Source organism: Umezawaea endophytica (genome assembly GCF_025061645.1).
GTDB lineage: Bacteria > Actinomycetota > Actinomycetes > Mycobacteriales > Pseudonocardiaceae > Umezawaea > Umezawaea endophytica.
This window is the reverse complement of the sequence record NZ_JANYMP010000010.1, coordinates 160,141-362,553: the sequence shown is the minus strand read 5'-3', so window position 1 is coordinate 362,553 and position 202,413 is coordinate 160,141. Positions and strand designations below refer to the sequence as shown.

191 protein-coding genes are annotated in these 202,413 nt (G+C 72.0%); 101 read left to right on the top strand and 90 right to left on the bottom strand.

Features of this window, described 5'->3' with window-relative positions; all coding sequences use genetic code 11:
• Positions 1-748, bottom strand: a 748-nt coding sequence (locus NZH93_RS22670; RefSeq protein ID WP_259625165.1) for an anti-sigma factor antagonist, incomplete at its 3' end; no start/stop codon positions are given.
• A 179-nt stretch (positions 749-927) separates the two neighbouring features.
• Here NZH93_RS22670 and NZH93_RS22665 point away from each other — a divergent pair.
• Entirely contained in the window at positions 928-1,161 is a 234-nt protein-coding gene (locus NZH93_RS22665; RefSeq protein WP_259625164.1) for a hypothetical protein, read from the top strand.
• 5 nt (positions 1,162-1,166) lie between these two features.
• Here NZH93_RS22665 and NZH93_RS22660 read toward each other — a convergent pair whose 3' ends face one another.
• Entirely contained in the window at positions 1,167-1,862 is a 696-nt protein-coding gene (locus NZH93_RS22660; protein WP_259625163.1) for a GAF and ANTAR domain-containing protein, read from the bottom strand.
• A 199-nt stretch (positions 1,863-2,061) separates the two neighbouring features.
• Positions 2,062-4,659 carry a rifamycin-inactivating phosphotransferase gene (gene rph / locus NZH93_RS22655; protein ID WP_259625162.1) on the bottom strand — a complete coding sequence of 866 codons (2,598 nt, stop codon included), beginning with the start codon at positions 4,657-4,659 and terminating at the stop codon, positions 2,062-2,064.
• A gap of 380 nt (positions 4,660-5,039) precedes the next feature.
• Between rph and NZH93_RS22650 the strand changes: the two genes are divergently transcribed.
• Entirely contained in the window at positions 5,040-5,486 is a 447-nt protein-coding gene (locus NZH93_RS22650; protein ID WP_259625161.1) for a peptidase inhibitor family I36 protein, read from the top strand.
• Positions 5,487-5,526: 40 nt separating this feature from the next.
• On the opposite strand, the gene NZH93_RS22645 is transcribed toward NZH93_RS22650, so the two are convergent.
• The 3 genes from NZH93_RS22645 to NZH93_RS22635 all read right to left on the bottom strand — a co-directional run bounded on the left by NZH93_RS22645 (position 5,527) and on the right by NZH93_RS22635 (position 9,810).
• On the bottom strand, positions 5,527-6,756 hold the full coding sequence (locus NZH93_RS22645; RefSeq protein WP_259625160.1) for a lanthionine synthetase C family protein: 1,230 nt from the start codon (positions 6,754-6,756) through the stop codon (positions 5,527-5,529).
• Positions 6,753-9,611: a lantibiotic dehydratase gene (locus NZH93_RS22640; protein ID WP_259625159.1), complete on the bottom strand. Its 2,859-nt coding sequence runs from the start codon at positions 9,609-9,611 to the stop codon at positions 6,753-6,755. The genes NZH93_RS22645 and NZH93_RS22640 overlap by 4 nt, the downstream gene beginning before the upstream one ends.
• Before the next feature lie 70 nt (positions 9,612-9,681).
• Complete coding sequence (locus tag NZH93_RS22635; RefSeq protein ID WP_259625158.1) at positions 9,682-9,810, bottom strand: hypothetical protein; 129 nt, start codon at positions 9,808-9,810, stop codon at positions 9,682-9,684.
• Positions 9,811-10,226: 416 nt separating this feature from the next.
• Here NZH93_RS22635 and NZH93_RS22630 point away from each other — a divergent pair, with 416 nt between their 5' ends.
• The 8 genes from NZH93_RS22630 (at position 10,227) to NZH93_RS22595 (ending at position 16,407) form a co-directional block, all read left to right on the top strand.
• Positions 10,227-10,988: an alpha/beta fold hydrolase gene (locus NZH93_RS22630; RefSeq protein WP_259625157.1), complete on the top strand. Its 762-nt coding sequence runs from the start codon at positions 10,227-10,229 to the stop codon at positions 10,986-10,988.
• Between the two features lie 148 nt (positions 10,989-11,136).
• Entirely contained in the window at positions 11,137-11,427 is a 291-nt protein-coding gene (locus tag NZH93_RS22625) for a hypothetical protein (RefSeq protein ID WP_259625156.1), read from the top strand.
• A complete protein-coding gene (locus tag NZH93_RS22620; RefSeq protein ID WP_259625155.1) occupies positions 11,424-11,837 on the top strand; it encodes a hypothetical protein in 414 nt (137 codons plus the stop codon). The genes NZH93_RS22625 and NZH93_RS22620 overlap by 4 nt, the downstream gene beginning before the upstream one ends.
• 419 nt (positions 11,838-12,256) lie before the next feature.
• Positions 12,257-12,688 carry a hypothetical protein gene (locus NZH93_RS22615; RefSeq protein WP_259625154.1) on the top strand — a complete coding sequence of 144 codons (432 nt, stop codon included), beginning with the start codon at positions 12,257-12,259 and terminating at the stop codon, positions 12,686-12,688.
• A gap of 129 nt (positions 12,689-12,817) precedes the next feature.
• A complete protein-coding gene (locus NZH93_RS22610; RefSeq protein WP_259625153.1) occupies positions 12,818-13,135 on the top strand; it encodes a hypothetical protein in 318 nt (105 codons plus the stop codon).
• On the top strand, positions 13,132-13,593 hold the full coding sequence (locus NZH93_RS22605) for a right-handed parallel beta-helix repeat-containing protein (RefSeq protein ID WP_259625152.1): 462 nt from the start codon (positions 13,132-13,134) through the stop codon (positions 13,591-13,593). The genes NZH93_RS22610 and NZH93_RS22605 overlap by 4 nt, the downstream gene beginning before the upstream one ends.
• A 266-nt stretch (positions 13,594-13,859) precedes the next feature.
• On the top strand, positions 13,860-15,089 hold the full coding sequence (locus NZH93_RS22600; protein WP_259625151.1) for an MFS transporter: 1,230 nt from the start codon (positions 13,860-13,862) through the stop codon (positions 15,087-15,089).
• Between the two features lie 172 nt (positions 15,090-15,261).
• A complete protein-coding gene (locus NZH93_RS22595; RefSeq protein WP_259625150.1) occupies positions 15,262-16,407 on the top strand; it encodes a hypothetical protein in 1,146 nt (381 codons plus the stop codon).
• A gap of 148 nt (positions 16,408-16,555) precedes the next feature.
• Here the strand turns inward: NZH93_RS22595 and NZH93_RS22590 are convergent, their stop codons facing one another.
• The gene (locus NZH93_RS22590) at positions 16,556-16,771 is read right to left on the bottom strand and encodes a hypothetical protein (protein ID WP_259625149.1); all 216 of its coding nucleotides are present in this window, start codon (positions 16,769-16,771) and stop codon (positions 16,556-16,558) included.
• Positions 16,772-16,884: 113 nt separating this feature from the next.
• On the opposite strand from NZH93_RS22590, the gene NZH93_RS22585 reads away from it, so the two are divergent.
• Both NZH93_RS22585 and NZH93_RS22580 read left to right on the top strand, forming a co-directional pair.
• Entirely contained in the window at positions 16,885-17,484 is a 600-nt protein-coding gene (locus NZH93_RS22585; protein WP_259625148.1) for a dihydrofolate reductase family protein, read from the top strand.
• Between the two features lie 192 nt (positions 17,485-17,676).
• Positions 17,677-19,104, top strand: coding sequence for an aminotransferase class V-fold PLP-dependent enzyme (locus tag NZH93_RS22580; protein WP_259625147.1), 1,428 nt, complete (start codon positions 17,677-17,679; stop codon positions 19,102-19,104).
• A gap of 46 nt (positions 19,105-19,150) precedes the next feature.
• Here NZH93_RS22580 and NZH93_RS22575 read toward each other — a convergent pair whose 3' ends face one another.
• Both NZH93_RS22575 and NZH93_RS22570 read right to left on the bottom strand, forming a co-directional pair.
• The gene (locus tag NZH93_RS22575; protein ID WP_259625146.1) at positions 19,151-20,101 is read right to left on the bottom strand and encodes an SDR family NAD(P)-dependent oxidoreductase; all 951 of its coding nucleotides are present in this window, start codon (positions 20,099-20,101) and stop codon (positions 19,151-19,153) included.
• Positions 20,102-20,198: 97 nt separating this feature from the next.
• Complete coding sequence (locus NZH93_RS22570; RefSeq protein WP_259625145.1) at positions 20,199-21,086, bottom strand: AraC family transcriptional regulator; 888 nt, start codon at positions 21,084-21,086, stop codon at positions 20,199-20,201.
• 149 nt (positions 21,087-21,235) lie between these two features.
• Here NZH93_RS22570 and NZH93_RS22565 point away from each other — a divergent pair, with 149 nt between their 5' ends.
• Positions 21,236-22,282, top strand: coding sequence for an aldo/keto reductase (locus NZH93_RS22565; protein WP_259625144.1), 1,047 nt, complete (start codon positions 21,236-21,238; stop codon positions 22,280-22,282).
• Here NZH93_RS22565 and NZH93_RS22560 read toward each other — a convergent pair.
• Positions 22,268-22,798 carry a hypothetical protein gene (locus tag NZH93_RS22560; protein WP_259625143.1) on the bottom strand — a complete coding sequence of 177 codons (531 nt, stop codon included), beginning with the start codon at positions 22,796-22,798 and terminating at the stop codon, positions 22,268-22,270. The two genes, NZH93_RS22565 and NZH93_RS22560, sit on opposite strands and share 15 nt — an antisense overlap.
• Before the next feature lie 146 nt (positions 22,799-22,944).
• On the opposite strand from NZH93_RS22560, the gene NZH93_RS22555 reads away from it, so the two are divergent.
• The gene (locus NZH93_RS22555) at positions 22,945-23,934 is read left to right on the top strand and encodes a carboxylesterase family protein (RefSeq protein WP_259625180.1); all 990 of its coding nucleotides are present in this window, start codon (positions 22,945-22,947) and stop codon (positions 23,932-23,934) included.
• On the opposite strand, the gene NZH93_RS22550 is transcribed toward NZH93_RS22555, so the two are convergent.
• Positions 23,832-24,890, bottom strand: coding sequence for an SDR family oxidoreductase (locus NZH93_RS22550; protein WP_308214226.1), 1,059 nt, complete (start codon positions 24,888-24,890; stop codon positions 23,832-23,834). The two genes, NZH93_RS22555 and NZH93_RS22550, sit on opposite strands and share 103 nt — an antisense overlap.
• A 122-nt stretch (positions 24,891-25,012) precedes the next feature.
• Here NZH93_RS22550 and NZH93_RS22545 point away from each other — a divergent pair, with 122 nt between their 5' ends.
• On the top strand, positions 25,013-25,597 hold the full coding sequence (locus tag NZH93_RS22545; RefSeq protein WP_259625142.1) for a TetR/AcrR family transcriptional regulator: 585 nt from the start codon (positions 25,013-25,015) through the stop codon (positions 25,595-25,597).
• On the opposite strand, the gene NZH93_RS22540 is transcribed toward NZH93_RS22545, so the two are convergent.
• Both NZH93_RS22540 and NZH93_RS22535 read right to left on the bottom strand, forming a co-directional pair.
• Positions 25,594-26,880 (bottom strand): M20/M25/M40 family metallo-hydrolase, encoded by a 1,287-nt coding sequence (locus tag NZH93_RS22540; protein ID WP_259625141.1) that lies wholly within the window; start codon positions 26,878-26,880, stop codon positions 25,594-25,596. The two genes, NZH93_RS22545 and NZH93_RS22540, sit on opposite strands and share 4 nt — an antisense overlap.
• The gene (locus NZH93_RS22535; protein ID WP_259625140.1) at positions 26,873-27,688 is read right to left on the bottom strand and encodes a M55 family metallopeptidase; all 816 of its coding nucleotides are present in this window, start codon (positions 27,686-27,688) and stop codon (positions 26,873-26,875) included. The genes NZH93_RS22540 and NZH93_RS22535 overlap by 8 nt, the downstream gene beginning before the upstream one ends.
• Positions 27,689-27,805: 117 nt before the next feature.
• Here NZH93_RS22535 and NZH93_RS22530 point away from each other — a divergent pair, with 117 nt between their 5' ends.
• The 6 genes from NZH93_RS22530 to NZH93_RS22505 all read left to right on the top strand — a co-directional run bounded on the left by NZH93_RS22530 (position 27,806) and on the right by NZH93_RS22505 (position 35,431).
• A complete protein-coding gene (locus NZH93_RS22530; protein WP_259625179.1) occupies positions 27,806-29,557 on the top strand; it encodes an ABC transporter substrate-binding protein in 1,752 nt (583 codons plus the stop codon).
• A complete protein-coding gene (locus NZH93_RS22525) occupies positions 29,554-30,558 on the top strand; it encodes an ABC transporter permease (RefSeq protein WP_259625139.1) in 1,005 nt (334 codons plus the stop codon). The genes NZH93_RS22530 and NZH93_RS22525 overlap by 4 nt, the downstream gene beginning before the upstream one ends.
• A complete protein-coding gene (locus NZH93_RS22520) occupies positions 30,555-31,439 on the top strand; it encodes an ABC transporter permease (protein ID WP_259625138.1) in 885 nt (294 codons plus the stop codon). Before NZH93_RS22525 ends, NZH93_RS22520 begins: the two co-directional genes overlap by 4 nt.
• Entirely contained in the window at positions 31,436-33,004 is a 1,569-nt protein-coding gene (gene nikE, locus NZH93_RS22515; protein ID WP_259625137.1) for a nickel ABC transporter ATP-binding protein NikE, read from the top strand. The genes NZH93_RS22520 and nikE overlap by 4 nt, the downstream gene beginning before the upstream one ends.
• Before the next feature lie 63 nt (positions 33,005-33,067).
• A complete protein-coding gene (locus NZH93_RS22510; RefSeq protein ID WP_259625136.1) occupies positions 33,068-34,834 on the top strand; it encodes an IucA/IucC family protein in 1,767 nt (588 codons plus the stop codon).
• Between the two features lie 63 nt (positions 34,835-34,897).
• Positions 34,898-35,431 carry a hypothetical protein gene (locus tag NZH93_RS22505; RefSeq protein WP_259625135.1) on the top strand — a complete coding sequence of 178 codons (534 nt, stop codon included), beginning with the start codon at positions 34,898-34,900 and terminating at the stop codon, positions 35,429-35,431.
• A 208-nt stretch (positions 35,432-35,639) separates the two neighbouring features.
• On the opposite strand, the gene NZH93_RS22500 is transcribed toward NZH93_RS22505, so the two are convergent.
• Entirely contained in the window at positions 35,640-37,505 is a 1,866-nt protein-coding gene (locus NZH93_RS22500) for an ATP-binding protein (RefSeq protein ID WP_259625134.1), read from the bottom strand.
• 115 nt (positions 37,506-37,620) lie between these two features.
• Here NZH93_RS22500 and NZH93_RS22495 point away from each other — a divergent pair, with 115 nt between their 5' ends.
• The 3 genes from NZH93_RS22495 to NZH93_RS22485 are packed head-to-tail and all read left to right on the top strand — an operon-like array spanning position 37,621 to position 40,481.
• Positions 37,621-38,268, top strand: a complete 648-nt coding sequence (locus tag NZH93_RS22495) for an HAD family hydrolase (protein ID WP_259625133.1) — start codon at positions 37,621-37,623, stop codon at positions 38,266-38,268.
• Complete coding sequence (locus NZH93_RS22490) at positions 38,265-39,266, top strand: phosphotransferase family protein (protein WP_259625132.1); 1,002 nt, start codon at positions 38,265-38,267, stop codon at positions 39,264-39,266. The genes NZH93_RS22495 and NZH93_RS22490 overlap by 4 nt, the downstream gene beginning before the upstream one ends.
• Positions 39,267-39,269: 3 nt before the next feature.
• Positions 39,270-40,481: an acyl-CoA dehydrogenase family protein gene (locus tag NZH93_RS22485; protein ID WP_259625131.1), complete on the top strand. Its 1,212-nt coding sequence runs from the start codon at positions 39,270-39,272 to the stop codon at positions 40,479-40,481.
• A 48-nt stretch (positions 40,482-40,529) separates the two neighbouring features.
• On the opposite strand, the gene NZH93_RS22480 is transcribed toward NZH93_RS22485, so the two are convergent.
• Together NZH93_RS22480 and NZH93_RS22475 are read right to left on the bottom strand one after the other, a co-directional pair.
• Positions 40,530-41,219, bottom strand: coding sequence for a peptidylprolyl isomerase (locus NZH93_RS22480; RefSeq protein WP_259625178.1), 690 nt, complete (start codon positions 41,217-41,219; stop codon positions 40,530-40,532).
• Positions 41,220-41,287: 68 nt separating this feature from the next.
• The gene (locus NZH93_RS22475; protein WP_259625130.1) at positions 41,288-41,986 is read right to left on the bottom strand and encodes an SDR family NAD(P)-dependent oxidoreductase; all 699 of its coding nucleotides are present in this window, start codon (positions 41,984-41,986) and stop codon (positions 41,288-41,290) included.
• Between NZH93_RS22475 and NZH93_RS22470 the strand changes: the two genes are divergently transcribed.
• Positions 41,985-42,950, top strand: coding sequence for a helix-turn-helix transcriptional regulator (locus NZH93_RS22470; RefSeq protein WP_259625129.1), 966 nt, complete (start codon positions 41,985-41,987; stop codon positions 42,948-42,950). The genes NZH93_RS22475 and NZH93_RS22470 overlap by 2 nt on opposite strands.
• Before the next feature lie 19 nt (positions 42,951-42,969).
• Here the strand turns inward: NZH93_RS22470 and aspS are convergent, their stop codons facing one another.
• Positions 42,970-44,253 (bottom strand): aspartate--tRNA(Asn) ligase, encoded by a 1,284-nt coding sequence (gene aspS / locus NZH93_RS22465; RefSeq protein ID WP_259625128.1) that lies wholly within the window; start codon positions 44,251-44,253, stop codon positions 42,970-42,972.
• Between the two features lie 313 nt (positions 44,254-44,566).
• Positions 44,567-45,055, bottom strand: coding sequence for an SRPBCC family protein (locus NZH93_RS22460; RefSeq protein ID WP_259625127.1), 489 nt, complete (start codon positions 45,053-45,055; stop codon positions 44,567-44,569).
• A gap of 134 nt (positions 45,056-45,189) precedes the next feature.
• On the opposite strand from NZH93_RS22460, the gene NZH93_RS22455 reads away from it, so the two are divergent.
• Positions 45,190-46,086, top strand: coding sequence for a helix-turn-helix domain-containing protein (locus NZH93_RS22455; RefSeq protein ID WP_259625126.1), 897 nt, complete (start codon positions 45,190-45,192; stop codon positions 46,084-46,086).
• Here the strand turns inward: NZH93_RS22455 and NZH93_RS22450 are convergent.
• The gene (locus NZH93_RS22450) at positions 46,067-46,510 is read right to left on the bottom strand and encodes a protein-tyrosine phosphatase family protein (protein ID WP_259625125.1); all 444 of its coding nucleotides are present in this window, start codon (positions 46,508-46,510) and stop codon (positions 46,067-46,069) included. The two genes, NZH93_RS22455 and NZH93_RS22450, sit on opposite strands and share 20 nt — an antisense overlap.
• 169 nt (positions 46,511-46,679) lie before the next feature.
• On the opposite strand from NZH93_RS22450, the gene NZH93_RS22445 reads away from it, so the two are divergent.
• From NZH93_RS22445 to NZH93_RS22435, 3 genes are all read left to right on the top strand, one after another.
• On the top strand, positions 46,680-48,275 hold the full coding sequence (locus NZH93_RS22445) for an outer membrane protein assembly factor BamB family protein (protein ID WP_259625124.1): 1,596 nt from the start codon (positions 46,680-46,682) through the stop codon (positions 48,273-48,275).
• Positions 48,276-48,345: 70 nt separating this feature from the next.
• On the top strand, positions 48,346-48,675 hold the full coding sequence (locus NZH93_RS22440; RefSeq protein ID WP_259625123.1) for a PadR family transcriptional regulator: 330 nt from the start codon (positions 48,346-48,348) through the stop codon (positions 48,673-48,675).
• Complete coding sequence (locus NZH93_RS22435) at positions 48,672-49,613, top strand: hypothetical protein (RefSeq protein ID WP_259625122.1); 942 nt, start codon at positions 48,672-48,674, stop codon at positions 49,611-49,613. Before NZH93_RS22440 ends, NZH93_RS22435 begins: the two co-directional genes overlap by 4 nt.
• Here NZH93_RS22435 and NZH93_RS22430 read toward each other — a convergent pair.
• Entirely contained in the window at positions 49,603-51,012 is a 1,410-nt protein-coding gene (locus NZH93_RS22430; protein ID WP_259625121.1) for an MFS transporter, read from the bottom strand. The two genes, NZH93_RS22435 and NZH93_RS22430, sit on opposite strands and share 11 nt — an antisense overlap.
• A 76-nt stretch (positions 51,013-51,088) precedes the next feature.
• The gene (locus NZH93_RS22425; RefSeq protein ID WP_259625120.1) at positions 51,089-51,865 is read right to left on the bottom strand and encodes a glycerophosphodiester phosphodiesterase family protein; all 777 of its coding nucleotides are present in this window, start codon (positions 51,863-51,865) and stop codon (positions 51,089-51,091) included.
• Positions 51,866-51,933: 68 nt separating this feature from the next.
• Here NZH93_RS22425 and NZH93_RS22420 point away from each other — a divergent pair, with 68 nt between their 5' ends.
• From NZH93_RS22420 to NZH93_RS22410, 3 genes are all read left to right on the top strand, one after another.
• The gene (locus NZH93_RS22420; RefSeq protein WP_259625119.1) at positions 51,934-52,308 is read left to right on the top strand and encodes a hypothetical protein; all 375 of its coding nucleotides are present in this window, start codon (positions 51,934-51,936) and stop codon (positions 52,306-52,308) included.
• 67 nt (positions 52,309-52,375) lie between these two features.
• Complete coding sequence (locus NZH93_RS22415; protein ID WP_259625118.1) at positions 52,376-54,394, top strand: putative bifunctional diguanylate cyclase/phosphodiesterase; 2,019 nt, start codon at positions 52,376-52,378, stop codon at positions 54,392-54,394.
• 54 nt (positions 54,395-54,448) lie between these two features.
• Positions 54,449-55,132, top strand: coding sequence for a VOC family protein (locus NZH93_RS22410; RefSeq protein WP_259625117.1), 684 nt, complete (start codon positions 54,449-54,451; stop codon positions 55,130-55,132).
• A gap of 15 nt (positions 55,133-55,147) precedes the next feature.
• Here the strand turns inward: NZH93_RS22410 and NZH93_RS22405 are convergent, their stop codons facing one another.
• On the bottom strand, positions 55,148-55,609 hold the full coding sequence (locus NZH93_RS22405) for a PPOX class F420-dependent oxidoreductase (protein WP_259625116.1): 462 nt from the start codon (positions 55,607-55,609) through the stop codon (positions 55,148-55,150).
• A 40-nt stretch (positions 55,610-55,649) separates the two neighbouring features.
• On the opposite strand from NZH93_RS22405, the gene NZH93_RS22400 reads away from it, so the two are divergent.
• The 3 genes from NZH93_RS22400 to NZH93_RS22390 are packed head-to-tail and all read left to right on the top strand — an operon-like array spanning position 55,650 to position 58,722.
• Positions 55,650-56,066 carry an alpha/beta fold hydrolase gene (locus NZH93_RS22400; RefSeq protein ID WP_259625115.1) on the top strand — a complete coding sequence of 139 codons (417 nt, stop codon included), beginning with the start codon at positions 55,650-55,652 and terminating at the stop codon, positions 56,064-56,066.
• Complete coding sequence (locus tag NZH93_RS22395) at positions 56,021-57,853, top strand: S9 family peptidase (protein ID WP_259625114.1); 1,833 nt, start codon at positions 56,021-56,023, stop codon at positions 57,851-57,853. The genes NZH93_RS22400 and NZH93_RS22395 overlap by 46 nt, the downstream gene beginning before the upstream one ends.
• 29 nt (positions 57,854-57,882) lie before the next feature.
• Positions 57,883-58,722, top strand: coding sequence for an alpha/beta fold hydrolase (locus NZH93_RS22390; protein WP_259625113.1), 840 nt, complete (start codon positions 57,883-57,885; stop codon positions 58,720-58,722).
• Positions 58,723-58,731: 9 nt separating this feature from the next.
• Here the strand turns inward: NZH93_RS22390 and NZH93_RS22385 are convergent, their stop codons facing one another.
• The 6 genes from NZH93_RS22385 to NZH93_RS22360 form a co-directional block, all read right to left on the bottom strand.
• Positions 58,732-59,289 (bottom strand): GrpB family protein, encoded by a 558-nt coding sequence (locus NZH93_RS22385; RefSeq protein ID WP_308214224.1) that lies wholly within the window; start codon positions 59,287-59,289, stop codon positions 58,732-58,734.
• 42 nt (positions 59,290-59,331) lie between these two features.
• Positions 59,332-60,243, bottom strand: coding sequence for a non-homologous end-joining DNA ligase (ligD, locus tag NZH93_RS22380; protein WP_259625112.1), 912 nt, complete (start codon positions 60,241-60,243; stop codon positions 59,332-59,334).
• Positions 60,236-61,321, bottom strand: coding sequence for a DNA polymerase ligase N-terminal domain-containing protein (locus NZH93_RS22375; protein ID WP_259625111.1), 1,086 nt, complete (start codon positions 61,319-61,321; stop codon positions 60,236-60,238). Before NZH93_RS22375 ends, ligD begins: the two co-directional genes overlap by 8 nt.
• A gap of 10 nt (positions 61,322-61,331) precedes the next feature.
• The gene (ku, locus tag NZH93_RS22370; protein ID WP_259625110.1) at positions 61,332-62,165 is read right to left on the bottom strand and encodes a non-homologous end joining protein Ku; all 834 of its coding nucleotides are present in this window, start codon (positions 62,163-62,165) and stop codon (positions 61,332-61,334) included.
• A gap of 55 nt (positions 62,166-62,220) precedes the next feature.
• Positions 62,221-63,003 (bottom strand): non-homologous end joining protein Ku, encoded by a 783-nt coding sequence (gene ku / locus NZH93_RS22365; RefSeq protein WP_259625109.1) that lies wholly within the window; start codon positions 63,001-63,003, stop codon positions 62,221-62,223.
• Positions 63,004-63,064: 61 nt separating this feature from the next.
• Positions 63,065-64,054 (bottom strand): tyrosine-type recombinase/integrase, encoded by a 990-nt coding sequence (locus tag NZH93_RS22360; RefSeq protein WP_259625108.1) that lies wholly within the window; start codon positions 64,052-64,054, stop codon positions 63,065-63,067.
• Between the two features lie 1,123 nt (positions 64,055-65,177).
• Here NZH93_RS22360 and NZH93_RS22355 point away from each other — a divergent pair.
• Positions 65,178-66,011, top strand: a complete 834-nt coding sequence (locus tag NZH93_RS22355; protein WP_259625107.1) for an SCO6745 family protein — start codon at positions 65,178-65,180, stop codon at positions 66,009-66,011.
• Between the two features lie 48 nt (positions 66,012-66,059).
• Here the strand turns inward: NZH93_RS22355 and NZH93_RS22350 are convergent, their stop codons facing one another.
• The 3 genes from NZH93_RS22350 to NZH93_RS22340 form a co-directional block, all read right to left on the bottom strand.
• The gene (locus tag NZH93_RS22350) at positions 66,060-66,803 is read right to left on the bottom strand and encodes a hypothetical protein (protein ID WP_259625106.1); all 744 of its coding nucleotides are present in this window, start codon (positions 66,801-66,803) and stop codon (positions 66,060-66,062) included.
• On the bottom strand, positions 66,800-67,234 hold the full coding sequence (locus NZH93_RS22345) for a hypothetical protein (protein ID WP_259625105.1): 435 nt from the start codon (positions 67,232-67,234) through the stop codon (positions 66,800-66,802). Before NZH93_RS22345 ends, NZH93_RS22350 begins: the two co-directional genes overlap by 4 nt.
• 113 nt (positions 67,235-67,347) lie before the next feature.
• Positions 67,348-68,163: a nitroreductase/quinone reductase family protein gene (locus NZH93_RS22340; RefSeq protein ID WP_259625104.1), complete on the bottom strand. Its 816-nt coding sequence runs from the start codon at positions 68,161-68,163 to the stop codon at positions 67,348-67,350.
• On the opposite strand from NZH93_RS22340, the gene NZH93_RS22335 reads away from it, so the two are divergent.
• On the top strand, positions 68,162-68,284 hold the full coding sequence (locus NZH93_RS22335) for a hypothetical protein (protein WP_259625103.1): 123 nt from the start codon (positions 68,162-68,164) through the stop codon (positions 68,282-68,284). The genes NZH93_RS22340 and NZH93_RS22335 overlap by 2 nt on opposite strands.
• Before the next feature lie 153 nt (positions 68,285-68,437).
• Positions 68,438-69,190: a GNAT family N-acetyltransferase gene (locus tag NZH93_RS22330; RefSeq protein ID WP_259625102.1), complete on the top strand. Its 753-nt coding sequence runs from the start codon at positions 68,438-68,440 to the stop codon at positions 69,188-69,190.
• A gap of 3 nt (positions 69,191-69,193) precedes the next feature.
• On the opposite strand, the gene NZH93_RS22325 is transcribed toward NZH93_RS22330, so the two are convergent.
• Together NZH93_RS22325 and NZH93_RS22320 are read right to left on the bottom strand one after the other, a co-directional pair.
• Positions 69,194-69,856 (bottom strand): RraA family protein, encoded by a 663-nt coding sequence (locus NZH93_RS22325; protein WP_259625101.1) that lies wholly within the window; start codon positions 69,854-69,856, stop codon positions 69,194-69,196.
• 9 nt (positions 69,857-69,865) lie between these two features.
• The gene (locus NZH93_RS22320) at positions 69,866-70,921 is read right to left on the bottom strand and encodes a TetR/AcrR family transcriptional regulator (protein WP_259625100.1); all 1,056 of its coding nucleotides are present in this window, start codon (positions 70,919-70,921) and stop codon (positions 69,866-69,868) included.
• Between the two features lie 161 nt (positions 70,922-71,082).
• Between NZH93_RS22320 and NZH93_RS22315 the strand changes: the two genes are divergently transcribed.
• Positions 71,083-72,279 carry an erythromycin esterase family protein gene (locus NZH93_RS22315; protein ID WP_259625099.1) on the top strand — a complete coding sequence of 399 codons (1,197 nt, stop codon included), beginning with the start codon at positions 71,083-71,085 and terminating at the stop codon, positions 72,277-72,279.
• On the opposite strand, the gene NZH93_RS22310 is transcribed toward NZH93_RS22315, so the two are convergent.
• Positions 72,273-72,758, bottom strand: a complete 486-nt coding sequence (locus NZH93_RS22310) for a GNAT family N-acetyltransferase (RefSeq protein ID WP_259625098.1) — start codon at positions 72,756-72,758, stop codon at positions 72,273-72,275. The two genes, NZH93_RS22315 and NZH93_RS22310, sit on opposite strands and share 7 nt — an antisense overlap.
• Positions 72,759-72,843: 85 nt before the next feature.
• Between NZH93_RS22310 and NZH93_RS22305 the strand changes: the two genes are divergently transcribed.
• Genes NZH93_RS22305 through NZH93_RS22285 form a run of 5 tightly spaced genes read left to right on the top strand, consistent with a single transcriptional unit; the run spans position 72,844 to position 76,133 of the window.
• Positions 72,844-73,266: a helix-turn-helix domain-containing protein gene (locus NZH93_RS22305; RefSeq protein ID WP_259625097.1), complete on the top strand. Its 423-nt coding sequence runs from the start codon at positions 72,844-72,846 to the stop codon at positions 73,264-73,266.
• Positions 73,263-74,084 (top strand): alpha/beta fold hydrolase, encoded by an 822-nt coding sequence (locus tag NZH93_RS22300; protein WP_259625096.1) that lies wholly within the window; start codon positions 73,263-73,265, stop codon positions 74,082-74,084. Before NZH93_RS22305 ends, NZH93_RS22300 begins: the two co-directional genes overlap by 4 nt.
• Positions 74,081-74,398, top strand: a complete 318-nt coding sequence (locus tag NZH93_RS22295) for a DUF4180 domain-containing protein (protein WP_259625095.1) — start codon at positions 74,081-74,083, stop codon at positions 74,396-74,398. Before NZH93_RS22300 ends, NZH93_RS22295 begins: the two co-directional genes overlap by 4 nt.
• Before the next feature lie 19 nt (positions 74,399-74,417).
• Complete coding sequence (locus NZH93_RS22290) at positions 74,418-74,954, top strand: pyridoxamine 5'-phosphate oxidase family protein (RefSeq protein WP_259625094.1); 537 nt, start codon at positions 74,418-74,420, stop codon at positions 74,952-74,954.
• A gap of 15 nt (positions 74,955-74,969) precedes the next feature.
• On the top strand, positions 74,970-76,133 hold the full coding sequence (locus NZH93_RS22285) for a glycosyltransferase (protein WP_259625093.1): 1,164 nt from the start codon (positions 74,970-74,972) through the stop codon (positions 76,131-76,133).
• Here the strand turns inward: NZH93_RS22285 and NZH93_RS22280 are convergent.
• Positions 76,106-76,744, bottom strand: coding sequence for a class I SAM-dependent DNA methyltransferase (locus NZH93_RS22280; protein WP_259625092.1), 639 nt, complete (start codon positions 76,742-76,744; stop codon positions 76,106-76,108). The genes NZH93_RS22285 and NZH93_RS22280 overlap by 28 nt on opposite strands.
• 55 nt (positions 76,745-76,799) lie before the next feature.
• Here NZH93_RS22280 and NZH93_RS22275 point away from each other — a divergent pair, with 55 nt between their 5' ends.
• The 12 genes from NZH93_RS22275 (at position 76,800) to NZH93_RS50760 (ending at position 88,959) form a co-directional block, all read left to right on the top strand.
• Entirely contained in the window at positions 76,800-77,351 is a 552-nt protein-coding gene (locus NZH93_RS22275; RefSeq protein ID WP_259625091.1) for a GNAT family N-acetyltransferase, read from the top strand.
• An 80-nt stretch (positions 77,352-77,431) separates the two neighbouring features.
• Positions 77,432-78,013, top strand: coding sequence for a pyridoxamine 5'-phosphate oxidase family protein (locus tag NZH93_RS22270; protein ID WP_259625090.1), 582 nt, complete (start codon positions 77,432-77,434; stop codon positions 78,011-78,013).
• The gene (gene ybiA / locus NZH93_RS22265) at positions 78,013-78,570 is read left to right on the top strand and encodes a riboflavin biosynthesis intermediates N-glycosidase (RefSeq protein WP_259625089.1); all 558 of its coding nucleotides are present in this window, start codon (positions 78,013-78,015) and stop codon (positions 78,568-78,570) included. The genes NZH93_RS22270 and ybiA overlap by 1 nt, the downstream gene beginning before the upstream one ends.
• 212 nt (positions 78,571-78,782) lie before the next feature.
• Entirely contained in the window at positions 78,783-80,075 is a 1,293-nt protein-coding gene (locus NZH93_RS22260; RefSeq protein ID WP_259625088.1) for a GlnX family signal transduction membrane protein, read from the top strand.
• On the top strand, positions 80,072-81,037 hold the full coding sequence (locus tag NZH93_RS22255; RefSeq protein ID WP_259625087.1) for a glutamate ABC transporter substrate-binding protein: 966 nt from the start codon (positions 80,072-80,074) through the stop codon (positions 81,035-81,037). Before NZH93_RS22260 ends, NZH93_RS22255 begins: the two co-directional genes overlap by 4 nt.
• A 6-nt stretch (positions 81,038-81,043) precedes the next feature.
• Complete coding sequence (locus NZH93_RS22250) at positions 81,044-81,826, top strand: hypothetical protein (protein WP_259625086.1); 783 nt, start codon at positions 81,044-81,046, stop codon at positions 81,824-81,826.
• The gene (locus NZH93_RS22245; RefSeq protein ID WP_259625085.1) at positions 81,823-84,216 is read left to right on the top strand and encodes a serine/threonine-protein kinase; all 2,394 of its coding nucleotides are present in this window, start codon (positions 81,823-81,825) and stop codon (positions 84,214-84,216) included. Before NZH93_RS22250 ends, NZH93_RS22245 begins: the two co-directional genes overlap by 4 nt.
• Before the next feature lie 2 nt (positions 84,217-84,218).
• A complete protein-coding gene (locus NZH93_RS22240) occupies positions 84,219-85,199 on the top strand; it encodes a PP2C family protein-serine/threonine phosphatase (protein ID WP_259625084.1) in 981 nt (326 codons plus the stop codon).
• Positions 85,189-86,469: a vWA domain-containing protein gene (locus tag NZH93_RS22235; RefSeq protein ID WP_259625083.1), complete on the top strand. Its 1,281-nt coding sequence runs from the start codon at positions 85,189-85,191 to the stop codon at positions 86,467-86,469. Before NZH93_RS22240 ends, NZH93_RS22235 begins: the two co-directional genes overlap by 11 nt.
• Positions 86,469-87,098 (top strand): FHA domain-containing protein, encoded by a 630-nt coding sequence (locus NZH93_RS22230; protein WP_259625082.1) that lies wholly within the window; start codon positions 86,469-86,471, stop codon positions 87,096-87,098. The genes NZH93_RS22235 and NZH93_RS22230 overlap by 1 nt, the downstream gene beginning before the upstream one ends.
• Positions 87,099-87,130: 32 nt before the next feature.
• A complete protein-coding gene (locus NZH93_RS22225; protein WP_443742658.1) occupies positions 87,131-88,120 on the top strand; it encodes a methyltransferase in 990 nt (329 codons plus the stop codon).
• Positions 88,117-88,959 carry an AAA family ATPase gene (locus NZH93_RS50760; RefSeq protein ID WP_259625081.1) on the top strand — a complete coding sequence of 281 codons (843 nt, stop codon included), beginning with the start codon at positions 88,117-88,119 and terminating at the stop codon, positions 88,957-88,959. Before NZH93_RS22225 ends, NZH93_RS50760 begins: the two co-directional genes overlap by 4 nt.
• 25 nt (positions 88,960-88,984) lie before the next feature.
• On the opposite strand, the gene hrpA is transcribed toward NZH93_RS50760, so the two are convergent.
• Positions 88,985-92,914 (bottom strand): ATP-dependent RNA helicase HrpA, encoded by a 3,930-nt coding sequence (gene hrpA / locus NZH93_RS22215; RefSeq protein WP_259625080.1) that lies wholly within the window; start codon positions 92,912-92,914, stop codon positions 88,985-88,987.
• 203 nt (positions 92,915-93,117) lie between these two features.
• Between hrpA and NZH93_RS22210 the strand changes: the two genes are divergently transcribed.
• From NZH93_RS22210 to NZH93_RS22200, 3 genes are all read left to right on the top strand, one after another.
• Positions 93,118-93,699: a DUF4240 domain-containing protein gene (locus tag NZH93_RS22210; RefSeq protein ID WP_259625079.1), complete on the top strand. Its 582-nt coding sequence runs from the start codon at positions 93,118-93,120 to the stop codon at positions 93,697-93,699.
• Between the two features lie 114 nt (positions 93,700-93,813).
• Positions 93,814-95,001: a site-specific integrase gene (locus NZH93_RS22205; RefSeq protein ID WP_259625078.1), complete on the top strand. Its 1,188-nt coding sequence runs from the start codon at positions 93,814-93,816 to the stop codon at positions 94,999-95,001.
• A 375-nt stretch (positions 95,002-95,376) separates the two neighbouring features.
• A complete protein-coding gene (locus tag NZH93_RS22200) occupies positions 95,377-96,957 on the top strand; it encodes a M4 family metallopeptidase (protein ID WP_259625077.1) in 1,581 nt (526 codons plus the stop codon).
• Positions 96,958-97,017: 60 nt separating this feature from the next.
• Here the strand turns inward: NZH93_RS22200 and NZH93_RS22195 are convergent, their stop codons facing one another.
• The 4 genes from NZH93_RS22195 to NZH93_RS22180 form a co-directional block, all read right to left on the bottom strand.
• Positions 97,018-97,527, bottom strand: coding sequence for a GNAT family N-acetyltransferase (locus NZH93_RS22195; RefSeq protein ID WP_259625076.1), 510 nt, complete (start codon positions 97,525-97,527; stop codon positions 97,018-97,020).
• Between the two features lie 65 nt (positions 97,528-97,592).
• A complete protein-coding gene (locus NZH93_RS22190; RefSeq protein ID WP_259625075.1) occupies positions 97,593-98,282 on the bottom strand; it encodes a histidine phosphatase family protein in 690 nt (229 codons plus the stop codon).
• 96 nt (positions 98,283-98,378) lie between these two features.
• Positions 98,379-99,200: an undecaprenyl-diphosphate phosphatase gene (locus NZH93_RS22185; protein ID WP_259625074.1), complete on the bottom strand. Its 822-nt coding sequence runs from the start codon at positions 99,198-99,200 to the stop codon at positions 98,379-98,381.
• Complete coding sequence (locus NZH93_RS22180) at positions 99,197-100,246, bottom strand: LLM class F420-dependent oxidoreductase (protein ID WP_259625073.1); 1,050 nt, start codon at positions 100,244-100,246, stop codon at positions 99,197-99,199. The genes NZH93_RS22185 and NZH93_RS22180 overlap by 4 nt, the downstream gene beginning before the upstream one ends.
• A gap of 130 nt (positions 100,247-100,376) precedes the next feature.
• Here NZH93_RS22180 and NZH93_RS22175 point away from each other — a divergent pair, with 130 nt between their 5' ends.
• Entirely contained in the window at positions 100,377-101,354 is a 978-nt protein-coding gene (locus tag NZH93_RS22175) for an aldo/keto reductase (protein WP_259625072.1), read from the top strand.
• A gap of 70 nt (positions 101,355-101,424) precedes the next feature.
• Here the strand turns inward: NZH93_RS22175 and NZH93_RS22170 are convergent, their stop codons facing one another.
• Complete coding sequence (locus tag NZH93_RS22170) at positions 101,425-102,489, bottom strand: M48 family metalloprotease (protein ID WP_259625071.1); 1,065 nt, start codon at positions 102,487-102,489, stop codon at positions 101,425-101,427.
• Between the two features lie 193 nt (positions 102,490-102,682).
• Here NZH93_RS22170 and NZH93_RS22165 point away from each other — a divergent pair, with 193 nt between their 5' ends.
• Both NZH93_RS22165 and NZH93_RS22160 read left to right on the top strand, forming a co-directional pair.
• Positions 102,683-103,654 carry a YncE family protein gene (locus NZH93_RS22165; RefSeq protein WP_259625070.1) on the top strand — a complete coding sequence of 324 codons (972 nt, stop codon included), beginning with the start codon at positions 102,683-102,685 and terminating at the stop codon, positions 103,652-103,654.
• Positions 103,651-103,863, top strand: a complete 213-nt coding sequence (locus NZH93_RS22160; RefSeq protein WP_259625069.1) for a DUF5703 family protein — start codon at positions 103,651-103,653, stop codon at positions 103,861-103,863. The genes NZH93_RS22165 and NZH93_RS22160 overlap by 4 nt, the downstream gene beginning before the upstream one ends.
• Positions 103,864-104,266: 403 nt before the next feature.
• Here NZH93_RS22160 and NZH93_RS22155 read toward each other — a convergent pair whose 3' ends face one another.
• From NZH93_RS22155 to NZH93_RS22145, 3 genes are all read right to left on the bottom strand, one after another.
• A complete protein-coding gene (locus tag NZH93_RS22155) occupies positions 104,267-105,412 on the bottom strand; it encodes an SWIM zinc finger family protein (protein ID WP_259625068.1) in 1,146 nt (381 codons plus the stop codon).
• Complete coding sequence (locus tag NZH93_RS22150) at positions 105,409-108,114, bottom strand: SCO1167/SCO6262 family helicase (protein ID WP_372506742.1); 2,706 nt, start codon at positions 108,112-108,114, stop codon at positions 105,409-105,411. Before NZH93_RS22150 ends, NZH93_RS22155 begins: the two co-directional genes overlap by 4 nt.
• Before the next feature lie 321 nt (positions 108,115-108,435).
• Complete coding sequence (locus NZH93_RS22145) at positions 108,436-109,026, bottom strand: PadR family transcriptional regulator (protein ID WP_259625067.1); 591 nt, start codon at positions 109,024-109,026, stop codon at positions 108,436-108,438.
• A gap of 67 nt (positions 109,027-109,093) precedes the next feature.
• Between NZH93_RS22145 and NZH93_RS22140 the strand changes: the two genes are divergently transcribed.
• Together NZH93_RS22140 and NZH93_RS22135 are read left to right on the top strand one after the other, a co-directional pair.
• The gene (locus NZH93_RS22140) at positions 109,094-109,582 is read left to right on the top strand and encodes a GNAT family N-acetyltransferase (RefSeq protein WP_259625066.1); all 489 of its coding nucleotides are present in this window, start codon (positions 109,094-109,096) and stop codon (positions 109,580-109,582) included.
• A gap of 33 nt (positions 109,583-109,615) precedes the next feature.
• Entirely contained in the window at positions 109,616-110,773 is a 1,158-nt protein-coding gene (locus tag NZH93_RS22135) for a winged helix DNA-binding domain-containing protein (protein ID WP_259625065.1), read from the top strand.
• Here the strand turns inward: NZH93_RS22135 and NZH93_RS22130 are convergent.
• The gene (locus NZH93_RS22130) at positions 110,770-111,489 is read right to left on the bottom strand and encodes a hypothetical protein (protein WP_259625064.1); all 720 of its coding nucleotides are present in this window, start codon (positions 111,487-111,489) and stop codon (positions 110,770-110,772) included. The genes NZH93_RS22135 and NZH93_RS22130 overlap by 4 nt on opposite strands.
• 4 nt (positions 111,490-111,493) lie before the next feature.
• Positions 111,494-111,838 carry a hypothetical protein gene (locus NZH93_RS22125; protein ID WP_259625063.1) on the bottom strand — a complete coding sequence of 115 codons (345 nt, stop codon included), beginning with the start codon at positions 111,836-111,838 and terminating at the stop codon, positions 111,494-111,496.
• 139 nt (positions 111,839-111,977) lie between these two features.
• Between NZH93_RS22125 and NZH93_RS22120 the strand changes: the two genes are divergently transcribed.
• The 4 genes from NZH93_RS22120 to NZH93_RS22105 all read left to right on the top strand — a co-directional run bounded on the left by NZH93_RS22120 (position 111,978) and on the right by NZH93_RS22105 (position 116,175).
• Positions 111,978-112,421 carry a helix-turn-helix transcriptional regulator gene (locus NZH93_RS22120; protein ID WP_259625062.1) on the top strand — a complete coding sequence of 148 codons (444 nt, stop codon included), beginning with the start codon at positions 111,978-111,980 and terminating at the stop codon, positions 112,419-112,421.
• Between the two features lie 10 nt (positions 112,422-112,431).
• Positions 112,432-112,842, top strand: coding sequence for a VOC family protein (locus NZH93_RS22115; RefSeq protein ID WP_259625061.1), 411 nt, complete (start codon positions 112,432-112,434; stop codon positions 112,840-112,842).
• Positions 112,843-112,937: 95 nt separating this feature from the next.
• Positions 112,938-115,331 carry an ATP-binding cassette domain-containing protein gene (locus tag NZH93_RS22110; protein WP_259625060.1) on the top strand — a complete coding sequence of 798 codons (2,394 nt, stop codon included), beginning with the start codon at positions 112,938-112,940 and terminating at the stop codon, positions 115,329-115,331.
• A gap of 61 nt (positions 115,332-115,392) precedes the next feature.
• On the top strand, positions 115,393-116,175 hold the full coding sequence (locus NZH93_RS22105) for a helix-turn-helix domain-containing protein (protein ID WP_259625059.1): 783 nt from the start codon (positions 115,393-115,395) through the stop codon (positions 116,173-116,175).
• Positions 116,176-116,195: 20 nt separating this feature from the next.
• On the opposite strand, the gene NZH93_RS22100 is transcribed toward NZH93_RS22105, so the two are convergent.
• Positions 116,196-116,816: an SRPBCC family protein gene (locus NZH93_RS22100; RefSeq protein WP_259625058.1), complete on the bottom strand. Its 621-nt coding sequence runs from the start codon at positions 116,814-116,816 to the stop codon at positions 116,196-116,198.
• 94 nt (positions 116,817-116,910) lie between these two features.
• Positions 116,911-117,426: a MarR family winged helix-turn-helix transcriptional regulator gene (locus tag NZH93_RS22095; protein ID WP_259625057.1), complete on the bottom strand. Its 516-nt coding sequence runs from the start codon at positions 117,424-117,426 to the stop codon at positions 116,911-116,913.
• Between the two features lie 106 nt (positions 117,427-117,532).
• On the opposite strand from NZH93_RS22095, the gene NZH93_RS22090 reads away from it, so the two are divergent.
• Both NZH93_RS22090 and NZH93_RS22085 read left to right on the top strand, forming a co-directional pair.
• Positions 117,533-117,658, top strand: coding sequence for a hypothetical protein (locus NZH93_RS22090; RefSeq protein WP_259625056.1), 126 nt, complete (start codon positions 117,533-117,535; stop codon positions 117,656-117,658).
• Between the two features lie 32 nt (positions 117,659-117,690).
• Positions 117,691-118,761 carry an alkene reductase gene (locus NZH93_RS22085; protein ID WP_259625055.1) on the top strand — a complete coding sequence of 357 codons (1,071 nt, stop codon included), beginning with the start codon at positions 117,691-117,693 and terminating at the stop codon, positions 118,759-118,761.
• Between the two features lie 145 nt (positions 118,762-118,906).
• On the opposite strand, the gene NZH93_RS22080 is transcribed toward NZH93_RS22085, so the two are convergent.
• Together NZH93_RS22080 and NZH93_RS22075 are read right to left on the bottom strand one after the other, a co-directional pair.
• Complete coding sequence (locus NZH93_RS22080; RefSeq protein ID WP_259625054.1) at positions 118,907-119,320, bottom strand: Imm1 family immunity protein; 414 nt, start codon at positions 119,318-119,320, stop codon at positions 118,907-118,909.
• Positions 119,321-119,340: 20 nt separating this feature from the next.
• Positions 119,341-120,195 carry an alpha/beta fold hydrolase gene (locus tag NZH93_RS22075; protein ID WP_259625053.1) on the bottom strand — a complete coding sequence of 285 codons (855 nt, stop codon included), beginning with the start codon at positions 120,193-120,195 and terminating at the stop codon, positions 119,341-119,343.
• 141 nt (positions 120,196-120,336) lie between these two features.
• Here NZH93_RS22075 and NZH93_RS22070 point away from each other — a divergent pair, with 141 nt between their 5' ends.
• On the top strand, positions 120,337-120,957 hold the full coding sequence (locus tag NZH93_RS22070) for a DUF998 domain-containing protein (protein WP_259625052.1): 621 nt from the start codon (positions 120,337-120,339) through the stop codon (positions 120,955-120,957).
• Here the strand turns inward: NZH93_RS22070 and NZH93_RS22065 are convergent.
• Positions 120,954-121,439 (bottom strand): XdhC family protein, encoded by a 486-nt coding sequence (locus tag NZH93_RS22065; RefSeq protein WP_259625051.1) that lies wholly within the window; start codon positions 121,437-121,439, stop codon positions 120,954-120,956. The genes NZH93_RS22070 and NZH93_RS22065 overlap by 4 nt on opposite strands.
• A gap of 214 nt (positions 121,440-121,653) precedes the next feature.
• Between NZH93_RS22065 and NZH93_RS22060 the strand changes: the two genes are divergently transcribed.
• On the top strand, positions 121,654-122,850 hold the full coding sequence (locus tag NZH93_RS22060; RefSeq protein ID WP_259625050.1) for a beta-1,3-glucanase family protein: 1,197 nt from the start codon (positions 121,654-121,656) through the stop codon (positions 122,848-122,850).
• A 410-nt stretch (positions 122,851-123,260) separates the two neighbouring features.
• The gene (locus NZH93_RS22055; RefSeq protein ID WP_259625049.1) at positions 123,261-125,834 is read left to right on the top strand and encodes a chitobiase/beta-hexosaminidase C-terminal domain-containing protein; all 2,574 of its coding nucleotides are present in this window, start codon (positions 123,261-123,263) and stop codon (positions 125,832-125,834) included.
• A gap of 77 nt (positions 125,835-125,911) precedes the next feature.
• Here NZH93_RS22055 and NZH93_RS22050 read toward each other — a convergent pair whose 3' ends face one another.
• On the bottom strand, positions 125,912-126,748 hold the full coding sequence (locus NZH93_RS22050) for an endo alpha-1,4 polygalactosaminidase (protein WP_259625048.1): 837 nt from the start codon (positions 126,746-126,748) through the stop codon (positions 125,912-125,914).
• A gap of 133 nt (positions 126,749-126,881) precedes the next feature.
• On the opposite strand from NZH93_RS22050, the gene NZH93_RS22045 reads away from it, so the two are divergent.
• A complete protein-coding gene (locus NZH93_RS22045) occupies positions 126,882-127,265 on the top strand; it encodes a VOC family protein (RefSeq protein ID WP_259625047.1) in 384 nt (127 codons plus the stop codon).
• Between the two features lie 72 nt (positions 127,266-127,337).
• Here NZH93_RS22045 and NZH93_RS22040 read toward each other — a convergent pair whose 3' ends face one another.
• Together NZH93_RS22040 and NZH93_RS22035 are read right to left on the bottom strand one after the other, a co-directional pair.
• Positions 127,338-129,155, bottom strand: a complete 1,818-nt coding sequence (locus tag NZH93_RS22040) for a glycoside hydrolase family 76 protein (protein WP_259625046.1) — start codon at positions 129,153-129,155, stop codon at positions 127,338-127,340.
• Positions 129,152-131,941, bottom strand: coding sequence for an RICIN domain-containing protein (locus NZH93_RS22035; RefSeq protein WP_259625045.1), 2,790 nt, complete (start codon positions 131,939-131,941; stop codon positions 129,152-129,154). Before NZH93_RS22035 ends, NZH93_RS22040 begins: the two co-directional genes overlap by 4 nt.
• A gap of 316 nt (positions 131,942-132,257) precedes the next feature.
• Here NZH93_RS22035 and NZH93_RS22030 point away from each other — a divergent pair, with 316 nt between their 5' ends.
• Entirely contained in the window at positions 132,258-132,575 is a 318-nt protein-coding gene (locus NZH93_RS22030; protein WP_443742657.1) for a serine hydrolase, read from the top strand.
• 208 nt (positions 132,576-132,783) lie between these two features.
• On the opposite strand, the gene NZH93_RS22025 is transcribed toward NZH93_RS22030, so the two are convergent.
• From NZH93_RS22025 to NZH93_RS22010, 4 genes are all read right to left on the bottom strand, one after another.
• Positions 132,784-133,293: a hypothetical protein gene (locus NZH93_RS22025; protein WP_259625044.1), complete on the bottom strand. Its 510-nt coding sequence runs from the start codon at positions 133,291-133,293 to the stop codon at positions 132,784-132,786.
• A gap of 105 nt (positions 133,294-133,398) precedes the next feature.
• Positions 133,399-134,247, bottom strand: a complete 849-nt coding sequence (locus NZH93_RS22020) for a GrpB family protein (protein WP_259625043.1) — start codon at positions 134,245-134,247, stop codon at positions 133,399-133,401.
• 119 nt (positions 134,248-134,366) lie between these two features.
• A complete protein-coding gene (locus NZH93_RS22015; protein ID WP_259625042.1) occupies positions 134,367-134,564 on the bottom strand; it encodes an antitoxin in 198 nt (65 codons plus the stop codon).
• Between the two features lie 155 nt (positions 134,565-134,719).
• Positions 134,720-137,650: an AfsR/SARP family transcriptional regulator gene (locus tag NZH93_RS22010; protein WP_259625041.1), complete on the bottom strand. Its 2,931-nt coding sequence runs from the start codon at positions 137,648-137,650 to the stop codon at positions 134,720-134,722.
• Positions 137,651-137,945: 295 nt separating this feature from the next.
• Here NZH93_RS22010 and NZH93_RS22005 point away from each other — a divergent pair, with 295 nt between their 5' ends.
• Positions 137,946-139,064: a sensor histidine kinase gene (locus NZH93_RS22005; protein ID WP_259625040.1), complete on the top strand. Its 1,119-nt coding sequence runs from the start codon at positions 137,946-137,948 to the stop codon at positions 139,062-139,064.
• 15 nt (positions 139,065-139,079) lie between these two features.
• On the top strand, positions 139,080-139,724 hold the full coding sequence (locus NZH93_RS22000; RefSeq protein ID WP_259625039.1) for a response regulator transcription factor: 645 nt from the start codon (positions 139,080-139,082) through the stop codon (positions 139,722-139,724).
• 1 nt (position 139,725) lies between these two features.
• Here NZH93_RS22000 and NZH93_RS21995 read toward each other — a convergent pair whose 3' ends face one another.
• From NZH93_RS21995 to NZH93_RS21955, 9 genes are all read right to left on the bottom strand, one after another.
• Positions 139,726-139,980, bottom strand: a complete 255-nt coding sequence (locus NZH93_RS21995; protein ID WP_259625038.1) for a PLD nuclease N-terminal domain-containing protein — start codon at positions 139,978-139,980, stop codon at positions 139,726-139,728.
• A gap of 135 nt (positions 139,981-140,115) precedes the next feature.
• The gene (locus tag NZH93_RS21990; RefSeq protein ID WP_259625037.1) at positions 140,116-141,285 is read right to left on the bottom strand and encodes a serine hydrolase domain-containing protein; all 1,170 of its coding nucleotides are present in this window, start codon (positions 141,283-141,285) and stop codon (positions 140,116-140,118) included.
• A gap of 138 nt (positions 141,286-141,423) precedes the next feature.
• Entirely contained in the window at positions 141,424-141,636 is a 213-nt protein-coding gene (locus tag NZH93_RS21985; RefSeq protein ID WP_259625036.1) for a hypothetical protein, read from the bottom strand.
• The gene (locus NZH93_RS21980) at positions 141,633-142,106 is read right to left on the bottom strand and encodes a hydrogenase maturation protease (RefSeq protein WP_259625175.1); all 474 of its coding nucleotides are present in this window, start codon (positions 142,104-142,106) and stop codon (positions 141,633-141,635) included. Before NZH93_RS21980 ends, NZH93_RS21985 begins: the two co-directional genes overlap by 4 nt.
• A 276-nt stretch (positions 142,107-142,382) precedes the next feature.
• A complete protein-coding gene (locus NZH93_RS21975; RefSeq protein WP_259625035.1) occupies positions 142,383-142,844 on the bottom strand; it encodes a hypothetical protein in 462 nt (153 codons plus the stop codon).
• A 253-nt stretch (positions 142,845-143,097) separates the two neighbouring features.
• Positions 143,098-143,871: a M23 family metallopeptidase gene (locus tag NZH93_RS21970; protein WP_259625034.1), complete on the bottom strand. Its 774-nt coding sequence runs from the start codon at positions 143,869-143,871 to the stop codon at positions 143,098-143,100.
• Between the two features lie 442 nt (positions 143,872-144,313).
• Positions 144,314-144,691 (bottom strand): VOC family protein, encoded by a 378-nt coding sequence (locus tag NZH93_RS21965; RefSeq protein ID WP_259625033.1) that lies wholly within the window; start codon positions 144,689-144,691, stop codon positions 144,314-144,316.
• Positions 144,688-145,074 carry an SgcJ/EcaC family oxidoreductase gene (locus tag NZH93_RS21960; RefSeq protein WP_259625032.1) on the bottom strand — a complete coding sequence of 129 codons (387 nt, stop codon included), beginning with the start codon at positions 145,072-145,074 and terminating at the stop codon, positions 144,688-144,690. The genes NZH93_RS21965 and NZH93_RS21960 overlap by 4 nt, the downstream gene beginning before the upstream one ends.
• Positions 145,067-145,690, bottom strand: a complete 624-nt coding sequence (locus tag NZH93_RS21955) for a M67 family metallopeptidase (RefSeq protein ID WP_259625031.1) — start codon at positions 145,688-145,690, stop codon at positions 145,067-145,069. The genes NZH93_RS21960 and NZH93_RS21955 overlap by 8 nt, the downstream gene beginning before the upstream one ends.
• A 212-nt stretch (positions 145,691-145,902) precedes the next feature.
• On the opposite strand from NZH93_RS21955, the gene NZH93_RS21950 reads away from it, so the two are divergent.
• Both NZH93_RS21950 and NZH93_RS21945 read left to right on the top strand, forming a co-directional pair.
• On the top strand, positions 145,903-146,874 hold the full coding sequence (locus NZH93_RS21950) for a LysR family transcriptional regulator (protein ID WP_259625030.1): 972 nt from the start codon (positions 145,903-145,905) through the stop codon (positions 146,872-146,874).
• Positions 146,875-146,885: 11 nt separating this feature from the next.
• Positions 146,886-147,389, top strand: a complete 504-nt coding sequence (locus NZH93_RS21945; protein WP_259625029.1) for a VOC family protein — start codon at positions 146,886-146,888, stop codon at positions 147,387-147,389.
• Here the strand turns inward: NZH93_RS21945 and NZH93_RS21940 are convergent.
• Both NZH93_RS21940 and NZH93_RS21935 read right to left on the bottom strand, forming a co-directional pair.
• Positions 147,382-148,260 (bottom strand): FkbO/Hyg5 family chorismatase, encoded by an 879-nt coding sequence (locus tag NZH93_RS21940; RefSeq protein ID WP_259625028.1) that lies wholly within the window; start codon positions 148,258-148,260, stop codon positions 147,382-147,384. The genes NZH93_RS21945 and NZH93_RS21940 overlap by 8 nt on opposite strands.
• A 64-nt stretch (positions 148,261-148,324) precedes the next feature.
• A complete protein-coding gene (locus NZH93_RS21935; protein WP_259625174.1) occupies positions 148,325-149,329 on the bottom strand; it encodes a LacI family DNA-binding transcriptional regulator in 1,005 nt (334 codons plus the stop codon).
• A gap of 78 nt (positions 149,330-149,407) precedes the next feature.
• Here NZH93_RS21935 and rhaI point away from each other — a divergent pair, with 78 nt between their 5' ends.
• The 3 genes from rhaI to NZH93_RS21920 are packed head-to-tail and all read left to right on the top strand — an operon-like array spanning position 149,408 to position 153,962.
• Positions 149,408-150,592, top strand: coding sequence for an L-rhamnose isomerase (gene rhaI, locus NZH93_RS21930; protein ID WP_259625027.1), 1,185 nt, complete (start codon positions 149,408-149,410; stop codon positions 150,590-150,592).
• Positions 150,589-152,601: a bifunctional aldolase/short-chain dehydrogenase gene (locus NZH93_RS21925; protein ID WP_259625026.1), complete on the top strand. Its 2,013-nt coding sequence runs from the start codon at positions 150,589-150,591 to the stop codon at positions 152,599-152,601. The genes rhaI and NZH93_RS21925 overlap by 4 nt, the downstream gene beginning before the upstream one ends.
• Entirely contained in the window at positions 152,598-153,962 is a 1,365-nt protein-coding gene (locus NZH93_RS21920) for a rhamnulokinase (protein ID WP_259625025.1), read from the top strand. The genes NZH93_RS21925 and NZH93_RS21920 overlap by 4 nt, the downstream gene beginning before the upstream one ends.
• Before the next feature lie 53 nt (positions 153,963-154,015).
• Here the strand turns inward: NZH93_RS21920 and NZH93_RS21915 are convergent, their stop codons facing one another.
• A complete protein-coding gene (locus NZH93_RS21915; RefSeq protein WP_259625024.1) occupies positions 154,016-155,080 on the bottom strand; it encodes an aldo/keto reductase in 1,065 nt (354 codons plus the stop codon).
• A gap of 117 nt (positions 155,081-155,197) precedes the next feature.
• Between NZH93_RS21915 and NZH93_RS21910 the strand changes: the two genes are divergently transcribed.
• Complete coding sequence (locus tag NZH93_RS21910; protein ID WP_259625023.1) at positions 155,198-156,037, top strand: helix-turn-helix domain-containing protein; 840 nt, start codon at positions 155,198-155,200, stop codon at positions 156,035-156,037.
• Here NZH93_RS21910 and NZH93_RS21905 read toward each other — a convergent pair.
• Complete coding sequence (locus NZH93_RS21905) at positions 156,034-156,423, bottom strand: cupin domain-containing protein (RefSeq protein WP_259625022.1); 390 nt, start codon at positions 156,421-156,423, stop codon at positions 156,034-156,036. The genes NZH93_RS21910 and NZH93_RS21905 overlap by 4 nt on opposite strands.
• Positions 156,424-156,475: 52 nt before the next feature.
• On the opposite strand from NZH93_RS21905, the gene NZH93_RS21900 reads away from it, so the two are divergent.
• A complete protein-coding gene (locus NZH93_RS21900) occupies positions 156,476-157,441 on the top strand; it encodes a helix-turn-helix domain-containing protein (RefSeq protein WP_259625021.1) in 966 nt (321 codons plus the stop codon).
• Between the two features lie 41 nt (positions 157,442-157,482).
• Positions 157,483-158,148 (top strand): hypothetical protein, encoded by a 666-nt coding sequence (locus NZH93_RS21895; RefSeq protein WP_259625020.1) that lies wholly within the window; start codon positions 157,483-157,485, stop codon positions 158,146-158,148.
• Positions 158,149-158,152: 4 nt separating this feature from the next.
• On the opposite strand, the gene NZH93_RS21890 is transcribed toward NZH93_RS21895, so the two are convergent.
• Entirely contained in the window at positions 158,153-159,868 is a 1,716-nt protein-coding gene (locus tag NZH93_RS21890) for an IlvD/Edd family dehydratase (RefSeq protein ID WP_259625019.1), read from the bottom strand.
• A gap of 79 nt (positions 159,869-159,947) precedes the next feature.
• Here NZH93_RS21890 and NZH93_RS21885 point away from each other — a divergent pair, with 79 nt between their 5' ends.
• Positions 159,948-161,480, top strand: a complete 1,533-nt coding sequence (locus NZH93_RS21885) for a serine/threonine-protein kinase (RefSeq protein ID WP_259625018.1) — start codon at positions 159,948-159,950, stop codon at positions 161,478-161,480.
• A 6-nt stretch (positions 161,481-161,486) separates the two neighbouring features.
• Here NZH93_RS21885 and NZH93_RS21880 read toward each other — a convergent pair whose 3' ends face one another.
• Genes NZH93_RS21880 through NZH93_RS21870 form a run of 3 tightly spaced genes read right to left on the bottom strand, consistent with a single transcriptional unit; the run spans position 161,487 to position 164,213 of the window.
• Positions 161,487-162,512, bottom strand: a complete 1,026-nt coding sequence (locus NZH93_RS21880; RefSeq protein ID WP_259625017.1) for an NAD(P)-dependent alcohol dehydrogenase — start codon at positions 162,510-162,512, stop codon at positions 161,487-161,489.
• Positions 162,509-163,225 (bottom strand): iron-sulfur cluster assembly protein, encoded by a 717-nt coding sequence (locus tag NZH93_RS21875; RefSeq protein ID WP_259625016.1) that lies wholly within the window; start codon positions 163,223-163,225, stop codon positions 162,509-162,511. Before NZH93_RS21875 ends, NZH93_RS21880 begins: the two co-directional genes overlap by 4 nt.
• 1 nt (position 163,226) lies before the next feature.
• Positions 163,227-164,213 (bottom strand): amidohydrolase family protein, encoded by a 987-nt coding sequence (locus tag NZH93_RS21870; protein WP_259625015.1) that lies wholly within the window; start codon positions 164,211-164,213, stop codon positions 163,227-163,229.
• Between the two features lie 178 nt (positions 164,214-164,391).
• Between NZH93_RS21870 and NZH93_RS21865 the strand changes: the two genes are divergently transcribed.
• Positions 164,392-165,882 (top strand): AAA-type ATPase lid domain-containing protein, encoded by a 1,491-nt coding sequence (locus NZH93_RS21865; protein ID WP_259625014.1) that lies wholly within the window; start codon positions 164,392-164,394, stop codon positions 165,880-165,882.
• On the opposite strand, the gene NZH93_RS21860 is transcribed toward NZH93_RS21865, so the two are convergent.
• The 3 genes from NZH93_RS21860 to NZH93_RS50755 form a co-directional block, all read right to left on the bottom strand.
• Positions 165,883-166,497 (bottom strand): DJ-1/PfpI family protein, encoded by a 615-nt coding sequence (locus NZH93_RS21860; RefSeq protein ID WP_259625013.1) that lies wholly within the window; start codon positions 166,495-166,497, stop codon positions 165,883-165,885. It lies immediately after the preceding gene.
• Between the two features lie 70 nt (positions 166,498-166,567).
• Positions 166,568-166,993 carry a MarR family winged helix-turn-helix transcriptional regulator gene (locus tag NZH93_RS21855; RefSeq protein ID WP_259625012.1) on the bottom strand — a complete coding sequence of 142 codons (426 nt, stop codon included), beginning with the start codon at positions 166,991-166,993 and terminating at the stop codon, positions 166,568-166,570.
• Between the two features lie 32 nt (positions 166,994-167,025).
• Complete coding sequence (locus tag NZH93_RS50755; RefSeq protein WP_259625011.1) at positions 167,026-170,043, bottom strand: MGH1-like glycoside hydrolase domain-containing protein; 3,018 nt, start codon at positions 170,041-170,043, stop codon at positions 167,026-167,028.
• Between the two features lie 450 nt (positions 170,044-170,493).
• Between NZH93_RS50755 and NZH93_RS21845 the strand changes: the two genes are divergently transcribed.
• Positions 170,494-171,624 (top strand): S1 family peptidase, encoded by a 1,131-nt coding sequence (locus NZH93_RS21845; RefSeq protein ID WP_372506740.1) that lies wholly within the window; start codon positions 170,494-170,496, stop codon positions 171,622-171,624.
• A gap of 57 nt (positions 171,625-171,681) precedes the next feature.
• Here the strand turns inward: NZH93_RS21845 and NZH93_RS21840 are convergent, their stop codons facing one another.
• The 3 genes from NZH93_RS21840 to NZH93_RS21830 all read right to left on the bottom strand — a co-directional run bounded on the left by NZH93_RS21840 (position 171,682) and on the right by NZH93_RS21830 (position 175,339).
• Positions 171,682-172,791 carry an RICIN domain-containing protein gene (locus tag NZH93_RS21840; protein WP_259625010.1) on the bottom strand — a complete coding sequence of 370 codons (1,110 nt, stop codon included), beginning with the start codon at positions 172,789-172,791 and terminating at the stop codon, positions 171,682-171,684.
• A gap of 235 nt (positions 172,792-173,026) precedes the next feature.
• A complete protein-coding gene (locus NZH93_RS21835; RefSeq protein ID WP_259625009.1) occupies positions 173,027-175,012 on the bottom strand; it encodes a HelD family protein in 1,986 nt (661 codons plus the stop codon).
• 114 nt (positions 175,013-175,126) lie between these two features.
• Positions 175,127-175,339 carry a tautomerase family protein gene (locus tag NZH93_RS21830; RefSeq protein ID WP_259625008.1) on the bottom strand — a complete coding sequence of 71 codons (213 nt, stop codon included), beginning with the start codon at positions 175,337-175,339 and terminating at the stop codon, positions 175,127-175,129.
• Between the two features lie 123 nt (positions 175,340-175,462).
• On the opposite strand from NZH93_RS21830, the gene NZH93_RS21825 reads away from it, so the two are divergent.
• Positions 175,463-176,326 carry a helix-turn-helix transcriptional regulator gene (locus NZH93_RS21825; RefSeq protein ID WP_259625007.1) on the top strand — a complete coding sequence of 288 codons (864 nt, stop codon included), beginning with the start codon at positions 175,463-175,465 and terminating at the stop codon, positions 176,324-176,326.
• Here NZH93_RS21825 and NZH93_RS21820 read toward each other — a convergent pair.
• Both NZH93_RS21820 and NZH93_RS21815 read right to left on the bottom strand, forming a co-directional pair.
• On the bottom strand, positions 176,307-176,861 hold the full coding sequence (locus NZH93_RS21820) for a TIGR03086 family metal-binding protein (RefSeq protein WP_259625006.1): 555 nt from the start codon (positions 176,859-176,861) through the stop codon (positions 176,307-176,309). The genes NZH93_RS21825 and NZH93_RS21820 overlap by 20 nt on opposite strands.
• 49 nt (positions 176,862-176,910) lie before the next feature.
• The gene (locus NZH93_RS21815; RefSeq protein WP_372506738.1) at positions 176,911-177,738 is read right to left on the bottom strand and encodes an alpha/beta fold hydrolase; all 828 of its coding nucleotides are present in this window, start codon (positions 177,736-177,738) and stop codon (positions 176,911-176,913) included.
• Positions 177,739-177,847: 109 nt separating this feature from the next.
• Between NZH93_RS21815 and NZH93_RS21810 the strand changes: the two genes are divergently transcribed.
• The 4 genes from NZH93_RS21810 (at position 177,848) to NZH93_RS21795 (ending at position 182,078) form a co-directional block, all read left to right on the top strand.
• Positions 177,848-179,233 (top strand): GAF domain-containing protein, encoded by a 1,386-nt coding sequence (locus NZH93_RS21810; protein ID WP_259625004.1) that lies wholly within the window; start codon positions 177,848-177,850, stop codon positions 179,231-179,233.
• On the top strand, positions 179,233-181,050 hold the full coding sequence (locus tag NZH93_RS21805; protein ID WP_259625003.1) for an NAD(P)/FAD-dependent oxidoreductase: 1,818 nt from the start codon (positions 179,233-179,235) through the stop codon (positions 181,048-181,050). Before NZH93_RS21810 ends, NZH93_RS21805 begins: the two co-directional genes overlap by 1 nt.
• Positions 181,051-181,155: 105 nt before the next feature.
• The gene (locus NZH93_RS21800) at positions 181,156-181,443 is read left to right on the top strand and encodes a hypothetical protein (protein WP_259625002.1); all 288 of its coding nucleotides are present in this window, start codon (positions 181,156-181,158) and stop codon (positions 181,441-181,443) included.
• A complete protein-coding gene (locus NZH93_RS21795) occupies positions 181,440-182,078 on the top strand; it encodes a hypothetical protein (RefSeq protein ID WP_259625001.1) in 639 nt (212 codons plus the stop codon). Before NZH93_RS21800 ends, NZH93_RS21795 begins: the two co-directional genes overlap by 4 nt.
• Positions 182,079-182,115: 37 nt before the next feature.
• On the opposite strand, the gene NZH93_RS21790 is transcribed toward NZH93_RS21795, so the two are convergent.
• The 3 genes from NZH93_RS21790 to NZH93_RS21780 form a co-directional block, all read right to left on the bottom strand.
• Positions 182,116-182,853, bottom strand: a complete 738-nt coding sequence (locus NZH93_RS21790; protein ID WP_259625000.1) for a polyamine aminopropyltransferase — start codon at positions 182,851-182,853, stop codon at positions 182,116-182,118.
• A 53-nt stretch (positions 182,854-182,906) separates the two neighbouring features.
• Positions 182,907-183,770: a CE1 family esterase gene (locus tag NZH93_RS21785; RefSeq protein ID WP_259624999.1), complete on the bottom strand. Its 864-nt coding sequence runs from the start codon at positions 183,768-183,770 to the stop codon at positions 182,907-182,909.
• 66 nt (positions 183,771-183,836) lie between these two features.
• Entirely contained in the window at positions 183,837-184,781 is a 945-nt protein-coding gene (locus tag NZH93_RS21780; protein WP_259625172.1) for an NAD(P)-dependent alcohol dehydrogenase, read from the bottom strand.
• Between the two features lie 107 nt (positions 184,782-184,888).
• Between NZH93_RS21780 and NZH93_RS21775 the strand changes: the two genes are divergently transcribed.
• Together NZH93_RS21775 and NZH93_RS21770 are read left to right on the top strand one after the other, a co-directional pair.
• Positions 184,889-185,545 carry a TetR/AcrR family transcriptional regulator gene (locus NZH93_RS21775; protein ID WP_259624998.1) on the top strand — a complete coding sequence of 219 codons (657 nt, stop codon included), beginning with the start codon at positions 184,889-184,891 and terminating at the stop codon, positions 185,543-185,545.
• 230 nt (positions 185,546-185,775) lie between these two features.
• Entirely contained in the window at positions 185,776-186,390 is a 615-nt protein-coding gene (locus NZH93_RS21770) for a DinB family protein (protein WP_259624997.1), read from the top strand.
• Here NZH93_RS21770 and NZH93_RS21765 read toward each other — a convergent pair.
• Positions 186,344-186,931: a TetR/AcrR family transcriptional regulator gene (locus NZH93_RS21765; protein ID WP_259624996.1), complete on the bottom strand. Its 588-nt coding sequence runs from the start codon at positions 186,929-186,931 to the stop codon at positions 186,344-186,346. The two genes, NZH93_RS21770 and NZH93_RS21765, sit on opposite strands and share 47 nt — an antisense overlap.
• Before the next feature lie 2 nt (positions 186,932-186,933).
• Complete coding sequence (locus tag NZH93_RS21760; protein ID WP_259624995.1) at positions 186,934-188,448, bottom strand: MFS transporter; 1,515 nt, start codon at positions 188,446-188,448, stop codon at positions 186,934-186,936.
• A 116-nt stretch (positions 188,449-188,564) separates the two neighbouring features.
• On the opposite strand from NZH93_RS21760, the gene NZH93_RS21755 reads away from it, so the two are divergent.
• Positions 188,565-189,701, top strand: coding sequence for an L-talarate/galactarate dehydratase (locus tag NZH93_RS21755; protein ID WP_259624994.1), 1,137 nt, complete (start codon positions 188,565-188,567; stop codon positions 189,699-189,701).
• Positions 189,702-189,749: 48 nt separating this feature from the next.
• On the opposite strand, the gene NZH93_RS21750 is transcribed toward NZH93_RS21755, so the two are convergent.
• Both NZH93_RS21750 and NZH93_RS21745 read right to left on the bottom strand, forming a co-directional pair.
• The gene (locus tag NZH93_RS21750; protein WP_259624993.1) at positions 189,750-190,832 is read right to left on the bottom strand and encodes a serine hydrolase domain-containing protein; all 1,083 of its coding nucleotides are present in this window, start codon (positions 190,830-190,832) and stop codon (positions 189,750-189,752) included.
• A 54-nt stretch (positions 190,833-190,886) separates the two neighbouring features.
• Positions 190,887-191,960 carry an alkene reductase gene (locus tag NZH93_RS21745; protein WP_259624992.1) on the bottom strand — a complete coding sequence of 358 codons (1,074 nt, stop codon included), beginning with the start codon at positions 191,958-191,960 and terminating at the stop codon, positions 190,887-190,889.
• A 114-nt stretch (positions 191,961-192,074) separates the two neighbouring features.
• Between NZH93_RS21745 and NZH93_RS21740 the strand changes: the two genes are divergently transcribed.
• The 5 genes from NZH93_RS21740 (at position 192,075) to NZH93_RS21720 (ending at position 202,364) form a co-directional block, all read left to right on the top strand.
• Positions 192,075-192,452, top strand: a complete 378-nt coding sequence (locus tag NZH93_RS21740) for a MerR family transcriptional regulator (protein ID WP_259624991.1) — start codon at positions 192,075-192,077, stop codon at positions 192,450-192,452.
• 52 nt (positions 192,453-192,504) lie between these two features.
• A complete protein-coding gene (locus NZH93_RS21735; RefSeq protein ID WP_259624990.1) occupies positions 192,505-193,059 on the top strand; it encodes a TetR/AcrR family transcriptional regulator in 555 nt (184 codons plus the stop codon).
• A 25-nt stretch (positions 193,060-193,084) separates the two neighbouring features.
• Positions 193,085-194,278 carry an MFS transporter gene (locus tag NZH93_RS21730; RefSeq protein WP_259624989.1) on the top strand — a complete coding sequence of 398 codons (1,194 nt, stop codon included), beginning with the start codon at positions 193,085-193,087 and terminating at the stop codon, positions 194,276-194,278.
• A 318-nt stretch (positions 194,279-194,596) separates the two neighbouring features.
• On the top strand, positions 194,597-198,967 hold the full coding sequence (locus NZH93_RS21725; RefSeq protein WP_259624988.1) for a discoidin domain-containing protein: 4,371 nt from the start codon (positions 194,597-194,599) through the stop codon (positions 198,965-198,967).
• A gap of 109 nt (positions 198,968-199,076) precedes the next feature.
• The gene (locus NZH93_RS21720) at positions 199,077-202,364 is read left to right on the top strand and encodes a hypothetical protein (RefSeq protein ID WP_259624987.1); all 3,288 of its coding nucleotides are present in this window, start codon (positions 199,077-199,079) and stop codon (positions 202,362-202,364) included.
• The last annotated feature ends 49 nt before the right edge of the window (positions 202,365-202,413 follow it).

Sequence of the window (202,413 nt, the reverse complement as noted above, 5' to 3'; positions counted from 1 at the left end):
GGACGGTCGGTGGTCCGGCGGGTACGCGCACGACGTCGAAGCCCGAGGCGGTGCGTTCGGACGCGGGGGGTTCGTGCGAGGTCCGGCGGACGTGGAGCGCGACCTGGTGGCCCTGGCGCTTCAAGGCCGCCGCGAGGTCGGTGATGTGGTCCTGGTGCTCGCGGGGTTCGGTCTCCCACGCCGCCGCGACCAGGTCGATCGTCAGGTTCGACCGCACGGCCGGGGATCCCGTTCGCGCGGCGCTCCGCGTCACGACATCGAGCGCGCGGTTGCGCACCGCGACGTCGGCGTCGCGCGCCTGGTCGACCAACATCGCGCGGGCGCCGTGCTCGTCGACGTGGTCCGCAGCCATGAGCACCCCGACCGCGCTGTCCACCACCGCTCGGTCCTCCAGCGCACGGGCCAGGCCCGCCGCGGACTCCAACGGTGATACCGCCACGACGTGCAGCGCGGACGTCAGACCGCAGATCTCCAACACGCACCGGGCGGCCCGGTGCGGCGCCACCACCCACAGCGGCACCCCGCGCCGCTCGCACGCCTGGTCGGAGGCCAGCAGCGCCGTCGCGCCCGCGGCGGCGAGGAAACTCACCCCGCTCAGGTCGGCGATCACGGCACGCGGTTCGGGCCTCAGCAGGAGGGCTCGGTGGACGCCTTCGGCGAGGAGGTGGGCGGTGGCCGTGTCCACCTCGCCCGTCACCATGACCACGGCCGCGTTCCCCGCTACCGCCACGTTCACCGGTTTTCCCATCCGGGCGTCCTCGTCTGTCGACTTGTGGTCGCACCACTCCTGCCGGACAACGGCTGTCTGATCAACCGCACGTGCTCTCCGTAGTACCACTGGGACCGCGTTCATACACGTGGACCACTGTTTTTCACCCTTTCAGGCCACGGTCGCGCCGCCCTTCCAACCAGAGGAGGGTGGGTAGGGTGGATCCCCTCGAAGACCGAGCGCGGAAGGTGGCCGACGGCGTAGCCCGACGAGCCGCGCTGCACGAGGCCGCGGGTGTGCTGCGGGCCTGGTCGGGCGGGGACCACCGCGGGGCTCGCGCGCTGATCGACGAGTACGACGCCACGGGCGGGTCCGATGGGGAGGTGGCCCGGCTGGCGGCCATCGTGGACGCCGAGGCGCGGCCGGGCGAGGACCCCGACTGGGGCGGCTGAGCGGGTCAGTCGACCAGGCGGTCCAAGGGGAGCTCGCGGGCCAGGACGTCCCGCGACACGGCCAGCACGGACCGCTCGGTGGCGAAGGCGTGGGCGCGCAGCCGGGCGAACGCCTCGTCCAGGCTGATGCGGAGTTGCGCGGCGAGCATCCCGGTCGCGATGTTGACGTCCTGGTAGGTGACCGCCGACCGCAGCCCCTGGCCGGGCTGTTGCGCGCGCTCCACCAGCGCGAGCGCCGCCAGGTCGGCCAGCAACTCCGCGTCGACCCGGTCGGCCGCAGTCAGGCCGCCCAGGCGGCGGGAGTAGAGGTCCAGGGTGCCCAGCCGGATGTCGCCGACCCGCAGCGGGAACGCGAACACGGCCGCGAGCCCGGCGGCCAGCGCCGCCTCGCCGAACGCGGGCCACCGGCCGAGGTCCGCGGCCACGTCGGCGACCAGGACCGGCCCACCGGTGCGGAACGCGTCCACGCCGGGCCCTTCGCCCAGCGTGTACTGGGCGTCCTCCAGACCGAAGCTCCGCGGGTCGCTGGTGCCGATGACCTCCTGGCCGCGGGAGTCGGTGCGCAACGTCAGCGCCGCGGCGTCCACCCCGCCCACGGCCCGCAGGCAGACCAGGGCCATCGCCCGACCCCACCCGTCCTGGTCCTGCCCGGCGCACTCCGCGACCAGCCGCCGCACCCGATCTCGCCGTTGCCCGTCCAAACGCCCGTCCTCCGGCCGCGGTGGTCGCCGCGCGATCAGCGCGGTGAACGAACGCGTCGTCGCGCACCTCGGCGGCAGCGGCGCACGCGGAACTCTACGGCGCTCAGCTCAGGATTTCCGATTGGACGGGAACCCTCCGCCCGCACCCCGCCGTCGTTGGGTGCCGCGACCGGATCTCCCGGTCGCGGCACCCGGCGTCTCAGATGATGTCCTCCGACAGGATCTCCACGAACCCGTCGGTCCCGCTCACCCGGATCCGCTGCCCGTCCCGGATCGAGCGCGTGGCGTGCTCCACGCCGACGACCGCGGGCAGGCCGTACTCGCGTGCGATCACCGCGCCGTGGGTCATCATGCCGCCGACCTCCGTCACCAGCGCCGTGATCGCGACGAACAGCGGTGACCAGCTCGGGTCCGTGTGCGTCGTGACCAGGATGTCGCCCGGTTCGAGGTCGGCCTGCGCGATGTCCAGGAGCACACGGGCCCGGCCTTCGACGGTGCCCGCCGACACCGCCAGTCCGACCAGCGCGCCCTCGGGCAGGTCGTCCCGCCCGTACGTCCCGGCGACGGCCTCGCCGTCCGACGTGAGCACCCGCGGCGGCGTGAGCGCCTCGTAGGACCTGAACGCCTCCTTGCGCTCGCGGAGGACTTCGCCGTCGACCCTGCCGGTGCGCACGACGTCCTGGAGTTCTTGCAGCGTCAGGAAGAAGACGTCCTCCCGCTCACCGAGCACGCCAGCGCGTACCAGGCCGTCCGCCTCGCGCAGCAGGGCCCGCTTGTACACGGAGTACCGGCTGACCATGCCGTACTTCGGGTACTCCCGGTACCCGGCGAACGTCCGGACGCGGTCGATCATCCGCTTGGTCTCCTCGGCCTTCCGCTCTCCGTCCGGCAGGGCCCGCAGGCGGTCCAGCAGCTCCCGCTCCTTCTCCGACGCCAGTCGACGCCCCTCCTCGAACCGGCGCTCCCCGGCACCCGGCTCGAAGTTCTTGACGTTGGTGAGGATCATCGGCAGGAGCGTGGAAGGACGCTCGTTCCAGCGCGGCCGGGTGATGTCGATCTCGCCGACGCAGCGCGCGCCGTACCGGTCGAGGTACGCCCGGATGGCGTCGCGCGCCTCCGGCCCGCCCGCGAGGTCCGCCATCCGGTCCAGGAAGCCCTCGTCCTCGACGCCGCGCAGGAACGCGACGACCTCCGGGTGCGGGCGGACCACGTCCGCGACGTCGAGGAGCGCCAGCCCCATCTCCGACGTGACGTTGTGGGGGACGGACAGCGTGAGCGTGTCGGCCGCGTTCTTCTCGCCGAGCCACTCCAGCAGGTGCTCGTTGAGCCACCACGCCGCCTGCATCCCCGCGATGATCGCCTGGTGGCTGCGCGGGTCGAACAGGATCCGCTTCAGCTCCCGGATGTCGGCCAGGATGAAGTCGAACAGCTCCACCCCGGACTTCTCCCGGATGTCCCGTTCCACGGCGGCGACGGAGGCCTCGCCCTGCTCGATCAGCTCCGCGACGACAGCCGGGTCGGTCTCGATCGTGGCGGGCTCGACGCCGATCGTCGGCTCGCCGGGACCGTCGTCCGGCAGCGTCGGGACGAAGCCGTCACGGGCGAGGACGGTGCGCAGCGCGTCCGTCATCAGCGGATCGGACTTGCCCATGACCTCCAGCAGGCCGTCCCGGCTGGTGGGCGTGGACAGGCGCGGCGTGGCGTCGACGAACAGCCGCCCGCCCGCCACGGCCATGGGACGGGGCGTCGTGAGCTGCCACAGGGAGATCCCCAGCGGCTTCATCGGGTCGGTCATCATCTGCTGGTGGCCGACGGAGAGGTAGACGTGGTTGTCCTCGTCGTCGGTCTCGGGGATGGGGAACAGGGTGGTGATCGGCCTGCTCTGGACGAGCTGGAAGTCGCCGTCGACCAGGCACCACTCGATGTCCTGCGGGCCGCCGAAGTGCGCTTCGACCCGTCGGCCGAGTTCCACCAGTCGCACCACCTGCGCGTCCGTCACCGCGGCCCGCCCCTGCCGTGCCTGCTCGACCGCCTGCTCCCGCGTCCCGCCCGCGGGCAGGGCGACGGTGGCGAGTTCCTTGGTGGCGATCGTCCTGGCGACGACCTCGCCGTCGCGCACCCGGTAGGAGTCCGCGTTCACCAGCCCGGAGACCAGGGCCTCGCCGAGCCCGAACGCGGCCTCCACGGAGGCGACCTTCCGGTTGGACGTGACGGGGTCGGCCGTGAACAGGACACCGGCCGCCTGCGGGAACACCATCCGCTGCACCACCACGGCCATGAGGACCTTCCGGTGGTCGAACCCGTTCCGCAGCCGGTAGGCGACGGCCCGCTCGGTGAACAGCGAGGCCCAGCACCGGCTGACGTGCCGGAGGACCTCGGCGGGCCCGATGACGTTCAGGTACGTGTCCTGCTGGCCCGCGAACGACGCCCCCGGCAGGTCCTCCGCCGTCGCGCTCGACCGCACGGCGTAGGCGTGCCCCTCGTCGAGCGCGTCGGTGATCGCCGCCGCCAGGTCGTCGGGGATCACGACCCCTTCGAGGATCCGCCGGACCTCCGCGCTGCGGTCGCGGATCGCCTCCCGGTCGTCCGGGCCCAGCCGCGACAGCCCCTCCAGCTCAGCACCGATCGACGGGGCGTCCTCCACGATCCGCCGGTACGCGTCCGTCGTCACGCAGAACCCCTCGGGCACGCGAACACCGTCGACCCGCGAAAGCTCCCCCAGGTGCGCCCCCTTGCCACCCACGACCGCGAGCCGCGTCCGGTCGACCTCCTGAAGACCGAGCACGTAGCTACCCATCCGCACACCTTCCCCCTCGCCCTGCCGGGCGTCTTCCGTCCACTCGCACTCCGGGCCCCGCTCCCCATTCCCGCAGGTTCCGGCTTCGGCCGCAGAGTGTGCGTCACGACCGGGGTCTTGCCGCAAGCCCCCCGGTGCGCTATAAGTTGGAGGTGGCAGGGAGTGGTTTACCTCCCTGCCTTCGTCATTTCTCGGGCCCATCGCACGCGTCGACGGACCGTCATCGGCACACTGTGGGTACGACTTTCCCTTCGCCACGGGTGGTAGCCGGCCGGCAACCGGGTGAGGTCGGCCCGTTCGGCACGTACGCCTCGCGCGACCACAAGACGCTTCGTCTCGTCCGAGCCTGCTTCGGGTCGGTCGAGCAAGGGGGAAGTGTCATGGGTGCTCGAGGGAAGCGGTTCGTGCGGGTGGCGCTGGCCGTTGGCGCGAGTGTCGCGCTGGCGTTGCCACTGGCGAGTACCGCCACCGCGGCGACCCCGCGCAACGGGGTCTGCGAGGCGGGGGAGTTCTGCCTCTACTGGGGTTTCAACGGCCCTGACGGGGGATCGTCGGTGTCGGACTTCACCACCTCGATCTCGGAGTACGGCAACAGCCAGCCCGGCTGTTACGACTTCAAGGGGCCGGGGGACGGCAAGGGGGAGTGCGTCAAGAACAACGCGGCATCGGCTTACAACCGCACGGGGGGCGTCGTCCGCCTCTACATCCTGCCGAACTGCGCGAGCAGCGGTAGGTGGGTCCTCCAACCGGGCCAGCGGGTCAACGACCTGACGCCTCACGTCGACAAGAACGAGTCGCACAGCGTGGCGTCCTCGGGAACCTGCTGATCCACCAGGGCTCTCCCCGCCTCCACTCGGCGGGGAGAGCTCACCCCAGCACCAGTGCGGCGTTCCACGGCAACGACGCCGTCGACGGTGCCGGGGTCAGGTAGTCGTGCAGCGCCAACAAGGTCCCGGCCGACCCGTCGAGGAAACCGGGTCGGTTCGGGGGCACGGTGATCACGGTGTGCCGGTCGCGTTGGGCCAGCAGGTGGTCGCACAGGGCCGGCAGCACGTCCGCGTCCCTGCCGAGGACGAGCGCCGTGGCGTGCAGGACGCCCGCGGACCCGTGGCACAGGGAAGCGTCCTTGATCCCCCACTGGTCCTGCGGTCGCCGGAACGCCGCGCGCAACGTCGTCTTCGCCTTCTCCGCCCAGGCGGGCTCGTCCAACGCCGCCGAGGCCAACTGCACGGCGCGCGCCACGCCCGGTGGCCCGTAGCACCAGGCGATCCGGCTCGGCGGCATCCGGTCGACAGCGCCCGCCACCTCGTGCTCCAGCGGGACCAGCGCGGGCCAGTACGGGCCGTGCTCGTCGGTGCCCCGGCGGGACAGCAGCCAGGTGGCGATCCGGCGGATCGCCTCCCCGTGGCCCTCGACCACCACCCCCTGCCCGTGGCACAAAGCCAGCAGCGCCAACGGGCCCGCGACGCCGTGCGCCATCCCCAGGTTGAGGTGGCCGTCCGGGTGCGCCACTGGATCGGCCAGCAGTGACGGGTCCGACGTCCACCACCCCGGCACCCGGTGGCCGCGCACGCGCACCGGATCGGTCAGCCGCACCAGGTACCCCAACACCCGCTCCAGCACGGGCCGCGCTTCGGCGCCGCAGGCGAGCAGGTACCTGCCCACTCCGCTCAGGCCTGAAGTGACGTCGTAGCAGGCCATTGCGGCGCCGGGCTCGCGAGCGAGCAAGCGCGCTTCCTCACCGTCGAGCGCGCTCTCGGCCAGCCGCAGCACGTGGGGGTCGATCCGGGCGAGCGTGTCCCGGTAGTCGCCATCGGCCCTGGCGATGCTGCGCGCGGCGAACCCCAGCGACGGCAACCCGTCGAACAGGCTCTCGGTGGTGGGCCTCCGCGTTCGCGCGGCGGCGGTCAGGTGCGCGTGGGCGGTCTCCCGCAGTTCCGGCGACTCGTCGCTGAGCCGGGCGAACAGCACGGCCAGCCCGCAGTACCCGTCGGCGAGGGACATCGGGTGGTACGGCCAGTCGCCGTTGTCCAGGTTCACCCCGGCGGGCCTGCTGAGCGTGCGGACGGAGTCGTCCAGCCACGTCCGCACGCTCACCGAGCGAGTCTGACGCGGTCGACGTGCGCCTTCACCGCGCCCCGCGCCATCGCGTACACCTCGGCCTCCGCCCGGAAGTCCGCGCCGAGCCGACGGTTGCAGTGCATATGGAGAAGGGCGCGGAGGATCTCGCCGGGTGACGCCCAGTTCCCGGCTTCGGCGAGCGCGCGGGCCTCGTTCCCGTACTGGGCCAGCAACTCGGCCCACTCCCGGTCCGCAGGGACGGGGTTCAGGGTGATCGCCGCCAGCGCGTCACCGCGCCGCTTGCCGAACGCCCGGTGCGTGGACTCCTTCTTCGGGATCTCCGACAGCAACCACGACGGCCACCGAGCACCGTGGAAGCTGCTGATCAGGGCCACCACGTCGGCGGCGACCGCGACGGTGTCCTGAGCTGTGCCCATCCCGCGCAGCGCCAACCGGCTGTCGGCGGCGAAGAACCGCTCCGCCAGGTCGATCAGCCGCTCACCGCCGTAGCGCTCCACCTCGGGCCGGTAGGGGTGCACCGAGAAACCGCTCGCCAGCCTGGCGTCCACCAGGGCCGCGACCTGGTCGCGCACCCGCGGGAGCACGTCGCCGCGCAGCCGCAGCCGGATGTGCGGTGGCTGGTCAGCGGTCTGGTAGCGCAGGAAGAACCACCGGTCCACGTCCAGCGTGGCCAGCCACGGGTTCAACCGGGTGAACAGCACCTCGCGCTGCCGGTGCGGCGAGCACTGGATGTGCGCGGACACCCATTCGCCGCCGGGGAGGTGCGGCGCCGGGGTCCGGCGAACCGACGCGGGCGGCCTCACCGACCGCGTTTCGGGGTCGACCGCGATCAACGGGACGACCAGCTCGACCTCGTGCGCGCCATCCGGCCCGTGCAGCCAGCCCTGGTCGAGCGCGGGCGCCCGGTCCTCGAACAGCACCGCGGTACCCGACTTCCGCAGGTCCTCGCGCAGCAGCGCACGGTGTTCCCGCGTGCCCAGGTCCAGGCAGAGCTGCTGGTCCAGGTGCGTCAGCCGTACCCGGTCGGGTACCCGCCACCTCTCCCGCCAGGCGGCCAACGCCTCGTCCGTGCCCACGTCGACCTCGGTGACCTGCCAGCGCGCGGGCGCGAGCACCGTGCGTCCACAACGGACCGCGGGCAGGAAGGGGGAGTCCCGCAGCGCTGCCCAGTCCCACGGCTTCAGGGTGCGCACGCCCATCAGGGACACGTCCCACAGGAACCGCACCACCTCCGGCGCCGCCGCGCTGATGTCCAGCACGTGCAGCACGCGCGGAGCGATCTCGCGGCCCAACGACACCGAGTACAGCCGCAGCCGGTGCTCGTCGGCGACCACCGCGATGTCGGCCGGGTCCAGTCCGTCGCCGGGCACACCGATCGCCAGCGAATGCCCCAGCACCCGAGGGGCCCGCACCACGTTGGCGTCACGGGGGTGCGTGGTGAGGTGCACGAGCTGCACCGGTACCCGGTCGTCGGACCGCACCGACGCCAACTCGGCGAGCAGGTCGCGCACCTCCGGCAGGTACCCGAACCTGGCGAGCGACGCCCCGGCCTGCTGCGTGCCGGTCAGCGGGCTGACGACCAGCTCGAAGTCGCCGCGCTCCAGCGCGTCGACCGAGACGGCGTTCAGCGTGGCGAACAGCTCCACCGTGGTCGGCGGGGTGCCCCCTGGTGGGCTGAGCTGCGCGATCAGGTCGTCGTCGAGGTCCACCTCGGTGACCCCGTCGGCCATGGCCCGCGCCAGCAGGCGGTTGAGCACCGGCTGGCGGACGTCGTCCTGGCTCGTCGCCGCCCACGGCCGCTCGTACCCCGCCGGCGGTCCGATGCCCACGTCCGGGTCGAGCAGGTCCAGCACGGGTACCAGCTCACCGAGCCCGTACCGCTCCAGGAACCTGCCGTGGAAGTCCGCGAGGTTCCGGGACCGCGCGTTGTCGGGCGCGGACAACCGCCACACCACGCTGGCGGCACGTTCGACCTCACGCGCCACCTCGTGCGGCAGCCGAACGCGCGCGTCCAGTTCCAGATCGACCTGCACGGGGTTGTCGTCGGCGGTCGCCCGCCGGACCTCGGCCAACTCCGGTGCGCCCTCACCGATGGGGCTGCGCCGGTAGGCGTCGGTCGCGTCGGCGATCACCGCGGCTCGCGCTCCGTGCGGCGAGTCCGCGGGCAGCAGGCCGGTCACGTACTCGAGGGGCTTTTCCGACTGGCGCAGGGTGGTCTGCAAGAAGCGCAGGCGCACCAACTGCGCCACGAGCGTGACGACCTCGGGCCTGGTCACCCTCGGGAACTCCTCGGCGACCACGTCGACGAGGTCGTGGACCGCGATCCGGTGCCGGGCGGCGTCGAGCACGCGCGTGACGGCGGCCGTGCCGCGCACGCTGGCCAGTCGCGTCCCGCGGGGAACGGTGAGGCGGTCGCCGTGCCGTGAGCACAGGTTGTTCGCGGTGACCTCCAGGCGGACCAGCACCTCCGCGTCCGCCTCCAGTCCGTTGGCCCAGCGCTCCAACCAGGCGTGGTCCGGGCGTACGTGCCTGCGGTGGGAACTGCCCAGCTTGGCCTCCGTCCGGTCGGCGAACCCACCGACGGCCACCCCGGCGAGCAGCCCGAAGGGCGTGGGCCGCCCCGCCATGCGCAGCTCGTAGCGGGCCAGCGCACCGCGAAGCCGTTCAGTCGCGGGCTCCTGCCCGGCGAGCACCTTGTCCACGGCCTCGATCAACACGGCACTGGCGACCGCGACGGCCTCCCGAACCATCGGGTACTCGACGCGCTCGCGCACACCGTTCGTCGACGAGGGGTCGGGACGCAGGCGCAGCCTGGGCAACACCGGGGCCCGGAGCAGGAACCTGTCCGAAGAAGTGAAGTGGATGTCCATGATCAGCTTCCCGAGGAGGACGGACGCGGGTGGGCGGGCCCGCCGTGGCGCGACAGGGCCCGCCCACTGATCAACAGATCGCGCAGGTGGTGATCGTGCGCACCGGGCCCGACTGGGTGGGAGCGTCAGCGGGCGAGTCCGTCAGCTCGAACTCCTGGACGTCGAGTTCGAGCAGGTCTTGCGTGTCCGTGGAAAGCATGGACATCCCTCCTTGCGATCGACAAACGAATCCGGAACAAAGTTATTCCGGGGTCGACGCGAATTACCGCGTCACTCAGGAACCCTAGTGGCACGTTTTAGCCAATTGAAACGCGAAGGTCTTTCACTTGCTTAGTGCGATTAGCCCACAGCTCTGTCATTAACGCCGGTAGGCGGACTCGCCCCGCATTTCCGGGCTTTCACCCACTGAAACCCCGCTGTCCCATGTGATCCAAATCACAGCACAAAGTAGGAGTGTTACCATTGGAATCCGTCTTATTAGGGGCCCGCTCACCTGCGGTTCGACCCGTCATGCCGCTGCCGCATGACGCGGTGCGAAACAGGTCTTGGACGCCCTCCCCGCGGCACTGTTGACTCAATCTCGTCGTCAAACTCCCACTGAAAGATGCGTGCCGCATGACCATTGTTTTCGTCCACGGCGTCCCCGTCACCTCCGCGGTGTGGACGCCACTGCTCAAGGAGTTGGACAAATCGGACCACGATGACGTAGTCCTGCTCTCGCCTCCGGGATTCGGCGCCCCACTACCCCCGACTTTCGGCGCCACGATCGACGATTACCGAATCTGGCTCATCGAGGAGCTTTCCCGGTTCGACACACCCGTGGACCTGGTCGGCCAGTCCATGGGCGGGGGACACGTCCTGGAGGTGGCGATGACCCGCCCGGACCTCTTGCGGAGCTGGGTCAGCGACGTCATCGGCGGCTTCGAACCGGACTACTCCTGGCACCCGCTGGCACAGACGTGGCAGACATCGGGCGAAGGGGAACGTTCCCTTGCCGAACTCTTCGCAGGCAACGCCACCGACCGAGCCGCACGCATGGTCGCCTGGGGCATCCCCGAACCCACGGCCAGCGAGGTGGCACTAGCCCAGAACGCCGACATGGCCAGAGCCATCCTCGCCCTGTACCGCTCCGCAACCCCACCAACCCTCACCACCCGCGGCCACCACCTCCCCAAAGCAGCCGCCCGCCCGGGCTTGGTCCCCATCCCAACCGACGACACCACCGTCGGCACGGTAGCCAGCCGCCACCGCGCAGCCACTCGCGCAGGCGCCCACGCCGTCGAACTCACCGGAATCGGCCACTGGTGGATGCTCGAAGACCCTCCTCAAGCCGCACGCATGCTGTCAGACTTCTGGACATCCGTGACGACCTCCTAGTTTCCCGGTTCTGGCCGTCGGCCCGGCGATGCCCCTGCACGTCGGGCCATTTACAGCGGGCGGTGCCGGACCGCGAGATCCTTTGTTGATGGCCGTTCGACCGTCGAACTGTTCCGGACCGAGACCGATCCCGGTTACCATCGAGACCATGGCCATTCCGGCGTTCACCGACCGCTCCGCCGCTGACCAGTACCTGGTCCGGCGGATCGCGGCACGTGACCGGGTCGACCCCGAGTCGTTGGCCGCGCTGCCAGCCCGCGAACTCGACCGGCTGCTGCCCGGCATCCGTGCGACCTACCCGCACCGCGGGTCGTTCGCCGATGCCCTGCTGGCGCGTGGAGGCATCGACCCCACCTCGCCCGAATACCAGGCCGTCGCCGCACAGGCCAGCGACCTCCTGGCGCGAGTAGACCAGCTCGATTCGGGCCACGCCGCGTGAGCTTGCCCCGCGCACTGCTGCTCGACTCGTCATTCCTGGTCGCCTACGAACGCGAACGAAACCCCCGCCTGGCCCAGGCCGTGGTCGTTCAAGCAATCACCACCGACCGTCCGCTGATCGTGCCAGCCCTGTCCCTGCTGGCAGCCGGACTCCACTTGAACGGCCACCACCCGGACCTGTCCTGGGTGCTGGACGATCCCGCCGGTCCGATCGACGTGCTGACGCTGTCGGCGACCAACGCCCTGGAAACCGGGCAACAGGCCGCCCAAGCCGACCCCCCGGACCTGGTCGCGCTCGAAGTAGCGCAGATCGTGGTGGAAGCGGCTGGCAGTCCCATCGTCGTCATGACCTACGAACCGAAGCTCTACGCGGGCACCGCGCTGCACGTCATCGACATGCAGCCCCGATAGAAACGGACACCCGGTGCGGCCAGTGCCTGGTCGAGGTGCGGCCCCGCAGTCAAGCGTTCGCTCAACCATTCCGCCAGGTATTGCTCATCGCCGCACGCGCGCACGAACACCGCTTGACGCAGAGTGCGACTCAAATTCCTTTTGAACAACCGCAGAAGCACGGACAACTCCGCGCCTGTCCGGACGACCGGACAGGCTCCACCTGGCCAGGTCGGACACGACATCGCAGTCCGGGACACCGCGAAACGCTTGGCGAGGCGCTAATCGCACTGCCACGCTGACACGGCGCCACCGAAATCGCGGTGAAGAGCAGCAGAAATCACCCGGTGTGGCGCAGCCCGTGAATTTCTCAACTTATCGGCGAGGCAGTACCGAACGCCTCAACACGACAACCGCGACCTATCTACGGAGGACAAGTGGTGCGAAAACTCATCCCGGCTCTCGCCATCACGGCCGCTGTCGCCGGACTCGGCCTGACGGCGCAGCCCATCGCGGCGAACGCAGCCCCCGCCAGTTCGGCGGACACGCTCGCGAGCGTGACGAACGAACCGCCGAACTGGACGCCGACGAACATCAGTGCCATGGCTTGCTGGGACGAAGACGTCGTGAACGGTCCTGGGGGCACGAGCGTGAAGAACTCCATCTGGCTCCGGAACGGCCCCAATGCGGGCTGTGGCGATTCGAGCGGCTACTCACTCCCCGTGGGTACGCGACTCGGCGGTTGGTGCTACCGGTACAACGAGTCCGGGAACAAGTGGTACTACGTCAGCGTCGGAGGCGCGGCTCCGTACGGCTGGATCTACTCGGGAAACGTCACATCGGATGCCAGTTCGATCACCACGCCCTGCTGAGGTGAAATGAGCGATTCCCCGAGTCGACGCTGACCCGCCAGGGGTTTGCCCGGTCGAGTGGGCAAACCCCTGGCGCTGGAAGAACTCGCATGAAAAATCGAAACGTGTATCGGGATTCGGAGAGGGACAATGCGCAGAACGGCACTGTTGGTAGCGCTGACCCTGCTGGCGCCAGCGGTTGCGGCCGCCGCGCCGGTCGATTCGGGCGTGGTTCTGGTGGAGTGCACGAACACGGTGTCGGACGACGAACGACTCAACGCGGCGATCGACGGTAGTCCGGTCGGTGCCGAAATCACCATTTCTGGATTGTGCTCGATCAATAACACGATTCGTTTGCTCGGTGACCGCTCCTACCGGGGAACCTCCCGCACCGGAACGGTGATCCGACAGGCGGACGGGACGAACCTGGCCGCGTTGGTGGCAACGCGGTCACCGACTGGCAGTTGACCGACAACTGGATCGCCGGGGCGGGCGACGCCGGGATCAGCCTGGACAACACCGCGGGCTGGTACGTCGAACGCAACCACGTCTACGACGTCGCAGGCGGGGCCATCGCCGCGGAGCGGCTGTTCGGCAGCAGCGTCTCCGACAACTACATCGAGGACTTCGCCGGCTTCGGCATCCGGGCCTCCGCGCAGGGCGAGGCGGCGTCGACCGTCGCACACAACCGGGTCGTGGGCCCTTCGGGCGGGATATCGGCCTTCGTGTCGGTGCGCGTCAACTACGGCGCGGCGGCGGTGGCCGTGGTGGCCAACACCATCCGCGGCAGCGGCACCGGAATCGGGCTGGACTACCAGGCCGGCACCGGCACCACGGCGACGATCGCCTCCACCGGCAACCTGGTGACCGGCGTGACCACACCACGCCGCGCGTCCTCGGGCGTCACCGTCACCACAGGCATCTGACAGCAAGGTCCAGGTCGCTGCGCGGCGGGCCAGGATCGCACAGCGCTTGTCGGCGTCGACCACGCGGGGTCGACCGCCGGTGCGTCCCTGTCGGGCGGCGTCCTCCTCGCGTACCTCACGTTGGAATCAGTGGGATCGGTGCGGGGCCGGGTCGGCCAGGCGGGTCGGATCGTCCGAACGTGCTTGCAGGAGTTCGAGTAAGTAGGTCGTTGTGGTCGCCTCTGGGCTTCACGGATTGTCGGTGGGTGCCGACAACGTACGTTTCCATGCCCCGGCTTGTGCCCGCGCTGTTGCGCGACCCGACGTTCCGTTGGTATTTCATCGCCCGGACCTGCTCCCACTTCGGTGACGGCCTGATCGGCATAGCGCTGATCTTCGGCTCGTTGCGGCTCGGTGCGTCGCTGACCGAGGTCGGACTGGTGCTGCTTGTCGGCCGCTTACCGATGGTGGTGTTCACGCTCGTCGGCGGGGTGCTGGGCGACCTGGTGTCGCGTCGGGCCGTCATGCTCGCCGCTGACGTGCTCCGCTGCGCCTCCCAAGCCCTGACGGCCACACTGCTGATCACCGGCATCGGAACGCTGTGGCATCTGGCCGCGTTGCAAGCGGTGGCGGGCGCGGCGAACGCCTTCTTCGCCCCCGCAGCAGCGGGCCTGGTCGTCGACGTGGTGCCCCCGCAGCAGCGCCGCCAGGCCAACGCCTTGGTCAACGCCGCCCAGAACACCGCGACGCTCCTCGCACCGGTGGCGTCCGCGCTGCTGGTCGAGACGGTCGGAGCGGGCGTGTCCTTCGCCGTGGACGCGGCCACCTTCGCGGTCAGCGCCGCCGCCCTCGTCGCGCTGAAAGTCCCGGACAAGCCGGTGGCACCACGGCCCGCGTTGCTCGACGCCGCGCGGCACGGATGGCGCGACTTCCGCGCCCGCCCGTGGTTGCAGGCCACCACGATCCAGGTCGCCGTCCTCAACGGCGCCTGCCTCTCCCCGTTCCTGGTCCTCGCCCCGGTCATCGCCGATCAACGGCTGGGTGGCGCTCTGGCCTGGGGGTTCATCGCCAACGGCTACGCCGTCGGCGCGCTGCTGGGCAGCGCCCTAGCCCTACGCTGGCGACCGCGGCGCCCACTGCTGGTGGCCGTCACCATCCCGATCGCGCTGGCCCCACTGCTGGCCCTGCTCGCCGCGGGCGCACCGGTCCCGATCCTCGTCACAGCAGCCGTCCCTGCGGGGGTGCAGGCCGGGCTCTACGCCGTGCTCACCGAGACCGCGCGGCAGGTTCACGTGCCCGCCGACCTCATGGCCAGGGCCACCAGCTTGTCCACCGTCGTCGGCTTGGCCGCCGTGCCGCTGGGCATGGCCCTGGCCGGACCGGCGGCCGAACTCATCGGCACCGACGTCGTGCTCCTCGCTGGCGCGGTGATCGCCGTGCTGAGCGCACCACTGGCGCTATCCGTGCGCTCCGTTCGGCACCTCCCGGCCGAACCCGAACCCGCCCACCGCCGCTGAACGTTGCCGCCTTCCCGCGAGTTCCATGCAAACGGAACGGGGGAGCGGTGAGCCAGCCGGAAAGTTGACTTCCGATAATGTTCACTTATCAGAAGTCAGAAACGAACCGGTCTGTATCGTTGTGTTGCAGCTACTAACGTTTTCACCAACGTTATTCTGCTACGATATCCGGGTGACGGCATCAGAGACCTCCTCGACGACCTGCAACTACCCCGGCTGTACGCGGCCGGTGTTTCGAGGGGGTGGGCCTGGGCGGCCTTCGGAGTACTGCGACCTGGCGGAGCACACGCGGTGGCGGGCTTGGCGGGAGCGGCAGCGGGTGATTCACGCTGAGGAGCTTGAGGGGGTTGCTGTCACCGTGACGAAAGAGGGTGGGGGGATTACGTCGGCTCGGGTTCGGGCTGAGGATTTGTTGGAGCGGTTTCGGGTGTTGGCTGAGCAGATGTCGTCGACGTTGGGGAACGCGGTGACTGAGCTGTCGACGCTTGCTGATCCGAGTGTTGCGGAGAGTCAGGTGCAGGCGGCTGAGGCGCAGGCTGCTCGGCAGGTGGCCGAGGCGGAAGCGGCCGTGGCTGTGGCTGAGCGGCGGCGGCGGGATGCTGAGCGGGCGCGGAAGGCTGCGGAGGAGACGACTGAGGCTGCTGTTGCGGCTGCTGAGGTTGCTGAGCGGGATGCGGCTGGGGCGTTCGGGCAGCGGGACGAGGCTCGGCGGGAGGCTGACGCGGCTGTGGAGCGGGCCGAGTCGGAGATCGTGGCGATTCGGGTGGAGGCCGCTGCTGCTGTCGAGAAGATTCGGGCTGGTGCGGCGCGGGAGGTCGAGGCTGCCAAAGCGGACGCGGTGGCGCGGGCTGAGCAGGCTCGGCGGCAGGCTGCGAAGGACGTTGAGGTGGCGCGGGCGGACGCTGCTGCGCAGGTGGAGCGGGTTCGGGGGGAAGCCGCTGGTGAGGTGGAGAAAGCCCTGGTGGCTGTGGGGGTGGCTCAGGGTGAGCGGGATGAGGCTCGGGCGTTGGTGGAGCGGGCTGAGCGGGACGCGTCGGTGGCTCGGCAGTCGGCGGTGGATGTGCGGGGTGAGTTGGAGCGGGTGTTGGGCGATCTGGCGGCGGTGCGGAAGGCCGGTGAGGACGAGGTCGCTCGGGTGAGGGTTGAGGCTGCGGCGCAGGTCGAGGTGGCGCGGGGTGGGGCTGCGGAGCGGGTGGCCGCGGTGGAGGACGCTCGGGCGCAGGTGTTGGTGCGGGCTGAGCGGGCTGAGACGCAGTTGGACTGGGCGATGGGTGAGCTGGCTCGGCTGCGGGAGTCCGTGGAGGGCAAGAAGGCGTGACCTGGGGCTGTGGTGGGCACGTTGGTGAGTAGGCAGCAGCGGTGGCGCGTGACTAGGGCTGCTGATGGCCGGACGGGTGGAAGCGGTGGGTGGTCGGGTGGCTGGACGGCAGCGGGCGGTGTGGGTCTGGGGCTGCCGTCCAGCGGGGTTAGGCGTGGGCGGGTAGTAGGGGGACTTGGCGGGTTCGGGCGTAGGAGATCAGTTCGCGGGTTTTGTCTGTGGTGTGGATGCGTACCTGGTCTGCGTCGAACTCGCGGGTCGCGACCTTCAAGGGCCAGCCGCGCATGCCTGGGGCCGGGATGTGCAGGAACCACTGGCCTTCGTGCAGTTCTTCGGCGGCCACGACGGGCTCGTTCTTGATCACCCGCGCACGCTAGCAACGGGCACCGACAAAAACCGTGGGGGTCGATGTCGAAGTCGTGGGGGTGGCTTCGTCCCAGGGGTGAGAACAGTCGATCGCAGGGAGAGGCCTCACCGATGAACGACCGGAAGCTGATCGCGAACGTGACCCTGTCCATTGACGGGTTCGCCTCTGGGCCTGGTGGTGACATGTCGTGGCTCGTGGAGCACGCGGTCCACGAGCAGATGACGACCTACTTCGCCGGGGTGTGGAGTGGGGCGGACACGGTGTTGTTGGGGCGGAACAACTACGAGGGGTTCCACGGGTTCTGGCCGTCGGTGGCCGCCGATCCGAACGGGTCGGGGCGGGCGCACGACATGGCGGTGTGGCTGGACCGGGTGGAGAAGGTGGTCTTCTCGACGACGTTGACCGAGGCGCCGTGGCAGAACTCGCGGATCGCGGAGCGGGACCTGGAGACCGAGGTTCGGGAGCTGAAGGCGGCTTCGGGGCGGGACATCATCGTGCTGTCCAGTGCCAGCGTGATCCGGACGCTACTCAAGGCGGACCTGGTCGACGAGCTGCGGATCCACCTCGCGCCGTCGATCCTTGGTGCCGGGCTGAGGTTCTTCGACGACGGGATTCCGGCGTCGGACTGGGTGTTGGACGGGGCCAACACGATGGTCACCGGATCGATTTCGCTGACCTACCGGCGCAAGACGGCGAATTCCACGCCGTGAATAAATCACCTATACCATTGTGTCGATAGGAATACATGCGCCAATCGCGACCTGATACGGCGTTTTGTCGCCATTGTCAGCGCTAATTGCGGACGCGCGGGCGACTCGTGCTCACCATGGAAGCTTTAGAGCTTCTACCAGTGAGAAGGTGCGAGTGGGCGGGGCGACGGGAATAGGCACGGTGGTGCCGCGATGAGGGATACCGCTGTCGAGCCCGCCGAGTTCCTGCGGCGCTACCCCGACTACGCGCGCACCCGCTCGCTCGACCGGCTGCGCGACACCGAGTACTCCTACCTCGACGAGCACGGTCACGCCTACCTCGACTACACCGGTGCAGGCCTGGCCGCGCGTGCCCAGTACCGGGCGCATCAGGAGCGGCTGGACGGCGGGGTGTTCGGCAATCCCCACTCGGTCAACCCCACGTCCACCGCCTCCACCGAGGTCGTCGAGAGCGCGCGGCGGGCCGTGCTGCGGCACCTCAACGCCGACCCCGACGAGTACGTGGCGATCTTCACGGCCAACGCCACGGCGGCGGCCCGGCTGGTCGGCGAGGCGTACCCGTTCCGGCGTGGCACGCGGTTCGCGTTGACCTTCGACAACCACAACTCGATCAACGGGATCCGGCGGTTCGCCCGCGCGGGTCGGGCGCGCACGACGTACGTGCCGGTGGAGCCGCCGGACCTGCGGGCGTCGACCGAGGTGGTCGACAAGGCCCTGAACAGGGGGAAGGGACTGTTCGCGTATCCGGCGCAGAGCAACTTCAGCGGCGTTCAGCACCCGCTGGAGTGGGTCGATCGGGCTCAGGCGCGCGGTTACGACGTGCTGCTGGACTGCGCCGCGTTCCTGCCGACCAACCGGCTGGACCTGGGTGTCGTGCGCCCGGAGTTCGTGGTCGCGAGCTGGTACAAGGTCTTCGGCTACCCCACCGGCGTGGGCTGCCTGGTCGCGCGGCGCGACGCGTTGGCGCGGCTGCGCAGGCCGTGGTTCTCCGGCGGGACGATCAAGGCGGTCAGCGTCCAGGCGCAGTGGCACGCGATGGCGTCGGGTGAGGCGGCGTTCGAGGACGGGACGGTCAACTTCCTGTCCATCCCCGACGTGCAGGTGGGCCTGGAGTGGGTGGCGGGCGTCGGGGTCGAGACCATCGGACGGCGGGTGCGCGCGTTGACGGGCTGGACGCTGGACCGGCTCACCGCGTTGCGCCACGGCAACGGGATGCCGCTGGTCCGGGTGTACGGGCCGTTGACCACGATGGCGCGCGGCGGCACCGTCACGGTCAACGTCCTCACGCCCGCCGGTGACGTGGTCGACGAACGGGTCGTCGCCGCGGAGTCCTCGGCGGTCGGGATCTCGCTGCGCACGGGGTGCTTCTGCAACCCCGGAGCCGGGGAGAACGCGTTCGGCGTGGACGCGCGGGCGGTGCGGAGGCTGAGCAGGGCGCGGGTGCGGTCGCTGGACGAGTACCTGCGGCTGATCGGGCTGCCGACAGCGGGCGCGGTGCGGGTGTCGTTCGGCGTGGCCTCGACGGTGGGGGACGTCGAGCGGTTCGTCGAGTTCGTCGAGACGACCTACCGCGACCGCGTGCCGGACACCAGCGGGTTGCCGTGTCGCGACCAGTGCTGACCATCGGAGGTGGACCGCCCCTGGTCCGGGACGGTCCACGGAGTCCTCAGCGGGCGACCAGGTCGGCCGAGACCTCCCACAGGGTCGCGGCGGCGTCGGGGTCCAGCGCGTAGGCGGCCACGCCGGTGCGGGTGGGCGGGGTGTGGGGGAGCGCCTCGGCGTTGTCCTCGAAGTAGCGGCCGCCGATGCCCTTGAGCAGCGGGGACGTCGCGAGCAGCACCGACGTGGACGCGCCCTGCTCGGTGGTCTTCCAGGTGATGGCCGTGCCGTTCGCGCTCGCGGCGGCCAGCAGGGCGTCCATCTGCTCCTTGGACTGGTGGCGTTGCAGGCCGGTGCGGATGCCGCCCGGCATGACGGCGTTGACGGTGATGCCGTCCTTGGCCCAGCGGCGGGTGCCCTCCACCGCGAACAGGACGTTCGCCGTCTTGGACTGCCCGTAGGCCTCCCACGGCTCGTAGGGGCGCTCCCGGAAGTGCAGGTCGTCGAAGACGACCGGTGACCGCAGGTGGGCGCTGGAGCTGACCGAGACGACACGGGCGTCGTCGGCCTGCGCGAGGGCGTCGTGCAGGCCCAGCGCCAGGGCGAAGTGGCCGAGGTGGTTGGTGGCGAACTGGAGTTCCCAGCCCCGTGGCGTGCGGGTTTCCGGGGTGGCCATGACGCCCGCGTTGTTGATCAGCACGTGCAGCGGGCCGGTCCAGGCATCGGTGAACGCGGCGACGGAGTCCAGGTCGGACAGGTCGAGCCGCGCGACGGCGAGCGCGGCGCCGCCGGTGGTCGCGGTGATGTCGGCGGCCGTGCGGTGGCCCGCGTCGACGTCGCGGACGGCCAGGGTCACCTCGGCGCCCGCCGCGGCCAGGGCGCGGGCGGTCTCGACCCCGATGCCGGAGGCGCCGCCGGTGACGACGACCCGGCGGCCGGTCAGGTCGATGCCCTCGACGACGTCGGCCGCGGTGTTGTCGCGGGTGAAGGGCGTGGTGATGCGCGTTGGAGTGGTCACTGTGGTCCTGTTCTGACGAAGCCAACCGGAACTCGTTCCGCTTGGCTCCAGCCTAACCGGAACATACTCCGGTTAGCCATGTGGGGACGAACGCGCGTCAGTCGGGAATAGCCGCCTCCATCCGGGCGGCGTCCCGGCCGGGGGACGTGCCGAAGGTCCTCTGGTACTCGCGGCTGAACTGCGACGGGCTCTCGTAGCCCACCCGGTACCCCACCTCGGCGACGGTGCTCGCGCGAGTCCGGAGCAGGACGCGCGCCTCCTGGAGGCGGATCTGCTGGCGGAACTCGATCGGCGTCATCGACGTGGCCGCGCGGAAGTGCCGCTGGAAGGTGGACACGCTCATGCCCGCCATCTCGGCCAGGTCCGGGACGTGCACGGGCTCGTCGTAGTGGCGGCGGATCCACCGGATCGCGCGCGAGACGTGGGCGAGGTTGCCGTCGGCGACGCCGATCTGGCGGACGAGCGCCCCCTGCTCGCCGGTGACCAGGCGCCAGAGGATCTCCCGCCGGACACCGGGTCCGAGCACGCGGAGGTCGGCCGGGTGGTCGAGCAGGCGCAGGAGCCGGACGACCGGGTCGAGCAGTTCCGGCGGCGCGGTGCTCGTGGCGAGACCGGCGAGCCTGGGACGGCGCGGGGGCGCGTCCGTCTCCAGCAGCAGCGGCGCGATCGTCCGCGGCGTCAACGTCATGCTGAACACCACCAGGGGCGCGTCCGCGCTGGCCTCGACCGCCTGGCCGGTCACCGGCAGGTCGACCGTGACGACCAGGTACTGGCCCGCGCGGTAGTCGTGCGGCGTGCCGTTGAGCGTCGTGCGCTTGACGCCCTGGGCCACGACGGCGAACGAGGGTTCCGACATCGCGCCGATCGGCGGGGTCGGCTCGTCGACCGCGGTCAGCGACCCGCCGTCGAGCACGCGCACCTTCCGCCGCCCCTCGGCGCGGGTGCGCGCCAGCACCAGCGAGCGCAGTTCGTCCAACAGGTCCACGGCCCGAGCCAAGCACGTGGGCCGGGGCCGTGCCGCCCGATCTGCTCGAGGTTGACCGGATCGGGCAAGACCGCGCCGGTATCGGCCTCACGGTCCGCGCCGCGCCGGTGGTCTGGTGGAGCCTCACCGACGGAACACGGGGGAACAGGATGAACACGCTCGGGAAGACCGGGATCAAGGTCAGCCCGCTGTGCCTCGGCGCCATGATGTTCGGGGCGTGGGGCAACGCCGACCACGACGACTGCGTCGGCATCGTCCACCGGGCGCTCGACGCCGGGATCAACTTCATCGACACCGCGGACGTCTACTCGGCGGGCGAGTCCGAGGTCATCGTGGGCAAGGCCCTCGCGACGGTGGACCGGTCGCGGGTCGTGCTGGCCACCAAGGTCGGCTCGCCGATGGGCGACGACCCCAATGCGAGCGGGGCGTCGCGGCGCTGGATCACGGCCGCCTGCGAGGCCAGCCTGCGCAGGCTGGGGACCGACTACCTCGACCTCTACCAGGTCCACCGGCCCGACCCGGCGACCGACGTGGACGAGACGCTCGGCGCGCTCGGTGACTTGGTCCACGCGGGCAAGATCCGGGCGTTCGGCAGTTCGACCTTCCCCGCCGAGCAGATCGTGGAGGCCCAGTGGGTGGCCGAACGGCGCGGGCGGGAGCGGTTCCGCACCGAGCAGCCGCCCTACTCGATGCTGGTGCGCGGCGCGGAGGCCACCGTGTTCCCGGTCGCCCAGGCGCACGGTCTGGGCGTGATCCCGTGGAGCCCGCTGGCGGGTGGCTGGTTGTCCGGCGGGTTCGGCGCGGGCCGGGCCAACACCAGCGAACGGGACCGGCTGCTGCCCCGGCGGCCGGGAGCCGGTGGCCGCTTCGACCTCGCGGTCCCGGTCAACCGGCGCAAGCTGGAGATCGTCACCGACCTGGCCGCGGTCGCCGCCGAGGCCGGTCTGACGATGGTGGAGATGGCGCTGGCGTTCGTGCTCGAGCACCCCGCCGTGAGCGCCGCGATCATCGGCCCGCGTACCTCGGCGCACCTGGAGACGTCGCTGTCGGCGCCGGACGTCCGGCTGGAGCCCGCCGTGCTGGACCGGATCGACGAGATCGTGCCGCCGGGGACGAACGTCAACCCCGAGGACGTGGGCTGGTGGCCGCCCGCGCTGGTCGACCCGGCGCGACGGCGGCGCTCAGGTGAACGTTAGGCCGGGTTCGCCCAGGTAGGGGAACCAGCGCGGGGGGTTCGCGGCGGTGAACGCGTCGGCCAGGGCGTCGAACCAGGCGTCGAAGGACGGGAAGTCCGGTGCCGCGTCGGCGGGGTTCTCCCAGGCGCCGGTGTCGGCTCGGCGGGCCTTGGGCTCGGCGCGGTGCACGTAGTAGACCGGGCAGGTCTCCTCGGTGATGTCGAAGCACCACGCGGCGTCGTCGCCCGCCTCGGCGAACGCCAGGAGGTGGGCCGTGGACATGCCGGGGCGCGGCGGGTGGACGAGGTCGCCGTTGAGGGCCTCGACGCCCTTCTCGTCGACCACGGCGAAGCGGACCGTCACTCCGGCGTACTCGCGGTGGCACGAGACGCAGCCGTGCTCGGCCAGCAGGGTCGTGTAGCCGGGCGGTCCCACGAGCACCGGCGCGCCGGGGGCCCGCTCGGTCACGACGAGATCGATCCGGCCGTCGGAGGCGGCCTGGCGGAGCCGGTCGAGGACTTCCGAAATGTGACCCATCGTGACAACTATAGGCACCTTTCGGCGGATGGGAAGGTGTTACAGCAGGTGACTGTCTGTGGCTCATGTGCGGATAGTGAGGAGATTCGGGCATGAATCGGGTGCGGTGACCACCGTTTTCGGGCAGGTTGACCACCGTGGACGTGATGATCGGCAGCGGTCGGGTCAGGGGGTTCGCGGCGGCGCCGGACGTGGTCGCGCACCTCGGGATCCCGTTCGGCGAACCCCCGTTCGGCCTACTGCGCTTCGCCCCTCCCCGCCCGGTCGCCGGGTGGTCGGGGGTGCGGGACTGCACGCGGTTCGGGCCGGTGGCGCCCCAGTCGGCGGTGATCGATGGGCTGCCGCGCTGGCGGCCCGGCGAGGTGGACGTGCTCACCGTCAACGTGTGGGCCCCGGTCGGCGCCCGCGGTCTGCCGGTCCTGTTCTGGGTGCACGGCGGGGCGAACGCGTTCGGGTCCGGGGCTCAGCGGGACTTCGACGGGACCGCGTTGGCCCGGCGCGGGCTGGTGGTGGTGACGGGGAACCACCGGCTCGGGTTCGAGGGGTTCGGGCACGTGGCCGGGTTCCCGGACAACCGGGGACTGCTCGACCTGGCCGCGGCGTTGCGGTGGGTGCGGGAGGAGATCGCGGCGTTCGGCGGCGACCCGGCGCTGGTCACCGCGGCGGGCCAGTCGTCGGGCGCGACGTCGGTCGCGTGCCTGACCGGGACGGGCCTGCTCGACCGGGCGATCCTGCACAGTCCCCCGGACCTGCGCTTCACCCCCGCCGAGGCGGCGGCCCGGTTCGCCGGGTTCCCGCTGGACACGCCCGCCGTCACCGTCGCGGCGTCCGACCGGGCGGGGGCGACCTACCAGCCGGTGCTGGAGGCGAGTCCACTCTCGGGCGTGCCGGACGCCGTGCCGCTGCTGCTGTGCCACACGGCGAACGAGGAACCGCTGTTCACCGAGCCCGTGCGGGCGCTGGCCGCCCGGCACCCCCGTGCCCACCTGCTGCGCTTCGCGATCCCGCCCGCGCGGCACAACGACGAGATCGCCTACGCGTTCGGCCGTCGGGAGGACACGCGGCTGCGGGACGCGTGGGTCCGGTTCGCGGCGGGCGGTGACCCCGGCTGGGGCAGCGAGACCGTGCTCGGGTGAATCGTGCCGTGCCGGGGGCCGGTCAGCCAGATCTCCTCGGCGCGGTCGCCCGCCCGCGGGGTGAAGTAGTCGCCGGTGTCGAGGTCTTCGAGCAGGGTCGGGTGCCGTGGCGCCCAGCCGAGGAGCACGCGGGTGCGTTCGCTGGAGACCGGCACGTCCAGGGCGAAGAACCGGGCCAGGAACGGGTTCCCGAGGTGCTCGGCGGCCTGGTCGGGGGTGAGCGAGGTGGTGGGGACGTCGAGCGTCCGGGCGATCTGCTCGGCGACGCTCCTGATCGTGACGGCGCTTTCGCCCGCGCCGTGCAGCACGCTGCCCGCCGGGGCCTTCTCCAGCGCCAGGCGGAAGAGGACGGCGGCGTCGGAGCGGTGGACGGCGGGCCACCGGTTGGCGCCGTCCCCGATGTAGGCCGAGACGCCCGCTCGGCGGGCGGCGGCGATGAGGGCCGGGATGAACCCGTGGTCGCCGGGGCCGTGCACGGTCGGCGCTAGTCGCACGACGCAGGCTCGGACCCCGTGGTCGGCGAAGCCCAGGCAGGCGCGCTCGCCGTGGACGCGGAAGGCGGCGACCGAGTCGGGGTCGGGCGCGTCCTGTTCGGTGCTGACCCGGCCCGCCGTCGTCACCAGCGTGCCCGAGGTGCTGACGAGCGGTTTGCCGGTTCCGACCAGCGCCCGTCCGAGCGCCTCGATCGCGGCGCGGTCGCGGCGGGCGAGGTCGTCGGGATCGGCGAAGTCGCCGCCGTAGGCCATGTGCAGGACGCCGTCGGCGGCCTCGGCGCCGTGGTTGAGGGCGTCGAGGCCGTCAAGACCGCCGCGGTGCGGTGCGGCGCCCAGAGCCTCCAGTCGCGCGGCGGCGGCGTCCGAGCGGGCCAGGCCGGTGACGGTGTGGCCCGCCGCGAGGAGTTCGGCGACGACGGTGGGGCCGGTCTGGCCGGTGCCGCCGGTGACGAAGACGTGCATGGGACACTCCCGGTTGTGTCAGTGACTGGCACTAAGTAGTGCCAGTCACTGACACTACGCGTAACGTCAGCGGCTGGCACAACATGACGTCAGTCACTGGCGGAACGCGCTATCCTCGGACGGTGCCACGAAGCGGAGCCGAAGCGCGCCGCCGCCTGCGCGAGGCGGCGTTGGAGCTCTACCGGGAGCGGGGGTTCGACCGGACCACGGCGGCGGAGATCGCCGCGCGGGCCGGGGTCAACGAGCGCACCTTCTTCCGGCACTTCCCCGACAAGCGCGAGGTGCTCTTCGACGGCGAGGCCGAGCTGCGCGCCGCGCTGACGCGGGCGGTGGTCGACGCGCCCGCCGGGCTGGAGCCGTTCGAGGTGCTGCTGCGTGCCTTCCGCGAGTCGGCGCGCGGGCTGGAGGCCAGCCGCCCGTTCGCCGAACCGCGGTGGCGGGTCGTCGCGGAGACGCCCGCGCTCCGCGAACGCGAGCTGGCCAAGCACGCGTGGCTCACGGAGGCCGTGGTGGACGCCCTGCGGCGGCGCGGGGTCGGCGCCGGGGTCGCGGACCTGGCCGCACGGACCGGCTGGGCCGCCTACCAGCACGCGGTCCAGGTCTGGATCGACGACCCGGCGCCGGGCCTGGACGCGCACCTGGTGCGGGCCTTCGACGATCTGCGCGCCCTGTCGTCGACGGGGTCGAGCCCGGCGGACGGCTCCTAGCGCGACAGCAGGTGGTCCAGGACGCGGGTGCCGAAGCGCAGGCCTTCCACGGGGACGCGTTCGTCCACGCCGTGCGCCATGGCGCGGTAGTCGTAGCCGTCGGGCAGCAGCAGCGGGGCGAAGCCGTAGCAGTCGATGCCCAGGGTGCTGAACGCCTTGGCGTCGGTGCCGCCGCCCATGCAGTACGGGACGACGACGGCGTCGGGGTCCTCGGAGCGCAGGGCGTCGGCCATGGCGGTGAACCACGGCGAGTCGATCGGGGCCTGCACGGGCGGCAGGTGCTCGAGGAACTCGCGGGTCACGTTCGGGCCGATGAGGCTGTCGATGGTGGTCATCAGCTCGTCCACGGTGCCGGGCAGGGTGCGGACGTCGACGTGCGCGGTGGCGGTGCCGGGGATGACGTTGACCTTGTACCCGGCCGACAGCATCGTCGGGGTGGTGCTGTTGCGGACGGTCGACTCGGCCAGCGCGCCCGCGGGCCCGAGGCGGGCGAGGGTGGCGTCGACGTCGTCGAGGTCCACCTCGACGCCCAGCGCCTCGCCGGTGCGGACGATGAACGCCTCCACGGTCGGCGTCAGCCGCACGGGGTGGCGGTAGGCGGCCAGCCGGGCCAGCGCGTTGGCCAGGGTGACCACGGCGTTGTCCTCGTTGCGGCGCGACCCGTGGCCCGCGCGGCCGCGGGCGGTGAGCCTGAGGTGCGAGGTGCCGCGCTCGGCGGTGCCGACGGGGTACACGCGCCGGTCGCCGACGCGGTAGGAGTAGCCGCCGGACTCGCTGATGGCGGCGGCGCAGTCGGCGAACAGGTGCGGCTGGTGGTCGACGAGGTACTGGGCGCCGAACTCGCCCTGGTCCTCCTCGTCGGCGACGAACGCCAGCACGAGGTCGCGGCGCGGTCCCCTGCCCTCGCGCGACCAGGTCGACAGCACGGACAGGACCATCGCGACCATGTCCTTCATGTCCACCGAGCCGCGGCCCCACAGGTAGCCGTCGCGCAGCTCGCCGGAGAACGGCGGCACGGTCCACTCGGCCGGGTCGGCGGGCACGACGTCCAGGTGCGCCTGCACGAGCAGCGCGGGCAGCGTCGGGTCGCTGCCGGGGACGCGCGCGACCACGTTGGTGCGGCGCGGCGCGGGTTCGAACAAGGTCGGCTCGACCCCCAGCGCGGCGAGGTGGGCGGCGACGAACTCCGCCGCCTCGCGTTCGCCCTCGGCGTTCCCGCCGCCCCGGTTGGTGGTGTCGATCCTGATCAGCGACGCGCACAGGTCGACGACGTCCTCAGCCATACTCCGCCTCCACCGCTCCCGCCGCGATGGCGGTGACGATCTTGAACGCCTTCATGGCGTCGGTCATGGTGGCCGCGTCGAACCCGACCGTGCGGGTGCCGATCAGCTCCACGGTGGGGATGACGGCGGCGGCGTGCGCGAGGTGCGTGGCGTCGAAGTCGACCTCGATCCAGCGCTCTCCGGTCACCGGCGCGACCGGGCCCGCGCGGCGGACGGCGCGGCGGGCGCCCGCGGTGAGGCGCTCGGAGGTGATCTCGGGAGGGTCGCAGATCGCGGCGTAGCGGCTGACGCACTCCTTGACCGGCACGAGTTCCGCCGCGGGCGCGTAGTCGGCGGCGTCCTCGCAGGTCTTGTCGTCGCCGGACACCAGGAGCACCGGCACACCGTATTCGGCCGCCAGCGCGGCGTTGAGCCTGCCCTCGCTCGCGGGCACGCCGTCGAGCCGGACCTGGGTGATCGAGTTCTCCAGGTAGGTGTGCGCGAGGACCCCGTCCTCGCCCGCGCCGGTGTGGTAACCGAGGAAGACGACCCCGTGCACACCGGTGTCGATCCCCTGCATCATCGACAGCGGCTTGTGCCGACCGGTGAGCATCCTGGCCCTCGGGTCCAGGCCCTCCAGCAGCAGGTTGCGCTGGCTGTTGTGCGCCTCGTTGACCAGGACTTCGGTGGCGAGCCCGCCGATGACGGCGTTGACGTCCCCGGTGAACAGCCGCCGGAAGCGCTGCCACTGCTCGGTTCCGGGGGCGACGTCGGCGGGGCAGGTGACGCCGGTCGCGCCCTCCATGTCCGCCGAGATCATGATCCGCATGGCCGCCACACTAGGCGGTGGGTGGTCTTTGTCGAGATCATGGGGTAGATGGTTGGTTTCGCGCGGCAACACTCTGGGGAGAGGTAGAGCCAAGTGAGGATCACGCGTCTGGGATCGATGGTGGGGGCGGCGGCCCTGGTGGTCGTGCCACTGGCACCGCCCGTCCAAGCACAGCAACCGGTCACGCTGAGGGTGGCCATCGTCCAGCAGATCGACTCGCTCAACCCGTTCCTCGCCGCGTACCAGGCGAGCACGGAGGTCGGGCGCCTGATGTACGACTACCTGACCGCCTACGACGCGAAGGACCAGCGGCCCGTCGAGGGCGTCGCCAAGTCGTGGGAGAAGTCGGCGGACAACCTGACCTGGACGTTCACCGTCCCCGACGGCAAGAAGTGGTCCGACGGCCAACCGGTCACGGCCAGGGACGTCGCCTTCACCTACAACCTGATGATGACCGACCCGGACGCCGCGACCGCCAACGGCAGCTTCGTGGCGGGCTTCGAGTCGGTGGTGGCGCCCGACGACCGCACGGTCGTGATCAAGACGACGGCGCCGCGGGCGTCCATGCTGGCCCTGGACGTGCCGATCGTCCCGGAGCACGTCTGGAAGGGCGTCGGGAAGATCGCCGACTTCAAGAACGACACGGCACCGGTGAGCAGCGGCCCGTTCGTGCTGTCGGAGTACCGGGCGAACGAGTTCATCAAGATGAAGGCGAACAAGGACTACTGGCGGGGCGCGCCGAAGTACGACGAGCTGCACTTCGTCTACTACAAGACCGTGGACGCGGCGGTGCAGGCGCTGGGCAAGGGCGAGCTGGACCTGGTCAACCGGATGGGCCCGGCGCAGTTCGACTCGCTCAAGGGCAAGTCCGACATCACCCTGAACAAGGCGCAGGGCAGGCGCTTCAACGAGCTGGTGCTCAACTCCGGGGCGGCCACGAAGACCGGTGAGCCGATCGGCGACGGGCACCCGGCGCTCAAGGACGTGAAGGTGCGCCAAGCCGTGGCCAAGGCCATCGACCTGGACGCGATCATCGCGCGGGTCAACGGCGGGTACGCCGAGCGCGGCACCGGGCTGATCCCGCCGGTGTTCCCGGACTACCACCTCACGCCCGCGAAGGCGTGGCCCTTCGACCCGGCCGCGGCCAACACCGACCTCGACCAGGCCGGGTACCCGAGGGGCTCGGACGGGACCAGGGTCGGCCCGGACGGCAGGCCGCTGAAGTTCCGGCTGCTCGGGCACGCCAGCCGCGCCTACGACGAGCAGGCAGGCGAGTACGTCAAGAGTTCGCTGGCCGAGATCGGCATCGCGGTGGACGTGCAGATCGTGGCGGACACGCTGCTCGACGAGTACAGCGTCGCGGGCAAGTTCGACCTCGTCTTCAGCGGGTGGGGCACCAACCCGGACCCCGACTTCATCCTCTCGCTGCACACCTGCGGCGCGCGGCCCGCGTCGCCGAGCGCGAGCGGCACCACGGACACGTTCTTCTGCGACCCGACCTACGACGAGCTGTACGCGAAGCAGGGCGCGGAGCTGGACCAGGCCAAGCGGTCGGAGCTGGTCAAGCAGATGCAGCAGCGGTTCTACGACCAGGTCCCGGCGGTCGTGCTGGGCTACGACAGCGCGCTGGAGGCCCACCGCAACGACACGTTCGCGAGCTTCACGATCCAGCCCGACCCCGGTGGCGTGATCATGGCGCAGAACGGGGCGTGGGGGTACTACGGCGCGGTGCCCGCGGCGGCGGCGTCCGGGTCCTCGGGGCCCAGCGGGCTGCTCATCGGCGGGATCGTGGTCGTCGTCCTGCTCGTGGGCGGCGGCGTGTGGCTGCTGGCCAAGCGGCGCGGCGCGACCGCCGGGGACCGGGAGTGAGCGCTCCGCCCCTGCTCGGGGCTTCCCCGCGGCGCGGTGGCGGGGTGCTGCGCCACGTCGCGGGGAAGCTCGGCGGCGCGGTGGCCGGGGTGGCGGCCGTGGTGGTGCTGGGGTTCTTCCTGTTCCGGATGATCCCCGGCGACCCGACGGTCACGATGACCAGGGGCCGCCAGGTCGACGAGGCGCAGATCGCGGAGCTGCGGGCGCTGCACGGCTACGACCGGCCAATCGTCGAGCAGTTCGGCAAGTACGTCGGCGGGCTGCTGCGGGGTGACATGGGCACGTCGCTGTTCTACCGGCGCACGGTGGCGGAGCTGATCGGGGAACGGGTCGGGCCGACGCTGCTGCTGGTGGGCACCTCGACGCTGATCGCGGTGACGCTCGGGCTGTGGCTGGGCATCCGGGGCGCGTGGCGGCGCGACAGCCTGTTCGACCGGACGTCGACGGGGGTGGCGCTGCTCGGGTGGGCGATGCCCGCGTTCTGGCTGGGCATGCTGCTGTCGATGGTGACCGGCGACCTGTTCCCCAGTGGCGGGATGCGGTTCTCCAGCACCCCGCCGGGGTTCTGGCCGCAGGCGCTGGACGTGGCCCACCACATGGTGCTGCCGTCCCTGACGCTGATCGCGGTGGTCTACGCCCAGTACCAGCTCGTGATGCGGTCCTCGCTGCTGGAGGAGATGAACGCCGATTACCTGACGACCGCGCGCGCCAAGGGGCTGCGCGACGACCAGGTGCGGCGCCGCCACGCGGTGCCCAACGCGCTGCTGCCGACGGTGACGCTGGTGTTCCTGCACATCGGCCTGGTCGTGACCGGGGCGATCACCGTGGAGACGGTGTACTCCTGGCCGGGTCTGGGGCTGTTGACCTACGAGGCGCTCGCCGGGCCCGACCTGCCGCTGTTGCAGGGCACGTTCGTGGTGCTGGCGGGCTCGGTGATCGTGATGAACGTGCTGGCGGACCTGCTCTACCAGGTCCTCGACCCGAGGGTGCGGGCGTCGTGACGAGCATCGTGTGGCAGCGCCGCAGGGCGGCGGTCTCCTCGACGTGGCGGGAGTTCACCCGCAACCGCGGTGGCCTGGTCGGGCTGGTCGTGCTGGGGGTGGTCGTGGTGCTGGCGCTGCTCGCGCCGCTGGTCACCGACGCGACCGGCCTGGACGTGACGAAGGCCGCCGGTGACCGGTGGCAGCCGCCCAGCGGCGAGTACTGGTTCGGCACCGACCACACCGGCCGCTCCGTGCTGCTGCTGACGTGGTGGGGCAGCCGGATCTCGCTGCTGATCGGGCTGACCGCGACCGTGCTGTCGGTGGCCATCGGCACCCTGGTCGGCGTCACGGCCGCGCACTTCGGCGGGTGGGCGTCGGCGGGGCTGATGTGGGTGACGAACTTCTTCCTGGTGCTGCCGTCGCTGGTGCTCGCCATCGCGTTGTCCACGGTGCTGCCGCGCGGGATCGGGACGATCGTGCTGGCGATCGGCGTGACGTCGTGGGCGTCGTCGGCGCGGCTGGTGCGGGCGCAGACGCTGAGCGTGGAGGCGCGGCCGTTCATCGAACGCGCGAAGGTGCTCGGTGGCGGGCACGCGCACGTGATCGGCCGTCACGTGCTGCCCGCGGTGCTGCCGCTGGTGTTCGTGAACACGACGCTGACGGTGGCCAACGCGATCGTGGCGGAGGCGACCCTGTCGTTCCTGGGGCTGGGCGACCCGTCGATGGTGTCGTGGGGGTCGATGCTGCGCGCGGCGAACCTGCACGGCGCGGTGTCGCAGCGGGCGTGGTGGTTCCTGCTGCCGCCGGGGCTGGGTGTGGTGGTGATCGTGCTGGCGTTCACGCTGGTGGGACGCGCGTTGGAGACGGTGCTGAACCCGAGGCTGAGGGGAGACCGGTGAGCCCGCTGCTGGAACTGCGCGGTCTGGGGGTGCGCTACCGCACCGACCGCGGTGAGGTCACCGCCGTGCGCGACGTGGACCTGGTGCTGGAGGCGGGCGAGACCCTCGGCCTGGCCGGTGAGTCGGGGTGTGGCAAGTCGACCCTGGCCATGTCGGTGCTGCGGCTGCTGCCGAAGTCCGCGCGCGTGGACGGGGAGGTCCTGCTCGACGGCGAGGACGTCGTCACGATGGGGTGGGGCCGGTTGCGGGCGGTGCGCTGGGCGCGCGCGTCGGTGGTGTTCCAGGGCGCCATGCACGCCCTCAACCCGGTGCGGCGGGTTGGTGAGCAGATCGCCGAGCCGATCCGGCTGCACGGCGGCACCGCCCGCGTGGCGGACCTGCTCGACCAGGTCGAGCTGCCCGCGGCGAAGGCCCGGTCCTACCCGCACGAGCTCTCGGGCGGGCAGAAGCAGCGGATCATGATCGCGATGGCGCTGGCGTGCGACCCGAAGCTGGTGATCGCCGACGAGCCGACCACGGCGCTGGACGTGATCGTGCAGGCCCAGGTCCTGGGGGTGCTGAGCAGGCTGGTCGCCGAGCAGGGCATCGGGCTGGTCATGATCAGCCACGACCTGTCGGTGCTCGCGAGCACGTGCGACCGGCTCGCGGTCATGCGGCACGGCCGGATCGTCGAGCAGGGCCCGGCGCGGTCGGTGATCGCCGCCCCCACCCACCCGCACACCCAGGCGCTCGCCGCCGCGTTCCCCGTCGTGGGCGACCCGGCGTTCCGGCAGGTCGAGCCGGACGAGGTGCGCGAGTCCACGCCGCTGCTGCGGGCCGAGGGCCTGCGGGTCGACTACCGCGGCCGCGGCGGGGTCGTGTCCGCCGTCAAGGGCGTCGACCTGGAGATCGGGTCCGGCGAGATCGTGGCGCTGGTCGGCGAGTCGGGGTCCGGCAAGACCACGACCGCCCGCGCCCTGCTGGGGCTGCGCCCGCCGACGGCCGGGCGGGTGCTGTTCGAGGGCGCGGATCTGCCGACGTCGTCGAAGGGGCTGCGGGAGTACCGGCGGCAGGTGCAGCTCGTGCTCCAGGACCCGACCAGCGCGCTCAACCCGCGGCACACGGTGTACGAGTCGGTCGCCGAGGGCCTGCGCATCCACCGGGTGCCCGGCGACGAGGCGGCGCTGGTCGCCGACGCGCTGGCCAAGGCCGAGCTGCGGCCGCCGGAGGAGTTCTTCCCGGTGCTGCCGCACGAGCTGTCGGGCGGGCAGCGGCAGCGGGTGGTGATCGCGGGAGCGCTGGCGCTGGGGCCTCGGCTGCTGGTGGCCGACGAGCCGGTGGCCTCGCTCGACGCGTCGGTGCGCGGCGAGATCCTGGCGCTACTGCTGCGGCTGCGCCGCGAGCTGGGGCTGGCCGCGCTGATCATCACCCACGACCTGGGGCTGGCGTGGAGCATCGCGGACCGGGTCGCGGTGATGCACGAGGGCGTGCTGGTCGAGCAGGGAACGGTGGAGCAGGTGCTGCTCGACCCGAGCCACGAGTACACCCGCAGGCTGCTCGCGGCAGTGCCGAGCACCACCCCGTGAGGCCGTAGCGCAAACCGCCACCGCCGGTGAACACTGATCTTGGTCTCGGCCGGGGAGGTGGACATGAGCCGTGTGCGATGGCGCACCGCGTCGACAGCGCTGCTGGGCAAGCTGATCGGTGAGCTGGCGTTCGAGGGCCTGCTACGCCCCGAGCCCGACGGCGACGGCCACCTGCTCGACCTCGGCGCGGTCCGCTACGCGTTCACGGCGGCGCGCGGCGCGTTCGGCGGGTGGCGGGTGGACCCGGCGAGCCTGCGGCGGATCCCGGTCGGCCGCTACGGGCCCGGCGCCCCCGGCCCGGCCGACGACGTGCAATTGTTCCTGGTGGAGGCGGCCGGGGTGCTGGGCGTCGCGCCGGTGACGCTGGCGAACTACCTGCTGGAGATCACCTCGACGCTGGCCGCGGACGTGGCGCTCGCGGCGAGCGCGCTGCCGGTGGCGGAGGTGGCGAAGCTCGACCATACCGAGCTGGAGGGGCACCTGACCGGCCACCCGCGGCTGGTGGCGAACAAGGGCCGGATCGGGTTCTCCGCCTCCGACGTCGCCGCGTACGCGCCGGAGTCGCGGCGGGTGCTGCGGCTGCCGTGGCTGGCCGTGCACCGCGGGCTGGGCCGGTTCCGGTCGGTCCCGGCGCTGTCGGAGCACGCGCTGCGCGAGGCGGAGCTGGATCCGGGGACGGTGGCGGCGTTCACGGCGGTGCTGCGCGAGCGCGGTCTGGACCCCGACGCGTACGTGTGGATGCCGGTGCACCCGTGGCAGTTCGACAACGTGGTGGCCACGATGTGGGCGCCGGAGGTGGCGGGCGACCGGATCGTGCCGCTGGGCGAGGCGCCGGACGAGTACCTGCCGACGCAGTCGATCCGCACGCTGTCCAACGTCGACCGGGTGGACCGCCACCAGGTGAAGCTGCCGCTGCGGATCCTCAACACCACCGTGTGGCGCGGGGTGCTGCCCGAGATCGCCGAGTCCGCGCCGGTGATCACCCAGTGGCTCAAGGGCCTGTGGGGCTGCGACGACCTGCTGGCCGGGTGGCGCACCGAACTGCTGGGCGAGGTCGCCTCGGTGGCGGTCGCGCACCCCCGCGTCGACGGGATCGAGGGCTCGCCCTACCGGCTGCGCGAGACGCTGGCGTGCGTGTGGCGCGAACCGGTCGAACCCCGGTTGACCGCGGGCGAGCGGGTGTGGCCGCTGGCGGCGGTGCTGCACGTCGACCAGCACGGGCAGCCGCTGGTGGAGGAGTTCGTCGCACGGGCGGGTGTGGACCGGGGGGTGTGGGTGTCTGCGCTGCTGCGGGCCCTGCTGCGGCCGTTGCTGCACCTGCTGTTCCACTACGGCGTGACGGTGAACCCGCACGGGCAGAACATCCTGGTCATCGAGGGCCCCGACGGGCTGCCCGCGCGGATCGCGGTGAAGGACCTCGTCGACGACGTGAGCCTGTCGCTGGAGCCGGTGCCGCAGCGCGGTCCGGCACCCGACGAGCACGACCCGGTGCTGCCGCGCCGGGCGTGGCCCGCGCTGCGGTCCTACCTGGTCAACGCGTTCCTGGTCGGTGTCGGCCAGCCGCTGGACCTGCTGCTGCCCGGGACGGGCCTGTGGGAACGGGTGCGCGGCGAGGTCGAGGCCTACCGGCGGCGCTTCCCCGCGCTCGCCGAGCGGATCGACGCGGTCGACCTGCTCGGGCCCCGGCTCCCGCACTACCCGCTCAACGGCGACCGGCTGCTGGTCACCGGGTACGCCGAGCAGCCTGCCCACCGCTCGGTGCGCCCGTCGGGCGAGGTGCCCAACCCGCTGGCCGCGGTGACCGGGATCGAACCCCCCGACGGCTGGTGACACCACCGGATCACCACGGCGACCGAACAGGTCCCTGACACCACCCGACCACGCTGCACCGCTATGAAGCCCTCCTGCCTCCTCGTCCTGGCCGTCGCGCTGGCCGCGTGCTCCGCACCGGCCCAGCCGACCGGCGTCGCCTCACTCGTCACGTCGTCGGCCTCGTCCACCGCCGCGGCGGCCCCCTCGACCGAACGGGCGCGCCAGCGGCTGGACATGACCGACGCCGACCGGGAGGTCGTCTACGCCCCCTACCAGAAGTGCCTGGACAAGCACGGCATCGCGCCCAGGGGCACCGAGGGCAAGAAGGTCGACCGGGCGACCCAGCAGGAGTGCGACCCGCTGCTGCCGCTGCCGCCGTGGGAACTCGACGCGACCAACCCCGACGCCCACGCGTTCGCGGAGAAGACCGTGGCGTGCCTGCGGGCCAAGGGCGTCACCAACGTCGAGGTGTCCACGAACACCGAGTCCGGCGTCGTCGGCACGACGATCACCGACGAGGTGGACCCGAACGCGATCACCGGGCCGGTCAAGGGCATCGACGAGGTCATGACGCTCAACTCCGCCTGCCAGCAGGAGGTGGCGGGGATCAGGTGACGTCCCGGTGGCCCGACGGCGATCCGTCGGGCCACCGCGGGCCGCTCAGGTGGCACACCCGGTCCACGGCGCGCGCGCCGAGTGCCGTGGAGCCGTGCCGCTGGTGCCGAAGCTGGTGTGGAACATCCGTCCGCCTTCCGGGAGAACCGCCGGTCACCCCGCAAGGCGTGACGCCGCCGTTCCACGCCGTTCCACCGATAGGCACCCGCTATGGCTGGTAGCAGCACCTCATCCCGGTCTGCACGCTGCCGCGCAGGTGCTCGCCGAGCACGGGGTCGGCGGCGGCGACGCGGTCGAGCGCGCGGCGGATCGCCTTGCCGACGGCGATGCGCGCCCGTTCGGGGTTGTCGGCGAACTGGCGCGCGCGACCACCCAGGCCGGTCGACCCGCGCAGTTCGTCGGCCAGCCAGTCCGCGTCCGCCCGCAGCCGGGCCACCCGCGCCTCCTGGTGGGCGGCCTCGGCCTCGGCGATCTCCTCGCGCAACTGGGCCAGGCGCTGCCGGTACTGGCGCAGCGCGGCGTCGTCGAGGACCGGCTGGGCGGTGCGGACCTCCGGCACGCAGCCATCGGCGAGTTCGATGGCGGGGATCTCCACGGCCGGGTTCGCCACCAGCGTCGCCAGGTACCGGACGCCCACCGAGTCGTCCACGACGACGGCGCGCTCGCCGAGTTCGAGCCGCCACCGCCGACCCGTCCGCGTGCACACCAGCGCTCCTCGCGCCGGTTGGGGCAGCGCCATGCCCATCGACGCGGCCTCCCGCGCGGCGGCGGAGCGCTCGACCTCCGCGGCCCACGTCTCGCCGCGGGCGGCCAGCGCCTCGGCGAGCCGGTTGCGCGACAGCGCGGCGGCGGGCCAGTGGCCCAGGGCGGCGTTCTGCTCCACGGCGGCGCGGAAGTGCGTGACGGCGCGCTCGGTCTCGCCGAGCACGAGCGAGGCCACGCCCAGCGCGTGCTGGGCCGAGCCGAAGCAGGCCGCCGCCAGGCTCGCCATCACCGGCAGCCGCGCGTGGGGCAGCAGCAGCGGGTAGACCTGCGCGGCGGTGTCGGTGTCGCCCAGCAGCGCGGCGGCCTCCACGGCGCCGTTCATCGCGCACAGCCATGTGCTGGAGCGGGCGAGGTGCTCGAAGCCGTCACCGCGCAGCCGGGCGAGCGCGCCGCGGGCCATGCGGGTGTCGCCCGCGGACGCGGCGGCGACGGCCAGCCCGGCGACGAACGCGTCGTCGGTGGCGCTGAGCGTGGGGGAGTTGGCGATCTCGCCCAGCACCGCGACCAGTTCGGCGACCCGGCCCTGGTACCAGCGGATCGCGACCAGTTGCGCGCCGTACCAGCCGACGTGGTCGGCGTCGCCGGTGGTGCGGCCCTGCGCGGCGCACTCGTGGGCGAGTTTCTCGGCGTCGTCCAAGCGGCCCGCGCGGACGTCGAGCATGACCCGCAGTGCGGTGCGGACGAACGAGACGGCGGCGTTGCGGTCCGCGGCCTCCGACGCCGACAGCTCGGCCAGCGAGCGCTCGGCGTGCGCGTCGCCGAGCAGGAACAGGTCGACGGTGCGCCACAGCAGGCCCATCACCACGTCGCTGGGGCGTCCGGTGCGCGAGCCGACGCGCAGCAGTTCCTCGGCCAGCCGCAGCCGCAGCTCGGCGTCCTGGGGGCCGAGCAGGCAGTGGTGGGCCAGGCTCAGCGCCTCCGACAGCGCCACCAGGTCGCCCGCCTCGCGGGCCTCGGCCACCAGCGGCATGATCGTGGTCGAGCGCTGCGCCCGGTAGTCGGCCTCGGCGGCCAGCCGGGTCCGCATCCGCAGCGCCAGCGACGACGCTGGGTCCAGCGCTCGCAGCGCCTCGCGCTGGTGCGCCTCGACGGAGGCGGCGTCGGCGGCGGTGCGGTGCTCGTGCACCCACAGCCCGCCGAGCCCGACCGCGGCCAGCGCCATCAGCCGCTCGTCGCCGACGCGCTCGGCCACCTCGTAGGCCTTGGTGAACCAGCAGCGCGCCCCCGCCAGGTCACCGTCGACGTGCAGCGCGCGTTCTCCCGACGCCACCATCGATTCCGCTTCGTCCCGTTCCGGAACGACCGACATGTCGCTCACCCCCCACACAGATCAAGAGTGTCCCGTGCGGCGCGGGGATACCTCGCGTGGACTCGGATCGGCGCCCCCATTGCCGACATACCAACTGGTCGGTACGCTCCCGGTCGTGGGCAACGACGACGAACGGCAGATCGACGCGGTGGTGCTGGACTGGGGCGGAGTGCTCACGGTGTCGGTGCCGCGGTTCGTCGAGGACTGGATGCGGACCGAGAACATCGACCGCGACCGCTACCGGACGACCATCCGCGGCTGGATGGGGCGCGACGCGCTCCCGGACAACCCGGTGGCGCTGCTGGAGACCGGCGCGCTGCCGGTGGCGGAGTTCGAGCGGCTGCTGGCCGCCGAGCTGATGACCGCCGACGGCGGCGAGATCGTCGCCAAGGGGCTGCTGCGCCGCATGTTCGGCACCGCGAACACCGACCCGGCGATGGTGGAGCTGGTCCGCGAGGTCCGCGCGAGCGGCGTGCGCACGGTGCTGCTGTCCAATAGCTGGGGCGAGGGCTACCCCGAGGAGCTGCTGCTGGAGCTGTTCGACACGCTCGTCATCAGCGGCCGGGTCGGCCTGCGCAAACCGGACCCGGCGATCTTCACCCACACCCTGGACCTGCTGGACCTGCCAGCGGAGCGGTGCGTGTTCTTCGACGACATGCAGGTCAACGTCGACGGCGCCAAGGCCGTGGGCCTGCACGCCCACCTGCACACCGACGCGGACAGCACCCGTGCCGCGCTCGCCGACCTGGGAGTGAAGCCGTGACCGACCTGCCGGGCCTGGACCTGGACAAGCTCGCCGCCTACCTCGGCAAGGGGCCGCTGACCGGCGAGCTGATCCCCGGCGGCCGCTCCAACCTGACCTACCGGGTGACCGACGGGCAGGACCGGTGGGTGCTGCGCCGCCCGCCGCTGGGCCACGTGCTGGCCACCGCGCACGACATGACCCGCGAGCACCGGGTCATCTCCGCGCTGGCCGACACCGCGGTGCCCGTGCCGCACGCGGAGCTGCTGTGCACCGACCCCGACGTGCTGGGCGCGCCGTTCTACCTGATGGAGGAGGTCGCGGGCGCCGCGCTGCGCGACCGGGCGCAGTGCGACTGGCTCACCCCCGCCGACGCGCGGGTGCTGTCGGACCGGCTGGTGGACGTGCTCGCCGACCTGCACGACGTCGACCCCGACTCGGTGGGCCTGGCCGACTTCGGCCGCCCCGAGGGGTTCCTGGTCCGGCAGGTGAAGCGGTGGGGCAAGCAGCTCGACGCCTCGCGCAGCCGTGACCTGGAGGGCATCGACGAGCTGCGCGACAAGCTGGGCGACCGCGTCCCGGAGTCGGCGCGGTCCACGATCGTGCACGGCGACTACCGGCTGGACAACGTGCTGGTCACCCGTGACCCGCTCGGGATCAGCGCGGTGCTCGACTGGGAGATGGCGACGCTGGGCGACCCGCTGGCCGACGTCGGCCTGCTGCACGTGTACTGGCACGGCCTGGGCATCGACGAGGACCCGATCACCGGCACCGTCCCGTCGCTGCCGGGCTTCCCCACCGCCGAGGACCTGGTCGCCCGCTACGCGGCCCGCACCGGCGCGGACGTGTCCAACCTCGGCTGGTACGTCGCGTTCGGCTACTTCAAGCTCGCCGTGATCCTCGAGGGGATCCACTACCGCTACACCACCGGCAAGACGGTCGGCGCGGGGTTCTCCCAGCTCGGCTCCTTCACCCTGCCGCTCGTGCGCCAGGGCCTCCACGCGATCAAGGAGTACTGACCGATGGACTTCGCCTACGACGCCAAGACGGAAGACTTCCGCGGCAGGCTGCTGTCCTTCATGGACGAGTTCGTCTACCCCGCCGAGGCGGTGCTGGAGGAGCAGCTCGCGGCCTCCGACGACGAGTGGACGCGCAAGCCGGTCGTGGAGGAGCTCAAGGCCCGCGCCCGCGAGGCCGGGCTGTGGAACCTGTTCCTGCCCGACGCCGAGCACGGCGCGGGGCTGACGAACCTCCAGTACGCGCCGCTGGCGGAGATCACCGGCCGCAGCCCGCACCTGGCGCCGGAGGCGTTCAACTGCGCCGCGCCGGACACCGGGAACATGGAGGTGCTGGCGATGTTCGGCACCGAGGAGCAGAAGAAGCAGTGGCTGCGGCCCCTGCTCGACGGCGAGATCCGCTCGGCGTTCTGCATGACCGAGCCGGACGTGGCGTCCTCGGACGCGACGAACATCGCGACCCGCATCGAGCGCGACGGCGACTCCTACGTGATCAACGGGACCAAGTGGTGGTCCTCGGGCGCGATGAACCCGAACTGCGCGATCTTCATCGTGATGGGCAAGACCAACCCCGAGGCCGAGCGCCACCAGCAGCAGGCGATGATCCTGGTCCCGCGCGACACCCCCGGTGTCGAGGTCAAGCGCGGCATGACCGTGTTCGGCTACACCGACGGCCCGCACGGCGGTCACGCCGAGGTCGTGTTCACCGACGTGCGCGTGCCCGTGGACAACCTGGTCGCAGGCGAGGGCCAGGGCTTCGCCATCGCCCAGGCCCGCCTGGGTCCCGGCCGCATCCACCACTGCATGCGGCTGATCGGCATGGCCGAGCGGGCGCTGGAGCTGATGTGCAAGCGCGCCAACGAGCGCGTCGCGTTCGGCAAGCCGATCGCCGCGCAGGGCGTCGTGCAGGAGTGGATCGCCGAGTCGCGGGTGCGGATCGAGCAGGCCAGGCTGCTGGTGCTCAAGACGGCGTGGCTGATGGACACCGTGGGCAACAAGGGCGCGCACACCGAGATCCAGGCGATCAAGATCGGGGTGCCGCTGATGGCGGAGTGGGTGCTGGACAAGGCGATCCAGGCGCACGGCGCGGGTGGCGTGAGCCAGGACTTCCCGCTGGCGAACCTGTGGGCGGCGGCGCGCACGCTGCGGCTGGCCGACGGGCCCGACGAGGTGCACCGCATGTCGCTCGCGAAGCGCGAGCTGAAGAAGTACCGCTAGCGCGGTTCGGGCCGCTCGTCGGCGCGGTGACCGTTCGCGGTCACCGCGCTAGGCGGGTTCGACGATCAGGAACACGATCAGCTTGGCTGGCTTGCCGTCGGAGGGCTCGAGCCCGGTGTCCGGGAGCACGCCACCCGCGACCACCTGGTCGATGACGTCCATGCCCCTGACCACCCGGCCGATGACCGGGGAGTCAGGGACGATCGCGGGGCTGTCCTCGTGCACGATGAAGAACTGGCTGCTGTTGGTGCCCGGCCCGCTGTTGGCCATCGCCACGACACCTCGCGCGTAGCCCGCCGTCACGGCGGTCGGGTCGGCGAACTGGTAGCCGACCGTCCCGAAGCCGGTGTCGGTGGGGTCGCCGCACTGGAGCACGAAGATCCCCTCCAACGTGAGCCGGTGGCAGGTCCCGGACTTGTACACCTGCTGCCGCACGAGGTGGCGGAAGTTGTGCACGGAGCACGGCGCGCTCGCCGCGTCCAGTTCCACGTCCACCCGGCCGAGGCTGGTGTCGAAGCGGATGGTCGACTTCCCGCTCGTGCGGAACCCCTTGTCCGGCGGCGTCCCGATCCGGCGCAACGGCCCGTCCTGGATGAGCTCGAACCGGCACGGCATCGGTTCCTCGGCGACTGTGCTGCTCGGTGCGGTGGCGGAGCCCGCGACCGGCCTGCCCGGTGTCGCGCTCGTGCAGCCGCCGGCCACCAGCGCGAGTGACAACGCGTAGGGAAGCACCCGCATCTTGGCCACACCGGAACCTTAGGACCGGGACCTGCTCGTCGTCCGGGCTTTCGCCCACTCGGCGGCGATCAGGACCAGGCGATCTCGCCTGCCCGGTCGACGAACCGCCCCGAGCCCGCTCCGGGGCCCTCGGTCGCGAGGCCGACGACGGCGTCCGTGCCCTCGGTGACGGTCTGCGGGCCGCTGTGGCCGTTGAGGTCGGTCGCGGTGTAGCCGGGGTCGGCGGCGTTGACGCGGATGTCGGGCAGCGCCTTGGCGTACTGGGTGGTCAGCATCGTCAGCGCCGCCTTCGACGCGGTGTAGAGGGGCGCGACCACCGAGGACTCCGGGCGGGACGGGTCGTGGGTGTGGGCCAGCGAGCCCATGCCGCTGCTGACGTTGACGATGACCGGGTCCGGTGAGCGGCGCAGCAGCGGCAGGAACGCGGTCGTGGCGCGGACCACGCCTGCGAGGTTGACGTCCAGGACGCCGAGCGCGTCGGCGCCGGTCAGGGTGGTCGGGTCGCCGAACGGGCCGTGGACGCCCGCGTTGTTGACCAGGACGTCGACCCGGCCCTCGTGGGCGGCGACGTCGGCCGCGGCGGCGGCCACCGACGCGTCGTCGGTGACGTCGATGCGGACGAACCGGGCGCCGACCGCGGCGGCGGCCCGCTGCCCCAGGTCGGGGTCGCGGGCGCCGAGCAGCACGGTGTGGCCGAGGTCGACGAGTCGGCGGGCGGTCTCGCGGCCGAGGCCCTTGTTGGCGCCGGTGATGAAGGTGATCGTCATGCCCTCGATCCTCGGCGCGTCCTCGGGGCGGGACCAGGGACGGCTCGACGGTAGGAACCGCCGTACCACCCTCACCGCGCCGCCGTGCGGGAGGATGGGTGCCATGACCGGGCTGGGCGCGATGATCCGCACGTGGCGGGAGCGGTTGCCGCCCTCGGCCGCGGCGTTGCCGGTGGGCCGGGCCCGGCGCGCGGTCGGCTTGCGCCGCGAGGAACTGGCCGAGCTGGCCGGGGTGTCGGTGGACTACGTCGTGCGCCTGGAGCAGGGCCGGTCCACGACACCATCGGCGCAGGTCGTGGCGTCGCTGGCCCGTGCGTTGCAGCTCTCCGCGGCCGAACGCGACCACCTGTACCGGTTGGCGAACCTGGTGCCGCCCGCCGACGGGGCGATCTCCGACCACATCCCGCCCGGCGTGCGGCGCGTGCTGACCCGGCTCGGGGACGTCGCGGCGGCGGTGTTCGCGGCGGACTGGCAGCTCGTGTGGTGGAACCGCGGGTGGGCCGCCCTGCTGGGCGACCCCTCCACGTCGCCGCCCCGGCTGCGCAACTTCGCCCGCGACCGGTTCCCCGTCGACGAGGGCCCCGCGACCCTGGCGCGGTGGCCGGTGGCCGAGCAGGACCGCGCCGCCACCGACGCCGCCGTGGTGTCGGACCTGCGCCGCGTCACCGGCCGCTTCCCCGACGACCCGCGCCTCGCGGCGCTGATCCGCGAGCTGGCCGCGGGCAACCCGCGGTTCGCCGAACTGTGGGCGGGCGGCGCGGTGGCCACCCACCGCGAGGACCACAAGACCGTCGAGCACCCGTCGGTGGGGCCGATCGCGGTGGACTGCGACGTCCTCACCGACGGCGACACCGAACTCAAGATCGTGATCATGACCGCCGTGCCCGGCAGCCCGGACGAGACCGCGCTGCGGCTCGCCGAGATCGCCGGACCGCCGGTGACCGGCTCGCTCCCCGCACGGTAGGGGCGAGCCGGCCCTGCGGTCACGGGTGCAGGCGGTGCCGGTCGCGCGGGAACAGCGCGGCGCGGCGGACGTTGTCCAGGCCGAGCAGGCGGGCGGTCCACCGTTCCAGGCCGATGGCGAACCCGCCGTGCGGTGGCATGCCGCGGGCGAAGACGTCCAGGTGGTCCTGGTGGGCGGCCGGGTCCTCACCGCGGCGCTCCAGCGCGGCCACGTAGTCGGCGTGCCGGTGCAGGCGTTGGCCCCCGGTCACGAGTTCCAGGCCGCGGAAGAGCAGGTCGAAGCTGTTGGACGACTCCGGGCGGTCCGGGTCGGGGTGGGTGTAGAACGGCCGTTTGACCATCGGGTAGCCGGTGACGAACAGGAACTCCGACCCGTGTTCGCGCTCCGCCCACGCCGAGAGCCACCGCTCGTGGGCGGGGGCGAGGTCCGGTTCGCCGCGCGGGTCGGTGTCGGTGTGCCGGGCGAGCAGGGCCTGGGCGTCGGTGAAGTGGATCTCCGGGATCTGCGCGGGCACGTCCGGCAGCGCCGCTCCCAGCAGTGCCACGGCGGCCGGGGCGTCCTGCGCGACGGCGGCGACCATCCCCGCCACCGCGGCGCGCAGGAGGGCCATGACGTCGCGGTGGTCGGCGACGAACCCCAGTTCGGCGTCCAGGCTCGTGTACTGCGCGAGGTGGCGGGTCGTGTCGTGGGGTTCGGCCCGGAACACCGGCCCGACCTCGTGGACCCGTTCGAACACCCCCACCATGGCCTGCTTGAACAACTGCGGCGACTGCGCGAGGAACGCGGGCGTGCCGAAGTAGTCGACGCCGAACACGCTCGCGCCGGACTCGGTGGCCGACCCGACGATCTTGGGCGTGTGGATCTCGGTGGACCCCCGCTCGCGCAGCGCGGCCCGGAACCCGGCCACGCTCGCGGCGGACACCTCGAACGGCGCCCGCAGCCGCGGGTGGCGCAGGGCGACGGCGGCGTTGTCCAGGATCGTCGGGAGCGTGGCGGTGACGGTCGGGCGGTAGAGGTCGAACGGCGGGGGTGTCGACGTGGCGAGCACCGTGATCCGCGGCCCGGTGACCTCGGCGCCGCCGGGGGCCCTGTCGTTGGCGGTGACCAGGCCGTGGACCTCGACGACGGTTTCCTCCCCGACGTCGAGCGGGCCGGTCAGCACGACTTGGGCCAGGCCGGAGCGGTCCCGCACGACGAGGAAGGAGACGGACTTGAGGACGCGCAGGCGGTGGACCCACCCGGCGATCCTGACGTGTTCGCCGACGTGCCGGGGCAGGTCGGCGGCCATGGTTCGGGAGATCATCACACTCCTGGGGACGTGCGCGATCCTTTGGGGGCGCGGGCGAGAAAGGGAACTCGCGGTACCACCGCGCCTTCGCCGCCACCCGCGAACGGGCGGCGGCCTCGACGAGCCCGATGACGGGGGCGAACCGGCGGGGCATGGGGCGGGGCCGAGGGCCCCGCCGTTCCTCCCCGCGCTCGGGAGGGTCTTCACCGTGGGGCGCGGGGCCGCTTTCGCAGCTACCGGCGGCTCTCTGGACCCGCGTGGTCCCCGGCTACTCGTCTCCGTCGACGCGTTGGCGCCACTGTAGGGACCCGGTCCGGGCCCGCGCGCGTCAATTTCGCGGCGTCGAGATCCACCGGGCCAGCGCGATGAGGGTCGACTCGACGCTGGCGGTCATGTGGTCGCGCAGCTCGGCCACCTCGGCGAGGGTCGTGCCGAGCGCCGGGACGTGGCGCAGCAGCCGCCAGGACTGCGCGACGACCGTGCCGTCGCCGTCCTCGTGGAAGGTCCACCGCCACCGCACGATTCCCTCGTCGACGCCGCCGACGACGAACGCGAACTCCGCGCCCGGTGCCGCCGCCACGACCTGCGAGCGGGTGGTCCACTCCTGCTCGCCGCGGCGGTTGTGGCCGCTGAACCAGGCGCCGACGCGAGGGCCGTCACCGGCGTCGTAGGCGACCGCGCTGGCGCTGGGGCTCCACCGCTCGATCGTGGACACGTCGCTGACGAGGTCGTAGACCGCCGCGGGAGGCGCGGCGACCCAGGTCCGGCGGGTGAACGCGAACCCGGTCACGTCGAGGGTGTCCAGCTCGGTGGTCATGGTGGGTGCTCCTGGCTCGTCGAGGGGGTGACGTGCTCCACCCTCGCGGCGGCCCGCGACGCCCGCCACACCCTGCGGTGCCTGACCCCGGCGGGGTGCGGCAGCGCGCGGCGGCGCGGTCGATACTCGACGGCATGGACGGACAGGGACGGCTCGGCGACTTCCTCCAGGCGCGGCGGGCCCGGCTGCGCCCCGAGGACGTCGGGCTGCCGACCTACGGCGACCGGCGGCGGGTCCCAGGGCTGCGGCGCGAGGAGCTGGCGCTGCTGGCGGGGGTCAGCGCGCCGTACTACACGCGGCTGGAGCAGGGACAGTCGCACAACGCCTCGTCCGAGGTGCTCGACGCCATCGCCGGGGCGCTGATGCTGGACGACTCCGAGCGCGCCCACCTGCACGCGCTGGCGAGCACGGCGACACGCCGCCGCCCGGTGCGCAGGCCACCGCCGGAACGGGTGCCCGCGGCGACCCGCGCGCTGCTGGCGGCGGTGGGCGACGTGCCGACGATCGTGCTGGGGCGGCGCACCGACGTGCTGGCGTGGAACCGCACGGGGCACGCGGTGTTCGCCGGGCACCTGGACTTCTCGGCGCCGGAGGACCCCGCCCGGCGGCCGAACATGGCGCGGCTGGTGTTCCTCGACGCGCACCTGCGGGAGCTCTACACCGACTGGCAGGCCAAGGCGAAGGCCGTGGTGGGCAACCTGCGGGTGACGGTGGGCCTGCACCCCGACGACCCGCTGCTGGCCGGGTTGATCGGCGACCTGTGCGTGCGCAGCCCGGAGTTCGCCGGCATGTGGGCCGATCACCGGGTGCGGGTGTGCGACGTCGTCGAGTACCGGATGCACCACCCCCTGGTCGGGTCGATGACGCTCACCCAGCAGACGTTGCAGAGCCCGCGGGGCACCGACGTGCACGTGGTGATGGCCGTCCCCGAGCCGGGCTCGGCCTCGGAGAGCGCGCTGGCGCTGCTCGCCACGGCCATCACCCCGGACCGGACCCGCGTCCCCGACACCCTCAGGACTCGGGGAACCTGAGCACCCAGCGGCGCTGCCACGGGGTTTCGGCGGCGTGCCGGTCGTAGTGGGTGCGGGTCCAGGCGACGGCCTCCTCGCGCGGGACGCCCGCGAGCACCGCGAGACAGGCCAGGACGGTGCCCGTGCGGCCCTTGCCGCCGAAGCAGGCGACCTCGACGCGGTGGCCCGCGCGGGCGTACTCGTGCAGCTCGCGGATGCGGGCGACGGCCTCGGCGCTGTCGCGCGGCAGCAGGAAGTCGGGCCAGCGGACCCACTCGTGCGGCCAGGTGATCGTGGCGTCGTGACGTCCGCGCAACCGCGATCCGCCCAGGTAGAGGCCGTGATCGGGTTCCGGGCCTGACGGCGTCGGGTGGCGCAGGCCCCGGCCGCGCACCCAGGTGCCGTCGGGGAGTTCGGTCGCGCCGGTGAGGTGGGTGTCGGTCATGGCACCCATCTTCTCGACCGCGCGCGGCACCCGCCCCTACGGGTCCGGATCAACCGATCGACTGATCCCGGTGTCAACCTTCTCCCGTCCCGGTGACGACCTTCAGCGGATCCGGCGCGGTCCGAACGCTGTCAGGGTGAGGGGTGCCCGATAGACGAGGGGGACTCCCATGAAGGGCATTCGAACAGCGTTAGCCACCGGTCTGGTCCTCGCGCTGGTCGGCGCGGCCGTCGCGTCGGCCGCCCCGGACACCGCCACCACCGGGGGCGGTGGTCGCGGCAGCGGTGACTGGGCGACCTGGCAGAAGGACCTGTCCGGCACCCGGCACAACGCCGCGGAGTGGCGGATCAACCAGCGCAACGTCGGCAACCTCGAGCTCAAGTGGGCGTTCGCGTACCCGAAGACCGAGTTGTTCGTCCGCAGCCAGCCCGCGATCGTGGGCGGCGTCGCCTACTTCGGCGGCCCGGACGGCAAGTTCTACGCCCGCGACGCCCGCACCGGGGCCGCCCGGTGGACCTTCGACCTGACCAGCGTCGATCCGGGGCCGCGGACCACCGCGACCTGGGACGGCCCGGCGGTTGCCGGCGGCAAGGTCTACTTCGGCGACACCCGCGGCTACGTCTACGCGCTCGACCAGCGCGACGGCAGGCTGCTGTGGGCCACGCAGGTCGACTCCCACCCGGCCGCGTTCGTGACCAGCTCCCCGATCGTGTTCGAGGGCCGGGTGTACGTCGGCACCTCCAGCGGCGAGAACACGCTGGGCCGCGACTACGCGTGCTGCACGTTCCGCGGCCACATCGACGCCCTCGACGCGAACACCGGGGCGCTGGCGTGGCGGCACTACACCGTGCCGCAGCCGCAGGCGGTGGGCACCTGGCCCAGCGGCGCCACCAGGTACGAGCCGTCCGGCGGTGGCGTGTGGAGTTCGCCGGTGATCGACACCAGGACCCGCACGCTGTTCGTCGGCACCGGCCAGAACTACACCGGCAGCGCGGGCGACTTCGACACGATGCTCGCACTGGACCCGCGCAGCGGCGCGGTGAAGTGGCGCAACCAGGTCACGAAGGCCGACACGTGGCGCTCGCTGTGCAACGACCCCGACCCGGAGGGCTACTGCCCCGGCCTCAAGGACGGCTCCGCGCTGGACTACGACATCGGCGCCACGCCGAACGTGTTCACCGTCGGCGGCCGCACCCTGGTCGGCGTGGGCCAGAAGTTGGGCGTCTACCACGTGTTCGACGCCCGCACCGGCGAGGTCGTGTGGCGCAGGCAACTGGGCGTCCCGCTGCCCAGCGGCGGCGTCTCCGGCATCCAGTGGGGGTCGAGCTACGACGGCCAGCGCCTCTACATCGCCACCTACTTCGCCGATCCCGGCAAGGTGTTCGCCGTCGACCCCGCCACCGGCCGAGTCCTGTGGGAGACGCCGAACCCGGCGGACGGCTGCACCACCGGCGGCGCGGCCGGGCAACCCAACTGCACCCTGGGCCACGGTCCCGCGGTGAGCAGCAGTCCGGGCGTGGTCTACGAGGGCAGCAACGACGGCAAGCTGCGCGCGTACTCGGCGTCCACCGGCCGCGTCCTGTGGACCTACGACACCGTGCGCGACTTCACCGGCGTCAACGGCCTGCCCGGTCGGGGCGGGGCGATCTCCGGTGGCGGCGGGGGAGCCGTGGTGTCGGGCGGCATGGTGTACGTGCAGGCGGGCTACTGGCCCGCCTACCCCAACCCCGACGGCGGGCACGTGCTGCTGGCGTTCGGGCTGTGAGGTGGTGGGTCCCGACGCGTCGGGACCCACCCCTTGCCATTATATACCGCTTTCCGATATAACTCGTGCCATGAGTGCTCGGGTGATGACGGAGCAGAGCTTCCTCGTGCTGACGGCACTGGCCGAGGAGCCGCTGCACGGCTACGCGATCGTCCAGGCGGTCGACGTCCTGTCCGAGGGCCGGATGAGGCTGCGGGTCGGCACCCTCTACGGGGTGCTCGACCGGCTGGTCGCCGACGGGTTCGCCGAGCGGGACCGCGAAGAGGTGCACCAGGGGCGGCTGCGGCGGTACTACCGGCTCACCGACAGCGGGGTCAGGGCGCTCGCGGCGGAGGTCGCCCGGTTGTCGGCGAACGTGCGCGCGGCGTCGTTCGTGCTCAAGGCCAGGGGAGCGCTGTGAGCAACCTGGAGAACCGCTACCGCCGCCTGCTGCGGGTGCTGCCCCGCTGGTACCGGGCGGAGCGCGAGGAGGAGATGGTCGGGCTGCTGCTGGCCGATCGCACCGACGACCTGGACCTGGAGCACGGGTGGCCCGGCTGGGGCGAGACCGGGGCGACGGTCGCGCTCGCGGTGCGGACGCGGTTCGCGGCGTCGGGCGCCCCGGCGCGGGCGGTCGCGGTCGGCGACGTGGTGCGGCTGGTCGCGATGCTGGGCCTGGTCGGGCAGGCCGCCTACGGGGTGCGGTGGGCGAGCGCCGCGCTGACCGGCCCGTCGTGGAACGCCGTCGGGTTCGAGCCGGTGGACGTGGTGGTGAACCTGGCGATGGTGGCGGGCCCGATCGCGATGCTCGCCGGTCTGCGCGGAGTCGCGAAGGCGCAGGTCGGGCTCAGCGCCGCCTACGGCCTGGTGGTCGCGGGCCAGGCCGTGGCCGAGGCGTCCCCACCCCTGGCCGTGCTGTGGCACGTGCCCGTGTGGGTGACGGCGTTCGCGCTGTTCGCGGGCTACCACCGCGACGCCACCCGACCGGACCCGCGGCCGTGGTGGTGGGCGCTGCTCGCGGTGGCCGTCACCACGGGCGGGCTCACCGCGTGGAGCGCGGGCGACCCCGACCACGTCCTGACCGCCGCGTCGAGCGGACTCGTCCCGGTGGCCGTCGTGATCGCGGGCGTGGTCCACCTTGGCCGCCGGGGCTCGGCCGCCGGATCGCTCGCGCTGGCGTGCTGGGCACTGGCTCTGCTGCCCCTGACCCTGGGCGAACTCACCCTGCTGCGCTGGGTCGCGGACGTCCCCGGCATGACCGCGTTCCTGGTCGGCCGGGTGGTCTGCCTGGCCCTGGTGGGAATCGCGCTGCTGGTCGCCGGGGGAGCGCGGCGACCAGCGCTCCCCGTCACACCTTGACCGGCACCGGGTTCCCGGACGCCTCGATCGCCCGCCGCACCGGCACGAAGATCATCAGCACGAACCCGACCACGAAGAACACCACCAGCGAGATGATCGCCAACCGGAACGACCCGGTCGCCTGCCCGACACCGGCGAACACCAGCGGACCCAGCCACGACGTGGAGCGCTCACCGACCTCGTAGAGCGAGAAGTACTGGGCCTCGCGGCCGGGCGGCACCATCTGGCTGAACAGCGACCGCGACAGGGCGTTCGTGCCACCCAGCACCAGACCGATGCCCACCGCCAGCCCGTAGAACTGGAACTGCTGGCCCGCCTGCACGAAGTACGCGGCGCTGACCACCACGATCCACATCAGCAGGCTGATCTGGATCGTGCGCTTGGCACCCCACCGCTTGGCGCCCCACCCGTGCAGCACACCGCCGAAGAACGCGACGAACTGGACGATCAGGATCGTGGAGATCAGCACCGACTGGTCGAGCTTGAGCTCGGCGCTGCCGTACTGGGCCGACACCCCGGCGACGGTGGAGATGCCGTCGGTGTAGATCAGGTAGGTGAACAGGAACGCCAGCGTCAGCGGGAACATCCGGGCCGAGCGGATCGTCTGGAACAGCTCCTTGAAGCCCGCCGCGACGATGCCCGCCCCGTGCTCACCGCCGTGCGGCTCCTGGTGCTGCCGCAGCCGGGCCAGCGGGATGAGGGTGAACCCGGCCCACCACAGCCCCGAGAGCACGAACGCGATCCGCACCGCCGTCGACTCCTCGATGCCCACGACGTCGTGGCCCAGGAACAGCGCCAACTGGATCGCCAGCGCCACCCCGCCACCGAGGTAGCCGAACGCCCACCCCCGCGCCGACACCGCGTCGCGCTCGTCCGGTGTCGCGATCTCCGGCAGGAACGCGTAGTAGACGACCACCGACGAGCCCCAGCAGATGTTGGCCAGGATGAACAGCAGCACACCCAGCGTCCAGTTCGAGCCCGCCACCAGCCCCAGCAGCGCCGTCGCGAACGACCCGGCGAACGCGAACGTGCCCAGCATCCGCTTCTTGTTCTGCGTGCGGTCGGCGATGGCGCCCATCACCGGCAGCACCAGCACCTGCACGACGGTCGCGATCGACAGCAGGTACCCCCACAGCGACCCGGCCGGGAAGTGCAGGCCGAACGCGGAGATGTCGCACGACTGGAGTGCGCTGTCGGCGCACGCGTCCGGCCCGTTGCGGGCGACGTCGGCCTTGGCGTCGTTCTCCGCGATGGCGGTGAGGTACAGCGACAGGAACACCGTCCCCACCGATGTCGGGAACACCGAGTTGGCCCAGTCGTACCAGCACCACCCGCGCTGCTCGCGAACCCGTTCGGGAGTGGTGCCCGCGCTCTCGGGGCTGCTGTCGACCACGCTCATGACGGCGGACTGTACTGGTCACCCGATCCGCTGATCGACGGTTACCCCAAGGTGTTGTCAATCGTCCACCCGCGCGTCAGGAACCGGCCCACGCCCGCCGCGCCCGCAGCACGTCGCGCAACACGTCGGGACGGTCGGTGACCAGCCCGTCCACCCCCAGGTCGAGCAGCCGCCCCATCTCCGCCTCGTCGTCCACCGTCCACACGTGCACCTCCGCGCCACGCCGGTGCGCGGCCCGCACGAACAACCCGTCCACCACCCGCAGCCGCCCCCGCGCCGCGGGCACCTGCGCCAGCGACCCCCGCACCACCAACCCCGCCGCGGGCACCCGACCCGACACCCACAGCGCCCCCACCGACCGCGGCCCCATCGACGTGAGCAGCCTCGGCCCACCCAACCGCCGCAACCGCGCCAGCCGGGTGTCGGAGAACGACGCCAGGCACACCCGCCCCATCGCCCCGGCGCGCCGCAGCACCGCCAGCACCGGCTCCACCGCCGCGTCGGCCTTCACGTCGATGTTGACCATCGCGTCCGGCAACTCCTCCAGCAGATCCGCCAACCGGGTGATCTTCTCCCGGCCACCGATCAACGCCCCACCCACCGCCGACCACGGTTGCGCGCCCACCGGACCGGTCTTGTCGGTCGTGCGGTCCAACGTCGAGTCGTGGTGCACCACCACCACGCCGTCGGACGTGGCGTGCACGTCGGTCTCCAGGTAGCGGTACCCCTCGGCCACCGCGCGGCGGAACCCGGACAGGGAGTTCTCCATGCCCGACAGGTCGTCGAGGTGCCACCCCCGGTGGGCGTAGGCCCTGGGGTGCGGGCCGTCCAGATACGGATGCGTGTCGCTCACGGCAAGCAGTGTGCCTTGGCGGCGTGGCGCTGGAGCGAACGGCGGGTGGCGGGATACCGTCGCGCGCCATGGAACTGGTGACCGACGCCGAGGGCGCCGTCGGCGTGATCGGCCAACGCCGCGAGGTCGCCCGGCATTGCGCCTGGTGCGGTCGAAGACTGCCCGACCACGGCCGGATAGGCCGTCCCCGCCGCTACTGCGCCCAACCGTGCAGGCAACGCGCCTACGAACGGCGCGCCGCCGTGCAGCGAGGTGGGCTGCCCGAGGACGCCGTGGTGCTCTCCAGCACCGAGCTGGCCGACCTCCAGGACAGGTTGTTCCAGCTCAGGTGCGCCGCGGAGGACATCATGACCGCGGCGGAGGACGGGGCGGGCGGCGAGGAGCTGCGAGGGCTGGCCGCGGGCATGGTGGACGCGGCACGAGGACTGGAGCGGTTGCGCTGAACGGTGGCGGCTTGCCCACGGACCGTGAACTGAACCATCATGTCGCGCAGGTGGCGAGGAGGACTGCGTGACCAGCAACAGCGCCCTGTACCGCGAGGTGCTCGACCGGGCGAACGTCGGTTTCGGCGTCACCGACCCGCGTGGAACGCTGCGCTGGGCCAACCCGGCACTGGCCGGGCTGCTCGGCGTCGCCCTCGAGCACGTCGTGGGCCGCTCGCTGCCCGCGCTGCTGCCCGGCACACCGGAACGGCCCCGCTCCGGGCTCACCCTGCTCACGCCCAGCACGTGCGACCAGGGCCACCGGTGGCTGGAGGTGTCGTGCCGCCGGATCTCGCCCGACGAGCTGCTCTACCAGATGGTGGACGTCTCGGCGTGGCGCGACCGCGAGCTGGAGGCCACCCACGAGGCCGACGCGCTGCGCCGCGCCCAGGTGCTCGGCCGGATGGGCACGTGGGAGTGGCACATCCTCGAGGACCGCATCGTCTGGTCGGACACGCTCCTGGAGATGTGGAGCATGCCCAAGGGCACGCAGATGGACTTCCAGGGCTACACCGAGCTGGTGCACCCGGAGGACCTGCCGATGATCCAGGCCGTCCTCCAGGAGGCCATGCGCACCGGCTCGGGCTTCAACTTCACCCACCGCATGACCCACCCCGACCTGGACAGCGGTGAGGTCGTCGAACGGGTCTTCGAGTGCTTCGGCGAGGTCGTGCACGACGAGCACGGCGTCCCGGTGCGCGCCCTGGGCACCGCCCACGACATCACCACCGCGCGGCGGGTCCACGACGAGCTGCTGCTGATGGCCGAACAGGACCCGCTGACCGGCCTGTCGAACCGGCGCGCGATCACCCGCGAACTGGAACGCCAGCTCGCGACCGGCGGCGACGGGACGCTGCTGCTGCTGGACCTGGACAACTTCAAGGACGTCAACGACCTGCGCGGGCACGCCGTCGGCGACCGGCTGATGCGGTCGCTGGCGGTCGCGCTGCGCTCCCGGCTGGAGGAGCCGCAGCTCATCGGCCGGTTGGGCGGCGACGAGTTCGCGGTGGTGCTGCCCGGTCTGACCGGCGCGCAGGCCGAGGCGGTCGCGCACCGGCTGCGCGACGCGGTGTCGTCGTTGCCGCTGGTCGGGGTCGCCCCGAACTCGCGGATCACGGTCAGCACCGGCGTCGCGTCCTACACCGCGGGCGACGCGTGGGAGCTGGTGCTCGCCAACGCCGACCTCGCCCTGTACGCGTCCAAGGCCGCGGGCCGCAACCGCGTCACCGTCTACGAGCCCGGCCACTACGCCGACACCGTGAAGCGGGTGTCGGTGATGGACCGGCTCCGCACCGCCCTGGACACCGGCGGGTTCGCCCTGCACGCCATGCCGATGGTGCAGCTCGTGTCCGGGAAGGTACTGGGCCACGAGATCCTGCTGCGCCTGGAGGACGGCCAGGAGCCCTACCTCGGGCCCGCGGAGTTCCTGCCCGAGGCCGAACGCTCCAACCTGGTGCACGACATCGACCGCTGGGTCCTCAGCCGCGCCATCGACACCCTCGTGCAGCACCCCGACCCCGAACTCCGGTTCAACGTCAACGTCTCCGGCCGGACCCTGGAGGACGAGGACTTCGCCGGGTTCGTCCTGGACCGCCTCGCCGTCGCAGGCGTGGCACCCGGCCGCTTGGGCCTGGAGATCACCGAGACCGCCGCGGTGACCAACCTCGACGCCGCCCGCTCCCTGGCCCTGAAGCTGCGCGGCTTCGGCTGCCGCATCACCCTGGACGACTTCGGCTCCGGCTTCGGGTCGTTCGTGCACCTCAAGCACCTGCCGATCACCGGGATCAAGATCGACGGCGAGTTCGTCCGCGGCATCGACGAGCACAGCACCGATGCCGTTCTGGTATCCGGGATCGTGGAGATCGCCCGAGGCCTCGGACTGTCCGCCGTCGCCGAGTGGGTCGAGCGCCCCACCCAGGTGGAAGCCCTGATCAGACTGGGTGTGCGAGTGGGGCAGGGGTTCCACCTCGGCAAGCCCCGACCACTGGCCGAGGTCCTCGCGGAGCGCACGGTGGGGCCGAATGGAGCATTGAAGTCCTCTCGGTGAGACGAACATGATGGTGCCCGTTCGGGGATCTCACTCACGAAACGGACTCACCAAGTGCTCTTGTCCCACCCGGTGCGCGGGCTGCGCCGGATCGAGTTGACGACCCGCGCCCCAGAGGCGACCGCCGACTTCTTCTCCCAGCTCCTCGGCTGGTCGGTCCTGCCGGAGGCCGGCGAGGTGTACGGCGGCTGGGTCGGCGACCGCCTCGCCGTGCGCATCAGCCCCGGCGAGCACGTCGACTGGCGGCTGGTGTTCGCGGGCGTGCCCGTTCGGGCATCGGAGCACGGCGTCGCGGTCGACCGCGGCCGGGTGCTGCACGGACCGTGGGCACCCGAACCACGCCCCGGCGAACCGTGCTGGCTGGAGATGCTCGGCGACCGGGACGCCGACTACGCGCGCGAACTGGGCTGGTCGGTCCGCGACCCCGCCGAACCGTTCAGCCTCCTCGACGTCGACCCCGACGGCACCCCGCGAGCCGTCGCGGGCAGGCTCACCACCGACACCGGACTCCCACCCGGCTGGATGGTGTACTTCTCCGTCCCCGACCTCGACGCGGCCGTGGCGTCCGCGACCGACCTGGGCGGCAGCGTCGTCACCGACCCCCACGAGGTGCCGACCGGGCTCGTCGCGTCGATCGCCGACCCGGCGGGCGCGGTCGTGACGCTGCTGGAGAACCCCGCCGGGTGGGGCGGCGCGTGGGCGCACGTCCCGGAACCCACCGGCTCCGGGACGCCCTGACGCGGTGACGTCGGGTCAGTCGCCGAGTTCGGGCGGGAAACCCCCGGTGGCGATCGGACCCCACCGCTCGATCGTCACCCGGATCAGGCTCTTGCCCTGGCGCACCATCGCCGCCCGGTACTCGTCCCAATCCGGGTGCTCCCCGGCGATGCACCGGAAGTACTCGACCAGCGGCTCCACCGAGTCCGGCAGGTCGAGCACCTCCGCACGCCCGTCGACCTGCACGTACGGGCCGTCCCAGTCATCGGACAACACGCACAGCGTGACCCGGTCGTCACGGCGGGCGTTGCGGGACTTCGCCCGCCCCGGATAGGTCGACACGACCAGACGGCCCTGCGTGTCGACGCCGCACGCCACCGGCGACACCTGGGGGCGTCCATCGGCGCGAGCGGTGACGAGCAGGCCGCGGTGACGCGGGCGGAGGAACTCGAGCAGGCGGTCCCGCTCGACGACGTCGGCAGTGGCGATCTTCGGCATGCACCCCACCCTAGGAGACCGATGGGCGAGGATGCGGGTCATGCCGTTCCCGCGCGCCCACGACGACACGTCCCTCGCCTACCGCGTGCTCGGCGACGGCGACCCCCTGCCGTGCTTACCGGGCGGCGCCGGCCGCGCCGGGACCTACCTCGGCGACCTCGTGGTACCGGACAGCCGGGGGACCGGCGACTCCGCGATCCCCACCGCCGCCGCGAGCCTGGGCTACCGCGCCGACGGCGGCCCCGACGCGGCGGCCGTGCGGACGGCGTTGGCGGGCCTGACGGCGCCCGTGCCGGTCTACGCGGGCGGCGCCGACCCCATCCGGTGCCGCGCCCTGGCCGCGCTCATCCCCGGCGCCTCCTGCCACGTCCAACCCGACGCGGCCCACGTCCCGTGGCTGGACGACCCGGCGTGGCTGGTGGAGCACCCCACGGCCTGGTGGGCGTCGACGTGCTGACCGCCGCCGCCGTCGTCGACAGCCTCGTCCCGACCACACCCGCCCTGTCCCCGGACGGCCGATGGGTCGCCTACGTCCTCGGCCCCGTCGGACAAGCGGGGGACAGGCCCGACCGCGCCCTGTGGCTGACCCCCGTCGACCGCACCACCCCACCCCGCCCTCTCACCACCGGCACCACCCCCCGCTGGTCACCCGACGGCCAGTGGATCTACTTCCTCACCGACGACCGGCAGATCGGCCGAATCCACCCCACCGGCGGACCCGCGCAGACCCTCACCGCGTGGCCGGGCGGCATCGACGACCACCTGCCCGTCACCACCGACCAACTCGCCCTCACCGCCCCCGACGACACCACCCCAGGCCCTTCACGCCTGCGACTGCTCAACCCCACCACCGGCGACCTCCACACCCCCGACGTGTTCCCCGGCCGCCACGTCGCCGCCCTCGCCCGACGCCCCGACGGCGGCGCACTGGCCGTGCTCACCCGCTCCACCCGCGACCCCGACCCCGGCCTGCTCGAATCCGAACTCCACCTGCTCGACCCCACCACCGGCACCCCGCGCGACCTCGGCACCACCGCCGTCGCGGCGACCTCACCGGTCTGGTGGCGACACCCCGACACCACCTGGCACCTCGCCTACCTGGCCACCACACCACCCGGTCTCGTCGGCGGCACCACCGTCATCGACCTGGCCACCGACACCTCCGACCACCACACCCCGACCACCGACCTCACCGCCTGCCCGGTCGAACTCGTCCAGGTCGACACCGGCCCACCCCTCGTCCTCGTCGCCGACGGCCTCGACACCGCCATCCACCGCCTCGGACCACCACTGGCCGAGGTCACCCGCCTCAACGGCTACGCCGGATCCCTCACCACCAGCACCCGCGGCGACGTCGTCGCCGTCATCGCCAGCTCCGCCTACGAACCCAAGGACGTCCACGCTGGCCCCGTCCTCGGACCACTCACCCGCCTCACCGACACCAACCCACCACTGCGCGACATCCGCTGGGGCGTCCAGGAACGCCTCGCCTACCCCGCCCCCGACGGACTCCCACTCGACGGCCTGCTCCTCCTCCCACCCGGCACCACCCGAACCGACGGCCCCTTCCCACTCGTCACCCTCGTCCACGGCGGCCCCTACGACCGCCACGCCGACCAACTCCACCTCGGCTGGTACCCCAGCGGCCAATGGCTCGCCACCCACGGCTACGCCGTCTTCCTCCCCAACCCGCGCGGCGGACGAGGCCACGGCCACGCCTTCGCCGCCCTCGTCGCGGGCGCCGTCGGCGGCGACGAGTGGACCGACATCCTCACCGGCATCGACCTGCTCACCGCCGACGGCGTCGCCGACCCCGACCGCCTCGGCATCGGCGGCTGGAGCCACGGTGGGTTCATGGCCGCCTGGGCCGTCACCCGAACCCACCGGTTCAAAGCCGCCCTCGTCGGCGCGGGCATCAGCGACTGGCCACTGCTCGCCGCCACCGGTGAGGAAGGCGCCTTCGAAGCCGCCCTCGCGGGGGAGGACCCGCACCGCAACAGCCCCATCACCCACGCCCGCACCATCGACACCCCCGTGCTCATCGCCCACGGCGAAAACGACACCAACGTCCCCGCCACCCAGGCCGAACGCCTCCGCCACGCCCTGCACCACCACGGCGTCCACCACGACCACGTCGTCTACCCCGCCGAACCCCACACCCTGCGCGACCGCGCCCACCAACTCGACCTGCTGCACCGCACCCGCGCCTGGTTCGACCGGTGGCTGCGCGACAGGGGCCGCTAAGGGCACCCCAGGTGCGCGAGGATGACCCGATGCCCCGATTCACCTCCTACGACGGCACCCGCCTCGCCTACCACCTCGCGGGCTCCGGCGACCCGCTGCTGTGCCTACCAGGAGGCGCGGGCCGCTCCGCGGACTACCTCGGCGACCTCGGCGGACTCACCGCCCACCGCCAACTCGTCCTGCTCGACAACCGGGGGACCGGCGACTCCGACACCCCCACCGACCCCGCCACCTACCGACGCGACCGCCTCGCCCACGACGTCGACGCCCTGCGCCGCCACCTCGACCTCGACCGCGTCGACCTGCTCGGCCACTCCGCCGGAGCCGGGATCGCCATGGCCCACGCCTACGACCACCCCGACCGGCTCCACCGACTGGTCCTGCTCACCCCCGCCCTGCGCGCCGTCGACCTCACCCCCACGGCCGACGACTGGACCCACCACCTCGCCTCCCACGCCCACCAACCCTGGTACCCCGCCGCCGCGGCCGCACTGGACCGCCTCAACGCCGGACACGCCACCCACCACGACCGCCTCACCGCCGCCCCGCTGTTCTACGGCCGCTGGGACGACACCACGAAAGCCCACGCCGACGCCGAGCGGACCCAGCGCTCCCTGCCCGCGCTGGAGGGCTACTGGGCACCCGGCGCGTTCACCCCCGGCACCACCCGCCGCGCCCTGATGGCCCTGGACGTCCCCGTGCTCGTCTACGCCGCCGACCACGACCCGATCGCCCCACCCCACCGGTGCGCCGAACTCGCCGACCTCATCCCCACCGCCACCCTCACCGTCCAACCCGGCGGCGGCCACTTCCCGTGGCTCGACGACCCCCACCACCTGGTCCAGGCCATCGCCGAATTCCTGCGCTGACCGGCAGCCTCACGCCCGACCCAGGATCCCCTCCACCACCTCCGACTTCGCGTCCGCGTACTCCTGCACGTAAGTCCACGTCCGCGCCGCCAACCCCCGCTTCGTCCGCTCGTACAACTCCCGCTCCCCAGGCACCGCCCGCAACCGATCCCGGAACCCCACCATCCGCGCGATCTCCCCGCACGACACCGAGTACACGTGCAGGTTGATGTCCGTGTCCGGCCCCTTGAACAACCGGTGCTCGTCCTCCGCCTCACGAATCCGCAACACGTACCCCGCCGCCTCCAACAACGGCACGTACGCCACCTCGTCCGTCGAATCCGGCACGCCCAGCACCACGTCCACGATCGGCTTCGCCGCCAACCCCGGCACCGACGTCGACCCCACGTGCTCCAACACCACCGCCACCGGCCCCAACACCCCGCGGATCCGCGCCTCCTCCCGCGCGAACAACCCCGGCCACGCCGGGTCGTACTCCACCAGCGTCACCGTCGAGTTCAGCTTCGGCGGCTCGGCCACATAAGCCCGAGCCAACCGCTCCTCCATGCTCTCCGAGCTCTCCGACACGACCAATTCCTTCCAGAAGGCAGTCGGCCAGAATAACGCGGATCAGCCCGGCAACCGCACCGGGTCGTCCAGCAGCTCCGCGAACAGATCACCCCCGTGCGTCACCCGCCCCAACACGTCCTCCGCCGTGAACACCAGGTCCTCCGGCCGCGCACACGCCTTCACCTCGTCCCACGACACCGGCGTCGACACCGACGGCACCACCCGAGCCCGCAACGAATACGCCACCACCGTCGTCTTCGCCGGGTTGTTCTGCGACCAGTCGATCAACACCTTCCCCGGCCGCGCCGCCCTCGCCATCGTCGACACCACCAACTCCGGGTGCTCCGCCGCCAACCGCTGCGCCAACCCCTTCGCGTACACCGCCGTCCGCTCCGGCGACGACACCTCCACCGCCGCGCACAACTGCATCCCCTTCGACCCGCTCGTCTTCGCGAACACCACCAACCCGTCCCGCTCCAACTCCACCCGCAACAACTCCGCCACCCGACAGCACTCCACCACCGTCGCCGGCAACCCCGGATCCAGGTCGAACACCAGCAGATCAGGGGAGCGCCTCCCACCACGCGGACCCACCGTCCACTGCGGCACGTGCAACTCCAACGCCGCCAGGTTCGCCACCCACACCAACGTCGCCAGGTCCTCCACCACCACGAAATCCGCGAACTCGTTGCCCTTCGCGCTACCCGGCGTCTCGATCCGCACCGTCCGCACCCACTCCGGCGCGTGCCCCGGCACGTTCTTCTCGAAGAACGACGGCCCCTCCACCCCGTCCGGATACCGCCGCAACGTCACCGGACGCCCCACCAACCGCGGCAACAACACCGGCGCCACCCGCGAGTAGTAGTCGATCACCTCGGCCTTGGTGAACCCCTGCTCCGGGTACAACACCTTGTCCAGGTTCGTCAGCCGCAACAGCCGCCCCTCCACCCGAACCGTCGTCGACTCACCCACCCGACAACACCTCCACCCACAGCGGAGACCGAACACCGGGGGAGTACACCGAATCCGACCTCTTCGCCACCACCCCCGACAACCCCTGCTCCACACCCGCCGCCACCACCGCCGCACCACCACCCCGAAAAGCCGGAGGAGTCAGCCACGACGACCCCGCCAACCCCAACTCCTCCAGCAACACCCGCCGATCCCCGTGCCCCAACCCCACCGTCGACCGCCCCTCCAGGTGCAACAGGTCGAACACCAGCAAACTCACCGGCACCGACCTCACCACCCGCCGCACCCGCGCCGCCGACGACGCCCCCAACCGCTGACCCAACCCCTCCGCACTCGGCCGCCCACCCGAGAACGCCACCACCACCCCGTCCAGTACCACCTGCGTCATCCCCAACCCCGCCCCCAACCCCTGCACCTCCGGGAACAACGCCGTCACATCCCCACCCACCCCGTCCGACAGCACCACCCGCCCACCCTCGACCCGCGCCAACACCCGCAGACCGTCCCACCGGAACTCGTACGACCACTCGTCGTCCTGCTCGACCGGCGGCAACGACCCCACCGTCGCCACCATCGGCCGCAGGTCCACCGGCAACGACACCCAATCCGGCCGCGCCGCCACGTGCCGCCGCCGCACCATCCAGTCCTTGCCCGACGACCCGTCCCGCCGGAAGAACACGAACTCACCCTCGACCCGGTCCCCGTGCAACACCACGTCGACCTCGCGGTCCGACCACTTCACCGTCTCGTACCGACCGCGGTCCCACAGGAACATCTCCCCGCCGCCGTACTCACCCCTCGGGATCACCCCCGAGAACCCCGCGTACTCCAACGGGTGATCCTCGGTGCGCACCGCCAACCGGATCACCCCCGGCTCCGGCGGCAACCCCTTCGGCACCGCGAACGACACCAGCACCCCACCGCGCTCCAACCGCACGTCCCAGTGCAACGACGACGCGTGGTGCTCCTGGATCACGAACGTGTCATCAGCACCGTGGGGGAGTACCCCCTCGTCCGGCACCGGCTCAGGAGTGCGCCCCGGATCCCGCTTCCGCCGGTACTCCGAAAGATCCGCCATCACCACGCCCTCAGGCGGAACTGGCCTTCTTCTCCGCGGCCTTCTTCTTACCCGGCTTCGCGGGCGCCACCCGAGACGACCTCGCCGCCTCCACACTCCGCTCCAACGCCGTCATCAGGTCGATCACCTCACCCGACTCCTCCGACTCCTCCGCGACCGGCAGCACCGCACCCTCGGCCTTCGCCGTGATCAGCTTCTCCATCGCGTCCCGGTAGTCGTCGGTGAACTCCTCCTCCTCGAACGACCCCGCCATGCTCTCCACCAGCGACGACGCCATCCGCAACTCCTGCGGACGCACCTCGACGTCACCGCCCAGGAAGTCGAACTCCGGCCGCCGGATCTCATCCGGCCACAACATCGTGTGCAACACCAGCACGTCATCCCGCGCCCGCAACGTCGCCAACGTCTGCCGCTGACGAATCGTGATCTTCACGACCGCCAACCGCTCCGCGTCCTCCAACGCCGTCCGCAACAACACATAAGGCCGAACCGCCGTCTTGTCCGGCTCCAAGTAGTACGACTTCTGGAAGTAGATCGGATCGATCTCCTCCACCGGCACGAACTCCAACACCTGGATCGACCGGTCCGTCTCGATCGGCAACGACTCGAAGTCCTCGCCGTCCAACATCACCACACGACCGTCGTCCAACTCGTAGCCCTTCGCGATGTCCGCGAAAGCCACCTCCTCACCGCACACCGAGCAGACGCGCCGGTACTTGATGCGCCCACCGTCCTCGCGGTGCATCTGGTGGAACCGAAAGTTGTGCTCCTCCGTGGCCGAGAACAGCCGAACCCCGATCGTGACCAGGCCGAAGGAGATCGCACCACGCCAGATCGACCTCATGGCAACTTGCTACCCCCGAAATGCGGAATCCGCACCCCAGCGTCACCCACACGGACTAACGAGCCGGATCAGGCCGCTCCGCCCGCACCTTCTCCAAACTCCGCTGCAACGCCACCAGCAGATCCACCGCACCCGACTCCTCCGGAGCCCGCGCCGCCGGGATCACCGCCCCCGCACTCTTCGCCGCGATCACCGCCTCCAACGCCTCCCGGTAGTCATCCGAGAACGCCGAATGATCGAACTCCGCCGCCATCGAGTTCACCAACGACAACGCCATCCGCACCTCCTGCGGACGCGACCGCACCACCGGCAACTCGAACCCCGGATCCCGCACCTCATCCGGCCACAACAACGAGTGCAACACCAGCAGATCCCCACGCGGCCGCACCACCGCCAACGTCTCCCGCCGCCGCAACGTGATCTTCACGACCGCCACCCGCCACGACCGCCGCAACGCCTCCCGCAACAACGAGTACGACGGCACCGCCTCCTCATCCGGCCGCAGGTAGTACGACCGGTGCAGGTAGATCGGATCGATCTGCTCAGCCGACACGAACTCCACCACGTCGATCACGTGATCCGACGCCGACGGCAACCCTTCGAAGTCCTCCGCCTCCACGATCACCAACCGGCCGTCCTCCAACCGGTACCCCTTGGCCATCGCCTCAGCCGGAACCTCCTCGTCGCACACCGAACACACCCTCCGGTGCCGAACCTGCCCACCATCCACCCGGTGCACCTGGTGGAACCGAAAACCGTGCTCCTCGGTAGCGCCGAACACCCGAACCGGGATCGACACCAACCCGAACGAGAGAGCCCCACGCCACAACGCCCGCATACCACCAGGGAACACCCACCGAACGCCCGTGCGAACCCAAGTCACCCGCACGCACCAGCCACTACTCCGACTCGGCCATCCTCCCCAACGCCCGATACGTCCGATTGCTCGCCGCCGCCGACCGCCGTTCGCGCGCCGTCGCCTCGATGTAGTTCTGACTCGTCGCCAACGACGCGTGCCCCAACAACGCCATGATCTCCGACGCCGACGCCCCGTCCTCCGCCAACCGCGTCGCGAACGTGTGCCGCAAAGCGTGCAGGTTCGCCCCCGTCGGCACCCGATCGTGCAACCCCGCCCACCGGAAGCACGACTTCACCAGGTACTCCAACCCACCCCGCCCGATCGCCTCACCCCGCCGATCCCGCAACAGGGGAGACCCCCGATCAAAACCCGCCTGCGGAAAACGCGACCGGCACGAAGCCAGGTACTGCTCCACGATCCGCTCCATCGACGGCTCGATCGGCACCGACCGGTCCCGATTCCCCTTCCCGACCACGTGCAACCGCCGCTCACCCTCCCGCCCCACGATCGACGCCAACGTCAACGTCCGCATCTCCGCCGACCGCAACCCCGCCACCAACCCCAACGCGATCACCAGCACGTCCCGCTCAGGCCACGGATCCCGCCCACCGTGCGTCCCGTCCGCCGCGGCGCTCAACAACTGCTCCGGCGTGTCCTCACCCCGCAACGGCTTCGGCACCAGCGGAGGGGTCTTCGGCCGCGCCACCGCCCCCATCGGATTGCCCGGCAACAGGTCGTCCGCCACGCAGAACGTCAAGAACTGGTTCCACGTCGACCACGCCCGCAACACCGACGACTTCGCGTGCGAATCAGCGAACACCCCGAACGCCGCACGTAGGTTCCCGCTGGTCAGGTCCTCGACCACCAGCTCGTCGACGGGCACGGACAAGGACTCGGCGAGCAGCACCGTGACACCCGTGAGGTCACGGCGGTAGGCGGCGGTGGTGTGGGGGGAGTCCTTCCTCGGACGCCGGGCGAGGAAGAACGAGTCCTGGGCGGCGAGCACTCGCATACCGATCTTGTACCCCACACCACCGACACTCCCACGACCAGACCCACCCGGTAGATCAACTTCAAGCCTGATCCAGCGACAACCGATCGTGCGCACAGGGGAGGGGAGTCGGCACGACCGACCCGGATTTTGAGGAGAGAATGACGGGAAACACCTGGTCAGAGGCCTGACGTGGGTGTTCGGTTGGGCTGCGATGGCGTCGCGACGCCGGGGGAGGCCCAGGCCGGACCCTGGGGGCTCTGGTGGGGGAGACCCGGCCGGTTCACCTGCGGCGAGGTGCGGGTCCGCCAGCGGGAGCTAGTGCGGCGATTGTTGAGCCCCGGTCCGGCTGCGGGGGACCGATGGCCGGGGAGATCCGGCCGAGTTACGAGGGCCGTTGTCGAGCCAGGTCAGCCTCAGCAGGTGATCATCATGGCCGTCGTAGAACGGTGTCGAACCCACCAGGTTCAAGCGGTCAATCCGCGCACCGTGACCGTTCCACGATATTTGTCCGGTTTGCTGGATAATGGCGATTATGCATGAAATGGCGACCCGGAAGGGGTGCCACTGCTCCGGGGGACGGCGCCCTCCCGATGATCTTCGAACCGGGTTTTCGCCGACCTTCGCCGCACTCCCGGACGCACACCGTGCATCGCGCGGGCACCCAGGCGTCGCCGCCGACGAAAGCCTCAGGTCATGGCGAACCTCAGATGAGCCCTCCAGGCGGCGAATCGACCATCCCGGCGTCGTCCGGCGGACATCCAGCCACACCATCCACATACGTCACTGTGACGTTTGACGAGCACTGACTCGGACGCCGAACGCCAATCGTGAGGCCTCAAGGGGTCAGAGCCGCCCGCCGGCCATTCGCCCGCCAGTCAACCCGCGGCACCAGCGCACCGCCGCGCGGCACTCGACTCGGACGCCGTCGAGCGTTCGTGCGCACAACGGTCGATACGCAGCGCTCAACGCCCAAATCTGCCGCCTGCCAGGCCCTCTCGTGATCTTGATAATCCCAGGTCGCCGAAACGCCGATAATCTACATTATGTTAAGTAAAGCGTTCGGCACCCTCCCCGCACCCTTCGCACGCCCCGTCCCCTGGCGGTACGTTGGCCCCAGACCGTACCGACCGGTCGGTACCTCACTGTGGAGGAGAGTTTCGTGGTGTTGAGCGCACGGGAGCTGTGGCGGATTCTGGAACCCCTGCACGGGATGATCTACTTCGCCCCCGAGGCCCAGGAGCGCTACGCCGCGCTGGGCCTCGACCGTTCCGCGGGGTACTTCGCTTCCCGAGCGGCCGCCATGGGCCCGGTGTCGGCGGAGGTGGTCGTCGCGACCTTCTACAACTTCAACCCGGTGATCGTGCACGCCGCCATCCCGGCCGCGTGGGAGAAGGCGACGCCGGCCGCTCTGCTGGAGGCTCGGCTCGACGCGGTGGACCACGCTCTGCGTCGTGGTCTGGGTGAGTTGGCGGACGACGTGTCGGAGTTGGCGGATCTGGCGAGGGTGGCGGCGGATCGGGCGCGGTTGACGCCGCAGGGCAGGCCGTTGTTCGCCGCGCACGCGTCGCTCCCCTGGCCTGAGGATCCGTTGCTGGTGCTGTGGCACGCGCAGACGTTGTTGCGGGAGTACCGGGGTGACGGTCATCTGGCGGCGTTGTTGCTGGAGGGGTTGAGCGGGTTGGAGGCGTTGGTGGTGCACGCCGCGAGTGGTGAGGTGTCGGTGGAGGGGTTGCGCCGGTCTCGGGGGTGGTCCGAGGAGGAGTGGGCGGCGGCGACGGAGGGGTTGCGGGAGCGTGGTGTGGTGGATGCCGGGGGTGGGTTGAGCGAGTCGGGTGTGGAGTTGCGGGCGCGGGTGGAGGGTCGGACGGACGCGGCGGCGGAGTCGGTGTACGCGGGGTTGGGTGCGGTGGAGCGGGAGCGGTTCGTGGAGTTGGCGCGTCCGTTGAGCCGTGCGGTGGTGGCGTCGGGGATGTTGCCGTTCGCGAAGCGGTGAGGTGGTCTGGTTGGGGGGCGCGCTGTGGTGGCGTGTCCTCCAATCGGGTCAGCCGTGGGGTGTGGGGTGGTCTGCGTGGTCGTGGTGGCCGAGGAGTTCGAGCAGGCCGGGTAGTTGGCTGATGAGGGCGAGTCGTTCGGTGGGCGACAGCGTGCTCAGCAGGAGTGCGGTGGTCTGGGCGACGGGGTCGTGCGTGGTGGGGTCGGCGTCGGGGAGGACGGCTGTTCCCTGGATCTTCCGCACGATGGTGTCGATCGCGTCGATGGGCAGTGCGGTGGACTCCCCCGTGCTGCGGGTGAGCCACCAGGCGTGGGCGAGGCCGGTGTCGGCGAGGAGGGTTCTCACCACTTCGGTTCGTTGTCGGGTCCGGTAGGACCGGAGGTGTTCGTGTCGTTGTGCCGCGAGGTGGTCCTTGGCCTGGGCGAGGTCTTCGGGGGTGACGGTGACGGTGGCGTCGCGGACTCGTGCGGTGGCGGTGGGTGTGCCTGGTAGTTCGGTGGGCAGGGACAGGGTGAGCAGGATGTCGTCGCGGGCCGAGGGGCCGTTGGTGACGTAGTGCTGTCGGGTGACGGTGGCGGCCATCCTGGTGATGTGGGATCTGGCGCGGACGTCGGGTGGTGGTGCCGGGGGTGGTGGGTCTGGGGCTTCGCCGAGTGCCCAGCTCGTGGTGAGTCGGGTGTGGAAGTGCAGTCCGGGCAGGGTGCTGGGGAGCAGGGTGTCGAAGGTGGAGACGCCGGTGTGGGGGTTGGTGGTGGGTTTGCCCGGTGTGGTGGTGCGTCGGAGCCAGTTCATCGGTGTTCTCGTTTGGGGTTGAGGGTGATGTGCTGGTGTCCGGTCGTCTGGAAGATCTGGCCTTTGGTGGTGGCGTAGGCGTTCTGGACGACGTGGGGGTTGGTGGGTGGGGTGGGTTCGGTGTGTTCGGCGAGGTAGTCGCGGAACTCCTCCCCCGCTGTCGGGTGGTTGGTGGAGGCTTGGCGCAGTCGGATGGCCAGGGCTTTGGTGGCGGCTTTGTGGAGGGTCGCGAGGTCGTCGTGGTCGGCTTGGGTGAGCAGGGCTCGGCTGTGTTCGGCTTCCGCGAGCACCGGGGTGGGGTCGGTGCTGTTGGTGGTGAGGAAGCCGGTGAGCCATTCCCTGGCGTGGTGCCACTGGTCGGTGTGCATGGCTTGGACGAGGGCTTGTGCGGTGCGGTGGGTGAGGTCGTCGATGTTGGCCGGGGTGTTCACGCCGTTCAGGCAAGCACGGGGCTGTGGGGGGTGATGTGCGGTGCGGGGTTTTGTCCTTGTATTGGCCGTCGTTGCCAGGATGTGGCCATGTTCGTGGTCGGGGTGAATCGTGGTCAGCCTGCTGGTGGCCAGGGGATGTCGGCGAGGACCGGGAGGAGCCAGTGTTCTTCGCGGTCGAGGTGGGTGTTCAGCTCCCCCGCGAGTCGGTCGAGTTCGGTGCGGAAGCCGGTGGTGTTCCGGTCGGCGAGGAGTGCGAGCAGGTCGTTCTTGATGCGTGCGACGGTTTTGTGCTCTTCGCGGAGCTGGTCGAGGGTGTCGGCGAGGTGGGTGTGGTGGGTGGCGATGCCGGGGAAGACGTGGTCGTCCTCGGAGGTGTGGTGGAAGGTGAGGGCTTCGCAGAAGGTGAGGCAGTGTTGCCGTAGCTGGGGTTTGAGCCCGGCGGGTGCGCCTGCTTCGGCTTGGATCTCGCGGATCTGTTCACGCAGCCAGGTGTGGACCTCGACGAGTTTGTCGGCGAACGTGGTGACGGCGGCGGTGCGGGTGAGGACGAGGACGGGCAGCGTTCGGGTGGTGCGGCGTTGGTGGTCGGCGTAGCCGGGTGCGGTTCGGGTGACGTGGTCGAACAGGTCGTCGCGGTGCGCGCCTTGGGCGGGTGTGGCGATGGCGGTGAAGGTGTCGGTGCCGAGTTCGACGCGGACGGCGGGGTTGGCGAGGACGTTGTGGTACCAGTCGGGGTGGTGGTCTGAGCCCGCGTTCGAGGCGATGACGAGCAGGTGGTCGCCGTGGTGGACGTAGCCGAGCGGGACGGTGTGGTCGGTGCCGGTCTTGGTGCCGGTGGTGGTGAGCAGGAGTAGGTCGCCGTCGGGGAAGTGGGTGACGCGGCCGTTGTTGGCGCGGAATTCGTCGATGATGGCCGTGGTGAAGGACATGGGTGTGCTCCTGGTGCGGTGGTGGACGGAACCGGGCGCGCGCGTCGAGGTGTGGTCACTCGGTGGCGCGGAAGGCGGTTACGTCGTGCGCGGGAGGCTCATGGCGTGGTCCCGTGGGTGAAGGGGTGTCGCCCGATCTCCGACCCGGCCACTGCTCTTCGGTCGGGATCACGCGCACCGCGGCACCATTAGATCGACTGGGGGTCGTGGTGTCAAAGCCGGGGTGCGGGGAAAGTCGTTTGTGCTGGTGGTGGGGTTCTGGTCGGCTGTGGTGATGGACAAGCAGGCGGTGTTGGCCGCGTTCGACCACCAGGTTCGCAGGCATCCGGTGACCGAGGGCGTGGTGGAGCGGGAGTCCACTGTGGTGCGCACGATCGGTGCGGGGTGGACGGGTGTGGAGTGGTCGGCGTTGGACGAGTCGTGTGCTGACGCGGTGATCGCGGCGCAGGTGGCTCGGTTCGCGGGTGTGCCGTGGGAGTGGAAGCACTACTCCTACGACTCCCCCGCTGATCTGCCCGCGAGGTTGGTCGCGGCGGGGTTGGTGGCGGAGCCGTCGGAGACGTTGTTGGTGGCGGAGGTCGCGGCGTTGCGGTTGGAGGTGGTCGCGCCGGAGGGGGTGGAGTTGGTGCCGGTGGTGGACCGGGCGGGGGTGGAGGCGTTGGTGGCCGTGCACGACGAGGTGTTCGGTGGTGATCACTCGGCGGTGGGTGAGCTGGTGTTGGCGGGGTTGGGGCGGGAGCCGAGCGCGGTGGCGGCCGTGGTGGCGATGGCGGGGGGTGTGCCGGTGTCGGCGGCGCGGGTGGAGTTCCACGCGGGGTCGGAGTTCGCGGGGTTGTGGGGTGGTGGGACGGTGCCGGGGTGGCGTGGTCGGGGGGTGTTCCGGGCGTTGGTGGCGTTCCGGGCGGCGCAGGCGGCGGCGCGGGGGTTCCGCTACCTCCAGGTGGACGCGACGTCGGACAGTTTGCCGATCTTGCGGCGGTTGGGGTTCGTGGAGTTGGCGGTGACGACGCCGTTCGCGTGTCGGTGATGGTCAGGCGATGAAGCCGAGTTTGCTGGGTGTGCCGTTGAGGACGTTCTCGCGGTGGGTGCGGAAGTTCATGGAGGAGAAGAGGCTGCCGCCGTCGGTGAGTTTGGCGAGGGCGGTTTCTTCGTGCAGGTGGATGGCTTCGGCGGTGTCGATGAGGGCGGTGAGGCGTTCGGGGGTGGTGACGAGGACGCCGTCGTCGTCGGCGAGGACGAGGGTGCCGGGGTGGACGTTGACGCCGCCGCAGCGGATCGGGACCTGGGTGCGGGGTGGGGTGGTGGCGGGGCCGGAGCGGGGGCAGGTGCCGCGGGCGTAGACGGTGAAGCCGAGTGGTCGCAGGGTGTCGAGGTCGCGGACGAGGCCGTCGACGATGATGGCGGAGAGGCCTTTGCGGTGTGCTTCGGTGGCGAAGAGTCCGCCTGCGACGGCGACGGTGGGGTTGGTGGAGGCGTCGACGACGAGGACGTCGCCTGGTTGGGCGAGTTCGAGGCCTTCCAGGACGGAGAGCAGGTCGCCGTCGGAGTGTGCGGTGACGGCGCGGCCCGCGATGGTGCCGGTGCCCGCGATGCGGTGGATGCCGTGGTCCATGGTGGGGAGGCTCTTGTCGGCGTCGCTGATGACGGAGACGGGGAGGAGGCGGGCGCGGGTCAGCAGGGTGTGCAGAGGCATGGGGGAACTCTAGGTCGGGTGGTCCGCGCTGGTGGGTGCTGCGATGGCGTGGGCGGCGCCGAAGCCGTGGGCGCGGGCGGTGACGCGGCCTGAGGTGATGCGGAGTGCGGTTTCGGTGGTGTCGTGGGGGGTGACGCCCGCGGCGGCGGCGAGGAAGCCGCGGTCGTCGTTGACGAGTCGGAGTCGTGGCCAGGTGGGGTGTGGGAGTGCGTGGCGCAGGTGGTCGCGCAGGTGCGCGGTGGTGAGTCGGATGAGTGGGGAGAGTTCGTCGGGGTGGGCGGTGACGATGGCGGCGGTGACGGCCGCTCCGGCGCGCAGTGGTGCTTCGACGGCGGAGAGCCGGTGGGTGCCGAGGATGAGGACGACGTCGTCGAGGGGGGCGGGTCGGCCGGTGAGCAGGTCGGTGGCGGGTAGTGGTTCCCAGGGTTCGTCGACGGTGTGCGCGGTGGTGGACAGGTGGGGGTCGAACCACTGGTCGTGCAGGTCGAGGTCGGCGAGTTGTTCGCAGGCGCGGACGGTGTTGAAGGGCTCGCCGAAGCCGGGTGCGGCGGCGGCGAGGGTGGTGGCGCCGTGCAGGGTGGTGAGGGCGGCTTCGGCGACTCGGACGAGTCGTCCTGCGGTGGGGTCGAGTTGTTCGAGTGCGAGGCCGAGGGCGATGGCGTCGAGGGCGAGGAGTTGGGCGAACGGCTGTCGGGTGAGGTCGTCGGTCATGATCTCGGGCAGCAGGTGCACGCCGAGTCGGGCGGTGCCGTGGGTGGTGTCGGTGGCCATGGGCAGGGTGGCGGCCCAGGCGCGGGCGAGTGCGCCGAGTGCGTCGCGGACGGTGTGGCCTGGTGTGGCGCGCGGTTCGGGTGCGGCTTCGGCGGTGTGGGCGAGGACGGCGAAGTAGAGGGCGCGTTTGCCGGGGAAGTTGGAGTAGACGGCGCCGCGGGTGAGGTCGGCGCGGTCGGCGATGCGGTCGATCTTGGCGTCGCGGTAGCCGTGTTCGGTGAATTCGGCCTTGGCGGCGGTGAGGATCCTGGCGCGGGTGAGTTCCTGGGTTTGCGCCCTGGTGAGCCGGGCCATGGTCCTCCTAGCTGCGTCGGGGCGTAGCAGGATACCGCGATCATGCGGGTGGGCTGGTCATCTGGCGGGGTGCGGCGTTCGGGTGCTGGACGGTGTTCGGCGGGGCCCGGCAGGGTGGGTGGTCACCACTGGTGCCGCGGGTGTTGCCGGGAGGCGATCGGATGGGTTTCGCCGACTGGGTTCGTGATCATGCCGGTGCTCTGGACGACCTGGAGCCGTTGCGGAGGGCCGTGGGTGGGGCCCGTGTGGTGGCGTTGGGTGAGAACTCGCACTTCATCCGCGAGTTCGCCGAGGTGCGGCACGACCTGGTGCGGTTCCTGGTGCGGGAGTGCGGGTTCACCGCGTACGCCACGGAGTTCGGGTTCAGCGAGGGGTTCGAGGTCGACGCGTGGCTGGGTGGGGCGGGGCCGGATGACGCGTGGGACGGCAGGCCGGAGATCCCGTGGGGTGTCGGTGAGTCGTTGTGGTGGTTGCGTGAGCACAACCGGGTGACGGGTGGGCGGGTGCGGTTCGCGGGGATCGACGTGCCCGCGGCGGGTGGGTCGGCGTTGCCCGCGCTCGATCCGTTGGTGGAGTACGTGCGGGTGGCGGATCCGGAGGTGGTGCCGCTGGTGGAGGTGGCGCGGGAGATCGCGGGGCGGTTCGGGGCGGCGTCGATGGCGTTGGCTGCTCCGGCGTGGGCTCGGTTGGGGGTGGCGGAGCAGGACGCGTTGAGCGCGGTGTTGGGGCGGTTGCTTGTGCGGTTCCGGGCGGTGGAGCCGTTGCACGTGCAGAGGGTGGGGCGGGCGGCGTTCGACGTGGCGGTGCACCGGTTGGTGGGGGCGGTGAGCGTGGATCACACGGTGCGCGCGGTGGCGGAGTTGTACTCGGGGTGCGGGTTGCCCGCAGACATGTCGGCTCGGGAGGTGTACCTGGCGGATTCGGTGCGCTGGCACGTGGATCGGGGTGAGCGGGTCGTGGTGGCGGCGCACAACGCGCACGTGCAGCGGGTTCCGGTGAGCCATGGCGGTGTTGCGTCGGTGGTGCCGATGGGTCAGCACCTGGCGGCGGCGCTCGGTGGGGAGTACTTCGCGGTCGGGTTCACCAGTGTGGGTGGTGAGACGGCGGACACGCGGTGGGACGACGCGGCGCCGTTCGGGTTCAGGGTCTGTCCCGCCCGGTTGGCGGCGCCGGAGCCGGGCAGTCTGGAGGAGGCGTTCGTGGGGTTGGGTCCGGTGGTGGTGGACCTGCGGGGGTCGCCGGAGGGGCCGGTGAAGTTCCGGATGCACGGCGGTTATCAGCGGGTGGTGCCGCGTGGCGCGTTCGACGCGGTGGTCAGTGTCCCGGTGTCGACGGTCGCCGACGACACGGGCTACTGAGGGGCTGTCCGGGGCGTTCGCCGGGTGAGCAGGGTGAGGGTGACGCCGGGGGCGAGGTCGCGCAGGCCGGTGGGGACGAATCCGCGGCGGCGGTAGAGGGTCATGGCGGGCAGGTTCGCGGTGCCGGTGGAGACGGTGGTGGTCTCGGCGGGTTCTCGTCGGTCCAGCGCGTCGAGCAGGGCGCGGGCGACTCCGGTGCGGTGTGCGCGGGGGTGCACGACGAGGCGGCAGATGTCGAGCGTGCCGTCGTCCGGGCGGAGCCAGGAGACGGCGCCGGTGAGGTCTTCGGTGCCGAGGAACGTCTCGCCGCACGCGCGCAGGTCGTCGAGGGTCTCGTGCAGGGGTGGGATGCCGTCGAACCCGATGAGGTCGGCTTCCACGGCGTAGGCGGCACGTTGCAGTTCCCACAGGCCGCGCAGGGTGTCGTCGTCGGTGAGGTCGAGTCGGTGGATGGGTGGTTCGGCGCGGGGCGGTGTCACCGGTTCACCGTATCCAGCCGACCGATGGTGACGTATCGTTCCCCATAGTTCCCTGAAACGCTCTCGATAGGGTACTTTGCGGAACATGTCCGCTGAGTTGTACTCCGTCGAACAGGTCGCCGAGAAGCTCGGCCTGCACGTGCGCACGGTGCGCAACTACGTGCGGGACGGGCGGCTGAAGGCCGTGCGCATCGGCAAGCAGTACCGGATCGCGCGGGAGGACCTCGACGAACTGGTCGGCCAGTCCCCCGCGCGGCCGCCGCTGCCGCGCTACGTGGAGGTGTCCAGCGTCGTGCGGGTGGACGGGATCTCCGCGCGCGACGCCGACCGGGTCGTCAGCCTGCTGATGGCCATGGTCAACGGGCCGCGCGACGGGGACGGGCCGCTGCGGGTGGAGACGATGCACGACCCGGAGCGGTTCAGCTTGAAGATCATCGTGCTGGGGAGCCCGGACACGACCAGCGAGTTGTTGAAGGCCGTCGGATTGATCACCGGGGAGGACGGATGAGCGAGGTGTACCGCACGGACGCCGGGGGGCGGGCCGTGCGCGAGCGGTACCGGGCGGTGTTGGAGCGGTGGCCGGTACCGGCGGAGCGGGTGCGGTTGAACACCCGCGCCGGGGAGACGTTCGTGCTGGTCAGCGGGCCGGTCGACGGGCCGCCGGTGGTGGCGTTGCACGGGTCGGGTGGGAACGCGACGACGTGGATGGCCGACATCACGACGTGGGCGCCGCACCTGCGGGTGTACGCGGTCGACGTGATCGGCGAGCCGGGGCTCAGCGCCGCGGTGCGGCCCGAACTGGGGTCGGCGGCGAACGCGGAGTGGTTGGACGACGTGCTCGACGGGCTGGGGGTGGACTCCCCCGCCGTCCTGGGGATGTCGTTGGGCGGGTGGCTGGCGGTGGACTACGCGAGCAGGCGGCCCTCCCGCGTGTCGAGGCTGGCGCTGCTGGCGCCCGGCGGTGTCGGGCGGCGGAGGTACGGGTGGGTCCTGCGGGCCCTGCCGTTCTTCGCGCTGGGCGCGTGGGGGCGGCGGCGGGTGGTGCGGATCGTGACCGGCGTCGAACTCGGCGCGGTGGCGTCGTCCATCGGCGAGACCTTCGGCGAGTTCAAGCCCCGCACGGACATCCCGGTGTTCCCCGACGACGTGCTGGAGCGGCTGACGATGCCGGTGCTGGCCGTGGTCGGCGACCGGGACGCGATGATCGACTCCGCGATGACCGCGCGCAGGCTGGCCGCGCTCGTGCCGCACGCCGACGTCCGCGTGGTGCCCGGCGGGCACCTGCTGCTCGGGCAGGCCGACGCGGTGCTGGGGTTCCTGCGATGAGCGACGTGCTGAGGCTGCCGGTCGACGGGCCCGTGCTGCGCGGCGAGCAGGACGCCGTCGACGTGATCGGCGAAGCGTGGTCGGTGTCGGCGCGGACCGTGGTGGTGCCCGTGCAGCGGTTGGACGAGGCGTTCTGGACGTTGAGCACCCGCGTCGCCGGGGCGATCCTCGGGAAGTTCGCCGCGTACCGGATGCGCGTGGTCGTCGTCGGCGACATCTCCGGGTGGCTCGCGGGGAGCGAGTCGCTGCGGGCGTTCGTGCGGGAGGCCAACCGGGGGCGGGAGATCTCGTTCGTGGAGTCCTTCGACGGGTGAGGTCCCGCTAGGGTCGATCATGCCCGTCACGAACCCCTGGTTGGCCGGACCTTCGCCGGAGAAGCGGCTGGACCGCGAACGGCTGTCCGAGCGGATCCTGAACCTGTTGTCCTGCCAGAACATGTGCGTGCTGGCGACCACCGGTCCGGGTGGGCCGCTGGCGACCCCCGTGCGGTACTACCACCTGGACTTCACGGTCATGTTCACCGCCGCGCCCCGGTCGCCGAAGATGCGCAACATCGCCGCCGACCCTCGGGTGTCGGTGGGGATCTTCGCCCCGCTGGTCGGGCAGGCCAGCAGCCGCGGCGCGCAGGTGTTCGGCCGGGCGCGGGTGCTCTCGCCGGGCGAGGCCTCCCACGAGGAGCACTGGGAGGCGTTCCGGTGGCAGTCCGACCACGTGGAGCGGTCGCTGTCGCTGGACGAGCCGCCCGGTGGGCCGCTGGTCGTGGTGGCCGCGGAGCGGATCGTCTACACCGAGCACTGGTTGCGCCGCGACGGGTACGCGCCCCGGCAGTTCTGGCGGGCCGACCGGGTCGGGGATGATGCGGGGACGTGAACGGGGGTGGGTGGGATGAGGGTCCTGGTCAGTTTCGTGGGTGGCAACGGGCACTTCCAGCCGATGGTGCCGTTGGCGCGCGCGGCGGTGGCGGCCGGTCACGTGGTGGCGTGCACGGGGGCGCTGTCGGTGGTGCCGATGGTGCAGGCCGCCGGGTTCACCGCGTTCGCGACCGGCCCGGATTTCGGGTCGTCCACCACCGAGCGGTCGCCGCTGCTGCCGGTGGACCGCGACCGGGAGGAACAGGACGTGCGCGAGGGGTTCGCGCGCCGGGCGGCGCCGGAGCGGGCGGCGGAACTGCTGGAGCTGATCGCCCGGTGGCGGCCGGACGTGGTGGTGTGCGACGAGGTGGACTTCGGGGCCATGATCGCGGCCGAGCGGTCGGGGGTCCCGTACGTGCCGGTGCTGGTCATCGCGTCCGGGTCGTTCCTGCGGCCGGACGTCGTGGTCGAGCCGCTGGAGGAGCTGCGGGCCGCGCACGGGCTGCCCGCCGACCCGGCGATGACGATGCTGAGCCCAGGGCTGGTGCTCTCGCCGTTCCCGCCGTCGTTCCGGCATCCGGGGTTCCCGCTGCCGTCGACCGCGTTCTCCTTCCGGGCCGCCGGTGACGGGCCGCCGCCGGTGCCGATCGCGGTGCCGCCGGCCGTGCCCACGGTGTACTTCACGCTCGGCACGATCTTCAACACCGAGTCCGGCGACCTGTTCACCCGCGTGCTGGACGGGCTGGAGGACCTGCCCGTGCACCTGGTCGTGACCGTGGGCGGCCGGATCGATCCGGCGGAGTTCGGTCCGCGTCCGCCGCACGTGCGGATCGAGCGGTACCTGCCGCAGGACACGGTGCTCCCCCGCGCTGCCGTCGTCGTGTCGCACGGCGGTTCCGGCACCGTCCTGGGGGCGCTGGCGCACGGTGTGCCGTCCGTGCTGATCCCGATGGGCGCCGACCAGCCGCACAACGCCGACCGGGTGGTCGCGCTCGGCGCCGGGGTGTCGCTGGACGCCGAGCACGCGACGCCCGCGCAGATCCGCGCCGCGGTCGCCACCGTCCTGGCCGACCCCGCCTACCGGCTCGCGGCCGAGCGGGTGCGCGCTGACATCGCCGCGCTACCAGACCAGAGCGCGGCGCTGGCCCTGCTGGAGGAGCTGGTGGCCGGTCAGGAGGGGGTGCGGGCCAGCAGGTAGGCCTGCGGCACCTTCTCCCGCTCCCCCGGTTCGCGCACCATCCGCGCGGTCATGGTGAACCCGGCCTTCTCCAGCAGCTCCTCGATCGTCGCGGGCGGGAGCCGGTAGGCGGTCAGGTCGACGTCGTGGCCGTAGCCGCGGGTGACGTGCAGGGCCTCGTCGCCGACCTGGAACGCGAGCAGCACGTGCCCGCCGGGGGCCAGGACGCGGCGGAACTCGGCGAACACCTCCGGCAGCCGGTCGGTCGGCACGTGGATGATCGAGTACCACGCCACCAGCCCGCCCAGGCCGCCGTCGGGCAGGTCCAGTTCCAGCATCGACCCGACCTCGAAGCGCAGGTCCGGGTACCGGCGGCGGGCCACCTCGACCATCCCCGGCGACAGGTCGACGCCGAACGCGTCCAGCCCGAGTCCGCGCAGGTGGTGGGTGACCAGACCGGGGCCGCAGCCGATGTCGCCCACCGGGCCGCCGGTGACGTGCTCGGCGAACGCGCCGAGCATCGCCCGGTCCAGCGGTGTGCGGGCCAGCAGGTCGTCGACGACGTCCGCGTAGTCGGCGGCGATGGTGTCGTAGGAGGTCCTGGTGTCGTTCAGGAAGGCCGGTTCGGTCACGGTGCAGCACCCTAGGGCACTGCGCCGAGGCGGCCCGATGGGTCAGGATCTCCCCATGGCACCCGTGATCGAACCGGTGGAACTGGCCGTCGGCGGCCTGCTGCTGCGGCCACCCGACGCGAGCGAGGCGCGGGACGCGCTGGCGATGGTGCTGGACCCGGACACGGTCCGCTGGAACCCGGTGTCCTCGGTGGTGGACCTGCCCTCCGCGCGCGAGTGGTGCGAGCGGATGGCGGACTGGACCGACGGCGAGCACGCCACGTTCTCGGTGGTCGGCGCGGACACCGGGCGGCTGCTGGGCACCGTGTCGCTGCACAAGGTCGACCCCGAGCAGGGGTGCGCGGAGATGGGCTACCGGGTCGCCCCGTGGGCCCGCGGGCGTGGGGTCGCCACCACGGCGGTGCGGGCGGTGACCGAGTGGGCGTTCGCGCGGGTCGGCCTGCACCGGGTGCAGCTCTACCACGCGGTGGCCAACGAGGCGTCGTGCCGCGTGGCGGTGAGGGCGGGCTACCTGATCGAGGGGACGCTGCGGTCGGCGGCCGTGTACGGCGACGGTGTGCGTTACGACGAGCACCTGCACGGACGGCTGGCGCGCGACGACCGGTGAGCGCCCCCGAGCACGCCGAGTATGTCCACGGTGTGGAAAAAGCGGGTATCGGGAACGGGTGCGCGGCCCATAATCGGGGTATGGGAAAGGTCTACGACCGGATCGACGGCAGGCTCCGGGACTTCATCGACGCGCAGCCGATCTTCTTCACCGGCACGGCGCCGCTGGCCGGGGACGGGTTCGTCAACGTCTCCCCCAAGGGCCGGTCGGGGTCGCTGCGGGTGCTCGACGAGCGGACGGTGGCCTACCTGGACTTCGGCGGCAGCCACGCCGAAACCATCGCCCACCTGCGGGAGAACGGCCGCATCACGCTCATGTGGTGCGCGTTCACCGGGCCGCCGAACATCGTGCGGGTCCACGGCACCGGGGTGCCGGTGTTCCGCGACGACCCGCGCTTCGCGGAGCTGATCGGCGGGTTCGGCGACGCCGACGGGCCCGCGCTGCGGGCGATAGTCGTGGTGACGGCCGAGCAGATCAGCGACACCTGCGGGTTCGCGGTGCCGTTCATGGACTACCGCGAGGAGCGGACGCTGCACGCGGAGTACTTCGGCCGCAAGTCCGACGAGGAGTTCCGCGCCTACTGCGAGAGCAAGGACTTCAACGGCGTGAGCATGGACGGGCTGCCCGCCCTGCCGCTGCCGGTGCCGCCCAGGACGGCGTGATGGGCATCCGCGACCTCGACAGCGCCCGCCGCGCCGAGCACGGCGGCGTGCCGATGGCGTTCGTGTTCTTCTGGGGGCCGAAGTCCTCCGGCTCGTCGGGCGCGGAGTGCCTGAGCCAGTGGTACGAGTCGCCGTTCGACGTCGAGGGCACGACGTACGCGACCGCCGAGCACTTCATGATGGCGGGCAAGGCGCGGCTGTTCGGTGACGAGGAGGCCGCGCGGCGGGTGCTGGCCGCCCGCACGCCCGCGGAGGCGAAGAACATCGGCAGGCAGGTGCGCGGCTTCGACAGCGCCGTGTGGGACGCCCACCGGGTGGGGATCGTGGTGGCCGGGAACGTCGCGAAGTTCGGTTCGGACCCCGCCCTGCGGGACTACCTGCTGCGCACCGGCGAGCGGGTGCTGGTGGAGGCGAGCCCGCTGGACCGGATCTGGGGCATCGGGTTGCGCGGTGACGACGAGCGCGCGCTCACGCCGTCGACGTGGCGCGGCCTGAACCTGCTGGGGTTCGCGTTGATGACCGCCCGCGACGAACTCGCCCGCGACGACCCGCGCTGACCTCACTCGCCCGGCCGGGCGCGGGTCGCCTCCGCCGCCCGGCGGGCTGCCCGTTCGGGCGTTCCAGCGGGGTGAATCCGGAAATCTCCGGACCGGTGGGTCTGGTGGACCGCGCCCGCCCAGTGGATCATCACGTTTGGGCCCCACGGTGACCAGGCGGTATCTAGGCTTGTGGGACAGCCCTAGACCTGGTTCAGGCGGAAGGGGACCCGATGACTGCCGTGGTCACCGCGCCGACCTCGCAACGGGTCACCGGGCTGGTCAAGAGCACGCCGGGGCGGCTGAGCCTGATCGCGTTGCTGCTGGTCGCGGTCACCCTGCTGGCGGGGGTCCTCACCGGATGGGGTGTGCAGACCCGGTCGGCCGCGCTGGAGGAGCTGGCGACCCGCAGCGAGCCGTTGAGCTTCGCCGCCCAGGAGGTCTACCGGGCGATGGCCGACGCGGACGCCACGGCGTCGGCCGCGTTCCTCTCCGGCGGGGTCGAGTCGCCGGAGCTGCGGTCCCGCTACGAGGCGGACATCGCGAAGGCCGCCGCGGCGCTGTCGACCGCGACCGGGGAGATCTCCCGCTCCCCCGAGGTCGGCGCCGCCCTGTCGACGCTGTCCGGCAGGCTCCCCGTGTACACCGGGCTCGTCGAGACCGCCCGCACCCACAACCGGCAGGGCAACCCCGTCGGCGCCGCCTACCTGCGCGAGGCGTCCAGCCTGATGCGCGCCCAGCTCCTGCCCGCCGCCCAGGACCTCTACCGCGCCGAGACGGCGAACGTGGTGCGCGACCAGGACAGCGCGGGCGGCGGCCCGTGGACGGAACTGCTGCTCGGCGTGGTCGCGCTCGCCGCGCTGGGCCTCGCGCAGCGCTACGTGACCCGCCGCACCAACCGGGTGTTCAACATCGGTCTGCTCGTCGCCACCGGCCTGGTCCTGGTGTCGCTGCTGTGGGTGAGCGTGGCCAGCGTCGTGGTGGCGAGCACCGTGCACGACAGCCGCAAGAACGGCTCCACCCAGGTCGACGTGCTGGCGCGCGCCCGCATCGCGACCCTGACCGCCCGCGGCGACGAGACGTTGACGCTGGTGGCGCGCGGCAGCGGCGCGGCCTACGAGAAGCGCTACGGCGAGGTCGTGAAGGACCTGGGCGACCTGCTCACCCGCGCCGGGTCCCTGTCGACCGAACCCGAGGTGCACTCCGCCGTCGACTCCGCGACGAAGAACTTCCAGGCCTGGCAGGAAGCGCACCAGCGGATCAGGCAGGCCGACGACAGCGGCGACTACACCACCGCCCTGGCCGCCGCGATCGGCGCCGACCAGGGCGGGGCGGCCGCGGCGTTCGACAACCTCGACCGCGACCTGGTCACCGCGATCACCCACGCCCGCACGGCGTTCACCGGGTCGGTGGCGACCGCGCGCGGCGCCCTGACCGGCACGGTCGCGGTGGTGGCGCTGCTCGCGCTGGGCGCGGCAACGGCGTCGGTGATGGGCGTGTGGCAACGGCTGAAGGAGTACCGGTGAAACGCCTCCTGCTGGTCCTGCTGCTGGTCACCGCCGCGTGCGCGCCGGTGCCGAGTTCGGCGCCCGACATCACCGTCGGGTCGGTCGGCGCGCCGGTGCCGGGCGACGCCGCCGAGGTGAGCGCGCCGCCCAGCAGCGGCGCGGCGGTCCCGGCGTGCGACGCGACCGCGAGCCTGCGCCCCGACGGCGCGCTGCCCACGCCGGGGGCGATGCCCACCGGGTCCACGATGGAGAGGATCGCGGCGCGGGGCAGGCTCATCGCGGGCGTGGACCAGAACACCTACCTGATGGGGTTCCGCAACCCCGGTACCGGCGCGATCGAGGGGTTCGACGTCGACATGGCGCGCGAGATCGCGAAGGCGCTGTTCGGGGACCCGAACCGGATCCAGTTCAAGGTGCTGACCTCCGAGCAGCGGATCCCGGCGCTGGAGCAGGGCGAGGTCGACGTCGTGGTGCGGACGATGACGATCAACTGCGAGCGGGCGCAGAAGGTCGCGTTCTCCTCGGTGTACTACCAGGCCGGGCAGCGGGTGCTGGCCTCGCGCGGGTCGGGCATCACCGGCCCGGACTCGCTCGGCGGCCGCAAGGTGTGCGCCACCAAGGGCTCCAGTTCGCTGGCCAACGTCGCGAACATCGCGGCCAAGCCGGTCGTGGTGTCGGTGGCGAACTGGACGGACTGCCTGGTGATGCTCCAGCAGGGGCAGGTGGACGCGGTGTCGACCGACGACACGATCCTGGCCGGGCTGGCCGCGCAGGACCCGTACACCGAGATGGTCGGCCCGCAGTTCACCCAGGAGCCGTACGGGATGGGCATCCCCAAGGCGAACGAGGACTTCGTCCGGTTCGTCAACGGGGTCCTGGAGCGCATCCGCGACGACGGCACCTGGTCGACGATCCACCAGCGGTGGCTGGGCGTGCTCGACCGCAACGCCACCCCGCCCGCGGCGAAGTACCGGGACTGAGCGGCGATGGACCGCGACGACGTGGACGAGGTGCTGGCGGTGCGGGGCGCGGAGAGCGACCGGATCGCCCAGTCGCTGCTGGCCATGGACGACCACCCCGGCCACGACCTGCTCGACTCCGCCGAGCGCGAGGCCGTGGCGGCGCTGTGGGCGCAGTTCGAGGCCTACCGGCGGGTCCTCCAGGAGGCGCGCGACGTGCGGGACCGCGCCGAACGGCCGACCCCGGCGGACCTGGCCGTCCTGGAGGCGCTGCTGACCGGCCCGGCCGTGGAGCTGGACCGCCGCTCGGTGCCGCTGGCCCGACGCGGCCTGACCGGGCCCGCGGTGATCGCGGACCGGGTGGCGCTCGACGAACTGGTCACGCGGATGCGCACCGGCTACGCCGACGTCGTGGACACCCTCGCCGCGGCGGTGGCCCGGCACGCCGCGGCCGAGGCCGAGCTGCGGGAGCTGGTGCCGGTGCGGGCGGAGGCGCACCGGCTGCGGGCGCTGGTGCGGGAGAAGATCGCGGTCGGCGACCTGCCCGCGGTGCCGGACACCCTGGCCGGGTGCCGGGCGCTGGTGGCGAACCTGGCCGGACTGCTGGAGCGACGCACGGAGCTGCGGGGACGGCTGGAGGCCTACCGGGCGAAGGCGACCGGCCTGGGGCACGCCGAGAACGCCGCCCTGTCCGTGCTGCACCGCGCGGCCCACGACGTCCTGTTCACCGCGCCGTGCGACCTGCCGGAGGCGACCCGCGCGGTCGGCCGCTACCAGCGGGCCGTGCTCGACCTGGCGGAGGCAAGATGAGCGCGTGCGCACGACCGGGGTGCGGCGGGGGCATCGACCCCGACGGGTTCTGCGACCGGTGCGGGCTGGAGTCGCCGGTGCCCGCCGTCACGACCACGAGCGGCCCGTTCACCACGACCCGCCCCCCTGCCCCGGATCCGGGGACCGACTCCGGCACCAGCGGCTCGGTGAGCACGCACGGCGGCACGCAGGGGTCGGTGAGCACGCAGGGGCAGGGCACGGGCCCGTTCACCGGGCCGTCGACCGGTCCGGGCACCGCCCCGTGGACGAGCAGCGTGAGCCCGTCCGGTCGCAGCCGCCGCGCGTCGACCCGGTCCACCGCCCGCGGCAGGCTCGGCGCCGGGCTGGTGGAGGTGCCGCGCGTGCCCTACCGGGACCCGAAGTCCGCGGTGCTCGCCAACCCCGAGGTGCCCGAGGCGAAGCGGTTCTGCAGCGCGTGCGGCAAGGAGGTCGGCCGCAGCCGCGAGGGCAGGCCGGGCCGGGTGGAGGGGTTCTGCCCGCAGTGCGGCCACCACTACTCCTACACGCCGAAGCTGGAGCCGGGCGAGGTGCTGCACGGCCAGTACGAGGTGCTCGGCTGCCTCGCGCACGGCGGGCTGGGCTGGATCTACCTGGCGCTCGACCACGCCGTGAGCGACCGGTGGGTGGTGCTCAAGGGCCTGCTGGACTCCGGTGACGCCGACGCGATGGCCGCGGCGATGGCCGAGCGCCGGTTCCTCGCGGAGGTCGAGCACCCGAACATCGTCAAGATCCACAACTTCGTGCAGCACGCGGACCGCGCGACCGGCGACCTCGTGGACTACATCGTCATGGAGTACGTCGGCGGCCGGTCGGTCAAGGACATGATCAAGGAGCTGCGCGGTCAGGGCGGCGGCACGGAGTCGCTGCCGCTGGCGCAGGCCATCGCCTACGCGCTGGAGGTCCTGCCCGCGCTGGGCTACCTGCACGGCGTCGGCCTGCTGTACTGCGACTTCAAACCGGACAACGTGATCCAGACCGAGGAGCAGCTCAAGCTGATCGACCTGGGCGCGGTGCGGCGCATCGGCGACAACCGCAGCGCCATCTACGGCACGATCGGCTACCAGGCCCCGGAGATCGGCACGATCGGCCCGTCGGTGGCCTCCGACCTGTACACCGTGGGCCGGGCGCTCGCGGTGATGAGCTTCTCCTTCGACTTCCGCCGCAAGTTCAAGGGCAGTCTGCCGAGCCCGACCGTGGAGCCGCTGCTGGCCCGGTTCGAGTCCTACCGGCGGTTCCTGCACCGCGCGACCGACCCGAACCCGGAGCTGCGGTTCACCTCCGCGGAGGAGATGGCCGAGCAGCTCACCGGCGTGCTGCGCGAGGTCCTCGCCGCCGAGGACGGCGACCCCCGTCCGGGTCTGTCGCGGCAGTTCACGCCGGAGCGCCGCTGCTTTGGCGCGGAGCACGACCCGGACCTGCCCACGGCCGCCGCGGCGCTGCCGGTGCCGCAGGTCGACGCCACCGACCCGGCCGCCGGGTTCCTGGCCACCGCCACCACCGGCGAGGCCGTCGAGCGGATCGCCGCGCTGCGGGCCGCGCCGGTGACCACCGCCGAGGTCCGGCTGCAACTGGTGCGGGCGCTGATCGACGCCGGGCAGTCCGAGGAGGCCACCCGTGAGCTCTACGGGTTGACCGCGACGTCGATGTTCGACCCGGACGACCCGTCGCTGGTGGACTCCGACGACTGGCGGCCCGTCTGGTACCGGGGGCTCGCGGCGCTGGTCGAGGGCAGCCCGGCCGACGCGCGGGCGGCGTTCGAGGCGGTGTACGACGTGCTGCCGGGCGAGGCCGCGCCGAAGCTGGCCATCGCGCTGTGCGCGGAGGCGACCGGCAACCCCGACGAGGCCGCGCACTACTACGAGCTGGTGTGGCGCACCGACCGCTCCTACGTGTCCGCCGCGTTCGGCCTGGCCCGCGTGCTGCTGGCCGCGGGGACGCGGGACCGGGCCGTGGCGGTGCTGCACACCGTCCCGGAGACCTCCAGCCACCACGTGGCCGCGCAGGTGTCCGCGATCCGGGCGCAGACCGACAAGGCGCACCACGGCGCGGGCGGCGACCCGGCGATCACGTCGATCGAGGGCGCGGCGGAGCGGCTGGCGGCGTTGGAGCTGGACGTGGCCCGCCGCGCCCGGTTGAGCGTCGAGGTCCTCCAGGCCGCGTTCGACTGGCTCGCCGCAGGCGGAGGTGGTGGTGGCGCGACGTCGGTCAACGGGCACGGGGAGCTGCTGGGGTGCGAATTGACGGACCGGGGTCTGAGGCTTGGTTTGGAGCGCCACTACCGGACCCTCGCGCGGCTCGCCGACACGCCAGAGGAACGCTTCGCCCTGGTGGACCGGGCCAACGCCGTGCGACCCCGGACCCTGGTGTGACCATGACCAACTGCCCCGAGTGCGACGCCCCCGTCGGCGCCAAGGACCGGTTCTGCGAGGAGTGCGGCCGCAACCTGCTGGTGCGCGCCACCCCGGTCGGCGGCCCGGACGGGTCCGCGGCGGCGCAGTGCGCGTGCGGCAGCGAGGACATCGACGACGACGGCTTCTGCGAGCAGTGCGGCCGGTCCCAGCCGGTCGGGCGGGACCGGATGGAGTTCGTGCTGCCCACGATCGCCGGGATCAGCGACCGGGGCAGGCGCCGGGCCCGCAACGAGGACTCCATGGCGTTCGGCCACGTCCACGCCCGCGGGGTCGCGGCGATCGTGTGCGACGGCGTCGCGTCCTCCGAGCGGTCCGACGAGGCGTCGCAGGCCGCCGTGGACGCCGCCAACGCCGTCCTGGTCGACGCGCTGGTCGAAGGCTCCGACCCGGAGCGGGCGACCGTGCTGGCGGTCGCGTCGGCCAACCGCGCGGCCGGTGAGCTGGCCCGCCCCGAGGCCCAGGACGTGGCGCCGTCGTGCACGTACGTGTCGGCGATGCGCACCGACAGCGGCGTCGTCGTCGGCTGGGTCGGCGACAGCCGCGCGTACTGGCTGGCCGACGACGGCGCGAAGACCCCGTCGCGGCGGCTCACGAAGGACGACACGTGGGCGGCGCAGCTCGTCGCCGACGGGGTCCTCACCGAGGCCGAAGCGGTCAACGACCGCCGCTCCCACGTGCTGTCGCGGTGGCTGGGCGGCGACTCCGGGCAGGTCAGCCCGCACGTGGTGACCGTCGTCCCGGAGGAGGGCGGGATCGTGCTGCTGTGCAGCGACGGCCTGTGGAACTACCTGCCCGAGGTCGAGGACCTCGACGCCGTCCGCCCCCGCGGCGCGGCCCCGCTGGAGATCGCGCGCGACCTGGTCGCCGCCGCGCTGCACGCGGGCGGGCACGACAACATCACCGTGGTCGTCATCGAGGTGGGGGTGGGGCGTGAGCGCTGAGTTCGCCGTGGAGGTCTTCCAGAACGAGTACCTGCCGGAGGGGGCGCGCGAGGTCGACGCGATCGTCACGGTGTCCGCGAGCGGGGTGTCCTCCGCACCCGTGTCCTCCGCCGACATCGCCCAGGTGATCATCGTCGACTGCTCCGGGTCGATGCGGTACCCGCCCGCGAAGCTCAACGCCGCCAAGCACGCCACCGTCACCGCCATCGACGCGCTGCGCGACGGCGTGTCGTTCGCGGTCATCGAGGGCACCGACACCGTCCGCATGGTCTACCCGCGCGAACAGGGCCTCGCCGTCGCGAGCACCCGCACCAAGCTCGAGGCCAAGCGGCTCGTGCGCGGCCTCACCGCCGACGGCGGCACCGCCATGGGCCGGTGGCTCGCGCTCGCCGACCGGGTACTGGCCCGCCACCGCGGCGGCCTCAAGCACGCGATCCTGCTCACCGACGGCCAGAACCAGCACGAGACACCCGCCCAGCTCTCCCGCACGCTCGCCTCGATCAGCGGCCACTTCACCTGCGACTGCCGAGGCGTGGGCACGGACTGGCAGGTCGAGGAGCTGCGCAAGGTCGCCGAGGCGATGCTCGGCACGGTCGACATCGTCGCCGACCCGCAGGGGCTGGCCGACGACTTCCGCGCCATGACCGCGACCGCGATGGGCAAGGCCGTCGGCGGGGTGTCGCTGCGGCTGTGGACACCGGAGGGCGCGGTGGTGAAATTCGTGAAGCAGGTGTCCCCCACCGTCCTGGACCTCACCGACCGGCGCACCGAGTCCGGGCCCCGCACCGGCGACTACCCGACCGGCGCGTGGGGCGGGGAGAGCCGCGACTACCACGTGTGCGTGCAGGTCAAGGCCGCCGGTGTGGGCGACAGGATGCTCGCGGGCCGGGTCAGCGTGCTCACCGCGGGCGGGGACGTCCTCGGGCAGGGCAAGGTGCTGGCGGTGTGGACCGACGACAGCGCCCTGTCCACGCGCATCAACCGCGAGGTCGCCCACTACACCGGGCAGGCGGAACTGGCGGAGGTCATCCAGGACGGCCTGGAGGCCCGCAAGTCCGGCGACGTCGAGACCGCCACGGCCAAACTCGGCCGCGCGGTGGCGCTCGCGGCGTCCTCGGGCAACACCGACACCGCGAAGCTGCTGGCCAAGGTCGTCGACGTCGTCGACCCGGTCACCGGCACGGTGAAGCTGCGGCCCGGGGTGGAGGACGCCGACGAGATGACGCTGGACACCCGCTCGACGGTCACCAAGAGGGTCGGGAAACCCTGATGCCGACCTGCCCCGCGGGCCACGACACCACCACCGACGACTACTGCGACGTCTGCGGCGCGCCGCTGGCCACCGACACCTCACCGGGGGAACCGGCCGCCGTCGCCGCTCCCGTCGCCACCCGGATCTGCGCGGCGTGCGGCACCCCGCAGGTCGGCCGCTTCTGCGAGGAGTGCGGCCACGACTCCCTCGACACCGCCGCCCCGGCCCCGCCGGCGGCGACTCCACGTGCGTGGCACGCCGTCGTCACCGCCGACCGCGCCTACTTCGACCGGGTCGTCGCCGCGGGCGGCCCGGACTCCGCCGCCGTCGAGTTCCCGCTCTACTGCCCCGAACGGCGCTTCGTCCTGCACGACGACCGGATCAGCATCGGCCGCCGCAGCCGCTCGCGCGGCATCTTCCCCGACATCGACCTCATCGGCCCACCCGAGGACCTCGGCGTCTCCGCCAGCCACGCGATGCTCGTGCGGACCGGCGGCACGTGGGCCGTGGTGGACCTGGACTCCACCAACGGCACCACCGTCAACGACACCGACCGCGCCCTGCCACCCCACGACCCCCACCCGCTCACCGACGGCGACCGCGTCCACCTGGGCGCGTGGACCACCCTCACCATCCGGCTGGCGTGAACCGGTCGGCGGGGGTCGCTAGGTTCGGGGTCGTGGACCCAGCACCGTCGATCCTCGCCCTGGCCGGCCTCGCCACCCCGATGGCCATCCGCGTGGCCGCGACGCTCGACCTCGCGGACCACGCCGGACCCAAGGGGGCGACGGCCGAGCACCTCGCGTCCGAGACCGGCACGAACGCCCCCGCCCTGACCTGCCTGCTCGACCACCTCGTCGCCGTCGGCGTCTTCACCCTCGCCGACGGCCGCTACCGCCCCACCGCCCTGGGCGCGCAACTGCGCGAGGACGCCCCGCAGGGCGTCAAACCCCTGCTCGACATCCACCGCGCGGGCGGCCGAGCCGAACTCGCCTTCGTCGACCTGCTCGGGACTATCACCACCGGCGCCCCCGCCTACCCCCACCGCTACGGCCGGGACTTCTGGACCGACCTCGACGCCGACCCCCACCTGCGGCGCTCCTTCGACGCCCAGATGAGGTGGCGGTTCCGGACGCAGGCGACGCAGATCGCCGAACGCTTCGACTGGAGCCGCTTCCCCGACGTCCTGGACGTCGGCGGCGGCACCGGAACCGTCCTCACGGCCATCCTGCACGCCCACCCCGACGTCCGCGGCCGCGTCCTGGACCTACCTCCCTCGGCCACCGCCGCCCGCGAGGCCCTCACCACCGCAGGCCTGGCCGACCGGGCGGACGCCATCCCCGGCAGCTTCTTCGACCCCCTGCCCACGGGCGCCGACGCCTACGTCCTGTCCGACGTCCTGCACGACTGGGACGACGACCACGCCCGCCGAATCCTGACCGGCTGCCGCCGAGCCGCCGCGCCCCACGGCGTCGTGGTGGTGATCGAACCGGTGCGCGGCCACGGCGCGGACACCGCGATCGACCTGTTCATGCTGATGTGCTTCAACGGCCGCGAACGATCACTCGCCGAACTGACCGCGCTCGCCACCGGCAGCGGCCTCGCCCTGCGCGCCACCAGCAGGGTGGCCGAGGGCAGGACCGCCCTGGAGTTCGGCGTCTCCCCGTGACCGACGCCCTGTCGGAGACCGCGCGCGCCGCCCTCGACACCGAGCCGCTGACGGCCCGGACGCTCGCGGCGGCCGTGCCGCTCGACCTCGATCCGGACGTAGGCGACACCCCGCTCGACCGGACCGCGCTGCTGGAGGCCGCCCGCCTCGAAGCGCTCCGCCACGGCCGCGGCCTCGTGCTCCCCGAACACCTGCTCCTGGCCTGCGTGCGGCTCACCGGCGGTGACCTCGCCGCGGCCCGTGAACGGCTCCAGACGCTCACGGCACGGCGGGCGCTCGCCGACTACGAGGCCCTGCGGCCGGTGGACCCGGCCGACCGGCCCACGGCGGTGCTGGTGGCCGGGCTGCCCGGCTGCGGCAAGTCCACGCTCGCCGAGTCGCTGGCACGGCGGCTGCGGGCCCCGGTGTTCTCGATGGACTGGCAGTTGGGAGCCCTGGTGCCGTTCGGGCTGCTCCGGCCCGACAACACGACAGCCGTGGCCGAGGTGCAGATGACCGCCGCGGCCGCCGGCCAACTCCGGTTGGGCCTGTCGGTGGTCCTCGACGCCACCGGCCACCGCCGCGAGACCCGCGACCGGTGGCGGGCGCTCACCGAGAACCTGGGTGGCGTGTTCGTCGGCGTGGAGTGCGTGTGCACCGACGACGCGCTCCTGCGCCGGCGGGTCGACGACCGGGCCAGGGGCATCCCCGGTTGGCCCGCCACCGTGACGTGGGAGCACGTCGGGCGGATGCGGCGGCTCTGGGAGCCGTGGACCGAGCCGCACCTGCTGGTCGACTCCGCCACCGATTCCCCCGAGATCGCGGTGCGGCGGGTGCTGGACGCCATTCCCGCGCCCTGACGGCGTCAAGGCGCGGGAATCCGCTCTAGGGCAGCACCACCGCGTCCAACGCCTTGTGGATCCGCTTGTCCGACACCGAGTACCGGGTGCCGATGGTCTGCGCGAAGTAGCTCAACCGCAGCTCCTCGATCATCCACCGCACCTCGTCGAGCGCCTCGTTCGGCTCGTCGGACGGCACCTGGGCCCGCAGCTCCCGGTACTCCCCGTGCACCTGGTGCACGCGGTCCATCCACTCCCGGTCGCGCGCCGCGTTCTCGACCAGCTTCTCCAGCCGCCGCTCGATCCCGCGCAGGTACCGGGTCACGTCCGCGAGCCGACCCGCACCCACCCCCGTGACGAAACCGGGGTGCACCAGCCCCGCGAGCTGCGCCTTCACATCGGCCACCGCGGGCCCGAACACCGGGGCCTTCACCCCCGCGAGCCGCAGTTCCACGTCGTGCGCGGCGACCAGCACCTTGCGCACGTCGCCGACGACGTCGAACACCGCCGCGTTCAGGTTCGTCCGGACGTGCTTGAGCAGCCGCTCGTACCCGGCCTCGGTCCACGCGGGCCCACCCGCCTCCGTCATCAACCGGTCCACCGCCGCGGAGATGCAGTCCGCGAGCAGCGCCGCGACCCCGCCGTGGGGGTTGCGGGTCAGCGCGAGCTTCGCCGCGTTGTCCAGGGTCCGCTGCAACACCTTCACCGGCGACGGCACCGCCAGCAGCAACAGCCGCCGGGTACCGCGCCACATCGCCATCGCCTGCCGACCAGGGGTGTCGACCACCCGGATCGCCACCGTCGCGCCCTCGTCCACCAGCGTCGGGTACGCCGTCACGACGATCCCGGACTGGCGCTGCTCCATCGTCCTGGGCAGCTTGCCGAAGCTCCACGACGTGAGCCCGGACTTCTCCACGTCCACCGCCGCGGCGGTCAACGTCGCCCGGACCTCCTTGACGAGCTGCTTCTTGAGCACCCCCAGGTCCTTGCCCAGCGCCAGCTCGCGGTTGTTCTCGTCCACCACCCGGTAGGTCAGCTTCAGGTGGTCCGGCACCTGGTCGAGCTGCCACGCCTCCCGCGGCACCACGACCCCCGTCAACGCCCGCAGCTCCCGCTCCAACGCCGTGAGCAGCGGATCGTCGGTCGAGATCCGCGACAGCACCGCCTTCGCCACGTCCGGCACCGGCACGAAGTTGCGCCGCACCGGCTTGGGCAGCGACCGGATCAACGCCACCACCAGGTCCAGCCGCAGACCGGGGATCTGCCACGAGAACGCCTCGTCGCCCAACGTCGTCAACGCGGGCAGCGGCAACTGCACCGTCACGCCGTCCGTGCCCGCGCCCGGCTCGAAGTGGTAGGACAGCGGCAGCGACAACCCGTTCTGCTGCCACGAGTCCGGGTAGGCCTGCTCGCTGACCTCCGCGCGCTCGTTGATCAGCATCGACTTCGTGAACGTCAGCAGCTCCGGCTGGGTGTGCCGGGTCTTCTTCCACCACGTGTCGAAGTGCCGCACCGACACCACCTCGGCCCCGACGCGCTGCTCGTAGAACTCGTAGAGCGTCTCGTCGTCCACGACGATGTCCCGCCGCCGAGCCCGGTTCTCCAACTCCTCCACCTCCGCCAGCAGCGCGCGGTTGGCGTGGAAGAACCTGTGGTGCGTGGTCCACTCGCCCTGCACCAGCGCGTGCCGGATGAACAGCTCCCGCGACAGCTCCGGGTCGATCCGCCCGTAGTTGACCTTGCGCGCGGCCACGACCGGCACCCCGTACAGCGTCACCTTCTCCAACGCCACCACCGACCCGCGCCTGGCCTCCCAGTGCGGCTCGCTGTAGTTGCGCTTCACCAGGTGCGGCGCCAACTGCTCGGCCCACTCCGGCTCGATCCGCGCCACGATCCGACCCCACAACCGCGAGGTCTCCACCAGCTCCGCCACCATCACCCACTGCGGCGGCTTCTTGAACAGCGCCGAACCGGGGAACACCGCGAACCGCGCCCCACGGGCACCCAGGTACTCCGTCGCCGCCCGCTTGCCGGGATCCTTCTTCGGCACGTCCTTCACACCGATGTGCGACAGCAGCCCCGACAGCAGCGACACGTGCACCCGCTGCGGCTCGGCCACCTCCTCGCCGACCGTGAGCCCCAGCGTCTTCGACACCTGCCGCAACTGCGAGTAGATGTCCTGCCACTCCCGCACCCGCAGGTAGTTCAGGAACTCCGACCGGCACATCCGCCGGAACTGGTTGGACGACAGCTCCTTCTGCTTGTCCTTCAGGTACGTCCACAGGTTCACGAACGACAGGAAGTCCGAGTTCGGGTCGGCGAACCGCGCGTGGTGCTCCGTCGCCACCTGCTGCTTGTCCTGCGGACGCTCCCGCGGGTCCTGGATGGACAACGCCGCCGCGATGATCATCACCTCGCGCACGCACCCGTTGCGGTCCGCCTCGATCACCATCCGCGCCAACCGCGGGTCCACCGGCAACTGCGCCAACTTCCGCCCCAACGGCGTCAGCCGCTTGCGCAGGTCCGTCTCCGCCGGGTCGATTGCCCCCAACTCGTGCAGCAACTGCACACCGTCGGCGATGTTGCGCGAATCCGGCCCGTCGATGAACGGGAACGCCGCGATGTCACCCAACCCGATCGACGTCATCTGCAGGATCACCGACGCCAGGTTCGTCCGCAGGATCTCCGGATCGGTGAACTCCGGCCGCGCCTCGAAGTCGTCCTCGGTGTACAGCCGGATGCAGATGCCCTCCGACACCCGACCACAACGACCCTTGCGCTGGTTCGCCGACGCCTGCGACACCGGCTCGATCGGCAACCGCTGCACCTTCAACCGGTGGCTGTACCGCGAGATCCGCGCCGTACCCGGATCGATCACGTACTTGATGCCCGGCACCGTCAACGACGTCTCCGCCACGTTCGTCGCCAACACCACCCGACGCCCCGAATGCGCCTGGAACACCCGGTGCTGCTCCGCGAACGACAACCGCGCGTACAACGGCAGGATCTCCGTGCCCCGCAACTCCAACGCCGTCAACGCCTCGGCGGTGTCCCGGATCTCCCGCTCACCCGACAGGAACACCAGGATGTCGCCCGGTCCCTCCGCCTGGAGCTCCACCACCGCCTCGGCGATGGCCGAGGTCTGGTCCCGGTCCGGGTCCACGAACTCGTCGTCCGGGTCCACGATCGGCCGGTACCGCACCTCCACCGGGTACGTCCGCCCCGACACCTCGATCACCGGCGCGTCGGAGAAGTGCCGCGAGAACCGCTGCGGGTCGATCGTCGCCGACGTGATGACCACCTTGAGGTCCGGACGGCGCGGCAGCAACTGCTTGAGGTAGCCGAGCAGGAAGTCCACGTTCAGGCTGCGCTCGTGCGCCTCGTCGATGATCAGCGTGTCGTAGCGGCTCAGGTTGCGGTCCGTCTGGATCTCCGCCAGCAGGATCCCGTCGGTCATCAACTTGACCAGCGTGTCCTCACCCGACTGGTCGCTGAACCGCACCTTGTAGCCCACCGCCGACCCCAGCGGCGTCCGCATCTCCTCGGCGACCCGCTCGGCCACCGTCCGCGCCGCCAGCCGACGCGGCTGCGTGTGCCCGATCTGCCCCCGCACCCCGCGACCCAGCTCCAGGCAGATCTTCGGCAACTGGGTCGTCTTGCCCGACCCCGTCTCACCCGCGACGATCACCACCTGGTGGTCGCGGATCAGCGCGAGGATCTCGTCCTTGTGCTTGCTGACCGGCAGCTCTTCGGGGTAGGAGATCTTCGGCACGCCCTCGCGCCGCAGCGCCAGCCGCAGCTCGGCGTCGTCGATCTCACCCGCGATCTCCGCGGCTATCGCGCGCGCGGACAGCGGGTCCTTCACCCTGCGGGCACCATCGAGACGGCGTTGCAGCCTGCGCTGGTCGCGAAGCATCAACTCGGGCAGGCGTTTGTGCAGGTCAGCAAGTGGCGACCCGGCGAGCGGCGTGTCCATACTGCGTCCAGGATAGGGCCCCGCCCGAACTGGAGCCCGCCATTAAAACCCCGGCACCCGCGACACCGCCCCCGGCGCCCACCCGCACGCGCCGATCACGCCCCCACCGACCCGCCCACCCCCACCACGATCACCCGATCGAGCGAGCACGACCGGCGCCGGAACAAGATCGACTGTCGGACCCGGCCCCTACCGTCGACACCATGGACGAAGCCACCTTCTGGACCCTCATCGACCGCTCCCGCGCCGACACCCGTGACCAGGACGAGCGCCTGGCGTGGCTCACCACCCACCTTGCGAGCCTGCCCCCACCCGACATCGCCGACTTCCAGGTCCTCCTCGACCACATCCGCGGCCGCGCCGACACCTGGCAGCACTGGGGCGCCGCCCACCTCGTCCTCGGCGGCTGCTCCGACGACGGCTTCTTCTACTTCCTCGCCTGGCTCGTCGGCCTCGGCCACCCGCGCTTCACCGCCATCGCCGCCGACCCGGACGCGCTCGCCGACCTCGACGTCGTCCAACGGCTGGCCACCGCCGACCTGGACACCTGGCCCACGGGCGACCTGCCCGACTGGGAGGCGCTCGACTACGTCGCCCGCGAGGCCCACCGACGGCGCACCGGCGACCACGACGGCCTCGACACCGACCTGGCCGCCCGCGGCCACGCGCCCATGGTCGGCCCCGACCCCGACGGCGACCCGTGGGACTTCGACGCCCTCCCGGAACTGCTGCACCGCCTGCCCCGGCTCAGCGCGCTCTTCGCCGACCGCATCGCCCACGGCTAGCCCTGGCGTCGGTGCGGGTTTTGGTTGTCGTGGAGAGTCGTCACCACTCGAAGAAGTTGACCTTTGGTCAATACTGAAGCAATAGAATCAATCAACGCTGATAGGGTTGATCACGTGACCGCGGACCGCCTGCCCGAGCCCGTGCGCAGCGCGCTGGGCCGGGTCAACCACGGCGTCCTGGTCGACTTCGCCGAGCTGGAGGCGGTGCGCAGGCGGTTCGACGAGGACCAGGCCTCCTCCCTCGCGGCCTACCTGCACGCCGCCCAGTCCCCCAACACGCTGCGCGCCTACCGGTCGGACTGGGTCGCCTGGTCCGCGTGGTGCGCGGCGGAGGGCCGCACGTCGCTGCCCGCGGACCCCCTGGACGTCGCCGTGTACCTGGCGACCGCGGCGGACACCCTCAAACCGGACGGCGCCCCGGCGTTCAGCCCGTCCACGCTGGACCGTAAGTCCGCCGCCATCGCCGCGGTGCACGCGGCGAACGGCCTGCCCTCCCCCACGCGCTCCGACGTCGTCCGGCTGACGCTGCGCGGAATCCGGCGGGCCCGGCGGTCGCTGCCCAGGCGCAAGCGGCCGGTGCTGCTCCAGACCCTGGAGGCCCTGCTCGCCGAACGGCCCGAGCCGGGCTGGCCGACCGGGGTCGCCCGCAGGCGGGACGCGCTGCTGCTGCTCGTGGGGTTCGCGGGCGCGCTGCGCCGCGGTGAGCTGGCGGGGCTCGCGCTGGAGGACGTGACGGTCGACGTGGACGCGCGCAGCGGTGAGCCGCTGCTGCTGGTCGGGCTCGGCGTCACCAAGACCGACCAGACCGGGCAGCACCAGCAGCGGGTCGTCCTGCCGCGCGGGTCGCGCAGGCCGACGTGCCCGGTGTGCGCGTTCGCGGACTGGGTCGACCTGCTGGAGGTCCACCGGGAGGGCGGGCACGCCGCGCTGCTGGAGCTGCTGTCGGCCGAGTCGGCGGCGGAGCCGTCGGTGCACCGCTGCCACACCTACCGGCAGCCCGCGTCGGCGCGCGGTCCGCTGTTCCCGTCGGTGAGCAGGCACGGGCGGCTGGGCGCGGTGCCCATGTCGGGTCGGGCGGTGGCCGACCTGGTGCAGCGCTACGCCGAGCGCGCGGGTCTGGACCCGACGCTGTTCGGCGGCCACTCGCTGCGGGCGGGTTTCGCGACGCAGGCCGCGCTGGGCGGGGCGAGCGACCGCGAGATCATGCGGCAGGGCCGGTGGGTGAACCCGCGCACCGTGCACCGCTACATCCGCACCGCGAACCCGCTGGAAGACAACGCCGTGACCCGACTGGGGCTCTGAAAACCGCGATCGTGCGTGATCGGGTGACCACTGGCAGTCATTAACTATAAACACGTGCAAGACCAACGGACTGCACCGGACGGTTCAGCGTGATTGGTTCTCCCGCCCGATTGTGCCATTTGTTTCCCCGATGTTCCCGGCTGTCCTGAACTGGCGTTTTATTCGAAACTCGGACGTCTCGGACAGGCTTGACCAGCAGGATTGCTCAGAATCTGAAGAGTTCCCACATCGTGGGAGAAGATTTACCCATGCAGGAGCGGCAATAACATCGATTTGCTGGTCAACACGGTGTTGGCCGAGATGTTCCTCGGTGTTCGTCCATTCGCGACTGTCGCGGGCGGTGCGGACATCCCCTGCACTGGAACAGGAGCGTCCATGAATCGCACGACCCTGGGCTACGCGGCCCTGGTGTCCGCCGCCCTGGTGACCGTCGGTGGCCTCACGGCCACGGCGGCACCTCAGGCGGCCGCGGACTCCCCCGCCTCGCTCGACCGCACGGGCACCCTGAGCCTCGCGGCCGCGCAAGCCGGAACGGTGAGCACCGCACTGGGCCTGAGCAGCCAAGAGCAGCTCGTGGTCAAGGATGTCGTCACCGACCCCGACGGCAGCAGGCACGTCCGGTACGACCGCACCTTCGACGGCCTGCGGGTCGTCGGCGGGGACCTGGTCGTGCACCAGTCCAAGACCGGGGCGATCAGCTCCGTGGACCGCGCGACCGACGCGGCCCTGACCGTCTCGACCACGCCCGCCATCGCCGCCACCACCGCGGCGTCCACGGCACGCGTGGCCAAGACCGACGCGAGCTGGACGAAGGCCGAACCCCGGCTCGTGGTGTTCGCCATCGACCGGGCGCCGACCCTGGCGTGGGAGGTCGTCCTCACCGGGACCAAGGCCGACCAGTCGCCGAGCGAGCTGCACGTCTACACCGACGCCGCCACCGGCGAGGTGCTGATGAGCGAGGACCGGGTGATGCACGTCGAGGGCACCGGTGTCAGCCAGTACAGCGGGACCGTGACGTTGCAGACGACCCAGTCCGGGTCGACCTACCAGCTCAAGGACCCGCAGCGCGGCAACCAGACGGTCAACAACGCCAACAACGGCTCCGGGACCGGGACGCTGTTCACCGACGCCGACAACAGGTGGGGCAACGGCGCGATCAGCGACAAGGCCACCGCCGGTGTCGACGCCGCCTACGGCGCGGCGGTCACGTGGGACTACTACAAGAACGTCCACGGCCGCAGCGGCATCAAGAACAACGGCGTGGGCGCGCTGAGCCGCGTGCACTACGGCAACGCCTACAACAACGCCAACTGGAGCGATAGCTGCTTCTGCATGACCTACGGCGACGGTGTCGGCAACGCGAAGCCGTTGACCGAGCTGGACGTCGCGGGTCACGAGATGTCGCACGGTGTCACGTCGGCGACCGGCAACATGGTGTACTCCGGTGAGCCGGGCGGCCTGAACGAGGCCACCAGCGACATCTTCGGCACCACGGTCGAGTTCAGCGCCGACAACGCCAGCGACGTCGGCGACTACCTGATCGGCGAGAAGATCGACATCCGGGGCACGGGCGCTCCCCTGCGGTACATGGACAAGCCGTCTCGGGACGGCAGGTCGGCGGACTACTGGTCCTCCACCGTGGGCGGCCTGGACGTGCACTACTCCTCCGGCATCGCCAACCACTTCTTCTACCTGCTCTCGGAGGGCAGCGGCGCCAAGACGATCAACGGTGTCGCCTACGACAGCCCGACCTACGACGGCCAGCCCGTCACCGGGATCACCCGCGCCAAGGCCGAGAAGATCTGGTACCGGGCGCTGACCACGAAGTTCACCTCCAGCACCAAGTACGCCGCCGCGCGCACCGGCACCATCGCCGCCGCCACCGAGCTCTACGGGGCGGGCAGCGCCGAGGTCGCCGCGGTGACCAGGGCGTGGGCCGCGGTCAACGTCAAGTAGTTCCCGGCGCTTCCGGGGCCCGGACCGCACTCCCCTGCACGGTCCGGGCCCCGGCACGTCTCACCCCAGCGGCGCCCACCAGTCCTCGCACCGGATCCACGTCCCCTTGGGGTACTCGAAGTCGTGCTCCCCGCGCCACGCGAACCCGGCCTTGCGGCACACGCCGACCGACGCGGTGTTCACCACCGGCGGGAACGCGTGCAGCTCCTCGCGGTCGCCCTCGGCGGCGGCGATCCGCGCGACGGCCACCGCGGCCCGCGTCGCCACCCCACGCCGCTGGAACCCCGGCAGCACGTGCCACCCGGTCTCGTACACCGGCGTGCCGTCCCACTCCTTCTCCCAGAACCCGATCGACCCCGCCACCACCGAGTCCGGCCCGAGCAGCACCACGTACATGCGACCCGCCCCGCTCGCGGACAGCTCCACGTACCGGCGGTGCCGGTCGACCACGGCCTCCTCCGACTCCGGTCCCCCCAGGTGGGCCAGCATCTCGGGCGTGTTCTGCGCGCGCAGCAACCCCAGGTCGCCCTCGGCCCACGGCCTCAGGCAGATCGCGTCGACCTCCGTCATGGCCCGGACCCTAGGACGGGGGTCCGACATTTCGTCCGTACCGCCGTTCGGGTGAGGGCCGGGCCCTACGCGGCGCCCGCGCCACCGCCGACGACGGCGTCGGAGGACGGCTTGTGCTCCGGGGGCGGGACGATGCCCGCGAGGTCGCCGCCGTTGTCGTTGGAGCGCAGCACGAAGGGCCTGGTCTCGGTGTACTGGACGACCGACACCGACGCGGGGTCGACGACGATGCGCTGGAAGCCGTCCAGGTGCACGCCCAGGGCGTCGGCGAGGACCGACTTGATGACGTCGCCGTGGCTGCACGCGACCCAGACGGCGCGGGGGCCGAACTCGGCGGTGACGCGGGCGTCGTGGGCGCGGATGGCGGCGACGGCCCTGGCCTGGACGGTGGCGAGGCCTTCGCCGTCGGGGAAGACCGCGGCGGACGGGTGCTGCTGCACGACCGTCCACAGGGGTTCCTCGAGCAGGTCCTTGATGGCGCGGTTGGTCCAGCTCCCGTAGTCGACCTCGGCGAGGTCGGGTTCGATGACGGCGGTGAGGCCGCGGTCGGCGAGCAGCGGGGCGAGGGTCTGGCGGCACCGGTCCAGGGGGGAGGTGACGACGGCGTCGACGGGGATGCCCTTGAGGCGGTCGACCAGTCCGAGGGCCTGGGCCTCGCCCTTCTCGCACAGGGAGACGCCCGGTGCGCGGCCGGCGAGCACGCCGGAGCCGTTGGCGGTCGAACGGGCATGTCGCAGGAGGATCACGGTGGCCACGAGGCACCACCCTAGCGGTGCGCCGCCCGGCTCCCCTGGGCCGGACAGCGTGATGGCCCGGAACCGCGGTGGTTCCGGGCCATCACGACGGGTGCGTCAGTTGGCGGGCAGCAGGTTCATCGACAGCAGGCCCATGAGGACGATGCCGAGCATGACCCGGTACCAGACGAACGCCGAGTAGCTGTGCTTGGAGACGTACTTGAGCAGCCACGCGATGGTGGCGTAGCCGACCGCGAACGCGATGATCGTGGCCACGATCATCTGCGGCACGGAGGCGTCGTTCGGGCCGCGGTCCAACACGTCCGGGATGCTGAAGATGCCCGCGCCGAACACGGCGGGGATCGCCAGCAGGAACGAGTAGCGCGCCGCGGCCGCCCGGTCGAGCCCGAGGAACAGGCCTGCGGTGAGCGTGCCGCCGGAGCGGGAGACGCCGGGGATGAGCGCGAGGGCCTGGGCGAGGCCCATGCCGACGGCGTCCTTCATCGTCAGCTCCGACCGCGAGTGCTTGGCGAGCTGGTCGGCGAGGCCGAGCAGCAGGCCGAACACGATGAGCATCGTGGCCGTGATCCAGAGGTTCCTCGCGGACGTGCGGATCTCGTCCTTGAGGAGGTAGCCCAGCACGCTGATCGGGATGGACCCGATGATCACGTACCAGGCCAGCCGGTAGTCCTTCTCCTTGCGCGCCTCCGCGCTGAAGAGGCCGCGGAACCAGGCGGAGATGAACCGCCCGATGTCCTTGGCGAAGTAGATCAACACCGCCAGCTCGGTGCCGAGCTGGATGACCGCCGTGAACGACGCGCCCGCGTCGTTGCCGAAGAACAACGTCGACGTGATCCGCACGTGCGCCGACGAAGACACGGGTAGGAATTCGGTAAGTCCTTGAACCAGTCCGAGGACCAGAGCCTGCAACCAGCTCAACTACCCACTCCTGCCAGATCCAGAGCTTCCACCGCGGTGCGCAGCCCCGCGATTCCCTGCTCCAGATCTTGCAGCATCGGCGTGATGGTCAACGTGGTGACCCCGGCTTCGGCCAGTGCCTGCATCTTCTCGGCGATCCGCTCCTTGGTGCCGAGCAGCGAGGTGGCGTCCAGGAACTCCACCGGCAGGGCCGCCATCGCGCCCGCGTAGTCGCGCTCCAGGTACTTGTCCTGGACCTCCTGGGCCTCCTTCTCGAAGCCCATGCGGGTGGCGAGGTCCTTGTAGAAGTTCTGCTTGCGGCTGCCCATGCCGCCGACGTAGAGCGCCGAGTACGGGCGGACCTGGTCGGCCAGCGCGCGCCAGTCGTCGCCGACGAACAGCGGCGAGGTCGGGACGACGTCGAAGCCCTCCATGGTCTTGCCCGCCTTCTCGCGCCCGGCCCTGACCGCGGCCAGCGACTCCCCGGAGTGCTCGGGGGAGAAGAACAGCGCGAGCCACCCGTCGGCGATCTCGCCCGTGAGTTCGAGGTTCTTCGGGCCGACGGCGGCGAGGTAGATCGGGATCTCCTCGCGGACGGGGTGCACGGTCAGCGTGAGCGCCTTGCCGGGGCCGTCGGGCAGCGGCAGCGCGTAGTGCTGCCCGTCGTAGCGCAGCTTCTCGCGGCGCAGCGCCGTCCTGACGATGTCCACGTACTCCCGCGTGCGGGCAAGCGGCTTGTCGAAGCGCACGCCGTGCCAGCCCTCCGACACCTGCGGCCCGGACACGCCGAGGCCCATCCGGAAGCGGCCGCCGGACAGGGTGTCCAGCGTCGCGGCGGTCATCGCGGCCATCGCGGGCGTCCGCGCGGGGATCTGGAGGATGGCGCTGCCGACGTCGATGCGCTCGGTGTGCGCGGCGATCCACGACAGCACCGTGGGCGCGTCCGAGCCGTAGGCTTCGGCCGCCCACGCCACCGAGTAGCCGAGCCGGTCGGCCTCCTTGGCCAGTTCGAGGTTGGCGGCGTCGTTGCCGGCGCCCCAGTATCCGAGGTTCAGTCCCAATCGCACGCGCCGACCGTACCGATCGGTAACAACATTCGGCGCCACCGGGGCCTGTGACGCCGGTCACGCTCGGCACGGGTGGTGAAGATCCACGATGCTCCCAGCTCAGCGCCGTCACAGCCCTTACGCTCGCCCGGTGGAACACCGACAGCTCGGCCGCAGCGGCCTCCGCGTCTCCAGAATGGCGCTGGGCACGATGACCTGGGGCCGCGACACCGACGCCGACGAGGCCGCCACCCAGCTCATGGCCTTCACCGAAGCGGGCGGCACCCTCGTGGACACCGCCGACGTCTACGTCGAAGGCGAGAGCGAACGCATCCTGGGCGGCCTGCTCGGCGAAGTGGTCCCCCGCGACGATCTCGTCATCACCACCAAGGCCGTCGCCCGCCGCAACGAAGGCCCCTTCGGCGGCGGAGCCTCCCGCGGAGCCCTCCTCGGAGCCCTCGACGGCTCCCTGCGCCGCCTCGGCGTCGACCACGTCGACCTCTGGCAACTCCACGCGTGGGACCAGTCCGTGCCACTGGAGGAAACCCTCTCCGCCCTCGACGCCGCCACCGCCTCCGGCAAGGTCCGCTACGTCGGCGTCTCCAACTACTCCGGCTGGCAGCTCGGCACCGCCGCCACCCTCCAACGCGCCCTGCCCGGCCGCAACCCCCTCATCTCCACCCAGGTCGAGTACTCGCTGCTGGAACGCGGCGTCGAACGCGAGGTCGTCCCCGCCGCCACCCACCACGGCCTCGGCCTGCTCCCCTGGGCCCCGCTCGGCCGCGGCGTGCTCACCGGCAAGTACCGCAACGGCACCCCACCGGACTCCCGCGGCGCCTCCTCCCACATGGCGGGCTACGTCGAGCAACACCGCACCGACCGCGCCTCCCGCATCGTCCAGGCGGTCGTCACGGCCGCCGACGGCCTGGGCACCTCCCCGCTGTGCGTCGCCCTCGCCTGGGTCCGCGACCGCCCCGGCGTCGTCTCCCCCGTCGTCGGCGCCCGCGACACCAACCAGCTACTGGGCGCGCTCGTCGCCGAGGACCTCACCCTCCCGCCCGCCATCCGCGCCGCGCTGGACGACGTGAGCACCATCGAGCTGTCCTACCCCGAACGCCCCATGGGCTAGCAGGCACTCCCCCGTTCCCGTGGCCCGGTGGCCGACCTCGACCACCGGGCCCTTCCACGTCCACCCGCGCTCACGCCTGCGAGTCGACCATCCGCAACCACTCCAGCACCCCCGGAACCCGATCGTCCAACCACGTCGCGAGATCGGCGGCCACCGCGATCGACTCCGAGGTGCGCAGGTGCTCGGCCAGGTACTCCACCAACGACTGGATGCGCAGCAGCGGCGGCGGATGACACCCCGCGAACGGCACGACCAGCCCCGTCGCCTCCGCCAGCACCGCCACCACCTCGTGCAGCGCCAACACCAGCAGCACCGCGCCCACCAGGTACGGCTCGACCGCGTCGCGCTCCCACGGACTCACCCCCACCAGGCTCGACAGCATGATCCCCGCCGCGAGGCGATCCGCCTCGTACTCCCGCGGCCACCCCACCGCCTGCATGTCCAAAGCCCCCACCGGGGTGTTCGCGTCGGTCTGCCGCCACGACGCCAGCAGGTGCCCGGCGTGCACGTGCGCCATCTCGTGCGCCACGACGAACTGCGTGGCCCGCCGAACCATCAACCGCAGCAGGTCCAGGTGCTGACCCGCCAGGTCCGGCAACGCGCGCGCCCCCACCGCGCCGTTGCCGAACAGGTGCGCGTTGAACACCTCCGCCAACGCGGGCGCGGCGAACGGCGGCTCCAGCAGCGGCGCCTCACCGAACGACGACCGCGACACGATCATGATCTTCAACACGTCCGGCACCAGGTGCAGCAGACCGCTGTCCACGAGCACCAGCACCCCCGTCCCCGGCATCGGACGGCACAACCCGTTCATCGACCCCGTCGGGAACACCCCCGCGAAGAACGGCGTCCGCACCGCCCGCCCCGCCATCTCCGCGAGCTCGAACAACTCACCCGACTGCTCGTCCAACACGTCCTGCGACGCCCGCAACTCCGCCACCGAATACGCCTCGGGACGCAACCGAACCGCACCCAACCGGTGCAACCTCGCAGGTACCGGCTCCGCCGCCACCTGCGACCACGTGTGGTAGCGGTCGCCGCGACCCAACCGCCCCCGCCCCACCACCAACCCGTCCGCGACCCGGTGCTGCCGGAGCAGCTCGACGTGCCTGTCCCGCAACGCCGCGACCGTCATCACACACCTCTCTCGCCTACTCCGATGGTCGCGCGCCGAGCACCCCCGCTACGCCCAACGGGCGGTTATCACCTTCGTGGACCAACGAGAACACCCGCCCCCCGGCGTGACCACGACCGTTTCGTCGTGGATGCTGGAGGGGCGTTTCGCGAATGGGGTACCGGGGTCACCCGGCCGCTTGGGAGGTTCCACGTTGCGTCGACTGGCCGCTGCACTGCTCACCGGGGCGGTGATGGTCGGTGGCTGCGCCACGAGCGAGGAGCCCAACGACCCGCTCCAGGTCGCGGCCACCCTCGTGGCGGCGACCCCCGCCCCCTCCCCGGACCCGGCGGCCACCCCCGCGGGCACCGTCCTGCCCGCGACCGGCAACGCCACCGCCCTCGCCTTCACCGCGGGCACCCTCGCCGTCGCCGTCCAGGACCCGCCGTCCGTGCGCCTCTACACGCTGCCCGACCCGAACCCCAGGACCGTCGCACTCCCCGGCCCCGCCGCCCGCCTCGTCGTCACCGGCGACCGCGTCGAAGCGACCATCCCCACCAGCGGCGTCGTCATCAGCGTCAACCCCACCGACGCCACGACCACCAGCACCACCGTCGACGGCGGCCCGGTCGACGTCGCGGCACTCGGCGACAAGACCGTCGTCGCCCAGCGCGACACCCGCTCCGTCCGCGTCGGTGACCACCAGGTCGGCCCCGTCACCAGCCCGGACCAGGTCCTCGTCGTCAACGGCCACATCGTCGTCCTCGACCGCCTCCGCAGCGCCGTCTTCGACCTCGACCCCACGACGGACACCCTCGGCGCCGGCCTGCGCGCAGGCGACGGCGCCACCAACGCCGTCACCGACCGCTTCGGCCGAGTCCTGGTGACCGACACCCGCGGCGGCGAACTCCTCGCCTTCACCGCGAACCCGCTGATCATGCGTCAGCGCTACCCCGTACCGGGCGGCCCCTACGGGCTCGCCTACGACCCGCGCACCGACCTGGCGTGGGTGACGCTCACCGAGAAGAACGAAGTGGTTGCCTACCACGTCGCCGGTGGCGAACCGGTCGAGAAGTTCCGGTTCCCCACCGTCCGCCAACCCGATTCGGTGGCGGTCGACCCCAGTAGCGGGCGGGTGTTCATCGCATCCGCGGACGGCCAAGGGATACAGGTGATCTCGCCGTGAACGAAGGAGTGACCGACGGGGATTGGGAGTACCGGCCGCTGCGGCTACCTCCCGGCGTCTCCCGAAGAACCGCAGCGACCCAACTGGGCACCCTCGCGGAGTTCGCGGGCTGGGAACTCTCCCGCGTACTCCTCTACGGCGACGGCACCCGCAAAATCTGGCTACGCCGCCGCCGCACAGCCACCACCATGCCCGGCGTGAGCATCTAACAGCCCCTACACCCCCACGCCCAGGCCACCACGACCTGAGCGTCCTTCCCACGCCCCCACCCGCCGCTGGGTGCCCGATAGCGCGGCGGCACAGCCCAGGCATTGGCTTCGCCGTGCCTGGGCTGTGCCTGGGCTGTGCCCAGGTGGGTTCAGGCTAGGTGAGCCGGCGCCCGAGGCGTGGGCTTGTGGGGGCGGTGCTCGGCGGGTGGGCCCAGACCGGACTTGGCGGGCTGCTCGGTAGCCAGCGTTGTTCGGTGGCCGGAGCGGTGGTCACTGTTGGGGCGTCGTCGAGTGGTGTCTCCTGTCGGTGGGTTCGGGAGCGGGCGGGCCAGGTGTGTGTCTGGCCGTTACCGGGTGGTTGAGGGTTGGGTCACCACGCCTGTGGTACCACGGGTGTGGTGGTTCAGGTCATCAGGTCGGAGAGTGCTGCTGCCGGGTCTCGGTCTGGTGGGCCCGCCGGCCACCAGACGCCCTGCTCCTCGCGGTACGGGTACCAGCGGCCGTCTTGGCCGAAGCGGAGTTGCAGGCCCTCGGCCTCGACCGTCCAGCGGTTTCGCCACACCGTCGCCACCGGCAGTTCCTCGCCCTCCCACGCTCGACGCGCCCTGGCCGTCTCCGCCTTCGACGGTGACCACGGGGTGTCGAGGACCGTCAGTGCCGCCGAGCCCCCGTAACCCCAGGCGCGCATCGCCCGCGGCAGGCCTGGACCCACCGCGGCGAGTCTGGCGGTCAGCCCAGGGTCGGCGACGGTGCACGCCATTCGGACGCGGTCGTGCCACTCGTCCAACACGGGCAGCTCGCCGGTCAGCAGCAACTCCCGCGCCCGCGCCGCCGCGTCGGCGACCAGCCAGCGCAGTGCTTCCACGTCCACACCCTCCACCGGGTCGAACTCCGGCAGCGGGCCCAATGCGGCCAGTGGTGGCGGAGCGGGCAGCGGCACGACCGGCGCGGCGAACACCTCCGTGGCCGGGACACCGACCGACCGGGGCTCCTCGGTGTCGCTGAGCTGGAGTTCGGCCAACACCTCGGCCTGCTCACGCCCCCGCAGGAGCAGCAGGACCCACGGGTCCGCGTCCAGCAACCACGACGCCTGCGTGCACAACGCCGCCGCGTGCCGACACGGCAACTCCCAGCCGGGACAGGTGCACTCCGGATCCAGGTCGCCGATCCCCGGCAGCAACTGCACACCCGCGTCGTCCGCCGCGGCCACCAGGTCGTGGGGCACGTCCCCGTCGATCAACGCGGCGATGTGCCCCGCCTTCGCCGCGACCTGCGCCAGGAACCTCCCCCACTCCGCGTCCGACAACGGCGTGAGCGACACCGACGTCCGATAGGTGTCCTCGGTGTCGTAGACCGCCGCAGCCAACCTGCCCGGACTCACGGTGATCGTCCCCACCACACCCGCGACGGCGAACCTCCGCCCCAACCGCATCTGCCCCTGGTCGAGCGAGGTGTCCTCGACCGCCTGCACCCACGCCTTCCCCCACCACGTCCGAGCCCGACGCGGCCCCTTCGGGAACGCCGGATACCCCCGCACCCGATCGGTCATCGCCCACTCCTCAGCTCGACCAGGTCCGCCAGCTCCGCGTCGGACAGCTCCGTCAACGCCGCCTCCCCGCCCGCCAGCACCGCGTCGGCCAACTGCCGCTTCGCGGCCAACATCTCCGCGATCCGGTCCTCCACCGTCCCCTCCGCGATCAACCGGTGCACCTGCACCGGCCGCGTCTGACCGATCCGGTACGCGCGATCGGTCGCCTGGTCCTCCACCGCCGGGTTCCACCACCGGTCGAAGTGCACGACGTGATCCGCGCGCGTCAGGTTCAACCCGGTGCCCGCCGCCTTCAACGACAGCAGGAACACCGGCACCTCCCCCTCCTGGAACCGCCGCACCAGCGCCTCCCGCTTCGCCACCGGCGTGCCGCCGTGCAGGAACTGCGTCGCCACTCCCCGATCCGCCAGGTGGCGCTCGATCAGCCGCGCCATCGCCACGTACTGCGTGAACACCAGCACCGCGCCACCCTCGGCCAGGATCGTGTCCAGCAGCTCGTCGAGCAGCTCCAACTTCCCGGACCGCCCCACCAACGGCGGAGCGCTCTCCTTCAGGTACTGCGCCGGGTGGTTGCAGATCTGCTTCAACCCGGTCAGCAGCTTCACGATCAGCCCGCGCCGAGCCATGTCACCACCGCTCGCGCCCGCGATCTCCGCCATCAGCTCCCGCACCGTCGCCTCGTACAGCGCGGCCTGCTCACGGGTCAACGCCACCGGCTGGTCCGTCTCCGTCTTCGGCGGCAACTCCGGCGCGATACCGGGATCGGACTTCTTCCGGCGCAGCAGGAACGGCCGCACCAACCGGCTCAACCGGTCCGCGACCTCACCGTCCGCGTCACCCTCGATCGGCTTCGCCCACCGCGACCGGAACGACGCCAACGACCCCAACAGCCCCGGCGTGGTCCAGTCCAGGATCGCCCACAGCTCCGACAGGGTGTTCTCCACCGGCGTGCCCGTCAACGCCACCCGCGCCCGCGACGGGATCTTCCGCAACGCCTTCGCCGTCCCCGACCTGGGGTTCTTCACGTGCTGAGCCTCGTCCGCGACCAGCAGCCCCCACTCGACCTCACCCAACCGGGCCGCGTCCAGCCGCATCGTGCCGTACGTCGTCAGCACGAACCCCGACCCCACCCCCTCCAACGACCGCGACCCGCCGTGGAACCGCCGCACCTCCACCCCCGGCGCGAACCGCCTGATCTCCCGCTCCCAGTTCCCCAACAACGACGCCGGGCACACCACCAACGTCGGACCACTCGCCCGGTGCAGGTGCAACGCGATCAACGTGATCGTCTTCCCCAGCCCCATGTCGTCGGCCAGGCAGCCACCCAGCCCCAACGACGTCATCCGCGCCAACCACCGCAACCCGCGCAACTGGTAGTCGCGCAACGTCGCCCGCAGCTCCGCGGGCTGCGCCACCGCCTCCGCGCCCTCGTCCGGCGCCTCGATCCGCGCCCGCAGCGCCTCCAGCCACCCGCTCGACGCCACCGGCACCAGCTCACCGTCGACCTCGGCCGTCCCCGTCAGCACCGCGCCCAACGCGTCGATCGCCGTCAACGGCTTGATCGACCGCTCCCGCGCCCGCCGCGCCAACTCCGGATCGACCAGCAGCCACTGGTCGCGCAACCGCACCACCGGCCGGTGCGCCTCCGCCAACCGGTCCATCTCCTCCTCCGTCAGCGGATCACCACCCAGCGCCAACTGCCAGTCGAACCCCAGCAGCCGACCACCCCCGAAGAACGACGGCACGTCCGACGGGGGAGCCTGCCCCTCCACCACCGCCCTCGACGTCAGATCCCGCACCAGGTCCTTCGGCCAGTGCAGGTCCACCCCCACACCCGCGAGCCTGATCGCGCCCCGCACCAGCAGATCGGCCACGTCCTCGTCACCCAGCTCGACCTCCGCGGGCACCGATGCGTCCAGCAACTGCCCCAACGGCGCCCACGCCCGCGCCGCCCGCCGCACCGCCACCGCCGCGTCCAACCGCGCCCGCCCCGCCGACCGATCCGCCCACAACCGGTCCGCGTCCACCACCAGCGACGGATCCGCCAGGCTGTGCACCTGCACCACCGCCCGGAACCGACCCGTCACGAAGTCGCCCTCGATCCGCAGCGAGATCCGCACCCCCCGCTCGGCCCACGACCTCAGGTGCGGCACCCTCTGCGGCGCCACCGCCGCGAACACCGGAGCACCCGCCGCGTGCACGGCCGCCGCACCCCGCGGCATCCCGTCCGCCACCGCGTCGATGAACCCCCGCACCAACGCCTCGGCGTCCGCCAGCTCCGCGGGCTCCCGACCCGGCAGCGGCACCGCCCTGGCCTGCGCGGGCATCGACGCCGCCAACGCCCGGACGACCTCCACGTCCATCGTCTCCAACGGCCCGACCCGCCACGCGTCGAACTCGCCCTCCGTCACCGACGGCAGCAGCCGACCGCGCGCCACGAGCTGCATCGCCACCACGACGGCCGTGCCCCAGAACGCCGCCGCCGGGTGCGCGTCGGCCGCGCGACGGGCCCGGCTCAGCACCGGCACCGCGTCGGCGACCGGGACCCGCACCGCGGGCACCGTCCGCACCCAGCCCTCCGCGTCCGCGATCGTCACCTCGCCGAACTCCCCCTCCGGCAGGTCCACCCCGTAGAACGCCACGGTCGACGTCCTCGGCGGATCAGCCGCCTCGAACACCGCCGCGCACCGTTCCAGCCCCACGAAAACCCTCCCGAGATCACGAGAATCCGACGGTGCCGACCGTCGGCCCCACCACGACGATCACCATCCCGTACAGCTCCGACAGTTCCGCCCGCCGACCAGCCCGATCCGGGCGCGGAGCGCCCTTACCGTGTCACCCGAGGGGGCGACAGAACTCCCACGCTGCCCCTGGTCGAGACGCCGAGCGCTCCCCCATCGGGTGAGAATGCGGAACGGCTCCTCCCCCGCGAACGCCAGCGACGAGTGTGCACGATCCACCCCGATGACTCAAACTTGAGTAAATGCACAAAACGTGTCCCCGATACCCACGGACACGAGCTCCTACGGGAAGCGCGCCAACGACGGGTCGTGCCAACTCCCGGCAGGACCGGGCGACTCCGGCTCACCCATCATCGGATAGGCACCCGACTCCAACCGGCCGATCAGCCCCAGCGTCCACGCCACGTCACCGGCCGCCGTGTGCTCCCACAGCCCGAACAGCTCCTTCACGTGCGCGGGCCGCCCCCACGACTCCCGCAGGTCGTGCGCGGAGTCACGCCTGCCCTCCAGCACCTCCAGCCGCTGCTTCAACAACCCGATCGCCTCCTCGCGGGTGAGCGACGGCAGCAGCGCCAACCCGGCACCGAGCATGTCCGGCCGCACGTCGGGCAGCCTCACCGCGTCCCGCAGCAGCCTCAGGTACTCGGCCTCGCCCTGGTCGGTCAGCCGGTAGTCCGTCCTGGCGGGCGGCACCAGCGACTCGGACAGGAACCCTTCCTTGGCGAGCTGCTTGAGCGCGTGGTAGATCGACCCCCACTTCACGTTCGCCCACTCGTCCGCGCCCCACGCCACGAGGTCGGTGCCCACCAGGTAACCGTGGGCGCTGCCGTAACCGCGCACCACACCGAGCACCAGCAGCCGTGTCGCCGACATCGAAGTCCCACCCGTTCGAGATGCGCCTGTCCGCGATCAGCGTAGATCCATCCGGCACGATGGCCCGATGCCCCACTCCGTGCGACTGACCCCGCTGACCGCCGCAGGCGTCGAACGGCTGCTGGCCGTCGCCGTGGCGGAAGCGACCGAGGAGGACGTCATGCCACCGGTCGACGAGCCGCCGGGCTGGTCGACCACGCGCCAGGAGGCCTTCCGCCGGTTCTACCGGCTGCACCAGGAGGTCATGTACGAGGTGGTCCTGGACGACCGGACCGTCGGCATGATCCGACTGACCCCGACCGCGCAGGACGGGGTCGCCGAGACCGGGATGTGGCTGGGGACCTCGACCAGGGGCAAGGGCGTCGGGGCGAGCGCACTGCTCGCCGTCCTCGACCGCGCGACAGAACTCAGGTGGACGACCGTCGTCGCCGACACCACACCGGAGAACACCCCCGCCGTCCGTGCGCTTGTCGGCTGCGGAGCGGCCGTGTCCCAGGTCGGGGACAAGGTGGTGGCGACGTTCGAGTTGGCGAAGACTGGTTTTGGTCAACACTGAAGCTATAGAGACCACTACTGATTGGACGGCAAGGTGGCACTCCCCCGGATCGACCAGCGCCAACGCCGGGCCCGGCTCGGCACACGACACCTCCTCGCGCCCTCGACGCACGTCGACGGCGTCGAAGAGGTCGCGGACGCGCTCGTCGCCGTGCACGCCACCGACCCGGCCACCGTGTACCTCTCCCTCGCGGCCAGGCTCCGGACACCGGGCCACGAACCCGTCGAGCGCGCGCTGTACGACGACGTGACGCTGCACCGCCTGCTCGCCATGCGCCGCACGATGTTCGTCGTGCCCGCCGACCTCGCTCCCCTGGTCAACGGCTCGACCGGCGTCACCATCGCGGCGAGGGAACGCGCGAAACTCCTCACCTACCTCGCCGACGGCGTCGGCTGGGACGTTCGACGGCTCCTCGAGGTCCAGCAGGCCGTCCTGGAAGCCCTGCGCGCCAGGGGCGAGGCGACGGCCGTGCAGCTCGGCCAGGACGTGCCCGCCCTGTGCGAACAGGTCGTCGTCGCCGCGGGGAAGCCCTACGAGACCAAGCAGAACGTCTCCAGCCGGGTCATCCGCATCCTGGCCTGCGACGGCCTCATCCGCCGCGCGCGGCCGCGCGGGTCGTGGATCAGCAGCCAGTTCCGCTGGACCACGGCGACCCCGTGGCCGGACCTGCCCATCGCCGACACCCAGGCCGAGCTGGCCCGCCGGTGGCTCGCCTCCTACGGCCCGGCGACGGTCGCCGACCTCAAGTGGTGGACCGGCTGGTCGCTCACCGCGACCCGCCAGGCGCTGGCGGGCATGGAGGAGGTCGAACTCGACGGGGGCACGGGGTACGTCGTGCCCGGCGACGCCGGACCGGTCGCGGAACCCGAGCCGTGGGTCGCGCTGCTGCCGGGACTGGACTCGACGACGATGGGCTGGCGCGACCGCGACTGGTACCTCTCCCCCGCTCACGTGCCGCGGTTGTTCGACACCATGGGCAACGCCGGACCGACCGTCTGGTGCGACGGCCGCGTCGTCGGCGGGTGGGCGCAGCGGGCGGACGGCGAGATCGTCTGGACCCTGCTCGACGACGTCGGTGCCGACGCCGAGGCGCTGATCGCCCGTGAGGCGGCCACCCTGGCGGGGTGGCTCGGGGCGGTGCGGGTGCAGCCGCGGTTCCGCACGCCGCTGGAGCGCGAACTGTCCCGTTAGGACAGGGCCGCGTCCAGCTCCGCGAAGAGGACGGTGGGTACGGGGCAGCCGAGCCGCACCCACAGCGCGCGCCCGACCCGCCAGGCGGCGCTCGGGGCCGTGACGTCCACGCTCGCCAGCAGGGCGGGTGGGAGTTCGGCCTCGGCGAGCCGGGACGGGGTCAGCCAGTGCTCGGTCGACCGCTCGGCCAGGCGCGCCATCCACAGCAGGTGACGGCGGACGTGCGCCATCGCGTCGGCCGCGCGCAGCACCTCTCCCCTGGCCGTGACGTGGTGGGCGAGCACCAGCCAGTTCACGAACCGACCGCACAGCTCACCCGCCTCGGGCAGGTCGGGCCGCAGCGGCACCGACTCCAGCACGGCCCGCAGCGCACCACGGCGGTCGACCACGACCATGTCGTCCACAGTGGCACCGCGAGCGGGCCACTCCCCCACGACGGCGACGTCCGCGGCGAAGTGGAACTCGCCGCGCACCAACCCCTGGAAGAACACGACGTCCGCGCCGAACTCGTTGCGCACGTGGTGGGTGACCGGCGCGATCCGCGAGCACCACTCCCGTGCGTCGATCTCCTCCTCGGAGAAGAACCAGAACTCGATGTCGCTGTGCTCGTCGCCGCTCCCCTGCGCGAACGAGCCGTAGCGCAGGACGGCGTCGAACCGCTCGTCGGCACGGCACAGGTCGACGACTCGCGCGATGAGGTGTTCCTGGGGCAGCACACGATCATTGTCGCCTCCGCCGCGACAGCAGCGGCAGCCACAGGCTGGACGGAGCCGCCCTGGCCACCGTCGGCGCTCCCGGCTCACCGGGCTTCGGCAGTTCCAGCAGCGCCAGCGCCGTGTCGGCCGCGCCGCCCTCGTAGCTCCACACCACGGTGCCGCTGAACGGCCGGTGGTCGCTCAGCTCGCGCGCGGCGACGGCCTCGTCCTCACCCCACACGTGGATCCTGTCGTAGTACCCGTACCAGCCGTACGAGCCGACGACGACCTCGATCTCCCCCTGCTCGTCCGGCACCGCCTGGAAGTAGAAGCCGCGGTCCACCAGCGCCGCCAACGATTCCATGCTCACGCGTTCATGACATCCCGATCCCAGTGGTCACACAATCACCAAATGTCACCTCATCGGGCGATCTACCAGCGCGGGAGCCGAGCGGACCGGCGTGGCGTCGCGAGCCGGGACGCGCCCGTCGGTGTGGCACGATCGGGAGGTGACCAGCCGATCCGCCGAGTCCCAGCGCCTGAGCGACCTCGCGCGGCTGCGCCGCGTCCGCGACCGGATCGACCGGGAGCACGCCCAGCCGCTGGACGTCGAGGCGCTCGCGCGCGGGGTGAACATGTCGGCGGGCCACCTCAGCCGGGAGTTCCGCCGCGCCTACGGCGAGTCGCCGTACTCCTACCTGATGACGCGGCGCATCGAGCGCGCGATGGCGATGCTGCGGCGGGGCGACCTGAGCGTCACCGAGGTCTGCTTCGCGGTCGGCTGCCAGTCGCTGGGGACCTTCAGCACCCGCTTCACCGAACTGGTCGGCGTGCCGCCCAGCACCTACCGCGCGCAGACGGCACCGGCGGCGCCGGAGATGCCGTCGTGCGTGACGAAGCAGGTGACCAGACCGGTCAGGAATCGAGAAGCGAGGTCTCCGAGCCGCACCTAGTGTGACCGGCATGGACATCATGATTCATTCGAGCTTCCTCCCCCACGACGACCCCGACGCGGCGCTGGCCTTCTACCGCGACACCCTCGGTTTCGAGGTCCGCAACGACGTCGGCTACAACGGGATGCGCTGGATCACGGTCGGTCCCGTCGACCAGCCCGGCACGTCCATCGTCCTGCACCCGCCCGCCGTCGACCCCGGCATCACCGAGGACGAGCGCCGCACCGTCGTCGAGATGATGGCGAAGGGCACCTACGGCGGGATCAACCTGGCCACCAAGGACCTCGACGGCACGTTCGCCCGGTTGCAGGCGAGCGGCGCGGACGTCGTCCAGGAGCCGACCGAGCAGCCGTACGGCGTTCGCGACTCCGCTTTCCGCGACCCCGCGGGCAACCTGGTCCGCATCCAGGAACTGCGCTGACCGCCCGACCCCGGCCCGGCGGCACCGGGCCGGGCTGACGGCCACCGAGCACACCGGCACGAGCGAGGCGACCCCGCCCGACGGATGGAGACACGATGAGCACGGCCAAGAAGACGGGAACGCAGTCGCCTGCGCCGCACGAAGCCGACACGCACGACCTGATCCGCGTGCACGGCGCGCGGGTGAACAACCTCAAGGACGTCAGCGTCGAGATCCCGAAGCGCAGGCTCACGGTGTTCACCGGCGTCTCCGGCTCCGGCAAGAGCTCGCTGGTGTTCGGCACGATCGCCGCCGAGTCGCAGCGGATGATCAACGAGACCTACAGCGCGTTCGTGCAGGGCTTCATGCCGACGCTGGCGCGACCAGAGGTCGACGTGCTCGAAGGGCTGACGACCGCGATCATCGTCGACCAGCAGCGGATGGGCGCCGACCCCCGGTCCACCGTGGGCACGGCCACCGACGCCAACGCGATGCTGCGCATCCTGTTCAGCAGGCTCGGCAAGCCGCACATCGGCTCACCGCAGGCGTTCTCGTTCAACGTCGCCTCGATCAGCGGGGCGGGCGCCGTCGTGATGGAGCGGGCCGGGCGGACCGTGAAGGAGCGCCGCGACTTCAGCATCACCGGCGGCATGTGCCCGCGCTGCGAGGGCCGCGGCAAGGTGTCCGACATCGACCTCACGCAGCTCTACGACGACTCCAAGTCGATCGCCGAGGGCGCGTTCACCATCCCCGGCTGGAAGTCCGATAGCTGGTGGACGGTGCGGACCTACGCCGAGTCCGGGTTCCTCGACCCGGACAAGCCGATCCGCAGGTTCACCAAGAAGGAGATGAACGACTTCCTCTACAAGGAGCCGACGAAGGTGAAGGTCGAGGGCGTCAACCTCACCTTCGAGGGGCTCATCCCCAAGATCCAGAAGTCGTTCCTGTCCAAGGACAGGGAGTCGATGCAGCCGCACATCCGGGCGTTCGTGGACCGGGCGGTCACGTTCACCACGTGCCCCGAGTGCGACGGCACCCGGCTGAGCGAGGCCGCGCGGTCGTCCAAGATCCGGAAGGTCACCATCGCCGACGCGTGCGCGATGCAGATCAGCGACCTGGCCGAGTGGGTGCGGGGGCTCGACGAGCCCTCGGTGGCGCCGCTGCTCGCGAAACTGGCGCACACCCTCGACTCGTTCGTCGAGATCGGACTGGGCTACCTCTCCCTGGACCGGCCCGCGGGCACGCTGTCGGGCGGCGAGTCGCAGCGGGTGAAGATGATCCGCCACCTCGGCTCCTCGCTCACCGACACGACCTACGTCTTCGACGAGCCCACGATCGGCCTGCACCCCCACGACATCCAGCGGATGAACACCCTGCTGCTGCGGCTGCGGGACAAGGGCAACACGGTGCTCGTCGTGGAGCACAAGCCGGAGACGATCGTGATCGCCGACCACGTCGTGGACCTCGGTCCCGGCGCGGGCACCGCGGGCGGCACCGTCTGCTTCGAGGGCTCCGTCGAGGAGCTGCGGACCAGCGGCACCACCACCGGCGACCACTTCGACGACCGCGCGTCCCTCAAGGAGGAGGTGCGCGAGCCCACCGGGGCGCTGGAGATCCGCGGCGCGTCCGCGCACAACCTGCGGGACGTGGACGTCGACATCCCGCTCGGGGTGCTCGTCGTCATCACGGGTGTCGCGGGTTCCGGCAAGAGCTCCCTGGTGCACGGGTCGATCCCCGCTGGCCAGGACGTGGTGTCGATCGACCAGGGCTCGATCCGCGGGTCGCGGCGGAGCAACCCGGCGACGTACACCGGCCTGCTCGAACCGATCCGCAAGGCCTTCGCGAAGGCCAACGGCGTGAAGCCCGCGCTGTTCAGCGCGAACTCGGAGGGCGCCTGTCCCGCGTGCAACGGCGCGGGGGTCGTCTACACCGACCTGGCGATGATGGCGGGGGTCGCCACCACGTGCGAGGAGTGCGAGGGGCGGCGGTTCGACTCGTCGGTGCTGGAGTACCGCTTCGGCGGCCGCGACATCAGCGAGGTGCTCGCGATGTCGGTGACCGAGGCGGAGGAGTTCTTCGGCTCCGGTGAGGCCCGCACGCCCGCCGCGCACGCCGTCCTCACGCGACTCGCCGACGTCGGGCTCGGCTACCTCAGCCTCGGCCAGCCGCTCACCACGCTGTCCGGCGGCGAGCGGCAGCGGCTCAAGCTGGCCACGCACATGGCCGAGAAGGGCGGGATCTACGTCCTGGACGAGCCGACCGCGGGCCTGCACCTGGCCGACGTGGAGCACCTGCTCGGGCTGCTGGACCGGCTCGTCGAGTCCGGCAAGTCGGTGATCGTCGTCGAGCACCACCAGGCGGTGATGGCGCACGCCGACTGGATCATCGACCTCGGTCCGGGGGCGGGCCACGACGGCGGCCGGGTCGTCTTCGAGGGCACGCCCGCCGATCTCGTCGCCGCGCACACCACCCTGACGGGCAAGCACCTGTCGGCCTACGTCGGCGGCTGACGCCGGTTCTTGTCGGTGCTCGCCGCTACTGTCCACCCGAGCTGCACGAGAGGGGGGCGGTATGTCCGAACAGGAGCCGAGGCGGGAGTCCACGACGCGGAGTCGCAGGCTGGGCAGCGAACTCAGGGACAAGCGGATGGCGGCCGGGTGGCGCAGCGGCCTGCTCGCCGCGGCGCTCGGGTGGAGCCTCGGCAAGGTGTCGAAGCTGGAGAGCGGTGTGCGCGGCGCGTCGGACACGGACGTGGCGGCGTACCTGGCGCTGTGCAGGGTCCGGGGCGCCGAGTTCGCCAGGCTGGTGGAGTTGAGCCGCGAGTCCGGGAAGGACACGTGGGTCCGGCCGTTCGGGGACGACGGGCGGACCGCGACGGCGGAGCACGACCGGTCGACGGCGGTCACGCACTACGCGTGCATGGTCGTCCCCGGTCCACTCCGGACACCGGGGTACGCGCGGGCGCTCGGAGCGGTGGCGCCGCCCCGGCGTGGGAGAGCCGTGTTCTACCTGGAGGAGCAGGTGCTGCTCAGGCCCGTCGGCGGGCGCGCGGTGATGCACGACCAGTTGATGCACCTGCTGCTGGCGCCCGCCGAGGTGCGGGTGGTGCCGACCGGGGCGGGCGCGCACGCCGGTGTGCCGGGCTCGTTCGCGCTGCTCGACGCCACCGACGGGCGGGCGGTGGTGCACCTGGAGAGCATGGTGGCCGACGTGTTCCTGGAGAACCCCGAGCACGTGGCGAGGTACCGGGCCGCGGTGGAGGGGGTCGCGGCGGTGGCGCTCGACGTCGTGCGGTCGCGCGAGGTCATCGGCGAGCTGGCCGACCTGCACGGTGGGGCGCCCGCCGGGGCGTGAGCGCAGGCGGGCGCCCGCTGTCAGGGCTCGGTGGGGGCGAACTGGGCCAGTGACACCTCGGTGGCCGCGGTGATCTCGTCCGCCGTCGCGGTGCCGGACTCCCGCACGACGGTCGCCCAGGCGTGGACCGACTGGCGGGAGAACTCCTGGACCTCCGGGGAGTTCGCGGACTCCGCCGGGTCCTCGGTGGTCCGGTCGTCGAGGAACAGGGCGAGGGCCAGGAAGGCGCTGTCCCAGCCGGGGCCGACGTAGAGGGCGCCCGCGCCGCTGCCCGCCACCTCGACGGGCACGGTGTGGTCGAGTTCCAGCGTGGTGGTGTCGTCGCCGGTGGCGGTGAGGCGCAGTTCCACGACGCTGGTCGGGCCGCCGAAGGTGACCTTCAGCAGGGTCGGCGGGTCGCAGGTGAGGATGTCGCCGCCCGCGTTGCCCTCCAACTGGAACGAGCCGCCCACCCGCAGGTCGCCGCTGATCGGGAGGAACCAGCGCTTGAGGCGGTCGGGGTCGGTCAGCGCGTCCCAGACGTCGTCGACGTGGGCGTCGTAGTCGCGCCGCAGCAGGACGCTGACGACCTCGCCGCTGGTGCTGGTCTGCCTGCCCACCTCGCGGTGGACGGCCTTCAGGTGGTCGGCGATGTCGATCATCGGTGGTCCCTCTCCCGTCGTGCGGTGCCGTGTGCGCGGCCCAGTCTGACAGATGGGACTTATATAAGTAAGAGCTGATTCAATGGAAGGTGGGCTACGCCTGGTCGGCGGCGGCGATGTCCCGGACGACGTTGCAGGGGGCCGTCGGGTCGAGCGAGTCGAGCCTGAGCGCCGAGCGCTGCATGAGGCAGCGCAGGGTCTGCCGGTCGGCCTCGTCCAGGTCCTGGAGCACGAAGTCCTGGGCGCGCATGATCAGCTCGCGCAGCCGCTCCAGGCGTTCGACGCCCTTGTCCGTGGCGACGACCTGGCGGCTGCGCCGGTCGGCCGGGTCGGGGCGGCGGGTGAGCAGACCCTCGCGCTCCAGGTCGTCCAGCAGGTACGTCATGACCGTGCGGTCGCAGCCGATCTCCTGCGCGATCACGCTCTGGCTCACCGGCGGCTGCCTGGTGGCCGCCTCCAGCACCTGGTGACCGCGCGGGCCGCCGGGCAACGTGCCCGTGGCCTCGTTGCCTGCCTTGAGGTACGCGCGGAAGACGACCCCGAGCGCCCAGCCGAAGTCGCGGCGCAGCGCGTCCCCCTCCACCAGTTCGTGACACCGCTCGATCGCCATAACCGCAGCTTACACCGCATTTAGTCGCTCGGGCATATTTTCGACTTGACAGATGTTCTGCTGGACAGACTATGTTGGGGACAACGTACTTGAGGGGGGGCGGGACATGTCGGAGCGAGCAGGACCGGACGCCGCCGTCGGGCTCACCGCGCTGCCGCCGCGCTTCGCCCACGAGGAGCGCGAACTCGTGGTGCCCCTCTCACGACTCGGATACTTCCCCGGCCGGCTCTGACGGCCGAGGTGACACAACAGGAGCAGAAGACCATGAGCAGGCTGTTCGAAGAGACCACCGTCGGTGCCGTCAAGACCGCGAACCGGATCGCGATGGCGCCCATGACGCGGAGCCGCGCGACCCGCGAGGGCCACGCGACGGACCTGATGGCGCAGTACTACGGCCAGCGCTCCACCGCCGCGCTGATCGTCACCGAGGGCATCCAGCCGAGCCTGTCCGGCCAGGGCTACACGAACACGCCGGGCCTGCACACCGAGGAGCAGGTCGAGAGCTGGAAGCCGGTCGTCAAGGCCGCGCAGGCCAACGGCGCGGCGTTCTTCGCCCAGATCATGCACTCCGGCCGCATCGGCCACCCGGAGATCGCCGGGTTCCACCCGGTCGCGCCGTCCGCCGTGCGCCCGGAGGGCCAGGTGTTCACCTACACCGGCCCGCAGGACTACGTGACGCCCCGCGCGCTCACGCACGACGAGATCGTGGACATCATCCAGGACCACGTGGCAGCGGCCCGCAACGCCGTCGCCGCCGGGTTCGACGGCGTGGAGATCCACGGCGCCAACGGCTACCTGGCGCAGCAGTTCCTGTCGGTCAGCGTGAACCAGCGCACCGACGAGTGGGGCGGCTCGGTGCAGGGCCGCATCAAGTACGCGGTCGAGGTCGTCCGCGCGGTGGCCGACGCCATCGGGCCGGAGCGGACCGCGCTGCGCATCTCCCCCGCGAACCTGATCCAGGGCATCGAGGAGGGCGACTCCCGCGAGCTGTACCTCGCGCTGCTGGAGGCGCTGCGCGACCTGCCGCTGGCCTACCTGCACATCATGGAGGTCGCGGGCAACCGCGAGCTGACCAGGGAACTGCGCGCCGCGTGGCCGCACACGCTGGTGCTCAACCCCCACCGCGACGCCAACCCCCTGGCCCCGCACGAGGCGGCCCACGACGCGCTGGAGGACGTCGGCGCCGACCTCGTCGCCTTCGGCTCGTCGTACCTGGCGAACCCGGACCTGCCCGCCCGGCTGGCGACGCAGGGCCCGTACGAGAACCCGGACCCCTCGACCTTCTTCGGTGGCGACCACACCGGCTACCTGGACTACCCGACGCTGAAGGGCTGACGTCGGCGAGCACATGTCTGAGCCCCCTCGACCGCGGTGGTCGAGGGGGCTCAGACGTGCTCCGGGGTGGATCGTCCCACCTGGAGTGAGGGAGTAGGTCCGGACGGTGCACGACGGTGGGCACCGTCCGGAGAGGACGGGTGGGTCAGTCGGCCGGGGAGACCGTGACCTGCCACTGGACGCACGTCGGGCGGGCGCCGTCCGTGCGCAGGAAGTCGTGCGCGGCCTGACGGACGTTGGCCGCGGGGACTTCCGCGTTGGACGGCATCGGGTGCGGCTCCCCGCGGTGGTCGTAGGTGAGGTCACGACCGTTCGCCGGGGTGCCGTTCGTGCTGATCACGGCCCCGGACTTGTCGGTGTGCCCGACTACGCCGCGGTTGTGGTTCAGTCCGACGTGCAGGATCGCCCACGACCCCCGCTCTCTCCGGGAGATCTGGAGCAGCGGGGGTGCTTGGGCTGCCGCGTGTTCGCGGGTCATCCGGTCGAGCAACACGTCCAGGTCGTCAGCGCCACGAAGGCTGATCAACTCGTCGCCGTACCAGGCGTTCAGGGCCACCATGGCAGAACCCTAACCGGCCATCACCGAACGCGGGACTCCGAGTTCACGAATTTCGCAACGCAGGCGATAATTTCGTCGGGTCGTTCCAGCGGGAGCATGTGCCCGGCGTCCGGCACGACCAGCGCTTCCCCGCCCACGACCCCGGCCAGGTCTCGCGCGTTCGACTCGGGGCACAGCCTGTCCTCGTCGCCGACGATCGCGACGACGGGCTTCTCCCCCGCCACCGTGAGCGCCGCCTCGCGGTCGTAGCGGTCGACCGCAGGCCGGAACAGGGCGACGGTCGCGGGCCAGTGCGCCCAGACCACCTCGGCGGTCAGCTCGACGTCCTCGGCGCGCGGCTGGTCGCCGAACAGCCACCACCGCAGGCCCGCCGTCTTAGTCGGCTCGATCTTCTCGCGGACGGCCCGCACGATCGGGCCGAAGGCCCGTTCCAGCTCGCGCACCAGCTTGCCGACGGCCTTCGGCCACGCCAGCGCCGTCTCCGCCAGGCCGGTGGTCGCCGTCGAGACGAACACGACACCCGCGACGCGCTGCCGGTAGAGCCGAGGACGCCGTTCGGCCATCGCCAGCACGGCCATGCCGCCCATCGAGTGCCCCACGAGGACGACCTGACCGGTGGGGACTGCGCGTTCCAGCAGCTCACCGAGGTCGTCGGCCAGCCGTTCGATGGTGGCGGTCTCCTTCGTGGCCGGGTCGGACCTGCCGTGCCCCCGGTGGTCGTACGCGACGACCTGGCAGATCGGGCTCAGCCCGTCGACCACGCGCCACCACGTGCGGTGGTCGAGGGCGTAGCCGTGCACCAGCACCACGGTCACCGGGGCGTCCGGATCACCGGAGCGCACCACGTTCAGCTCGGTGCCGTCCTCGAGCAGCATTCCCAGCCCCTCTCGCGTCGGGTCTGCCCTGTCCAACGACGCCAGGGCGGGAACGTTATGCGCGGAACACCCCGATGGCGGCTTGCACGCGGTCCGTACCGTGCCGATCTACTCGGTAGCGACCCTTCAGCGGAGGCGGCCATGAGCCAGCAGGACTCGCTCGTCCACTCGTACCTGTTCCTGCGACGGGCGATCGGCCTGGTCGGCGTCGGCCTGCCGGTGGTGCTGGTGTTCGGGGTGCTGGTGACCGACGGCGTGTTCCTGGACTCGATCAGCGGCTACTACCACAGCCCGATGCGGGACGTCTTCATCGGCGCCATGTGCGCGGTCGGGGCGTTCCTGCTGTCCTACCGGGGTTACGACCTGCTCGACAACCTCACGGCGACGGCCGCGGGGATCGCGGCTGTCGGGGTGGCGCTGTTCCCCACGACCCCGCCCGACACCCACACGCCCGTGGAGGGTGTCGTCGGGGTGGTGCACCTGGTGTTCGCGGCGGTGTTCTTCCTGGCGCTCGCGTACTTCTGCCTGGTCCTGTTCACGAAGTCGGACCAGACTCGGCCGACGACGCGCAAGGTCCAGCGCAACCGCGTGTACGTGGTGTGCGGGTGGGTGATCCTCGCGTGCCTCGCGCTGATCGTGGTGGTGAACCTGCTCCCCCACACCGAACTGCACCTGGCGCTGTGGCTGGAGTCGGCGGCGATCCTGGCGTTCGGCTTCGCCTGGCTGACCAAGGGCGAGGCGATCCTCGGGGACGTGAGCTAGAAGTCGAAGCCCCCCGGTCGGCCGGTGCGCTCGGCGATCAGGCCCGCGAGCGTGGCGATGGCGATCTCCGGCGGCGTCCGGGAGCCGATGTTCAGCCCGACGGGCCGGTGCACGCGCGCGACGTCGGCTTCGGCGACGCCGATCGCGGCCAGCGCTTCGACGTGCGGGCCGGGGTGGCGCGGGTTGCCCAGGACGCCGATCCAACGCGACCGGCCAGCGAGCGCGTCGCGCAGGACCTCGCCGAGTTCGGGCCGGTGGTGGTCGGTCACCACGACGTCCGTGCGGTCGTCGAGGTCGGGGAAGGCGTCGGCGCCGTCGCGCTCCGGGTCGGGGTCGACGAGCAGCACGCGGTAGCCGAGGTCGGCGCCGTAGGCGAGCAGGTAGCGGGCGACGGGTGAGGCGAACACGGCCACGAGCGTCCGTTCGGTGGACTCCGCCGGGGCGTCGCCGTGCGCGACCGCGCAGGCCTCTGAGGTGGTCATGCACCACAGTCTCGCCGCACCAATCCCGCACGTCCAGAACCGGCCCCACGCCCGCGATCTGCGCGGATAAACACTTTTCGGTCCACAGGTTTCAGACCACAGGACCAGGCGGTCGCTCTTGACCTTCGTCGTCCGACGCTCCAACCATGGGACGTGCTCCTCAGGAGAGCGCTCTCACGATGAATACCCGGTTCGCCGGGGATTGGAGTGGCCTGTGCGCACCCGGAATTTGCTCCACCTGCTCACCGCGCTGGTGGTGAGCGTTCCCGTGGTACTCGGCGCAGCCGCGACGGCCCAGGCGGCGCAGCCGCCGACCCTGCTGCCGTTGAGCGTCGCGAACAACTCGGGGCGTTCCGAAGAAGTGTTCCTGTACGTGCTGGGCACCGACTTGGCCAGCGGAAAGCTCGGCTACGTCAATGAGGCGGGCGCGTTCACCGCGTGGAGCGGTGGCGCGAACCCACCGGCGCCCGCCCCGGACGTGTCGATCGCCGGACCGGCCAACGGCTCGGCGAGGACGATCCAGCTCCCCCGCGGGATCTCCGGCCGCATGTACATGTCGTTCGGCCAGAAGCTGACCTTCCTGCTCGCGCAGGACGGCGGCCTGGTGCAGCCCGCTCCGTGGGCCGCGGGCGACCCGAACCGCGACGTGCTGTTCGACTGGAGCGAGTTCACCTACAACGACGCGGGCCTGTGGCTCAACAGCTCGCAGGTCGACCAGTTCGCCGTGCCGCACTCGGTGTCGGTTACCGGTGAGCGCGGCACGAGCACCAGGGGCGAGCTGAAGCCCGGTGGGCGCGACGCGATCCTCGACGCGCTGGAGAACGAGCCGGGCGACTGGGGCAAGCTGGTCCACACCCGCGCCGACGGCACGAGGCTGCGGGCGCTCGCGCCGCGGCTGGCGATCGAGGGCGACGGCGGGTTCGACGCCGGCTACCTCGACGGCTACCTGACCGACACCTGGAACACCTACCGGAACACCGACCTGACGGTCGTCCCGTTCGAGTTCCAGCCCAACCTCAAGTACACCGGCCGCACCGACGGCAACGGCGTCCTCCAGTTCAAGGACTCCACCGGCAAGCAGGTCGCGTCGTTCCCGCAGCCCTCGACGAAGGACGTGTTCGGCTGCGACGGCAAGCTCGCCGCGCCGAACGACGACGTGGTCGGCCCGCTCGCCCGCACCCTGTGCGCGGCGCTGCACCGCTCCACGCTGGGTTTCCTGCACACCCAGCCGACCTACAAGGGCGAGGAGTTCTACACCAGGCCCGTCACCGACCACTACTCGAAGGTGATCCACGCCAACATGGTCGACGGCAAGGCCTACGGGTTCGCCTTCGACGACGTCGGCAACTTCGAGTCGCTCGTGTTCGACGGCGTGCCGAGCTCGGTCACGATCGACCTGACGTCCTTCTGAATCCCTGCCGAATGATCCCTGCACCCGGTGGGGCGCGTTTCTCGAACGCGCCCCACCGGGTTTTTCGGCACCGGGTGTCGAACATCACGGAATTCTCATTGTCGCCATTCACCGAAATTGGTCCGGAAGCGGGCCGGGAACGCGGCTGTCCGGCGTAGCGCTCGCCTTCCCCGCCCTGTCGAACGGCCTGCCGGGAAGCACGTCCGCGCAGTTCAGCGCAAGCGTCGACCGGCTCGACCCGATCACGTCGACGGCACAAGGTGGCCTGGTGCCCCTCTATTTCCCAATGTCGGGGTTGTTTCTTCCACGTAACCCTTCCGCGTCCGCCTGAATCGGTTTACTGTCCCGAGTGTGAGAGCGCTCTCACCCACTTGACTCACCGGTATTCCCTGCTTGGAGGTGGCACCCACGTGATTCGGAGCCCTCAAAGAACCGGCCGGCGCCGTCCGCGCTGGCGTGCGGCCCTCGTCGCCTTCGCACTGGCCGCGTCCACGACCCTCTCGGGGGCCGCGGTCGCCGTCGCGGCGGACGACTACACGCAGTCGGCCACGGCGCTCAACGCGACCCAGGCGCAGATCTCCTTCACCCCGACCACCGCGGCCGTCTACGTCGACGTCCACTACGTGGTCTCCGGGCAGGGCCAGCAGAACTTCCGCATGGACCTCAGCGGCGGCACCTGGCGCAAGACCGTCAGCGGCCTGGCCACCGGCAACGCGATCGACTACTGGTTCACCTACGAGAAGAACGGCCCGCAGTACGACACGCCGCACTTCTCCTACACCCACAACGGCGGCAGCACGACGGTCGCCACGCCGACCTTCTCCCCCGGCGCGGGCACCTACCCGTCGGCGCAGTCGGTGACGATCACCACCGCCACCTCCGGCGCGACGATCCGCTACACCACCGACGGGTCCACGCCCACCGCGTCCTCGACGCTCTACGGCGGCCCGATCACCGTCTCGTCGAACGCCACCCTGAAGGCGATCGGCCTCAAGTCCGGGTCGACCACCTCCGCGGTCGCCACGGCGGCCTACGTCATCGGCACGCCGGTGGCCACGCCCACGTTCAGCCCGGCGGGCGGCCAGTACGCCTCCGCGCAGACCGTGACGATCTCCACATCCACCTCGGGCGCCCAGATCCGCTACACCACCGACGGGTCCACGCCCACCGCGTCCTCGACGCTGTACAGCGGCCCGATCAGCGTCCCGTCCACGCGCACGGTCAACGCCATCGGCGTCAAGTCCGGCCTCGCGAACTCCGCGGTGGCCAGCGCGACCTACACGATCGGCACCTCCGCGGGCTGCCCGACGCAGCCCGACGTGCCGAACTTCGGCCCGAACACCCGCATCTTCGACCCCGGCATGTCGGCCACGTCCATCCAGGCGCAGCTCGACGCGGACTTCAACGCGCAGAAGGACACCATCGCCCACCAGATGGGCAGCGGCCGGATCGCGCACCTGTTCAAGCCCGGCGCCTACAGCGTCCACGACGACGTCGGCTACTACACCTCGGTCGCGGGCCTCGGCCAGAACCCCGGTGACGTGGTCATCAACGGCGCCATCACCGTCGACGCGTTCAACGAGTCCGACAAGGGCGTGGCGCTCCAGAACTTCTGGCGCTCCGCCGAGAACATGGCCGTGAACCCGATCGGCGGCTCCAACCGCTGGGCCGTCGCGCAGGCCGCGCCGTTCCGCCGCATGGACATCCGCGGCAACCTCCAGCTCTACCCGGCCAGCTACGGCTTCGCCAGCGGCGGCTACATCGCCGACACCAAGGTGTCCGGCCAGACCGCGTCCATCTCCCAGCAGCAGTGGTACACCCGCGACAGCAACCTCGGTAGCTGGGCGGGCGGCGTGTGGAACATGGTCTTCTCCGGCACCCCCGGCGCCCCGCCGACCACGTTCCCCAACCCGCCGGAGACCACCCTCGCCACCACCCCGGTCTCCCGCGACGTGCCCTACCTCTACCTCGACAGCGCGGGCAAGTACCGCGTGTTCACGCCGTCGCTGCGCACCAACGCCTCCGGCGCGAGCTGGGCGAACGGCTCCACCCCCGGCACGTCGATCCCGATGAGCCAGTTCTACGTCGTCAAGGCGGGCGACACCGCGTCGTCCATCAACTCCGCGCTCTCCGCGGGCTGCAACCTGTTCTTCACCCCCGGCGTCTACCACCTCAACCAGACGCTCAACGTGACGAAGGCGAACACCGTCGTCCTCGGCATCGGCTACCCGACGCTGATCCCGGACAACGGCGTCAACGCCATGCAGGTCGCCGACGTCGACGGCGTCAGGATCAAGGGCATCCTGTTCGACGCGGGCACGACCAACTCGCAGGCCCTGCTCACCGTCGGCCCGTCCGGCTCCTCCGCGAGCCACGCGAGCAACCCGACGACCCTCCAGGACGTGTTCTTCCGCATCGGCGGCTCGATCGCGGGCCACGCGACGACCAGCCTGGTCGTCAACAGCCACAACACGATCATCGACCACATCTGGGCCTGGCGCGCCGACCACGGCAACGCGGGCACGTGGGGGTGGACGCAGGCCACCGGCGACACCGGCCTGATCGTCAACGGCAACAACGTCCTGGCGACCGGCCTGTTCGTGGAGCACTACCAGAAGACCCAGGTCATCTGGAACGGCCAGGGCGGCAAGACGATCTTCTTCCAGAACGAGATGCCCTACGACGTGCCCAACCAGGCGAGCTGGAACCGACCCAGCGGCCGCAACGGGTACGCGGCCTACAAGGTCGCCGACAACGTCACCTCCCACGAGGCGTGGGGCCTGGGCAGCTACAACTTCTTCAACGTCAACCCCTCGGTGAGCGCCTACAACGCCTTCGAGACGCCCAACAACGCCAACGTGCGCTTCCACAGCCTGTGCACGGTGTCGCTGAACTACCAGGGCACGATCACCCACGTCATCAACGACACCGGCGGGGTGACGCCTCCGGGCACCGTGCCGGTCAACGTGGTGAGCTACCCGTGACCTGACGGCTCGACGGCAGGACCGACCGCGCCGGTCGGGTTGGCCCCCACGGGCCCGCCCGGCCGGCGCCCTGCGTTTCAGCAGCGCTGGTAGGAGTACCCGCGTTCACCGGGTTTCACCAGGTCGCGGTCGCGGATGATGGTCGCGCGCGGCCGGTTCGGGTCATCGCACACCCCGCGCGCCGGGAGGTTGTCGGTGTACTCCACGGCGAGGACCCGCTGCCCGTACACGGCGGTGTACTCGGCGCACTCGGCGTAGGCCACGCACTCCTCGGCCACCGCGAAGTCGAACCCCACGTCGGCCTTGCCGCGCTCCGCCAACCCCGCCGCGTTCTTCTGCCCCACCAACAACCCCTTGTCGTGGGCCGACTCCGCGAGCTGCGTCGCCAGCGCCAGGTTGTTCTCGACCGTGAGCGCACCGCGCGACCGGGTGTCCGAGTCCAGGTTGTCGATCTCCACGGCGTCGAACCCGGCCGTGGCGCACGCCGTGATCGTGGCACCCACGATCGTCGCGAGCCGAGCCCGCTTCTCCACGGTCGACGTGTCGAGCAGCATCTCGCCCGGCCAGTTCGGGTCGACGACCGGCTGACCGCCGTTCCCGCGCAGCACCAGGTCACCCCGCTCGCCCAACCACAGCTCGCGGTCGGCGGGCTGGGTCTGGAAGCCGTTGACGTAGCACACGTTGTACATCCCGGCCTCGGGTCGCGCGGTGCTGTCGCGCACCACCATCGTCACCCCCGCGGGCGGCGGGTAGGCCCCGCCGAGCTGGTAGTCCGACGGCGCGCCCACCGGGAACATCCGCGCCGCGGGCGACTCCGGCACCGACACCTCCCCCACCTCGGCGGGTTGCGGCCGCACCGAGCAGGACGCGACCGCCAGCGCGGCGGCCACCACACCCAACGACTGCCTGACCACGTCTCTCCCCGGACATCTCGGCGAACGGACTGCCGAGACCTTACTGATCACCGCCCGCGGACGAGGGCTTTTCCCCCCACCTCTCCCCCAGTACCGCCGGTGCCGGGCCGGTCCGCGACGTAGCCTCTCCGCCATGGCCACGCTCTGGACGCTCGGCTGCGACGCCGCCGATCCGCACCGTCTCGCCGCCTTCTGGGCGTACGCCCTCGGGTACGTGGACGAACCCGGTTACGACGCCCCCGACGGCGCGTCGATCGTCGATCCGGACGGCTCCGGCCCGGCGATCGGGTTCCTCCGGGTGCCGGAGCCGAAGTCGGCCAAGAACCGGATGCACGTCGACATCCGCGTCGGGGGCGAGCCGCCGTGGGACATGGCCGTGCGGGAGCGGGCGATCCGCGAGAAGGTCGCCGACCTGGTCCTCGCCGGGGCGACGGTCGTGGGCGAGGAGTCCTACGACGGGTACCTCGGCCACGTCGTGATGAACGATCCCGAGGGCAACGAGTTCTGCGTCGCCTGACCCTCCTCGGCGGGTGTTCGGGAGGGCCAGGCGACGCAGAATTTCGGCCTACACTGAAACTATTGAGCTTCTCTAACCGATCAAAGCCTCCAAGCCGCTGGCCTGGGTGCGCCAGTCGACCTGGTTCGAGGCGCCGCCCGCCCACCTCTGCCCCACCCGGTTGAGCGCGTCGCGGTCGGCCGCCCAGATCGAATCGGACTGCGCCTGCCCGAACCGCTGGTAGGCGGCCGACCCCGTGACCTGCGCGAGGTCGGCCAGGTAGCGGGCGAACACGCCCTTGAACTGCTTCTGGTTGTCGTCGCACGTCCGCGTGCCGGTGTCGCACGACTCCGTGAGCACTCCCCCGACGACGAGCACCGGGCTGGTGGTGCCCGCGTCGGCCAGCCGCTGGGCGCCGGTGAGGTAGCGGGCGTCACCGGTCGCGCGCCACGCCTCCAGCAGTCCGCCGATGCCGAGGCCCTGGTTGTACGTCCACACGGTCTGCCCGTTGTTGCGGCAGTCGGTGGTCAGGCCGTCGTTGACCAGGCCCGCGGAGTTGATCATCCCGCTGGCGAGGTACCAGTCCGCCGCCGTCCGGGACCGCTGGCCCCACAGCGCGTCCCCCGCCGTCCGGTTGTGCACGGCCGCCGCGAGCCGCAGGTACAGGCCGATGGTGACCGCGTTCTTGTACGTGCGCTCGCGGTCCCACCACACGCCGCCACCGCACGTCCCGGTGTCCCAGTACTGGTGCACGTACGCGGCGATCGTGGTCGCCATCGACAGGTAGCGGGCGTCGCGGGTCAGGTCGTACGCGGCGATCCAGGTGAGCCCCCACCAGGCCGTGTCGTCGATCGACCGGCTGATGAAGTTGCCCTCGACCGGGTCCGAGCTGCGCTGACCGGCGGCGAACGTGCCGCGGTTGACGTCGAACGTGCGCGCGATCATCCAGTCGTACTGGTGGTTGCCGGTGCGCGCGGCGAAGGTGGTCAGCGCGGTGAGCGTCGCCGCCGAGTTCCACCAGCTACTCGGCCACCACGCCGTGTTCGGGTTGTAGGAGTACGCGAGCGCGTCCGCCGCCGCGGCAGTGCGGGTCGGCGCGGGACGCGCCCACGCCGTGCAGCTCCCCTGCGCGTGCGCGGCTTCCCGCCCGCACGCCCGCACCGCGCCGCCGTAGTGCCTGCCGCGCGGGTCGCGGGTGGCGAACATCGTCGTCCGGGTGCCCGCGCCCGCTGTGACACTGGTGCGGCCGAGCGACGAGCCGCCCGGCCAGGTCGCGCCCGAGTCCCACGACCGGTCGAGCCAGACCTCGTCACCCGGCCCGCCCGCCTCGATCGTGCCCCACGCCATGGCGTTCCGATCGACGTGCAGCCTGATCACCCGGCCGAACAGCGTGGTCGACGGCACGGGCTGCGCGTCGCCGTTGGCCTGGCCCGCGTCGGTGCGGTCGCAGGTCACGTCGCACACCGTCGGGTAGATCCAGTCCGTGCACACCACGCCCGCGCCGTCACCGCAGGCCCGCAGCAGGCCGCGCTGGTGCGCCACCGGGTCGGTCACGTTGTACATGAGCGTCCTGGTGCCGGTCCACGAGCCGGGGATGGTCGCCCGGCCGAGCAGGCCCTCCCAGGTGGCGCCGCCGTCCCAGGACCGGTCCAGCCAGACCCCGTCCCCGGCGACGCCGTTGTCGATGGATGCCCAGCCCATCCCGTCCACGTCGGAGACGTGCAGGACGACCCGGCGGCCGTTGACCTGCCGTTCCGGCACCGGGAAGATCTCCTGCCGCGCCCGCGACGGGTCCAGGGTGTCGCAGGACAGCACGCACACCACGGCCGCCGCGGTCGGCACGGTCTCGGTGCTGGGCGGGGCGACGGGTGCGAGGGTGAGCAGCAGCGAGGTGACGACGACCCTGATCACGACAGCCTCCACAGGTGGTCGGCGGTGCCGCTGTCGTCGAACTGCACGACCTGCGCGGAGTTGTCGTAGGACATGCCGTCGACGCCGAGGACCTTGCCGCTGTTGGCGTTCTGCACCCGCCAGAGGTCGTCGGTGTCCGGCCGCAGCCGCCACAGGTGGTCGGCGGTGCCGGTGTCCGAGAACTGCACGACCCGTGCCGAGTTCGCCGTCGACATGCCGTCGACGCCCAGCACCTTCCCCGAGTTCTCGTTGCGGATACGGAAGTACCCGTTGGCGTCGGGCAGGAACCGCCAGTTGTGGTCGGCGGTCCCGTTGTCGTCGAACTGCACCACCCGCGCCGAGTCCGCCGTCGACATCAGGTCGACGCCCAGCACCTTGGTGGAGTTGAGGTTGCGGATCCGCACGACGCCGTCCGGGATGATCCGCCACAGGTGGTCGGCCGTCCCGTTGTCGTCGAACTGCACCACCCGCGCCGAGTCCGCCGTCGACATCACGTCGACCCCCAGCACCTTGCCGGAGTTCACGTTCCGCAGCCGGAACCACCCGTCGCCGTTGTCGACCAGCGTCCACCGGTGGTCCGCCGTGCCGTTGTCGTCGAACTGCACGACCTGCGCCGAGTTCGCCGTGGACATGCCGTCCACCCCGAGCACCTTGCCCGTGCGCTCGTTGCGCACCTTGACCTTCCCGTTGCCCAGGTCCACCAGCCGCCACAGCCGGTCGGCGTTCCCGTCGTCCGCGAACTGCACGATCCGCGCGTCCGAAGTGGACAGCACCTTGCCGCTGTTCTTGTTCTGCACCCGGCACAACACGCCCGGCGTGCCCCACGTCTTCGCGCCACCGGTCTGCGGGAACGCCGTGATCCTCAGCCGGGCGGCACCCATCGGCACCAGTTCGACGGTCCGCTCGGCACCGGTGGTCGCCACCGGCCCGTCGGACAGCGTCGCGACGACGTTCTCGCCGTCGACCTCCCAGTCCGGGATGTCGCGCACCCGCGCGCTGATCCGGACCGGGGTGGAGGCGAGGGTGAACGGGTCGGTCACCGAACCGCCGGTGGACACCGAGAACTGCTGGTTGGGCGTCAGACCGACGTTCCACGCCGAGCCCGACTTGACCTCGTACTCCGGCCAGTCGGCGCTGCCCGCGAACCGGTTCCACCGCTCGTCGAAGCGCAGCGAGAACGTCAGCGCCCCGAGGTCGACCGACACCGCGTTGTGGTTGCGCGACCACACCCGCGTGCGGGGCGCCATCGGCAGCCGCAGCACGACCTTGTCGCCGTTGGCCCACGTCCGGTTGACCGTCACGAACCGCGGCCCGCCCTGCGCCGCCACCGCGGCCCCGTTGACCGTCAGCGACGGGTTCGGGCACCACCCCGGAATCCGCACGGCGAACGGGAACGCCACCGCCCTTGGCGTGCTTACGGTGAACGTGATGGTGTCGGTGAACGGGTAGCTCGTGTCCGACACGACCGTCACGACCGTGCCGTCCCCCACCTTCGCGCTGACCCGCGACGGCCCGTGCAGCGCCGCGGCGAGCCCGCCGTCCGGCGTCGCGAGCCACATCTCCTCGACGTAGTACGGCCACCCCTGCCCGTAGTTGTGCGGGCAGCAGCGGTAGTTGTCGACGCCCGGCAGGAACGCCTGCATCGCGAAGTCGTTGTCGAACTGCCGACGCCCCTTCGCACCGTTGTCGAGCTGCACCACGTTCGCGCTGGTCACGTAGTGGATGGCCTTGCCCTGCGCGTCCAGGGACGCGGGCAGCATGTTGAACGCCAGTTCCTCGGTGCGGTCGCCCCACACCGGGTCGCCGGTCGTCCGCAGCAGCAGTTCGTGGCTGGCCATGAACTCCACGACCCCGCACGTCTCGAACCCCTGCCGGGGATCGCCGTAGCCGGGCCGCGAGTTCTCGTCACCGGCGAACCCGCCGCCGGGGAACTGCCCGTACTGGGCCATGATCGAGTCGTAGGTCCGGTAGGAGGACGACCGGTGCAGGTCGTCACCGGAGAGCTGCCAGAACTGCGCGGGCTCCCGGAACCCCTGCGCGAAGTTCACGTTGTGCAGGCTCGCGACCCGGTCGACCCAGTTGGCCGAGTGCTGGTGGATCCGCCGGGTCAGGTCCAGCAGCGACGTGTCGCCGGTCCGGTTGAACAGCCAGTAGACGACGTCGATCGTGTCACCCCACCGGGTGGCACCCCACCCGTCGGAGAACACCCCGTCGGGTTGAGCCGCCATGAACCGGAAGTACCGGGTCAGCATCCCGTCGATCCGCGTGTCACCGCGGTACTCGGCCCACGAGCGGAGCGCGTGCAGCATCGGCATGTGCGGCCACAGGTCGGCGTGCCCGTTCAGCACGGTACGCAGCCTCGACGGACCGAAGAAGCCGTCGGACGCCTGGGTCGCGATGACCGCGTTGATCCACCGCTCGGTGTCGGCCAGCACCCGCGCGTTGCCGGTCACGTAACCGAGATCGCCGAAGCCGCGCAGCCAGTAGGGCACCTCCTCCCAGCCGTCGAGGTCCGACCTCGTCCAACCCGTTTCGCCGAAGCGGAGGAAGTGCGAGAACTCCTGGTACCGCCCGGCAAGGCCGGTGACCTGGCGGTCGAGCTGGGTGGCGAGCCAACCCGCCGGGCGCACCGCGCCAGGGGGCAGGCGGAGGTAGGAGGACGGGCGCAGGGGGGCGCGGTTGACGGGGTAGTGGGCGGTGGCGGCCTGGGCGGTGCGAGGAACCACCAGCGCCCCGCCCGCGGTCAGGAGACCGCCTCGGAGGAACGTTCGGCGTGGAATCGACATGGCTGTGCTCCCGGTGCAGGGTGGGTGCGGCCTGGGGTGTCGAGACGAGAGGGACTGGTCGGATCGTAGCGTTTTTACAACGTTGTGCCAACGATGTAAATATCCGGGTTCGCGCAGGTGGAGGGCGGATTCAGAGCTGTGGCAGGGCTGCGACGCAGAGCGGGGTGGGGCGAGACCGCGACACAGAGCGGGAGAGGGATGCGACGCAGGGCAGCGCGGGGCGGGGCCGAGTCGTGCTGGGTCGAGCCGGAGCGGTTGGGTTCGTTGCCGAGCTGGCGCGCCGCGGCTGCTCGGTGATCGCCCCTAGGCTGGCGCCATGGGGTGGAGTCTCGGGGATCTCGTTGTGGAGCACGGTGTGCCGGGGGCGCAGGTCGCCGTGCTGGCGGGCGGGGAGATTCGGGACGAGGCCGCTGGGGTGCTGAGTTCGCGTACCCGTGTCGAGGCGACGACCGACTCGGTGTTCAAGATCGGCTCGATCACCAAGGTCTGGACGGCCACGCTGGTGCGGCAGCTCGTGGACGACGGGCTCCTGGACCTCGACCGCCCCGTTCGCGACTCCGTGCCCGGCTTCCGGCTGGGCGACCCGGCCGCCACCGCGTCGCTGAACGCCCGCTCCCGCAGCACGGCGGCGTAGTCGTCGACGCCCTCGAACCCCCGCGGGCGTTGGACGACGTGCACGGTGTGGTGCGCGGCCAGCCGGTGGAAACCGCGGGCGTACGCGCGGGCCAGCAGTGGTCCGGGGACGGAGCTGTCGAGCGTGAGCCCGACCAGCACCACCAGCGGCGGGCCGGACCCGAAGCGCACGTGCGGGGAGCGGCCCGCGAGAAGTCCGGTGTGGACGGTCACGGCACCGCCACCGCCGTCCGCTTCCGGCGGGCGACCAGCAGCAGCACGGCGTCGACGACGGCCAGGCCGACGAGCGCCGCGGGCAGGTGCGCCATGGCGCCGTCCGTGCCGCTGAGCCAGAACGTCCACGCCACCTTGAACAGCACCCCGGCGTTGACGACGACCAGCGCCCAGGCGAACGACCGCCGCCACAGCGCGAGCGCGAGACCGGTGAACACGAGCGGGATGAGCAGGGCGATGGCGACCTTCCACCCGGTCCACTCGCCGAGCAGGTAGTCGCGTTCGGCGTCGAGCATCTCGTTCACGGCGGCGGACGGCACCTCCGGCGCGGGGAACCAGGCGAAGCTGGTGAGCAGCGCGACGAGCGTGACCACGATTCCGGTCAGGCTGCGGCGGTAGGCGAAGAAGCAGAACGGCAGGAAGAACAGCGGACGGATGTACCAGCTCAGCACGTTGTGGTGCCGGTCCCAGCCCCACGCGACCAGGTCGGTCAGCCAGTCGGTCATCTCGAAACCCTCCTCGGTAGGACACCGAGGGTCCGGCTTCCCGAGGCGTCCCGCCACGGGGCCAACCCGCCTCCACGAGCAGGGTCAACCCCGTGGCGGAGGCGGTCAGGCGCGCAGCGCCCACTCCTCGAACCGCTGGTGGACCTCGTCGAAGAAGCCGGACTTCGCGCGGGTGTAGTCGTCGGGGTCGGCGTCGTGCGCGTGCTCCGCCGCGAGCGCGATCTTGACCTGCTCGTACCTCTCGCGCTCGGCGGGGTGCGCCTTCAGCCAGTCGCGGAACCACACGGTGTGCCTGCCCCACGGGGAGTCGAGGCGGCGGACGTGCACGATGGTCGGCGACAGCGGGTCCGGTGAGATGAACAGCCGCTTGGCCCACACCTCGTCCGGCACCACCTCGGAGCCGCGCGGCGCGTCGCGGCGGACACCCGGCGAGTCCGGGCGGCTGCCCGTCGCCGGGAGGAAGCCGATCGCGGCCATGGCGGGGTCTAGGTCGGCGGGGTCCGGCAGCTTCGGCACCCGGACCTGGAGGTCGATGAACGGCTTGGCGGCCAGGCCGCGCACGGACGTGGAGCCGATGTGGTCGTAGCGGAACACACCCGCGGGGTCGAGGGCCGTCAGCGTCGACCGAACCCGGTCCACGCCCCGCCGCCCCGCCCACTCCCAGCGCGGGTCGTGCGGCTGGACGCTCGGCGGACGCCGCTCCTGCCCACCCCCGGCCAGCGCCTCCGACCACTGCCGCAGCCGCGTGGACCACAGCCGCTCGACCTGGAGGTGCACCGGTTCGTCGTCGGTGAGGACCGCGTCGACGAACCGCGTGTCGCCCGACGTGTCCGCCATCGCGATCCGGAACGCGACCGCGGACCCCGACCCGAGCACGACCGTCGCGCCCAGCGCCCGCAAGCGCGACGCCGCGGTCTCGGCGTCCTGACCACCCACTATTCCGACCGTCACCATGTCCCGCACTCTAATCACGCCAGCGCGGGCACCGCTTTCCCGCGCGTCATCCGGTCGTTCAGGGGGACGCGCGGAGGCCTCCCCCGTCGTGGCGGGGGAGGCCTCCGGAGCGTGTGTGGTTACTGCTGGCCGAACCGGTCGAGACCCTCCTTGGCCTTCTGCTGGCCCTGGTCGACCTGGCCCGCGTACTTGCCGCCGGTCTTCTCGTCGGCGAAGTCGCCCGCCTTGTCGATGCCCTGGTCGACCTTGTCGCCGTGGTCGCCCAGCGCTTCCTTGGCCTTGTCCTTGAGCGCGTCGAACTTGTCGCCGATACCCATGAGCTCGGAGCCTCCCTCGACGGCGTCCGGTGTGGACACCTCTCCGGCAGGGCTACCCGGTCCGGGACTGGGCTATTCGCAGCATCACCCGATGGTGCGAAGGGGCTAGCCGTCGACCAGGTCGACGGGGCCGTGCCGTGGCAGGACGAGGAGGTCTAAGGACTTACCGGGGCGCAGCTCCACCGGGGCCAGGTGGCGGACTCCCCCGCCTCCCTGGACCCCAGGCCCTCCAGCAGCAGCGCCGCCTCGCTCCAGCAGTGGGCGGCGCCTGCGGCGTCCCCGGACGCGGCGTGCGCGGCGCCCAGGTCGCGCAGGGTCCTGGCCCGCCACGCGGGCAGGTCCAGCTCGTCCCAGCCCGCCAGCGCGGCGCGCAGCACGACCACCGCGCGGTCCACCTCGCCGCTGGCCAGGTGGAGTTCGCCGATGGTGCGCCGCACGAGCGCGAGGCCGAACCGGTCGCCCAGCTCGCGGCAGTTGGGCAGCGCCTCGGCGAGCAGCTCGGCGGCCTCGGTGAAGCGGCCGGTGCGCACGCACGCCTTCGCCAGCGACTGGGCGGTGTAGCTGGACACCAGCGGGTCGCCGAGCGCCGACGCGGTCTCGTGGGCCCGGCGGAGGTACTGCTCGGCCTCCGCGTACTCGCCCCGCGCCCGGTGCACGAGCCCGATGCCCCGGACCGCCAGCACCTCGCCGCGACGACTGCCCGCCACCAGGTACGCCGTGCCCGCGGCTCGCAGGTTGTGCAGCGCCTCCTCGTCGCGGGCCAGTTCCCGTTGCACGGAGCCGATCCCGTAGAGCGAGTGCGCCACGCCCTCGCCGTCGCCGAGTTCGGCCAGCAGGTCCCGCGCCCGCGTCATCGCCGCGAGCGCGTGGTGGTACTGGGCCCGTTCGCGGGTCACCATGCCCTCACCGTTGAGCGCGATGGCCTCGCCGCGGCGGTCGCCCAGCTCCACGTACAGCGCGCCAGCCGCGGCGAACCACAGACCGGCCTCGGTGAACTCGTCGCGCTTGTACTGCAACTGCCCCAGGCTGCACCGCAGCACGGCCTCGCGCCTGCGGTCCCCCGCCGCGACCACCGCGTCCAGCGCGGCCCGGTGCGTCCGCTCCCAGCCGTCGTACCGGTTGCGCAGGCCGAACCACGCGAACACCAGCGCCTCGGCCAGGTCGCACGCGTCGGCCGCGAACCCGAGTTCGGCCGCCCGTTCCACGACCTTGATCAGCAGCGGTTCCTCCACCGCGAACCACGCGTCCCGCTCGGCGGGCGGGACCGGGTGGTCGTGCAGCTCGCCGAAGTAGCCCTGCACGCGGAAGCCGCGCACCTGGCTGACGGCGGGCATCAGCCGTTCCACGCAGCCGTCCACCCTGGCCAGGCACTCCGCGACGACCCGGCGCACGGCGGTGAGCCTGCCGCTGTCGGCGGTCTCCGCCTCGGCGAGTTCCCGCGCGTGGATGCGGACCAGGTCGTGCATCCGGTAGCGGCCCTCGCCGGTGACGTCCAGCAGCCGGGCGTCGACCAGGCGGTCGAGCACGTCCTCCGCCTCCCGCTCGGGCACGCCGAGCAGCGGCGAGGCCAGGTCGGCGGGCACCTCGGGGTGGTCGAGGAACCCGAACGCCCGGTACGCGCGGCGCGCGGGCTCGTCCAGGGCCCGGAACGACAGCTCCAGGCTGCCGCGCACGGCGAGGTCGTCGGCGACCAGCTCGTCCAACCGCCCCCGCTCGTCGCTCAACCGGCTGACCAGCCGCGACACCGGCCAGTGCGGCCTGGCCGCGAGCCTGGCACCGGTGATCCGCACCGCCAGCGGCAGGTGGCCGCACAGCCGCGCGACCTCCAGCGCCGCCTCCGGCTCCTCCGCGACCCGGTCGTCGCCGAGGATGTCCGCGAGCAGCGCGACCGCCTCGGCCGACGTCAGCACGTCGAGCGTGAGCCGCCGCGCCTGGCTGTCGGCCGGGCGGAGGCGGCTGGTGACCAGGGTGAGGCAGCCGGGCGCGCCGGGCAGCAGCACGCGCACCTGGGCGGCGCTGCTGACGCCGTCCAGCACGATCAGCACCCGGCGGCCGGTGAGCTGCGCCCGCCACAGCGCGGCGCGCTCGTCGAGCTGGGCCGGGATCCGGACGCTGGGCACGTCGATCGCGCGCAGCAGGGTGTCCAGCGCGGCGCCCGGTGTGGACGGCAGGGCGTGCAGGTCCACGAAGAGCTGACCGTCCGGGTAGCGCGCGGCCAGCCGGTGGGCGGCGTGCACGGCGAGTGCGCTCTTGCCGACGCCCGGCGCCCCCTCGATCCACCACACGCCGTGCGGATCGCCCTCGGTGAGCCTGGTCAGCTCGTCGGCGCGGCCGGTGAAGTCGCCGACGTCGCGCGGCAGGTAGTTGCGCCGCGACGGTTCCTCCGGCTCGTCGCCCTGGAGCACCGCGCGGTAGAGCTGCTGGAGTTCGGGGCCGGGTTCGACGCCCAGCTCGTCCACGAGCAGGCGGCGGGTGTCCTGGAAGACCTTCATCGCCTCGGCGCGGTGGCCGGAGCCCGCGAGCGCCCGCATCTGGCGCACCCTCAGGCGCTCCGACAGCGGGTGCTCCTCCACCAGCCCGGACAGCAGGTCCACGACCTCGGCGTGGTGGCCGAGCGCGAGGTCCGCGTCGACGGCGTCCTCGACGGCCGCGAGCCGCTGGGCCTCCATCGGCCCGCCGAGCCGGTCGATCCCGGCCATCGGCGACCCCCGCCACAGCGCGAGTGCCTCGCCGAGCACGGCCCGGCGCTCGGCCGGGTCCGCCGTCTCCCCGGCGCGGGCGACCAGGCCGCGGAACACGTGCGCGTCGACCTGGTCGGGGTCGGCGTCGAGCCGGTAGCCCGCCGTCCGGTGCTCGACCGGCACGCCCGCGCGGCGCAGGCCGGAGATGTGGACCTGGAGCGACTTGCGCGCCTGGGTCGGGGCCCGCTCGCCCCAGACCAGGTCGATCAGCCGGTCCACCGGGACCACGCGGCCGCAGTCGGCGGCCAGCACCGCGAGGATCCGCCCCGCCTTGGGCGGCAGGGGTGCCAGGAGGTCGCCGTCGTCGTCGCTCACCTCGACCGGCCCGAGAATTCGGAACTGCACCGGGACCCTCCACGAGTTGACGTCACGAAGCGCCAGGGACAACGCGGCAGTTTGACGCGGCCCACGACGCCCGGCTCCGATTCGTTACCGAAGTCACCCTATCGGCCCAGTCGACTACCTTGCGTTACGAAAGGCCCCTGACCTGGGAAGATAAGCCACTTGCATAGACCATTTGGTACCACGAAGCGTCAACGGTGGACACGGTCCGTGCGGTCAATCGTTCCCCGGCGAGGACGGAGGCGGCGGGGTGGTGGTGGGCAGCCGTGGCGGTAGCGCCGGCGCTACCGTGATCACCGTGGCGAAACGCGGACCGCGGTCGGTGCTGGCGTGGTGGGACGGCCGGGTGCGGTCGCTGCTGTTCGACCTGCTGCTGTCGGGAGCGGTCGTCTGGGCGGGCGTCCAGGGCGACCCCGTCACCCCGCTCGCGGTGGCGGGCGCCGCGACGACGTTCGCGGGACTCCTGGTCCGGCGCCGGTTCCCGCTGGTGGCGGTGGCCGCCGCGGTGGTGGGCACCGCCCTCGACCCGTACCTGGTGCCGACGCTGGTCGCCGTCTACAGCACCGCCTCGCGCTACGGACCCGCCGTGCGCACGTGGGCCGCGGCCGCGGTGTGCTTCGGCGCCATCGAGGTCGTGGTGTGGACGTCGGAGGGCCACCGGTGGGACCCGGCGGAGCTGATCACCGTCGTGTTCGTCGCACTGCCCGCGCTGGGCGGGCTCTGGACGTTCCAGCGCCGGACGCTGCTGGCCGCCCTGCGCGACCGGGCGGTCCAGGCCGAGCGGGAACGCGACCTGCTCGCCGAACGGGCGGTCGCCGCCGAGCGCCGCCGCATCGCCGGGGAGATGCACGACGTCGTCGCGCACCGGGTCAGCGTGATCGCGCTCCAGGCGGGCGGGTTGACGCTGACGTCCGACGACGAGCACGTCGGCAGGGTCGCCGAGGTCATCCGGACCAACAGCACCGCCGCGCTCACCGAGCTGCGCGACATGCTGCGCGTGTTGCGGGAGGACACCGACGCGCCGCCGTCGCGGCACCGACCCGCGCTCGACGGCGTGGAGAACCTGGTCGAGGAGTTCCGGTCGGCGGGCGCCGAGGTCGACCTCGTGCTGCCCGACGCCGTGCCGGAGACGTCGGACGTGGTCGGGCGGGCGGCGTACCGGGTGGTCCAGGAGGCGCTCACCAACGCGGGCAAGCACGCTCCGGGGGCGTCGGTGCGGGTCACGGTCGTCGCCTCGGACGACGACGTGGCCGTCGAGGTCGCGAACCGGGCCGCGGGCGACGCGCGGACGGACGTGACGGGGTCGGGTTACGGTTTGGTCGGCATGCGCGAACGGGTCGCGCTCGCGGGCGGCACGGTCCGCTCCGGGCCGACCGACGGCGGTGGGTACGTTGTGTCGGCCCGGTTCCCCCGCTGATCGGATGACGTGCTCGTGACGGTGAAGGTGCTCCTGCTCGACGACGAGGAACTGGTGCGCGGCGGTCTCCGGATGATCCTGGAGTCCGATCCGGACATCACCGTCGTCGCGGAATCGGCCGACGGGACCGGTGTCCTGGACCTGGTCGCCCGGCACCGGCCCGACGTGGTGCTCACCGACATCCAGATGCCGCGGGTCGACGGGCTGGAGGTGACCAGGCTGGTCACCTCCCTGCCCGACGGGCCCCCGGTCCTCGTGCTCACCACGTTCGACCTGGACGAGTACGTGCACTCGGCGCTGCGGCTGGGCGCCTCGGGCTTCCTGGTCAAGGACACCCCGCCGCGCGACCTGGTGCAGGCCGTGCGCATGGTGGCCGCGGGCGAGGCGATGATCTCGCCGCGGATCACCAAGCGGCTGCTGCGGGAGTTCGCGGGCGGTGGCGCGAAGCGGGAGGCCGTGGCGAGGCTCGAAGCGCTGACCGCTCGGGAGCGGGAGGTCGCGGTCGCCGTGGGCGGCGGCCTGAGCAACGCGGAGATCTCGAAGTCACTGGTGCTCAGCGAGTCCACCGTCAAGGTCCACATCGGACGGGTCATGTCCAAGTTGGACGTCGCGAACCGCACGCAGGTCGCGATCGTCGTCCACGACGCCGGGCTCGGCTGAGTCAGACCCGGATCCGCCGACCCTCCACGTCCTTCTTGCCGACCAGGAACCACAGGACGGGCCCGAGGAACGGCGCACAGAACGCGAACACGACCCACACGACCTTCATGCCGCCGGTCATCCCCGAGCGCAGGACGCTGACGAGCGCGCCGATGAAGAGGGCGGCGAGCGCGAGCACGACGAGGCCGATACCACCCGCGAACACCCAACTCCAGGCTTCGCCCTGCGCCGCGAGCACGTAGTGGTCGTTGTCCATCGGTTCCACTCCTCCTTGCTGTGAAGCTGTCACCGACGACTGTGCCGAACCGCGGGGTCGTCGCACATCACCCTCGGTGCCCCTGCTCGGGTTGGCCGAAAGTCGTACGGCCGACCTCCGCGCGTAGCACGTCCGTCACCTGCAGAGCGCGGTCTCGACGGCCTCCTCCACGTGCTTGGCCGGGTCGATCGCGGTCGGCAGGGCCGTCACGGCGACCGCGGCGGCGCGACCGTCGGCCGTCACGGCGTTGCGCGTCTCGTAGCCCGGCGCGTCACCGCCGTGGCCCCACGCCTCCACGCCGCAGCTCAGCGTGAACGTGGACAGCCCGAGCCCGTACCGCTCGTCGCCGCGGACGCCGGACTTCGGCGCGGCGACCGTCTTCTTCATCTCCGCCAACCGCTCCGGGTCGAGCAGGTCGCCGCCGAGCAGGGCGAGGAAGAACGTGTTGAGGTCGCGGGGCGTGGAGATCAACTGTCCAGCCGCCCAGCCCAGGGAGGGGTCCATCTCCGTGACGTCGGCAAGTGGAGCACCAGGGGTTTGGGCGAAGTACCCGTGCGGGTGGGGCTCGCGGATCCCCTGGTCGCCGAGCGCGGGCCAGTAGGTGTCGCGCAACCCGATCCGATCGATGATCCGATGGGTGATCTCCTCTCCGATCGGGCGCCCGGTGACCTTCTGCACCAGCAGTCCCAGCAGGACGTAGTTGGTGTTGCTGTAGGACCAGGCCGCGCCGGGCGCGGACAGGGCAGGCTTGCCCAGCCCGAGGTCGACGATCTCCCTGGGCTCGAAGTACCGGTGCCGGATGGCCGCGTAGTCGCTCACGACCTCGTCGTAGTCGGCCAGGCCGCTGGTGTGCTGGAGGAGCTGGCGCACGGTGATGGTGTTCCCGTCGATCCCCTCGCCGCGGACGATGCCCGGCAGGTAGGTCTCGACCGGCTCGTCGAGGCGCACCTTCCCCTCCGCCACGAGCTGGAGGACCACCGTGGCCACGAAGGTCTTGGTGTTGCTGGCGACGCGGACCTGGCCGTTGACCGGGACGGGCGACTTCGTCGCCAGGTCCCCGACGCCCGCGGTGTAGTCGCGGACGCGACCGTCCCGGCCCCTCACCGAGGCGAGCGCGGCGGGGAAGCCGTCGGTCCGCACCAGGCTGTCGAGACCCTGCTGCACGCGGTCGCGCGTCGGCGACTGGGCGTCCGCCGACGACGGGAGGGCCGCGCCCGCCGCGACGAGGCCGCTCACCGCCACCACGGCGAAGGCCGAGACGGCCCGTCGACGGGTGGGGCGCGGTTCCTGGTGGGACGTGGTCATGGTGGGAATCCCTTGCTGGAGGCCGTTGTTCGGACCTGCTCAGCTTCTCGGGACGGCGGGCGCGGAACGATCCCCTTGGCGGGCGTCCCGGTGGTCCAGCACGTGCCATTGACCCGCGTGGCGACACCTGCTACGGCGTCAGAGGTGCAGCGGCCCGCGCAGTTCGCGCTCGGACGCCTGCTTGATCAGCCGGGCGCTGGCCTCGGCCCGCGCCCTGGTCGCGAACGTGTCGATCCGGTGCCGCACGACGCCGTCCGGGAACGTGACGAGGACGTCCACCGCCCAGCGGCCGTACTCCGGCTCGGCCGCGGTGTCCACGGAGATCGGGCGCTTGTCGTTCGCGGGCTTCACGACCCCGGCTCCGACGCGACCCGTGCGGGGGCCGGGTAGTCGCGTTCGACGATGGTGACGACCTCGTCCACCGCCGTGGCCACCGACGGGCTGAGCGGTGCTCCCATCGCCACGTTCCCCGCCTCGACCAGGAACACCGTGATGTCGTCGGGGCAGGCGTCCGCGAGCGCCCAGCGGGCGAACGCGACGGCGTGGTCCCAGCGGAAGGAACGCGTGTGGAGGACGTGCAGGGGAGGCAGGTTCGCCAGCATCGAGCCGGGCACCCGGTAGACCGTCCCCGGCGTGACCCCGACGGCACCGGCGTCGACGATCACCACCCGGCCCGCGCCGCGCATCCGGGACGCGACGTCCGCACCGGCCGTCCCGCCGTCCACGAGCCGGACGCCGTCGGGGACGCCCCGCTCCCGCAGGCGGCGGACCAGCACCGGGCCCACCCCGTCGTCACCTCTCAACGGGTTCCCGCAGCCCACCACCAGGACCTCGCACCCGAGGCCCGGCTTCCGTCCGGCCTGGCGAGGAGTTCGGCAGACCGGGGGCGAGATCACGGGCCGACCGTCGCAGCCACGTGGACCTCCCGCGTCTCATTTGCACGCCGACTGTGCGCAAGCTCACATGATAGGGAGGTTGACGCGAGCGACCTAGCGCCTTGGAGGTGACCCCGCACGTCACCCACAGTCGCTTTCGCGGCTGCCACCCGCTCCGCGCTGGTCCCGACGGGTGACACGACCGGCCGTCCGTGCGAGCCGTCAGCGCACCAGCGTGCCCGCCCGTTCCGCGGTGCGGGAGTGCAGGTCGTGCACCGCCTCCACGAAGTCGTGCCCCCACAACTGGTGCGCGCACCACTCGGCGTTCGCCTTCAGGTAGGCGACCTCGCTGGTGATCGTGCAGCGGAACGCGGCGGGCTCGCCGCGGTGCCGCCGCACGTACCGCGCGATCCGGTGCAGCACGTCCAGCACAGACAGCACCACCACGGCCGGATCGCCGTCGCCCAGCGCCGCGTCGTCCACCCGGACGGGCAGCCCGTCACCGCGGACCGCGTCGACGCGGCCGGGGCGAGCGGGCCCGTCCACCGGCCCGGCCGCGCAGACCGCGACGGCGTGCTCGCGGATCGCGTCGAGCCGCTCACCGGTCGCGAGGACGCAGCACGGGCAGGCCCAGCGGAGCGGACTGCTCGCTCCGCCGCAGGCGCGGCACACGGTGGTCGGCAAGGGGGCCTCCGCGGGTCTCGGAAGGGTGTTTCCCCTATGACGTTCCGAGGTGCCAGCGGGGTTGCCTGTCCCGATGATCTCGTCCGCCGGACACCGCGAACGCCGACGACCACTGCGCGAGCGGCACGGGTCCCGCAGGCGAACGAGCAGGTCAGAGCACGGAACGGGCGATGCACCCGGCGCGCCGACCGTGCGCCGAAAACGACTCACCCGCACGTCGAGGCGACCGTGCGGGTGAGTCGTGCGCGGAGTCCTAGACGGTGATGCCCGCCTCGTTGAGCCAGGGCAGCGGGTTGGTCTTCACGCCCGCGGCGTTCCACACCTCGAAGTGCAGGTGCGCGCCGAACGAGACGCCGTTGTTGCCGACCTCGGCGATCTGCTCACCCGCCAGGACCTGCTGGCCCTTGCGGACGTTGAAGCGGTACATGTGACCGTACACCGTGACGGTGCCGTCGGCGTGCTCGACCTTCACCCAGAGCCCGAACCCGCTGGCGGGGCCCGCCTCGATCACGACGCCGTCGGCGGCGGCGTAGATCGGGGTGCCGATCGGCGCGGCGATGTCGAGGCCGTAGTGCATGGCGCCGTCGCGGTAGCCGAACCCGGAGGTGAAGCTGCCGCGCGTCGGCGCGACGCGCTTGGGGCGGCGGGCCTCGGCCTCCTCCGCCTCGCGCTGCTCGGTGATGCGCTGGCTCTTGACGAGCTTGCCCGCCTCGGCGGAGGGGTCGACCTGCCGCGCGACCTGGAGGATCTGCGGGGCCGCCGGGGCGGAGCCCCCGACGCCGAAGGCCGCGGCGTTGTCGGAGGCCTTGGTCGAGTTCGCGAGCGGGGTCACTTCGTCGGTGCTCGCGCCGTCGACCGCCTGGAGTGTCTGTCCCCCGGCAGCGGCGCCGAAAGCGCCGATGGCGACCGCGGCGATGACGATCCGACCGCGCAGGGACGACGGAGGCGGGGGCAGTCGGTGCTTCGCCGCGGCTCGGGGTGCCGCGCCGACGTCTGCCTGGCCGCCGGAGGAGCGGAGGTGGGACAAGACCTGGCCTTCCGTACTCGGGGAGTCCGTGTCAGGACCGGGCGGGGGAACCCGGCGAGTCGGTCGGGGGTCCGACTCGTTGTTCGCTCTCGTGATCAACCTCGACAATGGACCGGAGGGGACGATAGCGGGGGTGGAGGGCTACCGGCAACCCCTCGTTAACCACCGTCGGGCGGAAAACTCGTTAACAGGTTAATTCTGGTGAAGTCCCGTTAACAAAAGAGCCCTGACCTGGGATTACGCGAGTTTCGGCGAATATCGAATCGGGATGAACCATCGGTGTCGGCCGTACGTAGCGGAAGCGCTGTGCGATAGCCGGGCATTTCCCGACATTTCGCATTCCCCATGAGGCGTGATATGGCCGGTCTACCCGGCGGGAGTTCCGTTGAACAGCGCGTGAGGCTTCTCGGGGATTCGATCACCAAGGGTCACGCCGCGGCGCTCACTCCCCCACTCCGGGCGGCAGGAAGCCGTGGGCGGACAGGTCGAACCAGTTGCCCTCCGGGTCGATGGCCCGGTACTCCGCGAACGGCCGGTCGGTGGCGCGGGCGACCGGCCGGGGCACGCCCGCGTCGGCCAGGTGGTCCGCCGCGACGTCGACGTCCTCCACGACGAAGCCGAAGTGGTTGAAGCCGGTGGCCACGTCGCCGTCGAGCCGCTGCTGGATGAGCGCCAGGTTGATGTACCCGTCGGTGAGGAAGCGGCTGCCGTCCGGGTCCTGGTGGAACTCCTCCATCCCGAGGCGGTCGCGGTAGAAGTCGGCCATCCGCTTCGCGTCCTGGACGACGAAGGCGAGGTGGCGCAGTCGGGGCCTGGTCATGGGGTGGTTCCTCTCGGCGCGTTCGGGATCATGTTGTGGAAGGCGGTGATCTCCCACCCGCCGTCGCGGCGGGTCACCACCGCCTGGGCGTGGGTGAGGACGCCGAGCGGGACGATGCCGGTGGTCACGTGCACCAGGTGGACGCCGTCGGCCAACGGGCGCACGAGCAGGAAGTTGGGCACCAGCCTGGTGTCGCGGAAGGCCGACGCGAACAGGCGCGCGTGCACCTCTTCGACGGCGGCCCGGCCCCGCAGGTCCTCGCCGCGCACGGTCACGAAGTCGACGTCGGGGCCGAAGACCGCCGCGAACCGCGCGGCGTCGCCCGCGGCCCAGCCCTCGGCCATCGTGGACCAGAGGCCGCGGACCAGGTCGTCGTCACTCACCGCGGCTCCCCGGAACGGACGCGCGGACGCGCAGCGGGAGCGGTCGGCAGTCGCCGTCCCAGGCGGCCACCGAGTAGTACAGCGAGCCGTGCCTGCGCTCCAGGTAGCAGACGACGTTGATGGGCCAGCCGCAGCCGCGGAACACGTACTCGTCCATCGCGGACGGGCGGTCGCTCAGCGGGCGGCCGCGCTCGGACTCCGGGCCCAGCCGGTGCCAGTCCGGGTGCAGGTGGATGGAGCCGAGGATGTCCAGGCCGACCAGGTCGGCGAGGCGGGAGATCCGGAGCAGGTCGGCCGGGTCCAGCCACCAGGCGCGCACGGGGTTCTCGTAGGCGGCGCCGAAGCGCGGGACGATGGTGGTCTCGAACTCCTGCCTGGCGGCGGGCGAGGTGGTGCGGGCGTTGCGGCCGAACTCGATCCGGTCCACCAGGAACGCGCCTTCCGCGCCGGTGCCCAGCAGGACGCCGAAGCAGGATCTCGGCTCGTTCGGCGTGATGGACGCGTACTCCTTCGCCGCCGCCGACAGGAAGGTCTCCAAGGCCGTTTCCGAGAACAGCACGGACCGCTCCTCGGCGACCCTCGGGAGGTCGTCGCACAGTTCCAGCACTTCGGGCATGGTGGGGTAATCCGCTCATCGGGAATTCCCGGTGGACCGTCCGGGATCGGTGGCGAAAACATAGCCGGCGCCTCTTCCGCCGACAACCCGCCGAAAGTCAGGGTCGAGGCTTCCACCTGGGAAAACGCTGAAATGATCACGGGAATGGCGCTATAGCAATGGGCGATAACCCTTCCCGTTCAGCGGTTGTTCACCGACCGTAGGATCGGCTCATGCGCCTCGAAGTCCGGCACCTCGAACTCGTCGTCGCCATCGCCGAATCGGGGAGCCTGCGCAGAGCCGCGGCACAGTTGCACCTGACCCAGCCCGCCGTGACCACGCAGCTCAAGAGGATCGAGCAGCACCTCGGCGGAGCGCTGTTCCTGCGGTCCACCGACGGTGTCCTGGCCACGCACACGGGCACGGAGTTCGTCCGCGACGCGAAGAAGGTGCTGGACCTGGTGACCGACCTGGAGCGGACGGCGCGGCTCAACGCCCGGCGCGAGTCCGGGACGCCGTTCAAGGTCGGCGGGATTCCCGCGCAGCACTTCAGCCTGCTCGTGGACGCGCTCGCCGACGCCCACCCCGGCCAGGAGGTCACCAGCCGCACGGTCCGCGAGACCGGGACGCTGACGGCGCTGCTGGGCTCCGGCGAGCTGGACGTGGCCGTGCTGCGGCGGTTCCCCGGTTTCCCGGTGGCGCCGCCCGCGGGGGTCGAGCAGCGGCTGCTGCTCACCGAACCCCTGTTCGTCGGTGTCTCCGCCGGTCACGCGCTGGCCGGGCGCGAGGACGTGCCGCTGGCCGAACTGGCCGACGAGAAGTGGGTCATGCCCGACCCGGACGACAGCGGGATGAACGAGTACTTCGCGCGGACCTGCGCGGCGGCCGGGTTCGCGCAGGACATCGCGCACCTCACCACCGAGGCGCACGTGGCGTTCTCGCTCACGGCCGCCGCTCGCGCCGTGTGCGTGCTCTACCCCATCGGCACCGCCCGCGACGGCCTGGCGACCCTCACCCTGGAGGGCAACCCGCTCTACCGCGAACTGGTGCTGGCCTGGCGCACGGACTCCCCCATCGCGTCCATGGTCGACGAGCTGTGCGCCACGGTCGAGCAGCGGTACCTCTGCCTGGTTGCCACGTCCGAGGTGTACGCGCGATGGTGGCGGCGGGGTGGGGCGGACTTCGCCCTGCCCCGACCGAGTTGAGGAGGACACCCGTGCCGATCCGCGGCTTGAACCACGCCGTCCTGTGGGTGCGGGACGCCGAGGTGAGCAGCGCGTTCTACGTGGACGTGCTGGGCTTCCGGGTCGTGCACCGCACACCGCGGTCCGCGTTCCTCCAGGCCCCCGAGTCGGCGAACGACCACGACCTCGGGCTGTTCCAGACCACCGATCCCGCGCCGAGCACCGCGGGGAACGGGCAGGTCGGGCTGTACCACCTGGCGTGGGAGGTGCCGACGCTCGCGGACCTGCGCGACTGCCGGGACCGGCTGGTGGCGGCGGGCGCGCTGGTCGGCTCCAGCGACCACGGTGCGACGAAGGGGCTCTACGGCAAGGACCCGGACGGGCTGGAGTTCGAGGTGTGCTGGCTGGTGCCCGCGCACCTGGTCGACGACGAGGTACTGGCGCACAAGGGCGACCTCGACGTCGAGGCGGACGTCGAGCGCTACGGCGCGGACACCGTCGGCGCCTGCGCCCGGTACGGCCCACCGGTCAGGTGATCACGCCCTCGACCTCCACCAGCAGGTCCGACCGGCACAGGTCCGCCCTGAGCAGCCGGACCGCCGTGCCCGCGCCGAACGCGGCCCGGCAGGACGCCTCCACGGCGGCCAGGTCGTCGGCGTGCCGGACGTACGCCGTCACGCGGTCGAAGTCGGCCAGGCCGAAGCCCGCGTCGACGCCGTGCCTGGCGAGGTTGCGCTCGTGGACGACGGCCTCGACGTTGCCGAACGTCGTCGCGAGCTGCCCGGCCAGGTCGCCGGGGTGCGCGGTCTCGTGGCCGAGGATGCTGGCGGTACCGGACAGGAAGAGGGTGCCGCCCGCGTCCTGGCGCAGGTAGGTGGCGCGGGAGAACGACGGCGACTTCGGCCCGTGCTGGCCGGGGTAGCGGTAGGCGGGCACCTGGAGGGGGTTCTCGATCGCGGTCAGCGCGCCCGCGCGGGTGGCGAGCAGGCACACGCTGACGCCCTCGTGCGCGGAGCCGACGGCGCTCGCGGCGGGCATGGTCGCCCCGACCTCCTCGAACGCCAGCGCGCGGCCGACGCAGAAGTCTCGGTAGGTCTCCAGGCCGTCCGCGGTGGTGCCGTTGATGCGGCCGATGTAGTGCCACAGGCGGCAGATCGTCGGGTACCCGACCCGCTTGGTCAGCGCGAACAGCTCCGCGTACAGCGCCCGCACGGCTTCCGCGTACCGCACCGACGGCGGGACGACCGCGCTGACGAACAGGAACCCGCCCTCCTCCGCGTAGCGGAGCCGCCCTTCCGAGCGGCCGGTGAGCCACGCGTCGCCGAACCCGGCCAGTCCGGTGTGGACACCGAGGTCCGCGGAGGGGAGGTCGAGTTCTTCCAGTGCCACGCCAAGCGATCCGGTCATGCCGACAGCGTCACCCATCGACCGCCCGCACGCCTGACGTGCGGCGATGATCACCCCGATCGTGTCAGCGGCGCCTGGTGCGGGTCGAGTCGCGGACCACCAGTTCGGGCGAGAACACGACCGTGCGGTGCTCGTGCTCGCCCTCGCCGGACGTCTCCTCGATCAGCAGCCGCGCGGCCGTCTCGCCGATGCGGGCGGCGGGCTGCCGGACGGAGGTGAGCGGGACGGCTGCGGCCGAGGCGAACTCGATGTCGTCGTACCCGACGATCGCCAGGTCCTCCGGCACCCGGACGCCCGCGCCGACCATGGCCTGGAGCACGCCGAGCGCGAGCAGGTCGTTCGCGCAGAACACCGCCGTCGGTCGCGGGCTGATGCCCAGGATGCGCGCCCCGGCGTCCCGGCCGGACGCCACGTCCAGCGCGGCCACCTCCAGCACGGACAGGTGGTGCCCCGGCACCTCGGCCAGCGCCTTGCGCACGCCCTCCTCGCGCTCGCGGCACTGCACGAGCACGGACGGGCCGTTGACGAACGCGATCTCGGTGTGCCCCTGCTCGGCCAGGTGGCGGGCGGCGAGCGCGCCGCCGAGCACGTCGTCGACCGACACCGAGCAGCACTCCCCCGTGGTCGCCTTGCGGTCGACCAGCACGTACGGGATCCCGCTGCGGCCGAACGCCTCGAGGCTCTCGTCCTGCGGGCCGACGGGGCTGAGCAGCACGCCGCGCACCCGCTGCTCGGCGAGCATGGCCAGGTAGGAGGACTCCCGGTCGACGCGCTGGGCGCTGTTGCAGGTGATCATGTTGAGGCCCGCGTCGTGCGCCGCCTCCTCCGCGCCGCGCGCGACGTCCACGAAGAACGGGTTGCCGAGGTCCAGGACCAGCAGGGCGAGGGTGCGGCTGCTGCCCGCGCGGAGCTGGCGGGCCGACTCGTCGCGCACGTAGCCGAGTTCCTCGATCACCGCGTTCACGCGGGACCTCGTCACCGCCGACACGACGTGCGGCCGGTTGACGACGTTGGAGACCGTGCCGATCGATACCCCGGCTCGCCGGGCGACGTCCTTGATGCCGACCATGTCACCCGACCCCTTGCTCCGCGCCACGACGAACAATACCATCGGATGAAACGTTTCAATCGGCGGTTGGAGAACACGATGACGGCACTCGCGCCGGATCCGCGTGGCGACACCGCGCGGGCGGGCCTGCGAACGCTGCGGATCGAGACCCCCTCGTGGGCCTACGGGAACTCCGGCACGCGCTTCAAGGTGTTCGCGCAGGCAGGGGTCCCCCGCACGGTCCGCGAGAAGATCGACGACGCCGCCGTCGTGCACTCCCTCACCGGCTCGGCGCCGTCCATCGCGCTGCACATCCCGTGGGACCGCGTCGACGACTACGCCGACCTGGCCCGGTACGCCGAGGCCGCGGGCGTCCGGCTCGGCACCGTCAACGCCAACGTGTTCCAGGACGACGACTACAAGCTCGGCAGCGTCACCAACCCCGACCCGGCGGTCCGGCGCAAGGCGCTCGCGCACCTGCTGGAGTGCGTGGACGTCATGGACGAGACCGGGTCGCGCGACCTGAAGCTGTGGTTCTCCGACGGCACCAACTACCCCGGCCAGGACGACATCCGCGACCGGCAGGACCGGCTGGCCGAGGCGCTGGCTGCGGTGTACGAGCGGCTGTCCGGCGACCAGCGGCTCCTGCTGGAGTACAAGCTCTTCGAGCCCGCCTTCTACACGATGGACGTCCCGGACTGGGGCACGTCGTTCGCGCACTGCCTGGAGCTGGGCGAGCGGGCGAAGGTCTGCGTCGACACCGGCCACCACGCGCCCGGCACGAACATCGAGTTCATCGTGGCGTTCCTGCTGCGCGCCGGGAAGCTCGGCGCGTTCGACTTCAACTCCCGCTTCTACGCCGACGACGACCTGATGGTCGGCGCGGCGGACCCGTTCCAGTTGTTCCGGATCATGTGCGAGGTCGACCGCGGCGGCGGCCTCGACCCGGCCACCGGGGTCGCGTTCATGCTCGACCAGTGCCACAACGTCGAGCAGAAGATCCCCGGCCAGATCCGGTCGGTCTGCAACGTGCAGGAGGCGACTGCGAAGGCGCTGCTGGTCGATCGCGAGGCGTTGAGGACCGCGCAGCGCGACGGTGACGTGATCGCGGCCAACGACGTCCTGATGGACGCCTACAACACCGACGTGCGGCCGCTGGTGGCCGAGTTGCGCGTCGAGCAGGGGCTCGACCCCGACCCCGTCGGCGCCTACCGGCGTTCCGGGTACCAGGACAGGATCGCGCGCGAGCGCGTCGGCGGCGAACAGGCGGGGTGGGGCGCGTGAGCGCGGTGCGGGATCTGCTGGACAGGTCGAACCGGCTGGGTTCCGACCCGGCGAACACGAACTACGCGGGCGGCAACACCTCCGCCAAGGGCTCGGACACCGACCCGGTGACCGGGAAGCCGGTGGACCTGCTGTGGGTCAAGGGGTCCGGCGGCGACCTCGGCACGCTGACCGAGTCCGGGCTGGCCGTGCTGCGGCTGGACCGGGTGCGCGGTCTGGTGGACGTCTACCAGGGCGTCGAGCACGAGGACGAGATGGTGGCGGCGTTCGACCACTGCCTGCACGGGCGGGGTGGGGCGGCGCCGTCGATCGACACCGCGATGCACGCGCTCGTGGACGCGGCGCACGTCGACCACCTGCACCCGGACTCCGGGATCGCGCTGGCGACGGCCGTGGACGGCGAGGAGCTGACCGGGCGCTGCTTCGGCGGCCGGGTCGTGTGGGTGCCGTGGCGCAGGCCGGGGTTCCAGCTCGGGCTGGACATCGCCCGGATCAAGGCCGAGCACCCGGAGGCCATCGGCTGCGTGCTGGGCGGTCACGGCATCACCGCGTGGGGCGACACGTCCGAGGAGGCGGAGGCCCGGTCGCTGGAGATCATCCGGGGTGCCGCCGCGTTCCTCGCCGAGCACGGCCGCGACGAGCCGTTCGGGCCGGAACTCCCCGGCTACGGAGCGCTTCCCGACGCCGAACGCCGGGCGCGCGCCGCCGCGCTGGCCCCGCTGCTGCGCGGGCTGGCGTCGACCGACGACCGGCGGATCGGCCACTTCACCGACACCGCGCCCGTGCTGGACTTCCTGGCCCGCGCGGAACACCCGCGGCTGGCCGCGCTCGGCACGTCGTGCCCGGACCACTTCCTCCGCACGAAGGTCCGACCGCTGGTGCTGGACCTGCCGCCGTCCGCGCCGCTGGACGAGGTGAAGGCCCGGCTGCGCGAGCTGCACGAGGCGTACCGGGAGGACTACCGCGCCTACTACGAGCGGCACGCGCTCCCGGACTCCCCCGCGATGCGCGGCGCCGACCCGGCGATCGTGCTGGTGCCCGGCGTCGGCATGTTCTCCTACGGCGCGGACGCCCAGACGGCGCGCGTGGCGGGCGAGTTCTACCTCAACGCCATCGAGGTCATGCGCGGCGCCGAGTCGGTGTCGACGTACGCGCCGATCGACGAGGTGGAGAAGTTCCGCATCGAGTACTGGGCCCTGGAGGAGGCGAAGCTGGCCCGCCGTCCCAAGCCCGCGCCGCTGACCGGGCGGGTCGCGTTCGTCACCGGGGCCGGGTCGGGCATCGGCAAGGCCATCGCCACCCGGCTCCGGGCCGAGGGCGCGTGCGTGGTCGTCGCCGACCGCGACACCGCCGCCGCGACGGCGGTCGCCGGTGAGCTGAAGGCGGTCGCCGTGACGGCGGACGTCACCGACGAGGCGCAGATCGCCGCCGCGCTCGACGAGGCCGTGCTCGCCTACGGCGGGGTCGACCTGGTGGTGAACAACGCGGGCCTGTCCATCTCCAAGCCGCTGCTGGACACCACCGTCGAGGACTGGGACAAGCAGCACGACGTCATGGCCCGCGGCTCGTTCCTGGTCGCCAAGCACGCGGCGCGGGTGATGATCGACCAGGGGTTCGGCGGCGACATCGTCTACATCGCCAGCAAGAACGCCGTGTTCGCCGGGCCCGCCAACATCGCCTACAGCGCGGCGAAGGCCGACCAGGCGCACCAGGTGCGGCTGCTGGCCGCCGAACTCGGCGAGCACGGCATCAAGGTCAACGGGGTCAACCCGGACGGCGTGGTGCGCGGGTCGGGGATCTTCGCGGGCGGCTGGGGGGCGCAGCGCGCCGAGGTCTACGGCGTGCCGGAGGAGGAGCTGGGCGCGTTCTACGCGCAGCGCACCCTGCTCAAGCGGGAGGTGCTGCCGGAGCACGTGGCGCACGCCGTGTTCGCGCTGACGACGCTGAGCCACACCACCGGCCTGCACGTGCCGGTGGACGCGGGCGTCGCCGCGGCGTTCCTGCGATGAAGCGGTTCGCGGCGGTCGACCTGGGCGCGGGCAGCGGCCGGGTGATCGTCGGCGAGGTCGAGGACGGCTCGGTGGTGCTGAGCGAGGTGCACCGGTTCCCGAACCGGCCGGTGAAGGTCGGCGGCACGCTGCACTGGGACGTGCTCGGGCTCTACCGGGAGGTCGTCGACGGGCTGCTGAAGGCGGGCCCGCTGGACGGGATCGGCGTCGACTCGTGGGCCGTGGACTACGGGCTGCTCGACGAGGACGGGGCCCTGCTCGGGAACCCCGTGCACTACCGCGACGAGCGCACGGCGCCCGCCGTCCGCCAGGCGCTCACCGCGCTCGCCCCCGAGCGGCACTACGCGGCCACCGGGATCCAGTTCCAGCCGTTCAACACCGCGTTCCAGCTCGTCGCCGACCGGATGGCCGACCTGGCCACCGGGGCGCTGCTGATCCCGGACCTGATCGGCTACTGGCTCACCGGCCGCGCGGGCACCGAGATCACCAACGCGTCCACCACCGCCCTGCTCGATCCGCGCACCCGCGCGTGGTCGGCCGAGGTCGCCGACGCGCTGGGCGTGGACACCGGCCTGTTCGCGCCCCTGCGCGAACCCGGCGCCGTGATCGGGGACGTGCTGCCCGAGATCGGCCTGGCGCAACGGGTTCCGGTGTACGCGGTCGGATCGCACGACACCGCGTCCGCCGTCGTCGCCGTGCCCGCCCGTGACGCGAACTTCGCCTACATCTCCTGCGGCACCTGGTCGTTGGTCGGTGTGGAGCTGGACTCGCCGGTGCTCACCGAGGAGAGCCGGGCGGCGAACTTCACCAACGAGTCCGGTGTGGACGGCACGATCCGGTACCTGCGGAACGTGATGGGGCTGTGGCTGCTCCAGGAGTGCCACCGGGAGTGGGGCACCACCGACCAGGCCGCGCTGCTGGAGGAGGCCGCGGCGCTGCCCGCGGCGGCCGTGGTGGACGCGACCGACTCCCGGTTCCTCGCCCCCGGTGACATGCCGGGGCGGATCGCGGCGGCGTGTGCGGAGACCGGTCAGGTGGTGCCGCGGTCCAGGGCGGCGGTCGTCCGGTGCGTGCTGGACAGCCTCGCGCTGGCGCACCGGGACGCGGTCGCCGACGCGGCGCGGCTGTCCGGTCGCCGCGTGGACGTGGTGCACGTCGTCGGCGGCGGAGCGTTGAACACCGTGCTGTGCCAGCTCACCGCCGACGCGTGCGGACTGCCGGTGGAGGCCGGGCCGGTGGAGGCGTCCGCGCTGGGCAACGTGCTGGTGCAGGCGCGGGCGGCCGGGTGCGTCGACGGTGACCTGCGGAAGATCGTGCGGGCCACGCAGTCCGTGGTCCGGTACGAACCCCGCACGGGATGAACGCCGGTCGGGCCGGGGCGGCGGTTGCCACCCCGGCCCGACCGTTCGGGGTGTCAGCGGCGGAGTTCGATCTTGAGGTCGCCCGCGGTCACCTTGCGGATGTGGTCTCCGGACAGCAGGTCGTGCGGGTAGCCGAGCTCGATCGCGCTCGCCTGGTCGAGGCGGGCCAGGTGGGGTGCGGTGAGGTCGACCTCCAGTGCCCCCAGGTTGTCCTCCAACTGCGCCGGGGTGCGGGCGCCGATGACCGGGGCCACCACGCCGGGGTTGCGCAGGGTCCAGGCCAGGCCGACCTGGGCGGGGGTGCGGTCCAGCTCCGCGGCGACCTCCCGCACGACGTCGGCGATGCCCAGGTTGCGCTCGGTGACCAGGCCCAGGGTGGCGTTGAAGCTCTTCCTGGTGCTGTCGCCGGGAGCCGCGCCCGGATCGGTGAGGTCGGCGCGGCCGTACTTGCCGGTGAGCACGCCGCCCGCCAGCGGCGAGTACGGGACGACGCCCAGCCCCATCGCCCGCGCCATGGGGATCAGGTCGCGTTCCGCCGCCCGGTTGACGAGGTTGTACTCGACCTGGAGCGCGATCAGCGGTGCCCAGCCCCGCAGGTCGGCGACGGCCTGCATGCGCGAGACCTCCCAGGCCGGGACGTTGGACATCGCGACGTACAGGACCTTGCCCTGCCGGACCAGGTCGTCCACACCGCGCAGGATCTCCTCGACCGGCGTCGTGAAGTCCCACACGTGCAGGTACAGCAGGTCGAGGTAGTCCGTGCGCAGCCGCCGCAGGCTGCCCTCCACCGACGCGAAGAGGTTCTTCCGGCCGCTGCCCCCGGAGTTCGGGTCGCCGGGCCTGCGCAGCGTCGTGTACTTCGTCGCCAGCACCAAGCCCTCGCGGTGGTCGCGGGTGAACTCGCCGAGCAGGCGCTCGGCGCTGCCGTCGGTGTAGGTGTCCGCGGTGTCGACGAAGTTGCCGCCACGCTCGACGTAGGTGTCGAACAGCTTGCGCGCCTCGTGCTCCTCAGCTCCCCAGCCCCACTCGGTGCCGAAGGTCGCCGTGCCCAGCGCCAGCGGGGAGACCCGCAGACCCGACCGGCCCAGCAGCCGGTAGGTGTCGAGGGTGAGCGACATCGTGTCCTCCTGTACTCGTGGTTCCTTGCGGAGGACGAGTCTGCGACCGTCGCGGGCCCCGGATAAGGGAAGGAGCTTCCTGGGAACGCCAGTCCTACCCCGGCTGTTGCACCGGGCATGACGACCCGCACCGTGGACACGACGCAGGAGCTGGCCGCGTTCCTGCGGACCAGGCGTGAACGGCTGGACCCGCACGACCTCGGCCTGCCGTCGCGCAGGCAGGCCCGCCGGACCCCCGGCCTGCGCCGCGAGGAGGTCGCCGAGCTGGCCGGGATCAGCGTCGACTACGTCGTGCGCCTGGAGCAGGGTCGCGGGCTGCGGCCCTCGGCGGACGTGGTGGAGGCGCTGGCCGGTGCGCTGCGCCTGCCCCCGGTCGAACGCGCCTACCTCTTCAACCTGACCGGACAACGTCCCCGCGGCGCCGACGAGCCCGCCACCACCGCCGCGGCGCCGCTGGCCGAACTGGTCGACGACCTGTCGCCGCTGCCCGCCATGCTGATGAACCAGCGCTTCGACATCCTGGCCTGGAACCACGAGATGACGCGGCTCCTGGTGGACTTCGGCACCCTTCCCCCGGCGCGGCGCAACGCGATGTGGCTGTGCCTCGCGCACCCCCAGGTGCGCGAGTACTACGTCGACCGGGAACGGGTCGTGCGGGAGGGGATCGCCCACCTGCGCGCCGCGTGGGCCGCGCACCCGGAGGACTCGGCGCTGACCGACCTCATCGCCGAGTTCCTCACCCGCGACGAGGACTTCGCCCGGCTGTGGGCCGAGCGGGACATCGAGGTCAACGGCCGCGGGCTCAAGGTGCTGCGGCACCCCGGCGTCGGCGAGATCGCGGTGCGGTTCGAGGTGCTCGTGCCGCTCCAGGACCCGGACCAGCGACTGGTGGTCTTCCGCCCGGCCGACGACGGCAGCCGGGCGGCACTGGACCGGTTGTGCGCGGTGCGCCCCTAGACCCGGTGGCCCGTCGTGACGTCCACGTAGGACGGGACCTCCTCGTGCCGGTCCCCCACCGAGAGGGTGCCGATCGGCTCCACCACCATGATGTGCGCCCCCGCGTGCGAGGACGGCTTGTGGAAGGTGCCCCTGGGAACCACGAACACGGAGTCCTTGCGGAGGGTGACGACCCGCTCCCCGTCCGGCTCGCGCAGGGCGATGTCGAGTTCGCCGTCCAGGACCAGGAAGAACTCGTCGGTGGACTCGTGGACGTGCCAGACGTGGTCGCCCTTCACCTTGGCGATCCGGATGTCGTAGTCGTTGACGTTCGTGATGATCCTCGGGCTCCAGATGGCGTCGAAGCCGTCCAGTGCGGTGTTGATGTCGATCGGCTGGGTGGTCATGCGGTAATCGTGGCGGCTGGTGCACGGCGACCGTGAGTGCTAGGAATCGCACATGCCGCAAGAATCCTCGCACCGGGTGGTCGTGATCGTCGACGACGGGTCGAACCCGTTCGAGCTGGGGGTGGCCACCGAACTGTTCGGGCTGCGACGGCCCGAGCTGGGGATCCCCTGGTACTCGTTCGCCCTCTGCGCGGCCGTGCCCGCCGTGTCGATGCACCTGGGGATGTTCACGCTGTCCGGGGTGGCCGGGCTGGAGGCCGTCGACACCGCCGACACGGTGATCGTGCCCAACCGCCCCGACCCGGAGGTGCCCGCGAGCCCGCGCGTGCTGGACGCCGTTCGCCGGGCCGCCGACCGGGGAGCGCGCCTGGTGAGCTTCTGCACGGGCGCGTTCACGCTGGCCGAGGCTGGGGTGCTGGACGGGCGGCGGGCGACCACGCACTGGCGGTGGGCCGCCGAGTTCGGGCGGCGGTTCCCGCTGGTCGCGCTGGAACCGGACGTGCTGTTCGTGGAGGACGGCTCGGTGCTGACGGCGGCGGGCAGCGCGGCGGCGCTGGACCTCGGGCTGCACCTGGTCCTGCGCGACCACGGCGCCGAGGTGGCCAACGCGGTGAGCAGGCGGCTGGTGTTCAGCGGTCACCGCGACGGCGGCCAGCGGCAGTTCGTCGAACGGCCGCTGCCCGCGGTGCCGGACTCGTCGCTGGGCGCGGTGCTCGACTGGGCGCGGGCGCGCCTGGACCAGCCCCTGACCGTCGCCGACCTCGCCGCCAAGGCCGCGGCGAGCCAGGCGACGCTGCACCGGAGGTTCCAGGCGGAGCTGGGCACCACCCCGCTGGCCTGGCTGACGACCGAGCGGATCTCGCTGGCGTGCAGGCTGATCGAACGCGGCGAGGTCCGCCTGGACCGGGTCGCGGCGGCCAGCGGCTTCGGCACGGCGGCCAACCTGCGGGCACGGCTGCGCAAGCACACCGGCCTCACGCCGTCCGCGTACCGACGCCGCTTCGGCCCCGCCGCGTGACCGTGCGGGGGCCCGATTGCCCGCGCACTACGCTGCGCGCCATGACCTGGCTGATCCGCTTCGCCCTGTGCCTCCCCCTGCTGGTCGCGGGCTGCGGCTCGTCGGAGGGCGGCGGCGCGGCCACGTCCGCCGCGCCGGACGACACCGGGGCGGTGCACAAGGCGTTCGAGACCTACACGAAGGCCGCGCTGGCCAAGGACGGCGCGACCGCGCAGGGGGTGCTGGCGGACACGGTGTCGAAGTACTACGACGACGCGCGCAAGCTGGCGTTGACGGCCACCGACGACCAGCTCACGGGGATCTCCTCGACGCAGCGGCTCACCGTGTACGTGCTGCGGGCCGAGGTGGAGCCCGCCCTGCTGCGCGACGGGTCGCCCGCCGACCTGCTGAGGACCTCGTTCGACAAGGGCCTCGTCGGGGAGGCCGGGATCGCCGAACTGGCGCTCGGCAAGGTGAATGTCACCGGGGACAAGGCCAGCGCGCAGGCGGTGGTCGGTGGCGAGGCCGCGCCGTACACGGTCGACTTCATCCGCGAGCAGGGCGTGTGGAAGGTCGACATCGCGCCGTTGATGACGCTGGCCGACGAGGGGTTCGCCGAGGCGGCCAAGCAGCAGGGCACGACCGTCAACGCGATGATCGACGGCGTCCTGGTGACCAAGTACGGGCCGGAGAAGGCCGCCGCCCTGCACCAGCCGGTGGCGGGCTGAGCGGTCAGTGGGACTCGCGGGAGACGTCCGACCCGCTCGCCCCGGTGAGGAAGTCGAGGTCCGCGCCCGTGTTGGCCTGCTGCACGGTCCGCACGTAGAGGCGTTCCCAGCCCCGCTGGGGGTTCGCGAACGCGGCCACCGTGGCCGGGTCCGGGGTGCGCAGCGCCAGCTCGTCGCCGGGGACGTCCAGGTCGAGGCGGCGGGCCTCGATGTCCAGGACGATGAAGTCGCCGGTCCGGACCAAGGCGAGCGGGCCGCCAGCCGCCGCCTCCGGGGAGACGTGCAGGACGACCGTGCCGTAGGCGGTACCGCTCATCCGGCCGTCGCAGACCCGGACCATGTCGCGCACGCCCTGCTGGAGCAGCTTCCGGGGCAGCGGCATGTTCGCGACCTCCGGCATGCCGGGGTAGCCCTTCGGGCCGCAGCCGCGCAGGACGAGGACCGAGTCGGCGTCCACGTCGAGGTCCGGGTCGTCGATCCGGGCGTGCATGTCCTCGATCGAGTCGAACACGACCGCGCGGCCCCGGTGCTGGAGCAGGTGCTCGGAGGCCGCGGCGGGTTTCACCACGGCACCGTCGGGCGCGAGGTTGCCGTAGAGCACGGCGATGCCCGCGTGCGGCAGCAGCGGGTCGGCGCGGGGGCGGATGACCTCGCGGTCCCAGATCTCGGCGGTGTCGAGGTAGTCGACCAGCGGCTTGCCGGTGACGGTGATCGCCGTGGGGTCCAGGAGGTCCGAGACCTCCCGCAGCACGGCGTGCAGGCCGCCCGCGCGGAACAGGTCCTCCATCAGGAAGCGGCCCGCCGGTTGCAGGTCGACCAGCAGCGGGACGTCGGAGCCGGTGCGGTCGAAGTCGTCCTGGGACAGCTCGACGCCGAGCCTGCCCGCGATGGCCAGCAGGTGGACGACGGCGTTGGTGGACCCGCCGATCGCGGCCAGCGCGACGATCGCGTTGAGGAACGACCCCCGCGTCAGGACCGCGGCGGGCGTGCGCTGCTCGGCGACCATCTCGACGGCCAGCCTGCCGGTGTCGTGGGCGGCCTCCAGCAGTCGGCTGTCCGCCGCCGGGGTGCCCGCGAGACCGGGCAGGACCATGCCCAGCGCTTCGGCGACCAGCCCCATCGTGGAGGCGGTGCCCATGGTGTTGCAGTGGCCGCGGCTGCGGATCATCGACGACTCGGACTTCGTGAACGCCTCCTGCGACAGCGTGCCCGCGCGGACCTCCTCCGACAGCCGCCACACGTCCGTGCCGCAGCCCAGCGGCACACCCCGGAACGTGCCGGTGAGCATCGGACCACCCGGCACGACCACGGCGGGCAGGCCCACGGACGACGCCGCCATGAGCAGCGACGGGATGGTCTTGTCGCAGCCTCCGAGCAGGACCACGCCGTCGACCGGGTTGGCGCGGAGCATCTCCTCGGTCGCCATCGCGGCCATGTTGCGCCACAGCATCGCCGTCGGGCGGACCAGCGTCTCCCCCAGCGACACGACCGGCAGGTTCAACGGGATGCCACCGGCCTCGTAGACACCCTGCTTGACGCTCTCCGCCACCTCGTTCAGGTGCGCGTTGCACGGGGTCAGGTCGGACGCCGTGTTGGCGATGGCGATGTGCGGACGGCCGTCGAACGCATGGGCCGGGAGACCCCGGCGCATCCACGCCCGGTGGATGTAGGCGTTGCGGTCGTCTCCCGCGTACCACTGGGAACTGCGCTGCTCAGGCATCGCCAGCCACCTTCCGACCACGACGTCGACCGTGATCACAGCCTAGTCGTGGAGAGGGATGACCACGTAGCTTCTGATCGTGCCGGAACGGGATGAGGTCATCGCTGGGCGCTACCGGCTCGTGTCGCAGCTCGGACGAGGAGCCGCCGGGGTCGTCTGGCGGGCCCAGGACGAGCGGTTGGCGCGGGTCGTCGCGGTCAAGTTCTTCACGGCCACCGGATCGCCGGACGCCGTCGAGCGGGTCGTGCGGGAAGGGCGGATCGCCGCGCGGCTGCGGCACCCGCACGTGGTGACCGTGCACGACGTGGTCGAACACGGTGGGACGCCGTGCCTGGTGATGGAGTACGTGCCGTCGAAGACGCTGGCCGAGATGATCGACGAGCGCGGACCGCTGCCGGAGGCACTGGTGGTGGGCGTCGGGTGGCAGGTGGCGTCGGCGCTGGCCGCGGCGCACGCGGCGGGGATCGTGCACCGGGACGTCACGACGTTCAACGTCCTGGTGGCCGACGACGGGACCGCGAAGGTCGTCGACTTCGGCATCTCCCGTGCGATCGGCGAGGGCACCGTGACCGAGGCGCGGGTCGTCGTCGGCACGCCCGCGTTCCTCTCGCCGGAGGTGGCGTCGGGGCACGGCGCGGTGTTCGCGTCCGACGTGTACTCCCTCGGCGCGACGCTGTACGCGGCGCTGGAGGGCCACCCGCCGTTCGGGACGGCCGACGACAACCCGTACGCGCTGCTGCGGCGCGTGGCGGAGGGGCAGGTGGCGCCGCCGCGGTTCCCCGGTCCGCTGGGTGACGTGCTGGGGCGCGTCCTGCGGCGCGACCCGGCGGAACGGCCGACGATGGCCGAGACGTACGGGCTGCTGGACGCGGTCGTCCAGGGCCTCCCGCTGCCGGGGGCGGAACCGCCCGAGGACGCCCGGCTGAGCGGTGAGCTGCCGCCACCCGAGGACGCCCGGCCGACCGGCGAGGCACCACCGCCCGAGGACACGCGGCAGATCAGCCAAGCACCGCCACCCGAAGGCACACGGTCACCCGAGGACACGCGGCCGATCGACCAAACACCGCCACCTGAGGACACGCGGCCGATCGGCCAAGCGCCACCGCCCGACCGCCCGGCCGACGGCACGCGGTCGCTCCCCGTGCCGCGCGGCGTGCCGTGGCGGAAGGTCGCGCTGGCGACCGGTGCGGCGGCCCTCGTCGCCGTCGGGGTCGTGGTCGGCGTCTCCCTCCGGAGCGATCCCCCGGCGGGCGACGCCCAGCCCGCTCCGACCAGCACCTCCGCGAGCACCACCAGCACCCCGCCACCGGCCGGGTGCGCCGCCCTGCTCCGGGTCACCAACTCCTGGCCCGACGGCTACCAGGCCGAGGTGGTCGTGCGCAACGCGAGCGACCGGGCGCTCGCGGGCTGGACGCTGACCTGGCCCCAACCGGCGGCCAACGTGATCAACAACCTGTGGAACGGCGTCCTCACCAAGGGCGCGGGCTCGGTGACGGTCACCAGCGCCGACTACAACGCCGCCCTGCCCGTGGACGGGACCACCACCCTGGGCTTCACCGCGGGTGGCCCGGCGGCCGAGCCGCCGGACGTGACCTGCACGTCCGGCGGCTGACCCCGGTCACGGGACCAGGATCGCCCGACCTCGGACGCGTCCGGCCCCGAGGTCGTCCAAGGCGTCCTGGAACCGGTCGAGCGGGTACTTCTCGGTGTGCAGTTTCACCCGGCCCTGCGCGGCCAGGACCATCAGCTCGCACAGGTCGGTGTAGGAGCCGACGAGGTTGCCGATGAAGTTGATCTCGGTAGAGATGACGTCGATGGTGGGGACGTCGATGTTCTCGCCGTAGCCGACCACGTGGTAATCGCCCGCGCGGCGCAGCACGGCGATCCCGTCCGCCGTGGCGCCGCCCTCGCCGACGAAGTCGACCACCGTCTCGGCGCCCTGCCCCCCGGTCAGCTCCAGCACCTGCTCGACGTGCGAGCCGTCGGCCACGACGCCGTGGTCGGCGCCGATGGACACCGCGAGCTTCACCGCGTCGGGGTTGCGGTCCACGACGATCAGCTCGGCCGCCGTGATCGCCTTGAGCACCTGGACGCCGATGTGGCCCAGCCCGCCCGCGCCGATGACCACGCACCGGTCACCGGGGCGCAGCCTGCGGGACGCCTTCGCCGCCGCGTGGTACGCCGTAAGGCCCGCGTCGGCCAGTGCCGCCACGTCCGACGGCTCCAAGGAGTCGTCGATCCGGACGACGCTGCGCGCGGACGTCTTCAGGTAGTCGGCGTAGCCGCCCGCCGTGTCGATGCCGGGGAACCGGGAGTCCGCGCAGTGCACGTCGTCGCCGGAGCGGCAGGCGCGGCACAGGCCGCAGGTGATCAGCGGGTGCACGATGACCTTGTCGCCCTCGGCGACGTTGGTGACCGCGCTGCCCACCGCGTGCACCCAGCCCGCGTTCTCGTGGCCGATCGTGTACGGCAGGACCACACCGGACTTCCGCTCCCACTGGCCTTCGAGGATGTGGATGTCGGTGCGGCACACGCCCGCCCCGCCGATCCGCACGACCACGTCGAACGGGCCGGTGACCTCGGGTGCGGGGACCTCGGTGAGCCGCAACGGCTCGTGGTACCCGGTGACCTGGACTGCCCTCATGACGCTTTCGCCTCCGTCGTCTCGTCGTCTTGTGCGCGTGCGGTCTGGTCGGCTGCCGAGTCCGGGTAGCGGGTGCGCAGCAGGCCGCGGCAGAAGTGGGCGTTGCCGTCGATGGAGATCCGGACCGACCGGGCGAACCGCAGCCGCAGCGGGACCTCCTCGCGCGGGTAGGGGTCGCCGTGGTCGTCGACGAGCACCGGCGCCGCCGGGTCGGTGCTCAGGCCGAGTGCCGCGCGTCGGGCCAGCAGGGCGCGGGCGTTCGGGGTGTCCGGCAGGTCGGCCAGGGTGATGTCGTGCGGTTCGACGTCGCCCCCGAGCAGCCCGGTGAGCACCCGTTCCATCGCGGCCGTGTGGGCCTTGCGGCGGAACGTGAGCCGCAGGTCCTCCAGGTCCTTGTCCGCCTCCGCGCCGAAGGTGCCCCGGTAGCCCGCGTCCGCGGCCAGTCCGCGGTTGATGATCTCCGAGTCGTGGTGGTCGTCCAGCAGGACCACCACGGTCCTGGCGAGCGGTGCGAGGGCGTCCTTGGCGTCGGACGCCATCAGGTAGGCGAAGTTCGGCGAGCAGAACGACGTCGGCAGTCGCAAGTGGACGGTGATCGCGCCGTCGTCGGCCTCCAGCGACCGGACGAAACCGAGGTCGGTGATGGGCTCGTCCAGTTCGGGGTCGAACACGCCGTCCAACGCCCGGCGCGCGGCTTCCGCGAGCGGGCCCACGTCAGACCGCCGCCCGCTCGACGGCGGGTACCGCGATGTCGTACATGGCCGCCGCGTTGAGCCCGAGGATCTTCCTCTTCTGGTCGGGGGTGATCGGCGCGTACTCCGTCATGTCCTCGGGGATCTGGAAGTCCACGAACTTCTCGATCAGCCACTTCGGCGTCCACAGCGCGTAGTCGCTGGAGAACTGGATCCGGTCCTCGCCGATCCAGTACAGCAGTTCGCCGATGATCTGGGCGAAGTAGCGCGGCCGGGTGTGGATGAACGGCATCGCGACGGCGAGACCGGCGTGCACGTTCGGCTCCTGCGTGGCGATCCAGCAGAAGTCCTCCAGCCGGGGCAGTCCGCAGTGCTCCACCACGAAGTTCAGCTCGGTGAAGTCCGTCGCCGCCTTGTCGACGTCGGCCACGTCGAACGCGTCGCGGTCCAGCGGCCGGATCGTGGGTCCCTTGTGGACGTGGATGTTCCTGATCCCGAGTTCCTGGCACGCCTCGAAGTACCGGTAGGCCCACGGGTCGTCGAGCTTCCAGCCGCGCGAGTCGCCCTGCCACTCGGCCGTGTAGAGCTTGACGCCCTTGAGCCCGAACCGCTCCGCGTCCCGCTTGAGCTGATCGAGCCCGGCCTGCTCGAAGCGCGGGTCCCAGTAGTGGTTGTAGGTCAGCTTGTCCGGGTGCGCCTGGGTGAGGGCGAAGGCTTCCTCGGTCTGGCCGAACCCGGTCGCGTAGAACGCGCCGAGCCGGGCGGGCTGGAAGATCGCGTGGTCGACGTACCCGTCGGTGAACAGGTCCTTCATCAGCCGGTCGCCGCCCTGGTAGAGGTACTCCTCGTACGACCAGAGCTCCGACGCCGGGCTGAGGTTGCGGTGGTAGTCGTAGAAGCAGTCGATGAACTGCTTGCCGTGGACGTTGAGCCGGTTCTCCTGGCGGGCGTCCCAGAGCGCCACGTGGGCGTCGACGATGAAGTAGTCCTCGCCATCCTTGCTGTACATGCGCGTCCTCCGCGTCCGTGACGGCTGTGGCACGTTCGACAGCGACGGTAGGCAGGTCACCGCAGGTGGGACCCCCCTCAGGTGTCTCAGTTTGAGACACCGCGAGCGTGCCGGACCGCGCTCGGCCGCAGTACCTTGGACCAGGTGGGCGCACCGGAGCGCCCCTGTGGAGGTCACCGTGGAGAACCACCGGCTCCCGCCACGGACCCACGTCGCCCCGTCGTTCGAGGGGCGGCGCGCGGCGGCGGAGATCGCGCCGCGGCTGCTCGCCTCGTGGCAGCGCAGCGAGCGCTACGGCGTGTCGACCGACGAGGTCCAGCCCGTGTTCACCGGCTCGGTCGACACCGGGTCGCTGTTCTACGAGTGCGGGAACGAGGTCCTGCGCGGCCTCCAGAGGACGCTGGCCACCGAACCGGTGAGCCTGATGATCACCGACAGCACCGGTCTCGTGCTGAGCAGGCTGTGCAACGACGTGACGATCAACCGGTCGCTCGACCGGGTCCACTTGGCGCCGGGGTTCTCGTTCGCCGAGCGGGACGCCGGGACCAACGGCCTCGGGCTCGCGCTGGCCGACCGCACCCCGACGCTGGTGCGGGCCGCCGAGCACTACTGCACCGGCCTACAGGGGTACACCTGCGCCGCCGTGCCGGTGCTGGACCCCATCACCGGTGAGCTGGCGGGCAGCGTCAACCTCACCACCTGGTCGGACTCGTCGTCGGAGCTGCTGCTCGCGCTGGCGCAGGCCGCCGCGGGCAACACGGCCGCGTTGATGCTGGCCCGCTCCACCGGGCGCCGGAGCCGCCCGGCTCCTCGGGGCGAGGTGTTCCGGGTCTACTCGGACCGGTTCCAGGTCCACGACGACGCGGTCCACGCCCGGTCGACCGGCTGGACCGACGCGCTGGCGCAGGCGCGCACGGCGTTGGAGGGCGGCCGGGTCGTCGCGGTCGTCGGCGAGCCGGGAGTCGGCAAGACATCGCTGGTCTCGTTGGCGCGCAAGGAGGTCCTGGCGCGGGAGCGGGTGCTCAGCGCCCGGCCGCCCGCACCGGAGGACGTCGACGCGTGGCTCACGCTGTGGACGCCGGAGCTGGGCAAGGAGAGCACCTGCGTGATCGTGTCGGGCGTGGACGCCCTGCCCGCGTGGGCGGCGACCGAGCTGGCGCGGATGTTCACCGCCGCGCGCCGCGCCGACGGCCTCCAGCCGTTCGTCCTCACCGCCGAGCACTACTCCGCGATCCCCGAGGCCCTCAGCCCGCTGGTCGACGCCGTGGTGGAGGTGCCCGCCCTGCGGTTCCGGCCGGAGGACGTGCTGCCGCTGGCCCACCACTTCGCGCACCGGGACCGCGGCCGGGCGATCACGTTCACCTCGGCCGCGACCCGCGCGCTGCTGTCCTGCGGTTGGCCGGGGAACGTCAAGCAGCTCCGCCGGGTCGTGCGGGACGCCGCGGCCCGGACGGACGTCGTGGACACCCACCACCTGCCCGCCGAGGTGTTCACCGGGACCGGGCACCGGCTCGGCCGCATCCAGGCGCTGGAGCGGGACGAGATCGTGCGGTGCCTGACCGAGCGCGGGGCGACCGTCGTGAGCGCCGCCGTGGAGCTGGGCCTGAGCCGCGCGACCCTGTACCGCAAGATCGCCCAGTACGGCATCAGGGTGCCCGGCCGGACCTGATCACGCGCGCCAGACCGTGCCCCGGCGCTCGTGCTCCAGCACGGTCTCGATCCGCTGCGCCGCCTTGGCGCCCGCGTGCCGCTCCACCAGCCACAGCGCGGCGTCGATGCCGGACGTGATGCCGCCCGCGGTGATCAGCGTGCCGTCGTCCACCACGCGGGCGTCGACCACGACACCGCCCTGCGCGGCGAGGTCCGCCTTGGCGCGCGAGTGCGTCGTGCACGGCCGTCCCCTGGTCAGCCCGGCGGCGGACAGCACCATCACGCCGGTGCACACGCCCACCGGCAGCACCTCGGCCGCCGCCAGCCTGGTGAGGAACTCCCGGTCCGCGATCAGGGGGTTCACCCCCGGCCCGGTCTTGTCGCCGTACCCACCGCCCGGCACGACCAGCACGTCCGCGTCCTGCGGCGACCACCCGGTCGGCACGTCGATCCTGGTGCCGTAGCGCGCGGTCACCCGGCCCGGCTCACCGGTCGTCACCTGCGACACCCGCACCACGCCGGAGCTCGACGCCAGCCCGAGCACTTCGAGCGGCCCGGCGAAGTCCTGCTCCTCGACCCCGTCGAACAGCAGGACCTGCACGCGCAGCGGTTCGGCGGACGGACGTGGTTCCACAGTGGCTCCCGTGTGCTCGGTGGCAAGTGCTCACCCACAGGTCGGCCACCGGGCCGCGATGGTTCCCGCGTCAGCGCGCCGCGTCGAGCACCTTGCCCAGCAGCCGGTGCAACTGCTGCTGCTCCCGCTCCCCCAGCGACGCGAACGGCGACCGCTCGTACGCGCCCGCGAGCAGCCGCTCGCGAACCCCCTCACCCGCCTCGGTGAGCACGAGCGTCCGGACGCGGCCGTCCGCCGGGTGGGACGCGCGGGCGGCCAGGCCCTTCTCCTCCAGCTTGGCGCTGAGCAGGGTGATGTTCGACGGGTCGCACTTGAGCCGCGCGGCGAGCTGCCGCAGCGACAGCGGCTCGACGGCCGGGTCGACGAGCCAGAGCAGGTTGGCCTGCGACTCGGTCAGCCCTTCCGCCTCGACGACGTCCCTGGTCATGCCGACCACCAGCGTGGTGAGGCCGATGACCTGCTCGACCAGCCGCGCGTTCGTCTCGTGCGTGCCCATGCCGCGAGCGTACTGCTTGAGCCCCTCATCCATCAGGACGCCGGACCGCGGCCGAGCACCGTCATCCGGTCGAGTGCGAGCGTGCCGGAGGTGAGCCGGACGCCGATGGCCGGGGACCACGTCGCCCGCTGCTCCGGCGTGACCGCCGTGCCGTACGGCGCGGTCCGCAGCAGCCGCCACGTGCTGCCGTGGCCCAGCCAGCTCGTCATGGTCGAGGTGCCGAACACGACGGCGATCCGGTCGCCCGGAGCCCACGTCACGTCGGCGCAGCACCCGCCGGTGGCGCTGTCGCCGAAGTCGCGACCGCCGACCCGCACGTCGACACCGGAGGTGTGGGAGCTGTTGTTGTACCAGGACAGGACGAGGTCGTCCGATCCTGCGGCGACGCCCGCCAGCACGCTGTCCTCCGGGGACGCGCCGGTGAACGACGACGGCGTCAGCACCACCGCGAGGTCGCCCGGCGGCGCCTTCACCGGCGCGACGAGCACCGCGGCGGACTGGCGGCCCGCGGCGGTCGCGGTCAACGTCCCCGCGGAGACGCCGACCGCCGGAGCGGGTTCACCGAAGCGCGCTCCGACCTGGTAGGCCCGCGCGCTGTCGAACCCGTCCTCCCACACCACGGTCGCGAAGTCCGCCGGGTCGAAGACCGCCTCGGCCTGGACGAGGTCACCCGTCGTGCGGCCCCCGGTGGTCGCCACCAGCAGCCGGACCGGCGCGCGGGTGCCGGGGGTGAGCGACGCGGGCGCCGTCACGGTCCAGCGCAGTTCCGCCGGACGGCCGGGCGTGACGAACCGGGGGCCGACGGAGGTGGCCTTCCAGCCCGCGGGCACCTGGAGTTCCGGGCGGACGGTGAGCGGCGTCGTGGTGCGGACCGTGGCCTTGACCTCGGTGGTGCTGCCCGACTTCACGTGCAGCAGCCCGCCGTCGGCACCCCGGAACGCCACGCTCACCCGGCTGTCCTCCGGCCGCCACGACTGGAGCGCGGTGATGCCCACGGCGCCGCCGTCCATCCTGGTCGGACGGACGCGCAGCGCGCTCGTGAGCACCGCGGGTTCGACCACCACGCGGTTGAGGCGACCGCGTTCCGGCACCGCCGGGGTTCTGGTCTGCCCCGGCACGGCGACCCAGGAACCGTTGGGAGCGCGGTACTCCAGGGCGTAGGCGTCGGGGGTGCGCACTCCCCCACCGTCGTCGTAGAAGGACACCCGCACGTCCGACACCCGCGTCGGGGCGCCGAGGTCGACCGCGAGCCAGTCCTCCCGGTTGGGGCTGCCCCACGTGGTCCAGCGGGTGGTGGGCACGTCGAGGTGGAAGTCCTGGCCGTCGACCGCCTCGGTCGGGCTGTCCGCGGACCACGAGTACGAGGCCGTCGCCGTTGCGGCGTTGGCGAGGTCGTCGACCAGCGGGGTCGCGGCGGAACCCCGGCCCTGCTTCACCTTCACGTCGACGGCGCGCAGGTCGGACTGGCGGTGCACGAGCGCGCCGTCGACCCAGACGCGCAACCCGGCGCCCTGGCCGTAGGTCTTGCCGTCGCGGTCCCACACCACCGACAGGTTCCGGCCGTGGTACGGCACGTTCTCCACCGCGAAGTGGTCCCAGCCGTCCGGCACCAGCGGTGCCAGCCGCACCCGGTCACCCTGCTGGGGACGGATGCCGAGCAGGCCCGAGAGCACCAGGTCGTTGAACGTCGAGTGGTTGTAGTCCTCGCTGTGCCCGCGGCCGTCGTAGATCCAGCGGTCCTCGTCGGGGTGGTGCGCCTCCGCCACGTACGGGGCGCCGTTCTTGCGCTGCGTGGCCGCGTAGCCGCGCAGCACGTCGTAGTAGTCCTGGCGGTCCACGGCGGACTGCGCCGGGTAGTCCGCGAGCAGGTTGGCCATCGCGGTCAGCGTCTGGCTCGTGGCGTACGGCCAGCTCGGGCCGGACCAGCGGCAGCAGCCCTTGAGGGCGTCGTGCATGTACCACGGGCTGCGGCGCTCCACCGTCGTCGGGCCGTAGGGCGCGGCGAAGCCGGAGGGGTCGGTGAGCTGGTTCCACGCCGCGGAGTTCGCGGCCGGTGCCATGTGGAAGTACCAGGGGATGAAGCCGATCTGCTCGCGGTCGGCGAGCTTGGTGCGGCCGGGGTTGTCGTCGCGGGCGACGTGCTTGTAGAACTGCCCGTCGGCGTCCCACAGCCGCTGCTCGACGGCGGTCTGGAGCGCTTTGGCGTCACGTTCGTACTCCTCCGCGCCACGGCGGTCGCCGCGCAGCCGCAGCAGGCTCGCGATGGCCTTGGCGTCGCCGTACTGGTAGGCGTTCAGCGTCGGCCGGAAGCCCGCGCCACCGTGGTAGGGGTCGCTGCTCTGGTAGGAGCTCGCGGTGTACTCCATGGCGTCCCAGACGGGGACCTGCCAGTACAGGCCGAGGTCGCGGTCGAACTGCGGCGACCACGTGTCCCACTGCTTCTCCAACTCCGGCAGCCGGTCGACGGCGAAGTCGAACCGGCCGTCCACCGACGCCCGCGCGACCATCGCGTCGGCGGCCCAGAACGAGTACTGGTGGGCCCAGTCGGTGGTGTTCTCGTTGAGGAAGTCGCTGGCGGGCTTGGGACCGGCACCGCTCCCCCTGAGCCAGTAGTCCAGGTAGTCGTCGAGGTAGCGGGTGTCGCGCAGCCAGCGGCCCTCGTAGACGTGGTGCCCGGCGGCGGCGACGATCCCGCCGCCCGGAGCGGAGTAGCCGACCGGGCCGAGGAACTCCGACACGATCCACCCGTCGTCCGGGCCGGTGTACTTCAGCGCCTCCTTGTAGGTGCGCCAGCGGTAGTAGTAGGTGTCCTCGATCGACCGGTCCGGCAGGTCGACGAACGGGATGTTGGCCTCGTACCACTCGGGTTCCACGAACCCGGCCAGCTTCGCGCGGTGGTCGAGCAGGGTGGTCCCCCGGCCGACCTCCGGGTACGTCGTCGGCGCGGCGGCCGTCGGCGCGGCGGTCACGGCGGGAACGCCGACCACCGCCGAGGCGGCGAACGCGAGCACGACGCCGAGTGCGCCGAGCCGGACTCGATGATCGCGCACAGCGGGCTCCCCAAGGTCGTCGGACTCAGCGTGGAGCGCCTGAAAGCGCACCGTCGCGCTGCCACCGCGATGTTTATAGCCGTCCGGATACAACGTTGTAAACAGCTCGGGCGAGCGGATCCCGTTCGACTTCGTCGATCATCGACCGGTCCGGAGCTGACCGGTTCACGGGCGCCGCTGCCCGGTTTCGGCCCGGTCACCCCCTCGCACTGGTCCGGACCACTGCCCGTTCGGGCAACCACCACAGAGTTCGGCTCGCAGGGATTGACGGGGACGCCCCGGCGTTGCGACAGTGGCCGACAGGGAAGTGGGAGCGCTCTCACTTCCCTGTCGGCGCCGTCGCCACCCGCCCTGGTCGCGGAGCCGTGCTCGCCCCCGCGACGCCGAACCCTCCTTCGTCGACGCGGGTCCCTGCGGTAGCACCGAAGGAGAACCATGCGCTGTAGCAGGATGACCAGGGTCGGTATGACCGGCCTGCTGGTGATGGGAATGGCACTGGGCCTCACGCCCACCTCGTCCGCCGCTCCCGCGGAGCCCGCGCTGTCGCCGGGGCTGGTCCAGGCCATGCGCCAGGACCTCGGCCTCGACGAGCAGCAGGCGAAGACCAGAATCCGCCAGGAGGCCACCGCCACGAAGATCGCGGACACCGCGACCACCGCGGCCGGTGACGCCTACGGCGGGAGCTGGTTCGACGCCGACAAGGGCAAGCTCGTCGTGGCGCTGACCGACCAGAGCAAGGCCCGCGCCGTGCGGGCCACCGGAGCCGAGACCACGACCGCGACGCACAGCGCGGCCAAGCTCGCCTCCGTCAAGACCGGCATCGACGGCCTGTCCAAGGCGAAGGCCGTTCCGGCCGGTGTCAGCGGCTGGCGGGTCGACGCCCGTCAGGGCGGCGTCGTCGTGGACGTCCAGCCCGGCGCCCGCACCGCCGAGGTCGACGCGTTCCTCGACACCGTCAAGAAGTCCGGCCCGGTCATCGTGAACACCGACGGCGTCCAGGCGCCGACGACGTTCGCGGCGGGCACGGTCGGCGGCGACCCGTACTACACCGGCAACGTGCGGTGCTCCATCGGCTTCTCCGTGCACGGCGGCTTCGTCACCGCCGGGCACTGCGGAGGTGGCGGCGCGGCCGTGTACGGCTGGGACCGCTCGTTCCAGGGCAACTTCGGCGGCTCCTCCTTCCCCGGCAACGACTACGCGTGGGTCCGCACCGGCGGCGGCTGGTGGAACGTGCCCGTCGTCCTCGGGTGGGGCCAGGTCAGCGACGCGCTCGTGCGCGGCTCGTGGGAAGCGCCTCCCGGCACGTCCGTGTGCCGGTCCGGCTCGACCACGCACTGGCACTGCGGCGTGATCCAGGGCCGCAACGAGACCGTCAACTACGCGCAGGGCGCCGTCTACGAGATGGTCGGCACCAGCGTGTGCGCCGAGGGCGGCGACTCCGGTGGCTCGTTCATCACCGGTGACCAGGCCCAGGGCGTGACCTCCGGCGGGTACGGCAACTGCTCCAGCGGCGGCCGCACCTGGTTCCAGCCGATCAACGAGATCCTCAGGGTCTACGGCTTGACGCTGCTCACCGCGTAGCAGCAAGGGAACGGGCCGCTCCGGGACAGTCCCGGAGCGGCCCGTTCCACTGTGGACCTAGCGCGCGGACCAGCGCTGCGCGCCGCTGCCGTTGCACTCGTACAACTGGACCAGCGTGCCGTTGGCGGTCTCGCCCGCCTTCACGTCCACGCACTTGTTCGACCCGGCGCCGACGATCGAGCCGTCGGTGTTGAAGGTGAACCGCTGCGCGGTCGTGCCGTTGCACGTGTAGATCTGCACCTTCGTGCCGTTCGCGGTGCCGTTGCCGTTCACGTCCAGGCAGCGGTCGCCGTACACCCGCAGCTCACCGGCCTCCGTCCGGGTCCAGCGCTGGTTCGCGCCCGCGTGGCAGTCGTACAGGACGGTCTGGGTGCCGTCCGTCGTGACCGCCCCGTAGACGTCCAGGCACCGGTTGGCCTGCGGGTTCGCCAGCAGCACCTCGGTGCCGACGGGCGGCGTCGCCACGGGGGTGAGGCTGCCGGGCACCGACTGGAGCGCCGAGTACCAGCGGGCCGCCATCTTGTCGTAGCCCCCCGCGTTCGGGTGCACGCCGTCGGCGAGGTCGGCGGTCGTGAGCGCGGAGTGCATGTCGACCAGGTGGGTTCGCGGTCCCTTCTGCGCCACGACACCGGGAACGGCGGCGTTGAACGCCCGCACCCGCGCCTCCTGCGTCGAGTCGCTCTCCGGCGTGATCTGCGCGACGAACAGCTCCACGATCGGCGCGTTGACCCGGATCTTGTCGATCAGCGCCGACAGCCGCGCGGGCGCGTTGGCCACGTCGTAGTTCTGGTTCATGTCGTTGGTGCCGATGTGCAGCAGGATCGTGCGCGGCGCCGACGTCCTCAGCCACCCGACGATGTTCGCGTCGAGCTGGTCGATCCTCCACCCCGAGTGGCCCTCGTGGTCGTGGTCGCCGAGGGCGGCGGGCCCGTTGAACCCGGACCCGACGAAGTCGACCGTCTTCCCGCCCGCGGCCATCCGCTGCCACAGGTCGATCCGGTAACCGCCCGGCACGTTGAACCCGTCGGTGATCGAGTCACCGAGCGGCATCACCCGCACGCCCCCGTTGGACTCGGCCGACGCGGACCCGGCCGAGGTCACCGCCAACCCGGCGACGAGCACGACCCCGAGCGCTGCGGCACCGAGCCGCTTGAGGTACCACCGCATACCTGGTCCTTTCGCTGAAAGGTTGTTGACCCACAACAGACCTTCGAGCTGCGGCGGCGACGATGTCAACGAACGGCGCCGGGTTCTGTCCACATTGTCAGTACCCGCCGCAGAACAGCGTCTGAACGGGGCATTCAGGTTCCGGGAAAGCGCCGTCCTCCCCTGCGGGGAACGAGATCGCGCGGTGGAAGTCCCTTGTGGAGAGGGCTCGCGGCGGACCGGAACCGGTCGTCGGTCAGCCCAGTCCCAGCAGGTCGGGCAGGTCGGCGGTGTGGACGATCGCCAGGTGGGAGATGGCCCTGGTCAACGCGACGTAGAGCAGTCGTGGCCCCACCTCGCCCTGGTCGAGCAGGCGGTGGGGGTCGACCAGCACCACGGTGTCGAACTCCAGCCCCTTCGCCTCGCCCGCGGGCACCAGCGCCAGCCTGCGCCGCCGGTCCAGCTCGTGCGGCAGCACCGGCTCGACGCCCTCGGCGGTCAACGCCGCGCGCAACGGCTCCGCGTCCGCGTCGGCGGTGATCACGCCGACGCCGCCCTTCTCCACCGGGAGGCCCTCCACCAGCTCGGCGATCACGCGGGCCACGCCGTCGGTGTCCGCCCGGAGCACGGTGACGGCGTCCTGGGCCGACCGGGCCGACGTCGTCGGCGGCAGGTCCGGCGCGACGTGGGCCAGCACGCGGTTGGCGATGTCCAGTACCTGCTGGGGCACGCGGTAGCTGGTGTCCAGGGTGACGACGTCACCGGCGTGGCCGAGTTCGGCGAGCACGTCGTCCCAGGTGGGCAGGCCCCACGCGGTGGTCTGCTGGGCCAGGTCGCCGAGCAGGGTGAGGGTGCCGGCGCAGCGGCGGCCCACCGCGCGCAACTGCATCGCGGACAGGTCTTGCGCTTCGTCGAGGACGACGTGGCCGGTGCGGGTCTGCTCGTCGAGCAGCCAGGCCAGCTCGTCCAGCAGCACGTGGTCCGCCGCCGTCCACCGCGCGCGGCGCGCCCTGGCAGGCGGCTCGGCCAACACCAGCGCGCGCTGCTCGTCCGGGGAGAGCACCCCGTCCGCGCACCGCGCGAGGTGCTCCGGGTCGGAGTAGAGGCGCAGCAGCACGTCGCCGGGCTTGAGCACCGGCCAGATCGACTCGACCAGGCCGCGGGCCTGCTTGGACCGGGCGAGCTTGCGGGTGGCGGTGTCGCTCGGGGCCCGGCCCCGCAGTTCCAGCTTGCGGCGCACGCGGTTGGCCACGCGGTCCCGCATGAGTTCCCTGGCGGGCCCGAAGGCGGTGCGGTCGGCGAGGAGGTCGCGGGCCAACACCTCCAGCTCCTCCGGGTGCACGCGGATGTACGGGCTGGTGTCGGTGACGAGGAAGTCCTCGGTCGGCCTGCCCACCTCCGACCACACGGCGCGGTGCAGCACCGTCGCCAAGCGCCGGTCGCCCTTCAGCGCCGCCACGGGCGGGTCCTCCGCCGCGGCCCGGCCCGCGCCGACAAGCCCGGCGACGGACACGTGACGGCAGTCGACCTCGCCCAGGGTGGGCAGCACGCGGGAGATGTGGTGCACGAACGTGTCGTTCGGGCCGACCACCAGCACCCCCCGCCTGCGGATCTGCTGGTGCTCGTAGAGCAGGTAGGCCGCGCGGTGCAGGCCGACGGCGGTCTTGCCCGTGCCCGGTCCGCCCTGCACGACCAGCGCGCGGGTGGCATCCCGCCGGACGACGTGGTCCTGGTCGGGCTGGATGGTCGCGACGATGTCGCGCATGGGCCCGTAGTGGGCCAACTCGATCTGCCGCCGCACGAAGTCGCTCAGGCCGTCGTCGAACTCCGGCGTCAGGTGCTCGTCGTCGTACCCGGTCATCGTGTCGTCGGAGAACCCGAACCGGCGACGGCGCACGACCTCCATCGGCTCCGCGCCGGTGGCCCGGTAGAACCTGGTGGCCATCCCGGTGCGCCAGTCGATCACCGCGGGCTCGTCGTCACCGTCGCCGACGTGCCGCCTGCCGATGTAGACCGGCTCGGGCAGCGGGCCGTCGATCCGGCCGAAGAACAGCGGCGCGTCGTCGCGGTCCTCCAACTGGAACGCCCGCCGGTACAGCCACGCGATCAGGTCGGGGTCGTCGCCGCGCGCCTCCATCGCCTTCGCCGACCGGAGCATCTCCTCGCGGTCGCGCGCCAAGCACTCCCGCGCGTACCGCAGCCGTTGCCGCTCGGCCTCGAACTCCCCCGCTGAAACGACCATGTCCCCGTCCCCCATCACCCGGTGCGCCGACAGCACTTCTACACGGGGGTGGGAGGAAAGCGGTAAGGGAATACCGCTTCCCGGCACGGCGTGCGACCGTGCCGGGAAGCGGTATCACGCGTGGGTGCCGCTCAGCTTGGCGAGCGTGAGCACCTGACCGCCGATGCCCCAGCCGCCGTCGGCGACCTCCTCGACGAGCACCATCGTGGTGGCGCGCGCCCGGTCGCCGAACGTCTCGGCGTACAGGTCGGACACCTTCGTGACGAGCACTTCCTTCTGCTCCGCCGTGAGCGTTCCGGCGGGCACCTTCAGGTTGGCGAACGGCATGATCTCTCCCCTTCCGAAGTGACCCCACGACCATGCCGCCGCCACGAGCGGGTAACCAGGCGCCGCTCACCCAGGGGTCGGCACCCCCTGGCTACGGGTGGCTCCCACCAGCACACTGGAGCCGTGAACCTGTCCGAGCTCGGTGTCTTCCTGCGGTCTCGGCGCGCGCGGATCACGCCCGCCGAGGTCGGCCTGCCCGCCGGGCCGCGCCGTCGTGTGCCCGGCCTGCGCCGCGACGAGGTGGCCCAGCTCGCGGGCGCGTCCGTGGACTACTACATCGAGCTGGAACGCGGACGCGGCACGCAGCCGTCAGCGCAGATGCTCGGCGCACTGGCGAGGGCGCTGCGCCTGGACCACGACGAGCGCGACCACCTCTACCGGCTGGCGGACCGGCCGCCGCCCGCGACGACCGGCACGTCCTCCCACGTGCAGCCCGCCATGCTGGCGCTGCTGGACCGCCTGGACACGACGCCCGCGCGGATCATCACCGACCTGCACGAGACGCTGGCGCAGAACCGCCTGGCACGGGCCCTGCTCGGCGAGTCGCCCCGGCGGACCGGGCACGCGGCGAGCTTCGTGTACCGCTGGTTCACCGAGCCGGACGTCCGCACCGTCTACCCGGAGCCCGACCACCCGCACCACTCGAAGGTGCTGGTCCACGACCTGCGCGCCGCCGTCGCCCGCCGGGGGAAGGACCCGCGGACCGCCGACATGGTCGCGCGGCTGCTCCACACGGGCCCGGAGTTCACGGACCTGTGGGCCACCGGCGACGTGGCCGTGCGGCGCGGGGACCGCAAGCGGGTGAACCACCCGACCCTGGGCACGCTCGACATCCACTGCCAGAACCTCTTCAGCGAGGACGGCGGGCAGCGCCTCCAGTTCTTCACCGCGCCCGCGGGCAGCCCCGCCGTGGACCAGTTGCGGCTGCTGGGCGTGATCGGCATCCAGGACCTGGGGGAACAGGCCCCTACGGCGTCCGGCCGGTGAACGCGATCAGCCTGGTCCGCACGTCGGCGTCCTCGGCCACCTCGACCTTCGGCCCGTAGTGCCCGCTGGACCGCAGCGCCTCGTCCATCGCCTCCATGCCGCTCAGCAGCCGCTCGCACCGGTCCGGGTCGAGCCGCTCGTCCTGGCCGGTGGCGCGCGCCAGGTCCCAGGTGTGCAGGAAGACGTCGCTGGTGTAGAACATGTCGACCGCGCGGTCGAGCGGGACCTCACCGATGTGCGGGTTCTTCAGCACCCGGCCCGCGGTGGCCGGGTCGTCCAGCAGCGCCTGCACGCCGTCGCTGTGCGCGGTCCACGCGGCGACGGGGTCCTCGTCCGCGGACGGGCCCTTGGGCAGGTCGACGTCCGCGCCTGCCTTGAGGAACGCCGGGAACCACTCGACCAGGTGCCGCACCACGTCCCGCGCGACCCAGCCCTCGCACGGCGCCGGGTCGTCCCACGCCCCCGGCGCGACGCCGCGGACGCGGTCGGTGAACACCCCGGCGACGGTCCGATGCTCCTCTGCCGCACTGGTCATGACAGCCTCCTCGATCCGGTCCAGGCCGAGGACTCTAGTCCCCGCGCCCTCAGTCCACTTCGGACACGGCGTGGTCGAGGAAGTCGAGCACCAGCGGGCTCGCGGTGGCGCGGAACTCCTCGAAGTACGCGTGCCGCGCGCCGGGGACCAGCACGAGCCGGGCACCGGGGATCCGGTCCGCGAGCAGCGGCGCGTTGGCGGTCGGGTTGAACGAGTCGGCGTCCCCGTGCACCACGAGCGTGGGCGCCGAGATGTCCGGCAGCGCGTCCCACGCGTCGTGCAGGTTGCTGGCCGCCAGGTGGCCGCGCCGGGCGCGCGGGGACATGCCCCGGTCGCCGAGCGTGCGGTACGGGCCGGGGTGGGTGGCGAGCCACTCCGGTGTGTACATCAAGTCGAGCAGCGCGAGCCGGACCTTCGCGGCGTCCGGCACCGCCAGGGTCCGGCGCACCTCGTCGCTCCGCTCGAACCCGTGCCGCCCGCCGGGCGAGGTGCACCCGAGCACCAGCCCCCGGACGCGGGAGGGGTGCAGCGCGGCCACCCACTGCGCCACCCGCCCGCCCATCGACGTGCCGTAGACGTCGGCCCGGTCGACCCCGAGGTCGTCCAGCACGGTGATCACGTCCTCCGCGAACCGCCGAGTGCTGTAGGTCGACGGTGACTCGCCGCTGTCGCCGGTGCCCCGGTAGTCGAGGGTGATCGTGGTCCGCGAGCCGTGGAAGTCCTCGCGGACGTCGTCCCACCACTCGTGGCTGTTGGCCTGGCCGGACAGCAGGACGAGCGGGTCGCCGCCGCCCCGAACCTGGTAGGCGATGGCGACCCCGTCCGGGGCGGTGGCGTGCGGCACGTGTGGTGTCCCTCCTGAGCGGCTCCCCTTCATCCAACCCGACGCCCGCCGCTGCAACCCCGTTGCAACGGTTCCGCGCGTCTCATCAGGGCGGCAAGGTCTGCCAGGCAGGCCGGATACCCGACGACGAGGTCAGGTGACCATGCGCGAGAGCACGACGACCGTGGTGCCCGAGGCGCTGCGGGGCGACACTCGGGGTGTGACCCGCGACACGTCGACCTCCGGCCCGTTCGAATCCGCCGTGCCCGCGGGCGAGGACCCCGGCCGGTACGCCCACCTGCTCCGTCGGATCCGCGACGCCTCGCTGTCCGGCGACCGACCGCCCGCCGCCCCGCGCGACCTGGTCGGCGACTCGTGGCGGCGCGCGGTCGGCTTCGGCGTCGACCCGGACCACGGCCGAGAGCCCGCCGCCGCGCTGGGCCCCGACGAGGTGGAGCACCGGCGGCACCGCGGCAAGCTGGCCCGCACCCTGCCCGTGCTGGGCGACGTGCTGCTCCCGGCCGCCGAGGACGCCGGCCACGTGATGGTCGTGGTGGACGCCGAGGGCGTGGTCCTGTGGCGGGACGGGCCGCGCAAGATCCAGCGGCACGCCGAGCGCCTCGGGTTCGCGGTCGGCGCCACCTGGAGCGAGCGGCAGGTCGGGACGAACGCCATCGGCACCGCGCTGGCCGTCGGCAGGCCCGTCCAGATCTACTCCGCCGAGCACTTCGTGAAGTCCCACCACTCGTGGACGTGCGCCGCCGCGCCCATCCTGGACCCGGTCGACGGCGGCCTGCTCGGCGTCGTGGACGTGAGCGGCGCGGCGGCGACCGTGCACCCGAGCACCCTCGCGCTGGTGGACGCGGCGGCGAGGATGGCCGAGTCGTTCCTGCGCGAGGAGCACCACGGGATGCTCGACGCGCTGCGCGCCACCGCGTCGCCGCTGCTCGCGGGCACCCGCGACCCCGTTCTGGTGACCGATCCGCACGGCTGGGTGGCGGCGGCGGTCGGGGTGCCGCCGGTCGCGCGGATCGCGCTGCCCGCCGACCGGGGCAGCGACCACGTCTGGCTGCCGGAGTACGGGGCGTGCAGGCTCGAACCCGTGCCAGGCGGGTGGCTGGTCCGGGTCCTCGACGGCGCCGCCGCCGAACCGGCGCAGACCCGAGTCGCCCTCGCGCTCGACGACCCGCGCCAACCCCGGATCACCGTCGTGTCGCCGTCCGGCCGGTGGTCGCACCGGCTCAGCCCGAGGCACGCGGAGCTGGCGCTGCTGCTGGCGCTCGCCCCGAACGGCCGCAGCGGCGCGCAGCTCTCCGCCGACCTGTTCGGCTCACCCGACCACGTGCTCGCCGTGCGCGCCGAGGTGTCCCGGCTGCGCAGGCGCCTCGGCGGCCTGCTGCTGCACCGCCCGTACCGCTTCGCCGACTGGGTCGACGTCGAGGTCGCCTGCCCGGCGTCGCCCGACCTGCTCCTGCCCGCGTCCACGGCTCCGGCCGTGCGGCGCCTTCGGACCGCCCCCTCTCCCCCGAGCAGAACCGGAGTCGCCTGATGACCGAGACCCTGACCACGACCGACGCGGCGGCGAAGGTCACCGCGTGGCTCGCCGACTTCGAGTCGGCCCTCGCGTCCGGCGATACCGGCGCGGTGGCGGGCCTGTTCGGCGAGGAGTCCTACTGGCGCGACCTGGTGGCGTTCACCTGGAACATCGTCACGGTCGAGGGCCGGGACGGCGTGCGGGACATGCTCGCCGCGACCCTGGACCGGGTGCGCCCGCACGCGTTCCGGATCGCGGAGGACCTGGGCGGGGCGTCCGAGGGCGACGGCGTGGTCGAGTCGTGGATCGCGTTCGAGACGTCCGTCGGCCGGTGCGTCGGGCAGCTCCGGCTCCGCGACGGTCTGGTGTGGACGCTGCTCACCACGATGACCGAGCTGATCGGCCACGAGGAGCCGGTGAACGGCAGGCGTCCCAAGGGTGCCGAGCACGGCGCCAACCCGGACCGGAGGACGTGGCTGGAGCAGCGGACCGCCGAAGCCGAGGAGCTGGGTCGCACCACTCAGCCGCACACCGTGGTCATCGGCGGCGGGCAGGGCGGCATCGCGCTCGGCGCGCGGCTGCGGCAGCTCGGCGTGCCGACGATCGTCGTGGAGCGCAGCGCCCGCGCGGGTGACGCGTGGCGGGGCCGGTACAAGTCCCTCTGCCTGCACGACCCGGTCTGGTACGACCACCTGCCGTACCTGGACTTCCCGAAGAACTGGCCGGTGTTCGCGCCGAAGGACAAGATCGGCGACTGGCTGGAGATGTACGCGCGGGTCATGGAGCTGAACTACTGGACCTCCACCGAGGCGCTCAGCGCGTCCTACGACGCCGACGCTCGCGAGTGGACGGTCGTCGTCCGCCGCGACGGCGAGGAGATCACGTTGCAGCCCAGGGAACTCGTGCTCGCCACGGGCATGTCGGGCAAGGCGAACGTGCCGGTGTTCGAGGGCGCCGACACGTTCCGCGGCGACCAGCACCACTCGTCGAGGCACCCCGGCCCGGACGCCTACCGGGGCAAGCGGGCCGTCGTGATCGGCTCGAACAACTCCGCGCACGACATCTGCGCCGCGCTGTGGGAGAACGGCGTCGACGTGACGATGGTGCAGCGGACGTCGACGCACATCGTGCGGTCCGACTCGCTGATGCGGATCGCGCTGGGCGGCCTGTACTCGGAGGAGGCCGTCGCCGCCGGGATGACCACGCAGAAGGCCGATCTCACGTTCGCGTCGCTGCCGTACCGCATCATGCACGACTTCCAGATCCCGGTGTACGACGAGATCCGCAAGGTCGACGCGGACTTCTACGCGCGCCTGGAGCAGGCCGGGTTCCTGCTCGACTACGGCGACGACGACTCCGGGCTGTTCATGAAGTACCTGCGCCGGGGTTCCGGCTACTACATCGACGTGGGCGCGTCGGACCTGGTGGCCAACGGGGACATCAAGCTCCGGTCCGGAGTGGACGTCGCCCGGCTCACCGAGGACGCCGTCGTCCTGTCGACCGGCGAGGAACTCCCCGCCGACCTGGTCGTGTACGCCACCGGGTACGGCTCGATGAACGGCTGGGCGGCCGACCTGATCTCCCAGGAGGTCGCGGACAAGGTCGGCAAGGTGTGGGGGCTCGGCTCCGCGACGACCAAGGACCCCGGCCCGTGGGAGGGGGAGCAGCGCAACATGTGGAAGCCGACCCGGCAGGAATCGCTGTGGTTCCACGGCGGCAACCTGCACCAGTCCCGGCACTACTCGCTGTACCTGGCCCTCCAGCTCAAGGCCCGGTACGAGGGCGTCCCCACCCCGGTCTACGGGCTTCCCGAGGTGCACCACCTGAGCTGACCCACTTGGCGGACAACGGAAAAACGAATCGGGGCCGGGTAACGCGCGCGGCGTCGTCGGCGAGTGTCCTCGTGTCGGATCGTCGCCGAACGGAAGATGGCAAGGATGAGCGAGAAGATCCCGGTGGTCTCGACCGCCGAGAGCACGACGCAGGGGGTGGCGGGCAAGCCCGCGCCGAGGACGAAGGAGGTGGAGGAGTTCCGCGGCGGGCTGCCCTCGCCGGAGCGGCTGGCCGAGGCGGTGCTCGCCGACCTGGAACGGGACCTGCGAGACCTGCTCGCGACGGACCCGGACCTGGTGGGCGTCACGAAGGCCGAGGTGGCGGCGTGGCTGGCCACCGACGTCAAGCGCGCCTTCACCGCGGTCGCCGAGCACGGGTGGGAGCAGTCGTGAGCGCCATGCTGCGCCTGGCCGGGCGCGAGTCGCTGAGCAGGGCCACGTACACAAGGGTCGGGTACACCGCGCGCACGTTCCACACGACGCCCGTGCTGCGGCAGCGCTTCCCCGTGCTGACGCCGGAGCTGCGCCCGGAGTGGAACCAGCTCCTGGCGCAGACCGGGCAGGTGGTCCAGGCGGGCATCACCGACCTGTTGTCCCGGCTGTTCGGCCCCACCCCGGCCACCCCCGCCGCACCGCCCGCCCCGACGGGGCCGCAGCGGGTCAACAGCAAGCAACTGCTGCCGTCCGACCTGGTGCGGTTGCTCGACGAGAGCACGCGGTACGTGTGCCACCGCACCAACGAGGAGTCCGTCGGCACCTGCCAGGCGCCGCTCCGCGCCGAGACCGACCAGTCGCGGATGAAGAACCCGATGGCGCCCTTCGGCGTCTACGCGACGGTCGGCGTGCAGGGCATCGCGGACTACGGTCAGTACGGGATCGTCTACGACCGGTTCGGCGACCTGTTCTGGGCACCGCACGACCCGCCCGCGGTGCGGGCGGCGGTCGACTCGATCGCCCCCGACCGGGCCGTCGGCTGGTTCTTGCAGAAGCACCTGGAAGAAGCGCTGAAGTCGCGGCCGAAGCGCTGACGCCCTGATCCCCTTCCTCGGGGCGCCACGAGGAAGGTCAGGCGGGCACCTTCGCCAGGTACACCGTGTTCGTGGCTTCGCGGTCCTGCAACGGGTTCGCGAAGCTCACGACCTCGGCCCGCACGTCCGTGAACGCCTCCGCCAGCACGGCGGTGAACTCCTCGTCCGGCGGGTCGTTCGACCAGAGCGCGAACACCCCGCCCGGACGCAGGAGCGCCGCGATCCGGTGCAGCCCGGCGAGTTCGTAGAAATCGGCGTTGCCGGGGTGCAGCAGGTGCCGCGGCGAGTGGTCGATGTCGACGACGATCGCGTGGAACAGCCTGCCGGGGTCGTCCGGGATCAGCCCTTCGGGTGACCGCATCAGGGCGAAGAAGTCGCCGTTCACCAGCTCGCAGCGCGGATCGGCGGCGAGCGTCGCACCCGCCGGGATCAGGCCGCTCCGGTGCCACTCGATGACCTCGCCGAGCGCGTCGATCACGACCAGCGACCGCACGTCGGGGTCCTCCAGGACGGTGAGCGCGGTGTAACCGAGACCCAGCCCGCCCACGACCACGTCGAGCCCGGTACCGGGCAGTTCGGCGAGCGCGAGCCGCGACAGCTCCTCCTCCGCCACGGTGAACAGGCTCGACATCAGGAACTCGCCGCCGAGCTTGATCTCGTAGATGTCCTTGCCGTCCAGCGGGTCGCGGCGGCGGCGGAGGACGAGTTCACCCAGGGGTGTCGGCCGCCAGTCCAGTTCCTGGAACCGGGCGCTCACCGGGAGAGCCGTGCGCATGAGGTCATCGGCGGAGGGTACTCGCGGTCACGCCCCGGCACCGTCCACCTCGGTCAGGTGGCGATCCCGAACGCCTCGCCCAGCGCGTCCGACGCCACGAGGCTCCGGGTCTTCCGGCCCATGATGAACGGCGGCCGTCCCGGTCCGGGGACGACGTGCCCGCCGCCGTGGATCGTGTACAGCGTGACCGACGGCCGGCCGTCCTGCCGGAAGTCGGTCCTCTCCACCCTGGTCCGGTCCCCCTCGCGGCGGTCGAGGTCACGTGACTCGGCCGCGGTGGTGATGCCGTTGCGGGCCGCGAAGTACTCGGCGGTCTCCCGCGCGGACAGCCCGAGGCCGCGCGGCCGGAACCCCCACAGGCTCGCCATCCCGCCCTCGTACGGCACGAGCCGGTCCTCCGTGCCGTGGAACAGGACCACGGGCAGCGGCACGACCGGGCCGTCGAACGGCAGGAAGTTCTCCGGCACCGGCAGCGTGGCCGCCACCACCGCGACCCCGGCCAGCCGCGACGGGATCTCGTGCGCCAGCCGGATGACCATCGCCCCGCCCGCCGAGTAGCCGACGGCGTACGCGCGTGCGGGGTCGACCCGGTGGCGCTCCACCAGCAGGTCGATCACCGCTCCCGCGAAGCCGACGTCGTCGAACCCCTCGGACCGGGCGGCGAAGGCCGACGAGACGCGGGCGTCGTTCCAGTTCTTCTTGTGCCCGTCGAGGTAGGCGACGACCGCGCCGCGCTCGGCGAACCGGTCGAAGTCCCGCCCCGTGAACCGGCGGATGACGCGGGAGTCCTGGTTGGACCCGTGGAACACGAGCACCGCGGGCGCACCCGCCCCCACCTCGGGGGGCCGGACGACGGTCATCGTCCGCCGCCGCCCGTCCACCAGCACGGAGCCCTCCTCGACCACGAGCGCGCCCATGTCGACCACCCCACATCCAGATGCTTGAACTATTCACCTAGATGATTGACTTGCTCAAGCACTTAGTCAAACTCGCGAGACCCGGATCACGTGCTTCCCGCGCACCCCGCCCCGCTCCAGCGCCCGGTGCGCGACGGAGATGTCGGCCAGGTCGTGCACCGTGTCCACCACGGGCCGGAGCGCCCCGGCCTCCACCAGCGCGGTCAACTCGGCGAACAGCGCGTGCCGCGGGTCGCCGCTGAAGAACCGCACCCGCCGCGACCCGAACACCGTCGACAGCAGCACGTACCCGACGGACGCGACCGAGTCGAACGCGATCCCGACCATCCGCCCGCCCTTGGCGAGCAGGCCCCGGTACGCGGGCAGCGACGAGCCGACGGTGTCCAGCACGACGTCGAACTCCCCGAGGTCGCCCGGTCGGGTGGTCCGGTAGTCGAACACCTCGTGCGCGCCCAGTTCCCGCACCAGGTCGAGGCTCCCCGCGCCGGCGAGACCCGTGACGTGCGCCCCGTAGTGCCGTCCCAGTTGGACGGCGACGCTCCCCACCCCGCCCGCGGCGCCGCGCACGAGCAGCCGCTCCCCCGGCTTGAGGCGGGCGTGGTCGCGGAACGCCGTGATCACCGTCGTCGCGACCGGCAACGCCGCGGCGGCGACCAGGTCCAGACCGGCCGGGCTCAACGACAACCGCCGGGGGTCCACGGCCAGGTACTCGGCGACGGACCCGTGCACGAAGCGCGACACCATCCCCCAGACGTGGTCGCCGACCTTCGGGCCGGGCACGCCCTCGGCCGCCCGGACGACCTCACCGGTGAAGTCCACGCCCGTGCGCTTGGGGAACGCGCGGGGGAAGAACAGCTTCAGCTTGCCCGAGCGCAGCATCGGCTCGCCGCCGTTGACGCTCGCGCCGTGCACCCGGACCAGCACCTCACCGGGCTTCACGACCGGCATCGGCGCCTTCGCCTCGTACAGCACCTCCGGCGGTCCGTACCGGTCGTACTGGGCCACGCGCATCTCGTCCACGATACTCCTCCTCGAAACAAGTGGAGGGCTTCCTCCACTTGTTTCGACGCTAGCACGGGAATCGGAGGGTGCCCTCCACTTGAGTTAAAGTGAGAGGCATGACGACCGAGCCCTCTCGGATCCCCGCGGCGGAACCGCTGCGCGTGGACGCCAGGAACAACCGGACCCGGATCGTCGAGGCCGCGCGCGACCTCTTCGCCACCCAGGGCCTGGACGTGACGATGACGGACATCGCTCGCCACTCCGGCGTCGGCGTGGCCACCCTCTACCGCCGCTTCCCCACCAAGGACTCACTGGTGACCGAGGCGTTCGCCGAGCAGATCGAGCTGTGCGCCTCCGTCGTGGCCGACGCGCTCGCCGACCCTGACCCGTGGCGCGCCTTCCACACGGTCCTGGAGCAGGTGTGCGCCATGCAGGCCGTGGACCGGGGCTTCACCGGCGCGTTCACCTCGAGGTTCCCCGACTCCGCCACGTTCGACCAGCTCCGCGCCCGCGCCGAGCAGGGCTTCGGCGAACTCGCCGACCGCGCCAAGGCGTCGGGCCACCTGCGCGCGGACTTCACGTTCGACGACATCACGCTGCTGCTGATGGCCAACGGCGGCATCGTCGCGGACTCCCGCCGAACGGCGCTGGCCGCGTCCCGCCGACTCGTCGCCCTGATGCTGCACGCCTTCCGCGCCACCGGCGCCGAACCACTGCCACCCGCCCCGCACCTGGGGCTCCAGCACGTGGTCCGGCCACCGGCGGCGCACTGACCTACTGGAGCCCGTGCCGCCGATCGCCCATCACGATCTCGCACACACGGGCCTCCATCTCGGCGGAGAACGGCTCGTTCACCTGTTCCTGACCCATGGCCATCACCTCCGTGCCCATCGTGCGGCGACCTCGCCAAAAGCGCACGCGTCCTTGCCGTTCCGGCAAGAAATCGGGCTCGATCCCACCGATGACGGGGTCGGGCGCGGAGCACTGGTGCAGGCTCGTACCCGTGATCGACGATTTCGCGAAGGACTACCTGCACGGCGACCTGCGGGAGATCCGCGAAGCGGTGCTCCGGAAGCTCGACGGGCTGTCCGACTACGACGTCCGCCGCCCGCTGACCTCGACCGGGACCAACCTGCTCGGCCTGGTCAAGCACCTGTCGGTGACGGAGGCCCGGTACTTCGGCGAGGTCTTCGACCGGCCGTTCCCCGAGCCCGTCCCCCGGTGGGACGACCTCGACCGGCGCGGCACCGACATGTGGGCGACCGAGCACGAGACGCGCCAGGAGATCACCGACCGGTACCGGCGGGCCTGGGAGCACTCCGACGCGACGATCGCCGCGCTCGCCGTCGACTCCCCCGGCCACGTGCCCTGGTGGCCACGTCCGAACGTGATGCTGTTCAACGTCCTGGTCCACGTGCTCACGGAAACCGGTCGGCACGCCGGGCACGCCGACATCCTGCGCGAGCAACTGGACGGCGAGGTCGAGGGGAACGGGTCGGACCCGGCTTTCCGCGAGCGCAGGCGCGCCGAGGTCGAGCGGGCCGCCCGAGCGGCCTGTCCTGGCGAGCCGGTCAGCCCTCCGGTGCCAGGTGCGTCCACAGGTCCCGCTCCAGGGTGAAGCGGAGGAGTTGGCGTTCCAGCAGGCGCGCTTCGGCGTGGGGGACGGCGCCGCCCCACAGCGGGGCGGCGCTGGCGCCGTCGGCTGCGGCGACCACCAGTGCCAGGACGTGGTTCGGCAGGCCGTCGGCGCGGAGGTCGGTGGTCCAGCGGAGGGCGTCGGCGCGGACGAGTGCGGCGACCTCGGGCAGGGTGCCGAGTTGGACGACCAGCGCGGCGCTCTCGCGGAGCGCGACCTCGTCGTGGGACGAGGCGAGGCAGGCCTTCACGTAGGCGCGGGTGAGCCTGCCGGGCGTGTCGTCGGCGGGGTCGACGGCGGCGGCCACCTCCGCCCGGAAGGTCTCCAGCAGGTCGTGGGCGAGCGCTTGGACGAGGTCGTCCTTGGTCGCGAAGTGGTACAGCAGCCCACCCTTGGACACCTCGGCCCCACGGGCGATCTCGTCCAGGCTGGCGGCGATCCCGCGGGTGCGGATCACGGCGGCGGCCGCGTCGAGCAGGGTCCGGCGGGTCTCCTCCGGCGTGCGCCCAGCCTTGCGTGCCATGCTCATCCTCTTCCTGCCGTGCTCCCGGTGCCCGTGTTCTTACCGGAGGGGATGGTGCGCCAGGCGACCAGGGCCGCCGCGAAGGTGATCACCGCGGCGATCAGCGAGGTGACCTGCATGGCCGTGGTGAAGGCCTCCTTCACCACCGCCACCAGCGGCGAGGCGGGGTCCAGCGCGGCCAGCGCCGACGCCGCCGAGTCCTCGACGGCGGGACGGGCCGCGCCGGGCACGTCGAGGTTCGCCCGGTAGGCCAGGGTGACCACGGAGCCGAGCACCGCGATGCCGAGAACGACGCCGAGTTCGTAGGCGGTCTCGGAGATCGCCGACGCGGCGCCCGCGCGGTGGGGTGGCACCGCCGAGACGACCGCGTCCACGGTCAGCGTCATCGCGAGCCCCACGCCCAGTCCGACCGGCACGAGGGCCAGTCCCAGCCAGAGGTAGTTCTCGACGCCTTCGGCGACGGAGACCAGGAGCAGCCCGACCGCGGTGGCGGCCAGGCCGGTGGCCACGGCTCGACCGGTGCCCAACCGGGCGGCGGCGACGCCCACCACGCCGATGACCACCACCGAGGCGATCATCGTCGGCATCTCCGCCAGCCCGGCGACCAGCGGGCTGAACCCGCGCACGAGCTGGAGGTACTGGGAGAAGAAGAACAGCAGCCCGGTGAGCGCGAAGATCGCGATGACGTTCGCCAGCACCGCGCCGGTGAACGCGGCGTTGCGGAACAGCCCGACGTCGACCAGGGGGTGGTCCGCGCGGCGCTGCCGCCGGACGAACAGCACCGCGGCCGTCGCGCCGACCAGCGCGGAACCCGCCGTCCAGCCGTCGAGGCCGGAGCCGACGGCGTGCTTGACCGCGTACACCAGCGGCGTGATCGCGGCGAACGACAGACCGGCCGAGAGCAGGTCGAACCGGCCGGGGTCCGGGTTGCGGGACTCGGGGAGCAGCAGCGCTCCCGCGACCAGGAAGACGATCACGACGGGGACGTTGACCAGGAACACCGAACCCCACCAGAAGCGCTCCAGCAGCGCCCCGCCGACCAGCGGCCCCAGCGCCAGGCCGCCGCCCGAGCCCGCCGACCAGATCGCTATCGCCCTGGTGCGCTCCGCGGGGTCGGGGAACAGGTTGCGGATGATCGACAGCGTCGACGGCATGATCGTGGCACCGGCCACGCCCAGCAGCAGCCGGGCGCCGATGAGCATCTCCGCGCTGGTGGAGAACGCCGCCAGCAGCGACGCGGCCCCGAACGCGGCCGTGCCCACGAGCAGCACCTTCTTGCGGCCGACGCGATCGGCGAGCGTGCCGGTGGTGACCAGCAGCCCGGCCAGCGCCAGCGAGTAGACGTCGCCGATCCAGAGGACCTCGGTCGCGGTGGGCGCCAGGTCGCGGGAGAGGGACGGCACCGCCAGGTAGAGCACCGTGCCGTCGATCGCCAGCAGCAGGACCGAGCCCACCAGCACCGCCAGCGCGGCCCAGCGACGCCGGACGCCCGGAACGAGCTGGTTGTTCGTCGTCATGCTGAAACTGTACCGTCCAGACGGTGTAGTTCCAGCGGGTGTGACCGACCCGACGGCGGCGGGCCCACCTCCCGAGACCCCTGGCCCCCGCCGCCCCGACCGGCCACGCTGGCCCCATGGTCGACGAACCGACGGACCCGGACCGCATCGCCCGAATCCGCCTCTCCTCCCCCTACCTCCCGCTCCCCGTCCCGATCAGCGACGCCAAGGTCCTCACCGGCCGCCAGCGCCCCATGACGGAGGTCGCCTTCCTGTTCGCCGAGATCACCACGGCCCAGGGCCACGAGGGCATCGGTTTCAGCTACGCGAAGCGCGCGGGCGGGCCGGGGCTCTTCGCCCACGCCAAGGAGGTGGCGCCGGTGCTCCTCGGCGAGGACCCCAACGACATCGCCCGGCTCTGGACCACCCTGGTCTGGGCGGGGGCGTCGGTGGGCCGCAGCGGACTGGCGACCCAGGCGGTGGCGGCGTTCGACACGGCGCTGTGGGACCTCAAGGCGAAACGGGCGGGCCTACCGCTGGCCAAGCTGCTGGGCGCCCACCGCGACTCGGTCCGCTGCTACAACACCTCGGGTGGTTTCCTCCACACGCCGACGGAGCAGGTCCTGGAGAACGCCGACAGGTCGTTGGCGAACGGCATCGGCGGGATCAAGATCAAGGTCGGCGACCCCGCGCCGAACGCGGACCTGCGCCGCGTCGCGGCGGTCCGGGAACACCTGGGCGACGACGTCCCGGTCATGGTCGACGCGAACCAGCAGTGGGACCGCCCCACGGCCCAGCGACTGGGCCGAGCCCTGGAGGAGTTCGACCTCACCTGGATCGAGGAACCCCTCGACGCCTACGACACCGAGGGCCACGCGGCGCTCGCGGCGACCCTCGACACCCCCATCGCCACCGGGGAGATGCTGTCCAGCGTGGCGGAGCACTGGAACCTGATCCGCGACCGCGCCGCGGACGTCATCCAGCCCGACGCCCCGCGGATCGGCGGCATCACCCAGTTCCTGAAGCTGGCGGCGCTCGCCGACCACCACCACCTCCAGTTGGCACCCCACTTCGCCATGGAGATCCACGTCCACCTGGCGGCGGCCTACCCCCACGAGCCGTGGGTGGAGCACTTCGACTGGCTCGAACCCCTCTTCACCGAGCGGCTGCGCACCAGCGGCGGTCGCATGCACGTCCCCACCCGGCCGGGACTGGGCCTCACGCTCACCGACCAGGCCCGCGCCTGGACGCGCGCCACCCACGAGGTGACCTGACCGGTGTGGGCCGTTCCCGTTGCGGGGCAACGGGAACGGCCCACGGCCCTACAGCCCGCCGTAGGCGGCCATCACGATGCCCAGCCCCCGGTCGTCCCCCATCGGGCCCTCCTCCAGCATCCGGTTCATCACGTACGACACCACCATGCGCTGGTCCAGGTCGACCAGGACGACCGAGCCGCCCCACCCGCCCCAGGAGCAGGTCCGGCCCCGGAGCGCGTAGCCCATGCCGTACTGGATCTGGGCGCCCAGCACCTGGTCCTCGCCCGAGAACTGCTCCTCCAGCACCCGTTCGCAGCCCGCGGCGGACAGCAGCCGCACACCCCGCGCCTCACCGCCCGAGGCGAGCACGGACTGCACGGCGGCCACCGACCGGGCGTTGCCGAACCCGCTCGCCGACGGGATGTCGGCGCGCCGCCACGCCTCGGTGTTGGCCGCTTCCGCCGGGACGGGCGGGTTTCCGGGCCCTCGCGCCTCCAGTTCCGGCGCCCTGGTCTTCGCCGGGATGATCGGGGCGACCCGGTGGTCGTGCTCGGCCGCCAGTCCGATGTGGAAGTCCGCGCCCAGCGGGCCCGCCACCTCCTCGGCGAAGAACCTGCCGAGACCGCGACCGGTGACCCGGCGGACCACCTCGCCGATCAGGTACCCCTGGGTGACGGCGTGGTAGGCGCCGACCGTTCCCGGTTCCGAGGTCGGCGCCTGCTCCGCCAGCATCCCCGTGACGGCGGGCCAGTCGTAGAGCTGGTCGAACTCCACCGGCTTCGTCCAGGTGGACAGCCCCGAGGTGTGCCCGAGGACGTGCCGCACCAGCACGCCCTCCTTGCCCGCGGCGGCGAACTCGGGCCAGTACCGCGCCACCGGGGCGTCGAGGTCGAGCGCGCCGCGGTCGGCGAGGACCAGCGCGCACAGCGCGGTCATCGTCTTCGTGGTGGACCAGACACCGGTGATGGTGTCGCGTTCCCACGGGCGGGTGCGCTCCTCGTCGACGTACCCGCCCCACAGGTCGACCACGGGCTCACCGTCCACGTACACGGCGGCGGAAGCGCCCACGTCGTCCTTGTCCAGCGACGCCGCCAGGGCGTCGCGCACCGCTTCGAACCGTTCGTCGCAGGTGCCTTCGATGTCGGCCATGGGCGGTACCCAACCCGATTTTCCCTTCCAGGCCAACGGATTAAACGCGCGGCGTCAGCTCGCGTATTGGTAAGCCGGATAGGTCAGGTAGCCCGCGTCGCCTCCCTGGTAGTAGGTCGCCTCGTCGACCGGGGCGATCGGGAGCGCGTTGCGCAGCCGTTCCACGAGGTCGGGGTTGGCGATGAAGGCGCGGCCGAAGCTGATGAGGTCGGCGCCCAGCCCTAGCCAGTGGTCGGCTTCGGCCCGGCCCGCCTGCTTCGGTCCCATCGGCAGCACCGGGTTCACCACGAGCGTGCCCGGCCACGCGCGGCGCAGGTCGACCAGCAGCTCCTCCTCGGCGGTCGCCTCCAGGTGCACGTAGGCCACCTCCAGGCGGGCCAACTCGGTCAGCAGCGCGGTGTACAGCTCGGGCACGTCGGCGTCCTGGACGCCCCAGAACCCGGCGGCGGGCGAGAGTCGGATGCCGGTCCTGGCCGCGCCGACGGCGTCGACGGTCGCGGCCACCGCCTCGACGGCGAACCGGATCCGGTTGCGCACCGGGCCTCCGTAGCCGTCCGTGCGCAGGTTGGCGTTGCTGGAGAGGAACTGCGAGATCAGGTATCCGTTGGCACCGTGCAGTTCCACGCCGTCGAAGCCCGCGTCGACGGCGCGGCGGGCCGCGTCGCCGTAGGACCGGGCGTGCTCCGGGACCTCGGCGGTGTCCAGCGCGCGCGGCACCGGCGCGGGCTTCGGGCCGGTCGGGGTGAACACGTCGCCGACGGCGGCCACCGCGGACGGCCCGACGGGCTGGAAGCCGGTGGTGTCGGGGTGCGAGACCCGGCCGCCGTGCATGAGCTGGGCGAAGATCCGCCCGCCGTTGGCGTGCACGGCCTCGGTCACCTGGCGCCACGAGTCGACCTGCTCGTCGGTGTGCAGGCCCGGCGTGCCGGGGTTGGACTGGCCGACCAGGCTCGGCTGGACGCCCTCGGTCACGATCAGCCCGGCCGTCGCCCGCTGGGCGTAGTACGTCGCCATCGACGGCGTCGCCAGACCGCCCGCGGCGGCCCGGACCCTGGTCATCGGCGCCATCACCACTCGGTTGGGCAGGGCGAGGTCGCCGAACCGGTACCGGTCGAAAAGGGTCGTCACGTCTGTGCTCCTCAGCAGTCCCGATCGCCCGTCCAGGGCGTCTGCCGCTACGCTAAAACCTCACATGGATGTCAGAGGCAAAGACTTGTGCCGCAGGCCACACCGGAGGACTGGATGCGCATCGGGGAACTGGCGACGCGAACCGGGGTCAGCGTGCGATCCCTGCGCTACTACGAGGAGCAGGGACTGCTCAGCAGCACCCGTGCCGCGAGCGGCCAGCGGCACTACACGGACCACGAGGTCGAGCGGGTGGCGTTCATCCAGCGGCTGTACGCCGCGGGCCTGTCCAGCCGCACCATCGCCGAGGTGCTGCCCTGCGCGGAGTCGCCGAGCGAGGAGAACTCCGACGCCGCGCTGGAGCGGATGACCCAGGAACGCGACCGGCTGTCCGCGCACATCGACGACCTGGTCCGCACGCGCGACGCGCTCGACGGCCTCGTGGCCGCGAACCGCGCGCACCGGGCGACCCTCGTGGCGGCGTCGGGGCAGTGATCCCGGCCGCTCGCGGCCGTCGCGGGACCGATCGTTATGTACGCTCGTACACATGGAGGCCTCGACCCGCCGAGCACGGCGGCACGACCCGGACCGGCGTGACAAGCTCATCGCCGCCACGCTCGACATCATCGCCGAGCACGGCGTCGCGGGCGTCTCGCACCGGACGGTGGCGCGCGCCGCCGACGTGCCGCTCGGGTCGACGACGTACCACTTCACGTCGCTCGACGACCTGCTGGCCGCGGCGTTCACCCGGCACGCCGACTCGATCGCCGGGGTCTTCGAGGAGCGCATGCGCGCCGCGCCCGACCGCGCTGCGGCGATCGAGTCCGTGGCCGAGCACATCTCCGGTGACCTGCTCGACGCGAACCACGACCTGGTGCTCAGCGTCGAGCTGTACGGGGCGGCGGCGCGGAAGCCCGTGCTGCGCGCGGTGACGCAGGCGTGGATGCGCCGCAGCCGCGAGGCGCTGGAACACCACTTCGACCCGACCACCGCACGGGAGGTCGACGCGCTGATCGAGGGGCTCGTGCTGCACAGCGCGCTGTCCACCGACCCGATGACCCCGGCGCAGGTCCGCGCCGCGCTGCACCGCTTCCTCCCCTGATCACCCCTGCCCCGACGGGATAGCCATGGCCATCGTCACCCCCACCGCCCCGGCGCGCGCCGCTCGCGCCGCCGTGGCGGCCCTGTTCCTGACCAACGGCGCTCTCTTCGCCAACGTGGTCCCCCGCTACCCCGAGATCAAGTCCGGCCTGGAGCTGAGCAACACCGTCCTGGGCGCGGCGCTCGCCGGGTTCCCGCTCGGCGCGCTGGTCGCGGGCCTGCTGGCCGCCGCCGCGATCCGCCGCTTCCGGTCGTCCCGCGTGGCCGCGCTCGGCATCGTCCTGCTCGCCGCCACGACCCTGCTGATCCCGCTCGCGCCGAACTGGCTCGCGCTCGGCGCGGTCCTGTTCGTCGTGGGCGCGCTGGACGCCGTGGTCGACGTCGCGCAGAACGCGCACGGCCTCCGCGTGCAACGCCTCTACGGCCGGTCCATCGTCAACTCGTTCCACGGCGTGTGGAGCATCGGCGCCGTCCTGGGCGGCCTGATGGGCGCCGCCGCCGCGGGTCTCCGCGTGCCGCTCGCGATCCACCTCGGCTTCTCCGCCGCGCTGTTCAGCCTGGTGGCGCTCGTCGCGTACCGGTTCCTGCTGCCCGGCCACGAGGACGCCGAGCGCACCGAGCCCACCGCCGCCCCGGCGTCCCGCCGGGTGTTCGCGGGCACGGCGATCAAGATGCTCGCCGCGCTGGGCGTCCTCGCCGCGTGCGGCGCGCTGGTCGAGGACGCGGGCGCGTCGTGGGGCGCGATCTACCTCAGCGGCGACCTGCGCACCAGCGCCGCCACGGCGGGTCTGGCGTTCGTCGCGCTCCAGGTCGCCATGACCGTCGGCCGCCTCACCGGCGACCGCGCGGTGGACAGGTTCGGCCAGCGCACGGTCGTCCGCGCGGGCGGGGCGTTCGCCGCCGTGGGCATGGGCCTGGCGCTGGCGGTCCCGACCGTCGGCACCGCGCTCGCGGGCTTCGCGCTGGCGGGACTGGGCGTCGCCACCCTCGTCCCGGCCGCCATGCACACGGCCGACGAGCTGCCCGGTCTGCCCAACGGCGTGGGCCTGACCGTGGTGAGCTGGTTGCTGCGCGTCGGTTTCCTGCTGTCGCCGCCGATCGTCGGCGTCATCGCCGACCTCAGCAGCCTGCGCGTCGGCCTGCTCAGCGTGGTGTTCGCGGGCGTGGTGACGGTCGTCCTCAGCCGCGTCCTGGTGAACCGGACGGGCGAGACCGCCTAGCGCCCCGTCGGGCTCCGGGGGTACCGGGGCGAGGAGCACCTTCGAGGGGCGGACCGCTACTGGTCCGCCCCTCGAAGCACGTCCGGGCTTGATCAGCATAAGTCGAATTCTTACGTCAATCAGTCAAGTTATTGCGTTCAGTTCACGCCATGTTGCATCCTGGTCACCGTTCCGTGAACGAGGAGGCCCACGATGGCGTGACCCTCGGCTGCTCCCCCGACGACTCCTCGCTGCTCGCGCGACGCCCTGTCCGCGCACCCACCGCCACGTCCCCCCCGAGTGGCACCCCCCTGCCGTCCCGACAGAGACGAAAACGCCATGAACCAGTTCAGCAGGCGGCTGACCAGCGGATTGCTCGCGGTCGGCCTCATCGCCCTCGGCATGTCGCCGCCCATCGCGTCGGCGGCGGGCGGCCCCAACCTGGCCTCCGGCAAGACCGCCACCGCGAGCGCGTCGAACGGGAACCAGCCGGCCTCCAACGTCAACGACGGCAACCAGGCCACCTACTGGGAGAGCCCGAACAGCGCCTTCCCGCAGTGGGTGCAGATCGACCTCGGCGCCGGTGTCGACGTCGACCAGGTGGTCCTGAAGCTGCCCCCGGCCTGGAAGGCGCGCACGCAGACGCTGAGCGTGCAGGGCAGTTCCACCGGCACGGCGTTCAGCGCGCTGTCGACGTCGGCGGGCCGGGTGTTCGACCCGGCCACCTCGAACACGGTCACGGTGAACTTCACCGCCGCGAGCGTCCGGTACGTGCGGGTGGACGTCACCGCGAACACCGGCTGGCCCGCGGCCCAACTCGCGGAACTCCAGGTGTTCGGGGCGGGCGGGTCGTCGGCGAACCTGGCGCAGGGCAAGACCCTGTCGGCGTCGAGCGCGCAGGCCGGTTACGGCGCGGGCAACGGCAACGACGGCGACCAGAACTCCTACTGGGAGAGCGCCAACAACGCGTTCCCGCAGTGGCTCCAGGTCGACCTCGGCGCGTCCGCGACCGTCAACCGGGTCGTGCTGAAGCTGCCCGCGGGCTGGGGGTCGCGCACGCAAACCCTTGCCGTGCAGGGAAGTGCGAACGGGAGCGCGTTCACCGACCTCGCCGCGTCCGCGCAGCACAGCTTCACCCCCGCCAACGGGAACGCGGTGACGGTCTCCTTCACCGCGGCGAGCACGCGCTACGTGCGGGTCGCGATCACGGCCAACACCGGGCACCCCGCCGGGCAGCTCTCGGAGTTCGAGGTCTACGGCCCGAGCACCGGCGGTGACGGCGTCGCCCCGACCGCGCCCGGCTCGCTGGCGTTCACCGAGCCCGCCGCGGGCCAGATCCGGCTCACCTGGACCGCCTCCACCGACAACGTCGGCGTCACCGGCTACGACGTCTACGCCAACGGCCAGGTGCGCGGCACGGTCGCGGGCACCGTCCTGACCTACACCGACACCCAGCCGTCGAGCGCGACCGTCGAGTACTACGTCCGCGCGCGGGACGCGGCGGGCAACCAGTCGGCGAACAGCAACCGCGTCACCCGCACCGGCCAGGGTTCCGGCGACACGACGCCGCCGAGCGCCCCCGGCGGTCTCGCGTTCACCGAGCCCGCCGCGGGCCAGATCCGACTCACCTGGACCGCGTCCACCGACAACGTCGGCGTGACCGGCTACGACGTGTACGTCAACGGGCAGTCCACGAGCGTGGCGGGCGGCCAGCTCACGTTCACCGACACCCAGCCCGCCACCGCGACGGTCGAGTACTTCGTCCGGGCCCGCGACGCGGCGGGCAACCAGTCCACCGACAGCAACCACGTGACCAGGACCGGGCAGAACACCGGCGGCGCGAACCTGGCGCGCGGCAAGGCGATCGAGGCGTCCTCCACGGCGTTCTCGTTCGTCGCGGCCAACGCCAACGACGACAGCACCAGCACGTACTGGGAGTCCGCCGGGTTCGAGTCGACCCTGACGGTGAAGCTCGGCTCCAACGCCGACGTCTCCTCGGTCGTGCTCAAGCTCAACCCCGACCAGGCGTGGGGCGCTCGCAGCCAGACGCTCGAGGTGCTCGGCCGCGAGCAGTCCGGCACGACCTTCGGGTCGCTGAAGGCGTTGGCGAGCTACTCCTTCGCCCCCGCCGCGCAGAACACCGTGACGATCCCGGTCACCGGGCGGGTGGCCGACGTGCGGCTGCGCTTCACCGCCAACACCGGCGCCCCCGGCGCGCAGGTGGCCGAGTTCCAGGTCGTCGGCACCCCGGCGCCGAACCCGGACCTAGTGGTCACCGGTACGACGTGGACGCCCGCGTCGCCGAACGAGACCAGCGCGATCTCCTTGTCCGCCACGGTGAAGAACATCGGCACGGCGCCCGCCGCCGCGTCCACGGTGGACTTCAGCCTCGCGGGAGCGGTCGTGGGCGGCACGCCGGTCGGCGCGCTCGCCGCGGGTGCCTCGGCCACCGTGTCGCTCGCCGTCGGGCCTCGGCCGATGGGCAGCTACACCGTCTCCGCGCTGGTCGACCCGGCCAACCGGGTCGTCGAGCAGGACGACGCCAACAACCGCTTCACCGCGGCCACGCCGCTGGTGGTCGCGCAGGCCCCCGGACCGGACCTCCAGGTCACCGGCATCACCACCACCCCGTCGAACCCGGCGGTCGGCGCGGCCGTGTCGTTCACCGTGGCGGTGAACAACCGCGGCACCACGGCGGTCGCCGCGGGCACGGTCACCCGCGTCTCGGTCGGCGGCACGACGCTCAACACCAACGCCGGGGCCATCGCGGCCGGGGCGACGGTGTCCGTGGCCATCAGCGGGACGTGGACGGCCACCAACGGCGGGGCCACCATCACCGCCACGGCCGACGCGACCAACATCGTCGCGGAGACCAGCGAGACCAACAACACCGCCACCCAGTCCATCGTGGTCGGACGCGGCGCGGCGGTGCCGTACACCGAGTACGAGGTGGAAGCCGGGCGCTACCAGGGCACGCTGCTCACGGCGGACCCCCTGAGGACGTTCGGGCACACCAACTTCGCCACGGAGTCCTCCGGGCGGCAGTCGGTGCGGCTGACCGGCACCGGGCAGTTCGCGGAGATCACCTCGACGAACCAGGCCAACTCGATCGTCGTGCGCAACTCCATCCCGGACGCGCCAGGCGGTGGCGGCATCGACGCCACGATCAGCCTGTACGTCAACGACGTGTTCGCGCAGAAGCTGACGCTGTCGTCGAAGCACAGTTGGCTCTACGGCAACGTGGACGGCCCGGAGGCGCTGACCAACACGCCGCAGGCCGACGCGCGGCGGCTGTTCGACGAGTCGCACGCGCTGCTGCCCACCAGCTACCCGCCCGGCACGAAGTTCAAGCTCCAGCGCGATTCCGGTGACACGGCGTCGTTCTACATCCTGGACCTGATCGACCTTGAGCAGGTCGCCCCGGCGGCGAGCCAGCCGTCGGGCTGCACGTCGATCACGTCCTACGGCGCGGTCGCCAACGACGGCGTGGACGACACGGACGCGATCCAGCGGGCCGTGACGGACGACCAGAACGGCGTCATCGGCTGCGTGTGGATCCCGGCCGGGCAGTGGCGGCAGGAGAAGAAGATCCTCACCGACGACCCGCTGAACCGCGGCCAGTTCAACCAGGTGGGCATCAGCAACGTCACGATCCGCGGCGCGGGCATGTGGCACTCGCAGCTCTACACGCTGACCGAGCCGCAGAACGCGGTGGGAAGCATCAACCACCCGCACGAGGGCAACTTCGGGTTCGACATCGACAAGAACACGCAGATCTCCGACATCGCGATCTTCGGCTCCGGCCGGATCCGCGGCGGTGACGGCAACGCCGAGGGCGGCGTCGGCCTCAACGGCCGCTTCGGCACCGGCACGAAGATCAGCAACGTGTGGATCGAGCACGCGAACGTCGGTGTCTGGGTCGGCCGCGACTACGACAACATCCCCGACCTGTGGGGACCGGCGGACGGCCTGGAGTTCAGCGGGATGCGGATCCGCGACACCTACGCGGACGGCATCAACTTCTCCAACGGCACCAGGAACTCCAAGGTGTTCAACTCGTCGTTCCGCACGACGGGTGACGACGCGCTGGCGGTGTGGGCCAACAAGTACGTGAAGGACCAGAACACCGACGTCGGCCACGACAACCACTTCACCAACAACACGATCCAGCTCCCGTGGCGCGCCACGGGCATCGCGATCTACGGCGGGTACGGCAACTCCATCGAGAACAACCTGGTGTACGACACGATGAACTACCCCGGCATCATGCTGGCGACCGACCACGACCCGCTGCCGTTCTCGGGCACGACGTTGATCGCCAACAACGCCCTGTACCGCTGCGGCGGCGTGTTCTGGGGCGAGGACCAGGAGTTCGGCGCGCTCACGCTGTTCGCGGCGAACAAGGACATCACCGGTGTGACCATCCGGGACACCGACATCGTCGACTCGACCTACGACGGCATCCAGTTCAAGACCGGCGGCGGCACCATGCCGGGCGTCGCGATCAGCAACGTGAAGATCGACAGGTCGAACAACGGCTCGGGCATCCTCGCCATGAGCGGCGCCCGCGGCAGTGCCACGCTCACGAACGTGACCATCACGAACTCGGCCCAGGGCAACGTCCTGATCGAGCCCGGTTCGGGTTTCACGATCACCGGCGGCACCACCGCGTCCGCGTCCAGGACCACGAAGGCGGGTGGTCCCAGGTAGGTCGGCGGCCGGGCGTTCCGCGCGGGACGCCCGGCACCACCTCGCCGTCCGGGGGCGTTTTCGGTAAACGACTGGCGACCGGCCCTTTCGGACACGAGAATCACCGCCCGTGACCACTTCCGCACGACGACTGCTGCGCACGCTCGACCCGCTGCCCTTCGGCGCCCGGCAGAAGCTGCTGTCCGAGACCGCTCGGCGGTTGGCGGGCTCGGCCGAGCTGGACGCGCTGCTGCGCGACCTCGACGCCGACGGGGCCACCAGGCGGATGGCGTTGCAGATGGCGTACGTGGCCGGGCACGGCGACCACGTGCGGTCCTGCCTCGCGGCGCGGGAGACCGCCGTGGTGCGGCACGCGCTGGGCGCGGCGATCCGGCTCGGGCTGCCCGCGGAGGTGTTCCTGGAGCGGCTGCCGCACCTGCCGACCGCGCTGCGCCGCGTCCTGTACACGGGGGTGCGGCGGCGCAAGGCGTCGGCGCTGGCGGACGCGCTGCTGCCCGCCGTCCGGGCGGCGTACGGGGACGGGGAGGCCGCCGCGCTGCTGGCCGCGTGCTCACCGTCCGTGGTCGCCGCCGAACTCCCCGGACTGGCGCACGCCGTCGCGAACTGGTCCCCGATCGGCCGCACCCACCCCGACGAGCTGCTGGACCTGGTCGACGCCGAGCTGGCGGCGGTGTCGACCGAGTGGTGGCCGAGGGTGTGGGACCGGGTGGCCGCCGGGGTCGCGGCGGCGGTGCTGCCGCGCCCCGACCGGGTGCTGGACCTGGTGGAGCGGACGCTGCCGCACGTCCCGCTGCCCTGGGCGCTGGTGGGCCGGATGGGCGTGCTGGCCCGCCACTCCCCCGACCGCGTGGCGCGGGTGCTGCTCGACCCGCGCCGCACCGGGACCACGCCGGACCGGCGGTCGCTGTGGCAGGCGCTGACCGGGCTCCCCGAGGCCGACCTGGTCGGTCTGGCGCGGCTGCTCGACGGCGCCCCGCTGGTGCGGTTCCTGCACGCGCTGCCGCCGTCGCGCCGCGCGGCCGTCTACGGGGGCGCGGTCGGCGGGCGCGCGGACGTGTCGCTGGAGGCCGTGGACGAGCTGCCCGCCGCCGCCCGTGCCGCCGAGGCGCGCAGGCTGCTGGCGTTGCGCGCCACCGCGGACGACCCGTCGCGGCGGCTCGCGGTGACCGCCCGGCTGGCCTGGGCCGACGCGGAGCCGGTGCTGTTCGAGGCGACGAAGCGGGCGACGGCGGACGAGCGCCGCGAGGCGTACCCGCTGTACGTCTCGGCGGCCGCGGCGAGCCGTGACCCCGAGGTGTTCGCGGCGGTGCTCGGCACCCTCACCAGGCTGCCGAACGAGCAGGACCCGGTGCGGGCGGCGGCGCTCGGCGCGCTCGCGGCCGTGCCCGCGTGGCTGTTCCGCCCGGCCGAGGCCGACCTGCTGGTCAAGCTGGTGGTCGACGCCGCGCAGGCGCGGGACTGCTCGTGGACCACGCAGCACGCCGTCAGCACGCTGGCGGCCTCGCTGATCCGCGAGGGAGCCGTGTCGCGCCGACCCGAGCTGGTCGACGCGGGTCTGGCCGGGCTGGAGAGCATGGGCAGGCACCTGTCGTGGATCACTCTGGACCGCCTGGACGAGTCCCTGCCGCGCGGCGCGGAGCACCTGGTGTTCGACGCGCTGCGCGACCGGTTCGCGGTGGACGCGGCGCGCGGCCGGTACGCGGTGCTGCTGGCGCTGGCGTCCGGGCTGCGGCGCCGGGCGTGGCACCTGGCCCCGCTCCAGGACCTGCTGGACCAGGCCCGGTCGGCGAAGGACGACGCCGTGGTGCGCCGGGCGGTGGACCTGTGGCTCCAGCCGCCCGCGACCCGCGACGAGCGGGTGGAGCGGGTGTTCCGCGGCGACCGGTCCACGATCACGATCCCGTCGGTGCTGAACGCGATCGGCTTCCGGCGCACCGACCTGCTCGACGACGTGATCGGCAAGCCGCTGCACGGCCGGTTCCTCAGGCGCGGGGTGCGGTACGTGCCGCCGTTCCACGGCTGCTTCCCCCGGTGGCAGGCACGCCAGACCGCCGCGTACGCGGCCGAACTGGACGCCATCGCCTCGGCCCGGCGCGTCCCCGTGCACGAGCGGGCCACCGCGGTGCGCTCGCTCGGGCGGGTGCCGGGGACGGTGGACCTCGTGCGCGCGCACGTGACCGACCGCGAGGTCCAGGTGGTCGAGGCGGCGCTGGGCGCGCTGGCGTGGACCGACGAACCCGGCGACGTGCTCGGGGACCTGCTCGCCCACGTCGACACCGACCGGGCGCGGGTGGCCGTGTACGCCGTGACCCGGTGCGCCCGGTTCGTCGCGCCGGATCGGCTGCGCGACCACCTCGGCGCGCTGCTGGCGAGCCCCAAGGTCACCTCCCGCAAGGAGGCGGTCCGGCTGCTGGCCGAGCACCACGTGCCGGGAGCCGCGGCGCTGCTCACGGCCGCGTGGGACGGTCCGCACGGCCACCGGGACGTGCGGCGGGCGCTGGTGTGGGCGACCGGGTGGTTCCTGGACGACGAGGCCGCGTGGGACCTGCTCGCGAAGGCCGTGGCCGCCGAACTCGCGGTCGCGGTGACAGTGCTCGACCGGTCGCCGTTCTCCGTGGCCCCGCGCCACCGGGCCCGCTACGCCGCGCTGGTCCGCGCGGTCGTCGAGGTCCCGGCCCAGGACCCGGTCGTGCTGAGGCACGCGACGCTCCCGCTGTGGGCCACCCTGGACGCGGCCTTCACGCCGCTGCTGGTGGACCTCGTGTCCGACCTCGACACCACCGCGACGTGGTCTCCCGCGCTGACCGCGCTGCTGGAGGTGTCCGGTGTCGCGGGCGACGTCGAGCCGTTGCGGGCGGCCGTGGCCCGGCTGCTCGCGGTCGGCGACCGGTTCGACGCGGAGGCCGACCGCGACCTGCCCGCCCGGCGGCGGATCGGCGCGCTGGTCCGGCTGGTGGTGGACCGTCGGAGGTCACCCGTCATGAGGCGGGCGGCGCTGGCGCTGTCGGAGGACCTGGCGGTGGTGCCGGAGCACCGCGGGTCGGCCATCGCGCTCGCCGTCGCCACGGTGCCGTGGGCTGACGACCCGCTTCCCCGGCTGCGCGAGGTCGCCCGGCTGGCCGACCGGCCGGTGCTCGCCGAGCGGGCGCGGGCCGAGCTGGCCGGGCAGGTCGACGCCGCGGTGCGGCTGCTGCCGCGCGAGCGCGTCCGGGAGATCGCCGGGGCGCTGGCGGTCGAGGGACCGGGCGCCGCCCGGCTCGCGCTGGCGATCACGTCCGTCGCCGGGCCCGACACCGGCTGGCCCGAGCACTGGCGGTCGCTGCTGCGCGCGTTGCGCGGGCACGAGGACCCGGACGTGCGCCTGGCCGCGCTGGACACCGTGACGGCTCCGGAGTGAGCACCGCGGGGGTGGCCGGCCCCGGGGGCGGCCCCCCCCCCCGGGTCAG

Bases quoted from the DNA above. Each gene is read 5' to 3' on its own strand.
- rph (WP_259625162.1), bottom strand. From the start codon at position 4,659: ATGGGTAGCTACGTGCTCGGTCTTCAGGAGGTCGACCGGACGCGGCTC.
- NZH93_RS22650 (WP_259625161.1), top strand. From the start codon at position 5,040: ATGGGTGCTCGAGGGAAGCGGTTCGTGCGGGTGGCGCTGGCCGTTGGC.
- NZH93_RS22640 (WP_259625159.1), bottom strand. From the start codon at position 9,611: ATGGACATCCACTTCACTTCTTCGGACAGGTTCCTGCTCCGGGCCCCG.
- NZH93_RS22635 (WP_259625158.1), bottom strand. From the start codon at position 9,810: ATGCTTTCCACGGACACGCAAGACCTGCTCGAACTCGACGTCCAGGAG.
- NZH93_RS22630 (WP_259625157.1), top strand. From the start codon at position 10,227: ATGACCATTGTTTTCGTCCACGGCGTCCCCGTCACCTCCGCGGTGTGG.
- NZH93_RS22625 (WP_259625156.1), top strand. From the start codon at position 11,137: ATGGCCATTCCGGCGTTCACCGACCGCTCCGCCGCTGACCAGTACCTG.
- NZH93_RS22610 (WP_259625153.1), top strand. From the start codon at position 12,818: ATGCGCAGAACGGCACTGTTGGTAGCGCTGACCCTGCTGGCGCCAGCG.
- NZH93_RS22600 (WP_259625151.1), top strand. From the start codon at position 13,860: ATGCCCCGGCTTGTGCCCGCGCTGTTGCGCGACCCGACGTTCCGTTGG.
- NZH93_RS22585 (WP_259625148.1), top strand. From the start codon at position 16,885: ATGAACGACCGGAAGCTGATCGCGAACGTGACCCTGTCCATTGACGGG.
- NZH93_RS22580 (WP_259625147.1), top strand. From the start codon at position 17,677: ATGAGGGATACCGCTGTCGAGCCCGCCGAGTTCCTGCGGCGCTACCCC.
- NZH93_RS22565 (WP_259625144.1), top strand. From the start codon at position 21,236: ATGAACACGCTCGGGAAGACCGGGATCAAGGTCAGCCCGCTGTGCCTC.
- NZH93_RS22560 (WP_259625143.1), bottom strand. From the start codon at position 22,798: ATGGGTCACATTTCGGAAGTCCTCGACCGGCTCCGCCAGGCCGCCTCC.
- NZH93_RS22555 (WP_259625180.1), top strand. From the start codon at position 22,945: ATGATCGGCAGCGGTCGGGTCAGGGGGTTCGCGGCGGCGCCGGACGTG.
- NZH93_RS22550 (WP_308214226.1), bottom strand. From the start codon at position 24,890: ATGCACGTCTTCGTCACCGGCGGCACCGGCCAGACCGGCCCCACCGTC.
- NZH93_RS22540 (WP_259625141.1), bottom strand. From the start codon at position 26,880: ATGGCTGAGGACGTCGTCGACCTGTGCGCGTCGCTGATCAGGATCGAC.
- NZH93_RS22535 (WP_259625140.1), bottom strand. From the start codon at position 27,688: ATGCGGATCATGATCTCGGCGGACATGGAGGGCGCGACCGGCGTCACC.
- NZH93_RS22530 (WP_259625179.1), top strand. From the start codon at position 27,806: ATGGTGGGGGCGGCGGCCCTGGTGGTCGTGCCACTGGCACCGCCCGTC.
- NZH93_RS22510 (WP_259625136.1), top strand. From the start codon at position 33,068: ATGAGCCGTGTGCGATGGCGCACCGCGTCGACAGCGCTGCTGGGCAAG.
- NZH93_RS22505 (WP_259625135.1), top strand. From the start codon at position 34,898: ATGAAGCCCTCCTGCCTCCTCGTCCTGGCCGTCGCGCTGGCCGCGTGC.
- NZH93_RS22500 (WP_259625134.1), bottom strand. From the start codon at position 37,505: ATGTCGGTCGTTCCGGAACGGGACGAAGCGGAATCGATGGTGGCGTCG.
- NZH93_RS22485 (WP_259625131.1), top strand. From the start codon at position 39,270: ATGGACTTCGCCTACGACGCCAAGACGGAAGACTTCCGCGGCAGGCTG.
- NZH93_RS22480 (WP_259625178.1), bottom strand. From the start codon at position 41,219: ATGCGGGTGCTTCCCTACGCGTTGTCACTCGCGCTGGTGGCCGGCGGC.
- NZH93_RS22470 (WP_259625129.1), top strand. From the start codon at position 41,985: ATGCCCTCGATCCTCGGCGCGTCCTCGGGGCGGGACCAGGGACGGCTC.
- NZH93_RS22475 (WP_259625130.1), bottom strand. From the start codon at position 41,986: ATGACGATCACCTTCATCACCGGCGCCAACAAGGGCCTCGGCCGCGAG.
- aspS (WP_259625128.1), bottom strand. From the start codon at position 44,253: ATGATCTCCCGAACCATGGCCGCCGACCTGCCCCGGCACGTCGGCGAA.
- NZH93_RS22460 (WP_259625127.1), bottom strand. From the start codon at position 45,055: ATGACCACCGAGCTGGACACCCTCGACGTGACCGGGTTCGCGTTCACC.
- NZH93_RS22455 (WP_259625126.1), top strand. From the start codon at position 45,190: ATGGACGGACAGGGACGGCTCGGCGACTTCCTCCAGGCGCGGCGGGCC.
- NZH93_RS22450 (WP_259625125.1), bottom strand. From the start codon at position 46,510: ATGACCGACACCCACCTCACCGGCGCGACCGAACTCCCCGACGGCACC.
- NZH93_RS22445 (WP_259625124.1), top strand. From the start codon at position 46,680: ATGAAGGGCATTCGAACAGCGTTAGCCACCGGTCTGGTCCTCGCGCTG.
- NZH93_RS22440 (WP_259625123.1), top strand. From the start codon at position 48,346: ATGAGTGCTCGGGTGATGACGGAGCAGAGCTTCCTCGTGCTGACGGCA.
- NZH93_RS22430 (WP_259625121.1), bottom strand. From the start codon at position 51,012: ATGAGCGTGGTCGACAGCAGCCCCGAGAGCGCGGGCACCACTCCCGAA.
- NZH93_RS22420 (WP_259625119.1), top strand. From the start codon at position 51,934: ATGGAACTGGTGACCGACGCCGAGGGCGCCGTCGGCGTGATCGGCCAA.
- NZH93_RS22405 (WP_259625116.1), bottom strand. From the start codon at position 55,609: ATGCCGAAGATCGCCACTGCCGACGTCGTCGAGCGGGACCGCCTGCTC.
- NZH93_RS22400 (WP_259625115.1), top strand. From the start codon at position 55,650: ATGCCGTTCCCGCGCGCCCACGACGACACGTCCCTCGCCTACCGCGTG.
- NZH93_RS22390 (WP_259625113.1), top strand. From the start codon at position 57,883: ATGCCCCGATTCACCTCCTACGACGGCACCCGCCTCGCCTACCACCTC.
- NZH93_RS22375 (WP_259625111.1), bottom strand. From the start codon at position 61,321: ATGGCGGATCTTTCGGAGTACCGGCGGAAGCGGGATCCGGGGCGCACT.
- ku (WP_259625110.1), bottom strand. From the start codon at position 62,165: ATGAGGTCGATCTGGCGTGGTGCGATCTCCTTCGGCCTGGTCACGATC.
- ku (WP_259625109.1), bottom strand. From the start codon at position 63,003: ATGCGGGCGTTGTGGCGTGGGGCTCTCTCGTTCGGGTTGGTGTCGATC.
- NZH93_RS22350 (WP_259625106.1), bottom strand. From the start codon at position 66,803: ATGAACTGGCTCCGACGCACCACCACACCGGGCAAACCCACCACCAAC.
- NZH93_RS22335 (WP_259625103.1), top strand. From the start codon at position 68,162: ATGGGTGTGCTCCTGGTGCGGTGGTGGACGGAACCGGGCGCGCGCGTC.
- NZH93_RS22340 (WP_259625104.1), bottom strand. From the start codon at position 68,163: ATGTCCTTCACCACGGCCATCATCGACGAATTCCGCGCCAACAACGGC.
- NZH93_RS22330 (WP_259625102.1), top strand. From the start codon at position 68,438: ATGGACAAGCAGGCGGTGTTGGCCGCGTTCGACCACCAGGTTCGCAGG.
- NZH93_RS22325 (WP_259625101.1), bottom strand. From the start codon at position 69,856: ATGCCTCTGCACACCCTGCTGACCCGCGCCCGCCTCCTCCCCGTCTCC.
- NZH93_RS22320 (WP_259625100.1), bottom strand. From the start codon at position 70,921: ATGGCCCGGCTCACCAGGGCGCAAACCCAGGAACTCACCCGCGCCAGG.
- NZH93_RS22315 (WP_259625099.1), top strand. From the start codon at position 71,083: ATGGGTTTCGCCGACTGGGTTCGTGATCATGCCGGTGCTCTGGACGAC.
- NZH93_RS22305 (WP_259625097.1), top strand. From the start codon at position 72,844: ATGTCCGCTGAGTTGTACTCCGTCGAACAGGTCGCCGAGAAGCTCGGC.
- NZH93_RS22300 (WP_259625096.1), top strand. From the start codon at position 73,263: ATGAGCGAGGTGTACCGCACGGACGCCGGGGGGCGGGCCGTGCGCGAG.
- NZH93_RS22295 (WP_259625095.1), top strand. From the start codon at position 74,081: ATGAGCGACGTGCTGAGGCTGCCGGTCGACGGGCCCGTGCTGCGCGGC.
- NZH93_RS22290 (WP_259625094.1), top strand. From the start codon at position 74,418: ATGCCCGTCACGAACCCCTGGTTGGCCGGACCTTCGCCGGAGAAGCGG.
- NZH93_RS22285 (WP_259625093.1), top strand. From the start codon at position 74,970: ATGAGGGTCCTGGTCAGTTTCGTGGGTGGCAACGGGCACTTCCAGCCG.
- NZH93_RS22275 (WP_259625091.1), top strand. From the start codon at position 76,800: ATGGCACCCGTGATCGAACCGGTGGAACTGGCCGTCGGCGGCCTGCTG.
- NZH93_RS22270 (WP_259625090.1), top strand. From the start codon at position 77,432: ATGGGAAAGGTCTACGACCGGATCGACGGCAGGCTCCGGGACTTCATC.
- ybiA (WP_259625089.1), top strand. From the start codon at position 78,013: ATGGGCATCCGCGACCTCGACAGCGCCCGCCGCGCCGAGCACGGCGGC.
- NZH93_RS22260 (WP_259625088.1), top strand. From the start codon at position 78,783: ATGACTGCCGTGGTCACCGCGCCGACCTCGCAACGGGTCACCGGGCTG.
- NZH93_RS22250 (WP_259625086.1), top strand. From the start codon at position 81,044: ATGGACCGCGACGACGTGGACGAGGTGCTGGCGGTGCGGGGCGCGGAG.
- NZH93_RS22245 (WP_259625085.1), top strand. From the start codon at position 81,823: ATGAGCGCGTGCGCACGACCGGGGTGCGGCGGGGGCATCGACCCCGAC.
- NZH93_RS22240 (WP_259625084.1), top strand. From the start codon at position 84,219: ATGACCAACTGCCCCGAGTGCGACGCCCCCGTCGGCGCCAAGGACCGG.
- NZH93_RS22230 (WP_259625082.1), top strand. From the start codon at position 86,469: ATGCCGACCTGCCCCGCGGGCCACGACACCACCACCGACGACTACTGC.
- hrpA (WP_259625080.1), bottom strand. From the start codon at position 92,914: ATGGACACGCCGCTCGCCGGGTCGCCACTTGCTGACCTGCACAAACGC.
- NZH93_RS22210 (WP_259625079.1), top strand. From the start codon at position 93,118: ATGGACGAAGCCACCTTCTGGACCCTCATCGACCGCTCCCGCGCCGAC.
- NZH93_RS22200 (WP_259625077.1), top strand. From the start codon at position 95,377: ATGAATCGCACGACCCTGGGCTACGCGGCCCTGGTGTCCGCCGCCCTG.
- NZH93_RS22195 (WP_259625076.1), bottom strand. From the start codon at position 97,527: ATGACGGAGGTCGACGCGATCTGCCTGAGGCCGTGGGCCGAGGGCGAC.
- NZH93_RS22170 (WP_259625071.1), bottom strand. From the start codon at position 102,489: ATGACGGTCGCGGCGTTGCGGGACAGGCACGTCGAGCTGCTCCGGCAG.
- NZH93_RS22155 (WP_259625068.1), bottom strand. From the start codon at position 105,412: ATGACCGATCGGGTGCGGGGGTATCCGGCGTTCCCGAAGGGGCCGCGT.
- NZH93_RS22145 (WP_259625067.1), bottom strand. From the start codon at position 109,026: ATGTCGGCGACACGGCTGCTGGTGCTCGGTGTGGTGCGCGGTTACGGC.
- NZH93_RS22140 (WP_259625066.1), top strand. From the start codon at position 109,094: ATGCCCCACTCCGTGCGACTGACCCCGCTGACCGCCGCAGGCGTCGAA.
- NZH93_RS22115 (WP_259625061.1), top strand. From the start codon at position 112,432: ATGGACATCATGATTCATTCGAGCTTCCTCCCCCACGACGACCCCGAC.
- NZH93_RS22110 (WP_259625060.1), top strand. From the start codon at position 112,938: ATGAGCACGGCCAAGAAGACGGGAACGCAGTCGCCTGCGCCGCACGAA.
- NZH93_RS22105 (WP_259625059.1), top strand. From the start codon at position 115,393: ATGTCCGAACAGGAGCCGAGGCGGGAGTCCACGACGCGGAGTCGCAGG.
- NZH93_RS22100 (WP_259625058.1), bottom strand. From the start codon at position 116,816: ATGATCGACATCGCCGACCACCTGAAGGCCGTCCACCGCGAGGTGGGC.
- NZH93_RS22095 (WP_259625057.1), bottom strand. From the start codon at position 117,426: ATGGCGATCGAGCGGTGTCACGAACTGGTGGAGGGGGACGCGCTGCGC.
- NZH93_RS22090 (WP_259625056.1), top strand. From the start codon at position 117,533: ATGTCGGAGCGAGCAGGACCGGACGCCGCCGTCGGGCTCACCGCGCTG.
- NZH93_RS22085 (WP_259625055.1), top strand. From the start codon at position 117,691: ATGAGCAGGCTGTTCGAAGAGACCACCGTCGGTGCCGTCAAGACCGCG.
- NZH93_RS22080 (WP_259625054.1), bottom strand. From the start codon at position 119,320: ATGGTGGCCCTGAACGCCTGGTACGGCGACGAGTTGATCAGCCTTCGT.
- NZH93_RS22075 (WP_259625053.1), bottom strand. From the start codon at position 120,195: ATGCTGCTCGAGGACGGCACCGAGCTGAACGTGGTGCGCTCCGGTGAT.
- NZH93_RS22070 (WP_259625052.1), top strand. From the start codon at position 120,337: ATGAGCCAGCAGGACTCGCTCGTCCACTCGTACCTGTTCCTGCGACGG.
- NZH93_RS22065 (WP_259625051.1), bottom strand. From the start codon at position 121,439: ATGACCACCTCAGAGGCCTGCGCGGTCGCGCACGGCGACGCCCCGGCG.
- NZH93_RS22045 (WP_259625047.1), top strand. From the start codon at position 126,882: ATGGCCACGCTCTGGACGCTCGGCTGCGACGCCGCCGATCCGCACCGT.
- NZH93_RS22035 (WP_259625045.1), bottom strand. From the start codon at position 131,941: ATGTCGATTCCACGCCGAACGTTCCTCCGAGGCGGTCTCCTGACCGCG.
- NZH93_RS22030 (WP_443742657.1), top strand. From the start codon at position 132,258: ATGGGGTGGAGTCTCGGGGATCTCGTTGTGGAGCACGGTGTGCCGGGG.
- NZH93_RS22025 (WP_259625044.1), bottom strand. From the start codon at position 133,293: ATGACCGACTGGCTGACCGACCTGGTCGCGTGGGGCTGGGACCGGCAC.
- NZH93_RS22020 (WP_259625043.1), bottom strand. From the start codon at position 134,247: ATGGTGACGGTCGGAATAGTGGGTGGTCAGGACGCCGAGACCGCGGCG.
- NZH93_RS22015 (WP_259625042.1), bottom strand. From the start codon at position 134,564: ATGGGTATCGGCGACAAGTTCGACGCGCTCAAGGACAAGGCCAAGGAA.
- NZH93_RS21995 (WP_259625038.1), bottom strand. From the start codon at position 139,980: ATGGACAACGACCACTACGTGCTCGCGGCGCAGGGCGAAGCCTGGAGT.
- NZH93_RS21990 (WP_259625037.1), bottom strand. From the start codon at position 141,285: ATGACCACGTCCCACCAGGAACCGCGCCCCACCCGTCGACGGGCCGTC.
- NZH93_RS21965 (WP_259625033.1), bottom strand. From the start codon at position 144,691: ATGACCAGGCCCCGACTGCGCCACCTCGCCTTCGTCGTCCAGGACGCG.
- NZH93_RS21955 (WP_259625031.1), bottom strand. From the start codon at position 145,690: ATGCCCGAAGTGCTGGAACTGTGCGACGACCTCCCGAGGGTCGCCGAG.
- NZH93_RS21950 (WP_259625030.1), top strand. From the start codon at position 145,903: ATGCGCCTCGAAGTCCGGCACCTCGAACTCGTCGTCGCCATCGCCGAA.
- NZH93_RS21940 (WP_259625028.1), bottom strand. From the start codon at position 148,260: ATGACCGGATCGCTTGGCGTGGCACTGGAAGAACTCGACCTCCCCTCC.
- NZH93_RS21935 (WP_259625174.1), bottom strand. From the start codon at position 149,329: ATGGTCGGCATCAAGGACGTCGCCCGGCGAGCCGGGGTATCGATCGGC.
- rhaI (WP_259625027.1), top strand. From the start codon at position 149,408: ATGACGGCACTCGCGCCGGATCCGCGTGGCGACACCGCGCGGGCGGGC.
- NZH93_RS21920 (WP_259625025.1), top strand. From the start codon at position 152,598: ATGAAGCGGTTCGCGGCGGTCGACCTGGGCGCGGGCAGCGGCCGGGTG.
- NZH93_RS21915 (WP_259625024.1), bottom strand. From the start codon at position 155,080: ATGTCGCTCACCCTCGACACCTACCGGCTGCTGGGCCGGTCGGGTCTG.
- NZH93_RS21910 (WP_259625023.1), top strand. From the start codon at position 155,198: ATGACGACCCGCACCGTGGACACGACGCAGGAGCTGGCCGCGTTCCTG.
- NZH93_RS21905 (WP_259625022.1), bottom strand. From the start codon at position 156,423: ATGACCACCCAGCCGATCGACATCAACACCGCACTGGACGGCTTCGAC.
- NZH93_RS21900 (WP_259625021.1), top strand. From the start codon at position 156,476: ATGCCGCAAGAATCCTCGCACCGGGTGGTCGTGATCGTCGACGACGGG.
- NZH93_RS21895 (WP_259625020.1), top strand. From the start codon at position 157,483: ATGACCTGGCTGATCCGCTTCGCCCTGTGCCTCCCCCTGCTGGTCGCG.
- NZH93_RS21890 (WP_259625019.1), bottom strand. From the start codon at position 159,868: ATGCCTGAGCAGCGCAGTTCCCAGTGGTACGCGGGAGACGACCGCAAC.
- NZH93_RS21880 (WP_259625017.1), bottom strand. From the start codon at position 162,512: ATGAGGGCAGTCCAGGTCACCGGGTACCACGAGCCGTTGCGGCTCACC.
- NZH93_RS21870 (WP_259625015.1), bottom strand. From the start codon at position 164,213: ATGTACAGCAAGGATGGCGAGGACTACTTCATCGTCGACGCCCACGTG.
- NZH93_RS21855 (WP_259625012.1), bottom strand. From the start codon at position 166,993: ATGGGCACGCACGAGACGAACGCGCGGCTGGTCGAGCAGGTCATCGGC.
- NZH93_RS21845 (WP_372506740.1), top strand. From the start codon at position 170,494: ATGACCAGGGTCGGTATGACCGGCCTGCTGGTGATGGGAATGGCACTG.
- NZH93_RS21840 (WP_259625010.1), bottom strand. From the start codon at position 172,791: ATGCGGTGGTACCTCAAGCGGCTCGGTGCCGCAGCGCTCGGGGTCGTG.
- NZH93_RS21835 (WP_259625009.1), bottom strand. From the start codon at position 175,012: ATGGTCGTTTCAGCGGGGGAGTTCGAGGCCGAGCGGCAACGGCTGCGG.
- NZH93_RS21830 (WP_259625008.1), bottom strand. From the start codon at position 175,339: ATGCCGTTCGCCAACCTGAAGGTGCCCGCCGGAACGCTCACGGCGGAG.
- NZH93_RS21820 (WP_259625006.1), bottom strand. From the start codon at position 176,861: ATGACCAGTGCGGCAGAGGAGCATCGGACCGTCGCCGGGGTGTTCACC.
- NZH93_RS21815 (WP_372506738.1), bottom strand. From the start codon at position 177,738: ATGAAGGGGAGCCGCTCAGGAGGGACACCACACGTGCCGCACGCCACC.
- NZH93_RS21810 (WP_259625004.1), top strand. From the start codon at position 177,848: ATGCGCGAGAGCACGACGACCGTGGTGCCCGAGGCGCTGCGGGGCGAC.
- NZH93_RS21805 (WP_259625003.1), top strand. From the start codon at position 179,233: ATGACCGAGACCCTGACCACGACCGACGCGGCGGCGAAGGTCACCGCG.
- NZH93_RS21800 (WP_259625002.1), top strand. From the start codon at position 181,156: ATGAGCGAGAAGATCCCGGTGGTCTCGACCGCCGAGAGCACGACGCAG.
- NZH93_RS21790 (WP_259625000.1), bottom strand. From the start codon at position 182,853: ATGCGCACGGCTCTCCCGGTGAGCGCCCGGTTCCAGGAACTGGACTGG.
- NZH93_RS21785 (WP_259624999.1), bottom strand. From the start codon at position 183,770: ATGGGCGCGCTCGTGGTCGAGGAGGGCTCCGTGCTGGTGGACGGGCGG.
- NZH93_RS21780 (WP_259625172.1), bottom strand. From the start codon at position 184,781: ATGCGCGTGGCCCAGTACGACCGGTACGGACCGCCGGAGGTGCTGTAC.
- NZH93_RS21775 (WP_259624998.1), top strand. From the start codon at position 184,889: ATGACGACCGAGCCCTCTCGGATCCCCGCGGCGGAACCGCTGCGCGTG.
- NZH93_RS21765 (WP_259624996.1), bottom strand. From the start codon at position 186,931: ATGGCACGCAAGGCTGGGCGCACGCCGGAGGAGACCCGCCGGACCCTG.
- NZH93_RS21760 (WP_259624995.1), bottom strand. From the start codon at position 188,448: ATGACGACGAACAACCAGCTCGTTCCGGGCGTCCGGCGTCGCTGGGCC.
- NZH93_RS21755 (WP_259624994.1), top strand. From the start codon at position 188,565: ATGGTCGACGAACCGACGGACCCGGACCGCATCGCCCGAATCCGCCTC.
- NZH93_RS21750 (WP_259624993.1), bottom strand. From the start codon at position 190,832: ATGGCCGACATCGAAGGCACCTGCGACGAACGGTTCGAAGCGGTGCGC.
- NZH93_RS21740 (WP_259624991.1), top strand. From the start codon at position 192,075: ATGCGCATCGGGGAACTGGCGACGCGAACCGGGGTCAGCGTGCGATCC.
- NZH93_RS21735 (WP_259624990.1), top strand. From the start codon at position 192,505: ATGGAGGCCTCGACCCGCCGAGCACGGCGGCACGACCCGGACCGGCGT.
- NZH93_RS21730 (WP_259624989.1), top strand. From the start codon at position 193,085: ATGGCCATCGTCACCCCCACCGCCCCGGCGCGCGCCGCTCGCGCCGCC.
- NZH93_RS21725 (WP_259624988.1), top strand. From the start codon at position 194,597: ATGAACCAGTTCAGCAGGCGGCTGACCAGCGGATTGCTCGCGGTCGGC.